Origin of the sequence: Flavobacterium sp. NLM (assembly GCF_002210235.1) — a bacterium.
Classification (GTDB): Bacteria; Bacteroidota; Bacteroidia; order Flavobacteriales; family Flavobacteriaceae; genus Flavobacterium; species Flavobacterium panici.
Genome location: NZ_LIAC01000003.1, coordinates 57,672 through 243,613 on the forward strand (window position 1 = coordinate 57,672; position 185,942 = coordinate 243,613).

General features: G+C 33.0%; 164 protein-coding genes and 2 pseudogenes (1 of these 166 only partly in view). 96 read left to right on the top strand and 70 right to left on the bottom strand.

Annotated features, from left to right (window positions below; translation table 11 throughout):
• From APR43_RS04595 to APR43_RS04630, 9 genes are all read left to right on the top strand, one after another.
• Nucleotides 1-205 carry the 3' end of a triple tyrosine motif-containing protein gene (locus tag APR43_RS04595; RefSeq protein ID WP_053473709.1) on the top strand. It extends 2,597 nt beyond the left edge of the window, so the window shows 205 of its 2,802 coding nt (coding positions 2,598-2,802); its start codon lies beyond the left edge, outside the window; the stop codon is at nt 203-205.
• A gap of 241 nt (nt 206-446) precedes the next feature.
• Nucleotides 447-3,482, top strand: a complete 3,036-nt coding sequence (locus tag APR43_RS04600) for a SusC/RagA family TonB-linked outer membrane protein (RefSeq protein WP_053473708.1) — start codon at nt 447-449, stop codon at nt 3,480-3,482.
• A gap of 11 nt (nt 3,483-3,493) precedes the next feature.
• The gene (locus tag APR43_RS04605) at nt 3,494-4,993 is read left to right on the top strand and encodes a RagB/SusD family nutrient uptake outer membrane protein (protein WP_053473707.1); all 1,500 of its coding nucleotides are present in this window, start codon (nt 3,494-3,496) and stop codon (nt 4,991-4,993) included.
• Between the two features lie 11 nt (nt 4,994-5,004).
• On the top strand, nt 5,005-6,612 hold the full coding sequence (locus APR43_RS04610) for a hypothetical protein (RefSeq protein WP_235992136.1): 1,608 nt from the start codon (nt 5,005-5,007) through the stop codon (nt 6,610-6,612).
• Between the two features lie 56 nt (nt 6,613-6,668).
• Nucleotides 6,669-8,327: a family 16 glycosylhydrolase gene (locus APR43_RS04615; RefSeq protein WP_053473772.1), complete on the top strand. Its 1,659-nt coding sequence runs from the start codon at nt 6,669-6,671 to the stop codon at nt 8,325-8,327.
• Nucleotides 8,328-8,398: 71 nt separating this feature from the next.
• Nucleotides 8,399-9,157, top strand: a complete 759-nt coding sequence (locus APR43_RS04620; RefSeq protein ID WP_053473706.1) for a family 16 glycosylhydrolase — start codon at nt 8,399-8,401, stop codon at nt 9,155-9,157.
• Nucleotides 9,158-9,469: 312 nt separating this feature from the next.
• Nucleotides 9,470-10,054, top strand: a complete 585-nt coding sequence (locus APR43_RS04625) for an RNA polymerase sigma factor (RefSeq protein WP_053473705.1) — start codon at nt 9,470-9,472, stop codon at nt 10,052-10,054.
• A gap of 50 nt (nt 10,055-10,104) precedes the next feature.
• Complete coding sequence (locus tag APR43_RS24410; protein ID WP_165590706.1) at nt 10,105-10,248, top strand: hypothetical protein; 144 nt, start codon at nt 10,105-10,107, stop codon at nt 10,246-10,248.
• Between the two features lie 620 nt (nt 10,249-10,868).
• Nucleotides 10,869-11,933, top strand: a complete 1,065-nt coding sequence (locus tag APR43_RS04630) for a tetratricopeptide repeat protein (RefSeq protein ID WP_053473704.1) — start codon at nt 10,869-10,871, stop codon at nt 11,931-11,933.
• A gap of 16 nt (nt 11,934-11,949) precedes the next feature.
• Here APR43_RS04630 and APR43_RS04635 read toward each other — a convergent pair whose 3' ends face one another.
• The gene (locus tag APR43_RS04635; RefSeq protein WP_053473703.1) at nt 11,950-12,606 is read right to left on the bottom strand and encodes an endonuclease III domain-containing protein; all 657 of its coding nucleotides are present in this window, start codon (nt 12,604-12,606) and stop codon (nt 11,950-11,952) included.
• A gap of 98 nt (nt 12,607-12,704) precedes the next feature.
• On the opposite strand from APR43_RS04635, the gene bcp reads away from it, so the two are divergent.
• Entirely contained in the window at nt 12,705-13,157 is a 453-nt protein-coding gene (gene bcp / locus APR43_RS04640) for a thioredoxin-dependent thiol peroxidase (protein WP_053473702.1), read from the top strand.
• 294 nt (nt 13,158-13,451) lie between these two features.
• On the opposite strand, the gene APR43_RS04645 is transcribed toward bcp, so the two are convergent.
• Nucleotides 13,452-14,912: a nicotinate-nucleotide adenylyltransferase gene (locus tag APR43_RS04645; RefSeq protein ID WP_053473701.1), complete on the bottom strand. Its 1,461-nt coding sequence runs from the start codon at nt 14,910-14,912 to the stop codon at nt 13,452-13,454.
• A 90-nt stretch (nt 14,913-15,002) separates the two neighbouring features.
• On the opposite strand from APR43_RS04645, the gene APR43_RS04650 reads away from it, so the two are divergent.
• The 3 genes from APR43_RS04650 to APR43_RS04660 are packed head-to-tail and all read left to right on the top strand — an operon-like array spanning nt 15,003 to nt 16,757.
• Complete coding sequence (locus APR43_RS04650; protein ID WP_053473700.1) at nt 15,003-15,767, top strand: MBL fold metallo-hydrolase; 765 nt, start codon at nt 15,003-15,005, stop codon at nt 15,765-15,767.
• A 12-nt stretch (nt 15,768-15,779) separates the two neighbouring features.
• Nucleotides 15,780-16,283 carry a hypothetical protein gene (locus APR43_RS04655; RefSeq protein ID WP_053473699.1) on the top strand — a complete coding sequence of 168 codons (504 nt, stop codon included), beginning with the start codon at nt 15,780-15,782 and terminating at the stop codon, nt 16,281-16,283.
• Nucleotides 16,284-16,331: 48 nt separating this feature from the next.
• Nucleotides 16,332-16,757: a hypothetical protein gene (locus APR43_RS04660; RefSeq protein ID WP_240514926.1), complete on the top strand. Its 426-nt coding sequence runs from the start codon at nt 16,332-16,334 to the stop codon at nt 16,755-16,757.
• Nucleotides 16,758-16,878: 121 nt separating this feature from the next.
• Here the strand turns inward: APR43_RS04660 and APR43_RS04665 are convergent, their stop codons facing one another.
• The 4 genes from APR43_RS04665 to APR43_RS04680 form a co-directional block, all read right to left on the bottom strand.
• Nucleotides 16,879-17,523 (bottom strand): alpha/beta hydrolase, encoded by a 645-nt coding sequence (locus APR43_RS04665; RefSeq protein WP_053473697.1) that lies wholly within the window; start codon nt 17,521-17,523, stop codon nt 16,879-16,881.
• Nucleotides 17,524-17,643: 120 nt separating this feature from the next.
• Entirely contained in the window at nt 17,644-17,970 is a 327-nt protein-coding gene (locus tag APR43_RS04670) for a hypothetical protein (RefSeq protein ID WP_053473771.1), read from the bottom strand.
• A 4-nt stretch (nt 17,971-17,974) separates the two neighbouring features.
• Nucleotides 17,975-19,225: a dihydroorotase gene (locus APR43_RS04675; protein WP_053473696.1), complete on the bottom strand. Its 1,251-nt coding sequence runs from the start codon at nt 19,223-19,225 to the stop codon at nt 17,975-17,977.
• A gap of 132 nt (nt 19,226-19,357) precedes the next feature.
• Nucleotides 19,358-21,286, bottom strand: a complete 1,929-nt coding sequence (locus tag APR43_RS04680; RefSeq protein ID WP_053473695.1) for a vWA domain-containing protein — start codon at nt 21,284-21,286, stop codon at nt 19,358-19,360.
• Nucleotides 21,287-21,554: 268 nt separating this feature from the next.
• Between APR43_RS04680 and APR43_RS04685 the strand changes: the two genes are divergently transcribed.
• On the top strand, nt 21,555-22,667 hold the full coding sequence (locus APR43_RS04685; RefSeq protein WP_053473770.1) for a lactonase family protein: 1,113 nt from the start codon (nt 21,555-21,557) through the stop codon (nt 22,665-22,667).
• 132 nt (nt 22,668-22,799) lie between these two features.
• Here the strand turns inward: APR43_RS04685 and APR43_RS04690 are convergent, their stop codons facing one another.
• Both APR43_RS04690 and APR43_RS04695 read right to left on the bottom strand, forming a co-directional pair.
• The gene (locus APR43_RS04690) at nt 22,800-24,152 is read right to left on the bottom strand and encodes a DEAD/DEAH box helicase (RefSeq protein WP_053473769.1); all 1,353 of its coding nucleotides are present in this window, start codon (nt 24,150-24,152) and stop codon (nt 22,800-22,802) included.
• Between the two features lie 188 nt (nt 24,153-24,340).
• A complete protein-coding gene (locus APR43_RS04695; RefSeq protein ID WP_053473694.1) occupies nt 24,341-25,105 on the bottom strand; it encodes a TIGR02757 family protein in 765 nt (254 codons plus the stop codon).
• Nucleotides 25,106-25,129: 24 nt separating this feature from the next.
• Between APR43_RS04695 and APR43_RS24735 the strand changes: the two genes are divergently transcribed.
• A complete protein-coding gene (locus APR43_RS24735; RefSeq protein ID WP_256379824.1) occupies nt 25,130-25,258 on the top strand; it encodes a hypothetical protein in 129 nt (42 codons plus the stop codon).
• Here the strand turns inward: APR43_RS24735 and APR43_RS24660 are convergent.
• Together APR43_RS24660 and APR43_RS24665 are read right to left on the bottom strand one after the other, a co-directional pair.
• Nucleotides 25,248-25,697 (bottom strand): annotated as a pseudogene (locus APR43_RS24660) (ABC transporter ATP-binding protein); the annotation flags it as partial. The gene APR43_RS24735 and the pseudogene APR43_RS24660 overlap by 11 nt on opposite strands.
• 216 nt (nt 25,698-25,913) lie before the next feature.
• Nucleotides 25,914-26,126 (bottom strand): annotated as a pseudogene (locus tag APR43_RS24665) (ATP-binding cassette domain-containing protein); the annotation flags it as partial.
• A gap of 224 nt (nt 26,127-26,350) precedes the next feature.
• Between APR43_RS24665 and APR43_RS04705 the strand changes: the two are divergent.
• Nucleotides 26,351-26,647 carry a hypothetical protein gene (locus tag APR43_RS04705; protein ID WP_053473692.1) on the top strand — a complete coding sequence of 99 codons (297 nt, stop codon included), beginning with the start codon at nt 26,351-26,353 and terminating at the stop codon, nt 26,645-26,647.
• A 2-nt stretch (nt 26,648-26,649) separates the two neighbouring features.
• Here APR43_RS04705 and APR43_RS04710 read toward each other — a convergent pair whose 3' ends face one another.
• The 6 genes from APR43_RS04710 to APR43_RS04735 all read right to left on the bottom strand — a co-directional run bounded on the left by APR43_RS04710 (nt 26,650) and on the right by APR43_RS04735 (nt 31,529).
• The gene (locus tag APR43_RS04710; RefSeq protein WP_053473691.1) at nt 26,650-26,952 is read right to left on the bottom strand and encodes a DUF6787 family protein; all 303 of its coding nucleotides are present in this window, start codon (nt 26,950-26,952) and stop codon (nt 26,650-26,652) included.
• Between the two features lie 30 nt (nt 26,953-26,982).
• Entirely contained in the window at nt 26,983-27,420 is a 438-nt protein-coding gene (locus tag APR43_RS04715) for a DUF6146 family protein (protein WP_053473768.1), read from the bottom strand.
• Nucleotides 27,421-27,576: 156 nt separating this feature from the next.
• A complete protein-coding gene (locus tag APR43_RS04720) occupies nt 27,577-28,140 on the bottom strand; it encodes a DUF937 domain-containing protein (protein ID WP_053473690.1) in 564 nt (187 codons plus the stop codon).
• A 101-nt stretch (nt 28,141-28,241) separates the two neighbouring features.
• Nucleotides 28,242-29,192, bottom strand: a complete 951-nt coding sequence (locus tag APR43_RS04725) for a D-2-hydroxyacid dehydrogenase (RefSeq protein ID WP_053473689.1) — start codon at nt 29,190-29,192, stop codon at nt 28,242-28,244.
• A 100-nt stretch (nt 29,193-29,292) separates the two neighbouring features.
• The gene (gene serC, locus APR43_RS04730; protein WP_053473688.1) at nt 29,293-30,363 is read right to left on the bottom strand and encodes a 3-phosphoserine/phosphohydroxythreonine transaminase; all 1,071 of its coding nucleotides are present in this window, start codon (nt 30,361-30,363) and stop codon (nt 29,293-29,295) included.
• 92 nt (nt 30,364-30,455) lie between these two features.
• The gene (locus APR43_RS04735) at nt 30,456-31,529 is read right to left on the bottom strand and encodes an acyl-CoA reductase (protein WP_053473687.1); all 1,074 of its coding nucleotides are present in this window, start codon (nt 31,527-31,529) and stop codon (nt 30,456-30,458) included.
• 158 nt (nt 31,530-31,687) lie between these two features.
• Between APR43_RS04735 and APR43_RS04740 the strand changes: the two genes are divergently transcribed.
• The 3 genes from APR43_RS04740 (at nt 31,688) to APR43_RS04750 (ending at nt 33,763) form a co-directional block, all read left to right on the top strand.
• Complete coding sequence (locus APR43_RS04740; protein WP_053473686.1) at nt 31,688-32,038, top strand: 4Fe-4S dicluster domain-containing protein; 351 nt, start codon at nt 31,688-31,690, stop codon at nt 32,036-32,038.
• A complete protein-coding gene (locus tag APR43_RS04745; protein ID WP_053473685.1) occupies nt 32,028-32,462 on the top strand; it encodes a hypothetical protein in 435 nt (144 codons plus the stop codon). The genes APR43_RS04740 and APR43_RS04745 overlap by 11 nt, the downstream gene beginning before the upstream one ends.
• A 143-nt stretch (nt 32,463-32,605) precedes the next feature.
• Nucleotides 32,606-33,763, top strand: a complete 1,158-nt coding sequence (locus APR43_RS04750) for a hypothetical protein (RefSeq protein ID WP_053473684.1) — start codon at nt 32,606-32,608, stop codon at nt 33,761-33,763.
• A 170-nt stretch (nt 33,764-33,933) separates the two neighbouring features.
• Here APR43_RS04750 and APR43_RS04755 read toward each other — a convergent pair whose 3' ends face one another.
• Nucleotides 33,934-36,567: a TonB-dependent receptor gene (locus tag APR43_RS04755; RefSeq protein WP_053473767.1), complete on the bottom strand. Its 2,634-nt coding sequence runs from the start codon at nt 36,565-36,567 to the stop codon at nt 33,934-33,936.
• Between the two features lie 295 nt (nt 36,568-36,862).
• Here APR43_RS04755 and ychF point away from each other — a divergent pair, with 295 nt between their 5' ends.
• The 21 genes from ychF (at nt 36,863) to APR43_RS04860 (ending at nt 73,041) form a co-directional block, all read left to right on the top strand.
• The gene (gene ychF / locus APR43_RS04760; protein WP_053473683.1) at nt 36,863-37,957 is read left to right on the top strand and encodes a redox-regulated ATPase YchF; all 1,095 of its coding nucleotides are present in this window, start codon (nt 36,863-36,865) and stop codon (nt 37,955-37,957) included.
• Between the two features lie 340 nt (nt 37,958-38,297).
• Nucleotides 38,298-38,975, top strand: a complete 678-nt coding sequence (locus tag APR43_RS04765; protein WP_053473682.1) for a TIGR02117 family protein — start codon at nt 38,298-38,300, stop codon at nt 38,973-38,975.
• Nucleotides 38,976-39,346: 371 nt separating this feature from the next.
• Nucleotides 39,347-40,306, top strand: a complete 960-nt coding sequence (locus APR43_RS04770; protein ID WP_053473681.1) for a YihY/virulence factor BrkB family protein — start codon at nt 39,347-39,349, stop codon at nt 40,304-40,306.
• Nucleotides 40,303-40,827, top strand: a complete 525-nt coding sequence (locus APR43_RS04775; RefSeq protein ID WP_053473680.1) for an NADPH-dependent FMN reductase — start codon at nt 40,303-40,305, stop codon at nt 40,825-40,827. The genes APR43_RS04770 and APR43_RS04775 overlap by 4 nt, the downstream gene beginning before the upstream one ends.
• The gene (locus APR43_RS04780; RefSeq protein WP_053473679.1) at nt 40,828-41,808 is read left to right on the top strand and encodes a transglutaminase domain-containing protein; all 981 of its coding nucleotides are present in this window, start codon (nt 40,828-40,830) and stop codon (nt 41,806-41,808) included. It abuts the gene before it with no gap.
• Between the two features lie 37 nt (nt 41,809-41,845).
• Nucleotides 41,846-42,826 carry a transglutaminase domain-containing protein gene (locus APR43_RS04785; protein ID WP_053473678.1) on the top strand — a complete coding sequence of 327 codons (981 nt, stop codon included), beginning with the start codon at nt 41,846-41,848 and terminating at the stop codon, nt 42,824-42,826.
• Nucleotides 42,827-42,905: 79 nt separating this feature from the next.
• Nucleotides 42,906-44,081 carry a nicotinate phosphoribosyltransferase gene (gene pncB / locus APR43_RS04790; RefSeq protein ID WP_053473677.1) on the top strand — a complete coding sequence of 392 codons (1,176 nt, stop codon included), beginning with the start codon at nt 42,906-42,908 and terminating at the stop codon, nt 44,079-44,081.
• Between the two features lie 162 nt (nt 44,082-44,243).
• Nucleotides 44,244-46,112, top strand: a complete 1,869-nt coding sequence (locus APR43_RS04795; RefSeq protein WP_053473766.1) for a DNA topoisomerase IV subunit B — start codon at nt 44,244-44,246, stop codon at nt 46,110-46,112.
• Nucleotides 46,093-46,704, top strand: coding sequence for a hypothetical protein (locus APR43_RS04800; RefSeq protein WP_053473676.1), 612 nt, complete (start codon nt 46,093-46,095; stop codon nt 46,702-46,704). The genes APR43_RS04795 and APR43_RS04800 overlap by 20 nt, the downstream gene beginning before the upstream one ends.
• Before the next feature lie 25 nt (nt 46,705-46,729).
• Nucleotides 46,730-49,450 (top strand): DNA gyrase/topoisomerase IV subunit A, encoded by a 2,721-nt coding sequence (locus APR43_RS04805; protein WP_053473675.1) that lies wholly within the window; start codon nt 46,730-46,732, stop codon nt 49,448-49,450.
• Between the two features lie 246 nt (nt 49,451-49,696).
• Nucleotides 49,697-50,458 (top strand): hypothetical protein, encoded by a 762-nt coding sequence (locus tag APR43_RS04810; protein ID WP_053473674.1) that lies wholly within the window; start codon nt 49,697-49,699, stop codon nt 50,456-50,458.
• An 83-nt stretch (nt 50,459-50,541) separates the two neighbouring features.
• On the top strand, nt 50,542-52,608 hold the full coding sequence (locus tag APR43_RS04815; protein WP_053473673.1) for a fibronectin type III domain-containing protein: 2,067 nt from the start codon (nt 50,542-50,544) through the stop codon (nt 52,606-52,608).
• A 4-nt stretch (nt 52,609-52,612) separates the two neighbouring features.
• Entirely contained in the window at nt 52,613-57,712 is a 5,100-nt protein-coding gene (locus APR43_RS04820) for a T9SS type A sorting domain-containing protein (RefSeq protein WP_053473672.1), read from the top strand.
• 3 nt (nt 57,713-57,715) lie between these two features.
• On the top strand, nt 57,716-61,453 hold the full coding sequence (locus tag APR43_RS04825; protein WP_053473671.1) for a fibronectin type III domain-containing protein: 3,738 nt from the start codon (nt 57,716-57,718) through the stop codon (nt 61,451-61,453).
• Nucleotides 61,437-62,342 (top strand): hypothetical protein, encoded by a 906-nt coding sequence (locus APR43_RS04830; RefSeq protein WP_053473670.1) that lies wholly within the window; start codon nt 61,437-61,439, stop codon nt 62,340-62,342. Before APR43_RS04825 ends, APR43_RS04830 begins: the two co-directional genes overlap by 17 nt.
• A gap of 113 nt (nt 62,343-62,455) precedes the next feature.
• Entirely contained in the window at nt 62,456-62,923 is a 468-nt protein-coding gene (locus APR43_RS04835) for a hypothetical protein (RefSeq protein WP_123959114.1), read from the top strand.
• Nucleotides 62,924-63,206: 283 nt separating this feature from the next.
• Nucleotides 63,207-64,682 (top strand): hypothetical protein, encoded by a 1,476-nt coding sequence (locus tag APR43_RS04840; RefSeq protein WP_123924614.1) that lies wholly within the window; start codon nt 63,207-63,209, stop codon nt 64,680-64,682.
• A 52-nt stretch (nt 64,683-64,734) separates the two neighbouring features.
• Nucleotides 64,735-66,078 carry a PKD domain-containing protein gene (locus APR43_RS04845; RefSeq protein WP_053473667.1) on the top strand — a complete coding sequence of 448 codons (1,344 nt, stop codon included), beginning with the start codon at nt 64,735-64,737 and terminating at the stop codon, nt 66,076-66,078.
• A gap of 15 nt (nt 66,079-66,093) precedes the next feature.
• Complete coding sequence (locus tag APR43_RS04850) at nt 66,094-67,800, top strand: hypothetical protein (protein ID WP_053473666.1); 1,707 nt, start codon at nt 66,094-66,096, stop codon at nt 67,798-67,800.
• A gap of 88 nt (nt 67,801-67,888) precedes the next feature.
• Nucleotides 67,889-72,493: a hypothetical protein gene (locus APR43_RS04855; protein ID WP_240514927.1), complete on the top strand. Its 4,605-nt coding sequence runs from the start codon at nt 67,889-67,891 to the stop codon at nt 72,491-72,493.
• 206 nt (nt 72,494-72,699) lie between these two features.
• Nucleotides 72,700-73,041 (top strand): hypothetical protein, encoded by a 342-nt coding sequence (locus APR43_RS04860; protein ID WP_053473665.1) that lies wholly within the window; start codon nt 72,700-72,702, stop codon nt 73,039-73,041.
• 10 nt (nt 73,042-73,051) lie between these two features.
• Here APR43_RS04860 and APR43_RS04865 read toward each other — a convergent pair whose 3' ends face one another.
• The 8 genes from APR43_RS04865 to murQ form a co-directional block, all read right to left on the bottom strand.
• Entirely contained in the window at nt 73,052-73,678 is a 627-nt protein-coding gene (locus tag APR43_RS04865; protein WP_053473664.1) for a PolC-type DNA polymerase III, read from the bottom strand.
• A 2-nt stretch (nt 73,679-73,680) separates the two neighbouring features.
• Nucleotides 73,681-75,603: a DUF294 nucleotidyltransferase-like domain-containing protein gene (locus APR43_RS04870; RefSeq protein WP_053473663.1), complete on the bottom strand. Its 1,923-nt coding sequence runs from the start codon at nt 75,601-75,603 to the stop codon at nt 73,681-73,683.
• Between the two features lie 183 nt (nt 75,604-75,786).
• Nucleotides 75,787-76,158, bottom strand: coding sequence for a hypothetical protein (locus APR43_RS04875; RefSeq protein ID WP_053473662.1), 372 nt, complete (start codon nt 76,156-76,158; stop codon nt 75,787-75,789).
• Nucleotides 76,159-76,203: 45 nt separating this feature from the next.
• Nucleotides 76,204-76,638, bottom strand: coding sequence for a hypothetical protein (locus APR43_RS04880; RefSeq protein WP_053473661.1), 435 nt, complete (start codon nt 76,636-76,638; stop codon nt 76,204-76,206).
• A 53-nt stretch (nt 76,639-76,691) separates the two neighbouring features.
• Nucleotides 76,692-77,267, bottom strand: a complete 576-nt coding sequence (locus APR43_RS04885; protein WP_053473660.1) for a DUF1572 family protein — start codon at nt 77,265-77,267, stop codon at nt 76,692-76,694.
• A gap of 102 nt (nt 77,268-77,369) precedes the next feature.
• Nucleotides 77,370-77,942, bottom strand: coding sequence for a pentapeptide repeat-containing protein (locus APR43_RS04890; RefSeq protein WP_053473659.1), 573 nt, complete (start codon nt 77,940-77,942; stop codon nt 77,370-77,372).
• A gap of 84 nt (nt 77,943-78,026) precedes the next feature.
• The gene (locus tag APR43_RS04895) at nt 78,027-78,248 is read right to left on the bottom strand and encodes a DUF6095 family protein (RefSeq protein ID WP_053473765.1); all 222 of its coding nucleotides are present in this window, start codon (nt 78,246-78,248) and stop codon (nt 78,027-78,029) included.
• A 171-nt stretch (nt 78,249-78,419) separates the two neighbouring features.
• Nucleotides 78,420-79,232, bottom strand: a complete 813-nt coding sequence (gene murQ / locus APR43_RS04900) for an N-acetylmuramic acid 6-phosphate etherase (protein WP_053473658.1) — start codon at nt 79,230-79,232, stop codon at nt 78,420-78,422.
• Nucleotides 79,233-79,411: 179 nt separating this feature from the next.
• Here murQ and APR43_RS04905 point away from each other — a divergent pair, with 179 nt between their 5' ends.
• Together APR43_RS04905 and APR43_RS04910 are read left to right on the top strand one after the other, a co-directional pair.
• On the top strand, nt 79,412-80,554 hold the full coding sequence (locus tag APR43_RS04905) for a helix-turn-helix domain-containing protein (protein WP_053473657.1): 1,143 nt from the start codon (nt 79,412-79,414) through the stop codon (nt 80,552-80,554).
• A gap of 156 nt (nt 80,555-80,710) precedes the next feature.
• Nucleotides 80,711-83,098: an outer membrane beta-barrel family protein gene (locus APR43_RS04910; RefSeq protein ID WP_053473656.1), complete on the top strand. Its 2,388-nt coding sequence runs from the start codon at nt 80,711-80,713 to the stop codon at nt 83,096-83,098.
• Nucleotides 83,099-83,287: 189 nt separating this feature from the next.
• Here the strand turns inward: APR43_RS04910 and APR43_RS04915 are convergent, their stop codons facing one another.
• Both APR43_RS04915 and APR43_RS04920 read right to left on the bottom strand, forming a co-directional pair.
• Nucleotides 83,288-83,956 carry a ZIP family metal transporter gene (locus APR43_RS04915; RefSeq protein ID WP_053473655.1) on the bottom strand — a complete coding sequence of 223 codons (669 nt, stop codon included), beginning with the start codon at nt 83,954-83,956 and terminating at the stop codon, nt 83,288-83,290.
• A 96-nt stretch (nt 83,957-84,052) separates the two neighbouring features.
• A complete protein-coding gene (locus APR43_RS04920) occupies nt 84,053-84,817 on the bottom strand; it encodes a class I SAM-dependent methyltransferase (protein WP_053473654.1) in 765 nt (254 codons plus the stop codon).
• Between the two features lie 135 nt (nt 84,818-84,952).
• Between APR43_RS04920 and APR43_RS04925 the strand changes: the two genes are divergently transcribed.
• From APR43_RS04925 to APR43_RS04935, 3 genes are all read left to right on the top strand, one after another.
• Nucleotides 84,953-86,116, top strand: coding sequence for a class I SAM-dependent RNA methyltransferase (locus APR43_RS04925; RefSeq protein WP_053473653.1), 1,164 nt, complete (start codon nt 84,953-84,955; stop codon nt 86,114-86,116).
• A gap of 90 nt (nt 86,117-86,206) precedes the next feature.
• Nucleotides 86,207-86,443, top strand: coding sequence for a hypothetical protein (locus tag APR43_RS04930; RefSeq protein WP_053473652.1), 237 nt, complete (start codon nt 86,207-86,209; stop codon nt 86,441-86,443).
• A gap of 18 nt (nt 86,444-86,461) precedes the next feature.
• Nucleotides 86,462-87,154, top strand: a complete 693-nt coding sequence (locus APR43_RS04935) for an aspartate/glutamate racemase family protein (RefSeq protein WP_053473651.1) — start codon at nt 86,462-86,464, stop codon at nt 87,152-87,154.
• An 85-nt stretch (nt 87,155-87,239) separates the two neighbouring features.
• Here APR43_RS04935 and APR43_RS04940 read toward each other — a convergent pair whose 3' ends face one another.
• The 3 genes from APR43_RS04940 to rlmD are packed head-to-tail and all read right to left on the bottom strand — an operon-like array spanning nt 87,240 to nt 90,035.
• Nucleotides 87,240-88,064 (bottom strand): DUF6048 family protein, encoded by an 825-nt coding sequence (locus tag APR43_RS04940; protein ID WP_053473650.1) that lies wholly within the window; start codon nt 88,062-88,064, stop codon nt 87,240-87,242.
• Nucleotides 88,036-88,608, bottom strand: a complete 573-nt coding sequence (locus tag APR43_RS04945; RefSeq protein ID WP_053473649.1) for a DUF6452 family protein — start codon at nt 88,606-88,608, stop codon at nt 88,036-88,038. Before APR43_RS04945 ends, APR43_RS04940 begins: the two co-directional genes overlap by 29 nt.
• Nucleotides 88,609-88,622: 14 nt before the next feature.
• A complete protein-coding gene (gene rlmD, locus APR43_RS04950) occupies nt 88,623-90,035 on the bottom strand; it encodes a 23S rRNA (uracil(1939)-C(5))-methyltransferase RlmD (protein ID WP_053473648.1) in 1,413 nt (470 codons plus the stop codon).
• Between the two features lie 333 nt (nt 90,036-90,368).
• On the opposite strand from rlmD, the gene APR43_RS04955 reads away from it, so the two are divergent.
• Nucleotides 90,369-91,244, top strand: a complete 876-nt coding sequence (locus tag APR43_RS04955; protein ID WP_240514928.1) for a sensor histidine kinase — start codon at nt 90,369-90,371, stop codon at nt 91,242-91,244.
• Nucleotides 91,245-91,623: 379 nt separating this feature from the next.
• Here the strand turns inward: APR43_RS04955 and APR43_RS04965 are convergent, their stop codons facing one another.
• The 3 genes from APR43_RS04965 to epsC form a co-directional block, all read right to left on the bottom strand.
• Nucleotides 91,624-92,610 (bottom strand): aldo/keto reductase, encoded by a 987-nt coding sequence (locus APR43_RS04965; RefSeq protein ID WP_053473645.1) that lies wholly within the window; start codon nt 92,608-92,610, stop codon nt 91,624-91,626.
• Nucleotides 92,611-92,752: 142 nt separating this feature from the next.
• Nucleotides 92,753-93,640 carry a cysteine synthase CysM gene (gene cysM, locus APR43_RS04970; RefSeq protein ID WP_053473644.1) on the bottom strand — a complete coding sequence of 296 codons (888 nt, stop codon included), beginning with the start codon at nt 93,638-93,640 and terminating at the stop codon, nt 92,753-92,755.
• A 1-nt stretch (nt 93,641) separates the two neighbouring features.
• Nucleotides 93,642-94,433, bottom strand: coding sequence for a serine O-acetyltransferase EpsC (gene epsC, locus APR43_RS04975; protein ID WP_053473643.1), 792 nt, complete (start codon nt 94,431-94,433; stop codon nt 93,642-93,644).
• A 190-nt stretch (nt 94,434-94,623) separates the two neighbouring features.
• Between epsC and APR43_RS04980 the strand changes: the two genes are divergently transcribed.
• Complete coding sequence (locus APR43_RS04980) at nt 94,624-95,325, top strand: DUF1003 domain-containing protein (protein WP_053473642.1); 702 nt, start codon at nt 94,624-94,626, stop codon at nt 95,323-95,325.
• A gap of 16 nt (nt 95,326-95,341) precedes the next feature.
• Here APR43_RS04980 and APR43_RS04985 read toward each other — a convergent pair whose 3' ends face one another.
• Complete coding sequence (locus APR43_RS04985; RefSeq protein ID WP_309842061.1) at nt 95,342-95,608, bottom strand: DUF2752 domain-containing protein; 267 nt, start codon at nt 95,606-95,608, stop codon at nt 95,342-95,344.
• Nucleotides 95,609-95,730: 122 nt separating this feature from the next.
• Here APR43_RS04985 and APR43_RS04990 point away from each other — a divergent pair, with 122 nt between their 5' ends.
• Both APR43_RS04990 and APR43_RS04995 read left to right on the top strand, forming a co-directional pair.
• Nucleotides 95,731-95,916 (top strand): hypothetical protein, encoded by a 186-nt coding sequence (locus APR43_RS04990; protein WP_053473640.1) that lies wholly within the window; start codon nt 95,731-95,733, stop codon nt 95,914-95,916.
• Nucleotides 95,906-96,457 carry a Smr/MutS family protein gene (locus APR43_RS04995; RefSeq protein ID WP_053473639.1) on the top strand — a complete coding sequence of 184 codons (552 nt, stop codon included), beginning with the start codon at nt 95,906-95,908 and terminating at the stop codon, nt 96,455-96,457. Before APR43_RS04990 ends, APR43_RS04995 begins: the two co-directional genes overlap by 11 nt.
• 120 nt (nt 96,458-96,577) lie before the next feature.
• On the opposite strand, the gene APR43_RS05000 is transcribed toward APR43_RS04995, so the two are convergent.
• On the bottom strand, nt 96,578-97,588 hold the full coding sequence (locus APR43_RS05000; protein WP_053473638.1) for a hypothetical protein: 1,011 nt from the start codon (nt 97,586-97,588) through the stop codon (nt 96,578-96,580).
• A gap of 86 nt (nt 97,589-97,674) precedes the next feature.
• On the opposite strand from APR43_RS05000, the gene APR43_RS05005 reads away from it, so the two are divergent.
• Nucleotides 97,675-98,799, top strand: a complete 1,125-nt coding sequence (locus tag APR43_RS05005; RefSeq protein ID WP_053473637.1) for a cysteine desulfurase family protein — start codon at nt 97,675-97,677, stop codon at nt 98,797-98,799.
• 227 nt (nt 98,800-99,026) lie between these two features.
• On the opposite strand, the gene APR43_RS05010 is transcribed toward APR43_RS05005, so the two are convergent.
• Together APR43_RS05010 and APR43_RS05015 are read right to left on the bottom strand one after the other, a co-directional pair.
• Nucleotides 99,027-99,599 carry an L-threonylcarbamoyladenylate synthase gene (locus APR43_RS05010; protein WP_053473636.1) on the bottom strand — a complete coding sequence of 191 codons (573 nt, stop codon included), beginning with the start codon at nt 99,597-99,599 and terminating at the stop codon, nt 99,027-99,029.
• Nucleotides 99,600-99,638: 39 nt separating this feature from the next.
• A complete protein-coding gene (locus APR43_RS05015) occupies nt 99,639-100,715 on the bottom strand; it encodes a DegT/DnrJ/EryC1/StrS family aminotransferase (protein WP_053473635.1) in 1,077 nt (358 codons plus the stop codon).
• A gap of 250 nt (nt 100,716-100,965) precedes the next feature.
• Here APR43_RS05015 and APR43_RS05020 point away from each other — a divergent pair, with 250 nt between their 5' ends.
• Genes APR43_RS05020 through APR43_RS05050 form a run of 7 tightly spaced genes read left to right on the top strand, consistent with a single transcriptional unit; the run spans nt 100,966 to nt 106,743 of the window.
• Nucleotides 100,966-101,196: a phosphopantetheine-binding protein gene (locus APR43_RS05020; RefSeq protein WP_053473634.1), complete on the top strand. Its 231-nt coding sequence runs from the start codon at nt 100,966-100,968 to the stop codon at nt 101,194-101,196.
• Nucleotides 101,197-101,200: 4 nt separating this feature from the next.
• Entirely contained in the window at nt 101,201-102,256 is a 1,056-nt protein-coding gene (locus APR43_RS05025) for a 3-oxoacyl-ACP synthase III family protein (protein WP_053473633.1), read from the top strand.
• Nucleotides 102,253-103,353 (top strand): aromatic ring-hydroxylating oxygenase subunit alpha, encoded by a 1,101-nt coding sequence (locus APR43_RS05030; RefSeq protein WP_053473632.1) that lies wholly within the window; start codon nt 102,253-102,255, stop codon nt 103,351-103,353. Before APR43_RS05025 ends, APR43_RS05030 begins: the two co-directional genes overlap by 4 nt.
• On the top strand, nt 103,340-104,083 hold the full coding sequence (locus APR43_RS05035; RefSeq protein ID WP_053473631.1) for an SDR family NAD(P)-dependent oxidoreductase: 744 nt from the start codon (nt 103,340-103,342) through the stop codon (nt 104,081-104,083). The genes APR43_RS05030 and APR43_RS05035 overlap by 14 nt, the downstream gene beginning before the upstream one ends.
• Before the next feature lie 7 nt (nt 104,084-104,090).
• A complete protein-coding gene (locus tag APR43_RS05040; RefSeq protein WP_053473630.1) occupies nt 104,091-105,101 on the top strand; it encodes a 3-oxoacyl-ACP synthase III family protein in 1,011 nt (336 codons plus the stop codon).
• The gene (locus APR43_RS05045; protein ID WP_053473629.1) at nt 105,101-105,736 is read left to right on the top strand and encodes an acetyltransferase; all 636 of its coding nucleotides are present in this window, start codon (nt 105,101-105,103) and stop codon (nt 105,734-105,736) included. Before APR43_RS05040 ends, APR43_RS05045 begins: the two co-directional genes overlap by 1 nt.
• Nucleotides 105,737-105,777: 41 nt before the next feature.
• Nucleotides 105,778-106,743, top strand: coding sequence for a glycosyltransferase (locus APR43_RS05050; protein ID WP_053473628.1), 966 nt, complete (start codon nt 105,778-105,780; stop codon nt 106,741-106,743).
• A 3-nt stretch (nt 106,744-106,746) separates the two neighbouring features.
• Here APR43_RS05050 and APR43_RS05055 read toward each other — a convergent pair whose 3' ends face one another.
• Nucleotides 106,747-107,766, bottom strand: a complete 1,020-nt coding sequence (locus APR43_RS05055; protein WP_053473627.1) for a glycosyltransferase family 2 protein — start codon at nt 107,764-107,766, stop codon at nt 106,747-106,749.
• Between the two features lie 119 nt (nt 107,767-107,885).
• Between APR43_RS05055 and APR43_RS05060 the strand changes: the two genes are divergently transcribed.
• On the top strand, nt 107,886-108,749 hold the full coding sequence (locus tag APR43_RS05060) for a hypothetical protein (protein WP_053473626.1): 864 nt from the start codon (nt 107,886-107,888) through the stop codon (nt 108,747-108,749).
• A gap of 3 nt (nt 108,750-108,752) precedes the next feature.
• Here the strand turns inward: APR43_RS05060 and APR43_RS05065 are convergent, their stop codons facing one another.
• Nucleotides 108,753-109,826 carry a glycosyltransferase family 4 protein gene (locus APR43_RS05065; RefSeq protein WP_053473625.1) on the bottom strand — a complete coding sequence of 358 codons (1,074 nt, stop codon included), beginning with the start codon at nt 109,824-109,826 and terminating at the stop codon, nt 108,753-108,755.
• Between the two features lie 84 nt (nt 109,827-109,910).
• Between APR43_RS05065 and APR43_RS05070 the strand changes: the two genes are divergently transcribed.
• Nucleotides 109,911-110,681, top strand: a complete 771-nt coding sequence (locus tag APR43_RS05070; RefSeq protein ID WP_053473624.1) for a hypothetical protein — start codon at nt 109,911-109,913, stop codon at nt 110,679-110,681.
• Here APR43_RS05070 and APR43_RS05075 read toward each other — a convergent pair.
• From APR43_RS05075 to APR43_RS05085, 3 genes are all read right to left on the bottom strand, one after another.
• Complete coding sequence (locus APR43_RS05075; RefSeq protein ID WP_053473623.1) at nt 110,659-111,447, bottom strand: glycosyltransferase family 2 protein; 789 nt, start codon at nt 111,445-111,447, stop codon at nt 110,659-110,661. The two genes, APR43_RS05070 and APR43_RS05075, sit on opposite strands and share 23 nt — an antisense overlap.
• Nucleotides 111,448-111,449: 2 nt before the next feature.
• Entirely contained in the window at nt 111,450-112,514 is a 1,065-nt protein-coding gene (locus APR43_RS05080; RefSeq protein ID WP_053473622.1) for a glycosyltransferase family 9 protein, read from the bottom strand.
• Nucleotides 112,515-112,620: 106 nt separating this feature from the next.
• Complete coding sequence (locus tag APR43_RS05085; protein ID WP_053473621.1) at nt 112,621-113,436, bottom strand: 2,3,4,5-tetrahydropyridine-2,6-dicarboxylate N-succinyltransferase; 816 nt, start codon at nt 113,434-113,436, stop codon at nt 112,621-112,623.
• 273 nt (nt 113,437-113,709) lie between these two features.
• Here APR43_RS05085 and APR43_RS05090 point away from each other — a divergent pair, with 273 nt between their 5' ends.
• The 5 genes from APR43_RS05090 to APR43_RS05110 all read left to right on the top strand — a co-directional run bounded on the left by APR43_RS05090 (nt 113,710) and on the right by APR43_RS05110 (nt 117,061).
• Entirely contained in the window at nt 113,710-114,342 is a 633-nt protein-coding gene (locus tag APR43_RS05090; protein ID WP_053473620.1) for a PAS domain-containing protein, read from the top strand.
• Between the two features lie 138 nt (nt 114,343-114,480).
• Nucleotides 114,481-114,714 (top strand): hypothetical protein, encoded by a 234-nt coding sequence (locus APR43_RS05095; RefSeq protein ID WP_053473619.1) that lies wholly within the window; start codon nt 114,481-114,483, stop codon nt 114,712-114,714.
• Nucleotides 114,704-114,985 carry a type II toxin-antitoxin system RelE/ParE family toxin gene (locus APR43_RS05100; protein ID WP_053473618.1) on the top strand — a complete coding sequence of 94 codons (282 nt, stop codon included), beginning with the start codon at nt 114,704-114,706 and terminating at the stop codon, nt 114,983-114,985. Before APR43_RS05095 ends, APR43_RS05100 begins: the two co-directional genes overlap by 11 nt.
• A gap of 41 nt (nt 114,986-115,026) precedes the next feature.
• Nucleotides 115,027-115,443, top strand: coding sequence for a Holliday junction resolvase RuvX (ruvX, locus tag APR43_RS05105; RefSeq protein WP_053473617.1), 417 nt, complete (start codon nt 115,027-115,029; stop codon nt 115,441-115,443).
• 124 nt (nt 115,444-115,567) lie between these two features.
• Entirely contained in the window at nt 115,568-117,061 is a 1,494-nt protein-coding gene (locus APR43_RS05110; RefSeq protein WP_053473616.1) for a malate:quinone oxidoreductase, read from the top strand.
• A 369-nt stretch (nt 117,062-117,430) separates the two neighbouring features.
• On the opposite strand, the gene APR43_RS05115 is transcribed toward APR43_RS05110, so the two are convergent.
• Nucleotides 117,431-119,653, bottom strand: a complete 2,223-nt coding sequence (locus tag APR43_RS05115; RefSeq protein WP_053473615.1) for an FUSC family protein — start codon at nt 119,651-119,653, stop codon at nt 117,431-117,433.
• 199 nt (nt 119,654-119,852) lie between these two features.
• Between APR43_RS05115 and def the strand changes: the two genes are divergently transcribed.
• The 4 genes from def (at nt 119,853) to mazG (ending at nt 122,900) form a co-directional block, all read left to right on the top strand.
• Nucleotides 119,853-120,443, top strand: a complete 591-nt coding sequence (gene def / locus APR43_RS05120) for a peptide deformylase (RefSeq protein ID WP_053473614.1) — start codon at nt 119,853-119,855, stop codon at nt 120,441-120,443.
• A 64-nt stretch (nt 120,444-120,507) separates the two neighbouring features.
• On the top strand, nt 120,508-120,996 hold the full coding sequence (locus tag APR43_RS05125; RefSeq protein WP_053473613.1) for a DUF5606 domain-containing protein: 489 nt from the start codon (nt 120,508-120,510) through the stop codon (nt 120,994-120,996).
• A 233-nt stretch (nt 120,997-121,229) separates the two neighbouring features.
• Nucleotides 121,230-122,036, top strand: coding sequence for a carbonic anhydrase (locus APR43_RS05130; protein ID WP_240514929.1), 807 nt, complete (start codon nt 121,230-121,232; stop codon nt 122,034-122,036).
• 93 nt (nt 122,037-122,129) lie between these two features.
• Nucleotides 122,130-122,900, top strand: coding sequence for a nucleoside triphosphate pyrophosphohydrolase (mazG, locus tag APR43_RS05135; RefSeq protein WP_053473611.1), 771 nt, complete (start codon nt 122,130-122,132; stop codon nt 122,898-122,900).
• 1 nt (nt 122,901) lies between these two features.
• Here mazG and APR43_RS05140 read toward each other — a convergent pair whose 3' ends face one another.
• Complete coding sequence (locus tag APR43_RS05140; protein WP_053473610.1) at nt 122,902-123,582, bottom strand: Crp/Fnr family transcriptional regulator; 681 nt, start codon at nt 123,580-123,582, stop codon at nt 122,902-122,904.
• A 198-nt stretch (nt 123,583-123,780) separates the two neighbouring features.
• On the opposite strand from APR43_RS05140, the gene APR43_RS05145 reads away from it, so the two are divergent.
• The 8 genes from APR43_RS05145 to APR43_RS05180 all read left to right on the top strand — a co-directional run bounded on the left by APR43_RS05145 (nt 123,781) and on the right by APR43_RS05180 (nt 133,019).
• A complete protein-coding gene (locus APR43_RS05145) occupies nt 123,781-126,168 on the top strand; it encodes a heavy metal translocating P-type ATPase (RefSeq protein ID WP_053473609.1) in 2,388 nt (795 codons plus the stop codon).
• A gap of 115 nt (nt 126,169-126,283) precedes the next feature.
• Nucleotides 126,284-126,475 (top strand): cbb3-type cytochrome oxidase assembly protein CcoS, encoded by a 192-nt coding sequence (gene ccoS / locus APR43_RS05150; protein ID WP_053473608.1) that lies wholly within the window; start codon nt 126,284-126,286, stop codon nt 126,473-126,475.
• A gap of 3 nt (nt 126,476-126,478) precedes the next feature.
• Entirely contained in the window at nt 126,479-128,662 is a 2,184-nt protein-coding gene (gene ccoN, locus APR43_RS05155; RefSeq protein ID WP_053473607.1) for a cytochrome-c oxidase, cbb3-type subunit I, read from the top strand.
• Nucleotides 128,663-128,669: 7 nt separating this feature from the next.
• Nucleotides 128,670-128,864: a CcoQ/FixQ family Cbb3-type cytochrome c oxidase assembly chaperone gene (locus tag APR43_RS05160; protein WP_053473606.1), complete on the top strand. Its 195-nt coding sequence runs from the start codon at nt 128,670-128,672 to the stop codon at nt 128,862-128,864.
• A 2-nt stretch (nt 128,865-128,866) separates the two neighbouring features.
• Nucleotides 128,867-129,805, top strand: a complete 939-nt coding sequence (locus APR43_RS05165) for a cbb3-type cytochrome c oxidase N-terminal domain-containing protein (RefSeq protein WP_053473605.1) — start codon at nt 128,867-128,869, stop codon at nt 129,803-129,805.
• A gap of 10 nt (nt 129,806-129,815) precedes the next feature.
• Entirely contained in the window at nt 129,816-131,234 is a 1,419-nt protein-coding gene (gene ccoG, locus APR43_RS05170; RefSeq protein ID WP_053473604.1) for a cytochrome c oxidase accessory protein CcoG, read from the top strand.
• A 13-nt stretch (nt 131,235-131,247) separates the two neighbouring features.
• Nucleotides 131,248-131,697: a FixH family protein gene (locus APR43_RS05175; RefSeq protein ID WP_053473603.1), complete on the top strand. Its 450-nt coding sequence runs from the start codon at nt 131,248-131,250 to the stop codon at nt 131,695-131,697.
• Between the two features lie 620 nt (nt 131,698-132,317).
• Entirely contained in the window at nt 132,318-133,019 is a 702-nt protein-coding gene (locus APR43_RS05180; RefSeq protein ID WP_053473602.1) for a sulfite exporter TauE/SafE family protein, read from the top strand.
• Here APR43_RS05180 and hemN read toward each other — a convergent pair.
• The 5 genes from hemN to APR43_RS05205 all read right to left on the bottom strand — a co-directional run bounded on the left by hemN (nt 133,016) and on the right by APR43_RS05205 (nt 137,725).
• Nucleotides 133,016-134,380: an oxygen-independent coproporphyrinogen III oxidase gene (hemN, locus tag APR43_RS05185; protein ID WP_053473601.1), complete on the bottom strand. Its 1,365-nt coding sequence runs from the start codon at nt 134,378-134,380 to the stop codon at nt 133,016-133,018. The genes APR43_RS05180 and hemN overlap by 4 nt on opposite strands.
• 126 nt (nt 134,381-134,506) lie before the next feature.
• A complete protein-coding gene (locus tag APR43_RS05190) occupies nt 134,507-134,977 on the bottom strand; it encodes a hypothetical protein (RefSeq protein ID WP_053473600.1) in 471 nt (156 codons plus the stop codon).
• A gap of 112 nt (nt 134,978-135,089) precedes the next feature.
• Entirely contained in the window at nt 135,090-135,437 is a 348-nt protein-coding gene (locus APR43_RS05195) for a hypothetical protein (RefSeq protein ID WP_053473599.1), read from the bottom strand.
• A 114-nt stretch (nt 135,438-135,551) separates the two neighbouring features.
• On the bottom strand, nt 135,552-135,974 hold the full coding sequence (locus tag APR43_RS05200) for a DoxX family protein (protein WP_053473598.1): 423 nt from the start codon (nt 135,972-135,974) through the stop codon (nt 135,552-135,554).
• 122 nt (nt 135,975-136,096) lie between these two features.
• A complete protein-coding gene (locus APR43_RS05205; protein ID WP_053473597.1) occupies nt 136,097-137,725 on the bottom strand; it encodes an acyl-CoA carboxylase subunit beta in 1,629 nt (542 codons plus the stop codon).
• A 292-nt stretch (nt 137,726-138,017) separates the two neighbouring features.
• On the opposite strand from APR43_RS05205, the gene APR43_RS05210 reads away from it, so the two are divergent.
• The 4 genes from APR43_RS05210 (at nt 138,018) to APR43_RS05225 (ending at nt 139,657) form a co-directional block, all read left to right on the top strand.
• A complete protein-coding gene (locus tag APR43_RS05210; protein ID WP_053473596.1) occupies nt 138,018-138,608 on the top strand; it encodes a TetR/AcrR family transcriptional regulator in 591 nt (196 codons plus the stop codon).
• 67 nt (nt 138,609-138,675) lie between these two features.
• A complete protein-coding gene (locus tag APR43_RS05215; RefSeq protein WP_053473595.1) occupies nt 138,676-139,134 on the top strand; it encodes a hypothetical protein in 459 nt (152 codons plus the stop codon).
• Between the two features lie 2 nt (nt 139,135-139,136).
• Complete coding sequence (locus APR43_RS05220) at nt 139,137-139,448, top strand: DUF3817 domain-containing protein (RefSeq protein ID WP_053473594.1); 312 nt, start codon at nt 139,137-139,139, stop codon at nt 139,446-139,448.
• A 2-nt stretch (nt 139,449-139,450) separates the two neighbouring features.
• The gene (locus APR43_RS05225; protein ID WP_053473593.1) at nt 139,451-139,657 is read left to right on the top strand and encodes a hypothetical protein; all 207 of its coding nucleotides are present in this window, start codon (nt 139,451-139,453) and stop codon (nt 139,655-139,657) included.
• 221 nt (nt 139,658-139,878) lie between these two features.
• Here APR43_RS05225 and lpxD read toward each other — a convergent pair whose 3' ends face one another.
• From lpxD to prfB, 3 genes are all read right to left on the bottom strand, one after another.
• On the bottom strand, nt 139,879-140,877 hold the full coding sequence (lpxD, locus tag APR43_RS05230) for a UDP-3-O-(3-hydroxymyristoyl)glucosamine N-acyltransferase (protein WP_053473592.1): 999 nt from the start codon (nt 140,875-140,877) through the stop codon (nt 139,879-139,881).
• A 331-nt stretch (nt 140,878-141,208) separates the two neighbouring features.
• Complete coding sequence (gene msrB, locus APR43_RS05235; RefSeq protein ID WP_053473591.1) at nt 141,209-141,655, bottom strand: peptide-methionine (R)-S-oxide reductase MsrB; 447 nt, start codon at nt 141,653-141,655, stop codon at nt 141,209-141,211.
• Between the two features lie 109 nt (nt 141,656-141,764).
• Nucleotides 141,765-142,863 (bottom strand): peptide chain release factor 2 gene (gene prfB / locus APR43_RS05240; protein WP_108422250.1). Its coding sequence is split into 2 segments (ribosomal slippage): nt 141,765-142,799 and nt 142,801-142,863, totalling 1,098 coding nucleotides; the frame shifts between segments, so codons are not numbered across the junction.
• Nucleotides 142,864-143,207: 344 nt separating this feature from the next.
• Between prfB and APR43_RS05245 the strand changes: the two genes are divergently transcribed.
• Nucleotides 143,208-144,227, top strand: a complete 1,020-nt coding sequence (locus APR43_RS05245; RefSeq protein ID WP_053473589.1) for a threonine aldolase family protein — start codon at nt 143,208-143,210, stop codon at nt 144,225-144,227.
• 134 nt (nt 144,228-144,361) lie between these two features.
• Here APR43_RS05245 and APR43_RS05250 read toward each other — a convergent pair whose 3' ends face one another.
• Entirely contained in the window at nt 144,362-144,682 is a 321-nt protein-coding gene (locus APR43_RS05250) for a YbaB/EbfC family nucleoid-associated protein (RefSeq protein WP_053473588.1), read from the bottom strand.
• A 69-nt stretch (nt 144,683-144,751) separates the two neighbouring features.
• Here APR43_RS05250 and APR43_RS05255 point away from each other — a divergent pair, with 69 nt between their 5' ends.
• The 4 genes from APR43_RS05255 (at nt 144,752) to APR43_RS05270 (ending at nt 150,503) form a co-directional block, all read left to right on the top strand.
• Entirely contained in the window at nt 144,752-146,887 is a 2,136-nt protein-coding gene (locus APR43_RS05255) for a S9 family peptidase (RefSeq protein ID WP_053473764.1), read from the top strand.
• Nucleotides 146,888-146,957: 70 nt separating this feature from the next.
• The gene (locus tag APR43_RS05260; protein ID WP_053473587.1) at nt 146,958-147,998 is read left to right on the top strand and encodes a PLP-dependent cysteine synthase family protein; all 1,041 of its coding nucleotides are present in this window, start codon (nt 146,958-146,960) and stop codon (nt 147,996-147,998) included.
• Between the two features lie 384 nt (nt 147,999-148,382).
• Nucleotides 148,383-149,288: a LamG domain-containing protein gene (locus APR43_RS05265; RefSeq protein WP_053473586.1), complete on the top strand. Its 906-nt coding sequence runs from the start codon at nt 148,383-148,385 to the stop codon at nt 149,286-149,288.
• Nucleotides 149,289-149,609: 321 nt separating this feature from the next.
• Entirely contained in the window at nt 149,610-150,503 is an 894-nt protein-coding gene (locus APR43_RS05270) for a LamG domain-containing protein (RefSeq protein ID WP_053473585.1), read from the top strand.
• Between the two features lie 291 nt (nt 150,504-150,794).
• Here the strand turns inward: APR43_RS05270 and APR43_RS05275 are convergent, their stop codons facing one another.
• From APR43_RS05275 to gcvT, 3 genes are all read right to left on the bottom strand, one after another.
• A complete protein-coding gene (locus tag APR43_RS05275; protein ID WP_026729302.1) occupies nt 150,795-151,508 on the bottom strand; it encodes a YebC/PmpR family DNA-binding transcriptional regulator in 714 nt (237 codons plus the stop codon).
• Nucleotides 151,509-151,678: 170 nt separating this feature from the next.
• Entirely contained in the window at nt 151,679-153,709 is a 2,031-nt protein-coding gene (locus tag APR43_RS05280; RefSeq protein ID WP_053473584.1) for a S41 family peptidase, read from the bottom strand.
• A 206-nt stretch (nt 153,710-153,915) separates the two neighbouring features.
• Nucleotides 153,916-154,998 carry a glycine cleavage system aminomethyltransferase GcvT gene (gene gcvT / locus APR43_RS05285; RefSeq protein WP_053473583.1) on the bottom strand — a complete coding sequence of 361 codons (1,083 nt, stop codon included), beginning with the start codon at nt 154,996-154,998 and terminating at the stop codon, nt 153,916-153,918.
• A gap of 375 nt (nt 154,999-155,373) precedes the next feature.
• Here gcvT and APR43_RS05290 point away from each other — a divergent pair, with 375 nt between their 5' ends.
• From APR43_RS05290 to APR43_RS05300, 3 genes are all read left to right on the top strand, one after another.
• A complete protein-coding gene (locus tag APR43_RS05290) occupies nt 155,374-156,222 on the top strand; it encodes an NAD(P)H-hydrate dehydratase (RefSeq protein WP_053473582.1) in 849 nt (282 codons plus the stop codon).
• A gap of 324 nt (nt 156,223-156,546) precedes the next feature.
• Complete coding sequence (locus tag APR43_RS05295; protein ID WP_053473581.1) at nt 156,547-157,329, top strand: HipA family kinase; 783 nt, start codon at nt 156,547-156,549, stop codon at nt 157,327-157,329.
• Nucleotides 157,319-157,702 carry a DUF3037 domain-containing protein gene (locus tag APR43_RS05300; RefSeq protein WP_053473580.1) on the top strand — a complete coding sequence of 128 codons (384 nt, stop codon included), beginning with the start codon at nt 157,319-157,321 and terminating at the stop codon, nt 157,700-157,702. The genes APR43_RS05295 and APR43_RS05300 overlap by 11 nt, the downstream gene beginning before the upstream one ends.
• 235 nt (nt 157,703-157,937) lie before the next feature.
• Here the strand turns inward: APR43_RS05300 and APR43_RS05305 are convergent, their stop codons facing one another.
• Nucleotides 157,938-159,047 carry a polysaccharide lyase family 1 protein gene (locus tag APR43_RS05305; protein WP_053473579.1) on the bottom strand — a complete coding sequence of 370 codons (1,110 nt, stop codon included), beginning with the start codon at nt 159,045-159,047 and terminating at the stop codon, nt 157,938-157,940.
• 237 nt (nt 159,048-159,284) lie between these two features.
• On the opposite strand from APR43_RS05305, the gene APR43_RS05310 reads away from it, so the two are divergent.
• Nucleotides 159,285-159,857, top strand: a complete 573-nt coding sequence (locus APR43_RS05310; RefSeq protein WP_053473578.1) for a Crp/Fnr family transcriptional regulator — start codon at nt 159,285-159,287, stop codon at nt 159,855-159,857.
• A 559-nt stretch (nt 159,858-160,416) separates the two neighbouring features.
• Here the strand turns inward: APR43_RS05310 and APR43_RS05315 are convergent.
• Nucleotides 160,417-160,965 carry a HutD family protein gene (locus APR43_RS05315; protein ID WP_053473577.1) on the bottom strand — a complete coding sequence of 183 codons (549 nt, stop codon included), beginning with the start codon at nt 160,963-160,965 and terminating at the stop codon, nt 160,417-160,419.
• 130 nt (nt 160,966-161,095) lie between these two features.
• Entirely contained in the window at nt 161,096-161,602 is a 507-nt protein-coding gene (locus tag APR43_RS05320; RefSeq protein WP_053473576.1) for a GNAT family N-acetyltransferase, read from the bottom strand.
• A 596-nt stretch (nt 161,603-162,198) separates the two neighbouring features.
• Between APR43_RS05320 and APR43_RS05330 the strand changes: the two genes are divergently transcribed.
• Nucleotides 162,199-162,600 (top strand): helix-turn-helix domain-containing protein, encoded by a 402-nt coding sequence (locus tag APR43_RS05330; RefSeq protein ID WP_053473574.1) that lies wholly within the window; start codon nt 162,199-162,201, stop codon nt 162,598-162,600.
• A gap of 180 nt (nt 162,601-162,780) precedes the next feature.
• On the opposite strand, the gene APR43_RS05335 is transcribed toward APR43_RS05330, so the two are convergent.
• From APR43_RS05335 to thrA, 6 genes are all read right to left on the bottom strand, one after another.
• Entirely contained in the window at nt 162,781-163,449 is a 669-nt protein-coding gene (locus APR43_RS05335) for a hypothetical protein (protein ID WP_053473573.1), read from the bottom strand.
• A 148-nt stretch (nt 163,450-163,597) separates the two neighbouring features.
• Nucleotides 163,598-164,305: an FRG domain-containing protein gene (locus APR43_RS05340; protein ID WP_053473572.1), complete on the bottom strand. Its 708-nt coding sequence runs from the start codon at nt 164,303-164,305 to the stop codon at nt 163,598-163,600.
• 55 nt (nt 164,306-164,360) lie between these two features.
• Nucleotides 164,361-165,044: a hypothetical protein gene (locus APR43_RS05345; RefSeq protein WP_053473571.1), complete on the bottom strand. Its 684-nt coding sequence runs from the start codon at nt 165,042-165,044 to the stop codon at nt 164,361-164,363.
• A gap of 260 nt (nt 165,045-165,304) precedes the next feature.
• Nucleotides 165,305-166,594 (bottom strand): threonine synthase, encoded by a 1,290-nt coding sequence (thrC, locus tag APR43_RS05350; protein ID WP_053473570.1) that lies wholly within the window; start codon nt 166,592-166,594, stop codon nt 165,305-165,307.
• Nucleotides 166,595-166,951: 357 nt separating this feature from the next.
• Nucleotides 166,952-167,875: a homoserine kinase gene (locus APR43_RS05355; protein WP_053473763.1), complete on the bottom strand. Its 924-nt coding sequence runs from the start codon at nt 167,873-167,875 to the stop codon at nt 166,952-166,954.
• Nucleotides 167,876-168,032: 157 nt separating this feature from the next.
• Complete coding sequence (thrA, locus tag APR43_RS05360; RefSeq protein WP_053473569.1) at nt 168,033-170,480, bottom strand: bifunctional aspartate kinase/homoserine dehydrogenase I; 2,448 nt, start codon at nt 170,478-170,480, stop codon at nt 168,033-168,035.
• Between the two features lie 639 nt (nt 170,481-171,119).
• Between thrA and hutH the strand changes: the two genes are divergently transcribed.
• From hutH to APR43_RS05380, 4 genes are all read left to right on the top strand, one after another.
• Nucleotides 171,120-172,634 (top strand): histidine ammonia-lyase, encoded by a 1,515-nt coding sequence (hutH, locus tag APR43_RS05365; protein WP_053473568.1) that lies wholly within the window; start codon nt 171,120-171,122, stop codon nt 172,632-172,634.
• A 48-nt stretch (nt 172,635-172,682) separates the two neighbouring features.
• Entirely contained in the window at nt 172,683-173,327 is a 645-nt protein-coding gene (locus APR43_RS05370; RefSeq protein WP_053473567.1) for a DUF47 domain-containing protein, read from the top strand.
• A gap of 30 nt (nt 173,328-173,357) precedes the next feature.
• Nucleotides 173,358-174,701 (top strand): inorganic phosphate transporter, encoded by a 1,344-nt coding sequence (locus APR43_RS05375; RefSeq protein ID WP_053473566.1) that lies wholly within the window; start codon nt 173,358-173,360, stop codon nt 174,699-174,701.
• A gap of 254 nt (nt 174,702-174,955) precedes the next feature.
• Nucleotides 174,956-175,459 carry a hypothetical protein gene (locus tag APR43_RS05380; protein ID WP_053473565.1) on the top strand — a complete coding sequence of 168 codons (504 nt, stop codon included), beginning with the start codon at nt 174,956-174,958 and terminating at the stop codon, nt 175,457-175,459.
• Nucleotides 175,460-175,482: 23 nt separating this feature from the next.
• On the opposite strand, the gene APR43_RS05385 is transcribed toward APR43_RS05380, so the two are convergent.
• The 4 genes from APR43_RS05385 to APR43_RS05400 all read right to left on the bottom strand — a co-directional run bounded on the left by APR43_RS05385 (nt 175,483) and on the right by APR43_RS05400 (nt 180,801).
• Entirely contained in the window at nt 175,483-176,004 is a 522-nt protein-coding gene (locus APR43_RS05385) for a DUF421 domain-containing protein (RefSeq protein WP_053473564.1), read from the bottom strand.
• Nucleotides 176,005-176,099: 95 nt separating this feature from the next.
• The gene (locus APR43_RS05390) at nt 176,100-176,717 is read right to left on the bottom strand and encodes a hypothetical protein (RefSeq protein ID WP_123924570.1); all 618 of its coding nucleotides are present in this window, start codon (nt 176,715-176,717) and stop codon (nt 176,100-176,102) included.
• Between the two features lie 28 nt (nt 176,718-176,745).
• Nucleotides 176,746-178,113 carry a 30S ribosomal protein S6--L-glutamate ligase gene (rimK, locus tag APR43_RS05395; RefSeq protein ID WP_053473562.1) on the bottom strand — a complete coding sequence of 456 codons (1,368 nt, stop codon included), beginning with the start codon at nt 178,111-178,113 and terminating at the stop codon, nt 176,746-176,748.
• Between the two features lie 141 nt (nt 178,114-178,254).
• Nucleotides 178,255-180,801: an ATP-dependent Clp protease ATP-binding subunit gene (locus APR43_RS05400; RefSeq protein ID WP_053473561.1), complete on the bottom strand. Its 2,547-nt coding sequence runs from the start codon at nt 180,799-180,801 to the stop codon at nt 178,255-178,257.
• 258 nt (nt 180,802-181,059) lie between these two features.
• On the opposite strand from APR43_RS05400, the gene gyrA reads away from it, so the two are divergent.
• Nucleotides 181,060-183,702 (top strand): DNA gyrase subunit A, encoded by a 2,643-nt coding sequence (gyrA, locus tag APR43_RS05405; protein WP_053473560.1) that lies wholly within the window; start codon nt 181,060-181,062, stop codon nt 183,700-183,702.
• A 46-nt stretch (nt 183,703-183,748) separates the two neighbouring features.
• The gene (locus APR43_RS05410; RefSeq protein WP_053473559.1) at nt 183,749-185,020 is read left to right on the top strand and encodes a tetratricopeptide repeat protein; all 1,272 of its coding nucleotides are present in this window, start codon (nt 183,749-183,751) and stop codon (nt 185,018-185,020) included.
• Between the two features lie 71 nt (nt 185,021-185,091).
• On the opposite strand, the gene APR43_RS05415 is transcribed toward APR43_RS05410, so the two are convergent.
• A complete protein-coding gene (locus APR43_RS05415; RefSeq protein ID WP_053473558.1) occupies nt 185,092-185,511 on the bottom strand; it encodes an OsmC family protein in 420 nt (139 codons plus the stop codon).
• Between the last annotated feature and the right edge of the window lie 431 nt (nt 185,512-185,942).

The window sequence follows — 185,942 nt, forward strand, 5'->3', positions numbered from 1 at the left end:
AAAAAGAATAAAACAAATGCATCCGGCCTTAACACCAAATGATCTTCGTTTATGTGCTTATCTTCGATTGAATCTTTCCTCAAAAGAAATAGCTCCAATGTTTAATATTTCGGTTCGAAGTGTTGAAATAAAAAGGTATCGTTTGCGTAAGAAAATGGATTTGCAGCACGAAATCGGTTTAGTTGAATATATTCTGGCTGTATAGGAATTCAAAAATCGGCTTAAAAAAACTATACATTACCACAACATTATGCTTTTGTTGGGAAATTGCAGTGCAAATGTTAAAGAAATTAACATTCACAAATTATAGCTGCAGAGCGGTTTATTTTATGATATCCTGAATTAAGACTAGATTTTTTTATGATGTATGTTTTTTGTTGAGGTTAATTTTATCGTTTTCATAAAGGGAACAGATAAATTTAGCTTTCAATAAAAACTAACTAATTATGAAATCTAAATTATTACTAATTGTACTATCACTGTGTACATCATTTGCGTTTGCGCAATCTATTGATGTAACCGGAACGGTAGTAGATGGCTCAGGTTTGTCATTGCCTGGCGTTAATGTAAAAGTTAAAAGTTCGTCTCAAAGCACAACCACTGATTTTGACGGATCTTTTAAATTAACCGGAGTTCCAAAAGGATCTTCAGTTATTTTCAGTTATATAGGTTACAAAACGCAAGAAGTTGCAGTTTCTGGAACTAAAATAACTGTAAAGTTAATTGAGGATGCAAAATCACTTGATGAAGTAGTTGTCATTGGTTATGGTACTCAAAAGAAGAGAGAGGTTACGGGATCAGTTTCTGTAGTAGACAGTAAAACAATTGATCTTATTCGACCAACGAGAATTGAACAAGCCCTGCAAGGTACTGTTACAGGTGTGAATGTAACAACCCAGTCAGGAGCACCAGGAGCGCCATTGGATATTCGTATTCGTGGTATTGCTACAAACGGACAAAATGCACCAACAGCTATTATTGATGGTTATGTTGGAGATTTTGGTCTGTTAAATCCTAATGATATTGAATCCATAACAGTTTTAAAAGATGCTCAAGCGGCTATTTATGGAACAATTGGGGCAAATGGAATTATTTTAATTACAACTAAAACAGGTAAAAAGAATACTAAAACAAAAGTATCTTTCAACAGCTCAGTTGGATTTCAGGAAACATCAAGAAAACTTCCAACTTTAAATGCTACGGAATATGCACTTTTATTAAACGAAAGTTATGCTAACGGAGGTAAACCGCTTCCTTATCCAAACGTAAGCGGATTAGGAAAAGGTACTGACTGGCAGGATGAAGTTTTTCAAATGGCTCCAATTGTCAATAATGATTTGAGTATTTCCGGAGGTTCAGATAAAATCACGTATTCTATTAGTGGATCACATTTAGATCAGGAAGGAATTGTGGGAGGAGACAAATCTGGTTTCTTGAAAAATACGGCAAGACTTGCTTTAGGAGCAGATCTTAGCAGTAAAATTAAACTTAAGTCAAACGTTATATATACTTATTTTACAAGAAAAACATTAAATGAAAACGGTCTTGGTTCTGTATTATTTAATGCACTGAATGTTCCTGCAACATTAACTCCTAAAGATGCAAACGGCAATTTTACTCTTGTGCCAAATACAACAGGATTAGGTAATGAAATTATCAACCCGCTTGCACAAATTGCAAATACATACAACGATTATAATTATAAAAAATTAAACGGAAATTTTGGATTAGATTACAAAATTTTTAAAGGATTTACATTGACAGGTTCAATTGGTTTTAATACTTCAAACAGCGAATCAAAAACATTTGCTCCGCTAATAAGTTATGGAGGAAAAGTTTTTGATGTACAAAGAAGTTCTGTAACTCAAGGTGCTGTTAATGACAACGATTACTCTTTTGACCTTTTTGGTACTTATGTTACAAAAATCGCAGATGCTCATAATATAACAGGAACAATTGGTACAACAATTTTCAAAACATGGGGAAATGGTCTTTCTGCTACTGGTTTTGATGTTCCTAATAATTCTTGGGAATTTGCCGATATTTCTTTAACAAAAGGAGTTTCAGCAACTTTAACAAACAGCTCTTATGTTTATGATCAACGCAGATTATCTTATTTTGCAAGGCTGCAGTATGATTATAAAGAGAAATACTTAGTATCTGGTATGATTCGACGTGATGCTTCTACCAAATTTGGACCAGGGAATAAAGTAGGTTATTTTCCATCAGTTACAGGAGGTTGGATTGTTTCTAAAGAAGATTTCTTTGGAACTCCTAAATTCATTAATTTCTTAAAATTAAGAGGAAGCTACGGAACATTAGGAAATGACCAAATTGGAGATTATAGATATTTAGGTACTTTGAGTGGAGAAGCAACTTATGTTTTTGATGGTACTCTTGTAAACGGTGTAGCCACAGGGGCAGTTCCAAATCCGGATGTAAAATGGGAAGAAGCTAGAAAGCTTGATGTTGGTTTGGATATGAGAATATTAAATGACAAAGTTTCTATTGTAGCAGATTATTTTAGTGATACAAGAAAAGATTTATTAATTGGAAATATTCCTGTTTCAGGTATTAATGGTACAGGTGCTCCGGGATCTGGTTCTCCAACTATAAACGCAGGATCAGTAAAAAATTCAGGTTTTGAATTTGCTATCGATTACAAAGAAAATTTCTCAGATTCTTTTTCAATGAATGTAGCTTATAACGTTACGTTTATTAAAAATAAAGTTCTGGAAGTAAATAACGGAACTGGCTTTTTGGAAGCCGGAGGATTTGGTGTTGGACAGCCTGCACCTGCACGAATGGAAATAGGAAAACCAATGGGATATTTCTATGGATATAAAACCGATGGTATTTTTCAAAATCAGGCAGAAGTTGATGCTCACCCATCACAATTAGCTTTAGGAGCGAATGCAGCGCCAGGAGATCTTCGATTTGTTGATGTAAATGGAGACGGTGTAATTGATACAAAAGATAAAACCAATATTGGTGATCCAATTCCTGCTGCAACAATGGGATTCAATCTTCAATTAAACTATAAAAACGTTGATTTTGCAGTTTACACTTTTGCATCTGTAGGAAATGATATGGTTCGTAACTACGAAAGAACACTTTCTGATGCAAATCGTATTGATTATGTTTTAGACAGATGGACAGGTGAAGGATCTACAAATTCAACACCAAGAGTTACAACAGGTGCAACATCAAACAATGTTTTTTCTAATTATTTTGTAGAAGACGCTTCATACCTTAGAATTCAAAATGTTCAGTTAGGATATTCTCTTAATCCAAGTGTTGCTCAAAAAGCAGGAATCACAAAATTAAGACTTTATGCGGGAGTAAATAATTTATACACATTTACTAAATACCAAGGTTACGATCCGGGAGCTTCAAATGGTGCGCCAATTGGAGGTGGAATTGATTATGGATTTTATCCTACTCCAAGAACCTATTTAATGGGTTTAAACATTAATTTTTAATTTCAATTAAAATGAAAAAATATTTATTTACAACCGTTATATCTCTTACTCTGTTTTCGACCTTGTGTATTTCTTGTTCGGATGAGTTTGTAGATCCTAAACCAGAATATTCTATCGATTCTGAAAACTATTTTAATTCAAAATCAGATTACGATCAGGCTTTGGTTGCTGCTTACGATTTGCTTCAATCTTCATATGCAAATGTTATATTGGGAGAAATTGCTTCAGATAATACATTAGCAGGAGGAGAAAGTCCAACAGATGTTATTGGATGGCAGCAAATTGATGATATGATTCATACGCCGGTAAACAGTAACTTAAGAGATATCTGGAACTGGATGTTTGCAGGAGTTCAAAGAGCTAATTATATTCTTGAATTTCAAGATAAAACCGATTTTCCCGAGAAAACCCAAGTTATTGCCGAAGCGCGTTTTCTTAGAGCATATTACCAGTTTGAATTAGTGAAATGGTTTGGCGGTATACCAATGAAGGGCGATGCGAGATTTAAACTTGGAGATGAAAAAAAGATACCGCGTTCATCAGTTCAGGAAGTGTATGCTTCGATTGAAGCTGATTTAATTTTCGCATCGGCTAATTTAGCACCAAATGCTTCTCAAAAAGGGCGTGCCACTAAAACTGCTGCTCAGGCATTATTAGGAAAAGCTTATTTATATCAAAATAAATTTACGCAGGCAGCAACGGTACTTGAATCTGTAATTACTTCAGGAAAATATTCTTTAGTAACAGATTATAATTCAATATTTGAAATGGACGGAGAAAACGGAGCAGAATCTGTTTTTGAAGTACAATATACAGACATTGAAGGAGCTGGATTTGGATGTTTACAATGTAGTGAAGGTAACGTAGCTGTAGGTTTTAGCGGTGTAAGAAATTTTTCAGGACCACTTTTCTCTTCAGGATTTAGTTTTAATATACCAACTCAGGAAAGCGCTGATGCATTTGAAGTTGGAGACAGACGTAAAGATGTAGCTATTTTAGACATCGCTGCTTTTGCTGCTGCAAATGCTAATTATGATAACGGAAAAGGAGTTAGCTATGGAAAAGGAAATGAAGATACAGGTTTCTTCAACAGAAAATATATTCCAAGAAAAAGAAGCTCAAATGCACAGGGAGATTTGAATTTAACAAATCCAAATAATTACAGATCAATTCGTTATGCAGACGTTCTTTTAATGGCTGCAGAAGCTTACAACAGAGGTGCAATTGATGACGCAAAAGCAAGAACATATTTAAACCTTGTTAGAGCGCGTGCATTTGGAGATAATAACCATAACGTAACGGCTTCTGGAGCTGCTCTTACAGATTTTATCTGGGCAGAAAGAAGAGTAGAACTTTTTGGAGAAGGACATCGTTTCTTTGATTTAGTAAGAACTGGCAAAGCTGTTGGAACAATTCCTGGATTTAAAGCTAATAAGAATGAATTATTTCCACTTCCAATCGAAGAAATTCAATTCGCAAACGGTAACTGGTCGCAAAATCCTGGATATTAAAAAATACTATTATGAAAAAATTACATTATATATTAAGTCTTGTCGTTTTAGCGCTATTCTTTAGCTGTTCAAGCGATGACAGCAATATTGATTTAGAAGGTGTAAGCGCACCCTCAAACATATCTGCTTTGACCACTGTAACTCAGGATAACTCCGGTAAAGTAACTTTTTTACCAAAAGGAGAAGGAGTAACACAATACAAAATAAATTACGGAGACGGATCGCCAGAATCTGATTATTTTCCTTCTGGAGGAACCGTAACACACGTTTATAAAGAAGGAACTTACCAAAGCAAAATTATTGCAATGGGAATTACAGGAAAAAAGACTGAAGTAACACAAGAGGTTTTAGTTTCGTTTAAAGCTCCGGAAAATTTAGTAGTGGTAATAACAAATGATTTATCAGTTTCTAAAAAAGTAACCGTAAAAGCAACAGCAGATTTTGCCTTGTTTTATGATGTTTATTTTGGAGAAGCAGGAAAACCAGATCCAATTTCGGCTAATAACGGAGAATCAGTTTCATATACGTATCAGCAAGCTGGAGTTTACACAATTCGTGTAGTTTCAAAAAGTGCTGCAATTAAAACAACTGAAAAATCTCAGGAATTTGAAGCAAAATTAGTTCTTAATCCAACAACTTCGGCACCAACGCCGCCAAACAGAGCAGCAGGAAATGTAATTTCTATTTACGGTTCTAAATACACTAATGTTGCCGGAACAAACTATTTCCCAGATTGGGGACAAGCAGGACAAGGAAGCAGCTGGACAGAATTTGATTTGAATGGCGACAAAATGTTGAACTATATCAAATTAAGCTACCAGGGAATTGCTTTAGCAGATAATGTTACAGTTGATGTTTCTGGAATGGATTACATTCACATGGATGTTTGGACAGCAGATTTACAAAAAATCGAAACTTCATTAATTAGTAAAACAAATGGAGAAAAACCAGTTGTAAAAGATCTTACTGCAAATCAGTGGACAAGTATTGATATTCCAATTTCGGCATTTACAAGTCAGGGATTAACAGTAGCAGATATTTTCCAATTGAAATTTGTGGGAACCCCTTGGGCTGGAGGAACTGTATTTATAGATAATATTTATTTCTATAAAGACGTCGAAACATTAAGCACAGCAGCACCAACGCCAGCTGTACCGGCAGCAAATGTTATTTCATTATTTAGTGATGCATATTCAAATATTGCCATTCAAACATGGCGTACAGATTGGTCTGCAGCAACATTAGAAGAAACAGCTGTTGCAGGAAATGCAGTTAAAAAATACTCAGATTTAAATTTTGTGGGTATCGAGCCAGTTACAACAATTGATGCAACCGGAATGACACATTTCCACGTAGATGTTTGGTCTTCAGATTTTACAGAATTCAGAATCAAATTAGTTGATTTTGGAGCTAATGGAGTTTACAATGGAGGAGGAGATGATAAAGAACACGAACTTAAATTTACCGCTCCGGCACAAGGACAATGGGTAAGTCTGGATATTCCTTTAAGTGATTTTACAGGATTAACAACCAGAGCTCATATTGCACAGCTTATTTATTCTGGAACACCAACCGGAAGTCATACCATATATATTGATAACGTTTATTTTCATAAATAAAAAATGAACCTTATTAATCGATTAAAATGAATTTACATTTTATAAAAAATAACAAAATGAAAAAATATAATAAATACTTCGTATTACTTTTTGCTCTGCTGTTAGCAATAAGTTGTCAAAAAGATGATTTTGCTTTTGGCGATTTGGCGGCGCCCTCTAATATTCAGGTAACAGCTGAAATTATAGGAAAAACTGCTGATGCTCCAAACGGAGACGGATCAGGAACGGTAAAATTGACTGCAAAAGCAGATAATGCTGTTTCGTTTAAATATGTTTTTAGCGATGGAACATCTGAAACTTCTCCAAGTGGTATTTTTACAAAACGTTTTACAAAAACAGGCGTAAATACCTATACTGTTACAGTAATTGCAAACGGAAGAGGCGGTGTAGCATCAAACACAACACTAGATGTTACAGTATTAAGTAACTTTAGTGATGATGAAGCCGTAGCGTTCTTAACAGGTGGTTCATCTAAAAAATGGTACTGGTCAGCTTCAGAAGCAGGACACTTAGGAGTTGGTCAAAACGATGCCGATGCGACTAAAAACTACTATGCAAACTACTATATGGCAGGACCATTTGAAAAAGCAGCATCGCCGGCAAGCAGCTGTTTATACGAAAACGAATTGACTTTTTCAAAAGACGGAGATCAATTGAAATTTGAATTAAACAACGGCGGAGCAACATTCTTTAACGCAGCTTTTGCAAGCGTAGGAGGAGGAAGTGGACCAGATGATGCTTGTTTAACTTATAATACAAGTGGTGTTAAAACAGTTTCATTAAGCCCATCAGAATCTGTAGTTACCAAAAATCCAAACCATGCAACACAAACAAGAGGAACAATGTTGAACTTCTCTGACGGTGGATTTATGGGGTATTATATTGGTCAGAGTTCTTACGAAATCTTGTCGATCACAGCAAACAGAATGGTAGTAAGAGCCGTAATGGGAGGAAACCCAGCATTAGCATGGTATCATATTTTCACTACTACAAAACCTACTCAAAATCCAACAACAGATTATACAAATCTGGTTTGGTCTGACGAGTTCAATACTGATGGAGCGCCAGATGCAACAAAATGGAATTATGATTTAGGAAGAGGAGATAACGGCTGGGGAAATAATGAAAAACAAAATTATACCAACGCAGCAACAAACGTAAAAGTACAAGGAGGTAATTTAGTTATTACAGCTAAAAAAGAAGCTTCGGGAGGTGCAGATTATTCATCGGCAAGATTAAAATCAGATGCTAAATTTGCTTTTACATATGGAAAAGTTGAGGTTAAAGCTAAACTTCCAAGCGGAGCAGGAACATGGCCTGCAATCTGGATGCTTGGACAAAATTATGCTACAAAACCTTGGCCAGCCTGTGGAGAAATAGACATCATGGAACACGTGGGGAACAATCAAAATGTGATTTTGAGTACGCTTCATTATCCTGGACATTCAGGTGGAAATGGTAATACAGCATCAAAAACATACACCAACGTTTCAACAGAATTCCATGTTTATAAATTAGTATGGAGCCCTGCATCAGTAAAAACTTATGTAGACGATGATTTACTTCATTCAGTTCCAAACGATGGTTCATTACCTTTTAACAGCGACTTTTTCTTGATTTTAAACGTAGCAATGGGAGGTAATCTAGGCGGTAATATTGATGGAGCTTTCACACAGTCTTCTATGGAGATTGATTACGTGAGAATTTATCAATAGAATATGAGTTAATTAATTAGTAATTCTAGAAGGTCAGCTTCGGCTGGCCTTCTTAATTTTAAAATTATACTATGAATAAAATAATTGTACTATTGTTAATCTGCAGTTTTTCATACGCGCAGGAAACAAAGAGGAAACTGGTCTGGGAAGAAAATTTCAATGCTAAAAAATTAAATGAAAAAGTCTGGAATTTCGAACTTGGGGACGGCTGTCCAAATTTGTGCGGTTACGGAAACAATGAAAGACAAATCTATACTAAAACCAACCACGAATTTAAAGATGGAAATTTAGTTATTGAAGCCAGAAAAGAAGGAGAAAAATATACCTCGACAAAAATTACAACCAAAGGAAAAAAACAATTTCAATACGGCCGAATCGAAGCAAGGGCAAAACTTCCTGTTGGACACGGTTTATGGCCTGCTTTCTGGATGTTAGGCGCTAATATTGATGAGGTTAAATGGCCAAAAACAGGAGAAATTGATATTTTAGAATATATAGGAAGAGATCCACATATGGTTTATACAACCCTTCATACACAAGACAGCCACGGAAATACGATTAATACCAAAAGAACTGAATTTCCAAATATTGAAGAAGGTTATCATGTATATGCCATTGAATGGGACAAAGATAAAATCGCCTTTTTTGTGGATTCGACTTTAGTTTATACTTTCAATCCTGAAGTTAAAAATGAAGATACATGGCCCTTTGATAAACCATTTTATATTATTGTAAATTTAGCCATTGGAGGCAATTTTGGAGGTCCTGAAGTGGATGATTCTGTACTTCCTCAAAAATATTACGTCGATTACGTACGTGTTTATCAATAAAAAAATATAGAATTAAATTTTACTCAAAAAGCAGGTGTAAATAGCTTAAATATTTAATTGTAAGTTATTTACATTTGTTTTTTAAATCGTTTTGAACCGCATTTTTTTAACTATTTTTATCAAAAATGGCCTCTGCAGCAAAAAACTTAACGATTTAATGTTAATTATTATTGTTTTTGTTTGCTTTTTAAAATAAATATTTGTTAAATTTGGTCACAATAATTAACATAACTCAAAAAAGATCACGCCTATAAAATAAAATTACTTTTTAGAAAAATTACTCCAAATTATTAAAACTAAAAAAGTAGTATTATGGCTGATCTGCAAATTCCAGACGCTCTATTAGTAAAAAATTATGTTGAAGGCAGTGAAGCTGCTCTTGCAACATTAATAAAAAGGCACGAATCTAAAATATATGGATTTATATATTCTAAGATTGCTGATAGAGACATTTCAAATGATATTTTTCAAGATACTTTTATTAAAGTAATCAAAACCTTAAAAAGTAATTCCTATAACGAAGAAGGTAAATTTCTTCCATGGGTAATGCGTATTTCTCATAACTTAATTGTGGACCACTTTCGCAAAACCAAAAAAATGCCAATGTACAGAGAAACCGAAGAGTTTTCAATCTTCTCTATCATGTCTGACGATTCATTAAATGTTGAAAGCAGAATGATTGTAGATCAGGTTGAGGTTGACTTAAAAAGGTTAATCGAAGAACTTCCTGAAGATCAGAAAGAAGTACTGGTAATGAGAATGTATCAGGATATGAGTTTCAAAGAAATATCAGAATTAACAGATGTAAGTATCAATACTGCATTGGGAAGAATGCGTTATGCGCTTATGAATTTGAGAAAAATAATTGACAAACATCAAATTATTTTAACCAACTAATACTATTTTGAATATTAGCCCGTTATACTATTATAAAACATTTACACAGTATGGCGAAAATTTACTCAAAAAAAGCGTTAGCTTCTAAAGATTTGAAACCTAAAAAAGAAGTAATTTCTTTTTTACTAAGTTATTCACAAGCCTTAACGGTTGTGAAAATTGAAGATAAAAATTTTGAGATTATAGCTAATTAAACAGCCCGCTGCTTTGGTCGGATGTTTATTTCGAAAGAAAAACCAAATGGTCGTTTTGGTTGAAAGCTCACTATTTGTATGCAAATACAGATAGTGAGTTTTTTTATTGTCTTAAATCCTGAATTTTACTTTATTATCATAAATTCAACTGCGTGTTTTTTCAGAACAGATTTTTCCAATCACTTATTAATTCTTCATTTTTACCCTTGAATATGATTTTGATTTTAAATTATGTTTTTGTTAAAATTCAATATTTTTAGTCAAAATATTTCTTTATTCAATAATTAATTTTATTTTAGTTAAAAAATAATTATTATTTCATAAAAACATAAGAATTTTTCGTATTAAAACATTTCAATCACCCTAATTTGTCCAACCAATAACCAAAAACCTATGAAAAAAAACTACTCTGCCTTATTTCATTTTGTTTGTTATACGCCTTAGTTCTTTACTAAGAAGTTTGATTTTTTGAGAAATTAAATTTAGAGACTTATGGCAATTTTGATCTCTAAATCTTATTTTTTCATTTAAACGCAGGCTGAAGTGCTCTACTATCAGTTTTGCAGCAAAATTCATTCAAAAAACTAAATCTATTTTAACAACCAAAACCCAACCGAAATATGAAAACGAACCTAAAGATGTTATCAATCCTGTTATTGATAAATGTCGCAGCATTTGCTCAAAATGATCAAATAAAAGAAGCGCAGTCTTTATACGATAAAGGAAAAAGCGAGGAAGCATTGGCGATTTTAAACAAAACAGAATATCTTATTCTTAACGCATCAGATGAAGCCAAATCTGATTATTATTTTTTAAAAGGAAATGTATATAAGGATTTAGCTGGAAAAAATATAGATGCAGCTAATAATTTTACATTGGCCTCACAAGCTTATCAGGATGTATTTTTGTATGAAAACGAATCAGGAAAGTTTAAATTTACAGTTAAAGCAAATGCAGCTTTAAAAGCTATGAAATCTACTCTTGTTAATGGTGCAATGACCGATTTTAATGCTGGAAAATTCAAAGAAAGTGCAGAGAAAAGTTATAAAGTTTATTTGTTTGATAAAAAAGACACATTGAACTTATTTAACGCTGCAGCATCTTCTATAAATGCTAAAGATTACGAGTCGGCAGTAAAATATTATGAAATCTTAAAGAAAATAAATTTTTCCGGAAAGAGGATGATGTATTATGCTACAAACAAGAAAACAAAAGAAGAAGATTTTTTTGTTTCTACAAAAGCCAGAGAATCAGCTATAGAACAAGGGTTTTATGAAAAACCAAGAAACGAGTTAGTTCCTTCAAAAAAAATAGAGGTTAACAGTAATTTAGCTTATGCTTATTTGGAGAAAAAAGATTATCCTAAAGCCGAAGCAGTTTATAATTATGTATTGGAACTTAACCCTAATTACCTGGATGCCTATATAAATATGGCGTATTTGAAACTGCAGGTCAAAAAAGATTTAGCCGATGAAATAGCTTCTTTAGGAACTTCACCATCCGAAATGCAAAAATATGATAAGCTAAATGCTAAAAAAGATGATATTGCCCGCAGTGCAATCCCGTATCTAAAACAAGCGCTTATTATTGAACCAAAGAATCCAGAAGCTACAAAAACACTTTTGGGAGTATATCGATCACTTGATATGACAAATGAATACAATGCTCTAAAAAGCAGTATGTAAAATAAAAAAGAAGCTGCTAAACTTTCTTTTTAGCAGCTTCTTCTATTATAGATTTTTTACCAATTGTTCTCGTAATAATATCTTTCTCTAAACTCCAGCCTCTTGCAGGCGAGTATTCACGTCCGTACCAAATAATCTGTAAATGCAGATCGTTCCATGTATCTCTGGGAAATAATCTTTTAGCATCCTTTTCAGTCTGAGCCACATTTTTTCCATTCGAAAGATTCCATCTGTACATTAGTCTGTGAATATGTGTGTCAACCGGAAAAGCCGGAACTCCAAAAGCCTGAGACATAACAACACTTGCCGTTTTATGTCCAACAGCCGGCAAAGATTCAAGCGCTTCAAAACTCTGCGGAACTTCACCATTATATTTTTCAATCAAAATTTCAGACAAACCATGAATTCCCTTAGATTTCATTGGCGATAAACCACACGGACGAATGATTTCCTTAATTTCTTCCACAGACATCTTCACCATATCATACGGATTATCTGCCTTTGCAAACAAAAGCGGCGTAATCTGATTTACGCGAACATCTGTACATTGAGCCGAAAGTAAAACAGCGATTAATAAGGTATATGGGTCTTTGTGATCAAGCGGGACTGGTATAGTAGGGTAGAGTTCTTTTAACGTATTTATAACAAATTGTACGCGAGCTTCTTTATTCATTTCCGTAATTTTAAAGTGTAAAAATAGCGATTTATAACTTATAAGTTATCTTTGTTTTAAATCTAAAATCAATAATCTGAAATCTAAAATAAAAAGATATGACAACATTAAAAGCCGGAGATAAAGCACCAAATTTTTCAGGAACAGACCAAGAAGGAAAAACACATAAACTGGCAGATTATGCCGGAAAAAAATTAGTAGTTTTCTTTTATCCAAAAGCAAGTACGCCGGGTTGTACAGCCGAAGCTTGTGATTTAAGAGATAATTTTCATCGTTTTCAGGCAAATAATTATGAGCTTCTTGGAGTAAGTGCTGATAGTCAAAAGGCGCAAACCAAATTCAAAGAAAAATACGAATTACCATTTCCATTATTAGCCGATGAAGATAAATCAGTAATAAATGCTTTTGGAGTTTGGGGACCAAAAAAGTTCATGGGAAGAGAATATGACGGAATTCACAGAACCACTTTTGTAATCAACGAAAAAGGAATCATCGAAGAAGTAATCGAAAATGTAAAAACAAAAGAACACGCAGCACAGATTTTGAAGTAAATTTTTGTTTCAGGTTTGAGGTTTCAAGTTTCAGGTTGTTTTGTGTGTAATTTTAACGCAAAGCACGCTAAGATTTTACGCAAAGCACGCTAAGTTTTTACGCAAAGTGCGCTAAGTTTTATTTATATGTAGGTTTTATAAAAAAGCAAAGTTCACAAAGCTTGGTCAGTACAAAGCTTTGCGAACTTTGAGCATGCAAAAATGCAGTCTATCATATAAAAAACCTTAGCGTACTTTGCGTTAAAAAAAACATTCAGTAGACAAAAAAAGTCCCAAATTAAGGGACTTTTTATATTAAGCTTTTTGCTCTAGTTCTTTCTGTGGATGATATCCAAAAAGATGATGTTCTTTTATAATTTCGGCAACTCCAGACGGAAGCATTGGTTCCCAGCCGGTTTTTCCTTGACCAATCATTTTTAGTACTTCGCGAGAGAACACATTTAATATGTTTGGGTTGTAATCTTTAATGTCAACAACTTTACCGTTGAATTTAAAGAATTTGTATAATTCTTTCATTCTAGGATGAACTTTCAGGTTGTCAGAAGTAATAACTTCGCCATTATCACCTAACATTGGGTACAAGAATACTTTCATATCACGGTAGAATAATTTTCCGAAAGCTTCAAGGATTCCACCACTTAAATGACGATAGTATTTCTCATCAAAAATATCAACAAGGTTATTTACACCCATTGCTAATCCCATACGGGCTTTGGTATAATTAGAGAAATACTCCACAACTTTATAATATTCCTGGAAATTCGAAATCATAACCGTTTGACCAAGCGAACAAAGTAATTCGGCTCTGTCCATAAAATCACGCTCATCAATCTCACCATCCGAACGCAAATTCGAAAGTGTAATTTCAAAAACCACTAATGTGTTGTCCTTATCTACTTTATTTTCCCCGAGAAACATTTTTAATGATTTCTCATACATATCAAGATTCACGTTTGTAACCGGACGGAAACTTCCTCTAAAAGCAAGAAGATTTTTTTTGTATAAAACAGCCGCCGGTAAAACATTTTTTCCTTCCGGATTAAACATTACGGCATCCGTCATTCCGTTTTTAACCAATTGTAAACTCATCAAACGATTGTCAACATCAGCAAAACGAGGTCCCGAAAAATTGATCGTATCGATTTCTAATTGATCTTTATCTAAGTGATCGTATAAATAGCGCAGTAAACGTTTTGGGTCATTATATTTATAGAAAGCACCGTAAATTAAATTTACACCTAAAATCCCTAGTGTTTCTTGTTGTAATCTGGCATCAGTTTCTTTAAAACGAATATGAAGAATAATTTCGTTATATGCCTCGTCTGGTTCAATTTGGTATCTAATTCCAACCCATCCGTGTCCTTTAAACTGTTTGGCAAAATCTATGGTTGCTACTGTATTAGCGTAGCTGAAGAAAAGTTTATTTGGGTGTTTTTCTCTGCTCAAACGTTCTTCGATCAATTCTCCTTCAAACGTAAGCATTTTTTTAAGTCTGTTTTCGGTAACGTATCTTCCGTCACTTTCAATCCCGTAAACAGCATCACTAAAATCTTTATCATAAGCCGACATCGCTTTTGCAATCGTTCCAGAAGAACCTCCGGATCTGAAAAAATGTCTAACTGTTTCTTGTCCAGCGCCAATTTCAGCAAATGTTCCGTAAATATTCTCGTTTAAATTAATGCGTAAAGCTTTGTCTTTTATAGAAGGAATCTGTTCGATGACCTTGTCACCTTTGAGTTTTATTTCTGTACCCATTTTATTTTAAATAGATTTGTTACAAAGTTAGTAAATTAGGGTTCTAATGAAAGAGAAATAATCCTATTTTTGTAAAAAAATTAAGTTCAATTGAAGGTCTATTTTTTAGGTACTGGTACTTCTCAAGGTATTCCGATTATCGGAATCGATCATCCCGTTTGTAAAAGCACTGATGCTAAGGACAAAAGACTCCGTGTATCCATCTGGATTACATGGGACGAGCACTCATTTGTAATCGATTGCGGCCCTGATTTCAGACAGCAAATGCTTTCCTGTGGATGTCGTAAACTCGACGCCATTTTATTTACACATGAACACGCAGATCATACTGCCGGTTTAGATGATATTCGTCCGTATAATTTCAGACAAGGCGAAATTCCTATTTATGGACATAAACGCGTACTTGATAATTTAAGACGACGTTTTGATTATGTTTTTGAAACCGTAAATAAATATCCGGGCGCTCCAAGTGTAAAAACTATTGAAGTCAAGAACAACGAACCTTTTGCGGCTGGAGATAAAATTGCAATTCCAATAAACGCCATGCACGGTGATTTACAAGTTTTTGGATATAGAATTGATGATTTTGCTTACCTAACCGATGTAAAAACAATCGAACAAACTGAAGTTGATAAACTTAAAGACTTAAAAGTTTTGGTTGTAAATGCTTTGCGTGTTGAACCGCATGATACACATTTTAACCTGCAGGAAGCGCTTGATTTTATCAATTTGGTAAAACCTGAAAAAGCTTATTTAACACACATTAGCCACGTTTTAGGCTTTCACGAAGAAGTACAGAAACAACTTACTGAAAACGTTTATCTGGCCTACGATAATTTAGAAATTACAATTTAATTATACCATAAAATGAAAAAATCCTTAATGCTTTACCTTTTTATCCTTGCGATATTAATGAATGTTTTTACTTATATGTTTTATAGCCGAGAAGTGCAATTTGGTGAAGAAAGATATGAGAAAACAACTAAAAAGCTAAGAGACAGTATCAATTTAGTGTCAGCTAAATTAGCCGATGCAGATTATTTTTCTTTAGAACACAATGAAAATGCACAAAATTATTTTGATAATAGTGCTTCTGGCGGAAAAGTGATTTTATTTGAAAAACTAATCCCGGTTGTAACCGAAAAACTTTTAGATTTTAATGCCAATCCAAAAGGAAATCCATACACAGGACAAGATCAAATAGGCCCAAATAAATTTATCATCAATAAAGTAAAAATTTTAAACCACCGCTGGATCATTGCAGATTACAGTAATGGAGAATTATGGGGAGAAGTCTTGTTAAAATACTTTGTTGATAACAATGATAATATTACCTTTGAAGTAAATCAAACTTGGTTATATCAAAAATAGGATTTTATAATCCTATTTTTTTTGACCCAACATTAAAATACAGGATTTATGAAAAAGATGTTTTTGTTTACGATTATCGCAGCTGCGACATTTTCTTGTGCGAAAAAAGTTTCTCAAGAAAGTACAACTGTTAAAGAACCGCAGGAAAAGAAACTGGTGGGAGGAGACTCTGACGCACACGGATGTAAAGCTTCCGCAGGTTACACTTGGTCAACTCTTAAAAAAGAATGTATCCGAATTTTTGAAGGAACAAAACTATCACATACAGAAGAAACAGGTAAAACGTATACAACCGCTGCCTACGTAATTTTTGAAGGAAACAAAGCAGAGCTTTTTCTGGATACTCAAAAAGAATCCATCATTTTAGAAAGAAAATCTGAAGGAGATTCTTGGAATAAAGATGATTATCAATTAATTCCGTGGAAAGGATATGTTTTAAAAAAAGCTGGGAAGATTATTTATACAGGAGAATAAAGTTTACAGTTTTCAGTCGCAGTTTACAGCTTAGAACTTTGTCAAAGTTTGAAACTTTGACAAAGTTTTCAGATTGCAATTGACAGACCACGACTGAAAACTGCGACTGAACACTGTAAACTTACAAAGCCAGCCAATTCTTAAAATCAAAGAAATTCTGTGGAGCCACACCATGACCAACAGGATATTCTTTATAAGTAACCGGAATATTTAGTTTTTCTAAAATTGCAGGAGTTTTTCTCGCCCATTCGATTGGAATAACCTGATCTACAGTTCCGTGAGAAGCGAATATTTTTAAGTTTTTGAAGTCGTTTTTCTCAAAACCTTCTTTAATAATTTCTTCATTAAAATAACCACTCATTGCCACAACTCTCTGAATTTTTTCAGGATACGAAAGCGCAGCAGAATAACTCAAAATAGATCCCTGACTAAATCCAATTAAAGTTACGTTATTGGCATCTATTGGATAATTTACAACTAATTCATCAATAAAAGAAGCAATTACGTCTCTCGAAGTTTTAGCTTGTTCGTTATCAGAAAATTTATTTTGATCTGCATCAAAATTGATGGCGTACCAAGCGTAAGCACCATATTGCAAATCATAAGGCGCTCTGGCCGAAATGATGTAATAATTATCAGGAAGTTCAGAAGCAAAAGAAAACAAATCAGCTTCGTTGCTGCCATATCCGTGTAATAAAAGTAATAACGGATTTTTATCTAAAATTACTTTTGGCTCTTGTATTTTATATTCTAAAGATAGATTCATTTTTTTAATTGTGAATTGTTAGTTCTAGGTTTCAGTCTCAGTCTCAGTTTTCAACTTTGTCAAAGTTTCAAACTTTGACAAAGTTCTTGGAATTTGGGATTCAAAAATTTGGAATTTAAATTACCCTATAGATTTAAACCATTTTTGAAATACATTTCCAACTAAAGGAATCGGTTTCATTTGGCCTTGAATAGCAGTGAAGATTCCATATGTCCAAAGAATTGAAATACAAATCCACATTGGGAAAGTGATAAAAAAGCTGTCAAAATTACTGATTATAGCCCCAAAAGAAATAAATGTCAGCGATAAACCTAAAGCCTGACGAATATGAAAAGACGCAAAACTATTTTTATTTTCAGAATTCATAGACATTGCTATCAAAACGCCAATAATTAAAATGTAACTGGTAATGGCAATTGATTTTCCTTCTTCGATTGTATTGTTCATTGTATTATTTTGTAACAAGTTGATTTTGATTTAAAATTCCGTACACAGAACCTTTAAGTTCAGTTCCTAAAAAAGCAGAATTTTTAGATTTTGAAAGAATATTTTCTTTAGTAAAAGTTGATTTTCCTTCCGGAGTAAAGAAAGTAAAGTTTGCTTTTGCGCCTTCTTCGATTGTGTTGTTTTCAAGACCAAAAACAGTTCTTCCTGAAGTTAGTTTTGCAATCACAGTTTCTAGCGGTAAAACCGTTAATAATGCGCCAAAAGCACTTTCAAGCCCTATTGTTCCGTTTTTTGCCGTATCAAATTCCATTTTCTTGAATTCAATATCAATCGGATTATGGTCTGATGTAATGGTATCGATAGTTCCATCCGCAATTCCGTTTAGTAAAGCCTGTCTGTCAACTTCAGTGCGTAATGGCGGAGTCACTTTAAAACGCGTGTCAAAATCGTCTAGTTTTTCATCTGTTAAAACCAAATGATGTACAGAAACACTTGTCGTAACATTTAAACCTTTTGCTTTAGCTTCTCTAATTAATTCAACCGATTTTGCTGTAGAAATTGTCGGGATATGAAGTTTTCCTCCAGTATATTCCAATAAAAATAAGTTTCTCGAAATTTGAAGTTCTTCGGCTAGATTTGGAATTCCTTTCAAACCTAATCTTGTCGAAACGATTCCTTCATTGGCAACGCCGTTTCCTTTTAGGTTTGGATCTTGCGAATAAGTAATTACCAAACCATCAAAATCCTGAACATATTGCAAAGCAATTTTTAACAAATTAGCATTGTCAATACTTTTGTTATAATCTCCAAAAGCTATTGCTCCGGCTTTTTTCATGTCATAAAGTTCGGACATATCTTTTCCTTCGCTAGCTTTTGTTAAAGCGCCGATTGGAAAAATTTCTGTTGCAAAACCATTTGCTTTATTTTTTACAAAATTGACCTGAGATTGATTGTCAATAATTGGGAAGGAGTTTGGTTGCAACGCAATTGCTGTAAAACCACTTTTTGCTGCAACATTCAACCCGTTTGCAATAGTTTCTCTGTCTTCGTAACCTGGTTCTCCGAGAGAAACGCTGCTGTCAAACCATCCCTGAGAAACATGAAGATCGTCGAATCTTACTACTTCTGCATCATCATTTGGAAGAGAAACTCCTATTTTTTCAATTAAACCATCTGCAATTAAAAGATCAACGGTCTGGTTATGAAACGGACTTTTTGAGTCGATAATTTTGGCGCTTTTGATGATTATTTTCATATGTAGAGAAATTTATTTTAATTGAAACAATGAAATTATTTTAAAACATTAAAACTTAATTTTCTGAACCATTAAGAAATGAAGTTAATAAAGGAAAAACTTAATATTCTTAATGTCTTAATGGTAAAAAAATTACTTCACGAATTTTATAATCGCCATTTCTAATGCTAAAAACAACAGTGCAAAGATAACAAACCATTTCCAAATTTGGCTGTCAGTTCGCTCAGTTTGTAAGGTGTTAAAAATGGTCGAAATCGTATCGGCGGTTTTAAAATCAGAAACTACGTTTGTGTTTACCTGACTCAAATCGCTTTCGGTTCTTTTGTAATTGAAACTCAAATTTTCAACCCATTCTTTTTTGTCAAAAATGCTGTAATTTCCAGCTGTTTCCGGGAAATCATTAAATGTTAATTTGACTTTATTATTCAAAATCTGCTGAATAGGAATAAACGAATCTTCTATTCCTTTTACTTCCAGAATTGCATCTTTCGTCAGCAAAACATCAACAAAATAAGGTTGATTATTGCCAATTGTTAAAGCATTTACACCTGTTTTTTGATTGTTCTGCGCCATTTTATAAAACAACGGAACAATTAAAGGTGATTGCTGAAAGTTTGAATTCGCGGCATTTATTGGTGCCGAAAATATAGTAATTCCAGCCGTCGGATTTTGAATTGCCGTTACAAATGTACTTTGATCTTCATAAGATAAAACCGCCGGATAGGGGCTTGAAATATCAAATGAACTGTTTGTTTTTGGATATTGGAAATTCGTAATTTTATTCTCAAAAACTCCCGAAAATAATGGATGATCAAAATTGATTTTGGTAATTAGTTTACTTTCTGTTTTAAGGGTATTAAACTGAATTTTTCCAAAATTCCCTAAAAAGGAATTTAAATTTGAAATTGAACTTTTTTCAGAAGGAATCACAACTAAATTTCCGCCTTTAGAAACAAACGCTTTTAATGTTGTTTGCAAAGCCTGCGGAATTTCAACTAATTCGTTTAAGATTATTGTATTTTGTTTTTCTAAACTATTATAATCTAAAGAACTGATGGAGTAATTGTTATAATTGAATTCGGCAGAAGTGTAAATCCTTGATAAGAAATTACTCTTTTCAGGTTCACCAATGCTGATTACATTTGTTTTTTTGTTTTTAGAAATGCTGAAAAACAACTTGTTATCATAAGTTAAACCATGGTCTTCGATAGAAACATATCCGTGAAAAGCTTCTTTTGGAATTGTGAAGTTGATTTTCTTTTTCTTCGCATCAAAATTGATGATTGTTTTGGCAATCAGTTTATTTTGATTGTATAAAGCAGTCGAAATTGGTTTAAAATCTTCACCGTAACCTGAAAGATTAACGCTTATTTCGTAGAAATTTTCTAAAGTCTGATTGATGTAAACGCTGTCAATAGAAACGTTGTTTTTCTGTTCGGCTTCCGGAATTATGAAATAGGGTTTTTCTTCAGAATCAATGTTTTTAATATCATTTTCAGTTAAACCAACGGCATCAGAAATAATGACAATATCTTTTTTATGTGCCGATTTATGCGCTTTTACTTTTGCCATAATCGACGAAAGTTCAAAAGGCGTTGCACTGTATTTTAAATTCTGTAAAGCAGTTTTGGATGATTTTATATCGGTATTCCAATAATTTTCTGTGTTTGTCAGCAATGAAAATTGAGCGGTTTCGGGCGTGTTTTCCAGTAATTCCTGAACGGCACGTTTTAGCAATTCTCCTTTTTTGCCTTTTGCCTGCATACTAAACGAATTATCTAAAATAATATACATTTCGTTTGAAGCATTCTTGCTGTCTTTGGCTTCAAAAAAAGGCTGTGCAAAAGCTATAATAGCACACGTAAGCAATAAAAGACGAGTAGCAAGCAATAATCGTTTTTTGATTTTTGAGCTTTTACGAGTCTGAATTGCCAGTTCTTTTAGGAAACGAACATTGGTAAAATAAGAGGTTTTAAATCTTCGTAATTGAAATAAGTGAACCAAAATTGGAACAATCAATAAAAAAAGAAAGTATAGAATTTCGGGATGTTTAAAGTGCATTCTGGCTTCGATTTACTTCGCTACTTTTATTTTTCACGAAGATGCTGGTCAAAAATACAAATTTTTAATTAAACCAGATAGGCAATATTTAGTTAAACCATATAAGTTATATAAGAGATTATAAGCAGGAGGTAATACGTTTTTATTAAATGAACTTATATAACTTATATGGTGAAAAACCTTTTTGAAAAATGTAACTTTTCTGGTTTTATTTGTAATGATCTAAAAGATATTATTGCGTATTTTAGCGTATTCAAAAAAACAAACTATGAAAAAAATATCTCTAATATTATTTTCAGCTTTCGCATTAACCACTGCAAAAGCTCAAAATAAATTTAACCTTTTAGTTGGAACTTATACGAATACATGCCAGAGTAACGGAATTTATGTTTATGAATTTGATACAAATTCGGGCGAGTTTAAACTTAAAAGCTCTTCTGAAAATGTAGTGAGTCCGAGTTATTTATCGGTTTCGGCAGATAATAAATTTATTTATGCAGTAAACGAGAACGGGACACAAAGTACGGTAAGTGCATTTGGATATGATTCTGCATCTGGAAAAATTAATTTTTTGAATAAAAATGATGCGTTGGGAGCAGATCCTTGCCACTTGATAAATGATGATAAAAATGTAATTGTTGCCAATTATTCAGGCGGAAATATAGTAGTTTATAAAAAGAATACAGATGGAAGTATTTCTGAAGTACAGCAATTGATTCAGCACGAAGGAAAAGGACCAAACGCGGCGCGTCAGGAAAAAGCGCATGTGCACATGGTGGTTTTTTCTCCAGATAAAAAGTTTGTACTTTCTAATGATTTAGGTTTAGATAAAGTGTTTATTTACAAATACAATCCTGCTTCTAAAAACGAAATTCTGACTTTAAAAGGAAGTGTTGATGTTAAACCGGGAAGCGGGCCAAGACATTTGACTTTTAGCAAAGACGGAAAATTTGTTTATTTAGTTCAGGAATTAGATGGTACGCTGACAACTTTTAGCTACGATAAAGCCGGAAGTTTAAAAGTAATTGCCGAAACCAGCATTTTACCAAAAGGTTTTAAAGGCGGAACTGGCGCAGCAGCCATAAAAATCTCACCTGACGGAAACTTTTTATATGTTTCTGATCGTGTAGATGCTAATGCAATTTCAGTATATAAAATCCTTAAAAACGGAAGTATTGAATTAGTAGAGCAGCAAAGCACTTTAGGAAAAGGCCCAAGAGATTTTTCTATTGACCCAACAGGAAATTACCTTTTAGTTGGTCATCAATATACAAATGACATTGTTATTTTTAAAAGAGATATCGCAACAGGAAAAATTACAGATACAGGAAAAAGAATTCAATTGTGTTCGCCTGTAGGGTTGGTTTTTACGAAAATTTAATCTAAGTTGCTAAGGTTCTAAGATGCTAAGACACTAAGATAAAAGGCTCAATAATACTTGTATTATTGAGCCTTTTTAATTTTAAAAAAAAACTTAGAATCTTAGTAACTTAGAACCTTAGAATCTAAAAATTTATTTATTGTTGTCTTTCCTCTTCTTATCTCTCGTTTTCAACATATTTCGATTGACAGAACCGTGGGTTTTCTTTTTTGTTTTTGAAGGGCCTCCTAAATTGACTTTTTTGTTCTTTTTAGATTTTTCATGAAAAGCTCCTTCTCCTTCAAGTTTCACTTTTTTCATTAAAAACTTAATAGGCTGTTTGTCTTTTTCAGGCTCGATTAATTTTGTAGAAACTTCAACTTCTTCAGGAAAATCAGTAATATCAAGTTCCTGGTTCATTAAAACTTCGACTTCAATTTTAAATTCCTCTTCTCTTGGAGTTACAAAACTAATCGCCGTTCCCGTTGCGTCTGCACGTCCTGTACGACCAATTCTGTGCATGTATAATTCTGGTTCTTCCGGAAGTTCGAAGTTAATTACGTGCGAGATATTAGAAATATCCAAACCTCTCGCCATAATATCAGTTGTAATTAATCCGCGAAGATTTCCTTCCTGAAATTCGGCCATTGTGCTCAAACGGTAGTTTTGAGATTTATTCGAGTGAATTACACCAAACTGACCTTCAAAATCTTCTTCAATGCGTGTGTGAAGCATATCCGAAATCTTTTTATTGTTTACGAAAACCAAAACACGATCCATGCTTTCGTCATTCTGCAATAAATGTTTTAACAGATTTACTTTTGTATTAAAATTTGGAACGTTGTATGTAACCTGAGTGATTTTTTCAAGCGGCGTTCCAGATGCTGCAAGTGTAACTTCTTCAGGGAAATCAAAATAATCGTTTAATATATCATCAACTTCATCTGTCATTGTTGCAGAGAATAATATATTTTGACGTTTGGTTTTCATCATTGCTAAAAGTGAAGTCAGCTGTGGTCTGAAACCTAGATTCAGCATTTCGTCAAATTCGTCGATTACTAACTTTTGAGTTTCATCAAAACGAACAACAGCGTCAAGTGCTAGATCCATTGTACGACCCGGAGTTCCAACTAAAATGTCGACACCTTCGTAAACGGCTTTTTTTTGTGTATTGATGTTTACACCTCCATAAATACCCAATGTTTTAACCGACATGTATGTGGTTAATTTCTCCACTTCTTCAACAACCTGAACAACTAATTCACGGGTTGGAACAAGTACAACAATTTTTGGTGTATTGGTATTAGTAAACTTATAAAGCTTTAAAAGAGGCAGTAAATAGGCAAATGTTTTACCGGTTCCGGTTTGCGCAATTCCCATCATATCGCGTCCAGACATGATTACAGAGAAAGATTTTTCCTGAATAGGAGTAGGCGTAACAAAGCCTAATTCGTCAACAGCTTTTTGTAATGATTTTGGGAGATTGAATTTTTCGAAAGTGCTCATTTGCATTAAATTTTGTGCAAATGTACGTTAAAATGATGGTTTTTTGTTGATTTTGTAATTTTAGATGTTGTATTGTTACTTAGATTGTCCCTCTGAGCGAAGTCGAAGAGCATTCCAATTGGAATGAGGGCTTCGACTTCGCTCAGCCTGACAGCGTAAAACTCAAATAAAATCTACGATTTTAAATTCTAAAACCCTTCAAAAACACCTAAACCAAATAAAGCAAAATCGTATTTTACAGGATCTGCAGCGTCCATTTTACGAAGTTGTGTATCTAATTCCAGTAAAGCTTTTGCATCATTTTGCTTTCGCGAAAGAATTCCTAGTTTACGGGCAACATTTCCTGAGTGAACATCAAGCGGACAAGATAATGCGGAAGGAGAAATTGTTTTCCAAATTCCTAAATCGACACCTTTTGTATCTTGGCGAACCATCCAGCGTAAATACATGTTGATGCGTTTTGCAGCAGAATTATTCACCGGATCTGAAATATGTTTTTGAGTTCGCGGCAAATGATTGATTTCGAAAAAGATCTTTTTGAACTCGCTTATGCTTTTCTGCAGACTGTCTTTTTCCTGATTTTTGGCAAAAACAGCTTCTAGTCCGTTGTGGTTTTTGTAAATGTGCTGTAAACCTTTAATGAATCCGCCGAAATCTTTTCCGTTGAAAGTTCGGTGAACGAAGTTTTCTAAGTCAGCTAAATTATCTTCGGAATGCGACATGACGAAATCATAAGGCGTATTGCCCATTAATTCCATCATTTTATGCGAATTCTTGATAATCATTTTACGATTTCCCCAAGCAATTGATGCGCTTAAGAATCCTGCAATTTCGATATCTTCTTTTTGAGAAAACAAATGCGGAATCTGCACAGGATCACTTTCGATAAAATCCTGATTGTTATATTGAATGACTTTTTCGTCGAGAAATTCTTTGAGTTCTTTTTGATTCATTTGAAATGAAATGTTCTTGTTTATTTGAGTGTCCTAGCCCTGATGGGAGCGGCATCTCCCGATTTAGAAAAACAAGGCTTTTTAGCCGTAGTTTTTGTTTATCGGGAATATAGCGGACAGCAGGGAATAGCTCCTATAAATATTAATTACTAATTTGACCGTCGACCATAATTAATTTTCTGTCGGCCATATTGGCTAATTCTTCGTTGTGGGTTACAATTACAAAAGTCTGTCCAAATTCGTCACGAAGCTGGAAAAATAATTGATGTAAATTTTCGGCAGAATGTGTATCAAGATTTCCAGATGGTTCATCGGCAAAAATCACGTCGGGTTTGTTGATTAAGGCTCTTGCAACGGCAACACGCTGCTGTTCTCCGCCCGAAAGTTCGTTTGGTTTGTGATGAATTCTGTGTGATAAACCTAAATATTCTAATATTTTTTTAGCCTCTTTTTCGGTTTGTACTTTTGGTTTATTGGCCATAAATGCAGGAATGCAAACATTTTCTAAAGCTGTGAACTCCGGTAATAATTGGTGAAACTGGAAAATGAATCCGAGATTTAAATTTCTAAATTCAGATAATATTTTGTCCTGTTTGCTTTTCTTTTTAAAATACCTGTTGTAGTAAATAAACATTAAAAGTATTGGTAAACACAATATACTAATTGTTGTTGCTCGTAGTGTTTCATCTAAGATTTTTGTTCTAAAAAACAATAAAAAAACTACTAATAGTATAATATAAATTGAGCCAGACCAGGTTACAATTTTAAATGTTTTTTCTTCTTTTGAATTATCATTTTCAACATCCTGCAGCTTCAAAATATTTTCACCATTAATAGTTAAAGATGATTCTGAGTTTCTTTCGGGTGTATCAAGAGTTCCAAGGATTTGTAGTAAAGTCGTTTTTCCGGCACCGGAAGCTCCAACAATCGAAACAATTTCGCCTTTCTTAATATGTAAATCAACTCCTTTTAAAACTTCAAGTTTGTCGTAGAATTTATGTATGTTTTTTGCGTGTATCATTTAGTGAAACTGTTTTTACAAAGAAACGAAGATTATGGTTAGAATCAAATTCCAATATCTTAAATTCCAAATTCCAAAAAATCTAAAATCTGCATTCTAAAATCTAAAATTTAAAAATCGGCTCGTTTCTTGATATGGAAATTTTGAAATTAAATTTAATATTCAAATAAAATGAATTTGATGAATTATTTTTAATTTCGGAACAAACTCAAATCAAACTTAAAATGCAAGACCTAAAAGTTGTAGACGACAATAGAATGTCAAAATTAATTATTGGTTTAATTTTGGACGGAATTGGTATGATTTCTTTTTCGATTCCGCTTCTTGGTGAATTTTCAGATGTAATTTGGGCGCCAATCGCGGCTATAATTATGACCAGAATGTATAAAGGCAGAGTAGGAAAGGTTGCCAGCGTTTTAACTTTTATTGAAGAAGTAATTCCGTTTACGGATATTATTCCTTCTTTTACACTGACCTGGATTTATACTTATTTCTTTTCGAGTGAGAGAGTAAGAGAATAAATTTAGTTTTTGAATAAAAATCCTAATCCCATGTTTTTGAGCATTTTCTTTTCGAAGTTCCAAAAGAATTTAAACTGCCCAAACACAGTTCCTATTGCAACTAATAAAACCTGATAAATAGGGAAAATTATTAGCAGGCGAATTAAGGTAAACCAGCCTCCAAAATCTTCTTTGGTTATTCCCAGCCAAACGCAAAATGGTTTAGACAGCCAGGCAGAAGCCGATCCTGTGATGGCAAAAACGGTAAGTATTATAATGGCTTGTAAATTTGAGGTGATTCCCCAGCGTTCTTTTAATTTATTCATTGCTATTTGTAATGATTACAAATATAGTAATTATCTTGAAGGAACATACCCCCAAAGTTTTTGTTTGTAAGTATTTTGAAAATAAATCATGTAATTGTAAATTAAGTAGTTTACTTCGTATCCGTAATGAATGTCAGGACGATAGTTAATCGACATTTCGTACAAATCCGGACTGTAACGCTGTGGCTGCAAAACGCGGCTGTTCCACTCGGTTACATACAAGTTATTTTTGTTTTCAAGATATGCCAATGAATGGTAATTTCTAGGATAAGCTCTTGATTGAAGCCAGGTACTAAAACCGTTATCGATAATTATTACTTCATATTCAAGAGAATCGTTTGCAATTCTAACGGTATCGCTTATTTTTTTGTTTGTAGCAGGAGTGTCTGCACTTACAATATTTTTTGAAGTCGTAGAGCAGGCAATTATTGTCAGTGCTATAATTAATATGGAAATACACTTTTTCATAACCATAAAGTTACGAATTTTTTTTAAGGTTCACAGAGGCAAAGGTTCAAAGTAACAAAGGTTTAACTTCTTACTTATAAAAAATAAAAACTGATTACAATTTTGTAATCAGTTTTTAGAATTTTTCTTAAGGTCTTTGAACCTTTATACCTAGACTTATTTACTTCCAAACAATTTCCCAATAAACCCGGCGATACCGCCTTTGCTCTTGGTAACTACAAGTACATCTTGAACGTCTAGTTTTCCGTCGTTGTTTTGGTCAAGGCCAAATTGAGTTCCGTATTTTGAAATGGTATCCATAATTCCAGATGCTTGTCCGCTGTTTCCTGAAATCGAATTGATGATGTCAGAAATCTGAAAACTGCTGTCATTTGGATCTTTTGCTTTATTTACTAATGAACCTAAAATCTGCGGAATTAAGTTTGAAGCTACACCAGAAGAATCTGCACTGCTTAAACCAAATTTTTCTCCCAAACTTCCAGACAATTGCTGCGAGATTTGCTGTACGACAGGATTTGAATTATCGATAGGAGAGTTTCCATTAAATAAACCGGCTAATTGTTCACCTCCGCCTTCTGAAGCAATCTTTTTTAAGCCTTCAAAAATAGAATTGCTTGTTTCGTTTATTACGGCTTCGTTATGCTCATTTGGGACAGCATTGTTATTTACAACAGCATCGCCTCCGTATTGTTGTACTAATTGGGTTAATTGTTCAAACATAATATTTAGAGTTTAAATTACACGCCAAAATTAATAAAAAAGAAAGGGATTTACTACAAATTAGTAGTAAATCCCTTTAAAGATAATCTATTTTTTAATTACTAGCTTAACAAAGTAATAATTTGTGAAGCTAATTCTGTACCAATTCTGTCTTGTGCTTCTCCAGTTGCAGCTCCAATGTGCGGCGTCAATGAAATTTTAGGGTGCATTAAGATTGTCATTTCTGGTTTTGGTTCGCTTTCAAAAACGTCTAAACCTGCAAAAGCAACTTTTCCTGAGTCTAAAGCTTTTACTAAAGCTACTTCATCAATAACACCTCCACGAGCACAGTTTACGATTCCAACTCCGTCTTTTAAAAGTTCAAATTCTTTTTCACCAATGATGTAACCATCCTGAGCAGGAACGTGTAATGTAATAAAATCAGACTCTTTAAATAAAGATTCTAAAGATTGAGAAACAATTGTAGTTGTAATAGACTGTCCGTCGAAAAATTCCACTTTTACATCTACCTGAGGAATAAAACTATCTGCAGCGATAACTTTCATTCCTAAACCAAGAGCCATTTTTGCAGTAGCTTGTCCGATACGACCAATACCAACAATTCCTAAAGTTTTTCCTCTTAATTCAACTCCGTTTGCGTATGCTTTTTTCAAACCGTCAAAGTTTGAATCTCCTTCAAGAGGCATATTTCTATTTGAGTCATGCAAGAAACGAACACCAGAAAATAAGTGTCCAAATACCAATTCAGCAACAGATTCTGAAGATGAAGCCGGAGTATTAATTACATGAATTCCTTTGCTTTTAGCATAATCAACATCGATATTATCCATACCAACACCACCGCGACCGATGATTTTGATACCAGGACAAGCGTCGATAATATCTTTACGAACTTTAGTGGCACTGCGCACTAAAATTACGTCTACATTATTTTCATTGATAAAGTTAGCTACTTGTTCCTGAGCTACTTTTGTAGTTATAACTTCAAATCCACCTTTTTCTAAGGCTAGAATTCCACTTTTAGAAATTCCGTCATTTGCTAATACTTTCATTGTGTGATATTTTGTTTATTTGGTTCATCGTTTAATTGTCTAATCGATGAACCAAGTATATTGGGTTTTTCTTTTTGGTATTGTAAACTGAGACTGAGAACTAAACTTTAGACTCTAAAGCTTTCATTACATCAACTAAAACCAGAACACTTTCGATAGGCATAGCGTTGTAAATAGAAGCTCTGTAACCACCCACAGAACGGTGTCCTGGCAATCCAGAAATATTTGCAGCTTTCCATAAAGCATCAAAAGTTTCTGTATGATCCGGGTTGTTTAATAAGAAAGTAACATTCATTTTAGAACGATCTTCTACCGCAGCAGCACCTTTAAATAATGGGTTTCTGTCGATTTCAGCATAAAGTAAATCTGCTTTTGCGTTGTTTAATTTTTCAACAGCAGCGATTCCGCCTTTTTCTTTAATCCATTGTAAAGTCAATAATGAAACATATACTGAAAAAACAGGCGGCGTATTGTACATACTTTCTGCTTTGATATGTTTAGCATAATCTAACATACTAGGAATTGTTCTTCCGTTTTTACCTAAAATTTCTTCTTTAACTACAACAAGAGTAGTTCCTGCAGGTCCCATATTTTTTTGAGCCCCGGCATAGATTAAATCAAATTTAGAGAAGTCTAATTGACGAGAAAAAATATCAGAACTCATGTCGCATACAACCGGAATGTTTGTCGACGGGAATTCCTGCATTTGAGTTCCAAAGATGGTATTGTTACTTGTACAGTGAAAATAATCAGCATCACTTGGTATTTCGTAACCTTTTGGAATATGTGTATAATTATCATCTTTTGAAGAAGCTACAACAATAGTTTCTCCAAAAAGTTTTGCTTCTTTAATAGCCGCAGTTGCCCACGTTCCTGAATCTAAATAAGCTGCTTTTCCGTTTTCTTTCAATAAGTTATAAGGAGCCATCAAGAATGCAGTACTTGCACCACCTTGTAAAAACAAAGCCTGATATCCTTTTCCTTCAAGTCCTAATAATTCTAAAGCCAGCGAACGAGCTTCATCCATAACAGCAACAAAATCTTTGCTTCGGTGCGAGATTTCAAGAATTGATAATCCTGAATCATTAAAATTTAAAATTGCTTTTGATGCCTTCTCAAAAACTTCCTGAGGTAAAATACTTGGTCCTGCGCTGTAGTTGTGTTTTTTCATGGTTGTTGTTAATAGTCGAAATTTTAAAAACGCAAATTTCGGCAATAGGAGCTGAAAAAGCGATAAATAATTCGAAATAATTAAACATTTTTTTACTTTGTTGTTAACAAAAACGTTATAGTATCAACGTTATCTGCATAATCCCACAATTGAGGATTTTGGGTTTGACCAAATGCAACACTATTTTCTGTTAAATCGCTGCTTACAATGCATTGAATTTGCTCTGCATCGGTTTCCAGGCGCGATTTTAAATCTTCGAGATTTTCATAATATTCATAGAAAACGCTCGAAATAGGCGAGGCGTAGCTCGAATCTTCTTTTAAAGTCAAAAATCCGTTATCTAATAATTTGAAATTACTCATTAAGAAAACCGCTTTGTTGTAATCGTAATTATTAGCGTATTTTTCATAATGAATTACGTCCTGATATTTAAAAATAGCCTGAAAAAAAGCATCAAATGAATAGCCTTTCGGAACAAAAAGTTTAGATACATTTCGGCATCCTAAACCAAAATATCTAAAAATATCTTCACCAAGAGCTTCTAATTGTTCGTGTGTTTCTTTTCCGTTTAAAACAGCAGCTGAATTTCTGTTTTTTCGGATGATCGAAGGTTTATCTTTAAAATAATATTCAAAATAACGAGCTGTGTTGTTGCTTCCGGTTGCAATTACAGTATCAAAATTTTCCAGTTTTCCATCAACGAAAGTGATTTTATCTTTTAGGTTTTCATCAACAGCAATTAAATACTTCGCTAGAAATGGCAGTAAATGCTGATCGTTTGAGGATGTTTTTACTAATGCTTTGTTTCCGGTAATTAAAACAGATAGAAAATCATGAAAACCAACTAGTGGAATATTTCCTGCTAAGATTAAAGCAACTGTTTTTTCCTTTTTGTCATTTTGAGCAAATTCGGAAGAATATTGAGAAACCCATTTGTTTAGGTTTTCTTCTGTCAATGCATCTGCCCACGATTTTATTGCAAAATATACTTGTTCCGGCGTGTACCAGCCATTATGAGATTGTGATAAATGGATTAGTTTTTCGAAATCATCAAAAAAGATATCGTTATATAAAACGTCAGATTTTTGTACAGAATGTTCTTCTGAAAACTGACTTAGAAATTTTCCTAATTCAACAAAAACACTTTTTTTTGTTTCTAATGTCATAATGTTTGTTTATGAATTGTTTTGATTGTAATTTTGCACAAAAATAAGCATAATTAAGTCGAAAGTCAAAAGTCTTAAAGTCAAAAGGGAGAAATGTCTTTGATGTACTTTATTTTACTTTAAGACTTTAGAATTTTAACTTTAAGAAAAATAAAAAGATGGCAATTATTATAACTGACGAATGCATAAACTGTGGGGCTTGCGAACCAGAGTGCCCAAATACAGCAATATATGAAGGAGCAGATGATTGGAGATATAAAGACGGAACAAGCTTAAAAGGAACTGTTATTTTACCTGACGGAACTGAGGTTGATGCTGATGATGCACAAACTCCAATTTCTGATGAGATTTATTATATCGTTCCCGGAAAATGTACAGAGTGTAAAGGTTTTCATGACGAACCTCAATGTGCTGCTGTTTGTCCTGTTGACTGTTGTGTTCCGGATGATAATCACGTAGAAGATGAAGAAACCTTGTTGAACAGACAAGCGTTTTTACATGGCGAGTAAACTCCGTCAGTATATAATAAATAATTCAATAACGTTCTCTTTATTTATAGTTTATAGCGGATTTATATTTCTTAAAGTAGAAAATCTTGATAAATACAATTTTTACGAAGGTAAAATAATTGGTATTCGCAATATAACATCTTCACATACGGCCGGAAGAGGAGGGCCAGTATTAATTAATAGAAATATTACTGAAGTAGAATACTATAAAGATAATGACACAATTAGATATGATCAGGGAGAATTGAGACTGGTGACTAATTTTGAGCTAAATGAAAAAGTAACGATTTTAGAAAATAAGGAAGACGAATACGAAAACAAGATTTACAGCCTTTTTTATTATTGGATTGATTTTAATGAATTAATAGTTTGCTTACTAGCTTTTTTGTTTATTTACGGATACATAAAAAACTTTATCAAATAATAAAATCCCGAGCTCAAACTCGGGATTTTTTTTGCTTTATTCGGAATGTTAAAAAGTTATTGCGTTGGTTTATAATATTTTATATTTTAGTGCTTATTTTTTTAATAAAAATTTAATACTTTAGGTGAAAATTTAATAAGCATATGAGGAAAATCATACTTTTATTTTTTGTTTTATTTGGTTTGACAGTTTTTTCGCAGGAAGAACAATATTCTATTGTAGTAAAAGATATAGAAACACAGCTTCCTATTGAAAATGCCACAGTTGTTATTCTAAAAACAAAACAAATATTATCCAGCAATAAAGAAGGTAAAGTTACTTTTATGCTTACAGGAGGTTCTAATGTACAGGTATCAGAAACCAATTATGAAACTCTGACGGTACGCTGGACATCTTTAAACGGAGATCAAAAATTTATTGTTTATCTAAAAAGTAATAACAACAAACTAGATGAAATTGTTCTTTCTAAGCAGTCTCCACAAAAAGTACTTCAAAAACTTGTAGATAATTCATCAAAAAAACTGGCATCATCTTACAGATTAAAAGTCTACGTAAGGGAGTTTTTTATGCTGGATAACAAATATTCTTATTTTAATGACGGATTGGTTAATTTTCAATTTTCAGGAAGTCCTTCGACAACACTTTTGGTAGAACAAAACAGATCTTATGGCTTGCTGGAAACAGATGTAAGCGCAGATTTAAGAGGGTATGATTTGAATAATATCATGAAAAATTATAATGATTTTAAATATTTTGATCCGCTTTTAGATCCGAAAGCAAAAAAAGAATATGATTTTATTATCCGCGGTCATGCTAAAAATAAGGATTATTATGTAATGTATATTACGCCTTTGGATAAAGCAAAAGAGGCTGTTGATAATTTTGAGATTATTTATGATCCTGAAAAGAAACTGATTATTGAGTTTAAAATCGATATTACACCGCAGAATCTTGATAAACTTGAAGAAAAGGCCGATGTGAATTCTAAAAATATTACAAGATCATTTATTAATGTTGATTATAGGATAGATGGAGAGAATTATTATTTATTGAGCTCAAATGAAGAAATAGCTTATAATCTTATTTTGAAAGATCAGGTAAAGAAAATTCAGGTTCGCAATAGTTTTATTACGACAAATTTCAACAGACAAAATTTTACGTATAAAGAAAGTGATGTGTTTAAAGAGAAATCACTTTTTAATAAAAGAAATAAAATATTGACTAATTACTGGGATATTTCAGGATTTGTTGCAACTGATGAAGAAAAGGCGATTATTGCTTCTTTGGATTATAAATTGTGAGAGAGTAAAGAGTAAAGAGTAAAGAGTAAAGAGTAAAGAGTAAAGAGTAAAGAGTAAAGAGTGAGCTGTTTGTGGCTTATTTTATTAGTATAAAAAAAATCCTGAACTATTGTTCAGGATTTTTTGTTTTTAGTATTGTCAGGCTGAGCGAAGTCGAAGCCTTTTTTCTTTTAGAAATTAAACCCAAGTCTTGCATAGTAATAAGCTCCGCTGAAACCCATTTGTACAGCATCCCAATATCCACCAGCTTCAGTATTTCCTTGTTCGTCTTGTTTTGTTGGATAAACATTAAACAAGTTGTTGCTTCCAAGGCTTAATTTTAAACTTTTTGTAAATTGATAACCTACAGTTAAATCGGTAACTAATCTTGGGTTGTAAACATCATCTTCATCAGCATAATCAACCAAAACCACTTTGCTGAAACGAGTAAAAGCTAAACCTGCATCAAACTTACTTTTTGAATAATTTAAGTTTAAACCAAATTTATTGTCTGGTGCAGAAGCTAATAAGAATGCTTTCTCGCGTTTTCCGAAGAAAGTAGCTTCATCTAAATCGCCATTTTTCACTTTGTCAATTTTCATATCGTTGATGTTTCCAACTAATGTTGCTCCAAAAGTTCCAAAATCATACGTTTTTTTCCATGATAAAACTAAATCCAGACCGTGTGTACTTGTATCAACTCCGTTAGCAAAAAACTGCGCTTCAGAAACTCCAAGATTTAAAGCACTTGCGTCAAAATATCCTGTAAGCACAATACGATCTTTTACTTTAATATAATAACCATCAACCGTTGCAGTAAAATCTCCAAAAGAAGCTGTGAAACCTAAAGAAGCATTTACAGCTTTTTCTTCATTTAATTTACCAATACCAAAAGCTCTTGTAATTTCGCTGTCATTTGGTGCCAGTAAAACCTCCGTTGCTCCACTTGCATTAAAGTTTGTAAAACGTAAGTTATAATAAATTTGAGCTAAAGAAGGCGCACGGAAACCTGTACTCACAGAACCTCTTAAGTTAAAGTGATCACCAAGTTTTAATCTCGAAGCTAATTTTCCGTTTACGGTACTTCCAAAATCGCTGTAATTTTCAAAACGGACCGCTGCGTTTACCATAAAAGCTTTAGTTACGTCTAACTCTCCATCAGCATACAAAGAGAAGTTCGTGCGGCTTTCGTTAACTTCATTTGCAGGGCTGTAACCTGGAAAACCTTGAGAACTTCCCGGTCTTGGATTCCCTGAAATAGGATCAATTGGGGCACTTTGAGTTGTTGGATCCGTAATTGGCACTCCATTAGTATCATAAGTAGTGTAAGAACCTTCTTCTCCAGCAAAAATTTCAAATTTCTCTACTCTAAATTCAGTTCCAAAAGCGATGTTGAAACCGCTAAGAACACTGTCGTAATTTTTAGAAATATCAAAATTGGTAGTGTTTTGAAGCAAACTATGTCCTCCAGCGTCAAATTCATGTGGAGATTTTTCTTCAAGAGAAGCATTTATAGTTCCTTTAATATCATATTGGAATTTATTTTTTCCGAAAGTATTACTTAAATCAAATTTCCATCCCCCACCAGATTCAGTCTTGATTCCCGCAGCGATTGAATTATCATTAATTTTTGATGTAATTCTTGGCGTATAACCACCCGGATAAACAGACTCTACAACTCTTTCACCATCATTTCTGGTAAAAGCATACGCATCTGTATCTCTAAAATTACTTCCTCCAAAAGCATAAAATTCAGTTTTGTCAGCAATTGGAACACCAAAATTGGCAAACAAATTTACCCCTTGCATTTCGGCATCACCAAAACCTTTTCTAAAATCATAAGCAGGTCTTAAAGTTTTATTTTTATTTATAAACTCTCCTGTAAAGTTTGCATATCCGCCTTTAGTTCCTAATGCAACACCATAATTAGCGGCAACTCTAACAGAACCTCCGTCAAAATCCTGATCTTTTCCGTATGAATTTCCGTTTCCGTCTTTATCTAATCGGTATCCTTTCGTGTTTGGCGTTCCAGGAAGGAAATCACCTTTTGCATTCGTATTAAAAACACCATAAGTTACAGATCCTGTAAGTTCGTTTACATTATCATTTGTAATAATATTGATAACTCCGGCAATGGCATCAGAACCGTATTGGGCAGAAGCACCGTCACGCAAAATTTCAATTCTTTTAATAGAAGCTGCCGGAATTGCATTTAAGTCAGTTCCTGTATTTCCACGTCCTCTTGTTCCAAATAAATTGATTAAAGACGATTGGTGCCTTCTTTTTCCGTTAATTAAAACCAAAGTCTGGTCTGGTCCCATACCTCTTAAAGAAGCAGGATCGACGTGGTCAGCACCATCAGATCCAGATTGTTTGTTAGCATTAAAAGATGGAGCAACATATTGCAGTAACTGATTGATTTCAATTTTTCCACTTTGAGTTGTAACATCTTTTACATTAATAACATCAATAGGAACGGCAGAATTTACAACAGTTCTTTTAGTACTTCTGGAACCTGTTACGACTACATCGCTCAAAACCTGACCGCCGCTTTCGTCTAAAGTTACATCTACTTTATCGCCCGAAGCTGATTTTTCGACAGTTCCAAAGCCTACGTAGCTAAAAACAAGAGTAGCGCCTTCTTTAACTTTGATTTTATAACCACCTTCAAAATCGGTAGAAACACCATTCGAAGTTCCTTTTTCTACAATATTAACACCGGGAAGCGGTGTTCCGGTTTTATCCTTAACGACGCCCGAGACTTCTTTTTGAGCAAAAAGAAACGCTGAATTCAGCAGTAATAAAAATAATGCAATCTTTTTCATGGTTGTTGGTTTTTTGTTTGGTTTTTTGTTGATTACTTTTATAAAAGTAATATTTTTTAACAAAAACTTAATAATAAGTTTAAAAATTTTTAAGAATTACCCTAAAATTATATTAATGCACATTTTTACTTCGCTTACGAGGTATTAAATCTTATATTTGCAAAATTTTAAAGCCAAAAAATATCATTTTGGCAGAAACAAAAAAAACTCACGTAAATCATAATCCATTAAAAAAGAGAGTTAATGGTGGGACTTTGATAAGTTCAAAGCCCAATAAAATAAATAGAAACAACAGATGAAAGCAGGAATTGTAGGATTACCAAATGTTGGAAAATCAACATTATTTAATTGTTTATCTAATGCAAAAGCGCAGAGTGCGAACTTTCCGTTTTGTACAATCGAACCTAATATTGGTGTTGTAAACGTTCCGGATCCGAGAATCAACAAATTAGAAGAATTGGTAAAACCAGAACGCGTACAAATGGCAACTGTAGATATCGTAGATATTGCAGGTTTGGTAAAAGGAGCAAGCAAAGGTGAAGGTCTTGGAAACCAGTTTTTAGGAAACATTAGAGAGTGTAATGCTATCATTCACGTTTTACGTTGTTTTGATAATGATAATATTGTTCACGTTGACGGAAACGTAAACCCAATTCGTGACAAAGAAACTATCGATATCGAATTGCAGTTAAAAGATTTAGAAACAGTTGAAAAACGTTTAGAAAAAGTAAATCGTGCTGCAAAGACAGGAAATAAAGAAGCGCAAACTGAAAAAGCACTTTTAGACAGAATTAGAGAAGCATTATTACAAGCTAAATCAGCTCGCACAATTACTCCTCAAGGTAATGACGAAGAAGTTCTAATGGAATCTTTTCAATTAATTACTGCAAAACCAGTTTTATACGTTTGTAATGTTGACGAAAATTCAGCAGTAAACGGAAATAAATATGTAGATCAGGTTCGTGAATTAGTAAAAGATGAAGATGCAGAAGTTATCATTCTTTCTGTAGGAGCAGAAGCTGATATTACAGAATTAGAAAGTTACGAAGAGCGTCAGGTTTTCCTTGAAGATATGGGATTAACAGAGCCGGGAGCGTCAGTTTTAATTCGTGCAGCTTATAAATTATTAAAGCAGCAAACGTATTTTACAGCAGGAGTAAAAGAAGTTCGTGCTTGGACAATCAATATTGGAGCAACTGCACCGCAAGCAGCAGGAGTTATCCATACCGATTTTGAAAAAGGTTTCATCCGTGCCGAAGTTATTTCATACGAAGATTACGTTCAATACGGTTCTGAAGCAAAAGCTAAAGAAGCTGGAAAATTCAAAGTTGAAGGAAAAGAATATGTTGTAAAAGATGGTGATGTAATGCATTTCCGTTTTAACGTTTAATCTTTTTTTCTAGAGAATAGAATAAAGATTATAGAGAATAGACTAAAACTGCTGGAGAAATTCAGCAGTTTTTTTATGTTTAAAAAACTTGAGTTCACTACTGTCAGGCTGAGCGAAGTCGAAGCCCACGTAAGAAGCTCCATATAGTATTGCTAATCTTTGCGTGGGCTTCGACTTCGCTCAGCCTGACAAAAATGAGAATAAAAAATCCGTTTAAATCTGCGCTTTCGCGAAAGCGAATCCGTAAAATCCGTGTGCCATTTACAGCACAGAAATTTTTTGGCTCAAAAATTGGTTACAGAAAAATTACCAATTACTAATCTAAAATAAGCCAATCAAAATGCTAAAAAAAACTTTCAAAATTTTAAAATGGACACTTATCGGAATCTTTAGTTTTCTTGTCCTTTATGTAGGATCCGTTTATCTGATTTCTAAAATTACCGTCAATTCAGATGTTGCTCAGGTCGAAGAGCAAAATGCAGTTCCTATTTACATTCTCTCAAATGGCGTTCATACAGATATTGTCGTTCCAATAAAAAATGAAATCAAAGACTGGCGAAACGAAATTCAGTTTAACCAAACGCAATCAAAAGATTCGTTAATGAATTTTATTGCTTTTGGCTGGGGCGATAAAGGTTTTTATTTAGATACACCGGAGTGGTCAGACTTAAAAGCAAGTACAGCCTGCAAAGCTGCATTTGGAATCAGTTCATCGGCAATGCATACTACATTTTTTAAACAATTAAGAGAAGGTGAGGACTGCAAACGTATTTTGATTTCAAAAGAAAATTATCAAAGTCTGGTTAATTATATTTCAGATAGTTTCAGCGATCCAATTCATCCGGAATGGATTGAAGGCCACAGCTACGGAAAGAAAGATGCTTTTTATGAAGCCAAAGGAAGTTACAGTCTTTTTTATACTTGTAATACCTGGGCAAATAATGCTTTAAAAGCGGCAAATCAAAAAGCAAGTTTGTGGACAGTTTATGATAAAGGGATTTTTTGTCATTATAAATAATGTATAGTCCTTACGGGACAATTGTTGTACGTAGTTTTTGGGTTACCGATATTAAATCTCTACGAGATTATTCTGTTAGTAATAAATAGGTGTTTATACATTACAGGAAATTCCGTTAGAAATACATCTGTTTTTGGTTTGAATATTAAATCTAACGAGATTGTCCGTTTAGTAATAAACAGGTATTTATGTAGGACAGGAAATTCCGCTAGGAATTAAATATCGGTAGCCAATGTTTTATACCCGCCGAAAAATATTCCGCTAGGAATATATGATCGGTAGATGGAAAAAATGTAAAATTCCATTAAAAATCAAGAATCAAAAATTTTTGATTATTGCGTAAATTTGAGAGAATATCAAAAAATCAGCAAATGAAAATCAAAAATATATTCTCCAAAACATGGTTTTTACTAAAAAACACTTTTTTAGAATTTAACGATGATAATGCCATTAAGCTTAGTGCGGCACTTGCATACTATACCATATTTGCATTGCCGCCTTTATTGATTATTATCATTACAATCTGTGGTTTCTTTTTTGGAGAGGAAGCTGTAACGGGAGAATTGTACGGACAAATTAATGGTTTGGTTGGTAACGGCGCAGCAAGTCAAATTCAGGAAGCTATTAAAAATGTGCAATTATCTGGCGATAATGTTTTTGCAACCGTATTTGGAATCATAATGCTATTAATTGGAGCGTCAGGAGTTTTTGCCGAAATACAAAGTTCTATTAATTTTATTTGGGGATTACGTGCAAAACCAGACAAAGGAATTAAGAAATTTATTCAAAACCGCTTAATGTCATTCTCAATGATTGCCTCAGTTGGTTTTTTAATGCTGGTCAGTCTTTTTATAAGTACAACCTTAGACTTACTTAGTTCACGTTTAAAAGTTTATTTTCCAGAAAGTACAGTTTATTTATTTTATATAGTTAACATAGTTATTGTACTGGCAAGTATTACTACTCTTTTTGCTATTATTTTTAGAACATTACCAGACGGAAAAATCAAGTGGAAAGATGCTTTTATAGGATCTGGAGTTACAGCTGTACTTTTTATGATTGGTAAATTTGCCATCGGTTTTTATTTAGGAAGTTCAACAGTGGCCTCTGTTTACGGTGCTGCAGGATCTGTGATAATTATTTTAGTTTGGGTTTATTATTCGGCAATTATTCTGTATTTTGGAGCAGAATTTACCAAAGTATATGCAAAATCTTACGGAGGTAAAATTTATCCAAATGAGTACTCGGTAGAAATAGCAAAAGAAATTTACGAAATCGACGAGACAAAAAAAGAACCAATAGAAGAAAAATTACAAAAAGAAAAACCATGAAAATTATCGCCTTTGGAGGAAGTAACAGTCAGCATTCGATCAATAAAAAATTAGCCACATACGCGGCAGGTTTATTCGAAAATGCCGATGTCGAAGTTTTAGATTTAAACGATTACGCAATGCCATTATTTAGTGTTGATCTTGAAAAAGAAGTAGGACAGCACGAACTTGCAAAAGCATTTCTTGCGAAACTTGCCAGCGCAGATATTTTAGTCGTTTCTCTTGCCGAGAATAACAATAATTATTCATCAGCATTCAAAAATTTATTCGATTGGAGTTCTAGGATTACGAAAGAAGTTTTTCAGCAAAAACCAATGTTACTATTAGCAACTTCGCCTGGATCAAGAGGAGGCGCTTCCGTTTTAGAAATTGCGCGAAATGCTTTGCCAAGATATGGAGCTGAAATTAAAGGAACTTTTTCATTACCAACATTTGGCGCGAATTTTGATTTACAAGAAAATAAAATTTCTAACGTCGAGTTAGATAAAGAACTCAAAGATATTATCAAATTAAATTTTTAAATGCCACAAAAAAAGATTGCTATTATATTCCTTTTGTTGAATAGTATTTTTTTGAATTATACTTTCGCACAAAAAATTAATGAAGTAGATAAAATCGTTGCAAAATATCCAAAAAGTTTTGCAACCACAGAAAAATTAGCGGAAAGAATTGAAGAAGACTTCAGTTCTGATTATGACAAGGCACGAGCAATTTACAGCTGGATTGCCTTCAATATAAGATATGATTACAATGCTTTTTTGAATCCGCCGAGAACGCAGGGATTTAGTTATTCTACTGAAGCCGAAAAACAGCGCAAAATTAAAGAACTGAATGACAGATTATGGCAAAAAGCCTTTAGTTCGAAGAAAGCAGTCTGCGAAGGATTTACTGCTTTGTATCAACATTTAGCAGAACTAACAGGCTTAAAATCTGAAATTATCAGAGGAGATTCTAAAATTTCATTAAGAGACATCGGCCGAAAAAATACTTCTTCCAATCATGCATGGAATATTGTTTTAATTGACAGAAAATGGCGTTTGATTGATGTCACTTGGGGACAGGGTTATTTTGATAATAGTAAAGGCAGAATGGTAAATGACTTTTCACCTGTTTACTTTGATACAGATCCGGATTATTTCTTCGCTAAACATTTCCCTGATTCCGGTTCTTATTTGGGAGATAGATTAGATAAAGATGCTTTTCTTAACGGACCTTTAATTTATAATAAAACAATCGAGAACGATTTTAAAATTAAATCTCCAACTACCGGAATTATCGAAGCTAAATACGGAGATAAAATTGATGTTGAAATTAAAAATGTAAAAAAGTCAGATCAGGTTCTTTATTTAAATAAAAGGAATCAGCCCGTTTTGATTAAAAACGCAAAAGAAAAAAGAGGCGGTTTAGAATTTCAAATTCCGTATGATAATAATATTGGCGAATACATTACAATTTTTGTAAACACAAATAGTATTGTTTCTTTTAAAGTTATTCCAAAATAAAGAATAACACTAAGTCTATTTCAATTCAAAAGTTGTAATGAAAATAAAACAAATCCTCTTTGTATTTTTTCTAAATATCATTTTTCTAAATTCTACTTATTCACAAAAGTATACTGCAATTGACAGCATTGTATTAAAATATCCAAATTTTGGAAATACCGAAAAATTAGCAGAGAGAATTCAAAAAGATTTTACTTTAGAACATGATAAAGCAAGAGCAATCTATAGTTGGATTGCATTTAATTTGGAATATGATTTAGAGACCTATTTAGATCCTCCAAAACCAAAAACTTTTACTTCTAAGAATGAATCAGAGAATGCTAAACAAATGCAATTATCAGATGCAAATACAGCTCAAAAAGCATTTAGATCTAAGAAAGCGGTTTGTGAAGGTTTTGCGCAATTATATGCACATTTATCGACATTGTGTGGATTAAAATGTCAGGTAATAAAAGGTGATTCTAAAACTTTACTAAATGATATAGGAAGAAGGAGATTAGGAACAAATCACGCTTGGAATTCAGTTCAGATTGATGGAAAATGGGTCTTTGTTGATGCGACTTGGGGACAAGGATATTTTGATGAAAAGCGTCAGATAGTGGTCAAAGTTTTTAAGCCTTTTTATTTTGATATGGACCCTCAATATTTTAATGCTAAACATTTTCCAGAGTCAGCTATGTATGCGGGAAATACAGGGAATAAAGAAGCGTTTTTAAACGGCCCTCTTATCTATAGTGCATTCATAAAAGAAGGTTGTGAGGTATTGATGCCTTTCTCTGGAGTGATTCAGGCAAATGATGGAGATAAAATTACTTTTAAAATAAAAAATCTTTCAAGAATTGACGATCTTTATTACTTGGATAAAAAAGGAGAACGTGTTCAGATTGAAAATCCAAAAGAGGAAGATGGAATATTAGAATTTCAGGTTACATACAACAGAAAGTGCGGTCGTTTTATTACTCTTTATCTATTTAGAGAAAGTCTTATGGCTTTTAAAATAATACCTAAACAAATATAATTATGTTGTTTGTTTAAAGAGTTTTCTTCTTTCCTTATATTGCCGTATCTTAGCAATTCAGGAATTGAATTAATGCGATATGGAGACAACTTTTTTGAAATCGATCTTAGACAATGATTTCTATAAATTTACAATGCAGCATGCTGTAATAAGACTTTTTCCAAAGGCAAAGGTTCGATACGGATTTATTAATCGAGGAAAGCATAAATTTCCGGCTGGTTTTGCAGATTTACTTCGTCGTTCTGTAGATGCATTGGAAGATCTTCGTTTAACTAAAGAAGAAAAAAATTACCTGTCACATTACTGTCCTTATCTTGATCCCACTTATTTAGATTTTTTACAAGGATATAGTTTCGATCCGTCAGAAGTACAGATTAGTCAGGAAGGATCAGAAATTAAAGTTACAGTTGAAGGTTTTTGGTATCGGACTATTTTATGGGAAGTTCCATTAATGGCTTTAATTTCGGAGCTTTTTTATAAATCAAATCATTTAATCCGCTTGAATGACGAAGCCATAAAAAGCCTCACAAAAGATAAAATCGATAATTACAATAAACTAGGCGTTTCTATTTTAGAATTCGGCACAAGACGCCGCCATTCTTATGATGTTCATAATTTGGTAAATGAAACTCTGCGAACTTTTGGCGGGCAAAGTTTTATAGGAACCAGCAATGTACATTTTGCAATGGTCAATAACAAACGCCCTTTAGGCACGCACGCACATGAATGGTTTATGTTTCATGCGGCGCAATACGGTTTTAAAATGGCAAATTCCATAAGTCTGGAACATTGGACACAGGTTTACGGCGGTGATCTCGGAATTGCCTTAACAGACACTTATACTACAGAAATATTTTTCAATCAATTTGATAAAAAATACTCCAAACTTTTTGACGGCGTTCGACATGACAGCGGCGATCCAATTGAATTTGCCAAAAAAGTAATTACGCATTATACCAAAATGGGAATTGATCCAAAATCGAAAGCCATTGTTTTTTCAGATTCTTTAAATTTTGAAAAAGTAAAAACGATAGTCGACTTTTGTCAGGACAAAATCAAAATGTCATTCGGAATCGGAACAAATTTTACCAATGATGTTGGACTTCCAGCCATGAATATGGTGATAAAATTAACAGAAACGAAACCCGATAATACACATTGGCAGGGAGCGGTCAAACTTTCTGACGAAAAAAACAAAAATACCGGAACGCCCGAAATGATTGCTTTGGCAAAGGAAGTACTCGGAATCAAATAGTATTTTTTTGTTTCATAGCTGATTTTTTATATTTTTAACGGTCATATTTTTTTAAAATCAATTTAAATAGATTTAAAACCTGTTATTATTCGTAACAAAAAAGAAATACGCTTTCATTTTTTGCCGATAAATGGTACATTAGCCAAAAATCCAATTCACCTTATGCTAGAGCAAAATCAATATACCGAAGATAATATCCGATCACTCGATTGGAAAGAACATATCCGTATGCGTCCGGGAATGTATATCGGAAAATTGGGAGACGGTTCTTCTCCAGATGATGGTATTTACATTCTTTTAAAAGAGGTTTTAGATAACTGTATCGATGAGTTCGTAATGGGCTCCGGTAAAACTATTGAAGTGACTATCAAGGATAAAACGGTTTCTGTTCGTGATTACGGACGTGGAATTCCGTTAGGAAAAGTGGTCGATGTAGTTTCGAAAATGAATACAGGTGGAAAGTACGATTCTAAAGCTTTCCAGAAATCAGTAGGTTTGAACGGTGTCGGAACAAAAGCGGTAAATGCACTTTCAAATTATTTTCGTGTAGAATCTGTTCGTGATGATAAACAAAAAGGAGCAGAGTTTTCTGCCGGAAATTTAGTTCTTGAAGAAGATATAATCGAAACCACAAAACGTAAAGGAACCAAAGTAACTTTTACGCCAGACGAAACGATTTTTAAAAACTATAAATTCCGTTTAGAATACGTTATTAAAATGGTTAAAAACTATTGTTACCTAAACAATGGTTTGACAATTATTTTCAATGGAGAAAAATATTATTCAGAAAACGGACTTCGTGATTTATTAGAAGAAACAATCAGCGAAGAAGATTTAGAATATCCAATTATTCACTTAAAAGATCATGATATTGAAGTTGCGTTAACACACAGTAAAACGCAGTATAGTGAAGAATATCACTCTTTTGTCAACGGTCAGAATACAACGCAGGGAGGAACGCACTTAGCGGCGTATCGTGAAGCAGTTGTAAAAACGATTCGTGAGTTTTACAATAAGAATTTCGAAGCATCAGATGTTCGAAAATCGATTGTGAGTGCGATTAGTATTAAAGTTATGGAACCGGTTTTTGAGTCTCAGACCAAAACAAAATTAGGTTCTACAGATATGGGTTCTGATGATGGAACGCCAGCAGTTTCTGTTCGTACTTTCGTAAACGATTTTATCAAAACCAAATTAGATAATTACCTGCATAAAAATCCTCCGACTGCCGAAGCTTTGTTACGCAAAATTCTTCAGGCAGAACGTGAACGTAAAGAATTATCAGGAATTAGAAAACTGGCTACAGATCGTGCTAAAAAAGCCAATCTTCATAATAAAAAATTAAGAGACTGCCGAGCGCATCTTCCAGATACTAAAAATCCAAGAAACTTAGAAAGTACGCTTTTTATTACCGAGGGAGATTCGGCTTCCGGATCGATTACAAAGTCGCGTGACGTGAATACTCAAGCAGTTTTCAGTTTGCGTGGTAAACCTTTGAATTCATACGGGATGACTAAAAAAATTGTGTATGAAAATGAAGAATTCAACTTATTGCAAGCTGCACTTGATATCGAAGACGGTTTAGAAAAATTGCGCTATAACAATATAGTAATCGCAACCGATGCCGATGTCGACGGAATGCACATTCGTTTGCTTTTAATTACTTTCTTTTTGCAGTTTTTCCCAGAATTAATTAAAGAAGGGCATTTGTATATTTTGCAAACACCGCTTTTCAGGGTTCGAAACAAAAAAGAAACGATTTACTGTTATTCTGAAGAAGAAAGAAAAGATGCGATCGAGAAACTAAAACCAAAACCAGAAATCACCCGATTTAAAGGTTTAGGAGAGATTTCTCCAGATGAGTTTAAAAATTTTATTGGAGATACAATCCGCCTTGATCCGGTTATGATGGATAAACATACTTCGATAGAGCAGTTGTTATCTTTCTATATGGGTAAAAATACACCAGACAGACAAGAGTTTATTATCAAGAATTTGAAAGTGGAGATTGATGAGCTTGAAGAAGTTTAGTAAGCTTTTAGTTTTATCAATTATTTTAGGATTAGCTTCCTGTAATAAAAATAAAGCTTTTGAAGGAGAAAGAAATCTGGACTATTCTGATGCTTTTGATTTAGAAAAAGAAGCAATTAAAAAGATTGAAATATTCTCTTATCCAGATCGATTAGCTTGGGATACATTAAGACATAAAGAAATTATTAGAAATAATAAGATCGATTTTGATACTTCAATGATTAATGAAAAAGTTACATTGTTGAAAGAAACTCAAATAAAAGAATTATTTGGTTTGATTAAAATTCATTGTAAAGTTGAAGGTGATGTTGCTCCTTATTCAAGTTGTTATATGCCAAGAAATTTAATTCTTTTTTATAATAAAGAAAATAGAATTATTGCGCATATTGAAGTTTGTTTTGAATGTGGAACTTCTGAATCTTCTAATAACCTTAGAGAAAATTGGGATTATTGCAAAGATGATGTAAAAGACTTTTTCAAAAAAGCAGGAATAAAATATTTTGTGGATACAAATGAAAAGGAAGAAAAAGAAAGATTGTTTTTGGATAGTTTGAAAACAACTAAAATAGTTAACAATAAAGTTTTAAAATAAAATACTGAAATAATTCAGCATAAAAATGAAAGACGAAGAAGACGATAACATAATTCCAAACGACGACGAAAATAATCAAGATGAAAACCTGACGGATGACAATCAGGATGGAGACGACGATGAGATTATCAACGTAGATGCTAAACACTTTGAAGGGCAGCATTTTTACGAAAATCAGGAAGAAGAAGGAGAAGACGTTATTACCAAAGTAACCGGAATGTACAAAGACTGGTTTTTGGATTACGCTTCATACGTAATTCTGGAACGTGCAGTTCCTGCTATCGAGGACGGATTTAAACCTGTTCAGCGTCGTATCATGCACTCTTTAAAAGAGCTGGATGATGGTCGTTATAACAAAGTTGCCAATGTTGTTGGTCATACCATGCAGTATCACCCACACGGAGATGCTAGTATTGGTGACGCAATGGTACAAATTGGTCAAAAAGATTTATTGATTGACTGCCAGGGAAACTGGGGAAATATCTTAACGGGCGATGGAGCAGCAGCTTCGCGTTATATTGAGGCACGTTTATCTAAATTTGCTTTGGAGGTTTTGTATTCTCCAAAAATTACAGATTGGGGTGTTTCGTATGACGGGCGTCGTGCTGAACCAAACAATCTTCCTGTAAAATTTCCATTGCTTTTGGCACAGGGAGCAGAAGGTATTGCAGTTGGACTTTCGACTAAAGTTTTACCTCATAACTTCAATGAATTAATTGATGCTTCGATTAAAATTTTAAAAGGAAAAGCTTTTACGCTTTATCCTGATTTTATGACGGCAGGTATTGCCGATGTTTCCAATTATAATGATGGACTTCGCGGCGGACGTGTGCGTGTGCGTGCTAAAATTTCGCAATTAGATAAAAATACTTTGGTGATTACGCAGATTCCGTTTTCTACCAATACATCGACTTTAATTGACAGTATTTTGAAAGCCAATGATAAAGGTAAAATCAAAATCAAGAAAATTGAAGACAATACCGCTGCCGATGTTGAAATTTTAATTCATCTTTTTCCGGGCGTTTCGCCAGATAAAACAATCGATGCTTTGTTTGCTTTTACAGCCTGCGAAACCTCTGTTGCGCCTTTAGGATGCGTTATTGAAGACAACAAACCATTGTTTATTGGAGTTTCTGAAATGTTGAAAATTTCAACACACAGAACAGTTGATTTACTTCGTCAGGAATTAGAGATTCAGTTAGAAGAATTAAAAAATAAATGGCATTTTTCTACTTTGGAGAAAATCTTCATTCGTGAAGAAATGTACATTGATTTCAAATTGTATTCTGATAGAGAATCACTTTATAAATATTTATACGACCGATTTGAGCCTTTCAAAAAATCATTCGTCAGAGAAATTAACGACGATGATTTACAACGTCTGACTCAAATACCAATGATTCGTATCACTCGTTTTGACTCTGATAAAGCGGATGATTTTATTGCGAAGTTAGAAGACGAAATGAAAGAAGTAGAGCATAATCTGGAACATTTAACAGATTTTGCAATTGCATACTTTACCAAATTAAAAGAGAAATACGGAAAAGGCCGCGAACGCCAGACTGAACTTCGTGTTTTTGATAATGTTGAGGCAACAAAAGTAGTTTTACGTAATACAAAATTATACGTAAACCGTGAAGAAGGTTTCGTTGGAACCAGCTTAAAGAAAGATGAATACGTTGGCGATTGTTCTGATATTGATGATGTAATTGTGTTTTTACGAGACGGAACATTGATGATAACAAAAGTAGATGCCAAAACTTTTATAGGAAAAGATATCATACATGTTGCTGTTTTTGATAAGAGTGATAAACGAACTATTTATAATATGATGTACCGTGATGGTAAATCTGGTCCTTCATATATAAAACGTTTCAACGTTAGCGGAGTAACGCGCGATAAAGCTTACGATTTAACAAATGGAACAAGCGGTTCTCAGGTTGTTTATTTTTCACATAATCCAAACGGAGAAGCTGAGGTTGTAACGATATTATTGCGTCAGGTAGGAACAATCAAAAAATTGAAATTCGATATTGATTTTGCTAAACTGGCGATTAAAGGCCGTGCCTCGAAAGGAAATTTGGTAACAAAATATCCAATCAAGAAAATCGAATTAAAAGAAAAAGGAATTTCAACTCTACTGCCAAGAAAAGTTTGGTTTGATGATACCGTAAAACGTTTAAATGTTGATGCAAGAGGTGAATTGTTAGGTGAATTTAAGCCAAGCGATAAAATTTTAGTTATAAGCCAGACAGGTAAATTAAAAGTCATTATTCCGGAATTGTCAACTCATTTTGAGGAAGATATGATTATTTTGGAAAAATGGAAACCTAAAAAACCAATTTCTGCTATTTATTATGATGGAGAAAAAGAGCGTTATTTCTTAAAACGTTTCCTTGTAGAAAATGAAGGTAAAGAAGAAAGCTTTATTACAGATCATCCAAATTCGCAATTAGAAATTGTCTCAACAGATTATCGTCCGGTAGCGCAATTGGTTTTTGCGAAAGTAAAAGGAGTTCAAAAAGAAGATTTACATATTGATGTTGAAGACTTTATAGCTGTAAAAGGTTTCAAAGCTTTAGGAAATCAATTAACTACAGATAAACTAAAACAGGTTAATTTATTAGACCCGCTTCCTTATGAAGAACCAGTCGAAGAAATCCCTGAAAAACCAGAAGTATCAGAAGATGATCCTGTAGAAACAGAATTAGATGATGATGGCCAGATAGGTTTAGTTTTAGACTAATATAAATTGGAAAACGCTAAGAATTTGATTTCTTAGCGTTTTTTTATTAACATTTTTGTCAATCTGTAATAACAGAAATGATATTGTTATTATACTTTCTAATTTTTGATAAATGAATATAAGGTTGATTAAAAACACAATTAACATATTTTTAATAAGTCTTATATTGTTATTAAATTAACTTATTATGGAGTTTGATAGTATCCTTTGATTTCTAAATTAGCCAATTAATTTAAAATCAAAACCATGAAAAATTTATTAGGTTTATTAAGCGCCGCTTTATTAGTATTTACCTCTTGTTCAAAAGATGATAATAATGAATCATCTGACCCAGCTTCTCCAATTTTAGTTAAAAAAATAACTAAGATTGATAGTAAGGGAAGTTCTTCAAGTGAAAATTATCTCTATAATGGAAATAAAATTGTCAGTATAACAGAAGCTGATGGTTCACTAACGAAATTTACATACAACGGGAATGAAATAGTAACGAAAGAAGAATTTGATAAGAATGGATTATCAAAAGGTCCTGTTGAATATGGCTATACTGATGGACTAATGACAAGTTATGTTGAAAAATATGACGATGATTATAATAGTAAAACTAAATATAAACATAATAATGATGGTACGGTTTCTTACGAACAGTTTAAAGTTGATATTAAAACGGGTCTTGAAGTAAAATTTCAGCAAACGGGAAAATTAACATACAAAGATGGTAATTTAATAAAAGCAGAAAGATCGTATGATAAATTTGAAACTGTGGAAATATACGAATACGATACTAAAAATAGTCCCCTTAAAAATATTTTAGGTTGGAATTTATTATTAGATGAAGAGCCTGCTGTTAAAAATATAATTAAAAAGGTTGATACTTCAGGATCTCAAGGTAATATTCATACAGATACATATATATCTACCTATACATATGATGTGAATAATTATCCAACAGAAAAAATAACAAAACTTTCTGGTTCAACTGATACTGAAACTGTTCAGTACGTATATTAATTTAAATCTATAAAAAGCAAATACTTCAATATTAAGTTTGAAGTGTTTGCTTTTTCTATTTATTGAAATAATTACATTTTTAAATGTCAAAAAATAAACTTCTTTTACTTCTTTTACTATTTGTATCGTTATCATACTCTCAAGTTAAGAGTCCAGCTGTCATGGTCAATGCCAGAGCTCAAAAAAATAAAATTTTAATCCGTTGGGCAGTTAATTCTCCTAGTGAGTGGCAGAAAGCAAATAAAAAAGGATTTATAATTACCAGAACAACCGTATTGCGGGATGGAATTATTTTAACTAAACCTGAAAAAATACAACTTACACCAAAGCCATTATTACCAGAACTATTAGATTCCTGGCTCGACTTAGTACAAAAAGATAATAATGCAGCTATTATAGCACAATCTATTTATGGTGAAAGTTTTGAAGTAACTGCAGCCAAAGAAGGAGAGTTATCCAAAATTGTAAATATGGCTGATGAACTAGATCAGCGATACACTTTTGCTTTGTACGCTGCGGATATGAGTTTTGAAGGGGCTGTAAAAGCAGGCTGGGGGCTTGTTGATACCAACGTAAAACAAAATGAAGTTTATGCCTATCAGGTAAGTGTTTTCGAAAGTCCAAAAGTTAAAGAATCATCTTATGTAATTGGATTAAAAGATTATACAGCTTTACCAGCGCCAACAGATTTTATTGCTATCCCTGATGATAAAAAAGTATTACTTTCCTGGGATTATGAAACTTTTAAAAGAATTTATACCTCCTTTATGGTTGAAAAATCTTCTGACGGAATAAATTACGCACCAATATCAAATACAGCTCTTGTCAATTTAAATGATAAAGAAGATCATCCGTCAAAAACTATGTATTATGTAGATACACTTAGTGTCAACGATAAAATGTATCACTACAGATTATATGGTATAACTTCTTTTGGAGAAAAGGGAGAAGTAACAAAACCTATTACAGTTAAAGGTGTGGATGCTGTAGTTGCTTCAGCCAGACTAATTGACTACAATATCATCAATTCGAATGAAGTTAATTTAGAATGGGATTATCCTGCAGCATCAGAAAGTTTTATTCAAGGTTACGAAATCAATTTGGCAGATAATGATAAAGGACCTTATAAAGTAGTTTCTAAAATTATCCCTCCATCACAGAGAAAATTAAATTACAAAGAAAATTTATTTCCCTCCAATTACTTTACGATATCAGTTTTAGGTAAAAACAATCAGCGATTAACCTCTCAAAGTATGCTGGTACAGCCTGTAGATTCTATACCTCCTGCAAAACCAATTGGACTAGAAGGTATAATTGATAGTCTAGGAACGGTAAAGTTAAAATGGAAACCAAATCAGGAAAAAGATTTACGAGGTTATCGTATTTTAAAAGCTAATAATGCTGATGAAGAGTTCGTAGATATTTATCATAAATCATATACTGGTAATACTTATAAGGATAGTGTCAGTCTGAAAATGACTAATAGCAAAGTCTATTATAGAATTGCTGCCGAAGATATGCGATTTAACATTTCAGAGCCATCAGATGTTTTGGTTTTAGATAAACCGGATAAGATCCCACCGGCAGCACCAATTTTTAAAGATTATGATAATAAAGATGGGAAAGTACATTTAAAATGGATTCGTAGTTATAGTGAAGACGTCGTAGGATATAGTCTTAGAAGAAGAGAAAAAGGACAAGAAAAATGGCTGGAAATAAAACATATAAACGACACCATTCAGGAATTTACAGATGATAGAGTAGAGAATAAAAAAACATATCAATACGCTATTTTGGCTAAAGACAGAAGTAATCTATGGTCATCACTGGATCATTCTATCATAACAGTACAAGTTTTAGATTTTACACCACTTAAAGTGATTTCATTTTTGCAAGGAATACCTGATCGGGAAAATAAAAAAATAACGCTCACTTGGGATTATAATAAAAGCAAAGAGAAGATAAACGGTTTAAGTATATATAAAAATTTAAAGGGAGCTCCGCCAACATTATGGAAGGAATTAAATGGGAATGTGTTTACCATTGAAGATAAAAATTTAAAAATAAATATGGAATACGAGTATCACTTGATTCCGAGTTTACAGAGTAGCAACCCTGTAAAAGAAGAAGTTTTAACTGTTGTTTATTAGGTGTATGAAGAGAATTTACTTGTTGATAGTTTTTTTGGTTTCAGGATTTGGATTTGGGCAAGCTCCAGAAATAGGCTCATATGAAATTTTTTTTAAAGGCTCGGCTTATGGAGATGAACATCATAATTGTGGAGAAGCATATGTTAATCTTGAATTTATTACACCGGCTGATAATTACAGAGTCCTAACTATTAACTACGATGATAAAAGAGAGACAATAAGTTATGATAAGTCAACAACATTAACTACGTTTCGAGCAGATAAAATGCCAGTATCAATGTTTTTTTCTGCGTCAAGGTACGATAGACAATCTTGTAATGGTAATAGGCCTAATAATAGTGGTAGAATATATACTACAGATAAATTCCATTGTTTTGATTTTAATTTTGAATTTAAACAATTTAAAAATGTAAAAAATGAAGGAGATGGACTTGGACAATCATCATTTAATGTAAAAGTACGTCCCATTCTCGTTATTGTCGATCCAGGAATTCAAAATGATCTTTCAACCGAAAGTGAAATGAAGATAGAATCAAATACGGGTTTTTTACCTTCAGAATATAATTGGCAATATTCATTAAATCCATCTCCAAATGAAAATCCTGAATCCTTAGACTGGATAGATTTACCTCAATTCAATGAAATGTCAAGTTTTTCAGCAAATGCAGTTGATATTCTTGGAAGTAACACATTTAATAATATTGGCAGAAAAATTTTTATTAGACAAAAAGCATGTGATGTTGTCTCAAAACCAGTTAATTATATAATTCGATTAACTGCGCCAAAAGTTGATTCTGAATTGATAATTCAGCCAACTTGCAGTGATACTAATGATGGAAGTGTGAAATTTATATTTAACAGAACACTATTTGATGGAGAACAATTAAATTATAGTTTACTGGATGTTGCCACAGATACCCCAACTGACTATAATGGCACATTAGCAATTAAAGCAGATAAATCTTTCGTTATTTCGGATTTACGAAAAGGCAGCTATATGTTACAATTAATAGGATTTAAGGATGGATTAAGCACAGCTACTGATGCTGATCGATATGATTTGAAACCTTTTATAATAACATCTCCTCCTCCGTTAGATTTTACATTAGATGCTAAAAATGTACAATGTTATAAATCTCAAGATGGTGCTATAACAATTATTCCAACCGGTGGAACCCGTAACATTTTAGGAAATGATTATTACTCATTAGATAATGGGGGTAGCTGGATACCCTTTCCAAATAATGAACCATATACAATTACTGGATTAAACCCTGGAACTTACAGGGTAAAAGTTAAAGACATGAATGGCTGTATTGCCAGAATTCAAACTATAGTAAATGGTGAAATTCAACTTGGAGAAGAAAAAATTATAGAAGTAACCATATCTCAACCGTTATCTCCATTAACCGTAAATTATACTTACACACAAAAGCCAACTTTTTTTGGAGCGTTTAATGGAAAAATCACGGCTTCAATAAGTGGTGGAACAATAAAAGACGATAAATCCTATGATTATAAATGGATAAAAACTACTGGTGAAGAATTTTCAGCGACAGCTCAGTATAATGCAGTCGATAAAACTTATAATATTTCGTTAGAAAATATTCCGGCAGGAGAATATAAATTAACAGTAACAGATAAAAATTATGCTTTTGCTGAAAATAAAACGAGTTGTTCTGTTATTGAATCTTCTCAAATTTTGCCCCAGCCGCAGCCAATTGCAATTACGTTAACAGAAACCCAATCTATATCTTGTAATTCAGAAAATGAAGATACAGATTCAAATAAATTTTCAGATGGAATTTTAACTGCTGCAGTTATTGGCGGTATTGAACCTTATCAATATGTTTGGTCAAAATACAATGTTGCAACAAATGCTTGGGATATTTTGGATGATCAGACTTCTAAGATGGCTCAAAATCTTTCGAAAGGAAATTACGCTGTAAATGTTATAGATGCTAACGGAATTGTAAAAGGAACTTATAATACTACAGATTTAGTAACAGCAACTCTAACTACAAAAGAAATTTTTGAGCCTGTAAAATTAGACTTGGCATTTGATTCAGGAAATGTTTCTTGTAATGAAGGAAATAATGGATGGACAACAGCAAATGTTACAGGAGGAACAGCACCCTATAAATATACTTGGTATAATGTTAATGGTGGAATTGTAAACAACAACAAAATTGCGCAATTAACTGCTGGAGAATATTTTGTGGAGATTATAGATGAGAAAGGCTGTTTTGTAAAGGGAAGTATCACTATAACAGAACCTCAGATCCCAGTAGCAATTGAATATGAAGAAATTTTGTCACCTACTTTCTCTGGTGGAACTAACGGACGCATTGTAGCTAAGATAACAGGAGGGACGCCAAATATAGATCAATCGTATGGATACGAATGGAAAAATGCTAAAGGAGAAATACAAAATTCAATTGCAGAAATAATAGATGGTGTTTATACCATTACATTAGATAATATTCCTGCCGATGATTATTTTTTAACCATTAAAGATAAAAATTATAATGAAGGAACTAATCAAATTATAAATTGTTCGGTATTAGAATCAGAAGTAAAATTAACAGAGCCAGATCCTTTAAAAGTTGTTTTCGAGATTTTGCGTACTATTTCTTGTAACACAGATAATGAATTTGGTGATGATACAGATATTAATCCAAAAGATGATCAGAGAGACGAGTCACAGGATGGTATTTTAACAGCTCATGTTACAGGCGGTACTCCATTAGCTGATTCTGATAATAAAGGACTGCCGTACTATTTTTATTGGAAAAAACAGCAAGCTGATGGCTCGTGGATGGCTTTGCCTAATATTATAGGAGAAACAGCTTCAAATCTTTCGCATGGAAATTATGCCTTAAATATAAAAGACAGAAACGGAATTATGTTGGGAACTTATGTCAATAACCAGCTAGTACAGGAAATTGATGTAACCCAATTTATGCAGGAACCTCCAAAATTAGCTGTTACCATAACAAGCGGTAATGTTTTTTGTAATGAAGGAAATGATGGCTGGGCTACAGCAAATGTTACCGGAGGAACCCCTCCTTATGATTATAAATGGTCAAACGAGATAGAAACCGATAAAAACACTATTCTAAAAGCAGGTGAATATTGGGTATTTATTACTGATGCAAAAGGTTGTACAACTCAGGAAAGTATTACCATTACAGAACCTAAAACACCTTTAACAATAAAATATAGTGAGGTTTTAAATCCAAGTTTTTACAAAGCAACAAATGGAAAAATTGTAGTAGAAATTACAGGTGGTACTATTTCTGCAAATAATTCTTATTGGTATGAATGGAAAAACAGTAAAGGAGTTATACAGACAGTAGCTACGAGTTTTAATAATGGTGTTTTTACCATTTCTTTAAACGGAATTCCTGAAGAAACTTACACCTTAAATATTCATGATGCTAATTATGATGCAGCAACAAATAAATCTAGCTGTAACGTTTCAAATTCAATTATCACTTTAGAGGAACCAGATCCGTTTGAAGTTACATTCGAAATAGTTAGAACTATTTCTTGTAATGTAAATAATGAATTTGGAAATGAAACCGATATAAATCCACAAGACAATCAAAGAGATGAATCTCAGGATGGAATTTTGACCGCTCATGTAAAAGGCGGAATTCAGCTTCCGTTAGATAAAAATAATGGACTTCCTTATTATTACATATGGAAGAAAAAGCAAAATGACGGCTCTTGGATGATATGGAATGATCAGGACGAAACTCTTGAAAATATTTCAGAAGGAACGTATGCTTTGAATATTGAAGATGCGAATGGAATTAAGTTAGGGACTTACACAAATAATATTTTGGTTAAGGAGACTGATGCAGTTCAGTACATAGCTCAGCCCGCAAAATTAAATTTGACGTTTACAAAATTAAATGCTAGCTGTAACAATGGAGATGATGGATGGGCAGAAGCTCATGTTTCTGGCGGAACAGCACCTTACACATATGAATGGACGAACGGAGAAACAACTGCAAAAATTAAGAATATTACAACAAGTAATTATTTTGTATTGGTTACAGATGCAAAAGGATGTGTGGTGCAGGGAAGTATTTTTGTAGGGGATCCAAAAGGAATCTTAACTACAGAAACAATCAAAAATCCAACTTGTTATAAAGCAAACGATGGCTCAATACAGTTAAATGTTACAGGAGGAAATTTACCCTACAGTTATTTATGGAATACTGGTGCCACAACCAAAGATTTAAATAATCTTAAAGCAGGAAATTATGAAGTAAGTATTACCTGTCCTGATTGCTGCTTATACAAAAAGAAATTTGTTTTAAAAGAGCCAAACCCAATTATAGTTGATTTAGGAAAAGACAGAACATTGTGTAACGATCAGGTTTTAGATCTGGATGCTGCAATCGCAGATACGAAAGCTCAGTACAACTGGACTTCTACTAATGGATTTACATCAAACCAGCCAAAAGTAAGTATAACAAATGCCGGAACATATCATGTAAAAGTGACTTCAGGTTTAGGATGTATTGGTGAAGACGAAATTATAATTAAGACAAGCAAAGCAATTATAAGTTCTGAATTTTTATTAAGCTCTCAGGCTTATCTGGATGAAGAAGTTATTTTGGTAAATGTAAGCGATCCCTTTGGAGAAAGTACAAAATGGATACTGCCTGAAGGATTAAAAACAATCGAACAAAAAGAAAAATACATTATACTCAAATTTAACGAGATTGGTACCTACACCGTTGGCTTACAGCAAACGCAAGGAGAATGTTTTGCCATCTACAATAAAAATATTAAAGTAGAAAAACGAAGCACATTGCCAAATACCGGCAGTTCACCAAAGTCCATCATAGATTTTATCGTGACGCCAAACCCTAGCAACGGTAATTTCAAAGCAATTGTTAATCTGGAGAATAATTCTGCAATTAATTTACGACTTTTTTCTACTACAGGAGAATTTACCATGCAGAAAAAAGACTCAGGAAAGAAAAAGTATGAAGTCGATTTTAATACCTCATTACAGTCCGGAATGTACATTTTAGTATTAGAAACAGAACTACAAACGCTTGTTAGAAAAATTATCATCTATTAAAAAATGAAAAACATTTTCAAAAAAATATATCTTTTTATCCTGATACTGTTTTCTGGTTTAAACAGTTATGCACAATTATATCCTGTACAATTAACACCCATTTTTAATAGTCCTTACAGCGTAAAAATATCTGATTATGCTACGAGCATGGATACTAAAATGCGGTTACTAATAAATCCAATAGATATTTCAATAAACAACAGGCAGGTTCGCTTAAAACTATATATTCAAGGTAATGGACTTAATATACAGACCAGTGATTATATACAGCAGCGTCCAATTTTTATAAATGGAGGTGAACTTCAGACTTTAACAAATACGGATATTTCCACCTTATTTAGATTAGAAAACCTACAGGGGATTACAGCAGCTCAGTATGCAAATGGGTTACCAGAAGGGATGTATAATTTTTGTTTTGAGATGTATGATTACATCACAAATCAAAAAATTTCACAAAAAAGTTGTGCTAGTTTGTATTTAGTACTAAATAATCCTCCACTATTAAATACACCTCAAAAAAATGAACAGATTGCTGCAAGCGATTTCCCTAATATTATGTTTACGTGGACACCGCGCCAAAACAATGCAACGAATGTTTCGTATAAGTTCGAATTAAAACAGCTGATTGATCCTACGCTAGATCCGCAGTTTGCCTTTCAGATGGCACCACTTTTGTACGAAGAAACACTTTTTAGTACTGCCTTGTTGTATAATTTAGGCATGCCAATTCTTACGCCTGGAATGCGGTATGCATGGCGTGTAAGGGCAATTTCAACAACAGGATTATCTGAAAATGCAGTTTTTAAAAATGATGGTTACAGCGAAATCTATTCGTTTAAATATACTGCACCCTGTGCCGCACCAACGTTTTTATTAAGTGAAGCACAAGGACTAAACAGCGTTAAAATAACATGGCAGGGAATTCCAGATCATACTAAATACCAGTTGCAATATAAAAAGCAAGATGTTCGTAATGCACAATGGTTTTCGACAAATAGTTTAAACACCCAAAGTTTAATTACCAATTTAGAGCCGGGAGTAACGTATCAATTTAGGGTTGGTTCAAGCTGTGATCTGGCCGCTGATGGAGTACAGTCATTTACTTATTCTAACAGCAGTACTTTTACTACACCTACAGAGACCAATGGAGTTCCGACTTACAACTGCGGAATTATTCCTAAAATTAATATTCAAAACCAAAAACCGCTTACCAATTTAATTCAGAGTGAAACTTTCACAGCAGGCGATTTTCCAGTAACCATTCTGGAATTAAAAGGAGAAAACAGTCCATATTCTGGAAGAGGATATATAATTGTTCCTTATCTGGCCGATACTAAAATTGCCGTTGAGTTTAATAATATTGTTGTTAATACAGATTATCAATTGATCAGTGGAGTTGTAGAAACAAGTTATAATCCCGATTGGAAAAATGTTGTTAATGTAGAAGATTTTACAGGAGAAGGGCAAAGCGGAAAAATAAAAGAAGAAATATCATTTGAGATTGATAAAATTGTAATCAATGCAAATGGGGATATTATTGTTAATGGTAAAGGCGACGAGCAAGTTACTATTCCAGGAGGAAAAGATACCGTGATTACAGACAGTACAGGAAAAATTTATTATGTAGATAAAGATGGAAATGGAAGTGATGAAGGCATTGTAGCTGCAGTAGGAGGAAAATCTACCCCTGAAAATACAGATGGTGTTGATAAAAATGGTCAGGCCACCGCTTTTACAGCTCAAGGAATTACAATTGCTTTTTCTGCTAATAACAGTAAATATGCATTTGATGTATTGCCAGATAATGCAACATCTACGCTGCAAAAATTATATAAACAGGCTGGAAAAAACTTCCTTCCTTACAAAGCTGTTTTAAATGGCGATACTGATACCGTTTTAGCAGCGGTTACAACTACAGATTCAGAGATTAATCTGGACGATATTGTTTTTAAAACAGAAAGCGGTGCTAAAGTAGATGCCGTGCGAAATGATAAGATATTTATTTTAACTGTAAGAGGAAGTCTTAATTATGCCGAAGAGCAAATATTAGCTACTATACAGCAGGGAGATAAATGGAAAGTGATTGGTGCATTTGTATTAGTGCATATTTCTCCAAAAGAAGTAAATGTTGCTTTAGTACCTACAGATGACATCTCGCAAAGCAAACTTGATGAGGTTATTACAAATACGCAGAAAATTTATAATAAAGTAGGAGTAAAAATAAATTTTACTAAAGAGCCTGTTTTAAACATAGACAGCGTAGTTTCTGGGAATAGTATACAAACAGAAAAAAACACAATAACGTCGACTTATAGTACAGAACAGCAAAAAATTAATAACCTATATCAATCAACAGAATCAAGCTATATACTTTTTATTACCAATAAAACTTCAAGTACAGGACAGCAAGGTTATATGCGCTTGAATGGACAGTTTGGTTATGTGTTTAATTCAGAAACTGCATTATCGAAAACGCCAGCACACGAACTCGGCCATGGAATTTTTAAATTAGAACATCCTTTTGAAGTTTACAAAACAGCTGAAAAAAGCACTGATTTGTTAATGGATTACAGCTCAGGAACTGTTTTAAATCATCAGGATTGGAAACAGATTAATGATCCAGCGTTTAGGTTGTATGCGTTTCAAAGTCAGAGTAGTGGGAATCTAATTGCAGGACATGATCTGATTGTAATAAAAAAATATAAAGAATCGAATGGAAAGATAAAAGAAGATATAGAAGAAACTAAAGAAATGTCTTTGACTAAATATAATCAATATAAAAAAACACTCTGGGATACATTTCAATTATGTAATAAAAAAGGTTTTAGTGAATGGATAGAAGGATATAGTCAATATACTTTAGGAAATGACTGTAGTTTTAAAAATGGTTTTTATGGAATACATACAGGTGTTTTGGTAATTGAAATTACAGAAAAAACACCAGTTTATAATATTTCATACTATAAGACTAAAACACAATATGAGGCTTCTAAAAACAATAAAAATGTACTTGTCTTTGTAAATGGGTATCGAGATTCAGGAGTGACAAAGTTCGAGTTTGACGATTCTGATAATATGATTAGTAATATTTCAATAGATGATTATTGGGAAGGGATAGATCTTATGTTTGAAGAACGTTTAAAAGACAGAGAAGTTTACTATGCGGACGGACATCACAGTGTAAAAACATCTAATCATAGAAGCACGGCAAGTTTTGCAAATAATATGTTTAACCATAAAATGGCAACAAGTCCAAATATAGAAGGTTTTACTTTACGTAAGAATAATGGATTAATTGCTGGTATTAATTTGTCAAAAGAATTGGAAAAAATTAAATTTAATAAAAAAACAGAAAAAATTGATATTGTAGCTCATAGTATGGGATATGCTTATGCTTTAGGAATCATAAATAAATTGAAAGCAAATGGTTATATGTTCGGCGAGTTTTACATTATTGCTCCTGAAAATGCCTGTAGTGGTGGTAGCAACTGGAAAGATTTTGAAGGGGTATGGCAATACGGAAGTAATTTAGGAGAACCGGATGCCGATCCAATTGGTGAACAAGATGGTATTGCTCCGCAATGTGCAGCTACTGGTTTAACCAAAGATCAACGCGCATTTATTCCTAAAGACTGGAAACCAAAAGGTTTTTTGGATAGTCACTCAATTAATAATTATACATGGATATTTACTAAGCTTATTAACCCGAATAAAGATAAAGGATATGTTAAAAAAAGATAGGAAGTTATTTATTTTTTGCTTGAGTATTATTTTTTTCTCTTGTACAAGAGAAAAAAATAATACTGTTGAGTATAGATTGAGTTCAGTCAAAACTGTTTCGATCGCTGAAAATAATAAGGTTTATAAGCAGATAAATGATACAGTTAGTAATTGGATAAGGAATGATATAAAATATTATGCTCCATTTGAATTAAGTAAAACACTGATAATTGATTCTTTGTTATGTTTCAATAAGGATGGAACAAAATTGATTTCTGCCAAACTTACCAGACATGATGATAAGAACAGCAACAGTGATGGTCTTGATTATTTTTATGGAGTTAAGATTAATAAAAGTTGGTATTTTTTTAATGGAGCATATATTGTTTTGCCTCGAGAACTTTACCAAAAAGACATTCACACTCCTTTAAGTTTTGAGAAACTGCATGAAATCGCGATGAAAGAGATCTTCAGCGGGTATTTAAAAAAGAAGGATAAAGGTTTTTGGGGTAACTTGGTTGGTAAAACAGAGTGGGAAATAAATGACCGTTTTTTTAGGGAATTAAATGAGCTCCGACTACCATTTGAAACAAGGAAAACTGACCCCAATACTTATTATTCCTGTCGTGAATTAAATGATAAAAAAGAGTATGAGGATTGTTTTTTTCGTCATGAGGCTTTGTCGGTCTGGAATGAAGACAGTATTTCTGTAAATAAAGATACTTATTTGTACTCGCCTGAATTTCCTGTAACAAAAAAACTTAGGCAATTAAAAAAAGGCGATTTATTGAGAGTGATTGAAAGAATAGACAATAGCGATTGGTGCTGTGTGAGGATGTGGGACGGAAATCCTAATGTAGGATTCATTGAAAAAGAGACAATAGTAAAATTGAAAAAAAGTAGCAGATAATTAGGGATATACTTATTTTCTAATTATATATGAATTTAAAAAACAGTTTCCGCACGAATCTTTTCGTGTGACAGAAAGTATGTCAAGGTTTAGTTTTATTATAAAAGTTTAAAATGAGAAAAATATTAAAATACCTAATGATAATTTTTATTTCAGGTTACATATTTAATAAACTTTTATTTTTTGGTTTGACATATCTTTATTTTCACGGTTCTGTAAGCCCTCCTAGCAAAATGAAAGTATATGAGTTTAATACATCTGTTATGAAATTTAAGAATGAATTAAAAATAATTTCTGATAAGTCAATATATCTAGTTTATAAAGACTCGATTTTTGAAGAGTCAAAAATAAATACAATACGAATGTTTAAAAATGGAGAAAAACTAACCTATTATTTAGAAGTAAATGAAAAACGAAATGATAAAGATAAGCTTGTTGAGTTAAGTTTATATTTCATAAATGGAAAAGGGAAAAATGATTTTGGATGGTTTTCAAATGAAAAAAATAGACAAATAAAATTATTTGAAGAGAATATAATAGAACCGTTATCTAAAAAGTTTGAAAGAATTGAAATAGAATGATTAATTGTTACTGTAATTGAATTAAATCTGTAGCTAGGATTAAGCCAAATAATAAATGAGTAAAATACTGATAATAAAATAAAAGCTTATTTTATGAATTTGAAGTAATTAGCAAATCTTAGAACTAATTAAACTTAATATTTTTTAAATATCCTTTTTAGAATTTACAAAATTTAAGAATAGCAAAAATACCACAATTTTAACGAAACTAATTACCCGGCTTTCAATGATTGCTGGAAGAATTTTTTATGAATTTATATTAATTAAAACAAGGTTTTTACACATGAAACAAAATTTTTTAACCCTATTAATTTTACTTTTTACTATAAGTAATAATGCTCAAAAAATCAAAATTGATAAAGGAGAAATAAAACTCGATGAAAAAACAGTAGGATATGTTGAAGGTAAAAAGCCAATTTTTACGATTTACAATCTTGATAAGAGTTATGCAGTTACTGCTGAGGTAAAAACTGTTCCAAATGAACCTTCCCTGACATTACCATGGATAGAACTTAAAGATCAAACAACTGGAAAATCCAATGAACTGGATTTTAAGAGCAGAAAATTTAGTGCTTTCAATTATGATAGAAGTATAATTTACGAACTGTTAGATCGTAATTATTTTACTGTCGATGGTTTAAATAAGGAAGAAATCGAAAAATTCTTAAATAGCGAATCGACAGGAATTTCTGCTAAAAGAACAGGTACCCAAAAGATTATAGATGACGCCAGTAAAATTGCAGATACTTATAAATTAACGATTGATGATGCGGGAACAGTCTACAGTATTAAAGCACAAAACCCAGATCAGCTTGACAAAAGAATTGGTTATATAAAAGTTACTTCACCAGCAACAAATGGTGAGTTAATGTATGAAGTGATGGATTTGGATAATTACCTAATTGGGACATGGTTTGCAAGGGGAGGGATGTATTTGGGATATGATAAACTTTTAAAACAAGAAGTGATAACCTTTGATAAAAAGGTATTTAAAGCAGCTTTTGATAACAGCGGAAATCCAATAGGATACAAAATGAGCAAAGATATTACTGCGATGAATATTGTAAGAGTATTGATTGGGAATGGTTATACGCTACAGCATCAAGGAAAAGCTGAAGTTATGGCAATCAGAGTTGAACAAGCAAAAATTACTGAAGAAAAAATAAAAACAGAGCGTTCAAATTCAGCTAATATTTATGAACAAAGCGGATATGTAATAAATGAAAAAGGAGAAAAAAAATCTGGACCAATTACAGCCGAATTTCAATCGATAAAAGCGGAATCATCAAGTGGAATGGCTGATATGACTGCTTATGGAAAAACGGTAATACTAAAATTTACTAACGAAAAAGGTAGAGAAAAAACAGAAACTTTTAAATCAAAAAACGGAGTTAGATTCTGCGTTGATAAAGATGGCAAAGAAGAATGTTATTTAGGATTAAAAACAATAGGAAATACTTTGGCTACAGCAGGAAGTTTAAACTCGTTGAGTTTTGATTTTTCGAGCTTCTATAAAATCTTATATGAAGAAAATGGCTATTTGGTTTTGGTCGATCCATTACTATCAGAAGATTTCATTTTAAAAATTCCGACACAGGAAAAAGGTTTGTACACAAACAAATCAAGTAATGATAAACTAAAAAAGAACATTACCGAATATCTAAAATGTGATTCAATTGTATTTGAAAATCATGATTTTAAAACGCTTGAAGGATTAATTAAAGTGTTAGAAGATTATAAAAATAATTGCAGTAAATAAAAAATTAAAAACCACTACAGCCTTAAAACTGTAGTGGTTTAAATAAAACAAAATGAAAAAAGCTTTACTCTTATTCCTGTTTATTGCACTTACCTCATGCTATCAGGAAACTTCTATAGCTGTAGATGGTGATTTTACGACTTCGTATATTAATGCTAAAGAATCGGTACCAGTTATCATTAAAATCGAAAGTAAAGTTTCGGGTGCCGATACCTATGAATGGACTTTTGAAGGAGGAAATCCGAGTATTTCAAATCTAAAAAATCCGGGAGAAATCCTTTATGATAAACAAGGAACATATACTATAAAACTTAGGGCAACAAATGCAGATGGAGAGAGTAAAGAAATCAGTAAAACGGTTGTAATTAGAGACGGAATTAATATTGATTTTACCTCTGAAATTGTAAAAAGTAATTATTCACCAGCTGAGGTAGCTATTACTAATAATACTCTTGGTGAAGGACTTACTTTTAAATGGGATTTTCAGGATGGAATGCCAACCAGTTTTTCGGGTAAAACACCTCCGAATGTTGTTTTTAAAACTCCAGGAGAGCATGCAATCACCCTAACAGTTTCAAATGGACTTGAAACTCAAAAAGTAACCAAAATCATTGCAGTTGCACCACTTTTGGTGAGTTTATTCTCGTATGAGCCCAAATTTGAAAATGACGATTATCAGTCGCCAGTAACGATTAATTTTATCAATAAATCAATCAGTGCTACCCAATATAAATGGACTTTTGAGAGGGGGAATCCGAGTGTTTCAACAGAAGAAAATCCAACTGTCGTGTTTACAAGTGTTGGGATTCATGAAGTCACTCTAGAAGCTTCAAACGATAAATCAAGCCAGATTTTTAAATCAACAATTATGGTACAGCCCGATACAAACCTGCGTATTTTGACCAATATCAAGTTAGGTATAAACTCGGCACACAATAACAACAATATTGGAGCAATGTTTTCGACCATCACTAGACAAGTGTATAAAGCAAATGAAATTAATGATGAGAACAGCAATTTAATTGATATTGCATTTCAAGGCTTAAACAGCAATTTGACCTATAACAAATTCATTTCGCCGGATCAGGTCAATAACTATGGATTTCTCGCATTAAAAAATGCTCAAAGTACCATTTTTGTAAACTCCCAGAATCTCTGTAATTGCGGTTTGAATTTTACCGAAGCACAGTTTGATGCCATGGTAAATGATAATTCAATAAAATCATTAAACATAAGTTACAGCGCAGCAGGAGAACAGCAATTTGGTTTAACATATCCAAGAATAGTTTTATTTAAAACACAGGATGGCAGAAAAGGAGCAATCAAAATTAAAGACATGGTAAAAAACGGAACTAGCTCTTATATTTTATGCGACATTAAAGTACAAAAACAATAAAGGAGGAATCAATTAATGAAAATAAACAATAAAAATAATTGGTTAAAACTCTTCATTGTTTTGCTGTTTTTAGTAACTAAAAATAGCTACTCGCAAGATGTTGATTTAGAGAGTTTTTATAAACCTAATTTTAAAGTTACAGGTGGAGTAAATGCCAATATGATATTTTATAATTCCAATCAGCAGAATTCTCGTGAGCCATTTAGTTATCTGCTTTCTGGTAACTTAAATGTAAGCGCATTCAGTTTTAATATACCCATATTTTACAGCTTAACAAATCAGGGAAATAATCTAGGTTATACGGCACCATTTGACTTTAATAGAATTTGTATTATGCCAAAATACAAATGGGTAAAAGCTTATATAGGAAATGCAAGCATGACTTTTTCGCCTTATACTTTAAGCGGAATTCCTTTTAGAGGAGTCGGTTTGGAATTGACTCCAAGAAGTCCTTTTAAAGTGAGTTTGATGGGCGGACAGCTGTCAAAAGCTGTAAATGGAGAAGATGCATTAGGTGGAGTTCCTGTTTATGAACGATTTGGATATGGTATAAAAACTAGTTTCGAAAAAGAAAGATATAAAATAGGATGGATTGGCTTTTATGCCAAAGATAATGTAAATTCTCTTGCTTATACTGGAAACGATAATGGAGTAACACCGAAAGCGAATTTTGTAAATAGCTTGTTTTTTGGGACTTCACTATTAAAAGATTTGACTTTTAATGTAGAATACGCGCTTTCTGTACTAACAGATGATACCCGTGCAGAAACGATTCATGCAGGAAGTTTTAGAGACAGGGTTTTTTCTGCAAAAGAAAGCACTACTTTCCTAAATGCTTTAAATGTAAATTTTGACTACAACATTCAAAAAACAAAATTTGGGTTAACATACGAACGTATCGATCCTAACTATAATACTTTGGGAGCACTATATTTTAATAATGATTTGGAAAATATAGCATTGCGTCTTTCAAGACCTTTTTATAATGATAATATAAATGTTTCGGCTAGTCTAGGATACCAGAGAGATGATTTGGCACATAATAAAAAACAAGATAGTAAACGAGTCGTTGGTTCTATTAATATGAATTATAAAATTACAGACCAGCTTAATTTTACGGGAAGCTATTCTAATTTTTCAACCTATACCAATAAAAAGCTGGACCAGTTTGAACTTATTAATAATCCAAATGTCGTCGCAGCCGATACTTTAGATTACAGACAGTTATCTCAAAATGCAAATCTGAATATGAGCTATTCATTTGGGAAAAAGAAAAATCAAAATATGAATTTTAATTATAGTATTGCTGGTCAGGCCAATGAGCAGAGAGGAATTATAAGAAAAGGACAGGCGAGCACAGTTCAGAATTATAATTTGGGACATTCTATAAATTTCCTTGGAATTAAAACTGCTCTAAACAGTTCTTTAAATTATACCAATAATCAAGTAGGGCAATTTGACAATTCCTCCATTGGTGCTTCTGTGGGTGTTTCTAAAAAACTGATGAAAGAAAAGTTAAACTCCAATTTTGGTTTGTTGTATAATAATACTCAAAGTGAGGCAAATTCAAGTTCAGTTTTTGGAATAAAACTCAATAACAGTTATACAGTATTGCAAAAACATAATTTTTCCTTCGGAATGATATCAATGTTTAGAAGCTCAACCAATAAGTCTTCTAATAATGACATTATGATGAATTTTAACTACGGTTACAGTTTTTAAACAATAGAATACTTTAAATATAAAAACATATTGAAATTCAGTTTTCAATTTATAATATAGATTATTTGTTATGAAGAAGTTTTAAAAAATGCGCTTGTCTGTTATATTGATTTTGTTTTCGTTTTTATGCGCTTATGGACAAGATATAGCGCCGCCTGCAGAAATAAATGCCGCTGCTAGTTCAATAGAAAAAATAGCCGCATCAGATCGCTGGGTAGATAAATTTTCAAATCAGGATTTGGTAGAACTGCCAATAGGGATTCGTAATACAGTAAACAATGTTCAATATTCTATTGGGGTAACAAAGGCTATTTTTTCACCTGAATATACCACTTTGACAGTATTTTGCAGAGTTGACATTCCTCAGAAAGACAAAAATGGACAGCCAATGCAGCTGTTTTTTGGAGCAGACAATGTAAAACTTTCACATCAGGGAGGTATAATAGGCGAAGCAAAATTAGTATTGCTAGGGAATGTCGATATTCCATTCAGCGACAATAAATGGCAATTGTCTCTATATGGCGGTTTTGATATGAAAACCGGAAATGTTGTCAATGATTTAACCTATGTAACAATTGATTGCGACGGTTTTAAAGAAATGAAAATTTCGGGAGCAGTTGAGTTTTCAAGAGATTTGATTTTACCAATTGACCCAATAACAAAAACGGTCGATGAAGCAAAAACAACAGTGCCAAAAACTTATTATAACGGAAAAACAGTTCAGATTCCTAATAGGGTGCGAGGAGATTTTAGTTTCACAGTCAGCGATTGGAATGATATTTTAGTGAATGTAAGCTTGCAGCCTTTTGTTTTAAAAGATAAAAGAAACGGAAATAACTTTGATAGTAATTTTACATTCGAGGTCACTAATGCAGTATTGGATTTAAGTGATTTAAAAAATGATCCTACAGTAGTTTTTCCTGATTATTATTTTAAAAATGCTCTTTTAGTACCCAGTCAGGAAGCGTGGAAAGGAGTCTATATTCAGGCTTTTGAAGTTGGTCTTCCGAAAGAATTTCAAACCACAGATACAGCTTCTGCTAACAAGAGGCTGGTTGTGGGAGCTCAAAACCTTATTATAGATAAATATGGGGTTTCGGGAACTTTCTATGCAGACAATATTTTTCCGTTAGAAAAAGGAATAACAAGTCAGGAAAAATCATGGTCATATTCGCTTGATCATATTGATGTTACTATTGCAGCCAATACTTTTGTGAAAGCAAATTTAAACGGAGAAATACTTCTGCCGATAACTAAACCAGAATCAGCTGCAGGTACAAAAAATGGAACTGGTAAAAAGGGACTGCTTTACAATGGTTTTATATCAATGGCAGAGCAGCAATTAATGGTTGTTACCAAAGACTCTTTATCTTTTGATATTTGGAAAGCCAAAGCGTTATTATTGCCAAATAGTTCGGTTGAATTAAAATTGGTAAATGGAAGATTTTTACCAAAAGCTAATTTAAATGGAACCGTTTCTTTTGGAACCAATAAAGGAGCCACAGATGATAAAGGTGTAGAAGGAAAACGTACCGTTGATTTTAAAGGTATAACTTTTGAAAATCTGCAGTTGCAAACTGTTTCTCCAATTGTTTCTGTTCGAAATATGGGATATAACGGTACAGTTGCATTTGCTAATTTCCCAGTTTCCATTGGTAATATAAATGTTGCTATTAATGGAAATGATTCCCGAATTGATTTTGATTTAGGAATAAATTTAATGGAGAGTGTAGGAGCAGGAGCGACAGCAAGAATTGGAATCCTTGGAAAAATCTATGATGATGGCTACAGACAAAAAAGCAGATATCTAGGATTAGATTTATCAGCCATTAATATTGACTGCCAGTTTAGCGGGTTGAAAATTAAAGGCGGTCTTATCTTGATGGAAAAAGACCCAGTTTATGGTAATGGATTTAATGCAGACTTAGAAGTTGATGTTGCTGAGATAGTTAATGTAAAAGCCAAAGCTATTTTTGGGCGAACTACTTTTAGATATTGGTATTTTGATGCGGCTGTAAAATTTCCGCCAGCTCCTGCACCATTTATGATAAATGGGTTTGGAGGAGGAGCATATTACAAAATGCATCGCAATTCTGATATTGCCATTGGTGATTTCTCTCCATCAGGTCTTAGCTATACCCCTGATGAAAAAATAAATTTAGGAGTCAAAGCTTTGATTTATTTTCATATTGGTTCAGAAACCATTTGTGATGGTGAAGCAGGATTTGAAATGGCATTTAACTCAAAAGGAGGTGTTAACAGATTAGCCATTTTTGGAAAAGCCAATGTCGTGGCTAAAATACCGGGAATGAAAAACATTAGTGGGTTAATGGAAAAAGTAGCGTCTAATGTTACCTCAAAAAAAAGCTTTTTAGGAATTACAGAAAGTGATCTTAAAGGATCTTTTGCCAGTAAGTATATTCCGGAAGCAAAAGAAGCTATCCCTGGAGATTTATCTGCAGATGTAGGAATCAAAATGGCAGCAGCTGTAGAATTAGATTTTCAGAACAAATCTATGCATGCAACAACAGATGTGTACATTAATACCCCTGGTAATTTCTTATCAGGAACAGGTCCGGGTGGAAGAGCAGTTTGGGGAGTTTTTCATAAAGATCCAAAAGATTGGTATATGTATTTGGGAACCCCAGATGACAGATGTGGGGTAAAAATTGGAGTAGCAGGCATGTTTTTAAAAACAACAAGTTATTTCATGGCAGGAACAAAACTTCCGGCAAGTCCGCCGCCGCCGTCAGTTGTTGCAAGAATTTTAGGTGTTGATGCAAAACAGTTGGATTATATGCGCGATGAAAATGCTTTGGCAAATGGTGGAGGATTAGCTTTTGGAGCGAATTTAGATTTTGATACAGGAGATTTAAGTTTTTTACTTTTTTATGCGCGTTTTCAAGCAGGAATGGGATTTGATATCATGCTGAAAGATTATCAGGAAGCTAGATGTTCGAATACAGGAAAGACTGTAGGAATAAATGGCTGGTATGCAAATGGTCAGTCGTATGCTTATTTGCAGGGAGAACTTGGAGTTAGAATAAAATTGGCATTTATAAAAATAAAAGTTCCAATCATATCAGGAGGAGCAGCCGTATTATTACAAGCAAAACTGCCAAACCCAGTTTGGATGCGTGGTTATGTGGGAGGAAATATGAACGTTTTAGGAGGATTAATAAAAGGTAAATTCCGATTTAAATTAGAAATTGGAGAAGAATGCCAGTTTGAAAATGCATCTCCATTAGGCGGAATTAAATTGATAACTGATGTAACACCAAAACAAAATTCAGCAGATATTGATGTTTTTGCTGTACCACAAGCAACATTTTCAATGAAAGTCAATGAAGCATTTGTAATTCCAGAAGATACAGGAGATGTTACTTATAAAATCATTTTAGAGAAATTCAAAGTATTCGATGGCACAACTGAAATACCAGGAACTTTTGAATGGGGTTCTATGAAAGACAGAGTAAATTTTGTTTCAACAGATATTTTACCACCAAACAGAGAACTAAAAGTGCAGGTTGAAGTTAGTTTCCAAAAAATGATAAACGGTGTTTTTCAACCTGTCAAAGTTGATGGAAAAGTAGCCACAGAATACGAAGAAAGATTATTTACAACGGGAGGAGCGCCAAATCATATTCCGCTTAACAATATTAAATACGCTTACCCGGTTGTAGATCAGAAATATTTCCTTGAATACGAATATCCAAAAGGATACATTCAGTTAAAACGAGGTCAGGATTATTTGTTTGAAGACGCGAATTGGGAAACCAGTATAAAAATAAATGAAGAAGGAAACTCTAATGCAAAAGCAACAGCTTTTAATTATAATACAAGTTCTAATGAAGTTTATTATGATTTACCAGATATTAAACAAGAAAAGAAATACAACTTTTCGATAGTGAGTAATTTGAAACAGTCTCCACAAAAAAATACAACTTCGTCAACAAGAACCAATACAATTACCGAGGATGGTAATGATATACAAATAAAAGAAAATCAGGCTGACGTATTGTCTAAGTCAGAAGGTAATATCAATCGTTTATCTTATTCATTTAATACGAGTAAGTACAAAACTTTCACAGCTAAAATGAATGCTGTAAATACTCAAAGTTATAATTTTGGAGTACTATATTCAGATGTAATTTATTTAACAAACACAATTTCAAGTCAGGAAGCATTTGACTTGACAGAATTACAAGGAGTACCATATAGTGATAACAAGTCTATCATTATTGCACAGTCAAAACTAAATGATGAATATTATACAGTAGATATTTATCCATATTTATATAAGGATTATCCTTTAAATGGCAGTTTTTCTATTAATGATAGAGATACAAATGATTTAGGAATAATTCCGGCAAAAGCAATTCCAATCAATGCTTATTACATGACAAGTATTGAAAATGATGTAAATCAGACATGGACAAAAAGTAATTTTCCTTTTAAGTATAATATGCCTTTGCTTTATAAACAAGACTGGACTGATTTAAATAACCAAATTATTAACGAATATGTTAATGGAGATAAAAATGTTGAATCGATTGCAAAACGTTTTTTAAATAGTAACTACCAATTTATGAGATATGGGAATTATGATATAATAATGAAGTATACTTTACCAGGAAATAAGCAAACAACAGAATTTACATATAAGTATAAAAACGTTAATAAGTTTAGATAAATTTGTGTAAGAAGTATGATGTTTGATTTCTTATTTTTAATAAAGAAGTCATAAAACGCTAAGAAAATTTGATTTCTTAGCGTTTTTTTATTCTCAATAGTAAATATTACCCTATAGCTATATTTTTATAATTTATCATAGACTTCTTGTCTCTGTTTACTGATATAAATTTGTTTTTAAAAAGAATTACAAATTAAAAAAGGAGAATGAAAAATAAATTGTTTTTTTTAATATTACTACTTTGTTCTTGTACAGGTAAAGATGAATTGAATGGTTATGTTTATGATTATGATACAGAACGACCAATTAAAAAAGTACATATAAATATTAAAGGCGATACAACTCAAACAGATAGCACTGGTTATTTCAGCATAAAAGTAAAGTCAAACTCACCTTGTACAATATTCTTACAGAGAGAGGGATATGCTTCTAAAAAAATATATAGAAAACCAGATTCTCTTGGGAAATTTAGAAAACGGAGTTTAAAAAATAATTCAATTTATTTAATAAATAAAGAAAGTGAATTTTCTAATAAAATTAATAATTAGTAAACTTTGCTTATTTAAAAAGAGAATTCAAATTAACCTCTTTCTTCTCTCTCAACTTCTTTATAATTTTTAAAAATGCAATAGCAGTAATATAAGCATCACCCAAAGCCGTATGACGATCTTTTTTAGAAATATCAAACTTATCTGCAAGATCATCAAGAGTGTAATGATCTTTTCGTTCAAACAAATGCGATTTAATTAAAGTTCTTTTGTATAAATAAGCTGTGTCTAAAGTTTTGTTAGTAAGTTGAGGTAAATTATTTCTTTCCAGCGCTTTATTTATCATTGTAACATCAAAAATGGTATGATGCGCAACGATAATTGAATCTCCAAGAAAAGATAAAAATTGTTCTAAAGCTTCTAATTCAGACGGGCGTTTAATAAGTAAGTCTTTTAAAATACCATGAATCTGAGCTGTAGATTTATCATAATGATCCTGTTGAAGATAAATTTCAAAACTATTTTGAACCGAGATTATTCCGTTTTGAAGAACCAGAGCGCCAATACATAAAATACGATCATTTTCATAATCAAATCCCGTCGTTTCAGTATCCAGAACAACAAATCGGGTTTCTTCGATTGTGATATTTTCATCGAAGAGGTTTTCTTCCTTTTTCCAAAAATTAAATAAACCCATCACTATACCAAATTTGAAATATTAAAACGTACCGAAATCAATTCTTGAAGTTCTTTAATCGTTTTAAAAGTACGTTTTAGTTTAATCTTTTCCATTTTTGATAGAGATTCCAAAGCAATAAACTGCCCTGAATCATGATGTAAAAGTCCTTGCTTTGTTCTAAATTTTAATAAAGCTTTAAACGAATAAGAACACGATAAATACAATTCTCTATTATTTGGTTCTAGTTCCGCTAACTTTTCAAAACGTTCTGCAGTATTGCTTATTGATTTAACCGAATGAGATAAAATTAAAACACGCGCAGCATCAGTTAAAGGCATTAAAGCCCTTCTTTTAATATCAAAATTGTCTTTGTTTGCACCGTCTTGTTCAACTAAAAATTGTCTAAAAAAACCAGTAGGAGAGGGACTTTGCAAAGCACCACTTACCAAATGCATATAAAAAACAGGATTTGCTTTTACGTTTTCAAAAATGGAATCTGACAGTTGACTTACTATTTCAGCGTCGCCATAAGTTCTACTGTAATCAAAGAAAATAAAAGAAAGCAAAACTTCATTTTTCCCAGGATTCGTAATCCAATGATGCACCTGACTTTTCCATTCATCCAGACTCATACACCATTTTGGATTTGAAGCCATCATTTCGGCAGGACAATAATCATAGCCAATATCAAAAAGTCCTTTATTGACAAGTGCAGCAAATTTTAAAAAATAAATTCGTGTTTCATCCCTAAAGACTTCATTTACATTTTCATAAACAATCGCATTATCCTGATCGGTGTGCAGCATTTGTTCACCTCGCCCCTGACTTCCCAGCGCCAACCATGCAAATTTAACCGGCGGCGGACTGCTCATTTTTTCTAAGCAAATTTCGATAACACGTGTGGTGCACGCTTCATTTAGCTCTGTTATAATTTTAGCAATCAAAGTCATAGGAATATTTTGATCTAAATATCCCTGAAGCAATTGCATAATTCTGTTTCTTATAGGTTTTATTTCCTTTGTTTTTTTAGCCCTTTTCAAAGCTTTAATCAAAACGGCAGGATTATTTCCTAAAGCCACCATTACATCATGTTTCGATAAAATCCCAACTGCTTTGGTATTAACAGTACCGTCTTTGGTAAGGCATAAATGGCTGATACTGCTTTTCATCATTGCCATTTGCGCCTCAGTAACGGTCATTTTTTTAGGATAAGTAATAACAGGTTTCGTCATTATGGCTTCGGCAGTTGTTGTTATAGGAAAATCTCCTGTAACAATTTTATTTCGAAGATCTTTATCCGTCAAAATACCAATTGGGAGCATTTCATCGACAATTAATATAGCGCCCACTTTTTTCTTATTCATGATCCTGGCGACTTCCTTAACTGTTGTTGACGGACTGCAGGTCACAATTTTTTTGGAATATTTAATTGGTGCTAAATCAAATGAATCATTGCTCGAATGGCGGTTTTCATTTAGTAAATCATCATCACCGTATAATTTATCTTTATGAATATCTGAATATGGATTTCGGGTATTCGAAGCATAACTTTCAATAAGGAAATTACCAACATTTCTATTTTCTAATGCATAAGGTTTAAAAACAGCGATTGGAATAGCATATAAAATGCTTTCTTCATGTGCCACAGCTTCCATAATATAATTTTCCTGTGCCAAAAGCGGACGCAATCCAAAAATATCGCCTTCGTCACACATATCCAGAACTGTATTTTTTGTACTTTTCTTTAACGCAACTGCACCTTTGTGGACCACATAAAATGAGTCATGTGTTTGATCGTTTTCGGCAAAAATAACGGCGTCTTTATCTTTATAGACAATAGAAATCTGTTCCGAAAGTTTTTCCAGATCTTTCGGATGTAGAAAATTAAAAGGCGGATAATTTTTTAGAAAGTCAGCAACTCTCTGCGAAATGGTATTTTTCATTTGGTTAGATTAGAGTTCTAAAATACTATTTAAAATAGAAATGTAAAAGAAACACCTTTAGTTTTTGAGTTACAAAGAGACAAAGATGCAGAGGGACAAAGTTTTTTGCATAATAGAATAAAAACTTTGCGTCTTAGTGCCTTAGCGGCATAAAAAAAAGCCCCAAATGGGACTTTAATTTTATTATTCAACTTTGAAAACCTTTCCACGTTGTTTTTCTTCAGAACCTACCATTCCAAATTCAAACGTATAAGAATCTTTTGCAGTCGTTAAAATCTTCATACTGATTGCCTTTTCCTCGGCCATATTTTTTGGATGTTTCTTTTGTAAAACATATTCGCAGTCGCTCACCCAGCGTATTGTAGCGGTATCTGTTTTTCCGTCAAAAGTTTCAATTTCGATGCTGTCTTTACGCTCAAAAAAAGTAGTTTTTTTAACACCGTTTACTTCAAACTCAAATTTGAATTTTCCGGTTTTAAAATCTTTACAATTGTGTTCAGCGTTATAACATGATACGAAAGCCAGTATCGGAAATAAGAATAGTATTTTTTTCATTTTAAATAAGTTACTTTTATAAAAACTGATTTATATAAATCATATTTAAGATTTAATTTTAGATTTTTTTACTTCAGTTTTAGATTTGTTTTTTGATGTTTTGGGCCAAATATGGAATTTTCCTTGGCTCATTCCTTTTAGTTGTTTAAAAAGTTTTGGTTTAGATTCTTCAAAGGCACTTATATCAACCAATTGTTCCCAAATTCCCCGAATGCCTTTTTTGCTAATTTCTCCTTTGTATTCTTCAAGAGTATCTGTTGGATATGTTTTAATCATACTAATTTTAGAATGTTCAGTATCATAAAAACCATTCCATCTATAAGAGTTTATAATATCAACTTCGAAACCTGAAACTATAGAATTGTCAAAGTGCAATTGTATCAATATTTTATGATGTTTTCTGGAATTATTATAACAATAAAATCCTTCCCATTCTCCACTTGGTAAAAAACGATGTGTTTCGTCGTTTTTATTTTTCATATTCTTGTCTAAAATGAGTATAATGATAATTTTAAGTAAATAAACAGAATTAATTATTGTAACTTTTTTAATTCATCATCAGTAAAGTTCTTGATTTCTTTTTCTTTGGCAAATTTTTCGGCATTATAATTTCCTGATTTATTCTTCGGAATTGATAAGCTTTCCCAAGAACTCTTTTTTAATTGTTTGGCATAAAAAACAATCTGCCCAACATGATAAGGATAATGTGCCAGTTGTCGATTTATGGCCTCAATAACGGTGTGACCTTCGTTTCTAATATAAATAATGTCTGAAAGCTGTTCTGGTTTTAAACTATTCAAAGCATTTTCTAAACAATCCCAGCCTTTGCTCCAAATTTCCAGAACTTCTTCTTTAGACTGTAAATCATTTTCAAATTCAGAGTCACGATTTCTCCATTCTTTTTCACCATCAGACGTTAAAAAATCTGTCCAGCGAGAAAGCATATTACCAGAAATATGTTTTATAATTGTTGCGATACTGTTGGTGTCTTCATTAACAGAAACAAAAAGCTGTTCGGGCTCTAATTGCTCAATTGCTTTTTCGCCAAGCATTTTATAATATAAAAATTGCTTTTTAACACTTTCTATGTAAGATTCATCAGTTTTCATAAGCTGGAATTATTTGGTTTTTTGCCACGAATTTCACGAATTAAAACTTAAGCATTTTCTATGAAAAATTCGAGGAAATTCGTGAAATTAGTGGCGAAAAAATTATACAATTTTAATATCATATTTATCTAAAAGACCGACAATTCCCTGAGTCGAAAATTGTGCTTTTCGCATCGCGTTAAACTCAGGATCGATTTTATAATTGTAGGCTGTTCTAAAATCGACCGCAGCTAATTGTGTTTCATTAAAAATGGCACCATCTAAATTACAATCATCAAAAACAGAGCTTGTTAGATTTGTTCCAACAAAAGTTACTTCACGAAGAGATGAATTTATAAACTTAGTTTTAGGCATTTTTTTATTTGAAAATATAGCATAATCCAGCGTACATTCTTCAAAATGAACCTGAAATAAAAAATCATCACATTCGTGAAAACCAATTCCAAGAAGTTTACAGTTTTTGAAAGTTACATTTTTTAAACTCGTTCCCGCCAAACTTGTCATGGAGAGATTGCAATCAATAAATTCGCAGTCTAAAAAACTATTAGAATTAAAATTGCTGTTCGAAAAATCACAGTTTTTAAAAACACAATCCTCAAACTCCCGATTGTTTATTTTTTTATCGATATAAATAACTTTCTCGAATGTTTTTTGAATGTGGATTATTTCTTCCATTGCGTTTTAGATAAGAATTTGAATTGTAGAGATGATCAAACCCGACAGGTTTTTAAAACCTGTCGGGTTTATTTAGACGATTTTTTAGTCATTAAACAAAGCTTTCATAATGATTCTCAGTCCTAAAAAAATCAAAAGCATAGAACTCAAACAAGCTACAATTCCAATTCCGAGAACTAAATAATGCCAATTAGTATGCTGATTCATAAATGCATTATAAATCAATGATGGTCCAAGAAACATCAAAGGCAGAGCGCCTGTTAAATACTTAATTCCTTTTCCTAATAATTGTTTGTTTGTACTCATTTGTTTTGTTTCAAGTCTTTTTTTTGTTTTAGGTTTCAGGTTCATCGCAATCTTGTCATTTCGAGGAACGAGAAATCGCACAAGAAACTCCGTAATCTATATCTCCAATCTTTGTCGATTTACGAGTGCGATTTCTCGTTCCTCGAAATGACAAACTGGAGCAGAAAACCTTTACTTATTATAATTATCAACAGCATTCCTCACGCTGCCATACTTTTTCAATAATTCAGAAGCCTCTTCATACGAAACCGGAATTTCACCCATAATCATTTTTACGCCTCGATCAACCAGCTTAATGTTACTCAACTGCATATCGACCATTTTGTTTCCCTTTACTTTTCCAAGCTGAATCATCGCTGCGGTCGAAATCATGTTTAAAACCAATTTCTGAGCAGTTCCGGCTTTCATTCTCGAACTTCCGGTAACAAATTCTGGCCCAACTACAACTTCAACGGGGAATTTTGCTGTAAGCGCTAACGGACTTCCCGCATTATTGGTAATACAGCCCGTTAAAATATTATTTTGATTACAAGTTTCTAAACCGCCAATTACATACGGAGTAGTTCCAGAAGCTGCAATTCCTATTACGACATCATTTGTACCAATATTATGAGCTTGTAAATCAATCCAGGCTTGTGTTGCGTTGTCTTCGGCATTTTCTACTGCACGGCGAATTGCAGTGTCGCCGCCGGCAATAATTCCGTTAACCAAATCAAACGGAACTCCAAAAGTAGGAGGACACTCAGAAGCATCAACAACGCCTAAACGTCCAGATGTTCCTGCGCCGATATAAAATATTTTACCGCCTAATTTTAGTTTCGCAACAACTTGCGCTACCAAAGCTTCAATTTGCGGTATTGCTTTTTCTACAGCATTAGGAACAGTTTTGTCTTCGTTATTAATGTTAGTCAGCAGTTCGTGAACTGACATTTTCTCTAAATGTTCGTATTTTGAAGATTGTTCGGTTGTTTTTGTAAAGGTCATTTTTTGTCGAAATAGTTATCCTCCAAAATTAAACTTTTTTATGGCAAATAGGGAAAAATTAGAAAGCAAAGTCGCTAAGTTTTAAAAACTTTTTCAGGTGATTTTGTTTTAGATCAAACCACTTTATAAAACTTGTTAAAAGAACTAAAATATTATATTTGTTAAATAATGAAAATTAAATGGATAAATTAGATTTATTACAAGGGATTGGCAGAATCTCGGTTTTTGTGTCTTTACTGCTCGCCTTTTTTTTATTTACGGTCAAGACCGAGAATAAATTGGCTAATCGCTTATTTGCCTGGTTTTTTATTTTTTCTGCGGTAGATCTTAGCGGCTTTTTTATTGAGACGACTACTCGCAGAGAGCTAAATTTTGAGATTTTCAGATCGACAACCTGTTTGTTTGAAATGCCTTTGTTTTATCTTTTTGTGTTGGCTGTCTGTTATTCAGATTTTAGGTTAAAATGGAAACATTTAGTTCATTTATTACCTTTTGTAATTGTCAATTTAGTTTTTATTCCGAGAATTTATCTAAGTGTAGATGTAGACAAAGATACTTTCGCTTCGGGGCTTAATTTAATGCCGGAGATTTATTTTATCCAGATTTTAGTTGAATGTCAATATGTATTTTATATTGTATCTGTCTTTTTGATTGTAAAAAAGTACAGAGAAATCTATTTAGAAAATTATGCAAATGCAAGCTCAGCAACTTATAAATGGCTTTTTCAAATTACATGTGTATTTCTAACGGCACATATTATTGTAGCATTAAAAAATTTATTGCGTTACAGTGGTTTTAGTGAAATATTTCTGTGGGCAAATGTTTTGGTAGGAACGATAGCTTTACTTATCACTTGTTGGTTTATAATGAAGGCTTTAAATCATCCAGAACTTTTTAGAGGTGTTAATTCAAAACTCAAACTAACAAAAGACATTCTGCCAGAAGTTGAAGAAAAACCGGAATTAATAAATGCTCAAAACGATTTGATCAATACTCAAATAACAACTTTGAAACAATATATGACAGAGAAAGAACCTTTTCTTGATCCGTCGCTTACCATTCAGGAATTGGCCAATCAAATTGATATTCCGGTTCGGGATTTATCGATTTTGATTAATCACCATATTGATCAGCATTTTTTTGATTTTGTAAACGAATATCGCATTCAAAAAGCCATGCATATTTTAAAAGATGAATCTAAAAGTCAGCTTACCGTTTTAGAAATTTTATACGAAGTTGGTTTTAACTCTAAATCTTCGTTTAATACTTCTTTCAAAAAATATACTAATTTAACACCTACAGCTTACCGAAACGCTTCATAATAAGTAGTTTGTAAAAAGTCGTACTTCGTGACTAATAAAGTCGAACCAATTTCCGGATTAGAAATTGGTTCGACTTTTTTTTGTCGGTCGCGTATGGAGATTTTCTAAGGCAACTTTGCTTCAAATTAATTGAAACAAGTTTAAAAATTAGAAATCATGAAAAAAACAAACCTCCTTATCTTTTTATTATTGCCTTTATTTTGTTTAGCACAAGCATCATTTAAATTGAAGGGAAAAATAACAAACGAAACAACTTCATTAGAATGGGCAGATGTTTCTATCTTAAATTCTGAAGGAAAAATTATTGACGGAACGACAACGAAACAAGATGGAAATTTTGAATTTAATATTAAAAAAGGATCTTATAAAATAGGAATCAATCTTTTGGGATTTACAGATTATGAAAAAGAAATTGTAATTGAAAAGGATACTGATTTAGGAATAATTATTTTGAAAGAAAGTACCACTAATTTAGTAGAAGTTGTTATTCAATCGAAAAAGAAAACTGTGGAACAAAAAACAGATCGATTGGTTTACAATCTTGAAAACAATGTAACAACAGTTGGCAGCGACGCTTTAAGTGCTATTAACACTGCCCCTGGAGTTGTGGTAAAAAATGACATGATTACGATTTTAGGAAAAGGAACTTCCAGAGTTATGATTGACGGAAGAATGATTGAATTGGCAGGCGAGGAATTGAATAATTTTTTGAAATCTATTTCGGCAAATGATATTAAAAATATTGAAATTATAAGTAATCCGCCGGCAAAATATGAAGCAGAAGGAGCTGGAGGATTAATCAATATTATTATGAAAAAAGGAATGCGTGATTCCTGGAAAAACACAACAACAGTTTCTTACGACCAAAATAAATACGGAATTTACACTTTGAGGGATAATTTCTATTACAACAAAAATAAATTCAGATTTTCTGCGAGCGTTAATGGAAAAACAGGTTATAAAAATGCAGATGAATCTTTGGAAATGTATTTTCCCGACGGACTTTCAGTTATGAAAAGTGAAACGAAAGTAAAAAATGAAAATCTTTCTGGAAAATTGGCTTTAGATTATGATTTTTCAGAACGTACAACTGTTGGTTTTCAGTTCTTGAATGATAGAAATAATCCGGATTTTGGATCGGATATTAGAATTGAAAAGTATAATACTCAAAATCAATTAGACAATGTTACGCTTAATAATAGTTATACAGATAAAGGTTCTGGAAATCAAACTTATAATGCGCATTTGATCACTAAATTAGATTCTTTGAATAGGAAGTTATCTTTTGATGTGGATTATTTTAATTACAATTCGAAGTTCGATAGAAGTTTTATTGCTAATAATTATACACCAGATATGACTTTTGTTGATGTAAATCAGTCGGGAAGAAATATCTCAAATCAGGATATTGACAACTGGAGTTTTAAGGCCGATATAGAACATCCGCTTCAGGCTTTAAATTTATCTTATGGTGCTAAAATGAGTTTTACAAATAGCATAAGTGATGTGCTTTATTATAATACAATTACCGGAACTCCGGAATTAGACCCAGCGCAATCAAACCGATTTAAATACACTGAAAATAATCAGGCAGTTTATATTAACGGAGATAAGAAAATGGGTGAAAAATGGAATTTTCAAATGGGTTTAAGATTAGAAAATACACAGACAAACGGATTTTCTGAAACAATGAATCAGGAAACAGTAAATAATTATTTGAAATTATTTCCAACAGTTTACGCTTCGTACAAGAAAAATGAAAACAATACTTTTAGTTTAAATTACGGAAAAAGAATCAACAGACCTCGTTTTGACTTATTAAATCCGTTTAAGGTTTATATTAACAGCAATAGTTATTCTGAAGGGAATCCGTTTTTAAGACCTTCATTTAGTGATAATTTTGAATTTGCTCATTCGTATAAAGAAGTTTTAAGAACAAGTGTTTTTGTAAATGTAATTACAAATGGTTACGGAGTTTTGTTTACTTCAAATCCTGAAACGAATACACAAATTGTAACGCGTGAGAATTATTTTAAGAACTTAAATTATGGCATTGGAGAAAGTTATTCGGCAAATTTTGCAGAATGGTGGTCAAGTGAAAATTCATTGTATTTTTTAGGAGCAAAAACAGAATTTATTAAAGACATTAATGCCACTCCGTCAAATAGTTTACAAATTGATTTTTCGACAAATAATACTTTCATTTTAGGCAAAACAACAAAACTGCAAATTGATTTTAGTTATAGTTCGCCTTTTGAAAGTGGTTTGTATAAAGTTGGTTATGTATCGAGTTTTGATATTGGTTTTAAACAAGATTTGTTTAATAAAACAATGCAGATTGCATTTTTGGCAAATGATATTTTTAATACGTCTTATTTAAAAGATTTTGCTTCGGTTGTAAATGGTGTAAAACAAGTTTATAGCCAAAATGAGAGTAATAGGTTCGTTCGTTTGTCTGTGGTTTATAATTTTGGAAACAAGAAGATAAATGTAAAAGAACGCGCTTTTGGAAATCAGGATGAGAAAAAGAGAACGGGAAATTAATTATGAATTGTTAATGGTTAATTGTGAATTCTGATATTGTAAACTTGAAACCTGAAACGTGAAACTTCATTTTGCGTGAGGGATAGGAGCAAGCTACCGAAGTAGCGCGGATAGCCCGGCAGTATTTAAGAAAAGGCCCAATGAACGTAAAGTTGATTGGGCCTTTTCTTAAATACTGACACGCCCTGATTATAAAAAGAATGCCAATAAAATTCCTAAAACGATCATGGAAACTTTGGCAACATTAAATTTATGTCCTTCGCTGCTTTCAAAGATAATTGTTGATGAAATATGGAATAAAATACCAATTACGATTGCTGTTATTTCGGTATAATAATCGTTTAAAATTGGGAGATATTCAGATGCTACGGTTCCAAGCGGCGTCATGATGGCAAAAGTCAGCATGAAAGCAAAAATGGCTTTTTTGTTTAAATCGGCATTGATGAAAAATGTCGTTAAAATCACGGCAATTGGCAAATGATGAATCGCAATTCCTACTGCTAAATCGTGATGATGACTTACCGGAAAACCTTCTAAAAAGGCATGAATACAAAGACTTATAAATAAAAGCCACGGAATTTGAGACATTTTTGCGTGGCCGTGAACGTGTCCGTGTTCAGCACCTTTGGAGAAAAACTCCAAAACGATCTGAAACAGAATCCCGACCATTATAAATAAACCAATTTTATGATTGTGAGAGCTGTAAACTTCTGGCAGCAGATGCATTACGGTTAACGATAACAAAAATGAACCGCTAAATGCGAGTAGTAATTTTAAATTGGTTTTGTTGGTTGGTTTTAAAAACAAAGCCACACTATATCCTAAAAGTACAGAAAATAAGGGTAGTAGATAATTCATTTTTGTTTAATCGGGTTTTTGTTTAATCGTTTAATCGGTTTTTTCTGTGTAAATTTGTTCAGGCAATTAAACAAATTAACAGTTAAACGATTAAAGCTATTTAAAAATCATGATTAATCTTTCACTTTCGGTTTTATGGAATTTTTTGAGTTTGTAATCTCCAAAAATATCTAAAAGATAAATTCCGGCTTCATCCATTAAATCCTGAAAATCTTTTAAAGTCAGGGCTTTTACTTTTTCGGTAAAATGAAATTTTCTGCCTTGGTCTTCAAAATCAATTTCTTTAAAAATATGACCGTCTTCAACATATCTTTTTATGTGAAAATCTATTCCGTCAACTGTTTTAACTTCTTGGGGAACCAAAGTTTCAATTACCTGATTCACATTCATAAAATCAATAACGGCAAATCCATATTCAGATAAACTTTCTTTGATTGCTTTAAGCGTTGTTAAGTTGTCATCGTCACTTTCGAAGTAACCAAAACTAGTAAAAAGGTTAAAAATAGCATCAAATTTTTCTTCAAAAGGTTCGCGCATATCGTGCACTTTAAAATGAAGATGTTCGTTACTATTTTTATTGGCTTCGGCAATGCTGTTTTCAGATAAATCAGCACCTAAAACATTAAACCCTAATTGATTCAGGTAAATAGAATGACGTCCTTTTCCGCAGGCTAAATCCAGCACTTTTGCTTTTTCGGGAAGATTTAGATAATGCGTTAAGTTGTCCATAAAAATCTGAGCTTCTCTATAGTTTCTATCCTTGTACAGGATGTGATAATATGGAGTATCAAACCATGATGTAAACCAGTTTTCGGTATTTCTATCCTGATTTGGTGTTGATGAGTTGGGTGCGTCAGACATTTATTCTATTTCAATTAATATAAAGTACCGCAAATTTAGTGTATTTTTGCCGAAAAATAACTATTTCGCAAGGATACCTAAATAAAAGTTGGCATCTGCCTGCGATTGGAGTTGTTTTTTAATACAAAAATAAAGATGGAAGAAAATTTTAGAATGATTGCCAAATGTTTTTTTGGCTTTGAGGAGATATTAGAACAGGAATTACGTACGCTTGGGGCTCAGGATGTTGAAAAAGGAGTGCGAATGGTTAGTTTTAAAGGAGATAAAGGTTTTATGTACAAAGCTAATTTATCGCTTAGAACGGCACTAAAAGTTCTAAAACCTATTTACTCTTTTAGAGCTAATAATGAACAGGCACTATATAAAGGAATTTCGGGAATAAACTGGTCTAAATTATTGAATGCCAATCAAACTTTTGTGATTGATGCTACGGTGCATTCGACTTATTTTAATCATTCTGAATTTGTTTCTCAAAAATGTAAAGATGCAATTGTCGATCAGTTTAGAGAAAGAACAGGACAAAGACCAAGCATTGATAAACAATATCCTGATTTGAGAATCAATATTCATATTGATAAAGATCAGGTTTCTGTTGCCTTAGATACTTCCGGAAATTCGCTGCACCAGCGAGGTTACAGAACGGCAACGAATATTGCGCCTATAAACGAGGTTTTGGCAGCTGGAATTTTATTATTATCGGGCTGGGAAGGACAAAGTCACTTTTTAGATCCAATGTGCGGTTCTGGAACTTTCCTTGCCGAAGCGGCAATGATTGCCTGCAATATTCCGGCAAACATTAATCGTAAAGAGTTTGCATTTGAAAAATGGAAAGACTGGGATAACGATTTATTTGATCAGATTGTAAACAGTTTGATGAAGAAAACCAAAGAGTTTCATTATACGATAAAAGGTTTTGATAAAGCGCCAAGTGCAGTAAGCAAAGCTAAAGATAATATCAAAAATGCGAATCTGGAAGATTATGTAACGATTGAAGATAATAACTTTTTTGACAGCGAAAAAGCGGTTGAAGGAAAGCTTCACGTTGTATTTAATCCGCCGTATGATGAACGTTTAGATATTCATATGGAAGAATTCTACAAAAACATAGGTGATACTTTAAAGAAAAATTATCCGGGAACAAACGCCTGGTTTATTACTGCAAATCTTGAAGCTTTAAAATTTGTTGGATTAAAACCGTCAAGAAAAATCAAACTTTTCAACGGAAGCCTTGAAGCACGTTTGGTTAAATACAAAATGTACGAAGGAAGTAAGAGAACGAAATTTCAGGTTTCTGAATAGTAACAAAGGGACAAAGGTTCAAAGGAGCAGAGGTTTAAAAACTTTGTCCCTTTGAACCTTTGTAACTCTGAACCTCAAAAAAGAAAAAAAATGACAAAACTACAAGTAAGAGCGTTTCTATACCAATTAGGAAGTTTCGCGATTCTGTTTATTTTAGGAAGATTTATAATTGCAGAATATACAGGATTAACCGGAATCTGGATTCCGATGACATCGTTTGTTGCGGCGACTATTATTGCGCCTAAGTTTCAGGCTGTGAAAACAAAAGACGGCGAAAAACTTTTTATGAAATGGATTTTTATAAAAGGAATTAGAGTTATTGGATAAATTTTTAAAATCAGCAATATGAGGAAAATTGGACTTATTGGCGGTATAAGCTGGGTTTCGACTACAGATTATTACAAACTTATAAATCTGGGAATTAACGAAAAGCTGGGAGGTTTAAACTTCTCTGAATGTTTGGTTTATTCTTTTAATTATGCTGATATTAAAAAGAATAATGATAATAACGATTGGGATTCGACTTTCAAGATGCTTTTTAAAGGCTGTGAATTTTTAAAATCGGGTGGGGCAGAAGCTATTATTTTGTGCGCCAATACGATGCATTTAATTGCTGATAAACTTCAGGAAGCGATCGATTTACCGGTTATTCATATTGCGGCTGAAACGGCAGTAGAAATTCAAAAACAACAGCTTAAAAAAGTGGGTTTATTAGGAACTAAGTTTACAATGGAATTGGACTTTTTTAAAGATAAACTGGCTGCACAAGGCATCGAAGCGATAATTCCAACCAGTGAAAATGATAAAGATTTTATTCATTATACGATTTTCGAAGAATTGGGAAGAGGAATTGTAACCGATGAAATGAAAAAACGTTATATAGAAATTGCTAACGAACTGATTCAAAACGGTGCAGAAGGAATTATTTTAGGTTGTACCGAAATTCCTTTGGTAATAAAAGAAGGAGATTTATCGGTTCCTATTTTTGATACAACTTTAATACACGCAAAATCGGCTGTTGAATTTCAGTTGTCTTAAATAAAATAAGTATAAAAAAAAGCCACGAATTCAGGAATTTAAAATATTAGATTCTTGAATTCGCGGCTTTTAATTTTTTGTAAAACTATTTCTTTTTAGGAGCTTGTTTTTGAATTTCAGGCACAATTACCTTTTTCTTGTAAATAGGAATGAAATAAGAAACGGTATAATTAAAACCTACACCAAAACTTCCGTCATAAGTTCTGTTGAAACCCGGAATATAAAGGTTATCAAAGCCAGAAGGTTTATTGTTCATTACCAAAAGCTTTAACTGAACGCCAAAACCTACGAATAAATTATCAAAAACTTCTGCTTTAATTCCTCCTGCAACTTCAAGCCAGGCAGCACTTAAACCGCTGTTTTTTTGATTTGCTTCGATTGAAGGTTTTTCTCCCCAATACGGATTTGAATTGTAAATTTTATAGCTGTTTAAGTCTTGACTGAAAGAACTGAAACCGCCTCGTAAACCAATAGTAATAAGGTTTTCCATATCAAGCCAGTTGTCATACAAATTGTAATCAAATCCTCCTTTAATATAGGTTCCTGTAGCTGTAGAGTTTAATCTGTCGTCATCTGTAGTTTTGTCTTCAAAACCCAATTCGGCAGCTAAATAGTATCTTTTTGTTAAACGCCAGTCACCGGTAAATTCTACACCTTTATAATCCTTATCATAAAAACCTCTGGTTAATTTGTACAAATCAACACCCACACGCAAACCGTAACGATCTGTTTTAGGCGGAACAATAGTGTCTGCTTTAACTTCCTGAACCACGGGTTTTGCAGTTTTAGTTTTTGGTTTTTCGGTAACTATTGGTTTTATTACTGTCGAATCTTTTATTTCCTGAGCATGTCCCAAAAGCATTGCAAAAACGAAACAAAGACTAAAATAATATTTCAAGGTGTGTTTCATTTTCCAGTTCAATGTTACGGGTTTTTAAATTTAAAGTCTTCATCCAAACGCCATCTCCTGTATCAGGATCATCTGTACGTATATAGCCAGAAGTATTAGGTAATTCAGTAGTTTGCTCGTTAAGCATAAAAATGGTTTTAAAACCACAAGCTCTGGATACGTAAGAAGTTTGACGTGTATAGTTAAATGTTATTATATCGCTGTTTGTGACATCCGGGTTTGGATCATCAGAATCTAATATAAATTTATAACCAGTGATATCTTCATCTATTTTTAGCGGTATAGAAATCGTATTTCCGTTTGCCAGGTATTTTGTTGTAGATGTAGCGTTTTCATTAAAAACAATTCCGTTAGGATCAGCGCCCGGGCCAATACCAACAACTCTTAAATTGGTAACACTTCTTGGTGTAGACGGATCTGCACTGCTGTAAAATTTAATTACTAATCTTGGAGTAGTAGGTGTATTTGCGTCGCAGATATCATCTTTTTCACAGCTGGATAAACCAAATGTAAAGACTAATAAAAGAGAAATTATTTTTTTCATCTAGCGTTTTATAATTATCGAAGTTCTAAAAGTACAACATTTTCAACATGATGCGTCTGCGGAAACATATCAACCGGACGTACGCGGGTTACCTTGTATTTTTCGTCCATTAAGGCTAAATCACGTGCTTGTGTTGCAGAGTTACAACTTACATAAACTACCTTTTTTGGAGCAATTTTTAAAATCTGATCAATTACAGCAGCATGCATTCCATCTCTCGGCGGGTCAGTAATAATAACATCAGGTTTTCCATGCTGAGCAATAAAAGCTTCGTTGAATACCACTTTCATGTCTCCAACAAAAAACTCACAATTCGTAATATTATTGCGTTCAGCATTGGCTTTAGCGTCTAAAATTGCTTCTGGAACACTTTCTACACCAATTACTTTTTTGGCTTTTTTAGAAACGAACTGTGCAATAGTTCCCGTTCCTGTATATAAATCATAAACAGTTTCTTCTCCTGTTAATCCTGCATAATCACGCGTTATTTTGTATAATTCGTAAGCCTGATCTGAGTTAGTCTGGTAGAAAGATTTAGCGTTGATGCTAAATTTTAAACCTTCCATTTCTTCCAGGATATAATCTCTTCCTTTATAAAGTTTAATATCCTGATCGTAAATTGTATCGTTTTGTTTCGCATTTACCACATATTGTAAAGAGGTAATCTGCGGGAATTTTTCGTATAAATGATCTAAAACCAATTCGCGGTTTGCTTTATCATCTTCAAAAAACTGAATCAAAACCATGATTTCGCCAGTTGAAGCGGTACGAATCATTAAAGTTCTTAATAACCCGGAATGTTCTCTCGGATTAAAAAAAGCTAAATTATGCTCGTTTGCAAAGGCTCTGATTTCGTTTCTGATAGCATTTGAAGGATCTTCCTGTAAATGACATTTTTCGATGTCAAGAATTTTATCCCACATTTTCGGAATATGAAATCCTAAAGCATTTCTGTTTCCTAAATCTTCTGTACTTCCAATTTCTTTTTCAGTTAACCAACGGCTGTTAGAAAACGAAAATTCCATTTTATTTCTGTAGAAAAACTGTTTATCTGAACCCAAAATAGTTTCAAATTCCGGTAATTCAACTTTTCCAATACGCTGTAAATGATTTTTTACCTCGTTTTGTTTGTAATACAGCTGCTGGCTGTATTTCATGTTTTGCCATTTACATCCGCCGCACACACCAAAATGATCGCAGATTGGATCAATACGATGTTCTGATAATTCGTGAAATTTCACGGCTTTTCCTTCGTAGTATGCTTTTCTTTTTTTGAATGTTTGTACATCAACAACATCGCCAGGAACGACATTCGGAATAAAGATTACTTTTCCGTCAGGAGCTTTTGCTACTGAGACTCCCTTTGCTCCGGCATCAAGAACCTGAATTTGATGAAAGACAACTTTGTCTGTATTTTTTCTTCCCATAGCGCAAAAATAAGGGTTTGTAAACTTTTACAAATTTTATTTTCATAATATTTTATCAAATTGTGTAATTTACTAGTTTAATAAACTTTAAAAGTTAACTTTGTTCCTGATATTCAGCCCCAAGCTACAATATATTATCAATAGTTTTGTTATGTTTTTATGAAGTTGTATCATAATCTTTCACAAATTAGCTTTTTGAAAAAAAGTTATGCGTTAAAATTTTTATTTGTCGCTTTTATAGGAATACATATTCCATTAATTGGAATTTTATTTTTTGTTCTTTTTTTCGAACAGACTATTTCACCCACATCGATTCTGATTTTTTCATTAATAATGACATTATTGGCAACCGTTGTTACTCTTGTTGTCTTAAAACAGCTCATAAGACCTATTTCTATTGCCTCAAGATCATTAGATGATTATAGAAACAAAAGAAGATTATCAATTCTCCCAACAGAATATACTGATGAAGCCGGACTTTTAATGTGCAATATTCAGGAATCGATTTATGAGGCTGAAAGTTTTATAAATGAAAAGCAGGATTTAATTTACATGCTTTCACACGATTTAAAAAACTTTGCCGGAAATCCACAGGGTTTGGCAAAACTAATTTTAAGCGAAAATCCTTCAGAATCTGTTAAACATCTGGCTGATTTAATTTGTGAGTCGACCAATTTGCAATTCCGATACATCGAAAACTTCATTAAACTATTAAAAGAACAAGATCAGGTTTTAAAAGTAAATCAGGAAACCAAAACTATTTATTTTGAAAATATTCTTCCTTTTATCAATGAACAGGTTGAACAGCGATTAATAGATAAAAATATACTCTTGAACTTAAGTGTTGAAATTGAAGAAGCTAAACTTTGGATTGATGAAGGTTTGCTGGTTCAGGTTTTGGTAAATTTAATTAGTAACGCTATTAAGTTTTCTTATTTTGACAGTGATATTAAAGTCAGAATTTATAAAGAAAACTCAAATCTTGTTATTACTGTTGCAGACAGAGGAATTGGTTTTGATAAACATCAGATGGAAGAATTATTTAAAAAATTCACCAAAATGAGCCGTTTAGGAACTGCTAATGAATCCTCAACTGGAATCGGACTTTATTTATGCAAAAAAATTATCGAAAAAAATAAAGGCCGATTAACTGCCATAAGTGAAGGCAAAAATAAAGGTGCTGAGTTTAAGATTGAGTTTGAGATCTAAGATTCTAAGTTTCTAAGATTCTAAGATTTTGAGTTTTTTCTTTCTGAACTTAATTTTTTATTTGTTCATCCATTAATTCTTCATCATCCCTTTCGCGGGAAAGAATTAATAGACATACAACTTTTAGATAAAAACTTATATTTTTCATGGTTTGGTAATTTTGGTTTGGATCTGTTATGAAGATGCCTATTCTTTTAAAAGGTTGCGCGAATAAACTAAAAAAATATCCTGTCATTAATATTTTATGCAAAGAAGAAAACTTTAAGCTTATATAAAAGCTCCTTAAAGATATTTAAGCAATAAAATAGGGTAGATGTAAAAAAAAGGGAAGCTTTATTTAAATAAAACTTCCCTTTTTTTGAGATTATTCATTTATGTTTTACCAAAGATGATGTACGTCTTGCTTTATATACTTTTCGTAAATTTTATTCATTTCCGAAATTTTCTCTGAACTTAATTTTGGTAAATCATATACTGATAAATTAGAAAGCACATGACTTTCTTTTGAAGCTCCGGGAATAATACAGCTAATTTCGTTAAAACTCAAAATCCATTGCAAAGCAATAGGAGCAAGGTTTGCAGTTTCCGGAAACAAGGCTTTTAATTCTTCAACAGCTTTTAAACCTAAATCATAATCGATTCCTGAAAAAGTTTCGCCTTTATCAAACGCATCTCCGTTTCTGTTGAAATTCCTATGATCTTGTGCGTCAAAAGTGGTTTTAGCATCAAATTTACCCGTTAAAAGTCCGCTTGCAAGAGGAACTCTCGCAATGATCCCGATATCTTTCTTTTTAGCTTCAGAGAAAAATAATTGCGACGGACGCTGGCGAAATAAATTAAAAATAATCTGAACCGTTGTTACATTCGAATATTCAATTGCTTTCAATGCCTCTTCAACTTTTTCGACACTCACGCCCAAATTCAAAATTTTACCCTGATCTTTCAAACGATCAAACATTTCAAAAATTTCAGGTCGGTAGTACACTTCCGTAGGCGGGCAATGCAGCTGAATCAAATCTAAAGTTTCTAATCCGGTTCTTTTAAGGCTGTCTTCAACAAATTTCTGAAGTACTTTTGGCTGATACCCATCATTCACATGTGGATTAATCTGACGTCCGCATTTTGTTGCAACATAAATACGTTCAGAACGCGAACTAACTACTCGTCCAACAGCAGTTTCGCTTAATCCGTTTTCATAAACATCGGCAGTATCTATAAAATTTACACCGTTGTCAATTGCTGTGTTGATAAGTTCATCAGCAGTTTTATCGTTAAATCCTGAACCCCATTTTCCTCCAACCTGCCAGGTTCCAAGTGAGATTTCAGATATATTAAAGTTTGTTTTTCCTAGTTTTCTGTAAAGCATTTTTTTTAAGTTACAAAGGTTCATAGATACAAAGTTACAAAGGTTTTTGTAGAGGCGCACAGCAGTGCGTCTTTTAGGAAATTATAAGATTAGTTCCGCTAACCCTTTGTTCCTTTGAACCTTTGTCGCTTTGTCCCTCTTTTTAATCAAACAAATCCGAAGACAAATATCTATCACCGCGATCGCAAATAACAGCTACTATAACGCCAGATTCTAATTGTTCTGCGAGTTTTAAAGCTACGGCAACAGAGCCGCCGCTGCTCATTCCGGCAAAAACACCTTCTTCGAGCGCTAATCTTTTAGTCATTTCTCGTGCTTCTTCTTCGCTGACATCTATAACAGTATCTACTTTTGAAGCATCAAAAATTTTGGGTAAATATTCCTGGGGCCATTTACGAATTCCCGGAATTTGAGAACCGTCGCTTGGCTGTGCGCCAATAATTTGAACAGCAGGATTCTTTTCTTTTAAATAAGTCGAAGTTCCAATGATAGTTCCTGTAGTTCCCATTGCCGAAACAAAATGCGTTACAGTTCCATCAGTATCATTCCAAATTTCAGGCCCGGTAGTTTTATAATGCGCTTTCCAGTTGTCATCATTTGCAAACTGATTTAGCATTATATAACCGCCTTCAGCCACTTTTTTGTCGGCATAATCCCTTGAACCAATAATTCCCTCTTCAGCGGGCGTTAAAATAACCGTAGCGCCATACGCACGCATAGTTTGTGTTCTTTCTTTTGTAGAATCTTCCGGTAAAATTAATTCTATCTCTATTTGAAATAATTGAGCAATCATCGCAAGAGCAATTCCGGTATTGCCGCTTGTTGCTTCAATTAATTTATCTCCTTTTTTAATTTCTCCTCTTTCAAGCGCTGCAGCAATCATGTTATATGCTGCTCTGTCTTTTACACTTCCACCAGGATTATTTCCTTCCAGTTTCAGTAAAAGCTTAACGTTTTTATTCTTAACCAAATTGACGGTTTCCATTAATGGAGTATTTCCAATTAGGTTTAGTAACTTCTGTGGACCCATTTTATTTTTTTTCTTTTATTTTAACTTCTGTTGTGGTGGTATTCAGTACAATCGAATCTTCGGGAATTGATTTCGTAATCCATGAATTACCGCCAATAATACTGTTTTTCCCTATGATGGTTTCGCCTCCTAAAATCGTTGCATTGGCATAAATGCACACATTTGCTTCAACGGTTGGATGTCTTTTCGCATTTTTCATATCTTTGCTTACACTCAAAGCTCCAAGCGTAACACCCTGATAAATCTTAACATGTTTTTTAATAACGCTGGTTTCGCCAATAACAATTCCTGTGGCGTGATCTATAAAAAATGGCGAAGCAATATCGGCACCGGCGTGAATATCAGTTCCGGTAATTCTATGTGCATATTCGCTCATTAATCTTGAAAAAAGCAATAAATCTAACTGATACAATTCGTGGCTTAATCTGTAAATGGCTATGGCATAAAAGCCCGGATAGGCTAAATAGACTTCATCGATGCTGTTTGATGCAGGATCATTTTCAAGAATATATTCGGCATCCTGATTTAATTTTTCTAAAACGCCCGGAAGTTTTGCTACAAATCTGTCCCATATTGATTCGCATAAATTTTGAGGTTTTTTGCAGGCTAAAACGGCTATTTCTTTAAAGCGGATTTCAAGTTCATCGATACTTTCGTCAAGAGCAGCATTTGAATCAAAAAGAGTGTAAAAAAGCTTCTCGGTAAAATCTTCAGTTTTGGTTTTGATACCGTAGTTTATATTAGAATGGCTTTTTAAAGCCTTAATATTTTGTATGATATTGTCTTTAGTCACAATAGTAAAATTGAGTGGATATTTTAAAACGTTAAAAGTAAGGTGTTTTTTGTAAATAAGGACACGATTTAACGAAAGAAATTTTGCTTTCAGAATTGTATTTGTGATAAATAAAAGATTAATAAATGCTTCTGTTTTATATGATTCTTAAGAAGTTAATTGTGTAAATTAGCGGATAAAATCTACAAAAATGAAAAATAATTCAACTTTTAAAAGTTCGATTTCTGATATTTCTTTTCCCGAAAGTGAGAAAATTTCCGGTAATTCTATCCACGATCCCATTTTAGGCCTTATTTTAAAAGATCATCCTTCATTTTGTGATGATGACTCTATTTCGGTTCAGGAATTGAATGAATACCGTCAAAAATATATTTCTAATTATTTATCGACTGAAATTGGAACACTTTCTGACCTTGAAAAAAGTGTTATTTCATCTTTAAAAGAAGATAAATCAATTGTGAGTATTGTTGAAGATGAAGATGAAAAAAGAAGTTTCGGTCAAAAAATAGCCGATAAAGTGGCAGACTTTGGCGGAAGCTGGACTTTTATTATTTCATTTATAGCTTTTATTGTTATCTGGATTGGCTCAAATGTTTATTTTTTACTGGATAAAGGTTTTGATCCGTATCCGTTTATTTTATTGAATTTGATTTTATCCTGTATAGCTGCACTTCAGGCGCCGGTAATTATGATGAGCCAAAACCGTCAGGAAGAAAAAGATAGAAACCGTGCCAAAAAAGATTATATGATTAACCTGAAATCTGAATTAGAAATAAGAATGATTCACGATAAAATCGATCATTTAATTATGCACCAGCAGCAGGAATTAATCGAAATTCAAAAAGTTCAAATCGAGATGATGAATGATATTTTAAATCAGGTTAAGAAATAAAACAGACCTAAAAATATCAAAGATAAAAGTGTTTGTAGTAATAACCCAGACACATAAAAATGATATTTATTCCGGCAGCTTTCCAGATAATTTTTTGGTAGTTTCTGGATTTATCCAAAAAATATAAAGCCAGTAAAATTAAAAATAAAAGGGTAGTGTAGATGGCCGGATACATCTTAAAAGCGGCCGAAAATTCGCCTTGAAAAAGTAAGAATAAAGAACGTTGAAAACCACAGCCCAGACACTCAATTCCGAAGAGTTTTTTGAATAGGCAGGGGATCATATATTTCTCTAAATTCACAGCGTAATTTTTTACAATTTTACAAAAAAATATTCGATAACATTTCAGAAGAAAGAAACTTCTATTTTAAAGTTTTATACTTTTGGATTCTTAAACTTTAGAAAATGAAAGCTTTTAAAATTTTAATTATGATTCTTGCCATTTCAGTTGCATTATATGAGCAGGTTTCTGATGATAAAAATATCTATATAATGGTAATTGCAATTGCCGTTTTTATGTATGGAATGATGCAGTTAAGCGCAAAAACGCCGAGTAAAAATCAAGAAAAAGAGGAGCAGGATGTTGACTAAAGGAGATAAAGTTTCGGTATTAGACGAAGCAATAAACGGAACAGTGGTTTCGGTGAAAAATAAAGAAGTTTTAATAGAAACTGAGGATGGATTTATGATGACATTTTTTGTCAATGAATTGCTTAAAATTCAGGATTCCAGTAATTTAATGAATTCTATTAAAAGAATTGATTTAGAAGAGGTTTCAAAAGAAAAAGCAGAACCAAAACCACGAAGTTTTGTCAAGGAAAAGAAAGATAAACGCGAAATTGCGGCTCCTGAATTTGATTTGCACATTGAAAAACTGGTTCCAAATAAACGCGGAATGTCAAATTATGATATCCTGACGCTTCAGACAGAAACGGCAAAAAGACATATTGAATTTGCGATTAAAAACCGCATTCCAAAAATCGTTTTCATTCACGGTGTCGGCGAAGGTATTTTAAAAGCCGAACTTGATTTTTTATTGGGTCGTTATGACGGAATTGATTTTCAGGATGCCAATTATCAAAAATACGGCTTAGGTGCGACGGAAGTTTATATTCGCCAAAACAATAAATAAAAGAATTTTTAAGACTTAAAATTCTTTATTTTTAAGCATAAAAAAACGTCTGTTTTTTGAATCTGATTTAATAGAAAACCGGATCAAAAAACAGACGTTTTTTGTAAGAATATTTTTTTGCTATTTTTTGGACGTTGGTGCTGTTACTGGTGGATCTGTTATTGTACCAAGAACAAAATTATCTGCTAAATAAAAGCTGCTGTTTCCTTTTTTAAGAGTAACATTTTTTATGGTAATAGTATGTTTATAAACAATACTTGTTGTACCTGTTGCTGTTGTTGTAACTTCAACAATACCTTTGTTATCTGCTACGCTATTCCATACTGTGCTTATAGCTGGTGCAGAAGGTGCCGGGGTTATACAAAAGTACGAGCTGGTTAAAGTACCTGTATTAGATTTAAAAGTAGTATAATTTATATTGTTTGCTGCTGCTGTTATGGCTGCAGATCTTGTACCTACTACTTGTTTAATAAGTGTCTGGTCCAGATTATTAACCTGCATAAAAGAAGTTGGATTAAAATTATAAACTTGTTTCTTATCTGTACATTGTAATGCCGGAGTTGTAAAAGTTAAATATAACGGATCCGGTGAAGTTGTGTAATTTCCAAAAACAAATTCTTCTTCTGTTTGTGGACCTGCAGGTTTTAAGAAAGTAATATTTCTAAAAACAATTTGATGATTGTAACCTGTAATTCTTGTACTTCCGTCAGTTTGGCTTTTATCTCCTGTAACTTGTGATGATGTAATTTCAATTATACCTGCTGTAGCCTGCCATTCTTCTGTTACATTTGGTGTTCTTGGCGGTATTGTACCACAAATATTATCAACTGCAACTTTACCGTCATAAGCTCTGTAAAGTACACGATAAGTTGAATTGTTTATATCGTAAGTAAGCGGATCACCATCTGGTGTAGCGTCGTTTTTAATACTGTTTGCCGGCAGCTGAAGTATTAATGCTTCCTGAGTTTTTAATTTATAAATTAGAGTTGGCGCAGTCTCGTCAGTACTTGAATTAGGACATTTTGCTGAAGTCTGAATATCTTCAAAATTAATTGTATCTACAGTTAAATCGCCGTCGTCGCATCCGTTTAACAAAAGAGCCAATATCAAAAGGCTTACATATTTTTTCATCGTAATTTTATTTGGGTCAAAAATAGTGAAAAATTTGGCAAATGAACTTTTAGATTAGACAATTGATATTTCATAACTTTGCAGCAATGAAAAAAGTATACCTCGATAACGCCTCAACAACTGCTATGCGACCTGAAGTAATTCAGGAAATGACTAAAATTATGGCAGAAGATTTTGGTAACCCGTCTTCTACGCATAGTTTTGGACGAAATGCTAAAACAGTTTTAGAACTTTCAAGAAAAAGTATTGCCAAACATTTAAATTGTTCTGCGCAGGAAATTATTTTTACTTCTGGCGGAACGGAAGCGAATAACTGGATTCTGAGATCGGCTGTTGAAGATTTAAAAGTAGAGCGTATCATAACTACAAAAATTGAACATCATGCTGTTTTATACAGCGTTTTGGCATTGCAGTCTGATTATAATATTCAGGTAGATTATGTAAATGTTAATCAAGACGGAAGTATTGATTTAACGCATCTTTCTAATTTGCTTTCTGATGAAAAGAAAACCATTGTTAGTTTAATGCACGTAAACAACGAAACTGGAACTGTTTTAGATTTGGATAGAGTTGGGGTGATCTGCAAACAATACAATGCTTTATTTCATTCAGACACCGTTCAGTCAATTGGAAAAACTGAAATCGATCTTCAAAAAATTCCTGTAGATTTTATTTTAGCAAGTGCACATAAATTCCACGGACCAAAAGGCGTTGGTTTTGCTTTTATCCGAAAAAATTCTGGTTTACAGCCGTTGATTTTTGGCGGTGAACAAGAAAAAGGTCTTCGCGCCGGAACAGAAGCCGTACATCAAATTGCCGGAATGGCAAAAGCGTTGTCTCTTTCTTATGAAAATTTAGACACAGAAAGAGATCATATTTCTGATCTTAAAAAATATCTTATAGAACAATTGGAACTTAATTTTCCGGGTTTTAGAATTAACGGAAAAAAAGACGATTTTTATAATATCATCAATATCACGTTACCTTTTTCTTCAGATAAAACTTCAATGCTTTTATTTAGTTTAGATATGAAAGGAATTGCAGTTTCAAGAGGAAGTGCCTGCCAGTCCGGAAGTATAAAACCTTCGCATGTTTTAAAAGAAATGCTCTCAGATGATGATTTAAAATTACCAAATCTCCGAATTTCATTTAGTCATTATAATACTAAAGAAGATATCGATTGGTTGATTGAGAGTCTTAAAGTTGTTTAGTTTTTAGGTGCAAAGATTCAGAATTGCTGAGGGGCTAAGCGGGTGTAAAAAAACTTTAGTTAAAAAAATAATCACAAACATTGTCATTTCGACGAAGGAGAAATCTCCGCAAGTAACTCCGTAACAAAAATCCAATCTTTGTCGAGTTTCTCGTGGAGATTTCTCCTTCGTCGAAATGACAAAACTAGGTGTTAAAAAATCTAAAATCTACACTCTAAAATCTAAAATTACTTACGAATAACTTTTACCTGCGAATCGTTTGTCAATTTTATAATTGTTGATGGTTTTCCGGCGATTTTATCCTGATTTAGTTTTACAACATAATCAACACCTTTAATAATTTCGGGATTAATGTCTTTGAAAGAAATAGGAGTAGGCTGTCCTGAAATGTTTGCAGAAGTCGAAACCAATGGTTTTTTCATTCTTTCCATTAACTTGAAACAAAAAGGCTCTTTTACCAATCTTATTCCTAATGATTTATCGGCTGCAATAATATTATGTGCAACGTTTCTGGCTTCGTCTAAAATTAGAGTGGTTGGTTTTTCAGATAAATCCATAATCTGCCAGGCCACTTCAGGAACGTTTTTAAAAACGTTGTAAATCATTTTTTCTCCATTCATTAAAACAATCATGCTTTGTGTTTCGGCGCGTTGTTTTAGTTTGTAGATTTTGGCAACAGCTTCAGGATTAGTAGCATCACAACCTATTCCCCAAACGGTATCTGTAGGGTAAAGAATAATGCCGCCTTCTTTAATCACTTCATAAGCATTGTGAACTTCAGTATTTATATCTTGATTCATGACCTAAATATTTTAATAATAACAGAATAATGCTCTGTATTACAATGTTTGTGTATTTATAATTTGAGTTATATTTTTTAAATCGGCTTCAGAAATTCCCACATAAAGGGGTAAACATAAAATTCGCGATGCGATAGATTCAGAAACAGGCATTTTTTCTCCTTTTGTATATTCTATAGTATTCAAAGAAGGATAAAAATAACGGCGGGGAATTATATTGTTATTTGCTAAAGCTTCCAAAACTCGTAATAAAGTTTCTTCAGAATCTAAAATTACAGGATAATAACTATAATTCCATTCTGTGTTTTCTCTTATTTTTAAAGTTTTTACAGTATTGAAATTTAAATTGTTATTATAGAAATCAACCACTTTTTTTCTTTCAGAAATAATATGATCCATATATGGAAGTACCGCCAGACCCAATGCTGACTGTAACTCAGAAATTTTAGCATTTATTCCTAAACCATGAAAAGCCAAAGGACCATTGTGTCCAAAATTATGACTGTAATAAAGCTGATGAAAAATGGCTGCATCGTTGCAAAACATAGCGCCGCCTTCTCCCGTATGAAATAATTTAGTAGCGTGAAAACTACAAGTGCTTACATCTCCAAAATTAAATACAGACTGATTGTCGAATTTAACTCCAAAACAATGTGCAGCATCATAAATAACTTTTAGATTGTGCTTTTTTGCAATATTTTCGATAGCAATAACATCACAAGGATTTCCAAAAACATGGGTTGCTAATATTGCAGTTGTTTTGGGTGTTATTGCAGCTTCAATTTTGGTTTCGTCAATTGTTAAATAATCCTGATTGATATCTACAAATACGGGTTTGCAGTTTTCCCATACAATTGCCGCAGATGTGGCAACATATGAAAATGGTGTTGTAATGATTTCACCGCCTTCTCCAAAAAGTTTTAAGGCAATTTGAATAGGAATTGTACCGTTATTAGTAATTATCAAATTAGAAACGCCAAGAAGATTTTTAAGCTTATCTTCTAATTCTAAAGTAAGTTCGCCTCTATTTGTTAGCCAAACTTTATCCCATGCACGTTTTACATAAGAATTATATTCTTCTTGCGGGGGCAAAAAAGTTTTGGTTACAGGAATCATTTAATTATGGATTTAATGAGTTTAATTTATCATTACGGATAAACTATTGTTATATTTGCGGGGTAAAATTAGGAAAAGAAACCTTAATTTTTGACATAACTGAATATTATAACATTTTAAGAAGTAAAACTTTTGGTTAACCTGATTGGTAAACAGGAAGTTAAAGTTTTAATCCAATTGATAAGGATGTGTTTTTGATATTTGGTATGATTAATGTAAAAAATGAACACAAAATAAATTTAAGATTACTATGGAAATCAACGCTTTTTTGAAAAATTTTGCAGATATTTTAGATGATACAGATGCAGCTTTAATCACGCAGGAAACTGTTTTTAGAGATTTAGATGAGTGGAACTCATTAACAGCGTTATCATTAATTGCAATGGCAGATGAAGAATACGATGTAAAATTAACTGGAGATGAAATTAAATCTTCTAATTCATTAAATGATATCTTCGAAATAATTAAAAATAAAGCATAATTAAATGGCAGCTTTTTCAGTAAATGATATTGCAATAAAAGGTATTTCCTGCTGCGTTCCTAAAAATAAGGAACTGAATGTCGATTTAGATATATTAACATCAGAAGAAATTCAAAAATTTATTGAAGCAACCGGAGTTGAAGAACGACGTATTGCTACAAAAGAAATTTGCACATCTGATTTATGCTGCGAAGCCGCCGAAAAGCTTATTAAAGATTTAAATTGGCAGAAAGACGAAATTGAAATCCTGGTTTTTGTTTCTCAGACTGCCGATTATATTTTACCTGTTTCTGCCGCTATACTTCAGGACAGATTGGGTTTGTCTACTAATTGTATTGCTTTTGATGTTCCGCTGGGATGTTCTGGTTATGTGTACGGAATGTCTATTATTGCCGGAATGATGAAAGCGACCGGTTTAAAAAAAGGTTTACTTTTAGCCGGAGATACAAGCAGTAAACTATTATCTAAAAAAGATAAAAGTACCGTTCCGCTTTTTGGTGATGGAGGAAGTGCCACTGCATTTGAATTTGATGAAAAAGCAGAAAACTTACTTTTTGATTTAGGTACAGATGGTTCCGGATATAAAGCCATAATTGTTCCTGACGGAGGGTCAAGAAACAGAATAAATGAAGATTCTCTTATTGTAAAAGATATTGAAGAAGGAATCAGCCGTAATGCCTGCAATTTGGTTCTTGACGGAATGGACGTTTTTGGTTTCGGAATTTCACAAGCTCCTAAAACCGTAAAAAAGCTTGTTGAAAAATTTGAGATTGATATTGATAAAATAGATCATTTTGTATTTCATCAGGCCAATTTGATGATGAATAAAATGATTGTCAAAAAATTAAAACTGCCGGTTGAAAAAGTTCCTTATTCCTTAAAAGAATTTGGAAATACTTCTTCTGCCACAATTCCTTTAACTATTACTGCCGAATTAAAAGAGAGTTTAACAAACGCTTCTAAAGATTTAATAGTTTGCGGATTTGGAGTTGGTTTATCTTGGGGAACAGCAAGAATTAAGCTGGATAATGTTGTGATTTCTGATTTAATAGAAATATGATAAAGAATCTGGATTATATAGACGATGAAGTTTATTTAAAAGAAAAATCCTTGTTTTTTAATGAATCCTGGATTTTAGCAGCTCATAAAAATGAACTATTAAACAACAACGATTTTGTAACTTTTGAATACTACGGCGATAAAATTTTTATTCAAAATTTTAATGGCACCATAAAGTCTTTTCAAAACGTTTGTCTTCACAGATTTAATACCATACATGAAGAACCTTTTGGAAACAGGGTTTCATCTTGTTTGTATCATAATTGGACTTACGGAAAAAAAGGAAATGTTGTGGGCTTAATGTGCCGAAATTCTTTTGAAAGAGACCATATAAACGAGTTAAGACTTAAAGAATATGAAGTTGCCTTTTGCGGCGATTTTATCTTTTTAAAATTAAACGATAAGTTCGACAAAACTTTAGAGCAGTATTTAGGAAATATATTTACACCGCTTGAAGAAATAAGCCAGCATTTTGGTTCAAAAACAATCGATTATACAATTGAGCACAAAGTAAACTGGAAACTTTTGATAGAAAATGTTCTGGAATGCTATCATTGTACGTCAGTTCATGAAAATTCATTTGCAAAAATGGGATTCGGATCTGTTCCGCCAGAGAAATTTGATTTTTTTGATGCACACAGCTGGTGCGAATTTCCAAAAGGCGAAGATGTAAAACCAAATAAGATTATCGAAAAATCTTTGGCAGGAAGAACTTTTAAAACGCAGGGATATCTGCATTTTTATCTTTATCCAAATGCATTTGTAAGTTCAGTTGAAGGAAAAGGATTTTATTTAGGATTTATGCTTCCGGAATCTTCTTCAAAAACAAATTTAAGAGTACGCTATTTTGCTCCAAAATTTGAAAAAGAATTAAGCGAATCAGAACAAAATATTATTGATTTTATAAATACAAGTTCAAACGATTCTTTGGATTTAGTTTTAAATGAGGATAAAAAAATTGTAGAAAATATTCAGTCTAACTTAAAAAACTTTAAAGACCATTCGCCAATATTTGGCGATGAAGAATTTAGAATTTTAAAGTTTTACGAATATTTTAATAAACAAAAGAACAAAAGCAAATACAATGAATCCATTTGATTTATCAGGAAAAAAAATTTTAGTAACCGGAGCATCTTCGGGAATTGGTTATGAAACTTGTTTAGCAATTGCAAGGCAGGGCGGAAGTTTTATAGCAATTGCAAGACGTAAAGATTTTTTGGAAAAATTAATAGAAGAATGCGGAAGTGAAAATAGTTTCATAACGGCAGATTTATCTCAAATGGAAGATATTAAATCTATTGTTGATACAATCGAAAATGTTGACGGAATTGTACATTCGGCGGGAATAGTGTCTTTGGCGCCTGTTAAATTTTATTCGGAAGAATTAATGAATGAAATGCGAAGCATCAATTTTGATTCAATTGCTTACTTGGTTAATTTGATTTTCAAAAAAAAGAAAATTAATAAAGGAAGTTCCATTGTTTTAGTTTCTTCAATTGCCGGTTTATTTGGAATGAAAGGAAACGGAATTTATGCAGCAAGCAAAGGCGCATTAATTGCAATTTCTAAAGTTTGGGCAAACGAATTTGCATCAAGTAAAACCCGTGTAAACTGCGTTTCGCCGGGAATGGTAAAAACAGAAATTACATCAAAATCGATTGAAGATTTATCTTTAGAAGTAATTCAGCAAGACGAAAAAAAATATCCTTTAGGATATGGAGATCCCGTTCAGGTTGCCAACCCAATTGTGTTTTTGTTATCTGACGCAAGCAGCTGGATTACCGGACAAAATTTAGTATTAGACGGCGGAAGGACTTCAACCATATAATTTGAAGATGAAAGCAAATATTAAAGCCATATCATATTATTTACCTGAAGAAATTTTATCTAATGATTTAATTAATCAGGCATTTCCAGAATGGGATATTGAAAAGATAAGTTCAAAAACGGGAATCAATTCCCGACATATCAGTGCTGATGATGAATTTTCATCAGACATGGCTGTTAAAGCGGCAGAAAAATTATTTGCAGAACATAATATTGATCGATCTACTATTGATTATTTGTTGTTTTGTACGCAAAGTCCTGACTATTTTTTACCTACAACCGCTTGTATCATTCAGGATAAATTAGGATTAAATACTTCAGTTGGAGCTTTAGATTTTAATTTAGGATGTTCTGGTTTTGTTTATGGATTAAGTTTAGCAAAAGGTTTAATTGCTGGTGAAATGGCAAAAAATGTTTTGTTGATTACTTCAGAAACCTATTCAAAATTTATTCACCCAAAAGATAAAAGCAATAAAACTATATTTGGAGATGCCGCCGCGGCAACTTTAATTACAAGCGACAAAGGTTTTTGTTCAGTAGGTAATTTTATTTTTGGCACCGATGGAAAAGGGGCAGAAAACCTAATTGTAAAACAAGGCGGAATGCGTTTTCCGGTTTCAAATGAAAATGAAGATATTCAGGATGAATTTGGAAACGTGAGAAACGATAAAAATTTGTTCATGAACGGAACTGAAATTTTCAATTTTACAGGTGAATTTGTTCCGAAACTTACAGAAGCTATTTTAGACAAATCAAACTTATCTAAAGATGATATCGACTTGTTTATCTTTCATCAGGCAAATAAATACATGCTGAATCACTTAAGAAAAAAAATAAAAATCCCTGAAGAAAAGTTTTTTATTGCAATGGAACATTGTGGTAATACAGTTTCATCAACCATTCCAATCGCTTTATACGAAGCTCAAAACCAAGAAAAACTAACTAACATTAAAAATTTAATATTAGCTGGTTTTGGAATAGGATATTCTTGGGCTGCCTGTAACTTAATTATAGAATAATGAAAAATTTAGTAATAGTAGGCGCAAGAGGATTTGGACGTGAAGTTTATGACCTTGCGACACAATGTTCTGGTTATAATCTCGAATATGTAATAAAAGGTTTCCTTGACGATAAGGCTGATGCGCTTGATGGTTTTGAAAATTATCCTTCGATTATTTCTTCTGTAGAAGATTATAAAATTGAAGAAGATGATGTTTTTGTCTGCGCATTAGGAACTGTTGCATGGAAAAAACATTACGCCGAACTGATTATAGCAAAAGGAGGCAGGTTTATTAACTTAATTCATCCCTCTACAAAATTAAATACAAATGCTGTTGTGGGAACTGGTTTACTGGTTTTTATGTATGCAAATATCAGCAATGACTGTATTATCGAAGATTTTGTTACCATACAAGGTTATGTTGGTTTGGGGCATGATACTAAAATTCATAAATGGGCGCATTTAAGTTCTTATTCTTTTACGGGAGGTTTTGTTGTTCTTGAAGAAGAAACGACCCTTAATACCCGTGCAACTGTGCTTCCGCGTGTAACTGTTCGCAAAGGCGCTACAGTTGGTGCCTGCAGTCTTGTAATCAAAAATGTAAAAGAGAATACTACCGTTTTTGGTATTCCGGCAAAGAAGCTAGACTTTTAGAATACAATCAAAAAATAATTAAAAAACCGAAATACTATTTCATGAGAGATCAAAACAGCATCATTTTAAATTGGACTGGCGATATACAAAAACCAATCGTTAGTATTTTATGCGATACTTTTAATCATGAAAAATTTATTACAGAAACTTTAGAAGGTTTTTTAAATCAAAAAACGACATTTCCATTTGAGATCATTGTACATGATGATGCTTCAACAGATAATACAGCCAGTATTGTTACTGAATTTGCCCAAAAATATCCCTTAATTATTAAAACCGTTTTACAGAAAGAAAATCAATATTCTCAAAAGATTAATTTTTGGAGTGATATTACTTTTCCCATGGCGCAGGGAAAATACATCGCCTTATGCGAAGGAGATGATTATTGGATCGATGAATTAAAATTGCAAAAGCAAGTAGACTTTTTAGAAAGCAATCCTGATTATGCAATTACATGGACAGATTTCCTTACCAAAAAAGAAACAGAATTAATTCCTAATGATTTCAGCAGCACTTTGCCAGCTGTTTATACGATTGATTTTAATACACTCTTTCAGCCTTATTGTACTTATACCTTAACAAGTCTTTTTAGAAAAGAAGCCGTTGATCCTTTAGATTATAAAAAATTCAAGTACGGAAAAGATAATACACTTTATGCATTAGCACTTTGCAATGGAAAAGGAGCGTTTCTAAATTTTCAGGGCGCAGTTTACAGATGGCATTCGGGCGGAGTTTATTCCTTAAAAACACCTTTTTTCCAGCGATATTCTTCTTATTTAAATATAAAAGAAATACTTGAAAACATTCCACAGGCCAGAACTAATAACATGAAAAAAGTTATGGCAACCTTATTAAAAGCTTCAGCATTTGAAGCTTTAAAATTGCGCAAAACGGATCAGTATAAAACTATTGAAGAACCGGAGAAAGCTATAAGTGAATTTTTAGACAAAGCCAATCTGTCATTAAAAATGAAATATCTGTGGCGTTATATTAAAACAAATATTTAATTATTACTTCCCGGTTAAGGATTTAAAATAGAGAATCACTTTATCAACGAAGTTTATTTTTTGGAATAATGAACCTTCGTTATTTTTCAAATGTTTATAAAATGAAAGTTTATAAGAACCTGCATTTCGAACAATGCGGATTAAATTTTTAGTGATATGTTTTTGCAAAATTTCATGATTAAAATACCCTAGCTTTTCATTTTGTGAAAGCAGGAATTTTGATGCATTAATAGTTTCAATAATTTCTTCTGGAGAAAGCCCTTTTTTAAACGAAACAGCATTTAGGTAAAAATCAATTTTTGGATCGGCAGGATTAATTTCAAGCGCCGCCAATTGATTTACTTTAACTCTTTTTACAGATCGGTTTACATTATCAATTTTTGTTTTACTGATGTTATTATTGTGCTGTCTGTAATTTAACAGAGATTCAGGAATGTTATAAAAGTTAGTTTTAGCTAATAATCTGCTCCATAAATCATAATCCTCAACAGGAACATAGTCGTTATCGAATTTTAAATCTCCTAAAACTTCTTTCTTAAACATTACAGTTGGATTCCCAATGTTACAACTGTGTAAAAAAGATACTTTTATAGCATCTGGATTTGTGTTATGCTTTATGATTTTATCCTTTTTTGAACCAAAAAAAGTAAACCATGTACCGCAGACTCCAATTTCCGGATTGTTTTTTAATACTTCAATTTGTTTTTCAAAACGGGTTGGCAAAGCAATATCATCAGCATCCATTAAGGCAATATAAGTACCTTTTGCAGCGTTAATACCTTCATTCCTAAGGTTTGCAGGTCCAACATTCTGTTCTTTGTCTATAATAATTATTCGATTATCTTTAGCTTGAAATTTTTTAATTATTTCTAAACTTTCATCAGTAGATTTATCGTTTAATATGATAAGTTCAAAATCTGAGAATGTTTGACTTAAGATACTTTCAATGCTTTCGTGCAAAAATGAAGCTGCATTAAACACAGGAATTATCACAGAAATTTCAGGAAATTGAAGAATTTGCATGGTTTTTGTTTTATAAGGCAAAGATAATGTTTAAGTTAAAATTATCTTAAAAATTCGAAAGCAATTTTCGTAGATAATTTCGGAATGTTTTTATCTTTGCCCCTAACAAATTTAATTAAATGAAAAAAATTCAGGTCGGATTTTTAGTGTCGTATGATTATGAATTGCTTAAAATTGCTATTCCACAAGTATATAAAGAATCTGACTCAATTTTTTTAGCAATTGATAAAGAAAGAAAGACCTGGAAAGGAGAATCTTTTGTTATAGAAGACGATTTTTTTCAATGGTTGAGGACGATTGATGTCGATTCTAAAATAGAAATACTAGAAGATAATTTTTATCATCCGGAACTGACCAGCATGCAATGTGAAGTTTTGGAACGAAAAATTCTTGCCGATAAAATGGGTATAGGAAACTGGCTCATTCAATTAGATGCAGATGAATATTTTTTAGATTTTAAAGGGTTTGTAAAATTTTTAAAGTCAAAAAGTCATTTTCTGGATAATCCCGAAAAAAATCAGGTTCAGATTTCTCCATGCCTTATAAACCTATATAAAAGATTGGATAAAGGAGTATTGTATGTTAAAAAGCCGACCAAAATTATGGTGGCTACAAACTATCCTAGTTATAAAATAGGACGACAAACCCGTAAAAGAATCATTTATTTTAAAGGCCCAATTTTACACGAATGCATATCCAGAACAAAAGAAGAACTGGAAATGAAGTTTAACAATTGGGGACATGATACGGATATCAATAAAGAAGAATTCCTGAATAAATGGGAAACTGTAAACGAGTGCAACTATAAAAGCATGCGAAACTTCTTTTACATGGAACCGGAAAAATGGAAAAAACTGGCATTTGTTAAAGGTTCAACTTTTAATGAAATTAAAAACAACCTGGACTTTTTTAAAGTTCTGCCATCAGATTTTTTCATTTGGAAAAAAAACGTCGGGCAGTGGTTTAAACATTTAAATAAATAGAATTTATTTTACGATCTCTTTATAAACATTAAAATATTCAGCAGCTGCAACTTTCCAATCGAAACTTGCAGCTCTTTTTTTAAGCTGATTTTCGATTTCGGTTTTATTATTGTCAAAATTCGTTAATCCGCTAAAAAGAATCTCTTTCATATATTCAGGATCAAAATTGTTCCAATAATTAGAAACATCACCTCCAATTTCAGGCAGCGAAGTTTTATCAGATAAAAATACCGGTTTACCAAAACTCATCGCTTCAATTGGCGGAAGTCCAAAACCTTCGCGAATTGATGGAAAAAGAAATGCGGTACAGTTTTTCATATAAAACTGTTTCCCTTCATCAGACACTTTTCCGGTTAAAAAAACCTGATTTTCTAAATTATTATCAGAAATGAGTTTTTTGATTTCTTCACCGTATTTTTTATCGTTATTTCCTGAAATAATTAAATTAAAATCTTTTATGAATTTCATCATATTAATGATCGAACTGTAATTTTTTCTCTCAATAAAATCTCCAATGCAATAAAAGAAAGGCTTGTCAACAGGAACATTTGAAACAAAAGCAGAAGTATCTAAAAGTGTCGAAATTGGGTTTCCGTTATAAATAACATATTCAGGAACATTTGGAACATTAAAATGTTCGTGTGTATGTTTCTTTGCAAATTCTGAGATATAAGTAATCGCAGTAGATCTTTCTAGTTTTTCTGCAAAAAGCTTCTTTAATTTAGGACTTTTATCGTTTGAAACTTCTTCAACAAAATGAATATCGTGAACAGTTAGCAGATAATTTATTTTATGGAAAGGCTCAACTTTAATGTTTTGATTTACAGAATGCCATAAATCGTATTTTTTTCGAATTCTAAACAACGGATGTCTTGAAAGACTGCTGTATTTATGGTATTTAAATTTATCCTTAAATTCGTCTTTTAAAAGTTCCGGCTTTGCACTGTTCAGCGTTAATTCGTAATTATTAAAATCTAACGTAGATAATCCTTTAATTAATTCATAATTAAAAGTTCCTAAACCCGATGCTCTGTTGTTGATATTATGCGTTTCTAGAAAGATACTTTTTGAGGACATTATTTTCTTTTTTTACGAAAGTACAATAATAATTTGAAGTCTTAAATCGTATCCGTATTTTTGTCCCCTTATAAAAAACTACTGATGAATTTTAAAGTAAATCCTTCTTTCGAAAATAATGCTCCGTCAATTCTGGATACCATCAAAACGTTTAGTTCATCTGGCGAGCTTTTTGGAAACGGAGATCGTAATAAGATAAAATTGTTTGATTTAGATGGAAAAAAAATTAATATCAAATCATTTAAAATTCCGAATATAGTTAACAAAATTGCTTATCGATATTTTAGAAAATCAAAAGCCAGACGTTCGTTTGAATATGCCACGATTTTATTAGAAAAAGGAATTGGAACTCCGGAACCAATTGCATTTCTTGAGAATTTTAATTTAGTGGGTTTAAAAGATAGTTATTATGCCAGCGAACATTTAGTTACAGAGCTGACTTATAGAGAATTGGTAGAAATTCCAGAGTATCCTGATAACGATAACATTTTAAGACAGTTTACAAAATTCACTTTTGATCTTCATGAAAAAGGAGTAGAGTTTCTTGATCATTCGCCGGGAAATACATTAATTAAAAAGAACGAAAACAATATCTATAGTTTCTTTTTGGTCGATTTAAACCGAATGAATTTTCACGATAATATGAGTTTCGAACAGCGCATGAATAATTTTAGCCGTTTAACGCCTAAAAAAGAAATGATTGCTGTAATGAGCAACGAATATTCTAAATTCTATACGGATAAATCTGAAACTGAAATTTTTGAAAAAATGTGGCAGGCAACTTCTACTTTTCAGGAAGAATTTGCAAGAAAGAAAAGATTGAAAAAGAAACTTAAATTCTGGAAGAAATCTTAATTTGTTTCTGTATTTTTTTAAGTTCCTGAAAACGAACCGATACACTCAAAGCATTTAAGTAACAGATAATAATTCCCTTTCTTCCGTCTAAAAATCCAAGCCTTAATAAATATTGGTTTAAAAACTGATAAACAGGTCGAATATAGAAATGAAAAAAGTTAGGATTAGTGTTTTTTGTTAACTCTTCCTGCGCTTTTAACTGTCCGTAGAAAATCATTTTTTGCTTATAATTTTCGTAATCAGAATAAGAATGATGTGTTAGTTTGTGCTTTAATTTTTTAATTTCCCCTTTTACAATTAGTTTTTCGTGCACAATTTTATTGTTGTTATAGCGTGCATCTTCTTTTCTAAAAAGACGAATAATTTTATCATTCTGCCAGCCGCTAAAGTACAGTTTCTTGTTTTCGAAGATAAAATCTCTACGAAAAAAATAAGCAGAAGCACTTTTTGGCTGATTTATTTCACTAATAATTTCTCGCTGCAATTCCGGACTTATTCGCTCGTCGGCATCGATAAAAAGAATCCATGAATTGGAAGCTAAATCTATTGTATAGTTTCGCTGAATCGCAAAATTATCAAAAGCACGCTGAACAATTTTTACATTTTTGTAAGTCGATGCAATTTCGAAAGTTTTGTCGGTACTAAAAGAATCAACGACAATGATTTCATCGGCAAAAGCCAAATTATCAAGAACCTCACGTATGTTAGATTCTTCATTATAAGTGATTAGTAAAGCCGATAAAAGTTGTTTTGGAGACGAAATCATTTTTAGCGGATATTTTTTTCTAGAAATGATTCAATTTTGCCTTTAAAAAATTCAGGTTTAAATTCCTGATACAAAGACAAAGCTTCTTTTTTAAGCATTTTTTCAGATTTCTGCTCAAATAAATCCGAACGATAGTCTTTTAAATGTACTGATAAATGGTGGATTTCGTCTTCAAACGTAGCCCAGATTTTCTTTTCAATCCAAGGAGAAAAAATTATAAACGAAGGTTTTTCCAAAGCTTTAGCCATATTTATGGCGCCTCCGTCATTTCCTATAATTAAATCACATTGATTCATAATCGCAATAAACGAACGTAAATCACCGCCTAATAAATCAAAATATATCTTTTCCTGAGTCGAAGGTTTACAGGCGTTAAAAACAGTTTTTGCATCTTCAATCTGCTTCGGGAAATAATTAAAAAGAATATTTACATCGGCATTATCTGCAATATAATCAACCACTTTCGACATGAATTCCAGCGGATACGTTTTTAATTTCTCGCTTCCTAAAAGACTGATCATTACCGTTTTTCTGTCTTTGCGAACATTATGTTTTTCAAAAACGGCTAAAGCTTCCTGATTTTCTTTTTCAGAAACAAATAACTTCGGGATTGGATCTATGTGAATTTTTAAATCTAAAGGTCCTATTAATGAAAGTCTTCTTTCAATTGCTAAACCTAAATTAGTTTTAGGAAAAGGGGCGAAAGGAACATTATCGGTATAAAGAAAATTTCTTCCGGGTTTTTTATAAGAGATTTTTCTTTTGGCGTTGCTTAAAAATACTAATATCCAGCTTTCTAATTTTGAATAAGCATCAATAACCAGATCGTATTTTTCATTTCGAATTTGAAAACCAAGTTTCAATAATTCTTTTTTACTTTTTCGATGTTTTTCTTCAAATAAAATGATGTTGTCAATGCTTGAATTACCTTCTAAAACCGGAGTTGTCGAAGCATAAACCAAATAATCTATTTGAGCATCTGGATAAGCAGTACGCAGATTATTGCAAATAATACTGCTGACTAAAACGTCTCCAATCATTTTTTGTTGAATAACAAGTATCTTCATCTAAAAAAGGAATCTTTTAATTGGTTACAAATTGAAGCAAAAAAAATCCAAATTCCAATCATAATCAATTGGAATTTGGATTTTTTATTTATTTGTTCTTTATAAATTATACCGCAACGTCGTATTCGCGAAGTGCATTATTTAATGAAGTTTTCAAATCTGTAGATGGTTTACGAGTACCAATAATTAAAGCACATGGAACCTGAAATTCACCGGCAGCGAATTTTTTAGTATAACTTCCAGGAATTACAACAGAACGTGCAGGAACAAAACCTTTCATTTCAACTGGTTCATCGCCAGTAACATCGATAATTTTTGTTGAAGCAGTCAAACAAACGTTAGCACCAAGAACAGCTTCTTTACCAACGTGAACACCTTCTACAACAATACAACGAGAACCAATAAAAGCACCGTCTTCAATAATTACCGGAGCAGCTTGTAATGGTTCTAAAACGCCTCCAATACCAACACCACCGCTTAAGTGAACGTTTTTACCAATTTGCGCACAGCTTCCAACAGTTGCCCAAGTGTCAACCATAGTTCCTTCGTCAACATAAGCACCAATATTTACATAACTTGGCATTAAAATTACTCCGCTTGAAATATAAGCTCCGTAACGTGCTACAGCATTTGGTACTACACGAATTCCTTTTTCAGCATAACCTTTTTTTAGCAACATTTTATCGTGATATTCGAAAATACCAGATTGCCATGTTTCCATTTTTTGAATTGGGAAATACATTACAACTGCCTTTTTAACCCATTCGTTTACCTGCCAAGCGTCACCAACTGGTTCAGCAACACGTAATTTTCCTGCATCAACTAATTCGATAACTTCTCTAATAGCGTCAGTTGTAGTTTGTTCTTGTAATAAAGCTCTGTTTTCCCAAGCTTGTTCAATTATAGTCTGTAAAGAATTCATAGTTTAAATTTTTGGCAAAGATAACGTATTTATGGAAAAGCAAAAAAGTTAACGGAACCGAAAGTGTTATAAATATAACTTTTTGTTTTTAATTTGATAAATTACGTTTTTCAATATAATTTTTATTTCAATAATACACCACTAAAAGTTTTTTTTATATCAAAATATGACAAATATCAGATTCTCTAGTTTTTCTTCCATCTACTTTTGCCGGATTAATTCTGAGAAATCAGCATTAAATATACCAATCCAAAACATATAAAATCTACAAAAATGAATCAGGAAAATCAACTTAGAACTCCAGTTACGGTAATCGATAAAGAAGTTACGTGGGATAAAACACAGGTAATTATGAGTAAAACAAACGCCTTTGGTATTATTGAATATGCCAATGAAGTTTTTGTTGACGTTTGTGGTTACGAAGATTACGAATTAATGGGGCAGCCACATAATATTATTCGCCATCCCGATATGCCAAAAGTTATTTTTAAAGTGCTTTGGGAAAATCTTAAAAACGGAAAAAACTTTCATGCAATCGTAAAAAATCTGGCAAAATCAGGAAGATATTATTGGGTTATTACGGATTTTGATATTGCAAGAGATGAAAATGGTGTAATTGTAAATTATTTTGGAAGAAGACAAGCTGTTCCGCAAGAAGTGATTGCGATGCATATTGAACCATTGTATAAAAAGTTACTTCAAATTGAAGCGGCAAGCGGCGTAGAGTTTAGCGAGAAATATTTGATTGGTTTTTTAGAAGAAAAAAAGAAATCATATGTTGAATATATTAAGGAGTTAATTTACGATCATAAAAAAAATCAGGCAAAGTTTGCTCATTATGAAGAAGAACAAGATGGAGAAGAAGAGGAGCACAGAGGTTTTTTCGACAGATTATTTAATCGATAAAAGAGAATAATTTTTAGTTTTTAAATATTTAGGTTCGGGTCCGTTTTGAGTTTTCAAGGCGGGCCTTTTGGTTTTAAGTTTAATTTAAAAAACATGAATCCAAAAAGGTTTATATTTGTATTGTAAAATGAAAGTATTATGGAAGCGATTAGATTAGAGTTTCAGCCGGAAATTAAAGAAAAAATCTTGAGTTTTTTAAATTCATTTTCTTCAGATGAATTAAAAATAACTCCTGAAGATCCTGATTTTGAAGAAAACAAAAAGAAAGTACATAAAGCTTACGCTAATTTAAAAAATGGAACAGCAAAACTATATACAGTAGAAGAAGTTGATGAAATTTTAGAAAAAAGAATTTCTAAATATGAAGATTAATTTTACTGAAGATTTTTTGTTTGCTTTAGAAGACCAAGTTGATTACATAGCCCAAGATAAACCGAAAGCGGCTAAAAAATTTAAGAATGATTTATTAAAAAAAATTAAAAAGGATATCCAAAATCCTTTTCTCTTTCAAAGATCTCAATATTTTGATAATGAAAATATAAGGGATTATGTTTTTAAAGGATATGTTTCTGTTTATGAGGTTGATATTGAAGAACAAGCTATTTTTGTCTTCAAATTTATTAAATACAGAAATTCTATCTAAGTTTCACAGATTTCCTTTCTATCTTTGATAAAAAATTCAAAATGCCAAGAATCCTTTCCATAGACTACGGACAAAAACGCACCGGAATTGCTGTTACAGACGAAATGCAGATTATTGCATCGGGTTTAACTACGATTCCTACTCATACTTTAGTTGATTTTCTAAAAGATTATTTTGCTAAAGAAAAAGTAGAAGCAGTTTTAATTGGCGAACCAAAACAAATGAACGGGCAGCCATCAGAAAGTGCATCTGTGATTAATGGTTTTGTAACCCATTTCTCGAATATTTTTCCTGAAATGAAAATCATTCGTGGAGATGAACGTTTTACTTCAAAAATGGCATTTCAAACCATGATAGACAGCGGACTGAGTAAAAAACAACGCCAAAATAAAGGGCTTATTGATGAAATTTCGGCAACCATTATGCTTCAGGATTATCTTTCGTCTAAGCGTTTTTAAGTTTATTTCTGATTAAATTTCCATTTTTAGAAAAATTTATAATTTCCTAACTTTTATCATGTAAAAATTAGTTTTTTTTTGCGATTGAAAAAAGTACCTTTGCATTTTAAAACAAATTACTGTTATGCCTGACAATACAATACGTTCCAATAGTGAAGTAGTGCTTATTGGAGCTGGAATTATGAGTGCAACTCTTGGATTAATTTTAAAAGAGCTGCAGCCCGATATAAAAATTGAAATTTACGAAAGATTAGATGTGGCAGCTGCCGAAAGCTCGGATGCCTGGAATAATGCAGGAACCGGACACTCTGCCTTTTGTGAATTAAATTATACTCCAGAAAAAGCAGATGGAAGTATCGATCCCAAAAAAGCAATCAGCATAGCAGAATCTTTTGAAATTTCACGCCAGTTCTGGTCGTATTTAGTGCAGGAAAACAAAGTTCCTTCTCCAGAAAATTTTATTAAAAGTGTTCCTCACATGAGTTTTGTATGGGGAGATAAAAATGTTGAATATCTTAAAAAGAGATTCGAAGCACTTCAAAGCAATCCAATTTTTGCTGAAATGACTTTCAGTACAGATTTTAATCAGTTGAAAGAATGGATGCCTCTTGTAATGGAAGGCAGAGAAGAAGGAGAAAAATTAGCGGCAACCCACATGGAAATTGGTACCGATGTTAACTTTGGAGCCTTAACCAGAAGCATGTTTAATTATCTTGAAAAATTAGACGGAGTAACTTTATATTTTAATCACGAAGTTCAAAAGTTAAGACAACGCGAGGATAAATCATGGAGAATTAAAATTACAGATTTAGCTACAGGTCAAAAAAGAAAAGCATATACCCAATTCGTATTTATTGGAGCCGGAGGTGGTTCATTGCCTTTATTAGAAAAAGCAAATGTTCCGGAAGGAGACGGTTACGGAGGTTTCCCAGTAAGCGGTCAATGGTTAAAATGTACAAACCCGGAAGTTATTGCAAAACACCAGGCAAAAGTGTACGGAAAAGCAAGCGTAGGTGCACCTCCAATGTCTGTTCCGCATATTGATACACGTGTAATTGATGGCGAAAAAGCACTTCTTTTTGGACCATTTGCCGGATTCTCAACACGTTTCCTTAAAAATGGATCTTATTTAGATTTACCATTATCAATAAAAGCAAACAATTTAATTCCGATGCTTTCTGCCGGATTTCATAATATTCCACTAACAAAATATTTAATTGAACAGGTTCGTCAGTCTCCAAAAGACAGAATGAAAGCACTTCGCGAATACTTGCCAAGCGCACGTTCTAAAGACTGGAAATTAGAAAAAGCAGGCCAGCGTGTTCAGGTAATTAAAAAAGGTGAAAATGGCGGCGGAGTTTTGGAGTTTGGAACTGAAGTTATTACAACACACGACGGAACTTTAGCAGTATTATTAGGAGCTTCTCCGGGAGCATCAACTGCAGTTGCCATTATGGTTGATTTAATCAGCAGATGTTTTACAAACCAAATTAAAACACCGGAATGGGAAGCTAAAATGAAAACAATGATTCCATCTTATGGTAAAACGCTGAATGATAAACCAGAGCTTTTAGCAGAAATGAGAAAACATACAGCAGAAGTTTTAAAAATTAAATAAAACTTCCGTTAAAAATAAAAAAAGAAGCTGTCTCAAAAGTTGAGACAGCTTCTTTTTTTATTTTACATACTTCCTTGTTCCGTAGGAACATTTCATTGGTAGAAAATTATATTTTTATAATGGTTGACGTTCCGTAGGAACGTTTGATTTTTGCATTGTTTTTTAATAACCTGACCTATCAAACGTTCCTACGGAACCGCAGATTTGACTGATTTTTATTTTTTTCTACCTACGAAACATTCCTATGGAATGAAAAATAGGATATCAAAAAGGGATCAATTAAGTCACTAAAAACAAACAAAATAATTATAGTAAAAGAGCTGTCTCAAAAGTAGAGACAACCTCATTTTTTATTGGTATAAATTATAATTAATCGTTGTTTACCGCTTTTAATTCTTTCGTTATTTTTAAAATTTTCTCCGCAAGATTACTCATCCAGATCAATTGTTCGATAACCATCGAAGCTTCCTGCATTTTAGCCTGACGTGTTTCTTTATCCAATTCATCATCAGTTGCAAGGCGAGTAAAGTTTTTACGTTTAAGTTCTTCAAACTGTAAAGTCACATCCTCTTTATCAAAAAAAGTATCCGTTATAATTGTTTCATTTCTTAAAATAGAAATCGAATGTTCCAGATTTTGTAAAATAGTTTTTATAATATAATTGAAAGATTCTGATGCCGATGTTGTTTGATGTGATTGAATATAAGTCGATAAAGACGCTAAAGCTGATAAAAGTGAATGATTTAAAACTACCAATTTATTAACCAGCGGCATTGTTTTCTGCTTCGATTTTGGTTCCTGCATCATTCGTTGAAAAGAAGTCATTAAATTTCCTATTTCAACAAAAGCATTTTTTCTGGATAATCTGTAAGACGTTGGAATTTCGCCTTTTTTATTATAAAAATCAGCAATTTCTTTAAGATAATTTCGATTTGCACGTATCGAATTTTCAATATGAATTGGCGTATTAATAAATTCCCACGCCGGCCATAAAAACTGATTGGCAATAAAAGCTAAAGTTGCTCCCGCAAGTGAATCTAATATTCTAAACTGAATAACTTCAACCACATTCGGCGTTAAAATTCCGTAAATAAAAACCACATACATCGTTACAAACGTGGCACTTATTTTATAATTAATCTGCGTAAACGAAATTCCCAAAAGCATACATACAATTGAGAAAATACTTAAAGCAACATGATTTTGAATTACAGAAACAATTCCAAAAGCGAGAAGACCTCCTAAAATAGTTCCGAAGATTCTGTTATAAGAACGCTCTTTTGTTAAACCATAACCGGGACGCATGATTACTACAATCGTCAATAAAATCCAGTATACGTTTTGAAACGGCAGAAATTTCCCGATTATAAAACCAATTAAAATCGTAATCGTTAATCGAAGCGAATGCCTGAATATGGACGAAGAATAACTGAAATTTTCAATAAGGGTTCTTATAGGATAATATTGCGGTGTTAAGAATTTTTCTAATTCCTTGTCCTTATCTTTCAACTTGTAAGACTGCATTGCCAGCGAGAAAGCACGCTGAATAATTTTAATTTTTCCAACCTGATTTTTAGCATACTTGAGCATATTGGTCAGCATCAAGACACCTTCTGCAGCTTCTTCTTTACCTAAAGTTTTTTCGTAATCAAAAATGGCAAATTCAAGCGCATCTAATTCATTTTTCAAATCATTTTTATCTACATAAACCGCAATATGGTGTACGTTTTTTGAAAGTTTTTTAAGAGTAGAAGCTAGTTTGTAAGCAACATTTTGATACGTACGAAGCACCTCAGGATGTTTGGCAAATTTTTCATGAAGTTTACTGTGATCAAACGACGTGTAAAGCGCTAATTCCTGAATTTCAACCAAAGTGATAAAGACCAGAAGCATTTTTCGATTCTGCGTTGTAGTTGCAGATGCATTTTGATTTCCAATCAGCATTTTACGCAAATCCTCATGAATCAAATTAAGATCAACTTGTATTGCTAATTGTTTTTCTATAATTTTTTGACGATCCGCAGCCGGGCTCCATAAATCACCTCTTAATTTTAAATACTTTGCAGTCAGTTTTATACCCTCGGCAATTTGTAATTCTACATATTTATAAGGCTGTACAAAATGAAAAACCAGTGAAACTATAAGATATAAAATTCCTCCTGTAAAAATAAATCCTGAATATTGCAAAGCTTCCCAGCCCGTATGCAAATGCCCAAATGATAAAGAAATCGACAATAAAGCAGAAAACGAAACCAAAGTAGCACGCTGTCCGTAAACTGAAATCATCGAACATAAAAACAATAAAAAACCTAAAAACGGATAAAATAAAAGAGGAAAAGGATAAGCTAGGTTTACTAATAAATTTACACCCGAAACAATTAAAGAAGCAACAATTAATCCTTTGATTTTGTGGCTTAATGAACTCGGAATATCACTTGGATACGTATAAAAAGCACCAAGCGCAATCGTAAAACCTATTTCAAAATGCCCTAAAAAATTCAAAATTACAACAGGTACAACCGAAGCAATAGTAACTTTTGATGCATTTAAAAAGGAAGTACTGTTGGTAAATTTCGAGATTCGATCAAACATATTGTGAGGTTTACTAGCAAAGTTAAGAATTGTACGAAATATTTTGGCATAATTATAGCGGAGTTTTCCAAAGCATATAAAAATTTGTTATAATGTGCCTTTACAGCTAATCGTTGACTATTTTTTACTATTTTTGCCAGCTGAAATATGTTAACCCTAATATAAGGTTTTCATTAGATAAAACATTAAATAATTACAAATGATTTTACCAATTGTAGGATATGGTGATCCTGTTTTAAGAAAAGTAGGAACGGCAGTTACGCCAGATTATCCAAACTTAAAAGAGACAATAGCAAACATGTATGAAACCATGTATAATGCTTTAGGAGTTGGACTTGCAGCACCGCAGGTTGGTCTTCCTATTCGCCTATTTGTTATTGATACAACTCCTTTTAGCGACGATGAGGATTTACCAGAAAATGAACAGAAAGACTTAAAAGGTTTCAAAAAGACTTTTATCAATGCTAAAATCGTTAAAGAGGAAGGTGAAGAGTGGAGTTTTAATGAAGGATGTTTGAGTATTCCTGACGTTAGAGAAGATGTTTACAGAAAACCAACTGTTACGATTGAGTATTGTGAAGAAGATTTCGTAATGAAAACAGAGGTTTTTGACGGTTTAATCGCAAGAGTTATTCAACACGAATACGATCACATTGAAGGCATTTTATTTACGGATAAAATATCTTCTTTAAAAAAGCGTTTGATTCAAAAGAAATTAAAAAACATCACCGAAGGCAAGACTTTTCAGGAATACAGAATGAAATTTGCTGCAGCAAAGAAAGGAAGATAAGAAGTTCTAATAATTTAGAACATTAATAAAAAGACAAAAATTCTTAATACTAATTTTAATAAACATGAATTTAGACAAAATTTTAGCCATTTCTGGGAAACCAGGTTTATATGTATTGAAAGTGCAGACTCGTACAGGTTTTGTGGCAGAATCATTATTAGACGGAAAAAAAATTACAGTAAACTTAAAAAGTAACGTAAGCTTACTATCAGAAATTTCAATTTATACACACGAAGGAGAAAAACCATTGACTGAAGTAATGCAAAAAATTGCTGCTAAAGAAAACAAAGGTCAGGCGATTTCTCACAAAGAAGATAATGCAACTTTAGCTGCTTATTTTAAAGAAATTTTACCGGATTATGATGAAGAAAGAGTTTATCCTTCAGATATTAAAAAAGTATTAAACTGGTACAACACACTTCAGGCTAAAGGTTTAGTTACTGATTTAGCTCCAGCTGCTGCTGAAGCTCCGGAAGAAACTCCGGTTGTTGAAGAGAAACCAAAAAAAGCACCAGCTGCTAAAAAGCCAAAAGCTAAAAAAGAAGAAAAATAATTTTTTCTGAATTCAAATATTGATCCCGTTAAGATATTTCTTAACGGGATTTTTTATTTAAAATTAGTTGCTATTTAAGTTTTAAAATATAATTTTGTAAGAAAAATAATATTTAATAATAACGTAAAATTGGATTTGATTGTTTGTGCATTTGTAAATGAATGCATTGTTTTCGCAGTTGTTTTTGAAATTGTTTTTTTGGCTTTGAAACTAAATTTTAAATGATAGGAAAAATGAAAAAGGAAATGAAAATTTTTGCCATAATAGCAGCTTTAGTATTAGCGACAGCCTGCAATAACAAATCAAAAGAAACAGAACAATCTGTAACTTCATCAGATACAACAAAAACCGAACAGAACAAGAAACATTGGGAGTACGAAGGTGAAGCAGGGCCAGATCATTGGTCAGAAATCGATCAGAATGATTGCGGAGGAAAAACACAATCTCCAATTGATATAGTAGAAACAGAAAAAGATAAAACAATAAAACCTATTGATTTTCATTACAATCTAAAAACAAAAATTCACGATGTTGTCAATAATGGGCACACGATTCAGTTCGATTTTGAACCTGGAGATTATATCGTAATCAATGGAGATCAATACGAATTAAAGCAATTTCATTTTCATGAATCAGCAGAACATACTATAAAAGGTGTGCGATATCCGTTAGAAATTCACATGGTTCATAAAAATAAAGACGGAAAATTTGCCGTAGTTTCTATTATGGCACAAGAAGACAAGAAAAGCAATGAAACTTTTGAATTTCTTGACAAGTATCTGCCTAAAAAAGCTAATGATACTGTAAAAGTTAATAGTGACTTTAATATCAATAAAGTTCTTCCTCAAAATAGATCTTATTATACTTATACTGGTTCATTGACAACACCGCCTTGTACAGAAAGCGTACAATGGTTTATTTTTAAAACTCCAATTGTAGTTTCTATTAAAATGATAACAGATTTAAAAAAGATAATGCCATTGAATAATTTTAGAAATGTTAAGGAATTAAACGGCAGAAAAATTAAAGAGTCAATCTAAATAAAAAGAAGGTATTTTGCCTTCTTTTTTAGTTTAGGAAAGAACCGTTTAATCGACAAATTGTTTTAATTTTGGTATCTTAAAATAAAAAAAATGAGCAAAGAACTTCAACTCAAAGCCTTCGAAAGATTATTAATTATCATGGATGAACTTCGTGAGCAATGTCCGTGGGATAAAAAACAGACCTTGCAGACATTAAGGCATTTAACGATTGAAGAAACTTACGAGTTAGGCGATGCCATTTTGGACAACGATTTAAACGAAGTAAAAAAAGAACTTGGAGACTTACTGCTTCACATTGTTTTTTATGCTAAAATAGGCTCAGAAACCAATGATTTTGATATTGCAGATGTCTGCAACGAAATCTGCGATAAATTAATTCACCGTCATCCTCATATTTATTCAGATACAGTTGTAAAAGATGAAGAAGAAGTAAAACAAAACTGGGAGAAACTAAAACTTAAAGAAGGTAAAAAATCAGTTTTAGAAGGAGTTCCAAAAAGTTTACCGGCATTAGTAAAAGCAAGCCGAATTCAGGATAAAGTAAAAGGAGTAGGGTTTGACTGGGAAGAACCGCATCAGGTTTGGGATAAAGTTCAGGAAGAACTAGACGAATTACAGGTTGAAGTTCAAGCCGGCGATCAGGATAAAATCGAAGCAGAATTTGGAGATGTTTTATTCTCGATGATAAACTATGCCAGATTTTTAAACGTAAATACGGAAGATGCTTTAGAACGCACGAATAAAAAATTTATCAAGCGTTTTCAATATTTAGAAAGCAAAGCAGGTGAATTAGGAAAACCTTTAATGGATATGACTCTGGCAGAAATGGATGTTTTTTGGAACGAAGCTAAAAAGCAGTAATTTATTCCGCCATTTTTTTTAATGCTTTTACATTTTTAAGCATTATTTTTTTACCTACTAATTCAATTAATTCCAGTTTATTAAAGTCAGATAATAAGCGGATGCAGCTTTCAGTTGCTGTTCCTATTATTCCGGCAAGTTCTTCTCTGGTAAGCTGTACTTTTAGGGTTTTATCTTCATTTTCTCCAAACTCATTATGTAAATGCAATAAAGTTTCTGCCAAACGCTGTTTGACCGTTTTTTGAACCAAAGCAATTTTATCATTTTCAGATTCTTTCAAATCCTCGCATACAGACTGCATCAAATTCAAAGAAAACTGATTATTGTTATTAAAGAAATGGATAATTTCTGATTTCGGAATAAAACAAACTTCCATGTCAGCAATAGCTTTTGCAGATAAATTTGCAGGTTCATTGCTAATCATGGAACGCTGCCCTAAAAGTTCTCCGGATTTTACAAGTTTAACAATTTGATCTTTTCCGTTGGCACTCAATTTTGAAAGCTTTCCAACTCCGTCCTTAACGCAGAAAACGCCATTTGTAACATCGCCCTCTTCAAAAATAGCTTCGCCTTTTTTAATCGTATAGGTAGTTTTGCTATTAGCTAATTTTATAACTTCATCTTTATTTAGGGCTTTTAGAGAAGAAAGCTGACGAACAATACATTGATCACATTTATTCATAGCAGGAGTAATTTGGAGCAAAATTAACCAATTCCTGCGGTTTAAAAGTACTTTTACGTTTAAAAATGCGTAGAAAAAGGTATTATTTCAATTTGACAAATTATTTCATTACTTTAGGATTAGATTTCAATATAACATGATAAATGTCATAGTTATAGTCACTGCCTTTTTTGAATTTTGCAAATTAAAAAACAAATTATGAGCGAGCAGAGTTGTTTTCATTGCGGGCTGACTATTCCTAAAAATGAAGAGATCAATTTTGATGAAAAAAAGTTTTGTTGTATTGGTTGTAAAACAGTTTACGAAATTTTTAGTCAAAATGATTTAACCTGCTATTATGATTTCGAAAAATCGCCTGGAGCTACTCCTCAAGACATTCAGGGCAAATATGACTTTTTAGACAACGAAGCAATTTTAGCTAAAGTTCTCGAATTTCAGGAAGCAAATACTTCAATAGTTTCATTAAATATTCCGCATATTCACTGCAGTTCCTGTATCTGGATTCTCGAAAACCTAAATCGTTTACAGCCCGGAATCAGCGCTTCACAAGTTAATTTCCCCGAAAAAAAGGTTCGAATCACCTTCAATTCAGAAACCGTTTCCCTAAAATCAATTGTATACTTATTAAGTTCAATAGGTTACGAACCCTATATTAGCTTAGAAAATTACGAAACAGGCAAAAATAAAGTAGACAGAAGTTTAACTTATAAAGTAGGCGTTGCCTTTTTCTGCTTCGGAAACATTATGCTGCTTTCTTTTCCAGAATATTTCGAAATCAAAGAATTCTGGTTAGATAGTTATAAACCGTTTTTCAGGATTTTAATTTTTCTTTTAGCGTTGCCGAGTTTTTTCTATTCTGCAAGCGGTTATTACGTTTCAGCTTATCATAGTATAAGAACCAGAATGCTAAACATTGATATTCCTATTGCTTTGGGAATTATTGTAATGTTTATCCGCAGCAGTTATGATATGCTGATGGATCACGGACCGGGATTTTTTGACAGTTTGGCCAGTTTGGTTTTCTTTATGCTGCTGGGGAAAATGTTTCAAACAAAAACCTATAGTTTTTTAAGTTTCGAAAGAGATTTTAAATCTTATTTTCCAATTGCGGTAACCAGAATAAATGCTGATTTTTCAGAAGAAAGCGTTCCAATTTATGATGTTTTAAAAGGAAACAGATTATTGATTCGGAATCAGGAATTAATTCCCGTAGACGGAATTTTAATGAGCGAAAAGGCCGAAATTGATTATAGTTTCGTTACCGGAGAAGCTGTTCCAATCACAAAAAAATCAGGAGATAAAATATTTGCCGGCGGAAAACAAATTGGAAAAGTAATCGAAATGGAAGTTTTGCATTCTGTTTCGCAAAGTTATCTGACTCAATTATGGAGTAACGAAATTTTTCAGAAAAAAGTAGAACAAAAACACAAAACAATTACAGATGCTTTAAGCCGATATTTTACACCAATTTTATTGCTAATTGCCTTTGCTGGATTTGGTTACTGGATATTTATCGATGTCAATATTGCCTTTAATGTTTTTACAGCAGTATTAATTGTGGCTTGTCCTTGTGCACTTGCGTTAACGGCCCCGTTTACTTTTGGAAATATTCTCAGAATAATGGGAAAACAAAAAATGTATCTTAAAAACGACTTAGTAATCGAACAATTGGCTAAAGTTGATACTATTGTTTTTGATAAAACCGGAACGATTACGACTAATAAAAAATCTAATATTCTATACGAAGGAATTGATTTTTCAGATAAAAATTTACAATTAATAAAAAATGTGCTCCGATGTTCAAATCATCCTTTAAGCAGAATGCTGTATGACTTTTTACCAGAATATGACAGAGTTAAAATTGATGATTTTCAGGAAATTACTGGGAAAGGAATTTTGGCTTTCGCCGAAGAAAAAGAAGTGAAAATAGGGTCTTCATCATTTGTTGAAAGCCCAATTTTAGAATCCTCAGAAATAGAAAGAACCTCGCTTCATATTAGAATAGACAATATCTATTACGGAAAATTTGTTTTCCAAAATCAATATCGCGAAGGCCTTGAAAAGTTATTTGCAACGCTTAGCAAAGACTATAATATAAAAGTGCTTTCTGGAGATAATGATGGCGAAAGAGAAAATCTCGAAGCTATTTTACCTAAAAATACCGAACTCGTTTTTAATCAAAAACCAGAACAGAAATTAGACTTTATTAAAAAACTGCAGGAAACAGGAAAGAATGTTATGATGGTTGGAGATGGTTTAAATGATGCGGGAGCCTTGGCACAAAGCAATGTAGGTATTTCTGTATCTGAAAATGTAAATGTATTTTCTCCTGCCTGCGATGCAATTCTCGATGCAGGTGAATTTTCACGATTAAACTATTTCTTAAAACTTTCTCATAAATCGATCCTGATTATTAAAATGAGTTTTGGCCTGTCACTTCTATATAATATCGTAGGTCTTACGTTTGCTGTTACGGGAAATTTGCTTCCTATTGTTGCGGCAATCATTATGCCTTTAAGTACAATTACGATTGTTAGCTTCGTTACTTTTATGTCTAATTACTTCAGTTGTAAGAATTTAAATTGATTTTACGTAATTTGTAAGATTATTTTACTTAATTTTAACATTCTTCTATAAGCATGATAATTATCATATTTTAAACGCCACTGACCTAGTAATTTTGTTAACATAAATTTACGGTATGAGTGTTATTTATCTTTTAATTTCAGTAAGTATTTTCGTGGCAGTCTGTTTCTTTATTGCCTTTATCGTTGCTGTCAAATCCGGACAATATGATGACGATTATACGCCCTCGGTCAGAATCCTTTTTGATGACGAGACCAAAATTATTTCCCCAAATAATAATTCACCAATCGAAGAAAAACAAGTATAAATTATGGAAATGGAACAGTTTTATTACGACAACAAAATTGTAAAAAAATTCATTTACGCCACCATTCTTTTTGGAGTTGTGGGTATGTTAGTGGGGCTGACCCTGGCGGTTATGTACCTTTTTCCCAATATTACAGATGGGATTTCATGGCTTAGTTATGGTCGTTTAAGGCCTTTACACACAAACGCCGTTATTTTCGCCTTTGTTGGGAATGCTTTTTTTGCAGGTATGTATTATTCAATGCAAAGATTACTAAAAGCCAGAATGTTTAGTGACTTTTTAAGTAATCTGCATTTTTGGGGCTGGCAGTTAATCATTGTCGCCGCAGCCATCACATTACCATTAGGATATACTTCTTCGAAGGAATATGCAGAACTTGAATGGCCTATTGATATTGCTATAGCGTTAATTTGGGTTGTAATGGGAATTAACATGATAGGAACCATGCTGAGTCGTAGAGAGCGTCATTTATATGTAGCAATTTGGTTTTATCTGGCAACATTTGTAACAGTTGCTGTATTGCATATCTTCAACAATATTGAAATTCCTGTTTCAGGATTAAAAAGTTACTCCGTATACGCTGGTGTACAGGATGCATTAGTACAATGGTGGTATGGACATAATGCGGTTGCATTTTTCTTAACAACGCCATTTTTAGGATTGATGTATTACTTCGTTCCTAAAATTGCAAATCGTCCTATTTACTCTTATAGACTATCTATTATTCACTTTTGGTCTTTAATTTTTATCTATATCTGGGCAGGGCCTCACCACTTACTATATTCAGCATTACCAAACTGGGCCCAAAATTTAGGTGTCGCATTTTCAATAATGCTTATCGCTCCATCTTGGGGAGGTATGATCAACGGACTTTTAACTTTAAGAGGTGCGTGGGATAAAGTTCGTGAAGAACCAGTTTTGAAATTCTTTGTAGTAGCCATTACAGGTTACGGAATGGCGACTTTTGAAGGACCAATGTTATCGCTGAAAAATGTAAATGCTATTGCGCATTATACAGACTGGATCGTTGCACACGTACACGTAGGTGCTTTAGCATGGAACGGATTTATGTCATTTGCCATTATTTACTGGTTGATTCCACGAATGACTAAAACAGCATTATTCTCTAAAAAATTAGCAAACTTCCATTTTTGGATTGGTACCCTTGGTATTATTGTATATACAATTCCTTTATATGTGGCTGGTTTTCAACAAGCATCAATGTGGAAACAATTTAATCCAGACGGAACTTTAACTTACGGAAACTTCCTTGAAACTGTAACTGCAATTATGCCAATGTATTGGATGAGAGCAATTGGAGGTAGTTTGTATCTAATAGGAATGCTGACATTGGTATACAACATTATCATGACAGTTAGAGCTGGTGAAACAATCGAAGATGAATTAGCACAAGCTCCGGCATTACAAAAAATCAGCAGTAATAGATTAAGTGGAGAAAGATTCCATTCATGGTTAGAAAGAAAACCAATTCAGTTAACCATTTTGGCTACAATCGCTATTTTAATTGGAGGAGTTATTCAGATCGTACCAACGATTATGGTGAAATCTAATATTCCAACTATTTCAAGTGTAAAGCCATATACACCATTAGAACTTGAAGGACGTGATTTATATATCAGAGAAGGCTGTGTGGGCTGTCACTCACAATCAGTTCGTCCGTTTAGAAGTGAAGTGGAACGTTATGGACCTCAGTCAAAAGCAGGAGAATTTGTTTACGATCATCCATTCTTATGGGGATCAAAACGTACAGGTCCAGACTTGTTAAGAGTAGGAGGTAAGTACAATGATAACTGGCACTTTAACCACATGTGGAATCCGCAAAGTACATCTGCAGGATCAATTATGCCGGGTTATAAATGGTTATTTGATAATAAACCTTTAGACATTTCATTGACTCAAAAGAAAATGAACGTAATGATTTCACTTGGAGTTCCTTATTCGGCAGAAGAAGTTGCAAACGCACAAAAAACTTTAAGAACTCAGGCGGTTAAAATTGAGAAAAGTTTAGAAAATGATCCTGACTTTGTAAAAAGTTATGAAAAAAGCCGTGAAAAAGCAGCTGCAACAGGTGAAAAATTCATTCCTATGAATGAAAGAGAAATTGTCGCTTTGATTGCTTATATACAAAGACTTGGTACTGATATTAAAGTAAAAGAAACTAAATAACAGCATTATGTTTGAACAAATAAAACACAATATGGAAACGATATCGGGTGTAGAAATTTACCCGATACTTTCCCTCTTGATCTTCTTTTTCTTTTTCGTAGGATTAGGCATTTGGGTGTTCTCTTATAAAAAAGATAAAATTCAGGAAATGAGTAATATACCTTTAGAAGAAGGGCAAGTTATAATCTCAAAAGATAGATAAAAATGAAAAAGTTTTTCCCAGTATATGTTAGAGTACCGCTGATTTTCTTCATCGTATTCGCTTTGATGGAATATTGCATAGATTCAGGCGACAGACCTGCTTTTATAAAATACCCAATGGTATCTGTCTTTTTACTTGTTTTTCTGTTTATTTTAGTTGCGATCGAAGTTACACTTACTGCTGTAAACAAGGTAATGTATCAACTATTGTCGCCAGAAGAAAAAGCAAAATTAGATTACGAAAATAGTTTAAGTCTTCAGGAAAGCACTTGGTTCAAAGAATTAATGCATAAGCTTACTAAGACAGAACCAATGTCTAAAGAAGCTGATTTATTGATGGATCATGATTATGACGGAATCAAAGAGCTTGATAATAATTTACCACCGTGGTGGGTTTACTTATTCTATATCTGTATCATTTTTGGAGTAATCTATGTAGTCCGTTACGATGTTTTAGGAGCCGATGATCAGGAAATGGAACTTAAAAAAGAAATGGCACAAGCTAAAATTGATGTCGAAGAATACTTAAAAACCGCTCCGGATTTAATGGATGAAAAAACGGTTGTTTTACTAACTGATGATGCAAGTTTAGCAGAAGGAAAAGAAATTTTCGCAATGAATTGTGCAGCCTGTCACAGAGCAGATGCAGGAGGGCAAATTGGACCTAACTTAACAGATGATCATTGGATTTTAGGTGGAGGAATTAAAAATGTATTCCACACTATTACCAATGGTGGACGTGATGGAAAAGGAATGGTTTCCTGGAAAACAAATGGTATGAAACCAAAAGAAATTCAAAAAGTGGCGAGTTACATTTTATCACTGCAAGGATCAAATCCAAAAGATCCAAAAGCACCGGAAGGAGAAGTTTGGGTAGACGAAAGTGCGCCTAAAACAGATGCAGCAGCGACAAAAAAAGATACCACAGCAGTTAAAAAATAATTAGAATATCATGTCAAATTTACCAGACGAAGCTTTTAGAGATACCATTGGAACTATAGATGAAGGTGGTAAAAGGAAATTTATTTTTCCAAAGAAACCGTCTGGTAAATTTTATGATTACCGAAAAATTGTCAGTTACATTTTATTGGCAATTTTGATAATAAATCCGTTTATAAAAGTAAACGGAAACCAGTTTATGATGTTCAATATTATTGAACGTCGTTTTAATATTTTCGGCTTCCCTTTTTGGCCGCAAGATTTTTACCTCTTTGTAATTTCAATGCTTATTGGCGTTGTCTTTGTACTTTTATTTACCGTTGTTTTTGGCCGAATATTTTGCGGATGGATTTGTCCGCAGACCATTTTTCTTGAAATGGTTTTTCGACGAATCGAATATTGGATTGATGGCGACCGCGGTTCACAATCCCGCTTGGCAAGACAGGAATGGAACGCTGAAAAAATCAGAAAAAGATTGACTAAATGGACGATTTTCTTTTTGATCTCTTTTGGAATTGCAAATATTTTTCTGGCTTATTTAGTGGGAAGTGATTCTTTACTATTAATGGTGGAACAAGGTCCAATTCAGCAGGCGAGTAATTTTATTGCACTACTTATTTTTACCGGAGTTTTTTACTTTGTTTTTGTCTGGTTCCGTGAACAGGTTTGTATAATTGCCTGTCCTTACGGAAGGCTGCAGGGCGTTCTTTTAGATAATAAATCTATAAACGTTGCGTACGATTTTGTGAGAGGAGAAAAAGAAGCGGGAAGAGCAAAATTCAATAAAAAAGAAGATCGAGCTTCAACCGGAAAAGGAGATTGTATTGACTGCCTTCAATGTGTTCATGTCTGCCCAATGGGAATTGACATTAGAAACGGAACTCAGTTAGAATGTACAAACTGCACCGCATGTATTGACGAATGCGATCATATAATGGAAAGTGTAGGATTGCCAAAAGGTCTTATTCGTTACGCATCAGAAGATGAAATCGTTAAAAAAGAACCTTTTAGGTTTACTGCCAGAATGAAAGGTTACAGCGCCGTTCTTTTCATTTTATCAGGTATTTTTGTTGGAATGCTATTTTTAAGAACAGATGTTCAGGCCGTTATCCTGCGATTACCAGGACAGCTTTTTCAGCATAAAGGAGATAAAATAAGTAATGTTTATACTTATAAAATTGTCAACAAAACCATGAAAGATTATAACGATATTCATTTTGAATTAATCGATCAGAAAGGTGAAATTAACAATGTAGGGAAAGAGCATTTTAAAGTGGCAAAAGAAGCTATTTCACAAGGAACTTTATTTATCGAAATAGATGAAGTTTTACTGGAAAGTGATAAAACGAATGTAAAAATTGGTGTGTATAACGGCAAGGAACTGCTGGAAACAACCACTACAAATTTCTTAGGGCCACGAAGTTTTAATTAAAAAATACAGTATTATGAAAATTAATTGGGGAACCGGAATTGTCATTGCATTTGCTTTGTTTATGACGTTTATACTATACTTTGTTTTTGAAGTACAATCGAATAGTAAATATGACAACGACTTGGTTGTAGAAGAATATTACAAACACGACACCCATTTTCAGGAAGAAATGGCCAGAATTCAAAATGCACATGATTTACAGCATAAACCTTCAGTAAAGTTTGAAGAAGATGGTGTAAAAGTTACTTTTCCTGCCACTTTTGAAAGTGATAAAATAAAAGGAAATATTTTGTTGTACCGACCTTCAAACAAGAAATTCGATTTTAATACAGAAATTGTTTTGACTAATTCTTCATTATTAATTCCGCATAAAAAACTAATCAAAGGTCGTTGGGATGTTAATATGGAATGGCAGTATGAAGGGAAAAAATACCTGACAAAAGAAGTTATTTACGTAAAGTGATTTAGTCTTTTTTGCGTAAAGTTTAGTCCCTACGGGGCAATAGAAGTACTCGACTATTTCTTTTCTACCGATATTTTATCTCTACTAGATATGTCCAGTTAGGAACAACTCATCGGTAATAATAAATGATTTATAAAATAGATTATTAGTTATATAGTAAAAAACATGCTCCGTTAGGAGCAACATATGGGGAGAAATAAAGCATATCGATAATGTAAAATGTCCCGTAGGGACTATACGTTAATATTGATTTAGCTTTTGGGCAAAATGTTTAGTCCCTACGGGACAATAGAGTATTCGAGTATTTTCTTTTTTACCGATATTTATCTCTACGAGATATGTTTGAATAATATGCTGCGAAGGAAAATATCGCTAATTAATTTCAATAAAATCTGCTCCGTTAGGAGCAACATATCGATAGAAAAAAACATATCGATAATATGTAAATGTCCCATAGGGACTAAAGGTATTTTATATATTCTCTTTTATCGATATTAAATTTTACGAGATATGTTCCGTTAGGAACAATTCATTGGTAGAAAAAAAATGTAATATCCCACAAAAAAGTGTCCCGCAGGGACACATGATAATCGAAAATTCATCAATAAAAATCAATAAAAATGTTATTTTCAGCATTCATATTAGGTCTTATCAGCAGTCTGCATTGTGTTGGCATGTGCGGGCCAATTGCTATGATGCTTCCAGTTGATTATCGAAATGAAGCTAAAAAAGTAACACAGATTATAACGTATCATTTAGGAAGATTAACCGCTTACTCAGCAATTGGTTTAATCTTCGGATTACTGGGAAAAGGTTTTTTCTTAGCAGGAATGCAGCAAAAAATGTCTATTTTTATTGGTATTGCAATGATTTTAATTGCTCTGATACCTGAAAAAGTATTCGCCAAATACAATTTCTCAAAACCCGTTTACAGAGTTATTTCAAATATAAAAACAAGTTTAGGAAGCCAGTTTAAAAAGAAAAGCTACAAATCTCTTTTTACAATTGGTTTGTTAAACGGATTCTTGCCATGCGGAATGGTATATGTTGCTTTATTTGGAGCAATCGCTATGCAGAGTGCCGGCTTTGGAATTTTGTATATGTTATTGTACGGATTAGGAACTATTCCGTTAATGACAGTTGTAGTTTACGTCAATTCATTATTAAAATTACCATTTCGAAGTAAAATTCAAAAAGCAATTCCCTATGTTGCCGTTATAATTGGAGTATTATTTATTCTAAGAGGTTTAGGTTTAGGAATTCCCTATTTATCTCCTTCAAATATGAGTTTGTTTGTTCAGGGAACTCCTAATTGTCATTAAACTGTCATCGAAAACAAGTTTGTTTCCGGTGATTTTCTTTTTAAATGTAAATCAAAAGCCATACAAATATTACGGACAAACGGTCTTCCGGCTTCAGTGATTTTGATTCTGTTTTCTTCAATTACAATTAATTGATCGTTCTCTATTTCTTTCAGGTCCATTAAAACTTGAGGCAATTCTTTAAAATATAAAGAATTTTTACTCCAGGAAGTTTCAAGCTCGCATGTTAAATTCAAAATATGTTTTCTAATGATAAGATCTTCATCAGTTAAAATGTGACCTTTTACAACCGGAAGCTGATCCCATTCTAATAACTGATAATAATCTTCCAAATTTTTAGTGTTTTGTGCAAAACCATACCAGCTGTCGCTGATTGAAGAAACACCTAAACCAATCATAAGTTGTGTTTTTGAAGCACTATAACCCATAAAATTTCGATGCATCTTTTTGTTGTGCGCAGCATGAAATAAACTGTCTGAAGATAAAGCAAAATGATCCATTCCAATTTCATTATAACCATTGGTTGAAAGCAATTGTTTGCCAATTTCATAAAGCTGTCGTTTTTCAGCATCTTTTGGAAGATTTTCATCGTTGAATCCGCGTTGTCCATTTCCTTTAATCCACGGCACGTGAGCATAACTGTAAAAAGCCAGTCTATCTGGTTTTAAGGAATTTGTTTTCTCAACGGTATCAACAACATCATCTAATGTTTGAAAAGGCAATCCAAATATAATATCGTGCCCGATAGATTTATAACCAATTTCTTTTGCCCAAAAAGTAACCTTCGCAACATTATGAAAAGGCTGAATTCGATTAATGGCTTTCTGTACTTTTTCTGAATAATCCTGAACACCAAAACTCACTCGGCGAAAGCCCAAATCATATAATTTTTTGAGTTGCTCGTAAGTTGTATTATTAGGATGTCCTTCAAAACTAAATTCATGATTTTCAGCTTTATTAGCAAAACTAAAAATACCATTTATAAGATGTTCCAAGTTATTGGTTGAAAAAAAAGTAGGCGTTCCTCCGCCTAAATGTATTTCTTTAATAAAAGGTTTTTCGGGCAGTTGTTTACAATACAAACTCCATTCTTTTAAAAGAGCCTGAATGTATTTTTCTTCAACAGAATGATTCTTTGTAATTCGTTTGTTGCATCCGCAAAAGGTGCACATGCTTTCGCAAAAAGGAAGATGAATATAGAGACTAATTCCATTTTTTGAATTGCTTTCGGCAAATGCTTTTTGAAAAGATGTTTTCCATTCTCCAACTGTGAAAGCGGTCTCATTCCAATAAGGAACCGTAGGATAACTAGTGTATCTTGGGCCAGGTACATTGTATTTCTGGGTCAATGAAATTTTCATAAAGACGGATTTAGTTTATATCAAAATTACTGTTTGAACCACAGACATAAAATGACAAATATCATGTATGAGACAAAAAAAAGAGACTCATAAAGAGCCTCTTTCTACTGAATTAAATAACTAACACTAAATAGAATCCTGAATGATTTTAAGCCATTTTTTCGCAAACATATGATCCTGATAGGCGCTTATTTGTTTGATGCGGTCATCATCAAAATCATAGAATGGAATTGTAATTTTTTTAGAAGTTTCTCTATCCTGAAATTCATAATCAATTTTTACAATTGTATCTGAGTTTCCTTCTGTAGTTAAAACTAATTTGCAAGATGAAACACTTTTCAAATCGACATAAGTTGATTCTTGTTGATTTGGATTGAAGTTCATCAAAATAAACTTTCTGTTTTTTTGATCGATCGTTAACGTTTTATTGCTTTGAGATTCAGTCAAATCAAATTCCTGAGGATTATTTGGATTGAATTTTTTCTTGATGTCTAAAATTTTTGTTTTGTTTGCTTTGCTCGATCGTGCTGAAAAATATATGGGAATGGCTACTATGACCGCAATCACAATACCAATTATGGTTACACTTGTTTCCATGTTTCTTTTTTAAAATTTGGTAAATAATATGAAATAGTAAACAGTTTCGGGATAGAAACGGTTTAATTGCTGGTGAAGAATTGCTTCGCCAGATTAAAATTTCAAAGTTTAATTACCAGAAAAAATGGAAGGCATAGAGCATTAATGAGATTTTTTTGCTCTGTGCAGGAAATGGGTTTGTAAAGTTAAAGGCTGATTTTATTACTTTATGCTGTGGAACAACTATAAGTAAGGAATCAAACCATTTAATTGACGCGAGATGATCTGTCTTAATATTTGCCGCAAAGTGATAACTTCCCTGTGGCTGAATAAATGCTGATGAATCTGCGGTTTCTTTAGAGAAATTGGTATCCGTTTTTTGGGTTTCCGCTTTTTGCACAGGAAGTTCGTTTGCCTGAGCGGCAAAAAGTCCTATGATCAAAAGTGATACAAAAAGTATGGTTTTACGAATCCAATTCATTGTGGCGAATTTAGTTCATAAAACACAATAAATAAAATTTTAAGTGCTAATTACTTCTTAAAAATGACTTTAATATTTTATCCTCAACTTTTAAAAGTTGAGGATAAAATATTTTTATTGCTGCATTTTAAAATAATAATCGGCTGAATGTTTTCCTCCTCCGTAAAATAAGAAGAAGATGCAAATGAGTAAAACTACAATTGCAAGAATTAAGCTTTCAGAATGCATGTGTCCCATAAAGTTTACGAGAACAGCTCCAAATAGTATTGGTAATTGAGCTGCAATTGCCCAGCGGGTAAGTAGCCCAAAAACAATCATTATGCCTCCAATCATGTGCGCCGGTGCGATATAATGCAGAAGAAACATTCCGCCTCCGAACCGATCAATTGGAGATATTAAATCATGTAAATATTGAACGTTTGTTACAAAAGAAACTCCTTTCATAAATAAAAAAACACCCAATATTATACGTACTAAATCTACTGGTAAATAAGTATGGGCATTTGCCCACTTATTTAAGCTTTTGACATTTTCCATGATACTACGTGATTAAAAATTATATATATAAAGTTACTAATTTTTAATGATATACTTAATTTAAGTATCTGAAAATAAGTTTTTTACTATTTATTTAACACGTTATCTATAATTGTGGAATATTAAACCTGAATTACGCCAAGATTAAATGGTTTTTGAATAGGGGCATGGTTGGCAGCTTCGATTCCCATTGAGATCCATTTGCGGGTATCCAGCGGATCGATAATTGCATCTGTCCATAATCTTGATGCGGCATAATAAGGCGAAGTCTGCTCGTCGTAACGTGCTTTTATTTTGTTGAATAGTTCTGTTTCTTTGGCTTCATCGACAACTTCTCCTTTTGCTTTAAGCGAAGAAGCTTCGATTTGTGCTAAAACTTTGGCAGCCTGCGTTCCGCCCATAACAGCAAGTTCTGCACTTGGCCACGCAAATATTAATCTTGGGTCATAGGCTTTTCCGCACATAGCATAATTTCCTGCTCCATACGAATTCCCTACAATAACAGTAAATTTTGGTACAACCGAATTACTTACGGCATTTACCATTTTGGCACCGTCTTTAATAATTCCGCCATGTTCTGATTTTGAGCCTACCATAAATCCGGTAACGTCTTGCAAAAATACTAACGGAATTTTCTTTTGATTACAGTTTGCAATAAAACGGGTTGCTTTATCAGCACTGTCAGAATAAATTACACCGCCAAACTGCATTTCACCTTTTTTGGTTTTTACCACTTTACGCTGATTGGCTACAATTCCAACTGCCCAGCCGTCAATTCGGGCATAACCCGTAATTAACGATTGACCATAACCGTCTTTATAAGCTTCAAATTCTGAATTATCGACTAAACGGTTGATGATTTCCATCATATCGTATTGTTCGTTTCTCGCTTTTGGTAAAATTCCGTAAATGTCTTTTGGTTCTAAAGCAGGTTTTTCAGCTTTGATTCGGCTGTATCCCGCTTTATCAAAATCGCCAATTTTATCGACTATATTTTTGATTTTATCTAAAGCGTCTTTATCATCTTTAGCTTTATAATCTGTAACTCCGGAAATTTCGCAATGTGTTGTTGCGCCGCCTAAAGTTTCATTATCAATAGTTTCTCCAATTGCAGCTTTAACCAAATAACTTCCAGCAAGGAAAATACTGCCCGTTTTATCTACAATTAAAGCTTCATCACTCATAATTGGCAGATATGCACCTCCGGCAACGCAGCTTCCCATGACGGCAGCGATTTGCGTTATTCCCATACTGCTCATTTGAGCATTATTTCTAAAGATGCGTCCGAAATGTTCTTTATCAGGAAAAATTTCATCCTGCATTGGCAGATAAACTCCGGCGCTGTCTACTAAATAAATAATAGGAAGTCTGTTTTCCATTGCAATTTCCTGTGCACGCAGGTTTTTTTTACCTGTAATAGGAAACCATGCACCAGCTTTTACGGTAGCATCATTAGCAACGACAATACATTGTTTCCCTCTTATATATCCTATTTTAATAACAACTCCGCCGGAAGGGCATCCGCCATGTTCAGCGTACATTCCTTCTCCGGCAAAACCGCCAATTTCAATATTTTCTGAATTTTCATCTAATAAATAAGCGATACGCTCACGAGCCGTCATCTTTCCTTCGGCATGTAGTTTTTCGATTCGTTTTTCGCCGCCGCCTAGTTTTACTTTGGCAAATTTTTGTTTTAGTTCTGAAAGTAATAGTTTATTGTGATCTTCGTTTTTATTGAAGTTTAAATCCATGATATAATATTGATTTTACAAAATAGTGTTGGCTAATTTACAAAATCCATTGAAATAAACCGATTGCTTTGTGAATTAAGAAAAAGTTTATAAGTTTTTTATTTAAACACATAGAAACATAGGATTTATAGTTTAAAGAAGGGGGTAAAAAGAAACTAGTTTCTAACACATAGCTTAATTAAACAATTGAAATGCCTTTTCATGCTTGCTGAATTTATGTTTCTATGTGTTAAAACTAATTACACCAATTATTTTTCTTTAATTTGCTTTTTCATACTAACTAGTATTTTTTATGTCTAAAGCTGCAAATACCCGACTTACGATTCTCCATAAAGCATTTGAATTAATCTATACCAAAGGTTATCAAACCACAAGTATTGATGAAATTATTGCAACAACTCAAGTTACAAAAGGCGCTTTTTATTACCATTTTAAAACTAAAGATGAAATGGGAATTGCGATTATAGAAGAAATTCTAAAACCGACTATGCAGGAAAATTTTATAAAACCAACTGAAGCTTCTCAAAATCCAGTTGAGGATTTTTATAATATGATTTCGTATTTATTACTCGAAGATCCTTTTTTGCAGGTAAAATATGGCTGTCCGGTTGGAAATCTTACACAGGAAATGACGCCCTGGAATAATAGGTTTAGTGAAGCTTTGGCCGAATTGGTCGATTTATGGAAAAAGAAAATTATAAATTCAATAGAAAAAGGGAAAGAATCGGGTTTGATTCGCAAAGATGTAGTGAGTGAACAAGTCGCTTTTTTTATCCTTTCCGGTTATTGGGGAATACGAAATTTTGGAAAACTTCAAAATGATAATTCGTCTTATCTTGTTTATTTAAAGGAGCTTAAAAGCTATTTGAATGGTTTGAAATAAAAATATATTTAAAACATACTACTTAGTATGTTTTTAAATATATTTGCATTGTCTTAATCAAAAAACAATGTATCAATCTCTTTTAGTATGCCATTCTTTTATAAGATGGTTCGTATTGGTAAGCTTGTTATATTCTATTTATACAGCTTACAAAGGTTATTCTCAAAAACTTCCTTTTACCAAGAAAGATAACCTCATCCGGCATTGGACGGCTACAATTGCTCATATTCAGCTTATTTTTGGAATATTAGTTTATGTGCAAAGCCCGATTGTGAAATATTTCTGGAAGAATTTTAAAGAAGCGGTTCAAAATTTAGATGCTTCGTTCTTCGGGATTATTCACATTGCCTTAATGTTAATCGCAATAGTTTTCATTACAATTGGTTCGGCTTTAGCCAAAAGAAAACTTGTTGATGATCAAAAATTCAGGACGATGCTTTTATGGTTTTCTGTCGCCTTACTAATTATTTTTATTGCCATTCCGTGGCCATTTTCACCTCTTGCAAACCGACCTTATTTTAGATAATTATGAAAAATTTACTTCAAACAAATACCGGAAGATTACGAATTATAGGATTTCTGGAAGGAACTTCACTTTTGATTTTGCTTTTTATAGCAATGCCAATGAAATATATTTTTGAAATGCCATTTTTAACGAGACCAGTTGGAACAGTTCATGGTGCTTTATTTCTGCTTTTTATTTTTAATACATTGAGCGTTGGAGTAGAGCAGAACTGGAAATTTAAAGACACAACATGGAAAGTACTTTTGGCCTGCGTGATTCCGTTTGGAACTTTTTACATTGATTCTAAAATTTTAAGTAAAATTCAAAACCATTAGTTATGATTTTTGTATTCAAAACAAATGTTGATAATATTTCGAAAGTGGAGAAGGTTACACCAAAACTGAATCAGTTATTTCCTAACTCAAAATGGAATTTTGATCTTGAGGATTGCGATAATATTCTAAGATTTGAATGTAAAGATGATATTATCGAAAAGGTAATTTTTTTAATGAAAGTAATTGGCTTTGAATGTGAACCTTTATAAAAACAAAAAACATCCGTTGCAGCGGATGTTTTTTTATATAAACGATTGCGTATAATTAATTTAAACACATAGAAACATAGATTTTGTTTCTCTAAAAAGGCGTTTCACTTGCATTAACAAACATAGCTATGTGTAATGATGTGTCATTTATTTAATCTCTAACAAATTGAAACGATATAAATCTATGTTTCTATGTGTTTAAAAATATTTAGAATTGCAGATTATTTTTTAGGAGCGCAAACCATTCGTTTTAGCATTGCCCATTGTTTTAAAGCATCACGAGCTTCAACAGCCGGATAACCTAACATTGTTTTTCCTGCAGGAACATCTCCGGTAACACCAGATCCGGCACCAATTACAGCTCCGTCGCCAATAGTGGTATGATCTTTAATAGAAGCACTTCCGCCAATGATAACACCATTTCCTAAAGTTACAGAACCTGCTAAACCACTGTTTCCAGCCATAATACAGAATCGGCCTAATTTACTGTTATGTCCAATTTGAACTAAATTGTCAATTTTACAGCCGTCTCCAAGAATTGTTGAACTGAATTTTCCGCGGTCAACGCAAGAATTTGCTCCAATTTCAACACCGTTACCAATGATTACATTTCCAATTTGCGGAATTTTCACTAAGCCTTTTTCAGAACAAGGACGAAATCCAAAACCATCAGCACCAATTGTTGCATTTGGATGAATGATACAATCACTTCCAATATGACAACGTTCACGAACAACTGTTCCAGACCAAATAATAGTGTTTTTTCCAATAGTACATTCATCCAGAATAGTAACATTTGGGTAAATTACCGCATTGGCACCAATTTCAACTTTTGGTCCAATATAACAGCCGGCACCAATTTTAGCACCTTCGCCAATAATTGCTGTTTCGTCTATAGTAGCTGTTTTATGGATGTTATTATGAAAAATTGGAGTAGGCGGGGCAAAAAGGGCAAGAATTTGCGACATGGCTAAATCGGCATTTTTCACTTTAATAAAAGCGCGATTTTCTCCAGGTTCAATAGAAATGTCTTCGTTTACGACAGCAATTGAAGCATTTGAGGTCGACCAGTACTTTTCATATTTCTTATTTCCTATAAAAGAAATTTCTGAAGTTGTAGCTTTTTCTAATTGCTCTGTTGCGGTAACGCTCTGTGAAGTAGTGCCGTAAATTACACCATTAATTACTTCATTAATTTCTTGAATTGAATACGATCTCATTGACAAATTTTATTCGACTTAGGGTTAATTTTCGTCAAATAAAATAAAATAGATTTTAATTACCTAATAAAATTTTTATGTTTCTTAATAATTATTTAAAATAGAAGTCTAAATATTACAAAATTAACATTTTAACTATTAATTTTTTGAAGGTTTTTTAATGAATTGAATCATGGCTGTTATATTTTCGGATGAATTATCTTAAAAACTGATTTCAGAAAAAAAATATATTTATTTGGTAAGTAATGATTTACATTTGTTTTGTTAATTGTTTCTCTTTGTGGATATTAAAAAAAAGCGATTCACTTTAAAAAGGAATCGCTTACTGAATTTATTCTTTAATTTTCGATAGAGAAACTGCGTTAATGCAGTATCGTAAACCGCTTGGTTCTGGTCCGTCTGGAAAAACGTGCCCTAAGTGCGCATCGCACACATTGCAGACAACTTCAACACGAATCATTCCGTATGATTTGTCAGCATGATACCCAATTGCATTTTCTTTAATTGGCTGAGTAAAAGATGGCCAGCCAGTTCCTGACTCAAATTTTTCGTTTGCATCAAAAAGAACCGTTCCGCAGCATTTACACTCGTAAATTCCGGGATCAAATAAACTACATAATTCAGAACTAAAAGATCTTTCAGTTCCTTTTAAACGTGTTACCTGATATTCTTCCGGAGTTAAAAGCTGTTTCCATTCTTCTTCCGTTTTCTCCACTCTTTTTTCCGGAGCCGGATTTCCTTTATTTGTAAAATGAATTACATCTGCCCATTTTATCATGATCTTTTCTTTTTAGTTTAAGGTTTCATGTTTCACGTTTCAAGTTTACTGTGACTGTAAACCGAGACTGAACACTAAAAACTGAATACTGAATACTGAACACTGTGACTTATTCCTCCTCCTTCTGTCCCATCATCATTAAAAATGCTTTTAGGAAAGGATCGATATTACCATTCATTACACCGTCGACATCGCTGGTTTCATAACCTGTACGAACGTCTTTTACTAATTTATAAGGCTGCATTACGTAATTACGAATCTGCGAACCCCATTCGATTTTCATTTTTCCGGCTTCAATATCAGCACGCTGTGCTTGTTGTTTTTTTAACTCAATTTCATACAATTGAGAACGAAGCATTTGCATAGCACGCTGTCTGTTATCTTGCTGTGATCTTGTCTCAGAACACTGAATCTGGATTCCGGTTGGTTTGTGAACTAATTGGACTTTCGTTTCAACCTTATTCACGTTCTGCCCTCCGGCACCACTTGAACGAGATGTTGTAATTTCGATATCGGCAGGATTAATGTCAATTTCGATACTATCATCAACAAGCGGATAAACATAAACAGATACAAACGAAGTATGACGTTTGGCATTACTGTCAAAAGGAGAGATTCTAACTAAACGGTGAACACCATTTTCTCCTTTTAAGTATCCAAAAGAATAATCACCTTCGAATTCTAAAGTTACCGTTTTTATTCCGGCAACCTCACCTTCCTGAAAGTTAAGTTCTTTTATTTTATAGCCATAACTTTCGCCCCACATCATGTACATACGCATCAGCATTCCTGCCCAGTCGCAGCTTTCAGTTCCGCCGGCACCTGCAGTAATCTGCACAACAGCACTTAAACTGTCGCCCTCGTCAGAAAGCATGTTTTTGAATTCGATGTTTTCTATATGACTTTGCGTAGTATCATATTGTTCGTCTAATTCATCTGCAGAAAGTTCCCCTTCTTTATAAAAATCATAAGCCAGCTGTAGTTCATCTGTAAGCGTTACAGCTTTGTCATAATCCTCAATCCATTTTTTCTTATTTCGAAGATTTTTTACGATGTTTTCTGCTTCTTTGGCATTATTCCAAAAATCAGGCGCAAAAGTTTTTTCTTCTTCGTTTGCAATTTCGATTAGCTTGGCATCAACGTCAAAGATACCTCCTCAACGCACCAAGGCGCTCCACAATACCTTTTACTTGTTCGGCTGTTGTCATAAATTAATAAGTAGTTTTATTTGTTTTTTGCAGATATTACGTTGGTTTATTCAAAAAACCAATGCGTAATTTCGTTATACAAAAATAAGATTTAGTTTTTAGAATACAGCATTAAATTATGATACAAAATAAGATAAACTCTAAAAGGCCTTTTAAGGAGATAGAATTGTTTTTGAAAACGAGAGATCAATTTTTGAAATTATTAATGCTAGTTTTATATGTTTTTTATAAATATTACGTTAATTTGGTTCTAAGTAATTCACAAGTTAAAATTTATTAAAACTTGGGATTAATAACAAACAGTAATACGTAATTTTGCTGTCCAAAATAGATATAGTTTTTATATGGAAATAAATTTAATTAGCGATACCATTACCAAGCCTTCTTATGAGATGCTGCAGTATATGTTTAACGCTCAGGTTGGCGACGACGTATACAAACAAGATCCTACGGTTATCGAATTAGAGACAAGAATAGCCGAATTTTTTGGTATGGAAGCTGGACTTTTTTTTCCGTCGGGAACTATGGCGAATCAAACCGCAATTAAACTGCATACTCAACCCGGAGAACAATTAATTGCCGATAAATATGCTCACGTTTATAATTATGAAGGCGGCGGAGTTTCTTTTAACAGTGGAGTTTCCTGCTGTTTATTAGACGGAAACCGCGGAATGATAAATGCTGCACAAGTGGCAGCCGCAATTAATGATCCCGAATTTTATCATAGTCCGTTAACGAGTTTAGTTTGTGTTGAAAACACGACGAATAAAGGGGGCGGAGCTTGTTATGAATTAGAAGATTTAAGAGAAATAAAAAAAGTATGCGATGCTAATAATTTGAAATTCCATTTAGATGGAGCGAGAATTTGGAATGCATTGGTTGCCAAAAGACAAAATCCGAAGGAATTTGGAGCTATTTTCGACACTATTTCGGTTTGTTTATCAAAAGGTTTAGGCGCACCAATTGGTTCTGTTTTATTGGGAACCAAAGCAGATATTCACCGAGCATTAAGAATCAGAAAAATATTAGGAGGCGGAATGCGTCAGGTTGGTTATTTAGCCGCAGCAGGATTATATGCATTGGCGAATAATATTGAACGTTTAGCAGAAGATCATCGCAGAGCCAAAGAAATAGGAGCAATTTTAAGCACAAAATCCTGGATTGCATCTGTAGAGCCCGTAGAAACAAATATTTTAATTTTTTCATTAGCCGAAGGTTACAGCGACCAGCTTTTGATTGAAAAATTAAAACAAAAAAATATTTTAATAAGTTCCTTAGGACACAACAAACTAAGAATCGTTACCCATTTAGATTATAAAGAAGTAATGCATACGTATGTTTTGGAGATGTTTTCGAAAATTTAGGAAAGAGGTTCAAAGTTGCAAAGGTTCAGAGGGACAAAGGTTAAAAAAAGACGCACTATAAAAATAGTGCGTCTTTTTTTTGGGTTACAATAAGAAAAACCTTTGTCCCTTTGCAACTCTGAACCTTTGTCACTTTACTTAAACAAATTATCCATCCCTGGAATCATCGGCATATCCATTTTTGCGACAGCGTCAAGTTCACTTTCGTTAACGCTTGTTGCTCTTTCGATAGCTTTATTTAGTGTTACAATTAAATAATCTTCCAGTTGCTCTTTATCTTCTAAAAGAGAATCATCAACAGAGATTGATTTTATTTTTCTATTGGCAGTAATTGTAATTTTTAATAATCCGTCGGCGCTTTGTTCGTCAATTAAAACAGTATCAAGGCGTTTCTTAGTATCTTCAATTTTTTGCTGGGTTTCTTTAAGTTTACCCATCATTCCCATTAAATCCATTTTTTGTTGATTTTTAAATTATTTCATACAAAATTAGTATATTGCTGTATTAAATCAATGGAATATTTTATGAAAAAATTAATTTTGTTCTGTTGTGTTTGTACTACTTTTGCTCCTTCGTATTTAAAAACAAATGCTCAATCAATGCAAGAAAATATACAGGCTCCAAAAGCCAAGGAAGTTCCAAAAACATTAAAAAAACACAAAGAAACCCGAATCGATAATTATTTTTGGCTGAATGACAGAGAAAATCCGGAAGTTATTGATTACCTGAATAAAGAAAACGAATATTATCAGAAAGTGACCTCTCATACTAAAGATTTTCAGGAATCTTTGTATGAAGAAATGAAAGGCAGAATTAAAGAAGATGATTCATCAGTTCCTTATTTCTATAACGGATATTTTTATATTACACGTTTTGAAACAGGAAAAGATTATCCAATTTTTGCCCGAAAAAAAGGAAGCCTTTCGGCAGAAGAAGAAATTCTGTTCAACTGTAACGAACTAGCTGTAGGCCACGCATATTTTAAACTGGGGGGGTTAAGTATAAGCCCTGATAATAAATTTGCCAGTTTTGGAACTGATATCGTGGGAAGAAGAATTTATACCATCCAGATCAAGAATCTTGAAACAGGAGAAATTTTATCAGATAAAATCGAAAATGCAACGGGAGCTTCTGTTTGGGCAAATGATAATAAAACCATTTTCTATACCAAACAAGACGAAGTTACTTTAAGATCTGATAAGATCTTTAGACATAAATTAAACACTGATTCTAAAAAAGATGTTTTAGTTTATGATGAAACAGATGATACTTTTAATGTTTCGGTAAGTAAAGAAAAATCAAGGAAATATATTGTAATTGGTTCATCGAGTACTTTAACGACAGAATACAGGATACTGAATTCAGATAATCCGGATGGGGAATTTGAAGTGTTTCAGCCTCGTGTTCGTGGTTTAGAATACAGCATTTCTCATTATGAAGATTCATTTTATATCTTAACAAATAAAGACAAAGCAACCAATTTTAAACTAATGAAAACGCCTGAAAATAAAACAGGCAAAAAAAACTGGGTTGATGTAATTCCGCATAGAGAAGATGTTTTGTTAGAAGATATCGAGATCTTTAAAAACTATTTAGTTGTAGAAGAACGCTCGAATGGTTTAAATCATATTCGAATTATGCCATGGAACGATGAACCGGATTATTATCTGCCTTTTGGAAGTGAAACTTACAATGCTTTTACGACAACAAATATTGATTTTGATACCGATATTCTGCGTTACAGCTATCAATCGCTTGCTACGCCGTCATCTGTAATTGATTTTAATATGAAAACTAAAACCAAAGAAATTCTAAAAGAACAACAGGTTTTAGGCGGGAAATTTGACAAAGAAAATTATGTCGAAGAACGCGTTTGGGCAACGGCAAGAGATGGTGTAAAAGTGCCAATTTCGATGATTTATAAAAAGGGATTGAATAAAAATGGTAAAAACCCGTTATTGCTGTATGCGTACGGTTCTTACGGAATTACAATGGATACTTATTTTTCTTCAACAAGACTTTCGTTATTAGATCGCGGTTTTGTTTATGCAATTGCGCACATTAGAGGAGGAGAAGACTTAGGAAGACAATGGTATGAAGACGGAAAACTGTTAAAAAAGAAAAATACCTTTACAGATTTCATCGATTGCTCTAAATTTGTAATAGACGAGAAATATACGTCACCAGAACATCTTTATGCTGAAGGTGGATCTGCAGGAGGACTTTTAATGGGTGTAATCGTAAATGAAGCACCAGAGTTATATAACGGAGTTATAGCCCAGGTACCTTTTGTAGATGTTGTTACAACAATGCTGGACGACAGCATTCCGCTTACAACAGGAGAATATGACGAATGGGGAAACCCAAACAATAAAAAATATTACGATTATATGTTGTCGTATTCACCTTATGACAATGTAAAAGCACAAAAATATCCTAATATGTATGTATCGACAGGATTACATGATTCTCAGGTACAATATTGGGAGCCAGCAAAATGGGTGGCTAAATTAAGAGTTTTAAAAACAAATAATAATCAATTGTTTTTAGATACTAATATGGACGCGGGACATGGCGGGGCTTCAGGACGTTTTGAGGCTTTAAAAGACTTAGCAAAAGAATTTACTTTTTTATTAGATTTAGAAAAAATTAAAAGCTAATTAGAAATTTTTTGTTAAATTTGCAACCTATCAAGGCGCGTAAAAAACACCTTCGATTAACTATTTTTTTATGAAAGAAGAAATAAACGCTTATAATAATGTTTTAGAGTTAATAGGTAATACCCCGCTTATTAAACTAAATAAAATCACCGAAGAGTTAGAAGGAAATTTCTACGCAAAGGTAGAAGCTTTTAATCCAGGTCATTCCTCAAAAGATAGAATAGCGTTATATATTATTGAAGAAGCCGAAAGAAAAGGAATATTATCACCCGGCGATACCATAATTGAAACTACATCAGGGAATACAGGTTTTAGTTTAGCCATGGTAAGCATTATAAAAGGCTACAATTGTATTTTGGCCGTGAGTTCAAAATCATCCAAAGATAAAATTGACATGCTGAGAAGCTTAGGCGCAAAAGTTTATGTTTGTCCGGCTCACGTATCTGCAGATGATGAAAGATCATACTACAATGTAGCAAAACGATTACACGAAGAAACAAAGGGCTCAGTTTATATCAATCAATATTTCAATCAGCTAAATATTGATGCCCATTACAACACTACAGGTCCCGAAATCTGGGAACAAACAAAAGGACAAATCACACATCTTGTTGCTTGCAGCGGAACCGGAGGAACAATTTCCGGAACAGCAAAATTCTTAAAAGAGCAAAACCCGAATATTAGAATCTTAGGAGTAGATGCTTTTGGATCAGTATTAAAAAAATACCACGAAACAAGAGAATTCGATAATAAAGAAATTTACCCGTATCGTATAGAAGGTTTAGGTAAAAATTTAATTCCTTCGGCAACAGATTTTGATATCATCGATAAATTCATGAAAGTTACCGATGAAGAAAGTGCTCACTCTGCAAGAGAAATCACTCGTAAAGAAGGTTTATTTGTTGGATATACATCTGGAGCAGTAATGCAGGCGATTAAACAATATGCAGAAGAAGGTGAATTTACAAAAGACAGCAATATTATTGCAATCTTCCCTGATCACGGTTCACGTTATATGAGTAAAGTATTCAGTGATGACTGGATGAACGAACAAGGATTCTTTGACAGTGTTAATGAAGAAGAAACCCAAAAAATTGAATTCGTAAAATAGATTACTATTTTTCTAAATATTAAACTCCATTCGTTTTGCGAATGGAGTTTTTTTATGCTGACTTTTAAGTGATTAAGAAATTCAATAAATGGTTTACAATTATTTTAAAAGTTTAAATTTCTACAAATGTTAATTATTTCATTTTGATTGAAGATACCGTATTTATACGTAAGATATTTTAATTGAAATTGAGGTTAATTTATAATTTTAAGAATTACTTCTACAGTATAATTAAAACTAATTTTGTCGACAAAATCATCAGTTTTGGTTATTTTAACGATTATTTAGGTAGGTTAACGAAAAAATTTTCGACGAAAAACATAATAGTATAGTTTAGCTGTGTATAAATGACACACTTTATTTATAACCCTAAATTCTGCTATTATGAAAAAATTTCTACTCTCAGTAATGTTTGTAAGTTATTTGAATGCGACTGCTCAAAACCCAATTCAGGAGTTTAATTTCAATGGGACTTTAAATAATGAATCTAACACAATTTCTTTCATGGGGTCAGATGAGTTTGTACCCGATAGATCAGGAATTGCCGGAAATGCTCAAAGATTAAATAATAAAGCACTGGAAGCCGTGGTTGATGATCTGCCGCAAGGCAATAAAGCAAGAACGGTTAGTATTTGGGTTAAATTTAATGACATAGCTTCTGCAAATTATATCTGGGGTTATGGTTCAGCTTACAATGCTCAGTATTTCGGTTTACTGCAGCAGTCTACAGTTTCTTCTAATTCAGATTTAAGTTTAGCGGGCTGGGGTGCAGCAAATGATGTAATTGTCTCAACTCCATTAGCAAAAGGTGTTTGGTATCAATATACCGTAACATTTGACGGGACAGTTTCTAAAATCTATCGAAACGGAGAATTATTAAAATACATAAACGGTTTAAAACGCTCTACAAAAGGAACTATTTTTAGATTAGGCGAAATAAACACATCAGTTGGTATAAATGCACATGTAGACGATTTAAAGATCTATGATGTGGCTTTGACAGATGAACAGGTTTCGGAGTCTTATAACAGCTCTAAACCTTTAATAGTAGTCGCAGAAGCTGCAGCAGCTCCTAAAACAAAAGGCACTGTAAAATCTAAAACAGCAAAAACTACTTCAGGTAATATAATTGTGAGTAAAGATGTAAATGTGGGAGGTAAAAATATTGAAGTGTATTCGCAAGGACAAAAAGTAGTAGGAAATAATTCAATGACAATAAATGATCTTCCTGAAGGAACCTATTTATTAAAGATTTCAAATGCTCCGTCAAAAAAAATAACATCAAAATAAGGCCATCAATTAATTTTTTTAAATAGTTAGTTAGTTTTTAAATATTGTTTAGTAGCAATTAGATTTTTTGGAATTAGAAAACAGCCTTTTGGATTCAGAAGGCTTTTTTTTAGCCCTTTATAACTATAAATTTTTATATTTTGTGAGAATTCTGTATCTGTATGTAGGATTTGTTTGTTTATGCTGAATTAAAATTATAGTTTTAACAAAATTTATAAATAAAATATTTAAAAATTTGTAATTGTAAAATTCGAATGATCAAATTTGCTTTCAAATAAATCATTATAAAAAGATATCATCCAGTAAAAAATGTATATACCTATGAAAAAAATATTACTCACTTTAATGTTTGTAAGTTTTTTAAATTCTAATGCACAAAATCCCGTTCAGGAATTTAATTTCAACGGAAATTTAAGCAGCGCAGATAATACTATTTCCTTTTTAGGTACTCCAGTTTTTGTAAATGACAGAATGGGTACCCCTAAAGGAGCTTTGCGACTTTCTAACAAAGCTTATCAGGCTGTAGTAGGCGATCTTCCACAGGGAAATAAACCAAGAACAATATCGGTTTGGGTTAAATTTAATGCAATAAATGCCGTTAATCATGTTTTAGGTTATGGTACTGCAGCAAATGGACAATATTTCGGATTAACGCAGCAAGCGGCAGCCGGAGGTAATTCTGAGGCAAACCTTGCGGGATGGGGGCCAGGAAATGATGTGGTTGTTTCTGCACCGCTTTTAAAGGATATCTGGTACTTGTACAGCATTACTTATGATGGTAATAGTTCAAAAATTTATCGTAATGGCGAATTGCTAAAATCTACTGAGGGAATCGCGCGTTCAACCAAAGGTTATATTTTGAACATCGGAAAACTAAATACAGCAACAAGCATCAATGCTGATATCGACGATATTAAATTGTATACGGTTGCTATGACAGACGAGCAGGTTATGGAATCCTATAACAGTTCAAAACCGGCTAAAACAGTAGCGGCTTCGCCAGTGCCAGTTTCAAGTATAGATAAAAAAGCTGCTCCTGCACCTGTAAAGCTCCCAGCTGCCGCTGTGGCTGCTTCTGCCGAAACTTCTAAAAGTGGTAAAAGTGTTGAGGTTTTCTCTCAGGGACAAAAAATAATAGGAGCAAACGCTTCTAATATTGGCGATTTGCCAGAAGGAACGTATTTGATTAAAGTAACAAACACTCCAAAAAAGTAATTTTATATTTTCTATAAAAAGAAAGCCTTCTGAATTTCAGAAGGCTTTTTGATTTTTATTAGCTTATTACACTAAGCACTACAAATACGATTACCAAAATAATTACGGCAAATCTTGTGTATTTTGATGTTTGCATGTTTGTTTTTGTTTTAAGGAATTATGATCTGATTGCGACAAATATAATAGTTTATTTTACTTTTTATAATATTTTGCTTTCTTCTGCATGAATTTTAACAAAACAAAAAAGCCCTGAAAATTCAGAGCTTTTAAAATTTTTATAAAAAGAAAATATTATTCCTCTTTCATAGTATGATAAACGTTCATAACGTCATCATCTTCTTCAATTTTTTCGATTAGTTTTTCAACGTCAGCGATTTGAGCTTCAGTTAATTCTTTTGTGATTTGAGGAATACGCTCAAAACCAGAAGATAAAATTTCTAAACCTCTGTTCTCTAATTCCTTTTGTAAAGCACCAAAACTTCCAAAAGGAGCATAGATCAAGATTCCGTCTTCATCTTCAAAAACTTCCTCGGCACCAAAATCAATTAATTCAAGCTCTAATTCCTCAGCATCAAGACCATTATTTGCAATTCTGAAATTACAAGTATGATCAAACATAAACTCAACAGAACCCTGAGTTCCCATTGTACCGTTGCATTTGTTGAAATAACTGCGAATGTTTGCTACCGTTCTGTTGTTATTATCAGATGCAGTTTCAATCAAAATCGCAATTCCGTGAGGAGCATATCCTTCAAATAAAATTTCTTTATAGTTGGCAGTATCTTTATTGCTGGCATTTTTAATCGCGCGCTCAACATTATCTTTTGGCATGTTGGCCGCTTTTGCATTTTGTATAACAGCTCTTAATCTAGAATTGGCGTCAGGGTTAGGGCCGCCTTCTTTAACAGCCATAACGATGTCTTTACCAATTCTGGTAAATGTTTTGGCCATTGCAGACCAACGTTTCATTTTTCTTCCTTTTCTAAATTCGAACGCTCTTCCCATTTCTAATTTTTAGTTTTGTGATGCAAAAATAAAGGTTATTCCTTATTTATCCAAAATCAAAATCGCTATTTTGTTTCAAGTTTTAAGTTTCATGTTTCAAGTTGGTACAACTTTGCGCACTTTGCGGTTAACTTGAAACCTGAAACAAAAAAAACGTGAAACAAAAATTTCTATTTTGAAAAATTAAAGTCATTAATAATATTCACCGCTTCGTTGAGGTATGGATTTGTTTTTAAATTATCCATTTGGTATTGATTAATCGTTTTATCATTAGGATAAGCGCCCAATAAAAACTGATTTACAGAAGAATTGTAAACATCCAGCGGATTATTTTCGTCATTAAAAGTATTGATTTCTGTCCAAAGAGAATTTACCACTTTCTTTTGATTAAAAATGGCATCTAAAGTCATCGGAATTTCTGCTTTTGGCGTATTGATCAATTGATCTATTTTTAGATTGATTTTTTTAATATCATTAAAATAAAAATTATCAGCCAGTCTCAATGAACTGTTTTTGGCCAATTTATCAATTAAAGCACGTTTTACATACGGTCTGAATTTTAAAAACGGTTCAATACTATCGTTTTTCATCGCAGTAGGGAAATCACTTTCTTTTTGATAAACATCCTCATAAAATTCAGGAAGAACAACATCTGGCGTAACACCAATATATTGATGGCTTTTTCCTGTAACTCTGTAGAATTTATTAATTGTAATTTTAAGGAAATCAGTATTTTTATTTTCGTCAAGCGAAAGAATAGTCTGCATCGTGGCTTTTCCAAGCGTATTGCTTCCTAACAAAAGCGCGCGATTGTAATCCTGCATAATCGAAGAGAAAAATTCACTTGCAGAAGCCGTATTGCTATTCACCAAAATCACAATTGGACCTCTGTAAATCATGCCTTTGTAAGGATCATTGATAACTGATTTCTCTTTAGTATGATCAATAACAACCGAAATTGGACCATAATCAATAAACATTCCCGCCAATTTTATGGCTTCTTCCATCGAACCGCCGCCATTGTCAATCAAGTCAATCACTAAACCTTTAATATTGTCTCTTTCAAGTTTAATAACTTCTCTGGCCACATCATCGGCACAGCCTTTTCGACTGTTGCCATCTAAATCAGCATAAAAACTCGGAATTTTTATATACCCAATTTTACTTTCCTTGCCAATTATAAAACTGAAAACCGAATTTTCTTCGTCTTTCATGACTTGTTTTTCGATAAAAACGTCAAAGTTTTTACCAGAGTTTCTTTTCAGCGTAAGCGTAAGCGTTTTATTTGCTTCAGATAAAATCATCGTAGAAATAGATTCTAACGAAGAACAGGAAACCTGAAGTGTCTCTTTATGATTGGAAACCGAAATAATCTGATCGCCTTTTTTAATCTGTCCCGTTTGATACGCCGGACCATTTGGATCTATTTCGTGAACAATAATCTCATTTTTTTCGTTAAGATTTACTGTCATTCCCAACGATAAATGTTCTTTTGATAAGGAAGCTACAAAACTCGATTTAGAATCGTCGCTAAAATAAGCCGTATGCGGATCAAAATAAGTACAGAAGAAATTATAAAGATTCTCGTCTTGTTTTGTTTTAGTTTCTAAAAGCGTGCTGATACGACAAATTTCATTCGACACAATCAAATTTCTGGATTTAGCTTCAATAGAAGCAAAATTTGCTTTTATAGAATCCAGATTATCACTCGTTTCAGCAATATCATCCAGAATTTGATAACGCAGTTTTTTACGCCATACTTTCTCTAAATCTTCTTTCTTTAAATAAAAAGGAAAAGATTTTTTGTAAAATCGAATCGTATCTTTTTTGGTATAATCAAATGCAGTTGCCTGAATTTTTTCAAGAGCCTCTTTAGTTCTAATCAATCCATTTATATATTTGGCTGTAATATCAGTTAAAAAAGTACAATCATTACTTAAAATTAAATCGTCTAAATTTAAACGATATTCTGCTGCCAGTTGATCGTATTCACTTTTAAAGAAGATATTGCGTGAAGGATCTAATTCATTTATAAGATTATCAAAAACAAAAACAGATAAACTGTCATCAACAGGTTTTGGACGTAAATGCTCTGTTTGAATAACAGCATTTATTTTGTTCAGTATTTCGCATGTCTCGGCGCTATTTTGACTAAATAGGAAAGAAGTAAACAGTAAAAATAACGGCAAAATTTTGTTCATAGGTGAAATCTCAACATTCTATATTAAAGTTACGGTAATTTTTCGAAAACAGTTTACATTTTTTCTAAAAAATCTTACATATAAATAAGAAATAAAATGCCGAAGATTAAATGATTTCAAGGGATGATACTTGCAATTATTTAATCTTCGGCAAAAAAAATGCATTACCATTACAGTAATGCATCTTACAATATTTATAACTTTAATTATTTCTTGTAAAAAGGCAATTTTACCACTTTAGCAGGAACATCATTTTTTCTAATTCTAATAAAAATATCACTGTCAACAGCACTGTTTGAAACCGTAACATATCCTAAACCAATTCCTTTATTCATAGAAGGAGACATTGTTCCAGAAGTTACAATTCCAATTACAGCTCCAGAACCATCTACAATCTCGTAATCATGTCTTGGTACCGCACGTTCCTGCATTTCAAAAGCAACTAATTTTCTGGTAACACCAGCTTCTTTTTGCTTTTTAAGAGCCTCAGAATTGGTGAAATCTTTATTGAATTTTGTGATCCATCCTAAACCAGCTTCAAGCGGAGAAGTAGTATCATTAATATCATTTCCGTAAAGACAGAATCCCATTTCAAGACGTAAAGTATCACGTGCTGCAAGACCAATAGGTTTGATTCCGAAAGCTGCACCAGCTTCAAAAACCTTGTTCCAGATAGCTTCGGCATCAGCATTTTTGCAGTAAATTTCAAATCCTCCAGAACCTGTATAACCAGTTGCAGAAATAATTACATCATTAAAGCCAGCAAAATCGGCTACTTCAAAATGGTAATAAGCAATGGCAGATAAATCTATAGAAGACAAAGCCTGCATAGCCTCAACCGCTTTTGGTCCCTGAATTGCCAATAATGAATAATCATCAGAAAGGTTTTTCATTTCAACTCCCAAATCATTGTAAGAGGAAATCCAGTTCCAGTCTTTTTCAATATTCGAAGCATTTACAACAAGTAAATACTCATCTTCTTTCATTTTATAAACAATCAAATCGTCTACAATTCCGCCTTCATTATTTGGCAGACAAGAATATTGCGCTCTACCAATAGTTAAAGTCGAAGCATCATTTGAAGTCACTTTTTGAATCAAAGCCAAAGCATTTGGTCCCGTTAACAAAAATTCACCCATATGCGAAACGTCAAAAACGCCCACACTATTACGAACCGTTTCATGTTCAGCATTTACACCTTCATATGTAATAGGCATGTTGTAACCCGCAAAAGGCAGCATTTTCGCTCCCAAACTCTCATGTATGTGCGTAAGCGCAGTATTTTTCATTGTGTTGTTTTATAAAATTGTTCTGCAAATCTATTCAAAAAATATCTAATTTGAATGCCTTAAATTATAAATTTCGCAATAATTAGGAGCAATTTCCTGCTATCCGCTATATTCCCGATAAACAAAAACTACGGCTAAAGAGCCTTGTTTTTCTAAATCGGGAGATGTCGCTTCTATCAGGGCTAGGACTTAAGGGAAACAATAAACATTCGTGTTTTCGATTTTTTATGTAACTTTAATCATAATAAACAGTAATGAATTATCTTTTATAAAGTCAAGCTTCACAATCAGCTATGTTTGTTAAAAACAAGTGAAACGCCTTTACCCACAAAGAAAAGCTATGATTCTATGTGTTTAAAATAAAAAAGCCATCAAATGAAATCTCCATATTTAATCACAAAAGAAGAAATCTTAAAAATATACAAACCCATAAATCCTCATACACACAAAGGAATTCAGGGTCACGCTGTGATTATTGCCGGAAGTTACGGAAAAATAGGAGCAGGCGTTTTAGCTTCAAAAGCATGCTTAAAATCCGGCTGCGGACTTGTAACGACTTTTATACCAAAATGCGGTTATCAAATTCTGCAAACCTCTATTCCCGAAGTAATGACTGTTACTGATGAAAATACCAATTTTATAACCAATATCCATTTACCATTAATTCCGCAAGCCGTTGGAATTGGCCCCGGAATAGGGAAGGAACTCGGAACACAAAAAGCCTTATTTGAATTTTTAAGAATCAACAAAGCGCCTTTAGTTTTAGACGCCGATGCTTTAAACATTATTTCTGAAAATTTATCATGGCTGGAATTAGTTCCCGAAGACACGATTCTGACACCTCATCCAAAAGAATTAGAACGCTTGATTGGAAAATGGAATTCAGAATCTGAAAAATTCCAAAAAACAATCGCCTTTTCAGAAAAGTATAAAGTTATTGTAGTCATGAAAGGCGCACCAACATTCACTATAAACAGAAATTCTGTCTACGAAAACACAACCGGAAACGCAGCCTTGGCAACCGCAGGAAGCGGCGACACCTTAACAGGAATTCTCACAAGTCTTCTCGCACAAGGCTACGAACCCAAATACGCCTCAAAATTCGGAGTCTATCTTCATGGATTAACAGCAGATATTGCTTTACCCAAAACTGGTTATGAATCTTTCATAGCCTCAGATATAATCAAGAATTTAGGGAAAGCTTTTTTGAGTTTAGAAAAGTAATTTTAACGCAAAGGGCGCAAAGGTTTTTCGCAAAGGGCGCTAAGTTTTTTAAGGTGCTTTGCTTTTTAAAGGTTGCAAAGTCGCAAAGTTTTTAGGTAAAGTTTCCATACAGTTTGTCATTTCGAGGAACGAGAAATCTCCACAAGTAACTCCTCAACGAGAATCCAATCTTTGTAGAGCTTCTTGTGGAGATTTCTCGTTCCTCGAAATGACAAGATTGGGAATATAGCGTGAACAAAAACTTTGCGACTCTGCGTCTTTGCGAGATTAAAAAACTTTGTGTCTTTGTGTCTTCGTGGCAAAAACCTTAGTAAGTTTGTAACTATGAAAAACAACTTCGATCTCAGAACGGTAAACGTCATGCGTTATATAACGCCGCTGCGCGAAGGCGGATCTTTACCCGCTTTGGCAGAAGCCGATGACGATTTTAAATACGTATTAAAATTTAGGGGTGCCGGACACGGCGTAAAAGCCCTTATAGCCGAATTAGTAGGCGGACAAATAGCAAAAGCCTTAAAACTACAATTACCAGAATTAGTATTCGCAAATCTCGACGAAGCCTTTGGAAGAACCGAAGCCGACGAAGAAATTCAGGATTTACTGCAAGGAAGCCAAGGATTAAATCTGGCACTTCATTTTTTATCAGGCGCGATTACTTTTGATCCTGTTGTAACGACTGTCGATGCGAAATTAGCTTCGCAGATTGTCTGGCTTGACGCTTATATTACAAACGTAGACCGAACTTTCAAAAATACCAATATGCTAATCTGGCATAAAGAATTATGGCTGATTGATCACGGGGCATGTTTGTATTTTCATCATTCCTGGAACAATTGGGAACAGCATGCCAAAAGTCCGTTTGCATTGATAAAAGATCACGTTTTACTGCCGCAAGCTTCTCTTTTAAAAGAAGTTGACGCTGAATTTAAAGCGATTTTAACGCCTGAAATTTTAGAAGAAATTGTAAATACAATTCCGTTAAACTGGCTTCAGTGGGAAGATGCAGACGAAACACCGGAAAACTTGCGAAATGTTTATTTACAGTTTTTAAAGACAAGATTAGAGAATTCAGAAATATTTGTAAATCAGGCTCAAAATGCAAGATAATCACTTATACGAATATGCTGTGATTCGTGTTGTGCCAAGGGTAGAACGCGAAGAATTCCTGAATATCGGAATCATTTTGTTTTGCAAAAAAGCCAAATTTATAAAAGTACTTTTTCATTTAAATAAAGAAAAAATTGAAGCACTATCAAACGATTTTGATATCGAACAATTAGAATGCAATCTGACTTCATTAGAAAAAATAGCAAAAGGAGCCAAAGACGGCGGTCCAATCGCTGAATTTGAGATTCCGGAACGTTTTCGTTGGTTAACGGCAATTAGAAGTTCAGCAATCCAAACTTCAAGACCGCATCCAGGTTTGTGTCAGGATTTGGAGAAAACGATTCAGAGATTGTTTGAAGAGTTGGTGCTTTAAGGAAAGGATCAAAGGTGTAGAGGTTCAAAGTTACAAAGGTTTTCTGTAGAGGCGCACAGCAGTGCGTCTACGCCCCAATTGTCCATACTTTGTGTTAGACGCACTGCTGTGCGCCTCTACATTTAATCTTTGCGCCTTTGCGCCTTCGTGGCAGAAAAAAAATAAAAAACCACGAACTGCATCCCTGCAATCCGTGGTTCTAACTAAAAACTAACTTACTTTTATTCTAATTCAATTAAAACGAACCGCAGATATTGCCACCTAAAGTTGCTCCTGCATTTGCTGAAATATCAGCTTTAACAGCAGTTTTATTAAGTTTTACAATAGAATATGGCGGAGTAAAAGCAGTACCGCTTCCGGCTTGATTTCCGGTTGTATTCGTAAAAACGTTATCAGTTGCCGTAACAGCAGTATAACCGCTCATTAAATCGATAGGCGTTTTTACACCTTCAAAAACGTTGCTTTCTACACGAAGATCAGCCTCAAAACCTGCTGCCACACATTTATTGCTTACTGTACTGTTAAAGAAGTTGTTTACCAAATGCACTTTTCCAAAACGAACTCTTGGCATTCTCTCTTTACATCCTGGAGCCCACCAGCATCTTGCAAAAGTGATTCTCAATTTGCCGCGATCGGCAGTAGCACCATCGCTTGAACCAATTAAGTTTGAATATCTATGATCGTCTGATCCTCCTGAACCTCCAGCTTTTGGTGGTTTTAGATAATGGAATTTAGAATACGTAACCGAAATATAATCGGATTTGTTTTTGATGTCGAAGTTTCCGTCAACGCCATCTCTAAATTCGCAGTGATCAACCCAAACATTCGTGCATTCATCCAAAATTGCGTTGTCCCAGCCATCAGTATCGTAAGCTCCAGGGCCTTCAAAAATTAGATTTCTGATGATTAGATTTTTACATCTTTTAATGTTGATAATACCAGAAGCATCTTTAGTCTGATTAGTCGAAACCAGTTTTGCGCCACTCGCGCCATAAATAGTTTTACCAGTTTGATCCTGAAATGATAATCGTGTGGTAACTGTAATAGTTCCTGAAACTTTGATCACTTTTACAGAAGTGTTTTCAATAGCCGCTTTTAATTGAGCGTAAGTTGTAACCGTAGTTTCAGCCGAAGAACCGCCGCCGGTTGTACTTCCGTTTTGAGAAGCCCAACCCGGAACTTCAGAACAGTTTCCAATTTTTGCGGTTAAATTCGTCGTGCCTGACTGAATTGTTGTTTCGATACTTGCTTCTGAATTTGGTGAAGCAATTTCTTCAGAATTACATGCTGTAAATCCGAGAGCCAATGTTAGTAAAAACATGGAGAGTGTTGATTGTAATTTCATAATTTAAGTTTGGTTATTTATAAAAGTTTAACAACACAAATCTGATTATAATTTGCAGGAAAAAAGTTGAACAAGTTCAAACTTTTGCAAAAAATTCTATGAAATTCGTTTTTTTAACAGTTGTTAATTTACAAAAATGCATAAATAGTGTACATTTACGTAATCGATTACATTTTTTAAACCCCTAATAAAGAATGGATTGAAAAACAAATTTAATTCCAAACAAAAACCACAAGCATGTACAACCTACTAAGAAAAAACATTGAGCGAAAGATCCCGCTCACAGATGAAGAATGGAATATCATTGTTTCTAAAGCTGAACTTATTAAACTTAAAAAAAATCAGTTTCTTCAAATTCAGGATTCTAATAATAGTTATGAGGGGTTTATTTTAAAAGGCTCGTTTAAAACTTACATCTTAAACGAAAACGGAACGGAAACCGTAATTTTCTTTTCTTTCGAAAATGAATGGATGTGTGACTTGGAAAGTTTCTATCACCAAAAGCCAACGACTTACAATATTAAAGCTATAGAAGACAGCGAAATTTTGGTTATAAATAAAGTCCAAAAAGCGCAATTGTTTGCAGAAGTTCCCAAGCTTATTCAGTTTCATGTTTTAATGATTGAGCGCGCAAATGTGGCTATTCAGCAAAGACTTTTGGATGTTTTAAATAAAACTTCAAAACAGCGTTATTTAGATTTTAAAGATCGTTATCCGCAAAAAGTCCAGACCATTAATAACAAAAATCTTTCATCATATTTAGGAGTTTCGCATGAGTTTTTGTCCAAGATTAAGAGAAGGGTGTCTTAGGTTCAAAGGTTCAAAGAGGCAGAGTAACAAAGGTTCAAAGGTTTTTTGTAGAGACGCACTGCAGTGCGTCTAACAGAAGTTTTTTAGCCACAGATTAAAAGGATTAAAAATGATTTTTGTTTCACGCAGATTAATCCCCAATCTTGTCATTTCGACGAAGGAGAAATCTTCGTAAGTAACTCCGCAATGAGATTCAATCTTTGTAGAGCTTCTCGCGAAGATTTCTCCTTCGTCGAAATGACAAACTGTATGGAAACTTTGTCTTAAAAATCTCCGATTTTGCTCCCAATAGCTATCGGGATAAAAGGATTAAAAATGATTTTTGTTTCACGCAGATTAATCCCCAATCTTGTCATTTCGACGAAGGAGAAATCTTCGTAAGTAACTCCACAACCAGAATCCAATCTTTGTAGAGCTTCTCGTGGAGATTTGCTTCGCCTATTCGCTGTCGCTCGGGTCTCCTTCGTCGAAATGACAAACTGTATGGAAACTTTGCGGCTTGCAAGATTTTAAAAAAAAACTTAGTGCCCTTGTGCCTTCGCGGCAAAAACAACTTCTATTAAAAATCCAATATCCCAAAAAGGCATTCGTTAGAAAAATGAAGCATTATATTTTCCTTTTCTTGATTTTCAATGACTAATAAATCATAAGATTCCAGATCATATGGATTCTCATTAATTTTAATAGATGTAGTATTTAAAGAAAATAAAATTATTATTTGAGCATTACAATTCTGATTGCTATTTGTTATTTCCAGTTTATGACGGGAAATTTTTTCAGAAATCATCCAATTAAAATCCATACCATTTGTATAAGAAGTTACTTCATCATTTGAATTAAATTCTATGATTTCATACTTCTCATATACTTTCCTTTTTTTGTTTACTTCAATATTCAAACAGTTATCAAGCATAACCAAATATCGGTAATAGCCCTTAAATTTGGTAAACTCAGAAGGCACTTTCTCTATTGTAGCGCTGCTTATTCTGAATACAAAATCTCTATTAGTATAGCTTGCTGTTTTTGGATATATCATATATTCATATGTCAATCCGCCACTCCAAATAGAGGGTTTACTATCTTTTTTAGAGAAAAGACTTATTTTCATTTATTGAATATTTTATAAGATTTCAAAGTATCTAAGATCCATATTTAATTTTCTTTTAAATGAACTTATATCACTTATATTGTAAAAAAGAAAAAACTTAGTGTCTTTGTGCCTTCGTGGCAAAAAAAACTTAAATCTTTTTCTCTAGAAATATAAACTCCAAAGGTTCTTCTGAAACTGTAATATGAATTTCGCTTTGAGGGAATGGTTCTCTTTCGCCCGTATCAACATAACCGTGACGTTTGTACCACGCAATAAGTTCTTCACGAACCGAAATAACCGTCATAATAATACCAGACAAACCAAGAGTTTTAGCATGAATTTCGGCTTCAGCCAAAAGTTTTTTCCCAATTCCGCTATTTTGAAGTTCAGGCGAAACGGTCAACATTCCTAAATACAATTGATGTCCTTTTTCAACCAATAAAACAGAACCAATAATTTTGTCATTCTCTGTAAATTTCAGAATTGTATTTTTTGGATCAAGAAAAATTTGGGTCATTTCCTGTTCGTCGGTTCTTTTTCCTTCTAATAAATGCGCTTCGGTTGTCCAGCCTTTTTTAGAAGTTTCTCCTCTGTATGCTGAATTTATTAAGATGGTTAATGCTGGAATATCTTCCAGAGTTGATTTTGTAATCATTATGTTTGAATGTGATTGTGTTTTATAAAATTGAATTGCTTCCAGTTTTTAGCTGGAGTTACAAAAGTAGAAAATATCGGGAATGGCTTTAGCTGAAATTATTGTTTAACAGTTTTGTTTTCTATAAGATGTAATTATTCTTAATTCTAATATTTTAATTGTATTATACAACTTAAAAGCACTAAACTAGCCAAAGAAGCCAGAAATAAGATTGACTCTTTTTTAATGTTGTAAAATATTTTTTCTTTTTTTAATTTATACAAAATAGAAATTACAAATAAGGTTATAACATTGAAAAACAATGTAAAAATAGATAGAAAGATAATACAATAATTAATGAAATAACTTTCAAATCCAGTAGAAAGTAAAGTAAAAATTATAGCAAACAACAATATTAAAATTAAAAACCAAGATGAGATTCTTATTAGACTTTTAATGATTTCAAATTTTTCAAAATTGTATATTTTACTCATGTTTTTGATATTGCTTTTAGTTTTTAAAGATATATAAATTATTGAAAAGCGTATCTTACAAAAACTAGTTTGTTTTTTACCGAAATTTTATTTTCGTTTAAGAATTTTAAATATCTTTGAATTATGAGTACAGCAACAAAACCAAAACATATCGGTAGAAATATAAGCCGTATCAGAGAGCTTAAAGATATGAAGCAGGAAGCTCTGGCAGATGCTTTAGGAACAACCCAGCAGACCATTTCGAATATTGAAAACAGCGAAACTGTAGACGAACAAAGACTAATTGAAATAGCAAAAGCTCTTGAAGTTTCTGTTGAAGCAATTAAAAACTTTTCGGAAGAAGGGGTTTTTAATTATTTTAATACTTTTAATGATGCTGTTTCAAATAGTAGTTTTGGACAAGGGACATATAATAATGAATGCACTTTTAATCCTTTAGATAAAGTTGTTGAACTTTACGAACGTTTGGTGCAAGCTGAAAAAGATAAAGTTGAGTATTTGGAGAAGTTATTGAACGGGAAATAAACGTTTTTGAAGATATATTAAATTGAAAAGAGACCTTTTTATGAGGTCTCTTTTTTTTGTTCTATTGCTAGCGCGAGCGTCTCGCTCGTGCACGTTCCAATTGGTTTTGAATTTCTTTGCGTTCACGAGCGGGACGCTCGCGCTAGCGGGGGTAACGGCTGTTGGTAGGAGTTTTTTCTTCTAAAATGTTGATGAATAATATTTAAAAAGTTCTGGATTAGATGAAATTCCAAACCCATCAATTACAGATCCCTTCAATTTTTCAATATTTAAATTTTCCGCTTCATCAATTCCAAAAAATTTCACTCCATAATAGCAAAAATGATTATAATTTCCCATTCTTCCGTGATATTCAATAATTCCAAACCAACTATCTCTCGAAGTTATTTCGTGTATAATTTCATTATTATCTGATTCAAAAGTATAGTCAACGCAAAAATTTCCAATTGTTGGATTTTCTATTTCTGAATCGTATTTTATTAGTTCTATTTTACTATCTAAATAACTTGAAATAAGAATAGCTGATAATTGATTATTTTGATGTAAAATTTTTATGAGACAATTTTCAAATCTATATTCATTAATATTCACAATTAAATCATTTCCAAATAATTCATTTTCATCAATTGTGTAAGCAAATAATGGTAAGCCGATAAATTCTTCAAGTTTAACCATTGACATTCCAATAGTTATAGAATGAATAAAATCCTTTGGAATAATCTTTCTGCTGTCTTTTAATTTTTCTTCAATATGATTTTTTCTTTTATTTTTTTCGTTTCTAGTCTGAATATAATAAACGAAAAAACCTCCAAGAAATCCACATATTAAATTAATTATAAAATCTTTCAATTTGGTATTTTTTTTAAAATTAATGCTAATGTTCCGCTACTAAAGCGGGTTTGGAACTAAATCAAGCCTATTCTTCGGATTTGCCAAATCATTTTTCCATTAAGGCTATTGCCTAAATCCGTTGTAGTAGCTGTTAGCGGTTGCTTTATTATTTATTTGCTGAATATTTCCAATTCAAATGCAAACTTAGGCCATTAACATCTGGAAAAATTGTTTGATTATTTACTCCAAACATAGACAATTTTCGAAGCAATTCTTTTTTCAATTGTGCTGGAATTTCAATTTCAGTTAAATGACTTTTAAGGTTTATATTCTTTTCTAAAGTTACAAATTGATTATCTGTTTTGGAGTATCTATGAGCCGTAAACCAACCTGCTTGGGCTACTATTCTTTCATTATTCAAAGTTGGTCTTAAAATTTTTGTACTTGTAGTTTCAAATGGCGACTGATTTTTAGATAAGTCAACTCGCATTTTCTCACCGCAAGAAAGAATATATACATAAGAATTTTTTTCCATTGCATATTGGTTTTGACAAGCAAACCACAATGCAACTAATGGATTGCTTGTCCAATCTAGTAATCTTGTTTTTAAACCAAAATGTTGAGCATATACTAACCATTCCCAGTCAGTTTTGAAATTTTTAGTAATTAGTAAAGAAGAACGTCTTTTGAAATCTTCCAGCATTTTGATTTCAGTTTCTGTGGTATCTGTTTTAGGCTCGTCTCTACAAATTGATGGCAATAACGGTTGATTAACAGATTGTCCACGAAAAAGATTTATATCATAACCTATCAACTCAGTATCTTCGATATGGAGTAAAAAATCTTGAAAAGAATTTATTTTATATTTTCTCATATTAAGCAATATTTTCTAAAAGTTATCGCCAAACGGCTGTTATGTGTAGTTTTTTTTATTCATAAAATGTGTCGTAATAAGAGAAAAATGGATGAATGCTTTCAAGTTGAGTTACACAAACTTGCTTTATGATTTCGCCTTTTGTCTCTTCTACAGATTTAAATTGACCATCTATTTGATAAAAGTATTTTAAATGTTTTGTTTGTCTATATGCATTTAAACATCCTATTATAGTTTCATAACCAAGCGGAGTATTATAACTCTCAAAAAAGAAACAATCTTTGATTATCACATCGGATATTTTGGCATTTCCTAAAATTCTCTCATCGTCCTCAAAAGATACTCTACATTTTACTGGAAATTTTTTATCAAGTTTAGAGAAAACCGTAATTGATGTTATTGAATTATATTCTAAATCCTCGAATATTTCTACTTTAGCATTTCTGAATTCAAAAACATTTGATTTACAGTTGTTTTCAGCTTTGAAAATTTTTATTGGTTTTCCAAACTCTTCGATAATTTTTTCAACAGTTATTTTGTGAGGTTCATACTGATATAAAAAATCTTCGCTTAAAATTTTAAGTTCTTTTTTTCCAACTATTGAATTACTTATGTTTTCTTTAGATTTTGCACTTTTATCAGATAATTTCTGAACTAAATAAACAACAAATCCACCTATAGTACCACTTAATACATTTTGAAAAAATGAATTTTCAAATAAACTCTTTATCATTTCCATTTTTCAATATTATTTCTTTAAAATTGCACATAACTCATTTATATGCGAAACAAACTTTCGCATATACACCTCAAATAGGGTAGATAAGCGAAACTTTATTTCGTTTTCTAGCTTTTCAAATATATGTTTTTTTTCTTGCCAATTTTTACGGATTTCCGTACTTGATATTTTTATATTTTAATTCAAGATAATTAATGGTAATGCAATAAAAAAAGCGAGTAAAAAACTTTTACTCGCTTTAATCATTTATTATATTTTTTTTACCCTAGAAAACTTTTCAACTCCTCATAAGTCCCAATCTTCACACTAACTTTCTTCTCATTAATAACACTCTCAATTTGAGCAGGAATAGGAAGTGTAATTCCTAGCGCCGGTTCAACAACATCCAAGAATTTAATAGGATGGGCCGTTTCTAAGAAAATACCAATTGCATTGCTGTGTTTTTGAAGCTCTTTTTTCAAACCTAAATAGCCAACAGCGCCGTGCGGTTCTGCGATATAACCGTCTGTGTTATAAATTTTCTTTAGAGCTTCAAGAGTTTCTTCATCAGTATAACTATAAGATGAGAAATCTTTTTCGAAAGCTTTTAAGTCATTGTTGTACAATTCCTGAATTCTAATAAAGTTACTTGGGTTTCCAACGTCCATTGCGTTAGAAATAGTTGCTTTAGAAGGTTTTGGATCGTATTTTCCGTTTTCTAAAAATCTTGGCACCGTGTCGTTTACGTTTGTAGAAGCTACAAAATGCTCAATTGGTAAACCTAATTTCTTTGCCATAATTCCGGCGCAAATATTTCCGAAGTTTCCGCTTGGACAAGAAAAAACTAAAGGTTTGTTTTGGCTTTTCAACGCTTTGTAAGCAAAGAAGAAATAAAACATTTGCGGCAACCAGCGCGCAATATTAATAGAATTCGCCGAAGTCAGGTTTTTATGCGCTAAAGTTTCATCTAAAAACGCTTTTTTCACCATATCCTGACAATCATCAAAAACACCGTCAACTTCTAGCGCTTTAATGTTTTGTCCTAAAGTTGTCAATTGTTTTTCCTGAATATCGCTCACTTTTCCCGACGGATATAAAATGACAACATCAACGCCGTCAACGCCTAAAAATCCGCTGGCAACGGCTCCACCCGTATCTCCCGAAGTTGCAACTAAAACAGTGTTTTTAGCTTCTTTTTTGTCTTTATTGAAATATCCCAGACAACGTGACATAAAACGTGCTCCAACGTCTTTAAATGCCATTGTTGGGCCGTGAAATAATTCTAATGAATAGATTCCGTTTTCGACTTTCACAACCGGAAAATCAAAAACTAAAGTATCAGCAATGATTTCTTTTAGTTTTTCTGCCGGGATTTCATCGCCAACGAATTGTTTAATCGCTTCAAAGGCAATTTCTTCGTGGCTTAAGCTTTCAATTTTATCAAAAAAAGAAGGATTAAGCGGTGTTATGCTTTCTGGGAAATATAATCCTTTATCACTCGCTAATCCTTGTATTACGGCTTCCTGAAAAGAAACTTTTGGGGCATTATGGTTTAAACTGTAGTATTTCATTTTGATATTTTAGATTTTAGATTTTAGATTTTAGATTGGAGGAAAATTCCAAATTTTAAATTCCAAATTCCAATAGTTTATGTTTTCAATTATGTGTTAGTTTTGTCAGGCTGAGCGAAGTCGAAGCCCCGCAACGTATAGACATAATGTAAATTTTCAAAGTTTGTCATTTCGACTGAAAGGAGAAATCTCCGCAAGTAACTCCGCAACGTTAATCTAATCTTTGTCGAGCTTCTCGTGGAGATTTCTCCTTCGTCGAAATGACAAACTGGGTGCGACTCACTTTGCGTGGGCTTCGACTTCGCTCAGCCTGACAAACTTTGTCTTAATACTTAATTCTTCGTACTTAATACTCTTCTACAAAATTCTAACTCCATCAGGGTTTATTTTCGAAACGTGAATTTCATATGGTAAATTCATTTTTTCGTAAACGTCGCTCATGGCTTTTGCGATTTTTTCGGCGGTTTCTTTTCCTCTGCTTAAAGCGAAAATTGATGGACCGGAACCTGAAATTCCAGAGCCTAAAGCACCGTTTTCAAGAGCCGTTTGTTTGATTAAATCAAATCCGGGAATCAAAACGCTTCTTAAAGGCTCAACGATTTCGTCATGAAGCGAACGTCCAATCAAATCGTAATCTTTTGTGTAAAGACCCGCTATAAGTCCGCCTACATTTCCCCATTGCATAATCGCACTTTTTAGGGAAACGGTTTGTTTTAATACTGAACGTGCATCAGAAGTTTTCAACTCAATTTGTGGATGAACTACCGTTGCAAATAATTCTTCCGGGCTGTCAATTCTGATAATATCAAGCGGAGCATAACTTCTTACCAAAGTAAATCCGCCTAAAAGGGCAGGAGCAACGTTGTCTGCGTGCGCGTTTCCGCTGGCTAATTTCTCGCCTTGCATCGCAAACTGAACCAAATCTTTACGAGAATACGGTCTTCCTAATAATTCATTAATTCCGAAAACCGCTCCGGCAGAACTTGCAGCGCTGCTTCCAATTCCGCTTCCGGCTTTTATGTTTTTATAAATTTCGATTTCGAATCCAAAATCTAGTTCGTCTAAAGTTTCAAGCATTGCCAAAGCTGCAACTCCAGAAACGTTTTTCTCAGTTTCTAAAGGCAAATCGGCACCCACAATTTTAGTGATTCGTACTCCTTTTTGATCGACTTTTCGAACAATCATTTCATCGCCCGCATTGTCTAAGCAAAGTCCCAATACGTCAAATCCGCAGGAAAGGTTTGCGATAGTTGCCGGGCAAAATAGTTTTATTTCTTTCATTTTTTTGGTTTTTGCCACGAAGGCACAAAGTCACAAAGTTTTATTTTTTAAGGCTTTGGTTTTTGCCACGAAGGCGCAAAGACGCAAAGATTTTTTATTTTTTGCGCTAAGTCTCAAAGAATAAAAACTTAAAAACTTAGCGTCAGTGCCTTAGCGGCTATACATTACCTATTCGAATAACGTCAGCAAAAATTCCTGATGCTGTTACCGCTGCTCCGGCTCCGGCGCCTTTTATCAATAAAGGCTGATCTACGTAACGATCTGTGTAGAACAATACGATATTGTCTTTTCCTTCTAAATTGTAGAAAGGATGATCTTTTGGGATGAATTGCAGACCAACGCTTGCTTTTCCGTTTTCGAATTGTGCTACGTATTTCAATCTTGAATCTTTGGCTAAAGCTTCTTTGTAAATGCCTTCAAAATGAGAAGCATGTTTAATTAACGATGCAAAAAAGTCTTCGTTGTTTGTTGTTGCTAAACATTCTGCTGGTAAAAACGATTCGTTTGCAATGGCGTCAATATCCATTTCGTAACCGCTTTCGCGAATAAGAATCAGGATTTTACGTGCAACGTCGATTCCGCTTAAGTCGATTTTTGGATCAGGTTCTGTGAATCCCTGAACTCCGGCTTCTTTTACCACATCGTGGAAAGAATTGTTTTTATCGAAGTTGTTGAAAATGAAGTTCAGACTTCCCGATAAAACCGCCTGAATTTTATGCACTTTATCGCCAGATGCAATAAGGTTTTTTACAGTATCTATAATTGGTAATCCCGCACCAACATTCGTTTCAAATAAAAACGGAGCGTTATATTGACGAGATAAACTTTTTAGTTTTTTGTAATTGTCGTAAGCAGATGAACAAGCAATTTTATTACAAGTTACAACGGCAATGCTTTCTTTTAAGAACTTCTCATACATTTCAGAAACGCCTGCATTTGCTGTAATATCAACAAAAATGCTGTTACGTAAATTCAATTCTCTGGCACGTGCGATGAATTCTGTAGGAATAGCTGCTTCAGCTTTGTCTAAAGTCGATTTCCAGTCTTTTAATGAAATTCCGTCTTCATCAAAAAGCATTTTTCTTGAGTTTGACAATGCAATTACGCGAACATTAATCTTTAAATTGTCTTTTAAAAACTTTCTTTGATTGTGAATTTGTTCGATGAATTTTTCTCCCACATTTCCAACTCCCATTACAAATAAATTCAGCTGTTTTGTGTTTTCTTCAAAGAAGTTTTCATGTAAAGTATTCAGTGCTTTTTTAACGTCTCTTTCGTTAATTACAGTCGAGATATTTCTTTCAGAAGCACCTTGCGCAATCGCACGAATGTTTACGTTGTTTTTTCCTAAAGTTGAGAACATTCTTCCGCTTAAACCTTGGTGATTTTTCATGTTTTCACCAACCAAAGCAATAATGCAAAGGTCTTTTTCTACATAACAAGGATCGATTTTGTTTTGTGCAATTTCGATTTCAAAAGCTCTGTTAATCGCAGCTTCGGCATTATCAGCATCAGAATTTAAAATTCCGATACAAATTGAATGTTCAGAAGAAGCCTGAGTAATAAAAATTACATTGATTTTTTCCTGAGACAATACTTCAAACAAACGTCTTGAAGAACCCGCAACACCAATCATTCCAGGACCTTCAAGTGTCAGCAGGGAAATATGATCAATATGACTGATTCCTTTTACAACAGTATCTTTTGAAATAACAGTATCAGAAATCAAAGTTCCTACCGCTTCTGGTTCAAAAGTATTTTTTATCAGAATTGGAATATTTTTTCTTAAAACCGGCTGAATTGTTGGCGGGTACAAAACTTTGGCACCAAAATGCGACAATTCCATCGCTTCCTGATACGAAATATTCGCAATTGGCTGTGCTTGTTTTACGATTTTAGGGTTTGCAGTAAACATCCCGTTTACGTCAGTCCAGATTTCCAGTTGTTCCGCATCGATTGCTCCGGCAATAATTGCCGCAGTATAATCAGATCCGCCGCGTCCTAAAGTCGAAGTGATTCCGTCTAAAGTCTGTGCGATAAATCCCGGAAGAATATTGATTTTTGATTGATTCGAAGCAAAATATTCCTGAATCAATTGATTTGAAATTTCGAAGTTTACGGCTGCTTTTCCAAAATCAGCATTTGTTTTAATTAACTCACGGCTGTCTTTGTAAACCGCATCTTTTTCTGTTTGCTGAAAAGCCTGCGCGATGATATATGACGAAAGCAATTCTCCAAAACTTAAAATAGTATCGGCAGTTCTTGGTGATAATTCGCCTAAAAGGAAACAACCGTCTAATAAAGTTTCTAAATGGTTTATGATTCTTTTTACATGGCTCAACAAACTGCTTTGCTCGCTTACCGGAATAAGTTCTTTAAGTGTGTCAAGGTGTTTTTTCTCGATTTCGGCAACGATATCTCTAAAGCCTTCGTCGTTTGCTGCCGCTTTTGCTGCTGCTAATTGCAATAAGTCAGTTACTTTACTAAGTGCAGAAACTACAACTACTAATTTATCCTGCTTCGCTTTTTGGTTAACAATTTCGAGAACTAGTTTTATATTTTGAGCATTGGCAACCGAAGTTCCGCCAAATTTTAATACTTTCATTTTTGATATTTTTTAATAAGGTGCAAAGCTTTTGAGTAACAAAGGTTCAAAGGTTATCAACTGTGAACTGAAACTGAAAACTGCGACTATTTTTTTCTTTGTAAATGTTTTTTATGTATCCAATACCTTTCTTCTTTTGCGAAAAAAGTATAGATAATCTGGATTATATGTAAAAATGTATACCCCTAAGGGGTAGTAGTTGTTGTAGTAGAAATTGTTGTAGCAGCAATTGCAACTCCTGTTTGAGTTGTCATTGTAGATTGATATTTTGTGCTGTTACTTTTCATTTTTGATTTTTCAAAAGTACAGATTTTTATACGAGTTAAAAATTTTGAAAGCCTTTTTGCGAATATTTTAATAATTTAAATCCTTAGATTTCAATATTGAGCATTTGTTAAAATTAAAGATGTTAAGTTAGCGTTTTAATATATTTCTGATAATTTGAAACGGAAAAACAGATACTTTCCCGACTAGATTTTTACTAAAAAAAGGAGCAAAAGACCGTGATAATCTACATTTTACTATTGTCAAATAAATAAAAGTAAAGATTGGGTTCTGTCGAAATTTTAATTATTGTGATAAAATGTTGCTTTTTAATATTGATTTGTTGAATTTTGATACCTTAAATTTAAAAATGTCATGAGAGATATTCATTATATAAGTACTGAAACTATAACGCTTGAAACTTTACAGGAAATTTTAGTAAATGATAAGGCGCTTGAGTTATCTGAGGAAGCTAAAGTAAATGTTCAAAAATGCCGTGATTATTTAGATAAAAAAATGGCATCACTTACGACACCAATTTACGGAATCAATACTGGTTTTGGATCTTTATATAGTGTAAAAATCTCTAATGAAAATTTATCAAAACTTCAGGAAAACTTAGTAAAATCTCATGCTTGCGGAACTGGAGAGGAAGTTCCGGCAGAAATTGTAAAAATGATGCTTTTGCTTAAAATCCAATCTTTAAGCTATGGACATTCTGGAGTTCAATTGATTACTTTAAGCCGTTTGGTTGATTTTTATAATAATAATATTTTACCGGTAATTTATACTCAGGGTTCACTTGGAGCTTCTGGAGATTTAGCACCGCTGGCACATTTGTCTTTACCTTTAATAGGAGAAGGAGAAGTTTATTTTGAAGGTAAAAAAGTGGCTTCTGCCGAAGTTTTAAAACATTTTAACTGGGAACCAATTGTTTTACAGTCAAAAGAAGGTTTGGCTTTGTTAAACGGAACGCAGTTTATGAGTGCTTATGGAGCTCATATTTTAATTAAAGCTTATAAATATTCGTATTTGGCAGATTTAATCGGAACTATTTCTTTAGAAGGTTTTGATGGAAGAATTGAGCCATTCAATGAATTGATACATTATATACGTCCGCATAAAGGACAAATCGTAACGGCGCAGCGTATTACTGAATTTTTAGACGGAAGTGAAATTATCGCTCAGGAAAAGAAACATGTTCAGGATCCGTATTCTTTCCGTTGTATGCCGCAAGTTCATGGTGCTTCAAAAGATGCAATTGATTATGTTCGAAAAGTATTTAAAACCGAAATAAATTCGGTTACAGATAATCCAAATATATTTATAGAAGCGGATCAGATTATTTCGGGAGGAAATTTCCACGGACAGCCTTTAGCTTTGGCTTTAGATTTTATGGCAATTGCTTTGGCAGAATTAGGAAGTATTTCTGAAAGAAGAACGTATCAGTTAATTTCCGGTTTGCGTAATCTTCCGGCATTTTTAGTTGATAATCCGGGATTAAATTCTGGGTTCATGATTCCGCAATATACTGCAGCAAGTATTGCCAGTCAAAACAAGCAATTAGCGACTCCGGCTAGTGTTGACAGTATTGTTTCGAGCAACGGACAGGAAGATCATGTGAGCATGGGAGCAAACGGAGCTACAAAAGCCTTACGGGTTTTAGATAATTTAGTGCGTATTTTAGCGATTGAATTGTTGAATGCATCTCAGGCAGTTGCTTACAGAGAGCCTTTAAAATCAAGTGATTTCATAGAAATGTTCTTAAATAGTTATAGAGAAGTTGTACCATTGGTTAAGGAAGATAGAATCTTACATTATGATATTGAAAACACAGTTTCGTTCCTGGAGAGTTTCCAAATAGAAAACGATTTGTTAACAATGGCTTAACATTGTAAAATATTATTGAAGTAATTTTGCACTATCAAAAATATAAAAATGTCAATAAACAGTATTTTCCAATTTTTAGTGCCGAAAGACAAAAAATTCTTTCCACTTTTTGAAGAGGCTTCAAGCAATTTAATTGAATTAGCTTCTAATTTACACGAAGCGGTAAACCTTCCATTGAAAGAAAGAGAAATTCTTTTTCAAAAGATTGACGAATTAGAACAAAGAGGAGAGGACATTACACGTCAGACCAACTTGGAATTAAGCAGAAACTTTATCACTCCATTTGACAGAGAGGATATCCATACATTAATTACTTCTATTGATAACGTTGCTGATTACCTTCATGGTGCAGCAAGCCGTATGAGATTGTATCAGGTTGATAAGATTACAAAATCTATCAGAAGAATGACAGAAATTAACCTTGAGGCTTGTCAAAACATTGACAGTGCTGTAAAAGAGTTAAGAAATTTAAAGAATTTTAAAATCATTAAAGATGCTTGTGCCAGAATTAATAAACTGGAAAACAAATCTGATAATGTATATAACAAAGCAGTTTTTGAAATTTTTGAAAACGAAACAGACGCTAAAAATATCATTAAATATAAAGAGGTGTTATCTGTTTTAGAATCAGCAACAGACAAATGTAAGAGTGTTGCGAACATACTAGAATCTATTTCTGTAAAACATTCTTAATTCAATCTTTCATTCTGAAGTTATAATTTTATGACGCTACTTATATTAATTATAGTATTAGCCTTAATTTTTGATTACATCAATGGTTTTCATGATGCGGCAAATGCTATAGCGACTGTTGTTGCTACAAAGGTTTTAACGCCTTTTCAGGCCGTTCTTTGGGCAGCATTTTTTAACTTTTTAGCTTATTGGGTTTTCGGATTTGGTGTTGCAGATACTGTTGCAAAAACAGCGCACACAATGGAAATTAACCTGGTTGTAATTCTTGCCGGGGTTATTGCGGCAATTTGCTGGAATTTATTGACTTGGTGGTTAGGAATTCCTTCAAGTTCTTCTCATACATTAATTGGAGGTTTTGCAGGAGCGGCGGTTGCGCACGCTATTGCAGTTCATGGTTTTTCTGGTTATGTTGGAGAGGATGGAACAACACATTACTGGTATCAAATTGTAAGCTGGTATAAGGCCGGAAAAGATGGCGGAATGCCTTCTGGGGTTTTGATTATCATTGCTTTTATTGTACTGGCACCTCTATTGGGAGCTTTGGCATCGTATTTAATTTCTATCTGGTTATTAAATGCTTCTCGTAAAAGTATTTGGCCTAAAGTATTTACTGTAGCTTTAATGCTTGGAACTATTTGGTTTGTATACGCTCAAATGGTTTCTTATGATGAAATTTTAGAGCATGGAAAACCTCGTTTTGATTCTCATTTTTGGAGTATAGCTTTTGACCCTCATAATATTAAATGGTTTTTAGTAGCCTTTATTATTTTAACTGTAAGTGCATTTTGTTTAATATTCAGCAGTTTAAATCTTCATCAGGCTGATGCTGCTTTGAAAAAAATGCAGTTATTATCTTCTGCGGCTTTCAGTTTAGGTCACGGAGGAAATGATTCTCAAAAAGTAATGGGTATTATCGCTGCTGCTGTAGCGGTTTATATCAATACAAATCCTGGAGTTCACATGGCTTCTTGGTTAGATGTTGTTCTGCCAAATGATGATTTGGGAATAAAAGGAGTAATGCCGGGATGGATTCCGTTAGCTTGTTATTCTGCAATTGCAGCGGGAACTTTAAGTGGTGGATGGAAAATTGTAAAAACAATGGGTTCTAAAATCACAAAAGTAAGTTCATTTGAAGGAGTTGCTGCTGAAACTGCCGGAGCTTTAACACTTTATTTTACAGAGCATTTAAAAATTCCCGTAAGTACAACGCATACCATTACAGGATCTATTATTGGTGTTGGATTAACAAAACGTGTTTCTGCAGTTCGCTGGGGAGTTACCGTAAGTTTAGTTTGGGCTTGGATTCTAACTATTCCAATTTCAGCAATATTAGCAGGTTTGGTTTATTTTATACTAAGTTTGTTTATTTCGTAAAACGATGAATATGAAATGTGAGATGTAAATCGCATTTTGTCAACATAATAAAAAAGCCGATTTCAATTTGAAATCGGCTTTTTTATTGCGCTAAATTGTAAATGGAAATATGTCTGTAAATGGTGTTTTTAAAATTTTTAGCAGTCATTTTTAATATTTTGTAAATTGATATTTGCAGGATTATTAAACATGTAAACTCATTTTCTAAAGTATTGAAATAGATTGAAATGAGTTTTTAAAACTGCTAATTCCAATTGATACATATCTTTAAAAACAATAAGCTTTCACCGCTTTTCTTATTGGTGTTTTTTTTGCTTTTCTCTTGTAAAGGCAACGATGATATAAGAAGAATTCGCTTAAAAGTAGATCAAAAGAAAGTGACCAGCAATCCAAATGAAGAATCGGATATAATTTCCTGTTTTATAAAAGAATCGGTCAGTAAATCTTTGAAAGGCATAAATACAGATAAATTAAAATATTATACAGTTGAAAGAAATGATACTATTTTAGTAATAGCTAAGGTTAGTGATATGATGGGGATTCAAAAATCTTCCCGAAAAAAAATGTTATTTGCTATAAATGACTGTCTTATTTCTTCTGAAAGATATTATATGAAAAAGATTTACATTGATGTAGAAGGAAACTTTAGTACACTATTGGTGAAAACACCTATGAGATATGATTTGGATGGGAGGTTTGCGGATGAGGATTTACTTTTATCATTTTATGGCAAATCAAAAATACCTTTTAAGAAATAAGAAATAAAGTTTTTTGTTTCTCTTTAATTAAAATTTTGAAGACTTTTGTGATTGTGCTTACGTTTATAATGCGTTTGTTTTAATTTTTCCTGATCTTCAGAAATTATACTGATCGTTCCGTCAATCTCAAGCATTGCGAGTTTTACATTTTTAAAAAATTCGATTCCATGTTCTCTCATGGCTTCCTTTAATTCTTCGTCAGAAATATCTAATTTACTTAAAGCTTTAAAATCGAGCTTTCCATCATGAATTAATACTTCGGGTTTGTCTAATAAAAGTTCGCCAAAAACCTTGTATTTGCGCGTCAATTTTTTAATTATAAAATTGATTATAAATAAAACTAATGCAGCAATTAAACCTCCTGAAAGGCTTGTGTCTGGCCCAACCATTGCATTTTGAACGGAGTTACTAATTAGTAAAATCAGAATAATATCTGCCGTATTTAATTGTGAAAGTTCTTTTTTACCAAAAACGCGTAAGGCAATTGTCATAAAAAAATAGACGGCAACGCTTCTTAAAATAATATCTAAATAAGGGAAAAGCATATTTTTTATTTTAAAGTTAAAAAAAAACTTTGTCAAAGTTTTAAAACTTTGACAAAGCTGCTAAATTATTTATTTGGAATTAAGTTTAGATGAACTTAACCAGAACATTTGACCCAAATATTTTTAGTGTCAATGATTTTCCAAATAGTATCTTTTTTTTCTAAGTATATTGATACTCCATATGGCAATTCTTTTGAATAACAATCAATTTCCATATAGGCTTTTTTGTTATCTTCAGAAAATATTGGAATTGATAATATTATGTAATCGTTAGCTTTATCTATTTCTGATACTGGAATTATTTTTAGTTTTTTAGATATCTTTTCAGGTAGTGTATACTTTAAAAAGCAATTGTTTTGTTTTACAAAATTTATTGAATCTTTGACGCTGAATATTTTTTGCCCTTTCAGATTAGCGTTCAATAACATTTGGATATAAATTTCCGTGTTTTGGAGAATAATTGGTAACCTCGGTGGAAGTTTTACAACTGATGGTTTTGTAGGTTTTGCGTATATGTCCTCAGTGCTGATTTTAAGTTTCTTGAAACTGTTGCAAACTGCGTAAGAGTCTTTAGAATTCTCAATACGGTTTTGTTTAATAAAAGTTTCTACAATTTTATCAGTTTCAATCTTTCTAATTTTTTCATTATCAAGGCAATCATTTTTATTGCAGCTTGTTATAATTAAAATTAGAAAGATTGTGATTTTTTTCATTGATAGAATATTAAAAAAAAGCTTCTGATTATAGTTTAAAATTCTTTTCAATTGCTTTAATCATTTCTCCGGCAATATCTTTATTTGTTGCGCCTTCGATTCCTTCAAGACCTGGTGAAGAGTTTACTTCAAGCAATAATGGTCCTTTTGAAGAACGAATAATATCAACGCCTGCTACTTTTAAATCCATTGCTTTTGCGGCCTTAATAGCGATCTTTTTCTCTTCGGCAGTTACTTTGATTACAGATGCTGTTCCGCCAAGGTGAATATTTGCTCTAAATTCGCCCGGCATTGCTTCACGCTGAATTGCAGCAACCACTTTTCCGTCAATTACAAAGCAGCGGATATCTTTTCCATTTGCTTCTTTGATGAATTCCTGAACTAAGATATTTGCATTTAAACTTTTAAAAGCATTGATAACACTTTCTGCGGCTTTTTTAGTTTCGGCTAAAACAACCCCTTTTCCTTGCGTTCCTTCTAATAACTTGACAATTAGAGGAGAACCTCCAACCATCTTAATTAAATCGTCTGTATCCAGCGGAGAATTGGCAAAACCAGTTGTTGGGATATCAATACCGCTGTTTAAAAGCAATTGCAGTGAATATAATTTGTCTCTTGATTGTGTTATTGCTGTAGCGGAGTTTAAAACGAAAACTTTCAATGCTTCAAACTGACGTGTTAAGGCACAGCCGTAAAAAGTAATGCTTGGTCGAATTCGGGGAATTATGGCATCAAACTGATTTAAGATTTTTCCGCCTCTGTAATGAATCTCCGGAGTTTTGGCATCGAGTTTCATGTAACATTCTTTGATGTTCAAAAAATGCATTTCATGGCCGCGCATTTCGCCCGCTTCCATGATTCTTTTATTACTGTATAATTCCGGATTACTGGCTAAAAGACCAATTCGTAAACCAGAACTTGCTTTTTCTGAGTTTTGATATAATTCTTTTAAAGCTTCGCTTGTAGGTTGACCAAGTAAGTATTTTTCTTCCGGATCAACCAATACACGTCCGCTCATGGCTTCGCGTCCTAAAAGCATACGGAAACCCATCGAATCACGATTGGTCAAAGTCATTTCGATTGGCCATTTTGAATCGCCAATTCTAATATTGGTCTGAATTACATAACGGTGTTCTCTAAAACCGCTAGAACTTTTTACAATTCTTTTATCAACAAGCGGAGCTTCGCAATGAATGATGGTTTTAATATTATTTTGAATCGGATTAATGTCAAACTTAACCCAATTAGCATCATTTTTTATAAAAGGAGCTATGTTGATAGCGTGCATTGCCGAAGTTTTGGCACCAGAATCGACACGAGCCTTAATTGTCGGGATTCCAAGTTCTGGAAATGCGCACCATTCTTCGCTGCCTAAAATGACTTTGTTTTGAAGCATACTTTGTTTTATTTATTATAGAATTTAAATTCAAAAATAGCTATTTGCTTTTACTAAAGATAGTAAATTATCCAAAAAAAACACCCGTTAAGTTATGAAAACGTAACGGGTGGATTATTTTTGTTATAAATTTTAAGTAATTTATTGATTTGTCGGCTCTTCGGCTTTGTGAATTTCTACCGAAAGTTCTTGTGAATCTTCTTTCAAATCCATCATGATTTCATCGCCTGAATGTATTTTCGAAGTAATGATTTCTTCTGCTAACAAATCTTCAACATATTTTTGAATTGCTCTTTTAAGCGGTCTTGCTCCAAATTGCTTGTCAAAACCTTTTTCGGCAATAAATGCTTTGGCTTTGTCTGTTAAGCTTAATTTGTAACCAAGTTCAGCAATACGTGAGTAAAGTTTTTTCAATTCGATTTCGATAATCAAATCGATATCTCCTTTTTCTAAACTGTTGAATACAATTACGTCGTCAATTCTGTTTAAGAATTCAGGTGCAAAGGTTTTTTTCAATGCATTTTCGATAATGCTTTTTGAGTTTTCATCAGCCTGAGCCACTTTTGCAGCAGTTCCGAATCCAACACCTTGTCCGAAGTCTTTCAACTGACGTGCTCCAACGTTAGATGTCATGATAATAATAGTGTTTTTAAAGTCAATTTTACGACCTAAACTATCTGTTAAATATCCGTCATCTAAAACTTGTAACATCATATTAAATACATCTGGATGTGCTTTTTCGATCTCGTCTAAAAGTACAACGCAATATGGTTTTCTACGAACTTTTTCAGTCAATTGACCACCTTCTTCGTAACCTACGTATCCCGGAGGCGCACCAACTAAACGAGAAATAGCAAATTTTTCCATGTATTCGCTCATGTCGATACGAACTAACGCATCTTCAGAATCGAATAATTCTTTTGCTAAAACTTTAGCTAATTGTGTTTTACCAACTCCGGTCTGACCTAAGAAAATGAATGAACCAATTGGTTTATTAGGATCTTTAAGTCCGGCTCTGTTACGTTGAATAGAACGTGCAATTTTAAGAACAGCTTCATTTTGACCAATTACTTTATTTTGAATTAATTGAGGTAATTGTGCTAATTTGTTGCTTTCTGTTTGTGCAATTCTGTTAACAGGAATTCCTGTCATCATAGAAACAACATCGGCTACATTATCTTCTGTAACTTCAATTCTGTTGTTTTTAGAATCTTCTTCCCATTGTTCTTGTGCAACAGCCAGATCTTTTTCGATACGTTTTTCATCATCGCGAAGTTTGGCAGCTTCTTCATATTTTTGTTTTTTAACTACCATGTTTTTCATTTCGCGAACTTCTTCTAACTGACGTTCTAAATCCAAGATTTGTTTTGGAACATCAATATTAGTAATGTGAACACGAGATCCGGCTTCGTCCATAGCATCAATAGCTTTGTCCGGTAAAAAACGCTCAGACATATATCTGTTTGTTAATTTCACACAAGCCTCAATTGCTTCCTGTGTATAAGTAACGTTGTGGTGGTCTTCGTATTTGTCTTTTACGTTGTTCAAAATCGCAATTGTTTCTTCAACAGAAGTTGGTTCAACAATTACTTTTTGGAAACGTCTTTCTAAAGCACCATCTTTTTCAATATATTGTCTGTACTCATCAAGAGTTGTAGCACCAATACATTGTATTTCTCCTCTTGCTAATGCAGGTTTGAACATGTTTGAGGCATCAAGTGAACCTGTTGCTCCTCCAGCTCCTACAATAGTGTGGATTTCATCAATAAAAAGAATAATGTCATCGTTTTTCTCCAGCTCGTTCATTACGGCTTTCATTCTTTCTTCAAACTGGCCTCTGTATTTTGTTCCGGCAACTAAACTTGCCAAATCCAATGTTACAACACGTTTGTGAAAAAGAATACGGGATACTTTCTTCTGGATAATACGCAAAGCAAGTCCTTCTGCAATAGCAGATTTACCAACTCCGGGCTCTCCAATAAGAAGCGGATTGTTCTTTTTTCTTCGGCTTAAAATTTGTGAAACACGTTCAATTTCTTTTTCGCGTCCTACAACAGGATCAAGTTTTCCTTCTTCAGCCATTTCTGTTAAATCTCTCCCAAAATTATCTAAAACAGGTGTTTTAGATTTTTTGTTTGACTTATTGGCTGGATTATTAAAACTACTTTCCTTTAGACTGTCATCTTGTCCTGAATCGTCATTGTACGATTCGTTTCTTGGCAAGTTTTCTAAGAATTCTTCTTCGTTTGGCGTCATGTTTAAATATTGTTCTTTAGCTATGTCATAATCTATTTTTAGCTTATTCAACAGCTTGGTTGTTGGATCGTTTTCGTTTCGTAAGATGCATAAAAGCAAGTGAGCTGTGCTAATCGACGAACTTTGAAATACTTTAGCTTCAAGAAAAGTGGTCTTCAATGCCCTTTCGGCCTGTCGGGTCAGATGAAGGTTTTTCTTTTCGGCATTTATCTCAACGCTCTGGTTGGCTGGACTCAGTATTTCTACCTTCCTGCGTAAATGGTCTAGATCGACTGCTAGGTTATTAAGTATATGAATAGCTTTTCCGTTACCATCTCTTAAAATGCCCAGCATTAGATGCTCAGTACCAATAAAGTCGTGTCCTAAACGAAGGGCTTCTTCCTTACTGTATGTAATAACATCTTTTACTCTTGGTGAAAAATTATCATCCATAATATATAATTGGTATTGTAAATTTAATGAATTACAGTTTGAAAAACAAAAACCATACCCATCGAGAACTATTGTCAGCTAATTGACAAAAAAAATAACAATAAAAGCGTTAAAAAACGCTTAATTTATTAACTAAAACCTAAAATAAAGTTGTTAATAAATCATTTAAATAAGTGTAAGGAAATAGCTGAAAAAAATTTAAAAAAACGTATCTTGGCACGCTTTGAAACTAATGTAATTATTAAAACATAACAACTTATGTCTGAAGGAGAAAAGTTAATTCCTATTAACATTGAAGATGAAATGAAATCAGCTTACATCGATTATTCGATGTCAGTAATTGTATCGAGAGCACTTCCTGATGTTAGAGATGGCTTGAAACCAGTGCATCGAAGAGTTCTTTACGGAATGTATGATTTAGGTGTAACTTCAAGATCTGCCCACAAAAAATCTGCGAGAATTGTAGGGGAGGTTTTAGGTAAGTATCACCCACACGGTGATACCTCTGTTTATGATGCAATGGTTCGTATGGCTCAGGAATGGAGTATGCGATATTTATTAGTTGACGGTCAGGGTAACTTTGGTTCTGTTGATGGTGACAGTCCGGCAGCAATGCGTTATACTGAGGCGAGAATGCGTAAAATATCTGAAGATATTATGGCAGACATCGAAAAAGAAACAGTTGACTTTCAATTAAACTTTGACGATACTTTATATGAGCCAAAAGTAATGCCTACAAGAGTTCCTACCTTATTAGTAAATGGAGCAACAGGTATTGCAGTAGGTATGGCGACTAATATGCCGCCGCACAATTTAACAGAAGTTATCAACGGTACATTAGCGTACCTTGATAATAATGATATCGAAGTTGACGAATTAATGACACATATTAAAGCTCCGGATTTTCCAACCGGTGGTGTAATATATGGTTATGAAGGCGTTCGCGAAGCTTTTAAAACTGGTAGAGGACGTATTGTTATGCGTGCCAAAGTTGGTTTTGAAGAAGTTGATGGAAGAGAATGTATTATTGTTACCGAAATTCCATATCAGGTTAACAAAGCCGAAATGATCAAACGTACGGCTGATTTAGTTAATGACAAAAAAATTGAAGGTATTGCCAATATTCGTGACGAGTCTGATAGAAACGGTATGCGTATCGTTTATATCTTGAAACGTGATGCTACACCAAACGTAGTATTAAATACCTTATATAAATTCACTTCATTACAATCTTCTTTTAGTGTAAACAATATTGCACTTGTAAAAGGACGTCCTCAAATGTTGAATCTAAAAGATATGATTCACTACTTTATTGAGCACCGTCATGATGTTGTAGTTCGCAGAACGCAATTTGAATTACGTAAGGCCGAAGAAAGAGCACATATCTTAGAAGGATTAATTATTGCTTCTGATAATATTGACGAAGTAATTGCGATCATCAGAGGTTCTAAAAATACAGAAGAGGCACGTGAAAAATTAATCGAAAGATTCAGTTTGTCAGATATTCAGGCCCGTGCTATTGTTGAGATGCGTTTGCGTCAGTTAACAGGTCTGGAGCAAGATAAGTTAAGAGCTGAGTTTGAAGAATTAATGAAATTAATCGAGCACTTAAAAGCTTTATTAGCAGACGTTAATTTAAGAACGAACCTAATTAAGGAAGAGCTTGAAGAAATTCGTGAGAAATACGGTGACGAACGTCGTTCTACAATTGAATATTCTGGTGGAGATGTAAGTATCGAAGATTTGATTGCTGATGAAAATGTAGTTATTACAATTTCGCATGCGGGCTATATCAAACGTACCAACTTAACAGAATACAAAACTCAAAATAGAGGCGGGGTTGGTCAAAAAAGCGCGGGAACAAGAGATCAGGATTTCCTTGAACATATGTTCGTTGCGACCAACCACCAATATATGATGTTCTTTACCCAAAAAGGAAAATGTTTCTGGATGCGTGTTTACGAAATTCCGGAAGGAAGTAAAACAGCAAAAGGTAGAGCAATTCAAAACTTAGTGAATATTGAAAGCGACGATAAAGTAAAAGCTTTCATTTGTACACAAGACTTAAAAGACAAAGATTATATCAATACGCATAACCTTGTAATGGTTACGAAACAAGGACAGGTTAAGAAAACTTCTTTAGAGAAATATTCTAAACCTCGTGTAAATGGAGTTGCCGCTATTACAATTAAGGAGGGTGATGAATTACTTGAAGCTAAATTAACTGACGGTGAAAGCCAAATTATCCTGGCAGTTAAGTCTGGTAAATTGGTTCGTTTTGAAGAAACCAAAACACGTCCGATGGGAAGAACAGCTTCCGGAGTTCGTGGAATTTCTTTAAAAGATGATACTGATGAAGTAATTGGTATGGTTACTGTAGCTAAAAATGATGTTGCTGATTCTCAAATATTAGTTGTAACTGAAAACGGATACGGAAAACGTACTAAATTAGTTGATGACGATGGAGAAGATGTGTACAGAATTACAAACCGTGGAGGTAAAGGGGTGAAAACGCTAAATATCACGGAGAAAACAGGAAAATTAATTTCGATTAATGCCGTTACAGATTCTGATGATTTAATGATCATCAACAAATCCGGATTAACAATTAGAATGGCAATTGAGGATTTACGTGTTATGGGACGCGCTACTCAAGGTGTTAGATTGATTAACCTAAAAGGAAAAGATTCTATCGCTGCTGTTACAAAAGTTATGAAAGATGATGTAGAAGAAGTTATTGTAGATGAAGATGGTAATGTTGTCAAATCTGCAATTGAAAGAGTTAAGCCGGATCTGGATGAAGTTCTTGAAGATGATGGAACTGCTGATGATGATGACGATGACGCTGATGATGTAGTGGAAGACGACGATGACTCTGAAGAAGAAGAATCGGAAGAATAAAAATAAAACCACAAGAAAATTAAATTAAATATACAAATTGAACATTATGAAAAGTAAATATGTTATACTAGCGTCAGCATTACTGATTTCTGTAGCTACATTTGCTCAAAAAGATCAGATTAAAAATGCTGAAAAAGCATTGAAAAGCGGTGATGCACAAGGAGCACTTGCGCAGCTAAAAGATGCTGAAAACTCTATAGTAAATGCAAAGGATACGGAGCAGGCTCAATATTATTTTGTACAAGGAAATGCTTATTTAGACCTTGCAACTAAAAAAGTTGAAGAAAGTAAAAACTTAACTGCAGCGGCTGACAGCTACAAAAAATTAATTGATGTTGAAAATGCTTCTGGAAAACAGAAATATTCAACTCAGGCAGCAGCTTCGATTACAAATATCAAAGGTTTGTTGATTAACTCAGCTATTGCAGATACTCAGGCAAACAAACATTCTGACGGTGCTAAAAAATTATATGATGCTTACCAGTTAGATAAAAAAGATACTATCAATCTTTACTATGCAGCATCTACAGCAGTAAACGCACAGGATTTTGATACAGCACTTCCAATGTATGAAGAGTTGAAAAAATTAAACTATTCTGGTAAAGGAACTTTATATTTAGCTACAAACAAAGCGAATAACAACGAAGATAACTTTGCTAATGCTAAAGAAAGAGATTTAGCTGTAAAATTAGGAACTCACGAAAAACCTAAAACAGAAGCAATTCCTTCAAAAAGAGGAGAAATCTACAAAAACTTAGCATTGATTTTAGTTCAAAAAGGAAAAATCGAAGATGCTAAAAAAGCAATTGCGGACGCCAGAAAAACAAATCCGGATGACAGCTCTTTGATTCTTACAGAAGCTAACTTATACCTTGAAACAAAAGATTACGATCAGTATAAAAAATTAGTTGGAGAAGCTTTGCAAAAAGATCCAAACAATGCTGATTTAGTATTTAACTTAGGAGTATTAAGTGCAAATTCTAAGAATGAAGCTGACGCTGAGAAATATTATTTAAAAGCTATCGAAATCAATCCAAACTATACTAATGCATACCTTAACCTTGCGGCATTAAAATTAGAAGCTGAAAAACCAATCATTGACGAAATGAATAAATTGGGTACTTCTGCAAAAGATATGAAACGTTATGACGTTTTAAAAGCGCAAAGAGAAGGTGTTTTTAAAGGTGTTATTCCTTACCTTAAAAAAGCAAATGAATTAGATCCTAAAAACGAAGATGTTGCTAAAACATTATTAGGAGTTTATAAAGCATTAGAAATGACTGCTGAAGCAAAAGCTTTAAAAGCAACAATGAACTAATATTAGCATTTCATTATATAAAAAAAACCATCCTGTAAAACGGGATGGTTTTTTTATGCCTAGAAAATAACTTAACTCACCAGTGTTGCTGATAAAGTTATAGTTGTATTTAAAAGTTTTGAAATAGGGCAGATTTCTTTTGCTTTCGCAGCCGTTTTTTCAAACTCTTCTGCAGATATTGATGGCACTTTTCCTTTTAAATCTAAATGAATTAAAGTTATCGTTCCGTCTTCAAAAGTTACTGTCGCTTCTGTAGATAAATCATCTGCAGTGAAACCGCCTTCGTTAAGTAAAAAGCTTAACTGCATTGTAAAACAGCCAGAATGCGCCGCTGCGACTAATTCTTCAGGGTTTGTTCCAACTCCGTCTGCAAATCTTGTTTTAAAAGACAATTGTGCGTTATCTAACGTTGTACTTTGTGTACTTATAGTTCCTTTTCCTTCCATGCCGGTTCCTTGCCAGTTAGCATTTGCTTTTCTTGTAAATTTCATGTTCTTGTTATTTAAAAATTAGTATTAATTGTTATTTGTTTGATTTTCTGTTAATAGTGGTAACTCAAATATAATCAATATTTTGCAGAATAGTTTTACGAAATTTAATGAGAATGTTAAGTTTTAGGTTTTGTTGAAAGTTGAATTGTAGGGTTTTAACGCAAAGAACGCTAAGGATTTGCGCAAAGTTCACAAAGTTTTTTGTTGAAAATTGGATTGGAGGTTTAACGCAAAGAACGCTAAGGATTTGCGCAAAGTTTACAAAGTTTTTTGTTTTTATACTAGTATGCAAAGTTCGCAAAGCTTTGTCTTGACAACAGCTTTGCGAACTTATGTTTTTAAACATTCCTTAATAAAAAAATCTTTGCGGTCTTTGCGTTAAAAAAATAACGCTAAGGATTTGCGCAAAGTTTGCAAAGTTTTTGTTTTTA

Bases quoted from the DNA above. Each gene is read 5' to 3' on its own strand.
- APR43_RS04600 (WP_053473708.1), top strand. From the start codon at position 447: ATGAAATCTAAATTATTACTAATTGTACTATCACTGTGTACATCATTT.
- APR43_RS04605 (WP_053473707.1), top strand. From the start codon at position 3,494: ATGAAAAAATATTTATTTACAACCGTTATATCTCTTACTCTGTTTTCG.
- APR43_RS04610 (WP_235992136.1), top strand. From the start codon at position 5,005: ATGAAAAAATTACATTATATATTAAGTCTTGTCGTTTTAGCGCTATTC.
- APR43_RS04615 (WP_053473772.1), top strand. From the start codon at position 6,669: ATGAAAAAATATAATAAATACTTCGTATTACTTTTTGCTCTGCTGTTA.
- APR43_RS04620 (WP_053473706.1), top strand. From the start codon at position 8,399: ATGAATAAAATAATTGTACTATTGTTAATCTGCAGTTTTTCATACGCG.
- APR43_RS04625 (WP_053473705.1), top strand. From the start codon at position 9,470: ATGGCTGATCTGCAAATTCCAGACGCTCTATTAGTAAAAAATTATGTT.
- APR43_RS24410 (WP_165590706.1), top strand. From the start codon at position 10,105: ATGGCGAAAATTTACTCAAAAAAAGCGTTAGCTTCTAAAGATTTGAAA.
- APR43_RS04630 (WP_053473704.1), top strand. From the start codon at position 10,869: ATGAAAACGAACCTAAAGATGTTATCAATCCTGTTATTGATAAATGTC.
- APR43_RS04635 (WP_053473703.1), bottom strand. From the start codon at position 12,606: ATGAATAAAGAAGCTCGCGTACAATTTGTTATAAATACGTTAAAAGAA.
- bcp (WP_053473702.1), top strand. From the start codon at position 12,705: ATGACAACATTAAAAGCCGGAGATAAAGCACCAAATTTTTCAGGAACA.
- APR43_RS04645 (WP_053473701.1), bottom strand. From the start codon at position 14,912: ATGGGTACAGAAATAAAACTCAAAGGTGACAAGGTCATCGAACAGATT.
- APR43_RS04655 (WP_053473699.1), top strand. From the start codon at position 15,780: ATGAAAAAATCCTTAATGCTTTACCTTTTTATCCTTGCGATATTAATG.
- APR43_RS04660 (WP_240514926.1), top strand. From the start codon at position 16,332: ATGAAAAAGATGTTTTTGTTTACGATTATCGCAGCTGCGACATTTTCT.
- APR43_RS04665 (WP_053473697.1), bottom strand. From the start codon at position 17,523: ATGAATCTATCTTTAGAATATAAAATACAAGAGCCAAAAGTAATTTTA.
- APR43_RS04670 (WP_053473771.1), bottom strand. From the start codon at position 17,970: ATGAACAATACAATCGAAGAAGGAAAATCAATTGCCATTACCAGTTAC.
- APR43_RS04675 (WP_053473696.1), bottom strand. From the start codon at position 19,225: ATGAAAATAATCATCAAAAGCGCCAAAATTATCGACTCAAAAAGTCCG.
- APR43_RS04680 (WP_053473695.1), bottom strand. From the start codon at position 21,286: ATGCACTTTAAACATCCCGAAATTCTATACTTTCTTTTTTTATTGATT.
- APR43_RS04685 (WP_053473770.1), top strand. From the start codon at position 21,555: ATGAAAAAAATATCTCTAATATTATTTTCAGCTTTCGCATTAACCACT.
- APR43_RS04690 (WP_053473769.1), bottom strand. From the start codon at position 24,152: ATGAGCACTTTCGAAAAATTCAATCTCCCAAAATCATTACAAAAAGCT.
- APR43_RS04695 (WP_053473694.1), bottom strand. From the start codon at position 25,105: ATGAATCAAAAAGAACTCAAAGAATTTCTCGACGAAAAAGTCATTCAA.
- APR43_RS04705 (WP_053473692.1), top strand. From the start codon at position 26,351: ATGCAAGACCTAAAAGTTGTAGACGACAATAGAATGTCAAAATTAATT.
- APR43_RS04710 (WP_053473691.1), bottom strand. From the start codon at position 26,952: ATGAATAAATTAAAAGAACGCTGGGGAATCACCTCAAATTTACAAGCC.
- APR43_RS04715 (WP_053473768.1), bottom strand. From the start codon at position 27,420: ATGAAAAAGTGTATTTCCATATTAATTATAGCACTGACAATAATTGCC.
- APR43_RS04720 (WP_053473690.1), bottom strand. From the start codon at position 28,140: ATGTTTGAACAATTAACCCAATTAGTACAACAATACGGAGGCGATGCT.
- APR43_RS04725 (WP_053473689.1), bottom strand. From the start codon at position 29,192: ATGAAAGTATTAGCAAATGACGGAATTTCTAAAAGTGGAATTCTAGCC.
- serC (WP_053473688.1), bottom strand. From the start codon at position 30,363: ATGAAAAAACACAACTACAGCGCAGGACCAAGTATTTTACCTCAGGAA.
- APR43_RS04735 (WP_053473687.1), bottom strand. From the start codon at position 31,529: ATGACATTAGAAACAAAAAAAAGTGTTTTTGTTGAATTAGGAAAATTT.
- APR43_RS04740 (WP_053473686.1), top strand. From the start codon at position 31,688: ATGGCAATTATTATAACTGACGAATGCATAAACTGTGGGGCTTGCGAA.
- APR43_RS04745 (WP_053473685.1), top strand. From the start codon at position 32,028: ATGGCGAGTAAACTCCGTCAGTATATAATAAATAATTCAATAACGTTC.
- APR43_RS04750 (WP_053473684.1), top strand. From the start codon at position 32,606: ATGAGGAAAATCATACTTTTATTTTTTGTTTTATTTGGTTTGACAGTT.
- APR43_RS04755 (WP_053473767.1), bottom strand. From the start codon at position 36,567: ATGAAAAAGATTGCATTATTTTTATTACTGCTGAATTCAGCGTTTCTT.
- ychF (WP_053473683.1), top strand. From the start codon at position 36,863: ATGAAAGCAGGAATTGTAGGATTACCAAATGTTGGAAAATCAACATTA.
- APR43_RS04765 (WP_053473682.1), top strand. From the start codon at position 38,298: ATGCTAAAAAAAACTTTCAAAATTTTAAAATGGACACTTATCGGAATC.
- APR43_RS04770 (WP_053473681.1), top strand. From the start codon at position 39,347: ATGAAAATCAAAAATATATTCTCCAAAACATGGTTTTTACTAAAAAAC.
- APR43_RS04775 (WP_053473680.1), top strand. From the start codon at position 40,303: ATGAAAATTATCGCCTTTGGAGGAAGTAACAGTCAGCATTCGATCAAT.
- APR43_RS04780 (WP_053473679.1), top strand. From the start codon at position 40,828: ATGCCACAAAAAAAGATTGCTATTATATTCCTTTTGTTGAATAGTATT.
- APR43_RS04785 (WP_053473678.1), top strand. From the start codon at position 41,846: ATGAAAATAAAACAAATCCTCTTTGTATTTTTTCTAAATATCATTTTT.
- pncB (WP_053473677.1), top strand. From the start codon at position 42,906: ATGGAGACAACTTTTTTGAAATCGATCTTAGACAATGATTTCTATAAA.
- APR43_RS04795 (WP_053473766.1), top strand. From the start codon at position 44,244: ATGCTAGAGCAAAATCAATATACCGAAGATAATATCCGATCACTCGAT.
- APR43_RS04800 (WP_053473676.1), top strand. From the start codon at position 46,093: ATGAGCTTGAAGAAGTTTAGTAAGCTTTTAGTTTTATCAATTATTTTA.
- APR43_RS04805 (WP_053473675.1), top strand. From the start codon at position 46,730: ATGAAAGACGAAGAAGACGATAACATAATTCCAAACGACGACGAAAAT.
- APR43_RS04810 (WP_053473674.1), top strand. From the start codon at position 49,697: ATGAAAAATTTATTAGGTTTATTAAGCGCCGCTTTATTAGTATTTACC.
- APR43_RS04815 (WP_053473673.1), top strand. From the start codon at position 50,542: ATGTCAAAAAATAAACTTCTTTTACTTCTTTTACTATTTGTATCGTTA.
- APR43_RS04820 (WP_053473672.1), top strand. From the start codon at position 52,613: ATGAAGAGAATTTACTTGTTGATAGTTTTTTTGGTTTCAGGATTTGGA.
- APR43_RS04825 (WP_053473671.1), top strand. From the start codon at position 57,716: ATGAAAAACATTTTCAAAAAAATATATCTTTTTATCCTGATACTGTTT.
- APR43_RS04830 (WP_053473670.1), top strand. From the start codon at position 61,437: ATGTTAAAAAAAGATAGGAAGTTATTTATTTTTTGCTTGAGTATTATT.
- APR43_RS04835 (WP_123959114.1), top strand. From the start codon at position 62,456: ATGAGAAAAATATTAAAATACCTAATGATAATTTTTATTTCAGGTTAC.
- APR43_RS04840 (WP_123924614.1), top strand. From the start codon at position 63,207: ATGAAACAAAATTTTTTAACCCTATTAATTTTACTTTTTACTATAAGT.
- APR43_RS04845 (WP_053473667.1), top strand. From the start codon at position 64,735: ATGAAAAAAGCTTTACTCTTATTCCTGTTTATTGCACTTACCTCATGC.
- APR43_RS04850 (WP_053473666.1), top strand. From the start codon at position 66,094: ATGAAAATAAACAATAAAAATAATTGGTTAAAACTCTTCATTGTTTTG.
- APR43_RS04855 (WP_240514927.1), top strand. From the start codon at position 67,889: ATGCGCTTGTCTGTTATATTGATTTTGTTTTCGTTTTTATGCGCTTAT.
- APR43_RS04860 (WP_053473665.1), top strand. From the start codon at position 72,700: ATGAAAAATAAATTGTTTTTTTTAATATTACTACTTTGTTCTTGTACA.
- APR43_RS04865 (WP_053473664.1), bottom strand. From the start codon at position 73,678: ATGGGTTTATTTAATTTTTGGAAAAAGGAAGAAAACCTCTTCGATGAA.
- APR43_RS04870 (WP_053473663.1), bottom strand. From the start codon at position 75,603: ATGAAAAATACCATTTCGCAGAGAGTTGCTGACTTTCTAAAAAATTAT.
- APR43_RS04875 (WP_053473662.1), bottom strand. From the start codon at position 76,158: ATGAAAAAAATACTATTCTTATTTCCGATACTGGCTTTCGTATCATGT.
- APR43_RS04880 (WP_053473661.1), bottom strand. From the start codon at position 76,638: ATGAAAAATAAAAACGACGAAACACATCGTTTTTTACCAAGTGGAGAA.
- APR43_RS04885 (WP_053473660.1), bottom strand. From the start codon at position 77,267: ATGAAAACTGATGAATCTTACATAGAAAGTGTTAAAAAGCAATTTTTA.
- APR43_RS04890 (WP_053473659.1), bottom strand. From the start codon at position 77,942: ATGGAAGAAATAATCCACATTCAAAAAACATTCGAGAAAGTTATTTAT.
- APR43_RS04895 (WP_053473765.1), bottom strand. From the start codon at position 78,248: ATGAGTACAAACAAACAATTATTAGGAAAAGGAATTAAGTATTTAACA.
- murQ (WP_053473658.1), bottom strand. From the start codon at position 79,232: ATGACCTTTACAAAAACAACCGAACAATCTTCAAAATACGAACATTTA.
- APR43_RS04905 (WP_053473657.1), top strand. From the start codon at position 79,412: ATGGATAAATTAGATTTATTACAAGGGATTGGCAGAATCTCGGTTTTT.
- APR43_RS04910 (WP_053473656.1), top strand. From the start codon at position 80,711: ATGAAAAAAACAAACCTCCTTATCTTTTTATTATTGCCTTTATTTTGT.
- APR43_RS04915 (WP_053473655.1), bottom strand. From the start codon at position 83,956: ATGAATTATCTACTACCCTTATTTTCTGTACTTTTAGGATATAGTGTG.
- APR43_RS04920 (WP_053473654.1), bottom strand. From the start codon at position 84,817: ATGTCTGACGCACCCAACTCATCAACACCAAATCAGGATAGAAATACC.
- APR43_RS04925 (WP_053473653.1), top strand. From the start codon at position 84,953: ATGGAAGAAAATTTTAGAATGATTGCCAAATGTTTTTTTGGCTTTGAG.
- APR43_RS04930 (WP_053473652.1), top strand. From the start codon at position 86,207: ATGACAAAACTACAAGTAAGAGCGTTTCTATACCAATTAGGAAGTTTC.
- APR43_RS04935 (WP_053473651.1), top strand. From the start codon at position 86,462: ATGAGGAAAATTGGACTTATTGGCGGTATAAGCTGGGTTTCGACTACA.
- APR43_RS04940 (WP_053473650.1), bottom strand. From the start codon at position 88,064: ATGAAACACACCTTGAAATATTATTTTAGTCTTTGTTTCGTTTTTGCA.
- APR43_RS04945 (WP_053473649.1), bottom strand. From the start codon at position 88,608: ATGAAAAAAATAATTTCTCTTTTATTAGTCTTTACATTTGGTTTATCC.
- rlmD (WP_053473648.1), bottom strand. From the start codon at position 90,035: ATGGGAAGAAAAAATACAGACAAAGTTGTCTTTCATCAAATTCAGGTT.
- APR43_RS04955 (WP_240514928.1), top strand. From the start codon at position 90,369: ATGACATTATTGGCAACCGTTGTTACTCTTGTTGTCTTAAAACAGCTC.
- APR43_RS04965 (WP_053473645.1), bottom strand. From the start codon at position 92,610: ATGCTTTACAGAAAACTAGGAAAAACAAACTTTAATATATCTGAAATC.
- cysM (WP_053473644.1), bottom strand. From the start codon at position 93,640: ATGGGTCCACAGAAGTTACTAAACCTAATTGGAAATACTCCATTAATG.
- APR43_RS04980 (WP_053473642.1), top strand. From the start codon at position 94,624: ATGAAAAATAATTCAACTTTTAAAAGTTCGATTTCTGATATTTCTTTT.
- APR43_RS04985 (WP_309842061.1), bottom strand. From the start codon at position 95,608: ATGATCCCCTGCCTATTCAAAAAACTCTTCGGAATTGAGTGTCTGGGC.
- APR43_RS04990 (WP_053473640.1), top strand. From the start codon at position 95,731: ATGAAAGCTTTTAAAATTTTAATTATGATTCTTGCCATTTCAGTTGCA.
- APR43_RS04995 (WP_053473639.1), top strand. From the start codon at position 95,906: ATGTTGACTAAAGGAGATAAAGTTTCGGTATTAGACGAAGCAATAAAC.
- APR43_RS05000 (WP_053473638.1), bottom strand. From the start codon at position 97,588: ATGAAAAAATATGTAAGCCTTTTGATATTGGCTCTTTTGTTAAACGGA.
- APR43_RS05005 (WP_053473637.1), top strand. From the start codon at position 97,675: ATGAAAAAAGTATACCTCGATAACGCCTCAACAACTGCTATGCGACCT.
- APR43_RS05010 (WP_053473636.1), bottom strand. From the start codon at position 99,599: ATGAATCAAGATATAAATACTGAAGTTCACAATGCTTATGAAGTGATT.
- APR43_RS05015 (WP_053473635.1), bottom strand. From the start codon at position 100,715: ATGATTCCTGTAACCAAAACTTTTTTGCCCCCGCAAGAAGAATATAAT.
- APR43_RS05020 (WP_053473634.1), top strand. From the start codon at position 100,966: ATGGAAATCAACGCTTTTTTGAAAAATTTTGCAGATATTTTAGATGAT.
- APR43_RS05025 (WP_053473633.1), top strand. From the start codon at position 101,201: ATGGCAGCTTTTTCAGTAAATGATATTGCAATAAAAGGTATTTCCTGC.
- APR43_RS05030 (WP_053473632.1), top strand. From the start codon at position 102,253: ATGATAAAGAATCTGGATTATATAGACGATGAAGTTTATTTAAAAGAA.
- APR43_RS05035 (WP_053473631.1), top strand. From the start codon at position 103,340: ATGAATCCATTTGATTTATCAGGAAAAAAAATTTTAGTAACCGGAGCA.
- APR43_RS05040 (WP_053473630.1), top strand. From the start codon at position 104,091: ATGAAAGCAAATATTAAAGCCATATCATATTATTTACCTGAAGAAATT.
- APR43_RS05045 (WP_053473629.1), top strand. From the start codon at position 105,101: ATGAAAAATTTAGTAATAGTAGGCGCAAGAGGATTTGGACGTGAAGTT.
- APR43_RS05050 (WP_053473628.1), top strand. From the start codon at position 105,778: ATGAGAGATCAAAACAGCATCATTTTAAATTGGACTGGCGATATACAA.
- APR43_RS05055 (WP_053473627.1), bottom strand. From the start codon at position 107,766: ATGCAAATTCTTCAATTTCCTGAAATTTCTGTGATAATTCCTGTGTTT.
- APR43_RS05060 (WP_053473626.1), top strand. From the start codon at position 107,886: ATGAAAAAAATTCAGGTCGGATTTTTAGTGTCGTATGATTATGAATTG.
- APR43_RS05065 (WP_053473625.1), bottom strand. From the start codon at position 109,826: ATGTCCTCAAAAAGTATCTTTCTAGAAACGCATAATATCAACAACAGA.
- APR43_RS05070 (WP_053473624.1), top strand. From the start codon at position 109,911: ATGAATTTTAAAGTAAATCCTTCTTTCGAAAATAATGCTCCGTCAATT.
- APR43_RS05075 (WP_053473623.1), bottom strand. From the start codon at position 111,447: ATGATTTCGTCTCCAAAACAACTTTTATCGGCTTTACTAATCACTTAT.
- APR43_RS05080 (WP_053473622.1), bottom strand. From the start codon at position 112,514: ATGAAGATACTTGTTATTCAACAAAAAATGATTGGAGACGTTTTAGTC.
- APR43_RS05085 (WP_053473621.1), bottom strand. From the start codon at position 113,436: ATGAATTCTTTACAGACTATAATTGAACAAGCTTGGGAAAACAGAGCT.
- APR43_RS05090 (WP_053473620.1), top strand. From the start codon at position 113,710: ATGAATCAGGAAAATCAACTTAGAACTCCAGTTACGGTAATCGATAAA.
- APR43_RS05095 (WP_053473619.1), top strand. From the start codon at position 114,481: ATGGAAGCGATTAGATTAGAGTTTCAGCCGGAAATTAAAGAAAAAATC.
- APR43_RS05100 (WP_053473618.1), top strand. From the start codon at position 114,704: ATGAAGATTAATTTTACTGAAGATTTTTTGTTTGCTTTAGAAGACCAA.
- ruvX (WP_053473617.1), top strand. From the start codon at position 115,027: ATGCCAAGAATCCTTTCCATAGACTACGGACAAAAACGCACCGGAATT.
- APR43_RS05110 (WP_053473616.1), top strand. From the start codon at position 115,568: ATGCCTGACAATACAATACGTTCCAATAGTGAAGTAGTGCTTATTGGA.
- APR43_RS05115 (WP_053473615.1), bottom strand. From the start codon at position 119,653: ATGTTTGATCGAATCTCGAAATTTACCAACAGTACTTCCTTTTTAAAT.
- def (WP_053473614.1), top strand. From the start codon at position 119,853: ATGATTTTACCAATTGTAGGATATGGTGATCCTGTTTTAAGAAAAGTA.
- APR43_RS05125 (WP_053473613.1), top strand. From the start codon at position 120,508: ATGAATTTAGACAAAATTTTAGCCATTTCTGGGAAACCAGGTTTATAT.
- APR43_RS05130 (WP_240514929.1), top strand. From the start codon at position 121,230: ATGAAAAAGGAAATGAAAATTTTTGCCATAATAGCAGCTTTAGTATTA.
- mazG (WP_053473611.1), top strand. From the start codon at position 122,130: ATGAGCAAAGAACTTCAACTCAAAGCCTTCGAAAGATTATTAATTATC.
- APR43_RS05140 (WP_053473610.1), bottom strand. From the start codon at position 123,582: ATGAATAAATGTGATCAATGTATTGTTCGTCAGCTTTCTTCTCTAAAA.
- APR43_RS05145 (WP_053473609.1), top strand. From the start codon at position 123,781: ATGAGCGAGCAGAGTTGTTTTCATTGCGGGCTGACTATTCCTAAAAAT.
- ccoS (WP_053473608.1), top strand. From the start codon at position 126,284: ATGAGTGTTATTTATCTTTTAATTTCAGTAAGTATTTTCGTGGCAGTC.
- ccoN (WP_053473607.1), top strand. From the start codon at position 126,479: ATGGAAATGGAACAGTTTTATTACGACAACAAAATTGTAAAAAAATTC.
- APR43_RS05160 (WP_053473606.1), top strand. From the start codon at position 128,670: ATGTTTGAACAAATAAAACACAATATGGAAACGATATCGGGTGTAGAA.
- APR43_RS05165 (WP_053473605.1), top strand. From the start codon at position 128,867: ATGAAAAAGTTTTTCCCAGTATATGTTAGAGTACCGCTGATTTTCTTC.
- ccoG (WP_053473604.1), top strand. From the start codon at position 129,816: ATGTCAAATTTACCAGACGAAGCTTTTAGAGATACCATTGGAACTATA.
- APR43_RS05175 (WP_053473603.1), top strand. From the start codon at position 131,248: ATGAAAATTAATTGGGGAACCGGAATTGTCATTGCATTTGCTTTGTTT.
- APR43_RS05180 (WP_053473602.1), top strand. From the start codon at position 132,318: ATGTTATTTTCAGCATTCATATTAGGTCTTATCAGCAGTCTGCATTGT.
- hemN (WP_053473601.1), bottom strand. From the start codon at position 134,380: ATGAAAATTTCATTGACCCAGAAATACAATGTACCTGGCCCAAGATAC.
- APR43_RS05190 (WP_053473600.1), bottom strand. From the start codon at position 134,977: ATGGAAACAAGTGTAACCATAATTGGTATTGTGATTGCGGTCATAGTA.
- APR43_RS05195 (WP_053473599.1), bottom strand. From the start codon at position 135,437: ATGAATTGGATTCGTAAAACCATACTTTTTGTATCACTTTTGATCATA.
- APR43_RS05200 (WP_053473598.1), bottom strand. From the start codon at position 135,974: ATGGAAAATGTCAAAAGCTTAAATAAGTGGGCAAATGCCCATACTTAT.
- APR43_RS05205 (WP_053473597.1), bottom strand. From the start codon at position 137,725: ATGGATTTAAACTTCAATAAAAACGAAGATCACAATAAACTATTACTT.
- APR43_RS05210 (WP_053473596.1), top strand. From the start codon at position 138,018: ATGTCTAAAGCTGCAAATACCCGACTTACGATTCTCCATAAAGCATTT.
- APR43_RS05215 (WP_053473595.1), top strand. From the start codon at position 138,676: ATGTATCAATCTCTTTTAGTATGCCATTCTTTTATAAGATGGTTCGTA.
- APR43_RS05220 (WP_053473594.1), top strand. From the start codon at position 139,137: ATGAAAAATTTACTTCAAACAAATACCGGAAGATTACGAATTATAGGA.
- APR43_RS05225 (WP_053473593.1), top strand. From the start codon at position 139,451: ATGATTTTTGTATTCAAAACAAATGTTGATAATATTTCGAAAGTGGAG.
- lpxD (WP_053473592.1), bottom strand. From the start codon at position 140,877: ATGAGATCGTATTCAATTCAAGAAATTAATGAAGTAATTAATGGTGTA.
- msrB (WP_053473591.1), bottom strand. From the start codon at position 141,655: ATGATAAAATGGGCAGATGTAATTCATTTTACAAATAAAGGAAATCCG.
- APR43_RS05245 (WP_053473589.1), top strand. From the start codon at position 143,208: ATGGAAATAAATTTAATTAGCGATACCATTACCAAGCCTTCTTATGAG.
- APR43_RS05250 (WP_053473588.1), bottom strand. From the start codon at position 144,682: ATGGATTTAATGGGAATGATGGGTAAACTTAAAGAAACCCAGCAAAAA.
- APR43_RS05255 (WP_053473764.1), top strand. From the start codon at position 144,752: ATGAAAAAATTAATTTTGTTCTGTTGTGTTTGTACTACTTTTGCTCCT.
- APR43_RS05260 (WP_053473587.1), top strand. From the start codon at position 146,958: ATGAAAGAAGAAATAAACGCTTATAATAATGTTTTAGAGTTAATAGGT.
- APR43_RS05265 (WP_053473586.1), top strand. From the start codon at position 148,383: ATGAAAAAATTTCTACTCTCAGTAATGTTTGTAAGTTATTTGAATGCG.
- APR43_RS05270 (WP_053473585.1), top strand. From the start codon at position 149,610: ATGAAAAAAATATTACTCACTTTAATGTTTGTAAGTTTTTTAAATTCT.
- APR43_RS05275 (WP_026729302.1), bottom strand. From the start codon at position 151,508: ATGGGAAGAGCGTTCGAATTTAGAAAAGGAAGAAAAATGAAACGTTGG.
- APR43_RS05280 (WP_053473584.1), bottom strand. From the start codon at position 153,709: ATGAACAAAATTTTGCCGTTATTTTTACTGTTTACTTCTTTCCTATTT.
- gcvT (WP_053473583.1), bottom strand. From the start codon at position 154,998: ATGAAAAATACTGCGCTTACGCACATACATGAGAGTTTGGGAGCGAAA.
- APR43_RS05290 (WP_053473582.1), top strand. From the start codon at position 155,374: ATGAAATCTCCATATTTAATCACAAAAGAAGAAATCTTAAAAATATAC.
- APR43_RS05295 (WP_053473581.1), top strand. From the start codon at position 156,547: ATGAAAAACAACTTCGATCTCAGAACGGTAAACGTCATGCGTTATATA.
- APR43_RS05300 (WP_053473580.1), top strand. From the start codon at position 157,319: ATGCAAGATAATCACTTATACGAATATGCTGTGATTCGTGTTGTGCCA.
- APR43_RS05305 (WP_053473579.1), bottom strand. From the start codon at position 159,047: ATGAAATTACAATCAACACTCTCCATGTTTTTACTAACATTGGCTCTC.
- APR43_RS05310 (WP_053473578.1), top strand. From the start codon at position 159,285: ATGTACAACCTACTAAGAAAAAACATTGAGCGAAAGATCCCGCTCACA.
- APR43_RS05315 (WP_053473577.1), bottom strand. From the start codon at position 160,965: ATGAAAATAAGTCTTTTCTCTAAAAAAGATAGTAAACCCTCTATTTGG.
- APR43_RS05320 (WP_053473576.1), bottom strand. From the start codon at position 161,602: ATGATTACAAAATCAACTCTGGAAGATATTCCAGCATTAACCATCTTA.
- APR43_RS05330 (WP_053473574.1), top strand. From the start codon at position 162,199: ATGAGTACAGCAACAAAACCAAAACATATCGGTAGAAATATAAGCCGT.
- APR43_RS05340 (WP_053473572.1), bottom strand. From the start codon at position 164,305: ATGAGAAAATATAAAATAAATTCTTTTCAAGATTTTTTACTCCATATC.
- APR43_RS05345 (WP_053473571.1), bottom strand. From the start codon at position 165,044: ATGGAAATGATAAAGAGTTTATTTGAAAATTCATTTTTTCAAAATGTA.
- thrC (WP_053473570.1), bottom strand. From the start codon at position 166,594: ATGAAATACTACAGTTTAAACCATAATGCCCCAAAAGTTTCTTTTCAG.
- APR43_RS05355 (WP_053473763.1), bottom strand. From the start codon at position 167,875: ATGAAAGAAATAAAACTATTTTGCCCGGCAACTATCGCAAACCTTTCC.
- thrA (WP_053473569.1), bottom strand. From the start codon at position 170,480: ATGAAAGTATTAAAATTTGGCGGAACTTCGGTTGCCAATGCTCAAAAT.
- hutH (WP_053473568.1), top strand. From the start codon at position 171,120: ATGAGAGATATTCATTATATAAGTACTGAAACTATAACGCTTGAAACT.
- APR43_RS05370 (WP_053473567.1), top strand. From the start codon at position 172,683: ATGTCAATAAACAGTATTTTCCAATTTTTAGTGCCGAAAGACAAAAAA.
- APR43_RS05375 (WP_053473566.1), top strand. From the start codon at position 173,358: ATGACGCTACTTATATTAATTATAGTATTAGCCTTAATTTTTGATTAC.
- APR43_RS05385 (WP_053473564.1), bottom strand. From the start codon at position 176,004: ATGCTTTTCCCTTATTTAGATATTATTTTAAGAAGCGTTGCCGTCTAT.
- APR43_RS05390 (WP_123924570.1), bottom strand. From the start codon at position 176,717: ATGAAAAAAATCACAATCTTTCTAATTTTAATTATAACAAGCTGCAAT.
- rimK (WP_053473562.1), bottom strand. From the start codon at position 178,113: ATGCTTCAAAACAAAGTCATTTTAGGCAGCGAAGAATGGTGCGCATTT.
- APR43_RS05400 (WP_053473561.1), bottom strand. From the start codon at position 180,801: ATGGATGATAATTTTTCACCAAGAGTAAAAGATGTTATTACATACAGT.
- gyrA (WP_053473560.1), top strand. From the start codon at position 181,060: ATGTCTGAAGGAGAAAAGTTAATTCCTATTAACATTGAAGATGAAATG.
- APR43_RS05410 (WP_053473559.1), top strand. From the start codon at position 183,749: ATGAAAAGTAAATATGTTATACTAGCGTCAGCATTACTGATTTCTGTA.
- APR43_RS05415 (WP_053473558.1), bottom strand. From the start codon at position 185,511: ATGAAATTTACAAGAAAAGCAAATGCTAACTGGCAAGGAACCGGCATG.